This window comes from Serratia sp. SA088 (assembly GCF_049065515.1).
Classification (GTDB): domain Bacteria; phylum Pseudomonadota; class Gammaproteobacteria; order Enterobacterales; family Enterobacteriaceae; genus Serratia; species Serratia nematodiphila.
Genome location: NZ_JBAKGW010000002.1, coordinates 279323 through 499811, shown reverse-complemented (window position 1 = coordinate 499811; position 220489 = coordinate 279323). Strand labels below are relative to the sequence as shown.

Here is a 220489-nt window from a genome sequence, read left to right as displayed (position 1 = left end):
AACAGGTTTCTATGAAATGGACGCAGATCCACTAACATTCAGCACACTGATATTCACTGTGGCTCTCTATGCCTTGGTTATATTCGGTTTGGTAAAGATGGCATTAAGACAATTCAGATAAATACAGAATGTCCGATGTGTTAATAAAAGGGCATCTTACCACTAATAAGTTAGTATTACCGGAAAAGTCGTCTTTTCCTCCATTAGATTTTATTTATTGGAAGCCCCATTGAATAATGGTTCATCCATCGCAATCGTCTCCGATGCTGCCGGAGTGAGGAAGATTTTTCCGCTCACGCCGGGTTGTGCGGCATGCTGCAGCGCCGCTGCGTACTGATGCAAAGGATAAATCGCGGCGGGTGGGCGCAGCGCCAGCTGGCCGCGCCGCAGCAGCTGGAACAACTGATAAAACGCCGTCTGCCATTGCGCCGGCGCCGCCTGTGCGTTCCATTTGCGCAGGTGGAACAGCGAAGCGCGCAGCTTTAACTCGTCCACCACGCGCCGCCAGTCTACCTGGCGGCCGCTCAGCAGGCCCAGCGCCACAAAATCGCCGCCGGAGCGCACCGCCCGCGCCAATTGCAATCCGTCTTCTCCACCGATGCAGTCGATGGCCGCACGGGCGCCAAAATTCGTCATTTCCACCAGCTGCGGCGCTTCGATAACGCGCCAGGCGCCGGCGGCCAGTAAAGCCTGGCGATGAGCGGCGTTGCGCACCACGACCGCCAGACGAATGCCGCGCAGCGCCGTCAGCTGCGCCAGCAGCAGGCTGACAGCGGAGCCGCCGCCGTTGAGCAGCAGTACGTCGCCGGCGTTGAGCGGCAGCCATTGCGTCAACAGCACCCAGCAGGTGAGCGGATTGATATAGATTTGCGCTGCGCAGGCGTCGTCGATGTCGTCCGGCACCCAGACCACCCGATCCTCAGGCAGCGTGACGAAGGTTTGCCAACTGCCGTTACCCGCTACCGCCAGCGCGCGTCGGCCCGTTGAATGCCCATTCTGCGAATTGACGATGATGCCTACGCCTTCATATCCCGGCACCTGCGGCAGGGCGGTGCGGTGCGCGTATTGGCCGTGGATCGGGATCAGATCGGAAGGGTTGATCGGGGCATAGCGCATCTGCAATAACCGCTGCCCGGGGCGCAGCAGCGGTCTGCTCATCTGCTGCAATTCCAGCACCTGGGTGGGATCGCCGAAGCGGCTGAAGCTCAATCGGGGAAATAACGGCGGCATGGCTTACATGACGAAGAAGAAATAGACATCCAACGCCAGCAGCACCAGCCACAGACAAAGGTAAAGCACCAGGTGCTCACGCACATTGTTGACGATAGCCGCCAGTATTCGGTTTAACATTTCAGCCGCCTGAAGAGAAGGACCCTTGATTATAGTCCTTTTCTCGGCGTCTTTTACAGCGCGCCGCGCGTGAGTGCTGGAAGAGCGGCGATAAAAAAGCCTGCGTTATCGCAGGCTTGATGTTATACCGCCAGCAGCGCCAGCGGCGTCGAATTGGTTGGCGTGCTCGGTGGGTAGAAATAGCGCAGCACGTTATACAGCGAGTAGAACTCCAGCCGGTTGCGCGCGTTGATCTTCTCCGTGATGTGACGCTTGTGCACGTACACCGTATGCGAGCTGATCTGCAGCTTTTTCGCGATACGGTAGTTGGGCATTTCCGCCATCCAATATTTCATTACCGTCAGTTCCTGTGGGCTGAACAGGGAACGCTCTTCGCCGTCATCGGCCAGCGCCAGCGGATTTTCGCGCAGCGTGCGTAAGGTGAGCGGCAGAATGCTTTTATTGAACAGAAAGGCATTATCGGCAATGCGCATTGGCGCTTCGCTGTAAGGATAAGGTGTATCGAGATAGATAAACAGCAAGGCGGACTGGCTGGCTTCCATAAATGCCTGCAGCTGTACGTCCGCTTCGTTATAGCGGCATTGGTTGCTGAGGTTCACCAGAATGTGGCTCGGCTGAAAGCTGGCCAACAGCGGCGTAGCGTATTCAATGCTGTGGCAGCACTTGATCGTCGTAATCCCACTATCAGCAAAGTAGCTGGCTATACCGACCCGGGTGAAGCAGCATTCGTCCACGACAAGTAGTTTCATGGTGACGTCCCTGTTGAAAGCCGATGGAGCATATCTTCTGTAAAATAGGACTTACACTGCAAGTGTTCAATTCGGAAATTCAAATGCTGAATGCAAGAAATTTCCGTTATCAGAATTTTTACTTGGTATTTAAAAGAGTTAGCAGGTTAATAAATTGTAACCGGCAGATTTCGCTGTCCAGGGCGCGACGGGAACGTGGACAGCGAAATCCTTCGCTTAGCTGAATCGCTTCAGACCAAAGCTGGAGAGGTCAACCGGCGGCGCTTTGTCCTGCGCGAACAGCGCGGCGATCTCGCCCAGTGCGCTGGCGAACTTGAAGCCGTGGCCGCTCAATCCGCTGATGACCATCAGGCGATCGCAATCCGGCAGGGTATCGATAATAAAATCTTCGTCGGGGCTCATATCATAACTGCAGGCTTCGCCGTGTAAACATACGCCTACACCCGGCAAAAATTGCCGCAGGAAGGAGAAAACTTCCGTGCCGTCGCTGGCGTAGCTGCCGAAGGGTTTGCGCTGTTCGGGGGTATCCATCGGCTGGCCGCCGTCGTGTTTGCCCACTTTCAGGCCATCGTTATCCGCCGGGAAGCCGTAATAGTGCGTGCCGTCCTGCGCTTCGACGGTAAAGGCCGGAAAGCGATTGTTCACGCTGTAGCGGCCGTCCGCCTGATGCCAGGAGAATACCTTGCGCAATGGCGCGATAGGCAGCTGCGGCAACAGCGCTTTCACCCAGGTGCCTGCGGTGACCACCGCTTTTCGCGCCGTGAAACGCCCTTCGCCGGTGACGATCTCAACGCCGCCATCAATCGGGTTCACCGCGCTGACCGGGCAGTTGAACAGCTGGCTGCAGCCGGCCTCTTTCGCCAGTTTGATCAGGCTGGCAACCGCCAGTTCGGAGCGCAGGAAGCCGGCGTCTGGCTCGAAGACGCCGACGTAACCTTCCGGCGCGCGGAATTCCGGCCAGCGTTGAGCGATCTGTTCGGCGCTGAGGGTTTGCGCATTCAGGCGAAACTTTTGCGCGCTCTGCTGAGCATTGCGAATGAATTCGGAGTGCTGCGGCCCCAGGTTGAGTACGCCGCACGACTGGAACAGTTCTTCACCGGATTGCTGAATCAGCGCATTCCACAGCGCCTGCGCACGCAGCACCAGCGGCACGTACTTTTCACCTTCGCCGTAAGCGTGACGAATGATGCGGGTATCGCCGTGATGGCTGCCGTTGCGGTGTGGAGGAATGGCGCTGTCGATCATCAGCGCTTTCAAGCCGGCCCGGCTAGCGTAATACCCTGCCGCCGCGCCGACTGAACCGCTGCCCACCACGATCAAATCATATTCCACGTGCCCACCCTCTCTGATAGCAATTGCTTATCGCCCCATGATAAAAGGTTGGCGAGCGCAATGCACTGATTGAACGGTGAAAGGCAAAGAAAAAGGCGCCGGGAACGGTCACGGCGCCTTAGGGTTAGGGGACGATGAATCAATGTTTTCTGCGATCAAGATCCTGGTAATCCGTAGCTTCAATCTTGGCGATGCCGGCCTCTAAAATATTGATTAATTGACGGGCGACATCTGTAGTCAGCCAAAGCGTTCGGTCTACTTGGGCTTCTTCGGGCGTTTGGTCTAGTGAAGACAGGTAATGAAGGCGTATCATCATGGCGTCGTAAACGTCGACAGTACTGATATCCCAACCGACAAGCGGGTGCGTCTGAATTACTTCATCATTTCTGTCCATAAAGACCCCTTATTGAGTAGTAACTACCGTGAGTGACTAACGAGGATCAATGCGGCTCATCATCATGAGAGCAATTACAGTATACGCATCCGCTTTCAACGGTGGAGAGGGTTGTCACCGAAATTTGCAAAATAAATATTTATTTGAACAATTATTCTACAAATTTGTATGTGCAGTAGTGGATGAGCAGAGCGCAGCGCGTTATTCCGCGTCGGCAGGCGGCGATGCGCCATGCAGACATTTTTCCAGCTCTTCGGCCAAATGGGCGAAATGCTTTTGCGTTTCGGCATCGCGATTCTGGCTGTGCGATTCCAGTTTCAGGCTGTGGATCAGCCGTTGGTTGGCTTTGTCATCCAGGCTGAAGGCCAGATAAGAAAAAGCCACTTCCAGTACGTTCAAGCGCCTTTTCTGATCGGCTATCAGCGCCAGCAGTTCGCCAAACGTCATTGCGTCTTCGGATTTCACCTTGTCCGGGGCCATGCTAACTCCTTTGCGTTAAATACAGCGCTGAGGCGGATTTTGTTCCAGAGTAAGGGTAAGCGATGAATGGGCAGGGCGCCAGAAACAAAAAAGCCGGAGAGCGACCCCCGGCAAAAACAGCATTGCAGTGTTATTCTGCGCTAAACCATTCGTCTGCGCTTTCCCAGGTTTCCTGAAGGATTTCCTCGATCAGATCCCGGTCGGTTTTGGCGCCCCCCAGCACGGAGAGCCCGTTGGCGCCGGCATAACGTACATGCACGACGGCGTCTGGAAACTGGCGGTTGACCCGCTTGCCCAGTTCTCCGGTCAGCGCCTCAATGGCGCCCGCCGGCAGCGGCCGGGTTTTATCTATAGTGACTTCAACACGCATAATTGCCCCCGAAGCGATTTACTGTTTATTTATACAGTTAACCGAGTGCGGGGGCAAGAGGGCGAAGCAAAAATATCAGTCTTTCAGCGACCAGTTCAGGGTTTCACCCGCCAGGAAGGGGATCACGGATTCATTGCCGAGGGCGATCTCTTCCGGCTGGGTGGTTGGCACGCGCTGCAGTTCGATGAAGTCTTCGTTGAGCGGCAGGCCATAGAAGCGCGGGCCGTTGAGCGAACAGAAGGCTTCAAAGTGTTCCAACGCGCCGAGTTGTTCGAACACGGCGGCGTAAGCCGGGATGGCATTCGGCGCGTTGAAGCAACCGGCGCAGCCACAGCTGGACTCTTTACGGTGCTTGAGGTGCGGCGCGGAGTCGGTGCCAAGGAAGAAGCGGTCCGAGCCGCTGGCCACCGCCTGACGCAGCGCCTCCTGGTGGACATTGCGCTTGAGGATCGGCAAGCAGAACAGGTGAGGGCGAATGCCACCGACCAGCATGTGGTTGCGGTTGAACATCAGGTGCTGCGGCGTGATGGTGGCGCCAAGGAAACGATTGCCTGCCTGCACATATTGCGCCGCTTCCTTGGTGGTGATGTGCTCGAAGACGATCTTCAGCTCAGGGAAATGCTGGCGAATCGGTTCCATCACCTGTTCGATAAAGCGCGCCTCGCGGTCGAAGATATCGACGGCGGGATCGGTCACTTCGCCGTGGATCAGCAAAGGCATGCCGATTTTTTGCATCTGTTCGAACAGCGGGTAAATACCGGTCACGTCGCTGACGCCGTGGCTGGAGTTGGTGGTGGCGTTAGCCGGATACAGCTTGGCGGCAGTAAACACCCCTTGCTCGAAGCCGTTGACCAGTTCACTGGCCGCCAGGGAGTTGGTCAGGTAGCAGGTCATCAGCGGAGTGAAGTTGTGCCCCTGCGGGACCGCCGCCAGAATGCGATCGCGGTAGGCGCGCGCGGCGGCCACGGTCGTTACGGGCGGAACCAGGTTCGGCATCACGATCGCCCGGCCAAATACCTGACTGGTATAGGGCACCACCGTTTTCAGCATTTCATCGTCACGCAGGTGGATATGCCAGTCGTCTGGGCGGCGGATTTTCAGAACTTGAGGTTGTGCGGTCATCTAGCTAGGCTCCGGCGGTCAAATACGTCTAATGAAAAGCGAATAATGGGTTTATTCACGCCGGGGTGTAAGGATAAGCGGAAAGTGCCGCAGATGCATCTGTTTGTTGCCGACAAGTTGAAATCAATAGCGCGGCGGGCGCATAGTAACCGGGATTTCAACGATGCCGACGCCAATACCGTCGACCTTCATCAAGTGGAAAGGGAGAAAGCAATGGAAGTACGCGTTATCGCCATCCTGCAAGCGAAAGCGGGATTTGAAGCCGCCGTCAGCGAAGCGGTGCACGACATTATCGAGCCGAGCCGCCAGGAGTTGGGCAACCTGCAATATGACTTGCATCGCGATCTGGAAAAGCCGGGTGTTTTCGTGTTCTTTGAGCGTTGGGCCAGCAGCGAAGCGCTGGATAAGCATAATGAGACGGCGCATTTTCAGCAGTTCGTCAGCCGGCTTGACGGCAAGCTGGATGTTCTGGACATCAAAAAACTGAAGAAGATCGCCTGAGTATTTTACAGGCAAGAAAAAACCCGCCGATGGCGGGTTTTTTTAGGGTTGCAGATTAACTTATTCGTTAACCGGCTGCGGTTTGGTGGCCGGCGCGGTTGCCTGGCTCACCGCCGAATGGCCGCCTGCGGAGCCTTTGCCTTCGAAGTTGAAGGAAGGGCGCTGCCAGTCGCTGTGCTTGCGTTCTTCCGGCACATAGGCTGGTGCCGGCGCTTTGGTCATCGGCGCAGTGGCGATGTGTTTGTACAGCACGTTCTGCACGGCTTTCACCGGCGCCGGCTGCTGAGCAACCACTGGCGCAGGGGCTGTTTCCACCGGAGCGGCTTCCACGGCCGCCGCCGTAGGTGCAGCTTCTACCACTGGCGTTTCTTTCGCTGGCGTGGCTTCTACCGGCGCAGTTTCGACCACAGGCTCGTCCTCGACCGACTTAGCTTCAACCACAGGCTCTGCAGCAACGGTTTCAACTACCGGCTCGGCTTCCACTGCCGGGGCAGTCTCTTCCACTTTCGGCTCTTCAACCGCGGCTTCCGCCGGCGCCGGGGTTTCCTCGGCCGGGATAGCAACGGCAGGCGCTACGGCTGCAGCTTCTTCCGTGACGGTGACGGCGGCAGTTTCAACGGCGGCTTCTGGTGCCGGTTCGTTGACGCTGGCCGCGGCCTGGGTTTCTTCCACGGCAACGTTGTGTTGTTCAACCGCTGCGGCGACAACCGGTGCCTGCTCTACGGCTTCGGTCTGCACTTCGGCTTCTTCAACCTGAGCGACCGGGTAGCTTACCCAGACTTTGCCCGATGCCATTTCCGGCGAAGCGAACGCGCCCGCCAGCGGCATTGGAGATTGCAGCGGGTAACGCTCATCGCGGTAACGACGGCGGCGCTGGCCGCTGACGCGCAGGTGGCGCGGTGAACGGCGGGAACGGCGCGGCATGCCTTCGCCGCGGCTTTCGCCCTGGGCATCGTCTTCCGGCTGTGCGGCAACGGTTTCCGGCAGCAGCTTGACACTGTTGTCGGCGGTCGGCTGCGCGTCTTCGGCTTTCGATACCGGCGCTTTCGGCGCCAACAGCTCTTCCGCTGCGCGCTGCAGCTCTTCTTCGGCAGACAGGATACGCACTTTCTGCGTCAGCGTGCGGCGCTGACGGCGCTGCATGTTCTGCTGCTGACGTTCTTCCTGCTCTTCGTCGGTGCTCTCGACCGCTTCAACGCTTTCCAGCGCTTTCACTTCCTGCTGAGCCTGACGTTTCTCTTCCTGACGGCGACGCTGGCGTTCAGCGCGCTGCTCACGGCGTTGCTGCTGATCTTCGCGCGGCGCTTTAGCGTTTTCTTCCGAAGCGGTTTCCTCCGCTACCGGCGCGTTCTGCTGCTGGTTGCGGCGGTTACGACGCTGCTCATCGCGGGACTCACGCGATTCACGGCCTTCACGGTTCTCACGTGGTTCACGGTTGTCGCGCTCGCGATTGTCACGGCCTTCACCGCGCTCTTTACGCTCGCCGCGTTCCGGACGATCGCCACGGTCGCTACGCTCACCGCGCTCTTTACGGCCGGTGCCTTGACGGCGCTGACCGCGACGATCCTGACGACGGTTTTCACCGTTGCCTTCCGCTTTCGGCGTTTCGGCCGGTTTGGCTTCTTCGACGGCAGGTTGTTCTTCACCGGCGAACAGGCTCTTCAGACCACCGAACAGGCGACCCAGGAAGCCCGGCTTGGCGGCGGCCGGCGCTGCGGCTTTCGCCTTGGCGGCGGCAGCGACAGGTTTGGCCACGGCGACGGGCTCTTCAGCCGGCGGCGGCGCATCGGCGGACAGCGAGAAGGAAGCCAGGGCCGGTTGCTCCGGACGCTTGCGTTCCATCGGCGCATCTTCCAGCGGGCGCTCCATGTCTTCTTCGTGCAGCTTCGGCAGCAGGTAGCTGAGGGTAGAGGTTTCCTCGCCCTTGCGCACGCGCAGCACCGAGTAGTGCGGGGTTTGCATCTGATCGTTCGGCACGATGACGGCTTTCACGCCGCCCTGGCGTTTTTCGATCGCGCTGACGGATTCGCGCTTTTCGTTCAGCAGGTACGAAGCGACCTGAACCGGCACGATAGCGTGAACTTCTTTGGTGTTTTCCTTCAGCGCTTCTTCTTCGATCAGGCGCAGAATGGACAGCGCCAGCGATTCGTTGTCGCGAATGGTGCCGGTGCCGTTACAGCGTGGGCACACGTGGTGGCTGGACTCGCCCAGCGACGGGCTGAGGCGCTGACGCGACATTTCCAGCAGGCCGAAGCGGGAGATGCGGCCGATTTGGATGCGCGCGCGGTCTTGGCGCACGGCGTCACGCAGGCGGTTTTCCACTTCGCGCTGGTGGCGTACCGGCGTCATGTCGATGAAGTCGATGACGATCAGGCCGCCGAGGTCGCGCAGGCGCAGCTGGCGAGCGATCTCGTCCGCCGCTTCCAGGTTGGTGTTGAACGCCGTCTCTTCGATGTCGCCGCCGCGGGTTGCGCGTGCGGAGTTGATGTCGATGGCGGTCAGCGCTTCGGTGCTGTCGATGACGATCGAGCCGCCGGACGGCAGGCGCACTTCGCGCTGGAAGGCGGATTCGATCTGCGATTCGATCTGATAGTGGCTGAACAGAGGAATTTCACCGCTGTACAGTTTGATTTTGCTGCTGAAATCCGGGCGACCCAGCGCAGCGATGTGCTCTTTGGCCAGATCGAGAATTTTCGGGTTGTCGATCAGGATTTCGCCGATGTCCGGGCGCAGGTAGTCGCGGAAGGCGCGCACGATAACGTTGCTTTCCTGGTGGATCAGGAATGGCGCAGGGCGGCCTTCGGCGGCTTTTTTAATCGCTTCCCAGTGCTTCAGACGGAAGGAAAGATCCCACTGCAGCGCGTCGGCAGATTTGCCTACGCCCGCGGTGCGAACGATCAGGCCCATGCCGTCCGGCAGCTGCAGCGAGGAGAGCGCTTCTTTCAACTCGGTGCGATCGTCACCCTCGATGCGGCGAGAAATACCGCCGGCGCGCGGGTTGTTCGGCATCAACACCAGATAGCTGCCCGCCAGGCTGATGAAGGTGGTCAAGGCGGCGCCTTTGTTGCCACGTTCTTCTTTGTCTACCTGAACAATGACTTCCTGGCCTTCGCGCAGCACATCTTTGATGTTCGGGCGACCATGGGAAGAGTAATTGCTAGGGAAGTATTCGCGGGCGATTTCTTTAAGGGGGAGGAAACCATGTCGTTCTGCGCCGTAATCCACGAACGCTGCTTCAAGACTTGGTTCAATGCGGGTGATTTTGCCTTTGTAAATATTCGCTTTTTTCTGCTCATGACCCGGACTTTCGATATCCAAATCATACAGCCGCTGTCCATCTACGAGGGCAACACGCAACTCTTCCTGCTGAGTTGCGTTAATCAACATTCTTTTCATCTTAACTTACTCGTTATTTTTACATTATCGACAAAGCTGCGGGCAAAATAACCTCATGGCCGGAGTTAAACCGAAAGCCCCGTGTCTTCTCGCAAAGTCGTCAACCTCACGGTTGTCGCCTGCATAGGGGCGCATTATCTCGGTAAGCCTGCTTTTCTTTGTGAAAGACAGCACTTTTACTAGGGGAATAGCCTCTGATTTACGTCGACAGATCTGATTCCATTTGCCGGCCAAGCTGCAACCCGCAGCCCGCTAATTGTTTGATTTCGCATTACGTCTTACGCCATTGCTGCGTTTTTGCGCGATCAGACAAATTTTATAATTCCACCGTTTTCCCTGTTTAACGAGAATCAACGCGGAAAGTGACTGCATTATTCCACTGCTGATGCCGTTATAGCAAGGTGACTTTTCCTTAACTGCGGAAGAAATCGCAAACGTTCAAATCGGCTTGCTGCCTTATTGTCCGCTGGGGTTTCGCCCGCCGTCAGAGAGACAGTTAAGCACAGAAAAAGATGTGGCGCTATTCACGCGCTCTATTTAGAATCCCGCACCATGAAAACGAACAATCCAGCAGTACAATTCATCACGATTTCCGACGACGAAGCCGGTCAGAGAATCGACAACTTTCTGCTCGCTCGCCTGAAAGGCGTACCGAAGAGCATGATTTATCGCATCGTGCGCAAAGGCGAGGTGCGGGTCAATAAAGGGCGCATCAAGGTTGAATACAAATTGGCGGCCGGCGACGTGGTGCGCGTGCCGCCGGTGCGGGTGGCCGAGCGCGAAGAGACGCCGGTGTCGGCCAAGCTGGATAAGGTGGCGGCGCTGGCCGACTGTATTCTGTATGAAGACGACCACCTGTTGATCCTCAACAAGCCTTCCGGCACCGCGGTGCACGGCGGCAGCGGCCTGAGCTTCGGCGTGATCGAAGGGCTGCGCGCGCTGCGCCCGGAAGCCCGCTTCCTCGAGCTGGTGCACCGTTTGGATCGCGATACCTCCGGCGTGCTGTTGGTGGCCAAGAAGCGTTCCGCGCTGCGTTCGCTGCATGAGCAACTGCGGCTGAAGGGCATGCAGAAGGATTATCTGGCGCTGGTGCGCGGCCAGTGGCAATCGCACTGCAAGGCCGTACAGGCGCCGCTGCTGAAAAATATTCTGCAAAGCGGCGAACGTATCGTACGTGTCAATAGCGAAGGCAAGCCTTCGGAAACCCGCTTCAAGGTAGAAGAGCGTTACGAATTCGCCACCCTGGTGAAGGCCAGCCCGATCACCGGGCGTACTCACCAGATCCGCGTGCACACTCTGCATGCCGGGCACCCGATCGCCTTTGACGATCGCTACGGCGATCGCGAGTTCGATCGTCAACTGGCGGGCACCGGCCTGAAGCGGTTGTTCCTGCACGCTGCGGCGCTGCGCTTTGAGCATCCGGCCACCGGCGAAACGATGCGCATCGAAGCGCCGATGGACGAAGAACTGCGCCACTGCCTGCAGGTGCTGCGCCGGCAGGCGGCCAAGTAATCTGCGTCACACCAGCGGGTTGATGCCTTCAGCCCGCAACATGTCCAACAGCGCGATCAACGGCAGGCCGATCAGGGCGTTCGGATCCCGGCCTTCCAGCCTGTCGAACAGCGCGATCCCCAATCCCTCGCTCTTGAAACTGCCTGCGCAGTTCAGCGGTTGCTCCAGACGCACATAGGCGGCTATCTCCGCTTCGCTTAGCGCGCGAAAATGCACGTGAAACGGCTCGCACAAGGCTTGCAGCTGCTTGCTGCGGCCGTTGTACAGCGCCAGGCCGGTATAGAAAGTCACGGCCTGGCCGCTGGCCTGCCGCAGCTGCGCGCGGGCGTTTTCCTCGGTATGGGGCTTGCCGGTGATGTTGCCATCGATCACGCAGACCTGATCGGAGCCGATGATCAGATGCTCGGGATAGGCGAGGGCCAACGCCTGAGCCTTCGCCGCCGCCAGGCGCAGCACCAGCGCTTCGGCGCTTTCGCCGGGCAAGGGGGTTTCATCCACCTCCGGTGCGGCGCAGTCGAACGGCAGCTGCAGCTTCTCCAGCAGCATTTTTCGATAGGGGGAGGTGGAGGCTAAAAGCAATCTCTGCATAATTTTTTTCGCAAACCGTAGCGTAAATGGGTACGGCATTTTAAACTGTCGGCCGCTGTGGAAGCGAATATTGGTGAAAGGAGCCGTTTTACGGCCTTTTTCTTTGACTCTATGTCGTTACAAAGTTAATATGCGCGCCCTATGCAAAAGGTAAAATTACCCTTGACCATTGATGCGGTACGTACCGCTCAGAAACGCCTGGACTATGCTGGTGTCTATGCGCCTGAGCAGGTTACTCGTGTTGCCGACTCCGTGGTCAGTGTGGACAGTGATGTCGAGGTGTCGTTGTCGTTCAATATCGACAATCAACGCCTCGCGGTGATAACAGGGCATGCGGACGTCACGGTAACGTTGATGTGCCAACGCTGTGGAGTCCCGTTCGAACATCAGGTTCACACAACATATTGTTTTAGCCCGGTCGTCAATGATGAGCAGGCTGAGGCATTACCGGAAGCGTACGAACCGATCGAAGTTGACGAGTTTGGCGAAGTCGATCTGTTGGCAATGATTGAAGACGAAATTATTCTTTCACTGCCTGTCGTTCCGGTACATGAATCTGAACACTGTGAAGTGTCCGAAGCGGACATGGTATTTGGCCAACTGCCTCCCGAGGCGGAGAAACCGAATCCGTTTGCCGTATTAGCCAGTTTAAAGCGTAAGTAATTGAGGAGTAAGGTCCATGGCCGTACAACAGAATAAACCAACCCGTTCCAAGCGTGGCATGCGTCGTTCTCACGATGCTCTGACCACGACTACTCTGTCTGTAGACAAAGTATCCGGTGAAACTCACCGTCGTCACCACATCACTGCCGACGGTTTCTACCGCGGTCGCAAGGTTATCGGCTAAGTAGCGATACCTTGACTCGTCTAACCCTGGCGTTAGATGCAATGGGCGGGGACTTCGGTCCCTGCGTCACAGTGCCTGCTTCGTTGCAGGCACTGGCCTCTAATTTACAGCTTCATCTCCTGCTGGTCGGCAATCCCGACGTCATCTCTCCCTTGCTTGCCCACGCCGATCCGGTTCTTCTGGAGCGTCTGCAAGTCGTGCCCGCCGAGTCCGTGATCGCCGGCGACGCCAAACCTTCACAAGCGATACGCGCCAGTCGCGGCACGTCGATGCGCATTGCGCTCGAGCAACTCAGCAGCGGAAACGCGCAGGGGTGCGTCAGCGCCGGCAATACCGGGGCGCTGATGGGATTGGCGAAGCTGTTGGTCAAGCCGCTGGAAGGCATCGAGCGCCCGGCGCTGATGACGGCGATCCCGAACCAGCAACGCAGCAAAACCGTGGTGCTGGATCTGGGCGCCAACGTTGAGTGCGACAGCACCATGCTGGTGCAGTTTGCCGTGATGGGCGCGGTGATGGCGGAAGAGGTGATCGGCATTGCGCAACCGCGGGTGGCGCTGCTGAATATTGGCGAAGAAGAGACCAAAGGCCTGGATAATATCCGCGAAGCGGCCGCTGTGCTAAAAAATACTCCGGCAATCAACTATATTGGTTACCTGGAAGGAAACGAACTGCTCACCGGCAAGACTGACGTGTTGGTTTGTGATGGCTTCGTGGGCAACGTCACCCTGAAAACCATGGAAGGGGTGGTCAGGGTGTTCTTATCGCTGCTGAAATCGTCCGGCGACGGAAACAAGCGAGCGTGGTGGCTGAAATTGTTGGGCCGTTGGTTGCAAAAACGGGTGGTTAAGCGGTTCGGCCACCTGAACCCCGACCAGTATAATGGCGCATGTCTGTTAGGATTGCGCAGCACCGTAGTCAAGAGCCACGGCGCTGCGAACCCTCACGCGTTTGCAGTCGCAATCGAACAGGCTGTGCAGGCGGTGCAGCGGCAAGTCCCGGAAAGGATTGCTGCGCGCCTTGAGGCTGTATTACCTAAGAGTGACTGATCGTACATGTATACAAAGATTCTCGGTACGGGGAGTTATTTGCCCGTACAAGTGCGCACCAATGCTGATTTGGAAAAAATGGTGGATACCTCTGACGAGTGGATCGTCACGCGTACCGGTATCCGCGAACGTCGCATCGCCGCCGCGGATGAAACCGTTGCGACGATGAGCTTCCAGGCCGCTGAAAAAGCGCTGGAAATGGCAGGTGTGGCTAAAGAAGACATCGGGCTGATCGTGGTGGCGACCACCACGAATACGCACGCGTTCCCGAGCGCGGCGTGCCTGGTGCAAGACATGCTGGGTATCAAAGACTGCGCGGCGTTCGATCTGGCTGCGGCCTGCGCCGGCTTTACTTACGCGCTCAGCGTGGCCGATCAGTACGTGAAAAACGGCGCGGTCAAACATGCGTTGGTGATCGGCGCAGATCTGTTGTCACGCACGCTGGATCCTGAAGATCGCGGCACCATCATCCTGTTTGGTGATGGCGCAGGGGCGGTGGTGCTGGGGGCGTCTGAAGAGCCGGGCATTCTGTCTACCCATCTGCATGCCGACGGCAGCTACGGCAACCTGCTGACGCTGCCATATAAGGATCGCCAGAATCAAGACAAGCCGGCCTATGTCACCATGGCGGGCAACGAAGTCTTCAAGGTTGCGGTCACCGAGCTGGCGCGCATCGTCGACGAGACGCTGCAGGCCAACAACATGGACCGCAGCGAGCTGGATTGGCTGGTGCCGCACCAGGCCAACCTGCGCATCATCAGCGCAACGGCGAAAAAACTGGGCATGGGGATGGACAAAGTGGTGGTGACGCTCGATCGTCACGGCAACACCTCTGCCGCCTCGGTGCCTTCCGCACTGGACGAAGCCGTGCGCGACGGGCGAATTCAGCGTGGTCAACTGGTGCTGTTGGAAGCCTTCGGCGGCGGCTTTACCTGGGGCTCGGCGCTGGTTCGTTTCTGATTTGGACAGGAAGAAAAAATGACGCAATTTGCTTTTGTTTTCCCGGGTCAGGGGTCGCAGACCGTTGGCATGCTGGCCGAGTTGGCCGCACAGTTCCCGATCGTCGAAGAAACCTTCGGCGAGGCTTCTTCCTCCCTGGGTTACGACCTGTGGCAGCTGGTGCAGCAAGGTCCGGCGGAAGAACTGAACAAAACCTGGCAGACCCAACCGGCTCTGTTGGCCGCTTCGGTGGCGATTTTCCGCGTGTGGCAGCAGCAGGGCGGTAAAGCGCCTGCGCTGATGGCGGGCCACAGCCTGGGCGAGTACTCGGCGCTGGTCTGCGCCGGCGTGCTGGACTTCAAGGCGGCGATCCGTCTGGTCGAGCTGCGCGGCAAGCTGATGCAGGAAGCGGTGCCGGAAGGCACCGGCGCGATGTACGCCATCATCGGTCTGGACAACGACGCGATCGCCAAGGCGTGTGAAGAGTCCGCGCAGGGGCAGGTGGTTTCTCCGGTCAACTTCAACTCGCCGGGCCAGGTGGTCATCGCCGGCAACAAAGAAGCGGTTGAACGTGCGGGCGCCGCCTGTAAAGCCGCGGGCGCCAAACGTGCGCTGCCGCTGCCGGTGAGCGTGCCTTCGCACTGCGCGCTGATGAAACCGGCCGCCGACAAGCTGGCCGTGGCGCTGCAGGACATCACCTTCAACGCGCCTCAGGTGCCGGTGGTGAACAACGTCGACGTACGCACCGAAAACGATCCTGAAGCGATCCGCAGCGCGCTGGTGCGTCAGCTTTACAGCCCGGTGCGTTGGACCGAGAGCGTAGAATTTATCGCAGCACAGGGAGTGACGTCGCTGCTGGAAGTGGGGCCGGGCAAAGTGCTGACCGGTCTGACTAAACGTATTGTTGACACCCTGACGGCTGCGGCGGTGAACGACACCGCCAGCCTGTCGGCGGCGCTTGAACAATAAAGAGGAAAATGATGAGCTTCGAAGGTAAAATCGTTCTGGTCACCGGCGCGAGCCGCGGTATTGGCCGAGCCATTGCAGAAACGTTTGTAGCACGCGGCGCCAAAGTGATCGGCACCGCGACCAGCGAGAGCGGCGCTGAGGCGATCAGCGGCTACCTGGGCGCAAACGGCAAAGGGTTTATGTTGAACGTTGTTGATGCGCAATCTATCGACAGCGTGTTGGCATCGATTCGCGCCGAATTTGGCGAAATCGACATTTTAGTGAATAATGCCGGCATCACGCGTGATAACCTGCTGATGCGTATGAAGGATGATGAGTGGGAGGATATCCTCGACACCAACCTGACTTCCGTATTCCGCCTGTCAAAAGCGGTAATGCGCGCTATGATGAAAAAGCGGTTTGGCCGTATCATCACCATCGGTTCCGTTGTCGGCACCATGGGGAACGCAGGGCAGGCGAACTACGCGGCGGCTAAAGCCGGTCTGATTGGTTTTAGCAAATCTTTGGCACGTGAAGTTGCTTCGCGTGGCATTACGGTCAACGTCGTGGCACCTGGCTTTATTGAGACGGACATGACACGGGCGTTGACAGATGATCAACGCGCAGGCATTTTGTCATCAGTTCCAGCCAACCGGCTGGGCGATGCTAAAGAAATCGCCAGCGCTGTTGCATTTTTGGCCTCTGATGAGGCCGGCTATATCACCGGTGAAACGTTACATGTCAATGGCGGCATGTACATGATTTAAAAAATGTGAAAACCATTTGCGTTATTTGAGGCAAAAACCGCAAAATAGCGTAAAATCGTGGTTTGACCAGCCGGGATTTAGTTGCATCTTTTTCAGCATTTTATACACTACGAAAACCATCGCGAAAGCGAGTTTTGATAGGAAATTTAAGAGTATGAGCACTATCGAAGAACGCGTTAAGAAAATCATTGTTGAGCAACTGGGTGTTAAACAGGAAGAAGTTTTGAACAACGCTTCTTTCGTTGAAGATCTGGGCGCTGATTCTCTTGACACCGTTGAGCTGGTAATGGCACTGGAAGAAGAATTCGACACCGAGATTCCAGACGAAGAAGCTGAGAAGATCACTACTGTTCAGGCAGCTATTGATTTCATCAACGCTAGCCAGCAGTAAGAGAACATATCTAGGCGGTCGTTCGACCGCCTAAGTTTTTTCTATCCCTAGTGTCATATTTTTCCCTCCCTGGAGGACAAACGTGTCTAAGCGTCGAGTAGTTGTGACCGGACTGGGCATGTTGTCTCCTGTCGGCAATACGGTAGAGTCCACGTGGAACGCTCTTCTTGCCGGTCAGAGTGGCATCAGCCTGATCGACCATTTCGATACCACTGCCTATGCGACCAAGTTTGCTGGCCTGGTAAAGAATTTTAATTCTGAGGATTTCATCTCTCGCAAAGATGCGCGCAAGATGGACGCCTTTATCCAGTACGGTATCGCTGCCGGCATGCAAGCCATGCAGGATGCAGGTCTGGACATCACCGAGGCTAACGCCACCCGCATTGGAGCCGCGATCGGTTCCGGCATCGGCGGCCTGGGTTTGATTGAAGAAAACCACAGTTCACTGGTTAACGGTGGCCCACGGAAAATCAGTCCGTTCTTCGTGCCATCCACCATCGTGAATATGATTGCAGGCCACCTGACAATCATGTACGGCATGCGTGGCCCAAGCATTTCCATCGCCACCGCCTGTACTTCAGGTGTGCACAACATCGGCCATGCGGCGCGTATCATTGCTTACAATGATGCTGACGTGATGCTGGCCGGTGGGGCAGAGAAAGCCAGCACCCCATTGGGCGTCGGCGGCTTTGGCGCAGCGCGCGCCCTGTCCACCCGTAATGACAACCCGCAGGCGGCGAGCCGTCCGTGGGATAAAGACCGCGACGGCTTCGTGCTGGGCGACGGCGCCGGCATGATGGTGCTGGAAGAGTACGAACACGCGAAAAAACGCGGCGCGAAAATCTACGCCGAAGTGGTGGGCTTTGGGATGAGCAGCGATGCTTATCACATGACGTCACCGCCGGAAAACGGCGCGGGCGCTGCGCTGGCGATGGAAAATGCCCTGCTTGACGCCGGTGTGACCCCGTCACAAATCGGCTACATCAATGCGCACGGCACCTCTACGCCGGCGGGTGACCAGGCGGAAGCGCAGGCGGTGAAATCCGTCTTCGGTGCCGACGCCCACCGCGTGCTGGTGAGCTCGACCAAATCGATGACTGGCCACCTGTTGGGTGCGGCAGGCGCGATCGAGTCCATCTTCACCGTGCTGGCGCTGCGCGATCAGGCGGTACCGCCAACCATCAACCTGGATAACCCGGATGAAGGTTGCGATCTGGACTTCGTGCCTCACGAAGCGCGCCAGGTCAGCGATATGGAGTACACCTTGTGTAACTCCTTCGGCTTCGGCGGCACCAACGGCTCGCTGATCTTCCGCCGAGTATAACTCGCGCTGTGGATAGCTGACGAAAAGCCCGGTTTTTTAACCGGGCTTTTTTACGCCTGCCGTTTGGCCGCCGGCGGGGCTGCGTATCGTCTCGCCGCCTGCTATTCTGCGAGCGTAATGAAATCACCCGGCAACAGGAGGAAGCATGTACTGGATTAACGGACAACGCCACGATGCGCTGGCGCCGAGCGATCGCGGCCTGCAGTTCGGCGATGGCTGCTTTACTACCGCCCGGGTTATCGACGGTAAAATCGAGCTGCTGCCCTGGCATCTGGAGCGGTTGCAGCAAGCGGCGCAGCGGTTGATGCTGCCTGCCACAGATTGGCTGGCTTTCGAGCGGGAGATGGCGCTGGCGGCCGAATCAATTCCGCTCGGCGTGGTCAAAGCGATACTGACGCGCGGCAGCGGCGGGCGGGGTTACAGCCCGACGGGGTGCGAAAACCCGACGCGCATTGTTGCCCGCAGCAGCTACCCTGCGCACTATTTGCAGTGGCGCGAGCAGGGCATTACGCTTGCGCTCAGCCCGGTGGCGCTGGCGCGCAATCCGCTGCTGGCGGGGTTGAAGCATTTGAACCGCCTGGAGCAGGTGCTGATCCGCGCGCATCTTGACCAGACGGCCGCCGACGAGGCGCTGGTACTTGACACTGCCGGTATGCTGGTGGAATGCTGTGCGGCTAATTTGTTCTGGCGTAAGGGAAAAGCGGTATTTACCCCGGATCTGAGCCAGGCCGGCGTTGCGGGCCTGATGCGGCGGCGGGTGATCGCGCTGCTGGCGGGCTCGGAATACCGTTTACAGTGCGTCAGTGAACCGCTGGAGACGCTGGCCGATGCCGACGAAGTGCTGGTGAGCAATGCGCTGATGCCGCTGCTGCCGGTAAACGCTGCGCAATCATGGCGTTATGCTTCGCGCCAGCTGTATGATTTTTTGCGTCCACACTGTTAACCATGGCTGATTGATGAAGAAAAGAAAGCTGAAGGTCCTGTCTGTTATTGTTGTTCTGGTATTAGCGCTGCTGTTTTGGGGCTACCAGAAGATCGAACGCTTTGCCGATACGCCGCTGGCTATCCAGCAAGAAACCATCTTCAAACTGCCGGCCGGCACCGGCCGGGTAGCGCTGGAAGGGCTACTGGTACGCGATAAACTGGTGCACAACGGGCGCTGGTTCCAGTGGCTGCTGAAGCTGGAGCCGGAGCTGGCGGAGTTTAAAGCCGGTACCTACCGGTTCACGCCGGGCATGACGGTGCGCCAGATGCTGAAACTGTTGGCCAGCGGCAAAGAGGCGCAGTTCACCGCACGCTTTATCGAAGGCTCACGCCTGCGTGACTGGCAGCAGGTGTTGCAGCAGTCCAAATACCTGAAACACACCCTGGCGGGCAAGAGCGAAGCGGAGATCGCCGCTGCGCTCGGCATTCCTGCGGGAGAAACCCCGGAAGGGCATTTGTACCCGGATACCTATCAGTATACCGCCGGCATGAGCGACATCGCGTTGCTCAAACGCGCGCACGTGCGCATGAACAAAGCGCTGCAGGCCGCCTGGGCCGGCCGCGACACCAGCCTGCCGTACAAAACGCCGGAGGACCTGCTGACCATGGCTTCGATCGTCGAGAAAGAGACCGCGGTCCCGGAAGAGCGCAGCAAGGTGGCGTCGGTGTTCGTCAACCGCTTGCGTATCGGCATGCGTCTGCAGACCGATCCGACGGTGATCTACGGCATGGGCGAAAGCTATAATGGCAACATCACGCGCAAGGATCTGGAGACGCCGACGCCTTATAACACCTATGTGATCGCCGGCCTGCCGCCAACGCCGATCGCCATGCCGGGTGAGGCCTCGCTGCAGGCGGCCGCCAATCCGGCCAAAACGCCTTATCTCTATTTTGTCGCCGACGGCAAGGGTGGGCATACCTTCACCACCAATCTGGCGAGCCATAACCAGGCGGTGCGCGTGTACCGTCAGGCGTTAAAGGAAAAGAATGAAAAGTAAATTCGTTGTTATCGAAGGGCTGGAAGGCGCGGGTAAAACCACCGCGCGCGATACGGTGGTCAATGTACTGCGTGAACACGGCGTCAGCGATATCGTCTTCACCCGTGAACCCGGCGGCACGCCGCTGGCGGAGAAACTGCGCGATCTGTTCAAGCGCGGCATCGACGGCGAATTGCCGACCATCAAGGCCGAAGTATTGATGCTGTACGCCGCGCGCGTGCAGCTGGTGGAAACCGTGATTAAACCGGCTCTGGCGCGCGGCGCCTGGGTGGTGGGCGATCGCCACGATCTCTCTTCACAGGCTTACCAGGGCGGCGGCCGTGGCGTAGATCCGCAACTGATGGCCTCGCTGCGCGACACCGTGCTGGGGGATTTCCGCCCGGATCTGACGGTTTATCTCGATCTGCCGCCTCTGGTCGGCCTGCAACGCGCACAGGCGCGCGGCCAGCTGGATCGCATTGAACAGGAGGCGCTGCCGTTCTTCGAACGCACCCGCGCGCGCTATCTCGAGCTGGCGGCGCAGGATGAAACCATCGTCACCGTTGACGCTGCCCAGCCGTTGGAGCAGGTGACGGCGGCGATCCGCGACTGCGTCGGCCACTGGCTGCGGCAGCAGGAAGGCGCATAATGAACTGGTATCCGTGGCTGAATGGCCCTTATCGCCAGCTGATTGGGCAGTACGCCGAGGGCCGCGGCCATCATGCGCTGCTGCTGCACGCGGCGGCGGGCAACGGTGACGACGCGCTGGCCTACGGCCTGAGCCGTTGGTTGATCTGTCAGCAGCGCAACGGCGAAAAAAGCTGCGGCGAGTGTCACAGCTGTCGGCTGATGCTGGCGGGCAACCACCCGGATTATCACGTGCTGGCGCCGGAAAAGGGCAAGAGCAGCCTGGGCATCGAACCGATCCGCCAGGTGATTGAAACGCTGTATGCCCACGCGCAGCAGGGCGGCGCCAAGGTGATTTGGCTGCCGCAGGCGGAACAGCTGACCGAGGCGGCGGCCAACGCGCTGCTTAAAACGCTGGAAGAGCCGCCGGAGAAAACCTATTTCCTGCTGGGTTGCCGTGAGCCGTCGCGGCTGATGGCGACGCTGCGCAGCCGCTGCCTGTACTGGCATTTGGCCAGCCCGGATGAACAACTCGGCCTGCAGTGGCTGAGCCGGCAGGCGGCCGGCTCTCAGACGGACCGCCTCACGGCGCTGCGCCTGCACGACGGCGCGCCGCTGGCCGCCGAACAGCTGTTGCAGCCGCAGCAGTGGCAGCAGCGCAGCGCGCTGTGCGCCGCGTTGAGCGCCGCGCTGCCGCAGCGCGATATGCTGTCGATGTTGCCGGTGCTGAACCATGAAGACGTCGCTGAGCGCCTGCACTGGCTGTGCGCGCTGCTGGTGGACGCCATGAAGTGGCAGCAAGGCGCGCATCACTATGTATTGAATCAGGATCAGCAACCGCTGGTGCATCAGCTGGCCAGCCTGTTGAGCAGCGCCTCGCTGCAACAGATCGTGCAACAGTGGCTGAGCTGCCGCCATCAGTTGCTCAGCGTGGTGGGCGTCAACCGCGAGCTGCTGCTGACCGAACAGTTACTTCGCTGGGAACAGATGCTTGGCGCCGCCGGCTATTCCCACCCTCACTCGCTGTAAAGTTAAAGAGTTAAAAATTATGTTGTTAGTCGATTCTCATTGCCACCTTGACGGCCTGGATTATCAAACGCTGCACCAGAATGTGGACGACGCGCTGGCCAAGGCCAAAGCGCGCGACGTCGGCTATGTGCTGGCGGTCGCCACCACGCTGCCGGGCTACCGTTCCATGACCGAACTGATCGGCCAGCGCGACGATGTGGCCTTCTCCTGCGGGGTGCATCCGCTCAACCTGGAAGAAGGCTATGATTATGCCGAGCTGCGTCGCCTGGCGGCGGCGGAGCAGGTGGTGGCGCTGGGGGAGACCGGGCTCGATTACTTCTACCAGAAGGATAACCTTGAGCTGCAGCAGGACTCTTTCCGCGAGCATATCCGCATCGGCCGGGATCTGAACAAGCCGGTGATCGTCCACACCCGCGACGCGCGCGCGGACACGCTGGCGATCCTGCGTGAAGAGAATGCACAGGACTGCGGCGGCGTGCTGCACTGCTTCACCGAAGATCTGGCCACGGCCGAAACCTTGCTGGATCTGGGCTTCTACATCTCTTTCTCGGGCATCGTGACCTTCCGCAATGCCGAACAGCTGCGCGAAGTGGCACGTTACGTGCCGCTGGATCGCATTCTGGTGGAAACCGACTCGCCTTACCTGGCACCGGTGCCGCATCGCGGCAAAGAAAACCAACCCGCCTATGTGCGCGATGTGGCTGAATACATGGCGGTATTGAAGGGCGTTAGCCTGGAACAGCTGGCCGAAGCCACCACCGCCAACTTTTCACGCTTATTTCACCTCGATCTGTGATCTTTGACCTAGGCTATAGCTGTAGGTCATTGTCTGCGTAATTTTTTTTAAGCTCGTAATTAATCACTGAAACGGGTAAGGTTCCCTCCCGTTTCAAGGTGGTTGGTGCGCGTTTTTTGCTCTCTTTTGCCAAAAAAACGCCGGTTTATGCAAAGTTGCCGCGGCTCGATCATCGAAACGTGATTGTCATCAAACATTGCGCAGGCTATTTATTTTACTCTGCGTAATAAATTCAAGGGGTGCTCAGACACCCTGAATTGCAGGGGTTTTTCTCCCCCCCTTGCAGCGCGACGTATCGCGACAAGAAGTAGCAAAGCATTATTACTCAGGAGCACACTCAACTATGTTCAAGAACGCATTTGCAAACCTGCAAAAAGTAGGTAAATCGCTCATGCTGCCGGTGTCCGTGTTGCCTATCGCAGGTATCCTGCTGGGCGTCGGTTCCGCCAACTTTAGCTGGCTACCTGCGGTAGTCTCCCACGTGATGGCGGAAGCGGGCGGTTCGGTCTTCGCCAACATGCCGCTGATTTTCGCCATCGGCGTCGCCTTGGGCTTCACCAACAACGACGGCGTTTCCGCGCTGGCGGCGGTGGTGGCTTACGGCATCATGGTGAAAACCATGGCGGTGGTTGCGCCGCTGGTGCTGCACCTGCCGGCTGAAGAGATTGCGGCCAAACACCTGGCGGATACCGGCGTGCTCGGGGGGATTATCTCCGGCGCCATCGCGGCCTATATGTTCAACCGCTTCTTCCGCATTCAACTGCCGGAATACCTGGGCTTCTTTGCCGGTAAGCGTTTCGTGCCGATCATTTCCGGTCTGGCGGCGATCGTTCTGGGCGTAGTGCTGTCCTTCATCTGGCCACCGATCGGTACGGCTATCCAGACCTTCTCGCAGTGGGCGGCTTACCAGAACCCAGTTGTAGCCTTCGGCATTTACGGCGTGGTTGAGCGTGCTCTGGTGCCGTTCGGTCTGCACCACATCTGGAACGTACCGTTCCAAATGCAGATTGGTGAATTCACCAACGCGGCGGGTCAGGTGTTCCACGGCGACATCCCTCGTTACATGGCGGGTGACCCAACCGCGGGCAAACTGTCCGGCGGCTTCCTGTTCAAAATGTACGGTCTGCCTGCTGCGGCCATCGCCATTTGGCACTCGGCCAAGCCGGAAAACCGCGCGAAAGTCGGCGGCATCATGATCTCCGCCGCGCTGACCTCGTTCCTGACCGGTATCACCGAGCCGATCGAGTTCTCCTTCATGTTCGTCGCGCCGATCCTGTACGTGATCCACGCTATCCTGGCCGGTCTGGCGTTCCCAATCTGCATTCTGTTGGGCATGCGTGACGGCACCAGCTTCTCGCACGGCCTGATCGACTTTATCGTACTGAGCGGCAACAGCAGCAAAATCTGGCTGTTCCCAATCGTCGGTATCGTCTACGGTCTGGTGTACTACACCATCTTCCGTGTGCTGATCGCCAAGCTGGATCTGAAAACGCCGGGCCGTGAAGACACCGCTGCCGAGCAGTCTGCGCAGGGCGGTTCCGAAATGTCCGCGGCGCTGGTTCAGGCCTTCGGCGGCAAAGAAAACATCACTAACCTGGATGCTTGCATCACCCGTCTGCGCGTCAGCGTGGCCGACGTGTCCAAAGTTGACCAGGCGGGCCTGAAGAAACTGGGCGCAGCCGGCGTAGTCGTCGCTGGCTCCGGCGTGCAGGCCATCTTCGGCACCAAGTCCGACAACCTGAAAACCGATATGGACGAATACATCCGTAATCACTGATTCAGGCAGGGGAGTTACCAAGGGAGGCGAAAGCCTCCCTTTTTTATTGCCTGCCGTCAGGCGCCAAGGCGCTGTTCGAGCTCGGCGAGAGAAGGGAGGAACCAGACCTGTTCGCCGCGATTGGCTTCGCGCACGAAATCTTGCAGCGCGTTGCTTTGCGCCAGCCAGGGAGTGATATCGCCCAGCAGCGCCACGCGCAGGCGGTAGTTGATGAATTTCTGCAATACGGCGCCGGCCACGCCGCTCCTCAGCTGGAAAAAGGCGGCGTCCAGGCGGCTGACGGGGAGGACGATCACCCCGGCCTCGTGTTCAAAGGCGGGCGCGATAAACAGGCTGACGTCATTTTCATCTTTCAGCATCGGCCCGGCCTCGGCGAAAACCACCAGGCGCAGATCATGAATTTGCTGCACGGCGTAGCTCATCGGCGCTCCGGGGCTCAGGGTTTGGCGTGCTGCTGCAGGTAATGCTCGAACACCGCCAGCGTTTCGTCCGAGATATGGTGTTCAATCCCTTCGCTGTCCAGCTCGGCGGTTTCGCTCGGCACCCCGAGGCACATCAGCAGATCGACCACGATGCGGTGACGGCGGCGCACCTTCTGCGCCAGCTGTTCGCCTTCCTCGGTTAAAAACACCCCGCGATAAGGGCGCGACTCCACCAGCCCGGCGCTTTTGAGCCGCGCGATATTTTTGATCGCCGTCGGGTGAGACACGCCAAAGCGGCGCGCGATATCGGTGGTTCTGGCTTCGCGGGTGCTTTGCAGCAAATCGGCGATCAGCTCAACGTAATCTTCGATCAGCGCATTGGACTGCGCTTCGCGGGCGCGGCTAAAACGCAGGGCGTGCTCGGCCTCGTCCGGCATGTCGGTCAGGGCGGAGCGGTCGGCGTTATCTGGCGCGCGGGTAACCATAGCGTGGGGCGTCCTGTAAGCATAAAAATGGCGTCTCCCGGCAATGCGGGGAGGGTTGCCCTAAGTTAGTCCAAATAGCACACATTATCAATTCGATGCCACGCATTGTGGTAGTTAGAAATATCTCTACACAAAGCCAATGAATTTCGCCTGTTGCATAAAGTGTAGCCGATGCTACATTGTCAGCATGACCGGTGGAAAAATAACCAGTAAAAGATTAAGGGTAATTCATGCGTGACGCGGCAACCACCCCATCGTTAACCGAACGGACCAACATCGCGATTGGCGCCGCCCTTGCCGGACGCAAGCGCGGCGCCTTCACGCCGTTGCTGTTCGCCGGCCCGGCGGTGATTGCCTCGATCGCCTATATGGATCCCGGTAATTTCGCCACCAACATTCAGGCCGGGGCGAAATACGGCTACAGCCTGCTGTGGGTGGTGGTGATGGCCAACCTGATCGCCATGCTGTTCCAGGCGCTGTCGGCCAAACTGGGCATCGTCACCAACCGCAATCTGGCGGAAATGTGCCGCGACCAGTTTTCACGGCCGGTGGTGATCGGCATGTGGCTGCTCAGCGAAGTGGCGGCGATGGCCACCGATCTGGCGGAGTTTCTCGGCGGGGCGATCGCGCTGGCGCTGCTGTTCCACATGCCGCTGCTGGCGGGGATGGGGGTGACGGCGGTGATCACTTATGCGCTGTTGATGGTGGAAAAGAAAGGTTTCCGCCCGGTCGAGCTGATGATTGGTGGCCTGGTGGGCATCATCGCGCTGTGCTACCTGGTGGAGATGTTCATCGTGCCGGTGGACTGGCAGGCGGCCGGCCTCGGCATGGTGACGCCGCAGTTGCCGGATGCCCAGGCGCTGACCATCGCCGTCGGCATTATCGGCGCCACCGTGATGCCGCACGCCATTTTCCTGCACTCGGGATTGACTCAGCACCGCAGCCCGGCCAGCGACAACGGCGAGCGGCGCAAGCTGCTGCGTTTTTCCAATATTGAAGTAGTGATCGCGCTGGCGCTTGCCGGGCTGGTGAATATTGCGATGGTGATCATGGCCTCGAGCGCCTTCCACGCCGGTAACAGCGACGTGGCCGAAATCGGCACCGCCTACCATACGCTGACGCCACTGTTCGGCGCGGCGGCGGCCGGCATCTTCCTGGCTTCGCTGATCGCCTCCGGCATTTCCAGTTCGGTGGTGGGTACCATGGCCGGGCAAATGATCATGCAGGGCTTCGTCGGCTTCCGCATTCCGGTGTGGGTGCGCCGCCTGGTGACCATGGTGCCGGCGTTTATCGTGGTGGCGATGGGCGTCAACGCCACCGACGCGCTGGTCTACAGCCAGGTGGTGCTGAGCCTGGCGCTGCCGGCGCCGATGATCGCGCTGGTGATGTTCACCCGCCGCCGCGACATCATGGGCGAGTTCGCCAACGGCCGCTGGACCAGTCTGGCGGCGGTGGTCGGCACGGTGGTGATCGTGCTGCTCAACGTGGTGTTGCTGCTGCAGACCTTTGGCGTCGACATCCCTGGATTGGGGTGATCTTGCGGGCCGCGCGGGGCGCGGCCGCGTCGCTAAATTATAAATTCCCCACGCCGCCGTCCATTTGCAGCTCCGCGCCGACCATAAATGCCGACTCGTCCGCCGCCAGAAACACCGCCGCTTTGGCCAGCTCCAGCGCGCTGCCCATGCGGCCGATCGGCACCAGCGCGCGGATATCGTCGCGTAAGGCCCGCTCGTCCGCTTCCGCCAACCCCAGTTTACCCAATGCCGGGGTTTCGGTCGGGCCGGGGCTGAGGCCATTAACGCGAATGCCGCGCGCGTGCAGCTCGCCGGAGAGCGTTCTGGCCAGCGATAACAAACCGGCTTTGCTGGCGGCGTAGGCGCTGCTCTGCGGCAGGCCGATATGGGCGCTGACCGAACCGCACAGGATCACCGAAGAAGGGTTGGCCAGCAGCGGCAGCAGCGCCTGGATCAGAAAGAACGGCCCCTTCAGGTTGATGTCCATCAGCCGCTGATAGCTTTGCTCATCCCACTCCTGCAGCGGGCGATGCGTGACGTCGCCGGCGTTGATGTACAGCACGTCCAGCCGCGGCCACCGCTGCTCCAACTGCTGCGCCAGCGCGCGCTGCTGTGGGATGTCGCCGGCGTCGCTCAGCAGCAACAGCGCCTTGTCCGCCAATGCCTGGCCCGCCGCGTCCAGGGCGCGTTGGCTGCGGCCGGTGATCGCAACCAAAGCGCCCTCGGCGATGAACTGGCGGGCGGTTTCCAGCCCGATGCCGCTGGTGCCGCCGGTAATCAATGCGTATTTGCCTTGCAGTCGTGACATAACCGATTCCTCTTTAGCGTCTGTTACGGCATTATTTGCGCTATAGTTCCTTTTGCATAGTAGGCACCTTTTGGATACTAAAGGACGAGGAGGGATGAAATGACGACGCAAGCGCCCTTAGCGGCGGAAAATAATTTGGCGGCGTTGCCGACGGCGGGCGAACCCTGCCCGATGGTGGACTTCGTCAATCTGGTGTCGGGTAAATGGGCGATACCGATCTTGTACCGGCTGATCATGATCGACGGCCCGGTGCGATTCAGCGAGCTGCAGCGGGCGGTGGCGCCCATTGCGCAGAAGGAGCTGACGCGCCAGCTGCGGCTGTTCGAACAGCGCGGCCTGGTGACGCGGCAGGTGTTTCCCGAAGTGCCGCCGCGGGTGGAGTATCAGGTCACCGCGCTGGGCAAATCGCTGCGGCCAACGCTGGACTCGCTGGCCGAGTGGATGCGTCGGCATGCGCCGCAGCTGATCGGCGGCTAGTCGCCGATGCCCGGCGGGTTGATGGTGGAACGCTCGACCTTTTCGTCGCCTTCGCCCCAGCGTTCCAGCACCTGCGCGTATTCGCCGCTGACGATCGCGCCATTGATCGCGGCGTTGACGGCGTTCACCAGCCCGTTGCCTTTTTTGGTGGTGACCGCGACATAGGCCACGCTGGGGCCGATGCCGACCATTTTGGTTTTGCCGGTCAGCGCCGCCTTGTAGGCGCCGGTGGAGTGGGGGCCGAAGAACGCATCGGCGCGCCCGGACTGAATGCTGAGGTTGGTGGCGGCGTCGTCGGTCACGTAGATCGGCTGTACCGGCGGCAGCCCGGCGGCGCGATTTTGTTTATCCCATCCCAGCAGAATGTTTTCCTGATTGGTGCCGGATCCGACGATGATCCGCAGACCGGCGACGTCCTGCGGCTGGTTGATCGCGGTGATGTGGCTGGTGGATTTGACGTAAAAGCCCAGCGTGTCCACTCGGTAAGTGGCGAAGTCGAATTTGGTTTTACGCTGTTTGGTGACGGCGATGTTGAAGATTGCCGCATCGTATTTGCCCGTGCTGATGCCCAGCGGCCAATCTTCCCAGGAGGTGGGCACCAGATTCAGCTCCAGTCCGAGGCTATCGGCCAGCAGGCGGGCGATGTCCGGATCGCTGCCGATCAGCGTTTTATTGTCTTCGGCGAACAGCGCCAGCGGCGGGGAGTTCTCGAATGCCACCGCCACCGTCAGCTTGCCTGGCACCGCGAAGTGAAAGTTCGCCGGGATCAGCGCGATAGCGGCGGGGTTCTTCTCTGCGTGTATCGGCTGTCGGTTAGCCTGCAGGTCGATACCGCCCGACGGGGCCGCCTGCACGGCGGCGCTCAGCAACAGCGCGCACAGCGCCGAAATTCTCGGTAACATAACGCCCTCTATCCTTTGTTAATCATGGAGTTACTATTGGCGGCGGCGCGGGGCAAGTAAAGCAACAATAGTGAATAACCAAAGTGAAAAGATGCACAAGCGGGGGGACGGGCTGCGCGAATCTGCAGCACTCGACGTGGAAAGTGCGCAATCAGGTTGAAAGCAGTAGAATTTGTCACTCATACTGCGTACAGCTAATTGTGTAAAACAAGGAACGCCAGATGGCCGAAGAAACGATTTTCAGTAAAATTATCCGCCGCGAAATCCCTGCTGATGTGGTTTACCAGGATGAACTGGTGACCGCTTTCCGTGACATCTCCCCCCAGGCGCCCACCCATGTGCTGATCGTTCCCAACGTGCTGATCCCAACCGTCAACGACGTGACCGTGGAGCACGAAGCCGCGCTGGGCCGCATGATCACCGCTGCGGCGAAAATCGCCGAACAGGAAGGCATCGCCGAGGACGGCTACCGCCTGATCGTCAACTGCAACCGCCACGCCGGTCAGGAGGTCTATCATATTCATATGCACCTGGTCGGTGGCCGCTCGCTGGGGCCGCTGCTGTCACGTTAAGCGAGGAAATCATGCGCGGTAAAAAAACTCTGCGTGGTCTGATGGCGTTGGCGCTGCCCGCCGCGTTGTTGATGGGATGCAGCTCACCGCCCGGCATCGCTGTCAACCAAGGGCAGACGGTGGTGATGGATCCCTCGGTGCTGACCGCCGGTATTCTGGCCGATACGCCCTCGATTTCGAACGCTTCCGGGCGGGTGATGGCAACCTCGGTGCTCAATAACAGTCAGCCGACGCCGGTCACCGTACATTACCGTTTCTATTGGTACGACGCGCAGGGGCTGGATATTCGCCCCTTCGAGAAACCGCGTGAGATCGTGGTGGCACCCGACTCGGACGCCAAAATCTACTCGATTAACGGCAATCTGGACGCTAAAAGCGCGCGTCTGTTTCTGTACCTGTAAGCGCTTGCCAGGTTTGGAGAAAAAGCATGAAAAAGTACGTCTTAGTGGCGCTGGCCGCATTAACCTTGAGCGGCTGTCTGTCGCGCCCGCCTGAGCCGGAACAACCGTTGCCGCCGGTCACCGTCGAGCCGGATCAGCCGACGCCGCCGGTGGAGCAGCCGCAGCCGCCAACTACCGAGCCGGTGCCGCAGCCGCCGAAAATCCAGCAGCTCGACTGGCTGGGCAGCGTGCAGCCGCTGGTGGGGCAGATGTTGAAGGCCGATGGCGTCACGGCCGGCAGCGTGCTGCTGCTGGACAGCGTCAAGAACAACACCAACGGCTCGCTGCAGATGGGCAAAGCCACCGCGGCACTGTATAAGGCGTTGGCGTCGAACTCCACTTTCAGCGTGGTGCCGGAAGCGAAGCTGACCAGCGCCAGACAAACGCTGGGCCTGTCGGCGGATGACAGCTTCGGCTCGCGCAGTAAGGCGATTGGCCTGGCGCGCATCGTCGGCGCGCAGTACGTGCTGTACAGCGATGTCAGCGGCGACGTGAAGTCACCGGCGCTGGATATGCAGCTGATGCTGGTGCAAACCGGCGAGATCGTCTGGTCGGGCAATGGCGCCGTTAAACGCTGAGGCCGCGCTGCGACGATTGATGGAAACCAGACTGCCGGCGGTGAATACCGCCGGTTGTCATTTCAGCCCGGTGCAGGGGCTGACCGGCGAGAGCTGGCGCATCGACGGCTCGGGCGTCACGCTGCTGGCGCGGCAACATAGCGCGGAGAAACGCGCGCTGGGCGTGAGCAGGCGGCGGGAGGCGCAGGTCCTGCGTCGCTGTGCGCCGGGGCTGGGGCCACGGGTTTTCGCACAGAATAATCAGTGGCTTATCCTCGAATGGCTTGAAGGTGACGTCGTCACAAATGCCGAATTTGACGCGCTGAATCAGCGCGGCGAGCTGGCGGCGATGGTGGCGACGCTGCATCGGCGGCCGCTCAGCGGTTACCGGCTGGATCTGCGGCGGCAATTCCTCCGCTACTGGCAGCAGCTGGATACGCGGCGTTTAACCCCCGCCTGGCTGCGCCTGCAGCGTCATTTTTTACGCAGCGCCTTGCCACGGCCGCTGCGCCTGGCGCCGCTGCACATGGATATCCATCCGGGCAATCTTCTCGCCACCGGCGAAGAGCTGCGGCTGATCGACTGGGAGTATGCCGCCGACGGCGACATAGCGCTGGATATCGCTGTGCTGTTTCGCAGCAACGGCTGGTCGGCCGAACAGCAGCAGCGCTTTTTGCAGCACTACGCGCATCAGGGCTATCGCGACGTCGCCCGGTTGCAGGCGCAGGTGCGCCGTTGGCTGCCGTGGGTGGATTATCTGATGCTGCTGTGGTTTGAAGTGCGCTGGCAGCAGAGCGGCGACGTTGAATTTTTGCGCTGGGGCGCTGCGGTGCGCCGGCGATTCTGTTTATCATCATCTGAATTCTGAACGAACAAAATGAAGTGAGGTGCCCGTGGGCCCAGTAATGCTAGATGTCGCCGGCTACGAGCTGGATGCAGAAGAACGCGAGATTTTGAAACACCCGCTGGTTGGCGGATTGATCCTGTTTACCCGTAACTTCCACGATGCGGAGCAACTGCGTGAGCTGGTGCGCCAGATCCGCGCCGCCTCGCACGATCGGCTGGTGGTGGCGGTAGACCAAGAGGGCGGGCGCGTGCAGCGTTTCCGCGAGGGTTTCACCCGTTTGCCGGCGGCGCAGTCGTTCGCCGCGTTGCACGATGCGCAGGAAGGCGGCCGTCTGGCGCAGGAGGCCGGCTGGCTGATGGCGGCGGAGATGATCGCGCAGGATATCGACATCAGCTTCGCGCCGGTGCTGGACATCGGCCACGGCAGCGCGGCGATCGGCGAGCGTTCGTTCCACAGCGATCCGCCGCAGGCGCTGGCGATGGCGGAGCGCTTCATCCTCGGCATGCACAGCGCCGGCATGAAAACCACCGGCAAACACTTCCCGGGGCACGGCGCCGTCAGCGCCGATTCGCATAAGGAAACCCCGCGCGATCCGCGGCCGCTGGCGCAGATCCGCGAGCACGACATGGCGATCTTCCGCGAGCTGATCAACCGCCAGCTGCTGGACGCCGTCATGCCGGCCCACGTCATCTATACTGAAGCGGACCCGCGTCCGGCCAGCGGCTCGCCTTACTGGCTGCAGCAGATCCTGCGTCAGGAGCTGGGCTTCGACGGCGTGATCTTCTCCGACGATCTGTCGATGGAAGGCGCCGCCATCATGGGGAGCTACGCCGAGCGCGGCCAGGCGGCGCTGGATGCCGGATGCGACATGATTCTGGTGTGCAACAACCGCGCCGGTGCGGTCAGCGTGTTGGATAACCTGTCCCCGGTCAAAGCAGAGAAGGTGAAGTGGTTATATCATCGCGGTCAGTTCACCCGTCAGGAACTGCGTGACTCCGAGCGCTGGCAGCAGGCGCACAAGGCGCTCAGCGCGTTGAGCGAGCGTTGGGAGGAGCACAAGCAGCGTTCGCAAGGGTGAATCCAGGTGCCGCATCGCGGCGCAGAGCGGAAATGATGAGGGCCGCGCCCGCGGCCCTTGGCTTGTTGCGAGGATCCACATGATTATCTATTTGCACGGCTTCGATTCCACCAGTCCCGGCAATCATGAAAAGGTATTACAGCTGCAGTTTATCGATCCGGACGTGCGCTTTATCAGCTACAGCACGCTGCATCCGCGTCACGACATGCAGCATCTGTTGAAAGAGGTGGACAAGGCGGTGCAGCAGGGCGGCGATGCGCACCCGTTGATCTGCGGGGTTGGCCTCGGCGGCTTCTGGGCGGAGCGCATCGGCTTCCTGTGCGGCATTCGCCAGGCGATGTTCAATCCCAACCTGTACCCGGAAGAGCACATGCACGGCAAGATAGACCGGCCGGAAGAGTATCGCGATATCGCCACCAAGTGCGTGGAGGATTTCCGCGAGAAAAACCGCGATCGCTGTCTGGTGGTGCTGTCGCGCCACGACGAGGTGCTGGATAACCGGCGCAGCGCCGAATTGCTGCATCACTACTACGAGATCGTGTGGGATGAACAGCAGACGCACAAGTTTAAAAACATCTCTCCGCATCTGCAGCGGCTCAAGGCGTTCAAGGCGCTGGGTTAACAGTTTCATAACGCTGCCGCGAGCCGCGCGCCCCGTTTTTCACCGGCGGAAAGTGCGGCTTTTTTGTACGTCAAAGCAAGATTCTGTGTGGCAATCGGCAAAATTTAAAACTGTGACTCAGCGCTAACTATTTGAATCACAATCCCCAAAAAAAAACCGCGTCCAGCCTTTAACCAAAAAAATTTGATGTACGTCAATTTTGGTATGACCAAATAACCTCACATGCTATTCTGGCTGCAGAGAGCCGATTTATTTTAAGCGAACCCTATGTATTCTAAGGATATTATTTATTTACCCTGGGATAACAAATGGTTCACATTTAGGGGGTTATTTTGACAACGCCAAAGAAGAAAATCGTTATTGTTGGCGGCGGCGCCGGTGGTTTGGAGCTGGCGACCAGCCTGGGCCATAAACTTGGCCGCAAGAACAAAGCCGAGATCACGTTGGTGGATCGCAACCACAGCCATTTGTGGAAACCGCTGTTGCACGAAGTGGCGACCGGTTCCCTCGATGACGGCGTAGATGCGCTCAGCTACCTGGCGCACGCGCGCAATCACCATTTCAGCTTCCAGCTGGGGTCGTTGACCAACATCAACCGTGAGACGCAAACGCTGCAGCTGGCGCAGATCTGCGACGAGCAGGGCGGCGAGCTGGTGCCGGCGCGCGAATTGCCGTACGACATTCTGGTGATGGCGTTGGGCAGCACCTCGAACGATTTCGGTACGCCAGGCGTGAAAGAGCACTGCATCTTCCTGGATAACCCCCATCAGGCACGTCGTTTCCACAACGAAATGCTCAACCTGTTCCTGAAGTTCTCGGCGCAGCCGGGGCAAAAAGAGCGGGTCAACATCGCTATCGTCGGCGGCGGCGCCACCGGCGTTGAACTGTCCGCCGAACTGCACAACGCGGTGAAGCAGTTGCACAGCTACGGCTTTGAAGGCCTGGACAACAGCGCGCTCAACGTGACGCTGGTGGAAGCCGGCGAGCGCATCCTGCCGGCGCTGCCGCCGCGCATTTCCGCCGCCGCGCACCAGGAGCTGATCAAACTGGGCGTGCGCGTGCTGACCAACACCATGGTGACCAGCGCGGACGCCAAGGGGCTGAATACCAAGGGCGGCGAATTCATCGACGCCGATCTGATGGTGTGGGCGGCCGGCATCAAGGCGCCGGACTTTATGAAGGACATCGGCGGCCTGGAAACCAACCGCATCAACCAGCTGGTGGTGGAGCCGACGCTGCAGACCACGCGCGATCCGAACATCTTCGCCATCGGCGACTGCGCTTCCTGTCCGAAAGAGGGCGGCGGTTTCGTGCCGCCGCGCGCGCAGTCGGCGCACCAGATGGCTTCGCGTTGCGCCACCAATATTCTGGCGCTGATGAACGGCCAGACGCTGAAGCCTTACGTGTATAAAGATCACGGCTCGCTGGTGTCGCTGTCGCGCTTCAGCACCGTCGGCAGCCTGATGGGCAACCTGATGCGCGGTTCGATGATGGTGGAAGGGCGCATCGCGCGCTTCGTCTACATCTCGCTGTACCGCATGCATCAGGTAGCGTTGCATGGCTACATCAAAACCGGCCTGATGATGCTGGTGGGCGGCATTAACCGGGTGATCCGTCCGCGCCTGAAGATGCACTGATCCCGCCTTTGTCGACCAACCCGCGCCGGTTCGCCCGCGCGGGTTTTTTTTATGGCGGCGCGAGGCTAACGGCGGCGGTTGCTTGATTCTTCTGCATAAGCCGTCGTTGGCATGGGTAAAATTCTTAAGATTCCTCCTAAACAACGGGAAAACGGTCGTTTTCCCGCATTTTTGGTCCCCTTGTCTTATTGCGGGCCTTCAGATCATTGTGCAGACTTTACCTCGTTTACAGACGGCGCGTCGCGCACGCCGTAAACCGGGATACCGCCAGCCGCCCATGCGCAAAATAATAAGCGCGGTGCCAGCCGGTAACAGACCCCGGAAAAAATGCGTGGTAACACTTTCAGGAGGTTTCCTGTGAACAAGTCAATGTTAGCCGGTGTTGGAATTGGTATCGCTGCCGCTCTGGGGATTGCTGCGGTAGCCAGCCTGGACGTCTTTTCTGCCGGTCCGCAATATGCGCAGGTGCTCGCCGCCACACCGATTAAAGAAACCATCAAAACGCCGCGTCAGGAATGCCGCAACGTCACCGTGACGCACCGCGCACCGGTGCAGGATGAAAACCGCATCGCCGGCTCTGTGCTGGGCGCAGTGGCGGGCGGCGTGATTGGCCACCAGTTCGGCGGCGGTCGCGGGCGCGACGTGGCGACCGTGGTCGGCGCGCTGGGCGGTGGCTACGCCGGCAACCAGGTGCAAGGGGCGATGCAGAACAACGACGTCACCACCAGCGTTCAGCAGCGTTGCAAAACGGTCTACGACAAGTCTCAGAAAATGCTGGGCTATGACGTGACCTACAAGATCGGCAATCAGCAGGGCAAGATCCGCATGGATCACGATCCGGGCACGCAAATCCCGTTGGATAAAAACGGCCAGCTGGTGTTGAACAGAGCCTGATCGCCACATTCGAATTAAACCCGCGGGCAGTGTTAGTTCTGATCGTTTAACCCGGTTAAGCGAGCGGCGTTAACATTGACGCGGGTTTCTGTTTTCTGCCTGCCCAAAAGTTTGCGATCGTTCTAATGTCTGCGTGCGATATCGCTGGGCGAAACTTCAAAAAAGCCCCTGCGTTTGTTATATTATTGTGCAATTAAGCGGTGTTATCGGCGCCAATCGCCACACCGGCCAAACCCGAGTATTTCGTCTCGCAGAGATAACGACATGTTAGATTTTCGCTTTCCGACAGCGTTGCAAATGGTCCTTAGCGTCGCCGTAGCTGAGAAGCAGGGCATGCGTTCGACGAGCGCCACCCTCGCCGCCGCTCTGGAAGCCAACCCCAGCTTTATCCGCAAACTGATGGTGCCGCTGACCAAAGACGGCATCATCGTTTCCACCTTGGGCCGAAACGGCTCTATCCACCTCGGCCGTCCGGCGGAAGAGATCACCCTGCGGGACATCTATCTGGCGGTAATCGACGACAAGCGCATCTGGGCTTCCCGCCCTGAAGTGCCGGCTCGTTGCCTGGTGAGCGCCAACGCCTGCTGGTATTTCAAATCGGTGGTGAACGAGGCCGAACAGGCTTCGCTCGCGGTGCTGGCGCGCCACACCGTGGCCGACTCGCTGGCCGAGCTGGAGCGGGGCGACAAGCGCGCCTGCGCGGAATACGCCGCCGAGCAAGAGGCTGAAGCCGCCGGTAAATAATGCCGGATGGAGCGCATAAAAAAGGTCGGGCATTGCCCGACCTTTTTGCATTTCAGGATGATGATTACGCCGTCTGCGGCTGCGCTTTGCGCGCCACCAGGCGCCGCAAGGTGACGTAGAACACCGGCGTCAGGAACAGCCCGAACAGGGTGACCCCCAGCATGCCGGAGAACACCGTGATGCCGGTGACGCCGCGCACTTCGGCGCCGGCGCCATGGCCAAGGATTAGCGGGATGGTGCCGGCGATGAAGGCGATGGAGGTCATCACGATCGGCCGCAGCCGCAGGCGGCAGGCCTCCAGCGCCGCTTCGACGATGCCTTTGCCCTGCATTTCCAGTTCGCGGGCGAACTCGACGATCAGAATGGCGTTCTTGCAGGCCAGCCCCATCAGAACGACCAGCCCGACCTGAACGAACACGTTGTTGTCGCCGCCGGTCAGCCACACGCCGAACAGCGCCGACAGCATGGTCATCGGCACGATCAGGATCACCGCCAGCGGCAGCGTCCAGCTTTCGTACAGCGCCGCCAGCGCGAGGAACGCCAGCAGCACCGCCACCGGGAACACCACCAGCGCGGCGTTACCCTGGGTCGATTGCTGGTAACTCAGATCGGTCCACTGGATGTTCATGCCGTTCGGCAACAGCTTGCCGGCCATCTGCGTCAGCGCGCCCATCGCCTGGGTAGAGGAGAGCACGCGCGGATCGGCGTCGCCGATCAGATCCGCTGCCGGAAAACCGTTGTAACGGATCACCGGATCCGGGCCGTAGGTGGTGCCGATGCTGACCATACTGCCGATCGGCACCATTTCGCCCTTATCGTTGCGGGTGCGCAGGTTGGCGATGTCTTCCACGCTGTCGCGGAATTGGCCGTCGGCCTGCGCCATCACCTTCCAGGTGCGGCCGTAACGGTTGAAGTCGTTAATGTAAGACGAACCGAGGTAGGTCTGCAGCGTGCTGAACAGCGCGTTGAGCGGCACCCCCTGCGCCTTGGCCTTGTCGCGATCGATTTTGGCGTCCAGCTGCGGCACGTTGGCCTGATAGGAGGAGATCGGGAACCCCATTCCCGGCGTTTGCATAATGGCGCCGGACAGGGTGTTGATCGCCGTCTGCAGCGCGCCGTAACCCAGCCCGCCGCGATCCTGCACGTACAGCGAATAGCCGGAGCCCTGGCCGATGCCGAGGATCGGCGGCGGCATGATCGAGAAGGCGAAACCTTCCTGGATCTGCGAAATGCGCGCGTTGATCTCGGCGTTGATCTGCGCTGCGGTGCGGGTACGGGTGTTCAACGACTCCAGTGCGAAGAACACCGTGCCGGTATTCGGCGTATTGGTGAACTGCAGCGCGTTCAGGCCGGGGAAGGCCACCGCATCGGTGACGCCGTCCACGCTCAGGCCGATGGCGCTCATTTTGCGGATCACCGCATCGGTGCGCTCCAGCGAGGCGCCTTCCGGCATCTTCACGCCGCCGATCAGATACAGCTTGTCCTGCGTCGGGATAAAGCCGCCGGGCACGGTCTTGAACATCACGCCGGCGGCGGCCAGCAGCAGCAGGTAGACGACGAACACCGCGCCGCGTCGGCCAAGCACGCGGGATACCCCGTGCTGATAACGCTGCGAGCCGCTGGCGAAGAAGCGGTTGAACGGCCGGAACAGCCAGCCGAACAGCCGGTCGATCAGGCGCGACGGCAGGTCTTTCGGCGCGCCGTGCGGTTTCAGCAAGCGCGCCGCCAGCGCCGGCGACAGGGTCAGCGAGTTGATGGCGGAGATCACCGTCGAGATGGCGATGGTGACGGCGAACTGCTTGTAGAACTGGCCGGTGACGCCGGAAAGGAACGCCATCGGCACGAACACCGCACACAGCACAACGGCGATGGCGATGATCGGGCCGGAGACCTCGCGCATTGCCTGGTGCGCCGCCGCCAGCGGCGACAGCCCCTCTTCGATGTTGCGCTCGACGTTCTCCACCACCACGATGGCGTCATCCACCACGATGCCGATCGCCAGCACCAGCCCGAACAGGCTGAGGGTGTTGAGCGAGAAGCCCAGCAGATACAGCGCGGCGAAGGTGCCGACCACGGAGATCGGTACCGCCAGCAGCGGAATGATCGAGGCGCGCCAGGTCTGCAGGAACAGAATGACCACCAGCACCACCAGGATCACCGCTTCCAGCAGGGTATCTACCACCGCGCGGATCGAGTCGCGCACGAATACCGTCGGGTCGTATGGCGACTTCCAGCTCATGCCGTCCGGGAAGCGGGTCGCCAGCTCGGCCATCTTGCCGCGCACCGCGTCCGACAGCTCGATGGCGTTGGCGCCCGGTGACTGGAAGATGCCGATGCCGACCGCATCCTTGTTATTAAGCTGGGCGCGCAGCGCGTAGCTGCCGGAGCCCATTTCGATGCGCGCCACGTCGCGCAGCCGCACGATCTCGCCGTTATCGCCGCTCTTGAGAATGATGTTGCCGAACTCTTCTTCGGTTTGCAGGCGGCCCTGGGCGTTGATCGACAGCAGATAGTCGCTGCGCGTCGGCATCGGTTCCGCGCCAAGCTGGCCGGCGGAAACCTGCACGTTCTGCTCCTGCATGGCGCTCACCACGTCGGAGGCGGTCAGCCCGCGCGTGGCGACCTTGTTCGGATCGAGCCAGATGCGCATTGCGTATTCGCCGGCGCCGAAGATCTGCACCTGGCCGACGCCCGGCAGGCGGGCCAGTTCATCCTTGACCTTCAGGGTGGCGTAGTTGCGCAGGTACAGCGAGTCGTACTTGCCGGAAGGCGATACCAGATGCACCACCAGCGTCAGCGCCGGAGACTGTTTCTGGGTGGTGATCCCCTGGCGGCGCACGTCTTCCGGCAGGCGCGCTTCGGCCTGCGCCACGCGGTTTTGCACCTGCACCTGCGCCTGATCGGGATCGGTGCCCGGGCGGAAGGTGACGGTGGTCACCAGCACGCCGTCGGAACCGGCGACCGATTTCATGTACATCATGTTTTCGACGCCGTTGATCGCTTCCTCCAGCGGCGTGGCCACCGTTTCAGCGATCTCTTTCGGGTTGGCGCCCGGGTATTCTGCACGCACCTGCACGCTGGGCGGCACCACGTCCGGGTACTCGCTGATCGGCAGCAGCGGGATGGCTATCACCCCGGCGACAAAAATCAGTATCGACAGCACCGCGGCGAAGATCGGTCGGTCGATGAAAAAGCGGGAAAAGTCCATGGGTCAGAAGTCTCTGCTGGGAGCTTAGTTAAGCGTGGAGGCGATAGGGTTCATGGCGACGGCTTTCGCGTCGACCGGCATGCCCGGCATAAACACTTTCTGCATGCCGTCGACGATCACCCGATCGCCGTTTGCCAACCCTTTCTGCACGATGCGCAATCCTTCGGCCATGCGGCCCACGTCAATGTCGCGGCGCTGCGCCTTGCCGTCTTTATCGACGATGTAAACGAACTTGCGGTTCTGGTCGGTCATCACCGCTTTGTCGTCGATCAGCATGGCGTTGAACTCGGCGCTGCCGGGCATCTGTACCCGGGCGAACAGCCCCGGCGTGAAGCGGCGATCGCGGTTGTCGAGCAGGGCGCGCATGCGGATGGTGCCGGTCCCGGCGTTCAGTTGGTTATCGGTGAAGTCCACCAGCCCCTGATGCGGAGTGCCGTCTTCGCCTACTAGGCCGACTTTCACCGGCAGGCGGGCATCGTGCCGGCCTTGCTGCTGATAGCGCAGGAAGGTGGCTTCATCCACGTCGAAATAGACGTAGACCTTGTCGAGCGACACCAGCGTCGTCAGCACGCTGGCGCTGTCGCCGGCGGTGACCAGGTTGCCGGCGGTGATCATCGCGCGGCTGGCGCGCCCGTCAATCGGCGCGGTAACGCGGGTAAAGTCGAGATTCAGCTGCGCCATATCGAGCTGGGCCTGCGCCGCCAGCACGTTGCTTTGCGCCTGCGCGGCGGATGACCGGCGCTGCTCCCATACTTCCTGAGAGATGGCCTGAGTGCCGATCAGTTTCTCGGTGCGCGAGGATTCGCTGCGCGCCAGGGCGGCCTGGTTGCGCGCCCGCACCAGCTCTGCCTGCGCCTGTTCGCGCGCGGCGCGGTAGGTGCGATCGTCGATGGTGAACAGCACCTGGCCTTTTTTCACCTCGTCGCCTTCGGTGTAGTTGACCCGCTCGATGTAACCGGAGACCCGTGGGCGCAGTTGCACGCTCTGCACCGCCTCGACCCGGCCGTTGAAGGCATCCCACTGGCTGATCGGCTTGACCACTACGCTGGCGGCGCTGACCACCGGCGGCGGCGGTGGGGCATTGTGCGCGACGCTGTTGTCGCATCCGGCGAGCAGGGCGGCCAACAGCGCCACCCCGGAGAGCCGCTGACCCAGAGCGACGGCGCGCGTGCGGCCGCCGGCGTTGAACGATGAGTTTGGTTGATTTGCCATTATTTTTATTCCGATAAGTAAGCGCGGTCAGGCCCCACACCCGGCCCTGTTCTCCGGGATTCGCCCCCGCACCGGCGAGCGGTGAGGGGGCGGCTGCGCCGTGCAGCGGCGCAACGTTAGGTTTTGAAACACATTGGTGTCACATTAATGTATCAATATCGGTTACATTAATTGGGGGGAGTATAGTGGCGGCTTTCCGGTAAATGCAATAATAAAAATTGCATTTAAAGCGAAACTGTTGCAACGTATGTGCATCGGGCAGAGGGTGACCCTGCCGAATGATGGGAGCATCAGCATGAACACTACGGGCTTTATTACCGATTTGAAGGCGTGGATCGACAACAATCTGGAAGAGAAACTGGATATCAACACCGTGGCGGACCGCGCGGGCTATTCCAAATGGCATCTGCAGCGCATGTTCAAACGCCAGACCGGCTACGCGCTGGGGGAGTATATCCGCATGCAAAAACTGAAAGTGTCGGCGGAGCGCCTGGCCAACAGCGGCGAGCCTATCGTCAGCGTGGCGATCTCGCTCGGCTTCGACTCACAGCAGTCGTTCAACCGCAGCTTCAAACGCCAATTCGGCCAAACGCCGGGCGATTGGCGCCGCGCGCTGGCGCAGCCGGCGTCAATGGGGCGCACGCACCACTGAGCGGTTGGGGTATGGGGATAAAAAAGCCTGAATTTGCGTTCGGGCTTTTTTGTATGGCGGTGAGGGAGGGATAGATTCGCTGCGCTCACCCTGCGGGCCGCCGTTGGCGGTCCAAAACGCAAGCGTTTTGTCGAACCCTGTCGAGGGTTCTCACCCTCCCGATCGGTGCGCTATGCATACAAAAAAGCCTGAACGTGAGCTCAGGCTTCTTCGTAGAATATGGCGGTGAGGGAGGGATAGATTCGCTGCGCTCACCCTGCGGGCCGCCGTTGGCGGTCCAAAACGCAGGCGTTTTGTCGAACCCTGTCGAGGGCTCTCACCCTCCCGCTCGGTGCGCTATGCATACAAAAAAGCCTGAACGTGAGCTCAGGCTTCTTCGTAGAATATGGCGGTGAGGGAGGGATTCGAACCCTCGATACACTTTCGCGTATACACACTTTCCAGGCGTGCTCCTTCAGCCACTCGGACACCTCACCATATTTTTTTGTTGCGAAATCATCGCTGCAACGGGGCGCTACTATAGGGAGTGGGGCCGATCCGGTCAAGAATAATTTCTGTGTTTTTGTTCGTCCGCTCAAGCCGTGTTCACTTTGCTGAAAACTGCGGCGAACGGCAGGGCGGAAGCCATGAAAGAGCGAGAACATCAGGGGTAAGGTTCGTGGATAACCGGCGGAAATGGGAATCACGGTCACAGAGGGAGGGAGATGCGCTGCGCACGCCCCTCTCGGCTGTGCGCCATGCAAAAAAAAAAGCCTGGACGCGAATCCAGGCTTTCTCTTTGAATTTGGCGGTGAGAGAGGGCTTGATTCGCTGCGCTCACCCTGCGGGCCGCCGTTGGCGGTCCAAAACGCAGGCGTTTTGTCGAACCCTGTCGAGGCTTCTCGCCTCTCTCGGCGGTGCGCCATGCAAAAAAAAAAGCCTGGACGCGAATCCAGGCTTTCTCTTCGAATTTGGCGGTGAGAGAGGGGTTCGAACCCTCGATACACTTTCGCGTATACACACTTTCCAGGCGTGCTCCTTCAGCCACTCAGACACCTCACCGTTTTGTCATCGATAACGCCTTGCGCTGTCGACGGGCGCTAATGTAGGAGAATCTGATCTCAGCGTCAACCCTCTTATTTCATTCTCATGACTGTTTAGCCAAACTTGCAGCAATTTGCTGATTTACCGAACGATATTCCCACTCTTGGCCGCCGGCGGGCAGGGTGGACTACGTTCAAAACGCGTGAAAGATGATTGTTTGACCTTTTTCTATACGGGTAGCTCAATATATCGCCAATGAGATCGGTCTATTTGCTGTTATATGCATTAATACTGGATTATTAGTCAAATGTGTCGCTAAATGGAATTATGTCGGCGCGGCGTTTTTGGCAAGGAACATCACGGCGCCGCGCAGATTGCCGGGAGACAGGCCGGCGATATCGCAGACAGGGACAGACTCATTACATAATAATGCAGTAGAGGTTCGTTTTGACTCCTTCAGATGCCATGCCGGCGCCGCAAGCGCGCCATGCCATTCCCCCCGGTGCGGGGGCGCTGTTCTTCATCCAGATCTTCGCCACACTGGGCTTCGCCGTGCTTTACTCCACGCTGGTGCTGTACGCCACCAAGCGATTGGGCTTCAACGAAAGCAGCGCCAACGCCATGATGGGCGTGTTCGGCGCCTTCAACTATGGTCTGCACATGTTCGGCGGCTACCTCGGCGGCCGTTTCCTCAGTAACCGCAATCTGTTCGTGCTGGGCATGGTGTTGCAGGTGATCGGCTGCGCGCTGATTGCCGTCGCGGGCGTGTGGGGGCTGTACTGGGGGCTGGCGATGTTCCTGACCGGCAGCGGCCTTAACGTGACCTGCATTAATATGATGCTCACCCAGCGTTTCAAACCGGATGATGACCGGCGCGAATCGGCATTCCTGTGGAACTACGCTGGCATGAACCTCGGGTTCTTCGTTGGCTTTACCGTCGCCGGGTATTTCCAACTGACGGAAAACTATCGCGCGCTGTTCCTGTTCGCCACGCTGGGCAATGCGGCGGCGATCATCGTCGCCGTCTGCCGCTGGCGGATTCTGGCGGATCTCAATACGCCGCTGCACGATGCCAGCCGCAGTCAATACCGTTGGCGCATGCTGGTCGGGCTGGCGGTGCTGGTGGCGCTGGTGCCGATTATCCGCGTGATGCTGACCCACGCCGAGTTCAGCGGCCATTTCGTGATCGTGCTCGGCGCGCTGATCTTCCTGATGCTGTGCGTGGTGACGCTGCGCCACCATCCGCGCGATGAGCGCCGCAGAATGGCGGCCTATCTGATCCTGGCGCTGGGGTCGCTGGTGTTCTGGGCGCTGTATCAGCTGGCGCCGATGGGGCTGATGCTGTTCTCCGAGCACAACATCAACCTGAACGTTTACGGCATTCAGGTGGCGCCGCAGTGGATCCAGAATATCAACACGCTGGTGATCGTGGTGGGCGGCCCGCTGCTGGCCTGGTGGTTCAACCGCCTGCGCGCTCGCGGCTGCAACATCGACATTCCGCTGCAGTTCTCCGGATCGCTGTTCTGCATCGGGCTTGGCATGCTGGTGCTGCCGCTGGGCATCAGCATGGCCGGCGGCGACGGGCTGGTGGCGTTTAAATGGATCGTCATCAGCTATGTGCTGCAAAGCGTCGGTGAATTGATGATCTCGCCGATCGGTTACGCGATGATCGGCAAGCTGGCGCCGCCGCGCTATCAGGGCGTGATGATGGGCTGCTGGATGATGGTGACCGGCGTCGCCTCGGTGCTGGCGGGCTACGTCTCCGGCCTGATGCCGGAAAACAGCGGCAGCACGCCGCTGCAAACCAATCCCGGCTACAGCGAAATCTTCAGCGCGCTGGGCTGGGGGGCGACGGGCGTCGGCGTGGCGATGCTGATCCTCATTCCGCTGTTGCGGCGCCTTATCCGGCGCGACGGTCCGTCTGCCGCCTGATTTGGCGAGAATACACAGCAGCCCCACTGGTCGGGGCTGTTTTTATTTTGGGCTTTAACGCTTGCATCCGGCGGCGAATCGCGGAAGGCTGAAGGAAAACCAATAAAAACAAACCGGAGCCCGCAGTATGAACATCATCTATTACCACCCCTTGTTTAACGCCCAGGAATGGCTGACCGGCATCAAGCAACGCCTGCCGCAGGCCGAGATCCGCGAATGGCAGCGCGGCGACGAGCGGCCGGCGGATTACGCGCTGGTATGGCGCCCGCCGCACGAGATGTTAGCCAACCGCCGCGATCTGAAAGCGGTGTTCGCCCTCGGCGCCGGCGTCGACGCCATTCTCGATCAGGAGCGCAAACACCCCGGCACACTGCCCGCCGGCGTGCCGCTGCTGCGGCTGGAGGATACCGGCATGGCGCAGCAGATGCAGGAATATGCGCTGAGCTATGTGCTGCGCTATTTCCGCCGTTTCGACGAGTATCAGGCGTTGCAGCAGCGGCAGGAATGGCAACCGCTCGATCCGCACTCGCTGGATGATTTCACTATCGGCATCCTCGGCGCCGGCGTGCTGGGGCAGAGCGTGGCGCGCAAGCTGACCGAGTTTGGCTTTAGCGTACGCTGCTGGAGCCGCAGCGCCAAACAGATCGACGGCGTGCAAAGCTTCGCCGGAGAGGCGCAGCGCGGCGCCTTTCTCGACGGCGTAAAACTGTTGATCAACCTGCTGCCCAATACGCCGGAGACCGTCGGCATCCTCAACCGCGAGCTGTTCGCGCAGCTGAGCACGGGCGCCTATCTCATCAACATCGCGCGCGGCGCGCATCTGGTGGAGGCCGATCTGCTGGCAGCGCTGGAGCAGGGGCAACTGGCCGCCGCCACGCTGGACGTGTTCGCCCGCGAGCCGCTGCCGCAGGATCACCCGTTCTGGCGTCATCCGCGTGTCACCATTACCCCGCATATTGCTGCCATCACGTTGCCGCAGCAGGCGATGGATCAGATCGCCGCCAATATTCGCGCGCTGGAGGCGGGGCATGCCCCGGCCGGCGTGGTCGACAGGCAACGGGGTTACTGAGCCTTCAGCCGCCGTTCGGTAACTGATAAGCTGTTATCGTCATCGCGCCTGTCCGTACCTTTGCGGGCGGGCCCTCTGGAAGGAGAAACAATGTACCCCGTTGATTTGCATATGCACACCGTCGCCAGCACCCACGCTTACAGCACGCTGCACGATTACATCGCCGAAGCCCAGCAGAAGGGCATCAAGCTGTTCGCCATCACCGATCACGGCCCGGACATGGCCGATGCGCCGCACTACTGGCACTTCATGAACATGCACGTGTGGCCGCGCCGGGTGAACGGCGTGGGCATTTTGCGCGGTATCGAAGCCAACATCAAAAACCTGCAGGGCGATATCGACTGCACCGGCCCGATGCTGACGGCCACCGACGTGATCATCGCCGGTTTCCATGAGCCGGTGTTTGCGCCGCAGGATAAAGCGTCCAATACTGAAGCGATGATCGCCGCGATGGCGCAGGGAGACGTGCATATCATCAGCCACCCCGGCAACCCGCGTTACCCGATCGATATTCCCGCCGTCGCGGCGGCGGCGGCCAAATACGAGGTGGCGCTGGAGCTGAATAACTCGTCGTTCACCCACTCCCGCAAGGGCAGCGAGGCCAACTGCCGGGCGATCGCCGCCGCGGTGCGCGACGCCGGCGGCTGGCTGGCGCTGGGTTCGGATTCGCACGTCGCTTTTTCACTGGGTAATTTCGAGCACTGCGAGCGCATCATCGAAGAGGTGGGCTTCCCGCAGGAGCGCATTCTCAACGTCAGCCCGCGCCGGTTGCTGGATTTTCTCGAGCGGCGCGGCAAGCCGGCGATTGCGGAATTGGCCGATTTGTGACATCGTCCCGGCAAAATTTTCCGTATTGTATAAGGCATTATCATGAATGAGTTTTCCATTGTCTGCCGCGTGCTGGGTACGCTGTTCTACCGCCAGCCGCAGGATCCGCTGCTGGTGCCGCTGTTCGCGCTGATCAAAGAGGGCAAGCTGCAGCAGCACTGGCCGCTGGAGCAGGATGACCTGCTGAAGCGCCTGCAGCAGGGCTGCGACGTCAACCAGCTGGCGACCGACTTTAACGCGATGTTCGTCGGCAGCGAATGCAGCGTGTCGCCGTTCCGCTCCGACTACGTCGAAGGCGCCAGCGAAGCGGAAGTGCGCACCTTCCTGCAGCAGCGCGGCATGCCGCTGGCGGAGGCGCCGGCCGACCATTTCGGCCAGCTGCTGCTGGCCGCTTCCTGGCTGGAGGATCAGTCGCAGGAAGATGAAGCGCAGGCGCAGATCGCGCTGTTCGACGAGTTTCTGCTGCCGTGGTGCGGCCGCTTCCTCGGCAAAGTGGAAGCGCACGCCACCACCGGTTTCTACCGCACGCTGGCGCTGATGACCCGCGACGCCATCCAGGCGATGCGCGACGAGCTGGCGGAGTACGAGCAGGACGACGAAGACGCGTAACGCCGCAGCCATCCAGGCGGGCCGCCCGGCCCGCCGATCCGCTAAACACAGGTTTGCATCCCCCAGACGTAAATTGACAAAAGATCCCCTAATCTGGCGGTTTACCGTCGGTTCGGCCGCGCCTGCGCGCCGCGCTTTTTCACGCAAGGGGTAGATGATGAAAAGTAACTGGATGCAGCAGATTCAAACGTTGATCGGGCAGAAGGCCGGCGCGATGGGCGGGGCGGAAGGCATCGGCAAGCTGCTGGCGCCCACGGCGCTGGGCGGTTTGGTCGGCGTGCTGTTGGCCAACAAATCCTCGCGCAAGCTGGTGGGCAAGTTCGGCAAGAATGCGCTGATTATCGGCGGCAGCGCGGCGGTGGGCGCGGTGCTGTGGAACAAGTATAAGCAGCGGGTGAAAGAGACCCATCAGGACGAACCGCAGTTCGGTTTGCAAACCACGCCGGTGGATCTGCGCGCCAAGCGTTTGGTGCAGGCGTTGGTGTTCGCCGCCAAGAGCGACGGCCATATCGATGCCGACGAGCAGCGCGCCATCGATCACAGCCTGTCGCAGCTGCAGGTGGGGGAAGAGGCGCAGGGCTGGGTGCAGGAAGCGCTCGATCAGCCGCTCAACCCGGAATTGATCGCCCGCAGCGTGCAAAACGAAGACGAGGCGCTGGAGGTTTACTACCTGAGCTGTCTGGTGATCGACGTCGATCACTTTATGGAGCGCGGCTACCTCGATGCGCTGGCGCAGGCGCTGAAGATCCCGGCGGACGTCAAGCAGGGCATCGAGAGCGACGTCAACGAGAAAAAGCGCGAGCTGGCATAGCGCCGCTTGGCAAGCCGGGGGGAATCGTGTCACTCTTGCCGCAATCTATGTAAGCGGATGATTTAGCAATGATGACCCCACCGAAAGCGGAAAAACGTCCTTATCCCATCACCATCCACGGCGACACGCGCGTGGATGACTACTACTGGCTGCGCGACGACGAGCGCGCAGACCGCCAGGTGCTGGACTACCTGCAGGCGGAGAACGCCTACACCGATGCGATGCTGAAACCGCAGCAGGCGCTGCGCGAAACCCTGTACGAAGAGATGGTGGCGCGCATTCCGCAGCAGGAACATTCGGTGCCTTACGTGCGCCACGGCTATCGCTATCAGACGCGCTACGAGCCGGGCAACGAATACGCGATTTATGTGCGCCAGCCGCAGGCCGAGAGCGAGCACTGGGAAGTGCTTATCGACGGCAACCAGCGCGCCGAGAACCACGAGTTTTACACCCTGGGCGGGCTGGACGTCAGCCCAGACAATCAGCGGCTGGGGGTGGCGGAGGATTTCCTGTCGCGCCGTCAGTATGACATTCGCTTCAAGAACCTGGCCGACGGCAGTTGGGCGGAGGAAGTGTTGGAAAACACCTCCGGCAGCTTCGAGTGGGCCAACGACTCCTCGACGGTGTACTACGTGCGCAAGCACGCCAAGACGCTGTTGCCGTATCAGGTCTATCGCCACGTGGTGGGCAGCGATCCGCAGCAGGATGAGCTGATTTACGAAGAGCTGGACGATACCTTTTACGTCGGGCTGGAGAAGACCACCTCCGAGCGTTTTATCCTGATCCACCTGAGCAGCACCACCACCTCGGAGATCCTGCTGCTGGACGCCGATCGTGCGGACGCCAAGCCGCAGCTGTTCGTGCCGCGCCGCAAGGATCACGAGTACGCCATCGATCACTATCACCAGCATTTCTACATCCGCTCCAACAAGGACGGCAAGAACTTCGGCCTGTACCAAAGCGAGCAGGCGGACGAAGCGCGGTGGCAGACGCTGATCGCCCCGCGTGCCGACGTGATGCTGGAGGGCTTCAGCCTGTTCCGCGATTGGTTGGTGGTGGAAGAGCGCAATGCCGGCCTGACGCTGCTGCGCCAGATCCACTGGCAGACGGGCGAAGAGAAGCGCATCGCCTTCGACGATCCGACCTACACCACCTGGCTGGCGTATAACCCGGATCCGGAAACCGCGCTGCTGCGCTACGGCTATTCGTCGATGACCACCCCGACCACGCTGTACGAGCTGAACATGGACAGCGGTGAGCGGACGATGCTCAAACAGCAGGAGGTGAAGAACTTCACGCCGGAAAACTACCGCAGCGAGCGGGTGTGGGTGAAGGCGCGCGACGGCGTCGAGGTGCCGGTCTCGCTGGTGTATCGCCAGGACAGCTTCCAGCGCGGCGCCAACCCGCTGATGGTGTACGGCTACGGCTCTTACGGCAGCAGCATGGATCCGGCGTTCAGCGCCAGCCGCCTGAGCCTGCTGGATCGCGGTGTCGTGTTCGCGCTGGCGCACATTCGCGGCGGCGGTGAGCTGGGGCAGCTGTGGTATGAAGACGGCAAACTGTTCAACAAGCAGAACACCTTCAACGATTTTATCGACGTGACCGAAACGCTGATCGCCCAGGGGTACGGCGACGGCAAGCGGGTGTTCGCCATGGGCGGCAGCGCCGGCGGCCTGCTGATGGGCGCGGTGATCAACCAGGCGCCGCAGCTGTTCCACGGCGTGGTGGCGCAGGTGCCGTTCGTCGACGTGGTGACCACCATGCTGGACGAGTCGATCCCGCTGACCACCGGCGAATACGACGAGTGGGGCAACCCGAACGAGCAGGCCTATTACGACTACATCAAGCAGTACAGCCCGTACGATCAGGTGAAGGCGCAGGCATACCCGCATCTGCTGGTGACCACCGGCCTGCACGATTCGCAGGTGCAGTATTGGGAGCCGGCCAAGTGGGTGGCCAAGCTGCGCGAGCTGAAAACCGACGATCGGCAGCTGCTGCTGTATACCGACATGGATGCCGGCCACGGCGGAAAATCCGGCCGCTTCAAGGCCTATGAGGATATTGCGCTGGAGTACGCCTTCATTCTGGCGCTGGCGGAGTAACGGCGAACAGCGGGCGGCCTGCGCCGCCCGCTGTGCTAGCCAATCAGATAGTATTTCAGCGTGTGTTTCATGTCCGGGCTCAGTTCGTCGATGGATTTCAGCATCCAGCGCAGATAGCCGGGATCTTCCTGGGCGATGCGATCGATTTCCTGCCCGCGATACTTGCCGAATTTGAACTTCTTCAGCAGCACCGGCTGTTCGGTGATCTGCACCATTTGCTCCGGCGTCCAGCCCGAATCCTTGATGATGCGTTGCAGCAGCGCGGCGGTGACGTAGCAGTCGTACAGCGCGCGGTGCGGGTACAGCGTGGCGTCTGCCGGCAGCTGCACGTCCAGGTTCAGCGCGTAGCGCAGATACTGGTTGCCGTACTTGATGTCCGGATACAGCGTGCGCGCCAGCTTGAGGGTGCAGATCCAGGCGCCGTTCATCTCCGGCAACACCCCGCGATCAAAGGCGGCGTTGTGCGCCACATAGTAGGGGCTGCCCTGATAGCGGCCGATCGCCACCGCAATGCGCGGTTTGCCTTCCACCATCTGTTCGGTGATGTGGTGAATAGCCATCGCGTCGAGGCTGATGGGGCGGTCCGGGCTGACCAGGTCGCTCATCGGATTGGTTAACTGGCCGTCGAGCAGATCGAGGGAGGCCACTTCCACCACGCCGCCGTCCAGCCCACAGGTCTCGGTATCTATTACGCGTAACGTCATGCTTTCCTCCGCGTTGCCGTCAGGCTTCAGCTTAACCGGCACAGGCGACCGTGCCAACCGTCGGAAGTCTTGCCGGCGATGATAAGACCAGGAGCGTCATCCGGCGCGGCAACCAAAAGCGCTCCCGTTTCATCCCAGATGGCGCTGCGGCCCGCCGGGATCCAGCCGCCGGTCGGCGCCGCATGGTTGGCCATCAGCGTGACCATGCCGTAACGCCGGGCATAGCCTGCCAGCGCGGCGCTGTCTTTCGCGTAACCGGCTTCAGATACCAGCACGCCGGCAGCATAAATCTGCGCGCCCGCCTGTGCGGCGGCGCTTGCGTGGCCGGGCTCCGAAGTATCGGCGCAGATGGCCAGCGCGATGCGTTGCCGATGTATTTCCAGCAGCGTGCCGCCATCGCCGGGCAAGAACCGTTGCCGTTCCTCGCCGTGCAGATGCTGCTTGGTATAGGGCGTCAATGCGCCATTGGGATGAAAGATCAAGGCAGCGATATGCAGTGACTGACCGCTGCATAAGGGCGCGCCGACGATGATCGTCATCTGATGCGATTGCGCCGCCGCAGCGAGCGGTTGCAGACGCGGATCGCCCAGCGTCAGCGCCAGTTCGGCAGCATCAGCCAGTTCATAGCCGCTTAGCGACAGTTCGGGAAACACCAGCAGCTGCACCTGCTGTTGGGCTGCCTGCGCGACAAATTCAAGGTGACGTTCAAGGTTGCAGGCGATATCGGCCGCAGCGGCGGGGTATTGGGCGGCGGCGAGGGTGAAACAGGACATCGGCCATCTCTCCTGTGAGGCAATAAAAAACCCGCCTTGGCGGGTTTAATGACGGATGGAAGGACGCTTACTCACCAGACGGATGCGCTTTTTTGGCGCGTTTCTCCGCACGTTTCTCAGCTGGGGTTTTCAACGGCTTCTTCTTCGCATTTTTTTTGCTATCCATTCCCTTACTCATGATGGCCTCTCGTTACCTATGATTGGGTGGCTTGCTCAGCCATTAACCGCCTAAAGCCGGCAGGATGCAAGCGACAAAGTGCGAATTGCATTTAACTTTCTGTTTACACATGAGATTTTGTTTTAGGATGACCGGGTGATAAAAATAATTATTATGTTATAATATTACACTTTCAATATTCGGAGAACGCAATGACTGTGATGGCATTACCGGATGCGCAGCAACTGCTGGCCATGCCGGATTCTGATTATATGAACTCGGTTCAACGGGCGTTTTTCCGTCAGCTGCTGCAGGATGAGCGGCAAAAGCTGCTGCTGCACATCGATGAGCTGAAAAAAGAGATCGATGGCGGCGAAGCGACGGGCGATGAGGCCGATAAGGCGGCGCGCGAAGAGGATTTGCGCCTGTTGTTCCGCCAGCTGGATCGCGAAAGCCGCCTGTTGCCGAAAATCGATGCGGCGCTGGCGCGCTTGCAGAACGGCGAATACGGCTACTGCCGGGAAACCGGCGAACCCATCGGGCTGGCGCGTCTGCTGCTGCGCCCGACGGCGGAGCTGAGCATCGAGGCGAAAACCGCGCAGGAGATGCGTGAGCCGCATATGCGTAAAGGCGGGTAAGGTCTCAGCCGCCGAGCGTATCCACCAACAGATCGAGAAAGCGCCTGACGCGAGGTTCCAGCAGGCGCTTATTCGGATAGAGCGCCACAATCCTGACTTCTTCACCCGCCACGGCGCGCAACACCTGCCGCAGACGGCCGGCGGCCAGGTCCTCCGCAATCATAAACTCCGGCAGATACGCGATGCCCAACCCGGACAGAGCGGCGTCGCGTAACGCTTCCCCACTGTCCAGCCGCAGGCGGCCGCGCACCGGGGCCTTGACCCATTCGCCGCGCTCGTCGCGCAGCCGCCAGGGCTGTTTTTGGTTGCGGCTGCTGAACAGCAGAGCCTCATGCCCGGCGAGCGACTCGACGGTTTGCGGTTCGCCACGGGCGGCGAGGTAGGCGGGGGAGGCGCACAGCAGGGCGCGATACCTGGCGAGGGTTCTGGACACCAGCCGGGTATCCGGCGCCGTGACGCCGATCCGCACCGCTAAATCAAATCCTTCTTCCACGATATCCGCCAGGCGATCGGAAAAACTGATCTCCACCTGCACCTCAGGCCAGGCGACGAGAAATTTCGGCACCAGCGGCAACAGGATCCGTCTGCCGAAGGCGGCGGGAGCGGTCAACCGCAGCACCCCGCGTGCGGTGCCTTTGTCGCCGGCCACGCTGGCCTCGGCGTCGTCGACCGAAGCGAGGATCTGCAGACCGCGCCGATAAAACTCCCGCCCCTCGTCGGTCAGGCCAAGTGAACGCGTGGTGCGATGCAACAGCCGCACGCTCAGCCGCTGCTCCAGACGCGCGATGGCTTTGCCCGCCGCCGAGCGCGACAGCCCCATCGTCTGTCCGCCGGCGACAAAACTGCCGGCGTCGACGACGGCCATGAAAACCTGAATGTCATTGAGATTCGCCCGCAACATGCCGCCCCCCCGAGAGCCGGTGATAAGAGAATTAATTTAACATATTCAATGAATTAACTGCATATCCAATGTCGTTTCAGTGACGACGTCCATTCGCCAATCAAACGATTATAGTCGCCATGGAAACGATAAACGGTTGGAGAAGCAGCATGAAAAACGGCATCACGCACTACCATCATGGGGTCATTTGGGAAGAGGAGAATGGCGTGTCCCAAGGCGTTCGCGTCAAAGACACCCTCTACATTTCGGGGCAGTTTTCCCATGATATGCAGGGTGAGTTTATCGGCGCGGGCGATATCGAACGGCAAACCCAACAGACGTTGGACAACCTGGATCGGGTATTGGCGGGATTCGGCGCCGAACGTTCGAACCTGGCGTATGTGGAGATCTATCTGACTGACGTACAGGCGCATTTTGAACCCTGCGTTGCGTTGTTCAAACGCTATGTCGGCGCTCACCGGCCCGCCGGTTCGCTGATCGGCGTCACCGGGCTGGCTTCGCCCGAGCAGTTGGTGGAGATCAGCGCGATTGCGCACCTGAACTGATCGGGCCTGTGGGCGTTTTGCAAGCAGGTCGTTGTGATTTTGAGCAAACGCGCGCCGAGTTCCCGGCGCGCGTTCGAGTTTTCGGGTTTTATCGTTGACCTGCCGGGCGGCTTCCGCTTTGATGAAAGCATGACTCACAGAGAGACGGAAAGCGCCATGGAACAATTACGAGGTTTGTACCCGCCGTTAGCGGCATACGACAGCGGTTGGCTGGACACTGGGGATGGCCACCGGATCTACTGGGAGCTGAGCGGTAACCCGAACGGTAAGCCGGCGGTTTTCATTCACGGCGGGCCGGGCGGCGGCATCTCCCCGCATCATCGTCAGCTGTTTGATCCCGAACGCTACAAGGTGCTGCTGTTCGATCAGCGCGGCTGTGGCCGCTCCCGTCCGCATGCCAGCCTGGACAACAACACCACCTGGCATTTGGTGGCCGATATCGAACGGCTGCGGGAAATGGCCGGCGTCGAACAATGGTTGGTGTTCGGCGGTTCCTGGGGCTCCACGCTGGCGCTTGCCTATGCGCAGACTCACCCGGAGCGCGTCAGTGAAATGGTGCTGCGCGGCATCTTCACCCTGCGCAAGCAGGAGCTGCATTGGTATTATCAGGACGGCGCTTCGCGCTTCTTCCCGGAAAAATGGGAGCGCGTGCTGTCCATCCTCTCGGATGACGAGCGTAAAGACGTGATCGCCGCCTACCGGCAGCGGCTGACCTCGGCCGATCCGCAGGTGCAGCTTGAAGCGGCCAAACTTTGGAGCGTGTGGGAAGGGGAGACGGTCACGCTGCTGCCGAGCCGCGAATCCGCTTCGTTCGGCGAGGATGATTTTGCGCTGGCGTTCGCCCGCATTGAAAACCACTACTTCACCCATCTGGGCTTCCTGGAGAGCGACGACCAACTGCTGCGCAACGTGCCGCTGATCCGCCATATTCCGGCGGTGATCGTCCACGGCCGCTATGACATGGCCTGCCAGGTGCAGAATGCCTGGGACCTGGCCAAGGCCTGGCCGGAGGCGGAGCTGCATATCGTGGAAGGGGCGGGGCATTCGTATGATGAGCCGGGCATTTTGCACCAGCTGATGATCGCCACCGACCGGTTTGCCGGCAAGTGACGCAAAAAACCCGCCGTAACGGCGGGTTTTTCTATTTAGCCTTCGGCTCGTACGGCAGGCGCGAAAACTTGTGGGATTCCGCGCGGTAGTGCGCCACGCGCTCGCGAAAATAGTCGCGCAGCGCTTCCGGTTGCTCGCGCTCCACCACTTCCGGGATCACCGGCATGTTGTAGCGCTCTTTGTACGCCACGCCTGAGGCGGCGAGATCCACATTCACCCTGTCCATTTCCTCTTTGGACAGCTCGGCCAGATTGTAACCCACGCTATGCTCCTTACTTACTTTGCCGCATTGAATCTGCGCAGAAGGTAATCCACCCGGCGGCGCTTGGCAAGCCCATTACGCCGTTGCCGGGAGCGATATTTATCCGAGAGTAATGCAATCTATTTATTCTTTTAAATAAGAATGATTCGCTTTTTGATTAAAATAAAAGATGAAAATAATTATCATGTGAATTCTCAATGTGGGTTTGATATTTTAATTTATTGATATTTATGGTTTTTATAATTAATGTCTGCTTGGTGTGAATAATGTGTTTTTATTTTTACGGCAGCAGGGCATAATGCGCGGAAATTAAATTCATGACCTGCAAAATAAAAGGAATCATTATGCTGACGCAAGAAATGACTCAAAAGCTGAATGAGCAACTGAATCTGGAGTTCTACTCCGCCAACCTGTATCTGCAGATGAGCGCATGGTGCAGCGATAAAGGCTTTGAAGGCGCCGCCGCATTTCTTAAAGAGCATTCTCAGGAAGAGATGCAGCATATGCAACGTTTGTTCGACTATCTGAGCGACACCGGCTCTCTGCCGCTGCTGGGCACCATCGCCGCGCCGCCGGTGGCGTTTGAGTCGCTGGCGGACGTGTTCCAGCAGACCTACGAACACGAACAGCTGATCACTCGTCAGATCAACGAACTGGCGCACGCCGCCATGACCGCACACGATTACTCCACCTTCAACTTCCTGCAGTGGTACGTGGCGGAGCAGCATGAAGAAGAGAAACTGTTCAAATCCGTGCTGGACAAGCTGGCGCTGGTGGGCACCAGCGGCAAGGGCCTGTTCTTCATCGACAAAGATCTGAAGAAAATGGGCGCGATGGGCCAGGGCGGCAACGACCAGGCCTGATCTGCACCAGAGCATCGAAAAACCGCGCGCGGGCGAGCCTGATGCGCGGTTTTTTTTACCCTGCGTTTATCGCGGTTATGCGGCGATACGTGCTGCCGGATCGCAAAATGCCAGTGATGCGCTCGACTTGCCGCGGCGTGGTCGTTATGATTTACCGCGATACGCTACAGGGATGGTAGAGTCAAAACAGCGGGTTAGCCGATACAACCCGTTTTTCTGTTTACCCGTGGCGCAATCATTGCGGTGGGTTGGGGCCGCTGATACATCGCCTTGGCTGTGGCCTTAACCCTTATGACCCTCTTTATATTGTTAAGGGATACCACTGTGATCGGTAAAATTCGTTCCTCCTGTCGCCTGCTTTCCACCGTTTTCGTCCTGTTCGTTGGCCTGTCTTCGCAGCAAGCGCTGGCGCACGCCCACCTGAAAGTGGAAACGCCGAAGGCCGACGCCAGCGTCAGCCCGGCGCCGAAGGCGCTGACCCTCAGCTTCTCCGAAGGCATCGAACCAAACTTCAGCGGCGTGAAAATCACCGGCCCGGACAACGCCGTGGTGAAAACCGGCAAGCTGCAGCTCGATCCGAACAACAACACCCAGGTCAACGTACCGATTGAAGGCGAGCTGAGCGCGGGCAAATACAACGTCAGCTGGCATGTGGTGTCGGTCGACGGGCATAAAACCAAAGGCCAGTACAGCTTCACCGTAAACTGATCGTGACTCTGGCGACCCTGTTCGTTCTGTGTCGCTTGGTGCACTTTGCGGCGGTGATGCTGATGTTCGGCATCAGTCTGTTCACCGCCTTATTGTCACCGCAGCGCCTCTCCCCGATCCTCTCCCGCGATGTGCGTCCGCTACTGCTTGCCGGCACCTGGATTGCCGGGCTTTCCGCCGTGGCGCTGCTGGCCATTCAGGCCGGGCAGATGGGCGACGGTTGGGAAGACGCCTGGCGGCTGGAGGTCTGGCGGGCGGTGCTCGGCACCACCTTCGGCGAAGTGTGGCGCTGGCATCTGGGCCTGTCGCTGCTGGCGATCCTGGGCCTGCTGCTGCCGGAACGGCCGCGCGCGCAGGCGTTGGCGCTGTGCTCAGCGCTGCTGCTGATGAGTCTGGCGTTTATCGGCCATGCGGCGATGCATGAAGGCGCGTTGGGCGCGCTGCACCGCGCCAACCATGCGGCGCACCTGCTGGCCGCCGGCTACTGGTTCGGCAGCCTGGCGCCGTTGCTGGTTTGCCTGCGTTACCTGCAGCCGCCGCAGTGGCGCAGCGATGCCATCACCACGCTGATCCGTTTCTCGCGCTGGGGGCACCTGGCGGTGGCGGCGGTGATCGTCACCGGCATCGTCAACAGCCTGATCATACTCGGCGGTTGGCCGCTCAACCTCGGCTCGCCTTATCAGCGCCTGTTGCTGATCAAAACCGCGCTGGTGGCGCTGATGGTGATGGTGGCGCTGGCCAATCGCTACGCCATCGTGCCGGCGATGAGCCGCGTACCGGCGCTGGCGCAGCGCGGCGTGGTGCTGGCCTGCTGGCTCGAAGTCGGGTTGGGGATGGCGGTGCTGCTGCTGGTCAGTTTATTTGCAACCTATGCGCCGGTATGACATTTCAGCTTGCCGCAGGCCGGCAAGCTGCGGGAAAATCGACGCGAATAGCAACCTTAAGGCCATCACATGAAATCGGTATTACTTGGCATTACGCTGCTGGCAACCGCGACCGGCGCGCTGGCGGCAGACAAACTGGTTAACATCACCAAACTGGAGTACGGCAAACAGTGGGCGTTCACCAAGGAGGAAGTGACGCTGCAGTGCCGCAGCGGCGGCGCGCTGTTTGTGCTGAATAACAGCACTCTGATGCAATATCCGCTCAACGACGCGGCGGAGCAGCAGGTGAAGAAGGGCCATCAGCGCGCGCAACCGCTGGAGGTGATCCTGCTGGACGACCCTGCCGAACCGGGGAAAAAAATGAGCATGGCGCCGTTTATCGAGCGCGCCGAGAAGCTGTGCGCTGACTAACCGCTTGTTTGCCAACGCCTTGCCCAGCGTGCGCAGATTGATGCGCATTTGCCGCATAGTTATTTCGTCACGAAACTATCACGCGGCCGCCGGGCGGCTGGCAAAACTGGCGCGGTAGGCTACTCTTAAAGTGCACGGCTGAACAAGCCCTGCATTAAATGCCAACTTTTAGCGCACGGCTCTCTCCCAAGAGCCATTTCCCTAGACCGAATATAGGAATCGTATTCGGTCTTTTTTTGAGTTGTTGATTTTAAAGGATTTATTTTAGTTTGTCCGAAAATGTCCGAAATATGTCCGAATTTTGATATTCGGTCTTTTACAGCATCACGTACTCTTTCCCCCTCGTTTTAAGATATTTCAGCGTCATCATTTCCGTTGTATGCCCCAGCAGCTTTTGAGCAAATGCCTTGTCGTTCTGCTTTTCGTACAGGCGCCCGGACAGGCTTCGGATCTCGTGGAACGTCGGCGGGCTTTCCTGAAATTCCAAACCTGATGCTTTCCGCGCGGCGACAAATTTTTTCGTTAGCCCGTCGGGATGGATCGAACCATCTGGGCTATTTTTCCTGATGCCGGCGCTGATCATGAAGTCTGTCGTACTGACCAATCGGCATCGGTCGATAACGGTGCCAAGCCGCAGGCCCATGCATTTCAGTTCAAGATCAAGTGGGAGGGAGAGTAAAGCCCCCGTCTTGCCTTGTTCAACCTGCAGGCGCCCGTCAACGATATGGCTAAAGCGCATTTGTGTCAGATCCTCGCGGCGTTGGCCGGAGACCAGTGCGAGATCCATCGCCAGGCAGAACCACGGCGGCATTGTCTCCGCTGCATCTCGAATCGGCCCGTATTGCTTCAGCTCCAGACGTTCGCGCATCACGACAGCTTTCGCCGCACGGGTAGGGGTCACAGGGTTGTTTTCGATGTGACCTTCCACGATCGCCTCGCGGAAAATATCAGACAGCACCGATCGCATGGTTGCGGCCATTGTCTTTTTGTTCTGGGCGATCCAAAACTCGAGAAATTCGGCGATGTGGCGTGTCGTGATTTTTGTCAGCACCATGTCGCCCAGGCGTTCCCGGATAATGGCAATTTGGCCGGTGCGCACTTTGTATGTGTTCTCGGCCAGTTCTCGGCGCTTGAATAGGACATCGTACCGATCGAGCCAGGCGTTTAGCGTGTATTCGTGGCTGCCCTTAATTTTCTCCAGGAGCAGAACGGGAGAGTAATTTTGTTCGATATAGTGGTTGGCTTCAATCGCCTGGGCGATGGCCTCGCGTCGCGAAATCTGGCCGAGAGAGATCTCCTTTTTGGTGACTGGATTGCGCCAGTAGAATGCGTTCCGGTTTCGGCGGAATGTCAGGTTTTTCGGTAAGCGCATGTCATAACCCTCCCTTCGCCGTGCCATTGATCACTTTCTCCATGAACGCGAGCCTCGCGGGATTAGGGCTCTGCGCTTCCTTTATTTTTCTCCCCAGGTTGAAGTCCTTGGGGTTGATGTAAATAGTCCCTGGTGTCAGCCGGTACTGCTTGCCGTGCTTCTCCGCCGGCGGGTAAAAGTTTCCGTTGCGCGCCCAGCGCCAGAGCGTCTGGATGCTTGGTTTTTTATCGGTGTAGTTATCATCTCGCCATTCTTCGAGAGTCATCCATTTAGCCATTGGTCATGCCTCACTACTCAGCACAACCGGCCACAATATTAGTCGTGGCCGGCGTTGTGCGTTGATTTTCCAAAATCAGCCCTGAAACTCTGGGCGCATATCGTCAAGCGCTAGCTGGAAACGCTCCATGTCATCAGCGCTTAGATCTCGCTCTGACCGTCGCACCAGCGCCTCTACCGCGGCGAACTCATCGACACTCCGGCAGTCTTTCAGCTGGCTGCTGATGCTGCCGCATGCGGTGATCTGCCGGTGGCGCTTAATCACTTTGTTTTTCAGCTCGGTGTAAGCGGCGATCCCCAGCTTTTGACGTAACTCTTCAACCTGTGCGCGGATATTTGAGGCTTGGTCTGTTGTTTCTGCCTGATCGATAGCTGTCCGAATGCCGCCGGCAATATCATCCGTATCGACAGGCGGGGCGCTCTGCTGTACAGGTGCGGCGACAGGTCCGTCCGCAAGCTGGCTCACACTGACGCGCGAGGCGCCGCGCTGCGGGTTAATTTCGCGTTCTTCCGTCTTTTCCAACTCGTCGATCGTGTAGACACCGAGAATCACTTCCGGGCAGTACAGGCGCGCCCAGCGCTTCACTGCCAGATAGGCCAGTTGTTGGCGCGGATCATCAGCCCAAAGCGTAGAGTTGCGGGTGCGGGCCTGCGCCAGCATGAGCACTAACTCCCGTGGTTTATCCTCCCCCCTCAGCGTTGCCCAGACGCGGATCCCGATCCCTTCTTCATCAGCCAGGCGCCAGCCAGGAATGCGATACTCCCCTTTATCCCCTTTGCGAATATCAAATTTGCCGATCACCTTTTCCCACGGACCGAACCAGTCATAGTTGATGCGGTCGACCAGCGGCCCGCGGGTGGAAATCACCGCATTAACCAGTTGCGCCTCGTACCCGAGAACGCCGCTCACGATGAAAGTTTTCTGAGCCACCGCGAAGGGGTTCATTTGCCACTGGGCGGCCTGCATGGCGATCGCCATGCAGTCGGCCGGGTTCCCTCGCAGATGGGCGGGGATCGTCGCTGTACCGCTCGCCATGACCTGCGCAAATTGGTTGATAGCGGTCAGGTATTGCGGGTTGAACAGCGCGATGTTTGAGTCAGTGACCGACGCCGTTTTTTCTTCAGGAATGCTGATATTGCTCATAATGTTTTTGCCCCTTACGCAACGCGCAGCGCTTCCATGCGGCGCTGGTCATAGTCGTTTAAGTCGTCGACGATCTCTTCGGTGATCGGTGCCGGCCAGGTGTCGGTGTCGAATGCGTTTTTGATGTCTCGCAGCGCCTTTTTGTACTCAAGCCGGCCAAGCTCAAGCAGGTCAGGAGAAGCCTCGACGATAGCTACCCAGTGATAGCCCTCGTCTTTGTTGACGAAAATCCAGAAGAACTGGTCAAAGGCGGCGATGTCGCTATACATGGCGGCGCTGAGGTGGTAGTCCCGATCGATAATTTCCCGGTGCAGCTTGGCGCGCAGCGCGTCTTGCTTTACGCGGCCCATGCTGACTGATTTCAAATCCACACCTACGCGCACGCTGTTAAGATCGATCTCAAGGTCAGGGCGGACGCGGACCTCTAGGCCGGTTTCCTCATCAAAGCCGAAATAACTTGCTTCAACCGCACGCTGCTCATGCTGCAGTAGCGGACCCGCTGAAGGATGGGTAAACAGCGCACGCTGAATGGCTTTGGCGTGTTGCATTTGCTGCTGGGTTACCTGCTGACGGCCGTCATCAGAGTTTTTCCAGGCATCGAGCAGTTCGTCGGCAAAGATGGCTGTTGGCAGAATCGTTTTGATGCGCGCCGCCATGTCTTCTTTGTTCCCGCTGACCGACAGCGGAGCCGGGATCGCAACTTCACGAGCCGCAAACTCAGGATCGATGATTGCCAACTGCTCGAGTAGCGCTTCGCGGCCACCGCTGACCTTAAGCGGTTCAGGCAGCGTGCTGTTGTACTCTTTGATGCAGGCTTTCATGGCTGTAGCGGTGAATTTCTGGCCGTCAGGAATGGTCTGGAATTCCGGCGGCAGCAGGGAGTAAATTCGGCCTATTTCGTCCGCATTACCGCCCAGCGCGTAAGGTGTTGGCAGCTTCGCGTTGTGTTCATCAATGACGGTGCGCAGAGTGTCCGTATCCGCCATTTTCGGCAGCGTATCGTTGTGCTGTTCAATAAATGCGCGCATTGAAGCGGTATTCGTGAAGGCGCCGTCCGGGATAATCGGCTCTACGTTGAAATCTCGCTCCAGATTCTCTGGCTCAAGCGCCAGCGTGTGCACCAGCGAGCCGAACGTCAGCGCGTCGCTGCGTTCCCGGCCGATCGTTTTGATGACGTGGCGCCCGTGGTAATACATCAGGCTGATTCGCGCGTCCTTCACCTGTGTGCTGCTGATGCCGTTCGCAGCGTGATAGGCTGTGTTTGAAATATCAGCGTAACGGCCTGGCTCGAAATACGCCTGCGCGCAATCTGCTGCAGGCTCACTTTCTTGCGGCTGCGCTACTTTCGCTTTTTCACCGTCGTTTGAGGCGTCATTGTATGTCTGCTCTGGTAGCTGCTCGGCATCTTTGCTCGGCTCGCTATCAACCTGCACTGTAGCCAGCGGGGAGGCTTCGAAAAGACTGGAGACATCGAAGCGGCCACCGCCTAAACTGACAAGCTCTGGCTCTGGCTCTGGCTCTGGCTCTGGCTCTGGCTCTGGCTCTGGCTCTGGCTCTGGCTCTGGCTCTGGCTCTGCAGCCAACTGCACGGCATCCGGCGCCGCACCAAATTCATAGACGCCATGCTCAGACAAATATTTCTCAATCCAGCCGCGGAGTGTGGCAGGGAAGTGGTACATATCAGACGATGGAACATTGCGGATCACGCCGAAAATTGTCTCACGGCTGTATTTTAGGATGTTCGGGGCAGCGCGCAGCGCCATTGACCAACGCTTAAAGTCTTCGTCATCGTTTTTTATTTTTTTCTGCGCCCAGCGATCGATCTCACCGGCGATATTTTGGCAGTCGACATCACCGACCCACAGCGCGCAGGCGATCTCACGGTCAAGGGCGTCATGCGTTTGGGTATAGCCGCGCTTATGTACGGTTTTCGTCGTTTCTGCTTCCGGCTCCGGGGCCGGTTTCAGCAACTGCTCAACGTACTTGCGAATGTTGATGAAAGTCGATTCAGGATCGGTTTCTTCATAGCGACGCGCGACCCCGGCAACGAAAGCCGCGAAACGCTCAGGATCCATGCAGGAAACGGCAGGCAGGCGAAGAGCCTGCAGCATATCGGCAATATAAGCGGATTCGCCGCTCAATGCGGTGTTGATTACATTGGTCATCTGGGGTTTTGTCAGCACAGTGTCGATCACCTCGAAGCCGTGCAGGATGACGGCGACAGCCCGTGTGTCAGCGCTCATTTTTGCGAAGTAAGCGCGCGGCTCTTGGCCGTGGGCTAGCTCCCCGCCGTCATTGGTCGTCTGGTCTACCTGTGGCTTTTGGCTGCTGCTGGTTTCTGCCGCACCAGCATCACTTGCAGGTTTGTGCTGCTCCTGCACTTGTTCGCGCTCAGTCGCAGGGATGACCTGCCACGACAGGTTATCGTCCAGCTTGTAGCGCAGGCACCAGGTATCACAGAACGCCGCTTCTGGCGGCAGATCGTCAACAACGGGGTAATTGGTGCGCACCGGCTTGAAGTAAGCGGATTGATCCAGCTCGGCGTCCTCGATGTGGTTTTCGAGGTCACGTTTTGCCCGCGCATCGTTCTTTGCTTCAAACCAGATGAAAAGCGAGGGTTTCCCTGACTTTTGCTTTGCCTTTAAGTGATAGGCGTAGACGTTTTGCATTGTGCAATTCTCCTGAGTTTTAGGTAGAATGCAGGCCGATCGGTGCTGCATCCTCGATGTGGTCATTGGTCATGCCTCGGCTGTTAGGGTTGGTCCCCTGGCAGCCCGTCACCGGGACGTTAAGCCGGTAGACTGGCCCGCCTTGTGCGGGCCTTTTTACTTTTAATCGCAATAACTCATTCGGCAGTGCGGACAATCAATAATGTGGGTGCTCGCTGCCTTTTCTACGGAAATTCCTGAAACAAAGTCGCCGTGTTTATTCTCAACAGGAACATAAACATCTTTGTTGCAACGGTAACAAATCCCATCAATTGGCGAGAAATTCGGAAGGCGGTTGTCATTGCAATATTTGCTCTGAGCCTCAATTGCTAATTCAGTGTTGAAAGTTTGCATTATATAAACCCTCTCTTTGGTGATATTGAAATACGCCCTGCGAGTTGACGCCCGCCACCCGGTGGAGGAAACGCCGGGCGCATTTCAATACGGCCGGTTTCCCGGCCTGATTTAATTACCTGTTTTCTTCTGGGAGATAATCGGCCAAATCAAGACGACAATGCCGATTACTAAAACACCGTCAGCCAACATCGACATAATTCGACTGGTAAAATCGACGGCAACAACCAAAAATAACAGGACGATAACTGCAAGCCACCGCAGCTTGTCCATCAGACATATTGATCCAGTGGCAACTGCAGGGCTTGAGCGATCTTTTTCAGCGCCGCTTCTTCTTCTTCACCGATCCCGTCTTGATCAGCAATATCCAGGCACAAGCACAGCACATCAACGGCATCCGCCGTGCCGGCAACATCGGCCAGTTCACGCATAGCTTGCGCGTTAGCGCTGCGTGGCGAGGCCTCATAGCGTGCGCGAATGTTGCTGCTCATCTGGGCAATCTCACCGGCAAACGGCGCAAAGGCCGGGAGTGCACTGATGGTTTTTTCCAGTACGGCGATCTCTTTAGCGTCGCAGGTGCCGTCGGCATATGCGATGGAATACGCTCCCCAGACAGTGGCCTCGACTGCGTCGCGGTTTTCCATTTTTTTTACTTCAACAACTGCTTTGCGGGCTTTCTTTTTGAACATTCCAAACATGTTATTTCTCCAGTTGATTGGCTTTGTGAAATGCATTTGTTAATACACTTCAAAAAGCCCCGCCAGCGATGGCGGGGAAGACTACACACAGCAATTAATGTCTGGTTGCGTTACTAAAAATTGAAGCAAGGAATAATTTTGCTAACATCCCCATTGGATTATCGTTATCGATCATGATGCAATTATCACCGAGATTTAAATGAGACTTTAACGCAGCATTAGTAGCGTGCTCTTGACAGCAAAACTCACCAAGAGTTTCGCCATTAGGCTTAACTACAGAAACTGGTGTGTCTTCATTTTTCTCATTGATAACCAAATACCCCATATTTTCCCCGCCAGTCGTCATGGAAAAAATATCATCATGAATTCTTTTTACATGGATGCTTACTGAATATGATTTCATGGTCATGCCTCATAAGGTTAATTAAATGGGTTGCCGGTTACGTTTCCGGCGCCAGAATATGGCCGTTCCCTGGTGTGGCTGATTAATTCACAACGCGGTCGTGCAGTTCTTCGACGCGCTTGCTCATTGTGCCCAACTGCTCCTTGGTGCCGTTCAATGCATGAGACAGGGCATGACCCATCACCTCATTGAAGGTTGGCTCTTTGGCCTTCGGTTTGGATTGCTCCGCCAGCAGCTTAATCTGGCTCTGCATGGTTTCGGCTGCACGCAGAACGGCAGTACCGGACACGTTCTCGACTTTGGTTCCCGGCTGCTGCAGCTGGAGCTGCACCAGCTTCGCGCGCTTCACTACTTCGGCGATCACTGCAGGGATGGTGCCGGCCAGCAGGTCGGCAGCAGGGCGGAGATCTGCATCGGCCGAAATGGTGTCTTTGCCATACAGGCGGATCAGGCGCTCAACGGCCTCGGCGTCCGGCGGTGTCACGTTAATGATGGCGTCCAGTCGGCCCGGGCGGAGCATCGCAGGGTTGATGTTCTCCAGGTGGTTCGTGGTCAACACGGTTATGATGTTGTTGGCCTTTGTGTCGATGCCGTCGAGGATGTTCAAAATGTCATCCATAGCGACGGAACGCTCGCCGCTGACAGCACGGTCAATGTCTTCGCAGAAAATCACACAGGCCGTTTCCTGATACTGCTTGGCGAACTCAATCGCGTCAGCCAGCTCATCAGAGCGCGGCACGTACAGATAGGTGACGCCGTTGTCGGTTGCCAAACGCGAAGCTACGGTCGCAGCCATCGTTTTACCGGTGCCGTATGGCCCACCCAGCAGCACGCCGCGTTTTACCGGAATGTCGTTCGCGATGCAGTCGGTAATGCGCTCGATCGGCGTGAAGAGGTTGGTTTCGATCGCTTCGGTCACTTCACGGGAATAAACCAGCATGTCGCGGCTAATGGACGACGTGTCCAAGAACTTCGGTTCTGGCATTTCGATCAGGTCGCCGTCGTCATCGCGGAAGCGAATTTTGATGGCTTTACCGGCATAGATGGAGCCACGTTTCAGGATGTTGGCGATATCGTCAAACAGCTCTTTGATGACGCTTTCGTCCTTACGCTGAATTTTTGCAGCTGTCACAAAGCAGATGCGGCCGTCTTTGCGATCGGAATCAGTCTGAACGAAACCATCGATGCCAGGCAGGCTGAAACGTCCCCACGGAATTTCTTTGGTTTGGTTCGGCCCGACTTCAATGTTGATCATCGCTGGCGGTTGGCTACCAAAAAAGCCCGGAGTTGACTCGGCCGCTGCCCAGCCGAAACGGTTGGTTAATGCCTGTGCCAATGCGTTTGCGCCGTCCCACGGGAACACGTTAAATTCGCGGCGGATGATCACTTTCTCGCTCAGGTAATCACGGCGGCGCTCCAGCAAATCGATCGCATCCTGAACGCCCATACCGACAGGAATAGTCAGTTTTTCGCCGTGGTGAACAACTTCGGCAACGTGAACCTGCTTTTCTACTTCATTCAGTGACTTAGACATCATTTGTTCCTCTGTGGTTATGTCAGAACACCCCGTTCTGACTTTGGTCATGCCGTGTTTGGTCCTGCCCATTAATTCGGGCATTTTTTACTGCTGTTTCAGGTGGTGCTTTAGTGCGTGCCGGCTGGCTCGAATTCCGGCGGGATCCGCAGGGATTCAAAAGGGCGCTTGATGGCCCGTAGATTGCCGACCGGTTCGAACCGGTAGCGGCCGCGGATGTAATCGAACGATGCTACCCACGGCGCGCCGGTGCGCGAGTTGCGGAGGCTGACGGCCTTACCGCTGTTTGGGACGATCTTGGTCATGGTCACGCCTCCCTAAATCAGTGCTGCGGTAGTGATGACGCTGGCCCAAAAAACGAGGCAGGCGCCGACAACAATCAAAAACCAGAAACCTCTGTTGCTCATGATTGCCTCGGTGCGCCCCTTAGGGCGCAACAGGTTTACTTTCCAATCAGAAGAAGCATGTCTTCTGCAGTAATTGCCGTCAGTGCCTCTTCATACCGATCTTGTGCATCATCAAGGGTTTCGATGCACTCAGCGTGATGTTTTGCATGAACCAAGTTTTTGGCCGCTTCTTCAAGTCTTTTACGAACATCCTGTAAACGTGTTGTTTCGCCCATCGTATTGCCCTCTGCTGTGTGGTCTGTTGGTCATGCCTCGGTGCTGTCTTTCCAGCTGTCAGAACGTTTTTCACCTGCTGCGTTAGCGAATCATCCCGGTCTTCGTGCGCCCCGGGCGGCTACTTCGTGGGCTTCCTGCCTGTTCGCTGCTGCTTGATGGAATAGAGATTACAAATTAAATCGTAATTGGTCAATCAAAATTACAATAAAAATTTAAACCCATGAGGCAATGTGAGGATCGATAGGCGTAAAAAAACCGGCTTATAGCCGGTTTGGAAGGGGGGGAGAGGTTAGAAAATCAGTTTGGCAACAGCCATTGAGATACCGGCGATACCGATCATCGTTGCGGCAAGCCATTTGGTCTGGGTCGAAATGGATTGGTGAACTTCGATGCGAACGGAAGCAATATCTTCTTTGGTCGCATAATTGGACTTCATAACCGCAATGTCTGTTTTGATTTCAGCAAGAGAAATCTCAAGTTGCTTTACCCTTTGTTCAAGCATATCCCCGCCTCCACCTGTGCCGTCTGACTTTGGCAGTCTAGCAAACTGAACAACATTTTCATCATTAGTTTTCATCGTTGCTCTCCGCAGGGTAATTCTCTCTGAACCAGTTCAACAGTTTCCAGGCGTTAAAGAATGATGTATGCCCACAGTTTCCACACACAACAGCAAAGCTGGAAATGCCCGGCATTCTTTTGTCAACTAGGCTAGGGGATTGATAAATAGCGACATAATCATGGGCCTTGGACGTTAAAATCGTTGAGCCTCGATATTCAACATGCATCAATGGTGTTGTTCTGTCAGTACTTCCGCAGGCCGGGCAAACGTCAGAAACTCTCTTTTCTTTTAAATAGTTAGCGAGAATTTGCGGGGTGATCTTTTTAAACATTACCTCAGTAGTATCTGAAGACATAGCTGGCTTCTCTTTGCTGATATTTGAACATCGATTTACTCAGAGTGCAGGTTTTTTCTCCGCTGCAGATATTGTTGAACAAATGAATCAAGTTCTTTCAGGCGTGCAGAAAAAGCCGCGATCATATTGTCCTGCTCTTGAGTTGGAAGTTGGTCAAATAAATCTATCAATTCTTTCTGTTTATCAGACAGTTGCTTTTCCTTTGCCGGACTTCCAAGGCCTTCTTCATCTTCTGGGGAGAGGAAAAACCAGTAAACCGGACGTCCAGTTATCTCAGACAGTGCTTCGAGCTTATCCATGCGTGGCATTACGCCTTTTAGCCAGCCCTGTACTGACTGAGGCTTTACACCCAATCTGCGGCCTAGCTCAGACTGATTTAACCCAAGTTCATCAAGAACCTGTTGAAGACGCATAACAAAAATCATGGGGCACCTCAATAACTGTAGACAATGATTCTACAGAAATTTTCTGTAACCCTCATTGCAAATATACCTTGTAATTTAAGTTTTAATCTGTAATTCTTTTCGTGTTTATTAACTGAGGAAACGTTATGGAAAAGCAGTTACAGCTGAAGTTGCTGGAGATCATGAACCAATCAGAGCTAGGCCGGCGGCTTGGCAAAAAGCCACAAACTATTAGTGGCTGGTTTAAGCATCGAGTTCCGGCAGAGGAGGTTATCCCAGCGTGTGTTGCTCTTGAGTGGCGAGTTACGCCGCACGAATTGCGACCAGATAAATATCCCAACCCAACGGACGGTTTACCGCCAGAACAGCAGGATACCAAGCCTGCAGCCTAAGGACATGATTTATGGAAATCAAACACGAGCAGATCCGCGACGCTCTGCGCGGATGGGCCACGGAGGCCACTCAGCGCACGGTCGCGGCGGAAATCACCCGCGCTTACTTCAAGTTGGAAATGCAGGCGCCGCAGCTGGCGCAGATCGAACGCGCCGACGGCAGCGTTGATGATGCTGCATGGCACAACAACAAACAGCAGATCTTTCGCTGGCTCGACAGCGATAGTGCTGGCGCCCGCCAGAAAATCCAGGAGCTGCAGCCGGCGATCCTTGCTGCGCTGCCGGCAGTGCTGCGCGCCCGGTTGGTGGCGGGGAACAGCATCGAATACCTGGCAATCCGCGCGCTGAAGGAACACCAGGAGGCGATCGCCGCCGCGCTGCTGCACGCATCACCGGCAGATTTTGAAAGAGAGTGCGACGAGGCAGAGCGCAGCTTCTACGAGCTGCGGCGAGCTTACAGCGCACTGCATTAACCGAGGCATGACCAATGACCATTAATCACGACGATTTCCTGCAGAAGCAGATCACCGCGCAGCTGCGTGAGGCACGGTTCGACGAGGCGGTCGCCACGACGTCGGCGGCGGCTGCCGTACAGCACCAGCGCCACAATCCGAACATGAAACTGCCCGACCTGTTGGTCTGGGCGCGAAGTTTTGCAAAGCACTGCCAGCGTTTGAAAGGGAAGCCAGCGCCGCAGGGAACACGCGCGACGGCGCGAAACTGACCTTTTAGAAACGCAAACCGTAACGCTGTCGGCGTTACAGATTACAGAAAGTTGAGGCACATATGGCGGCAAGTTGGATCAAGGTTGAAGTGATAACCCCGGATAAACCGGAGGTGTTCCAGCTGTCGGAAATCCTGAATCTGGACCCGGACGCCGTGTTAGGCAAGTTGGTCAGATTATGGGCGTGGGCCGATCAACAGACCATTGACGGTAACGCAAAGTGTAACGCTGCGAGCGTTACAAAAAATGCAGTTGATCGGATCACTTTCGTTTCCGGTTTTGCAGATGCGCTGATCAGCGTTGGCTGGCTGGCGCTCGATGGGGAGACGTTGGTTTTTCCGAACTTTGAAAGGCATAACGGGAATTCATCGAAAAAACGAGCACTTACAAACAATCGCGTTGCAAATTCCAGGAAAGTGAAACGCGGGAGTAACGCAAAAGGTAACGCAATTAGTAACGCTGCGAGCGTTACAGATGCGTATCAAAAAGCGTTACCAGAAGTAGAGGAAGAAGAAGATCTAAAAGATAAACCCCTCTCTCTATCGGGAGCGGGCGAAATTTCACCAGATGGACAGGGAACAGGGCCGACACCCTGGGAAGACCAAGACGACGAGAACCCATGCGGAAAATTTCCGATGAGCACCAGCTGGGCTCCGACGGTTGATTTCCAGCGACTGGCGGCGTTGTGGGGCCGAATTATCGACGGCCCGGCGCCGGGATATACCCCGCAGGAGCTGGCGAGCTTCCAGGCGTACTGGAAAGCCGAGGGCAGGGTATTTAACCAGACGCAGTGGGAGCAGAAATTCGCCGATAGTGTGCTCTACGAGCGCCAGGCGGCGGCCAAACGAAAGCAGCATGCAGGAGGTTCAAATGCGACCAGATACACCGCAGCAGCCGCAACCGCTCAGCAGCAGGTCAGGGCCGCACGAAACGCAGAACGGGAGCGACAGGGCTTGGCTCCTCTGGGAGACGATGGCGGGGATCTACGCCAACCGCTGGGTGACCAAGAACGGGGTGGCACCATCCACGATCTGGGGCCAGACGATTTCGAAATTCTCAGATGACCAATTGGCCTACGCCGCGCGCCGGTGCATGGAGCGCTGCAGCGCCGGTAACCATTGGCCGCCTGACCTTGCGGAATTTACTGCGATCGTCGGCGAGTGCACGGCCAACCCGTTCGGCCTGTCGGCGGACGACGTCATGACTGAATACCGCCGCTGGCGCAACGAATCTTGGCGTTTCGACGGCGCAGATAGTTTCGACTGGCGCCACCCGGTGCTGTTCCAGATTTGCCCGGAGCTCCGCCGCGCCGGCGTAGAGCGCAAACTGGGACACAACGAACTCGCTGCACTGGCCGGCCGGCTGCTGGTGAAGTGGGCAAAGCAGGTGGAAATGGGCTTCTCCATCCCACCAGTGAGAAAAACGAAAGCGCTGGAGAACCGGCCGCCGGGCGATGCACAAGTCGCTGACACGGACGGTCGCTATCAGCGAAAGGGCATGGAAATGCTGGCACGGATCCGCGCCAGCATGGGTAACAACAACGTGAAATAACCGAGGCATGACCAATGACCAGAATTACAACACGGCAGTTTGTCGAACTTATCCAGGGCAAAAATCTCTCCACTGCAGAGATCAGCGCCCTAACGCATGAAAAACACCCAGGGAATAGCATGACACGATCGCAGATCTGCATTCGGCTGAAATCGATGCTCCGGTCGCCAAACGTGAACATGATCCGAACCGGGCAGGGAAACAAGGCGCGCTATCACCTGATAGGCGTGAATGAGCGTTTCTACGAACTGGGTGAAGTTAATTTCCGGCCAGCAGGGAAGAAAACCAGACCGGACAAAACGCTGTGGCACTTCAACCCAGTAGAGCTGAGGTTTTGCCACATGCACAAAATGTTTGATCAGGCGCTGGCTGGCGTACGTGGGAGGGCTTGCTGATGTTCGGTTTATTCCTGCTCGTTTGCTACACCTACCAGCCGTGCGATTACGTTCCGCAGGGGTGGGTATATCCCGATCGTTCCAACTGCCTCGAAGATATTCGGGAGCAGTCCCTGCCCGGGCAGTATGAGTGTTTGCCAGTTGATGGGATAATTTCCGCTGCTCGTCTGCGTGACAACGATAGGGGGGCGGAGCGGTGATCTGGTGGCTATTCTTTGCGTTTCTGTTCGCCATTGGCGCCGGCGTAGTTGGCTTGTGCTTCTGGGCCATTGTCGGTGTTTGCTTCGCTGACGATGATGGCGATCACCCGGATCGCCGCAATTACGACTAATTCTCAAACCCGCTCCGGCGGGTTTTTGTTTTGCTGCATACTGCACAAATTACTGTTTATATATACAGTATTTTGGTGTAATAATTAAAAAACGAAGTGAATCCGAGAATGTCGGAGAAAAATATAATGGATGTAAAACAAGATGTTGCTCATATTTTGCCCGAGAATGGTCGGGCGCTGGTTTACATGACCCACGGGGCGATAACTGCGGTTTTACCGCTGAAGGAGAGCCAGATCGTCGCCGATACTGAGCTCATGATTGTGCTGCTCCGACGTATGGGCTACGACGTCCGGAGAAAGTGATATAATCCTATCATCAGCCTGAACAGCTGATCACCTGCTGCGCCACCACGGAGACGAAAATGGCGCAGTATTCGTTTTACAAATCCCAAGGCGGGATCCTCGTGCCGGCAACGCCCGACACGGTCGATTTCGTCACGAACAAACTCAAGCTGGGGGCGGTTGTCACTGGCGAGTTTAAGCGCGCCCGAAATCCCGGACTGCACCGCAAATTTTTCTCACTCCTAAATCTCGGTTTTGAATACTGGACCCCGACTGGCGGCGCAGTATCAACGTTTGAGCGCCAATTTCTCCGCGGGTATATCAATCGCCTGGCGCGCCATGTTGACGATGCTGGCGTGTTCTATGCGCTGGCGGACGAATACCTGCAGCTGGTGGCCGAGAAGCGCGCCGAACGGCTGACGATTGCAAAATCCTTCCACGCTTTCCGCCGATGGGTAACCGTCGAAGCGGGGCATTATGATCTTTTTGAACTCCCCGACGGTTCGACTCTGCGCGAGCCGCGATCGATCTCATTCGCAAAAATGGACGACCTCGAATTTAACGACCTGTACCAGGCAGCGCTTAACGTGTTGTGGACCTTCATCTTAAACAAATCCTTCCCAACCATCGCCGAGGCAGAGAACGCCGCGGCTCAGCTTATGGATTATGCAGCATGAGCAAACTGACAGACGAGGCCCGCGGCCGTGATTGCCAAATCAGGATCCCCGGCATCTGTAACCGAAACCCAGAAACAACCGTCGCCGCACATTACCGGCTGGCCGGCACCTGCGGCACGGCAATAAAGCCAGATGACACGCAGGCCGCGTGGGCGTGCAGTGCATGCCACGACGAAATAGACCGGCGCACGCGAATTGTCGATGCGAACGACGCCCGACTGATGCACGCCGAAGGTGTTCTTCGTACGCAGGAAGTTTTGAGAAAGGAAGGAAAACTATGAAATTGGATATGTACGAAATTCTTTCTCGTTGGGGAGTGTGGGCGCGAGAAAGTAGTGGCATTGACTATTCGCCAATCGCCGCAGGCTTCAAGGGGCTATTACCTCATCCGTCCAATGGTAAGCTGTCCTGCTGCGATGATGATGGGTTGGTAATCGATGGATGTGTGGCTAGGCTGAAGAGGTATAAGCCTGAAGAGCACGACGTGGTGATTGCGCACCATGTTTATGGAATATCTTTACGCAAGATTGCCAGGAAGCGTAAGTGCTCAGATGGAACTATCAGGAAGGAAATGCAGACAGCTGAAGGGTTTATCGGAGGGTGCCTAGCTATGTTGGAGTGGGACATATTGTATTGATTAGCTGAATTAATCAACCCTTACCAAGCCGCATGGAATGGTAAGGGTTATCGCAATCCGATAAGTATTACTGAAAAACGTCGCCCGGCCTCTATCAAGTACAGAAAACTCAAACATGTGAAAAACAATGCACTTGAGAAGAAGCAAAATACCAACTTCCCATGAGATAGTAAGGTTACGATACTTATAACAATTACAATTATTAAAAACAAACAGGTTAACACAGTGTCGGATATTAATCTGCCATAATGGCCTGTTTTAATCATATTGGCGATTAGCTTTTTATCTATAAGTGCAGTCAAAAGTGAAATAGAGGTAATCAGGAAACCTAGAAGTGTGCCAGCCAACCCCACAATTACTCCTGATGCACTTATCGCAGTTTCTGGTTTTATTTGAGCATCAAATCTCCAAAAAAAGTACACAGCAATGGCACTTACAATTGACCTAATCGAGAGCGCGCCCCATCTCACCAAAGTAGTCATCTATTCCCTCCTGGCATTCAGCCTTCGCCGTATCGAGCAGATTATACATGGTTATGGCCGGCGGGAAATGAGCATTAGTTTCAATTTGTTGTATGGAGAATACGCGATCAGCTATAAGATCTATAGGATGTTCAATACCTTCATCAAAAACATAAGCCCTTGCAGTTGTCGCTCCAGACTGAACCAAGGCTCGAAGTGTATCTTTTAAGCGATTGCTCATTTTCCCTTCGGTATCAGCGCGACGCAGGTCTACACCCATTGTTACCTTTAAACTGTCAGCATCAACCCCATTCATAAGGTCGATCATGCCGCGACCGTAGTTATCTGCAGGGTATAAGTCTGGATTGGTTGGCCTAGGGAGTGTGAACTCAATTTTTTTCAATGTCACATCCCCACTCATCAACCGCCCGATTGCATCAGCTTGTAATATTGGGTCGGCCGATATTTTGCAGTCGGCAATAGCGCTAAGAAATCCTGCGAACTGATTAATACTACTAGAGTGGCTGTTTTTGTGCCAAGCAACGATATCATTTTCGACATAGTAGGCAAAAAAGTTTCTTTCTATCAATCCTTCGTTATCATCTAACTCTATCTCTTGAGATTGCCCACCAACTTTCCCTATCTCTGGTATGTCTGTAGTTCTGAACTTCCTGAATTGACCATAAATTGCACGAGGATTTCTTTTATTTCTTAATCCCCAGATCTCCCTCGTATATCCACCTTGATTCAAGGCGGTTTGAGTATCATCATCATTTTCTAAGAGGTCAAAGAGTGTTTCGAAACTATCGATTTCTCTATTTGGTGTTAACGATAACTGGAAAAACTCAACCTTATAATTCTTTTCGGCCATAATAATTAACCTGATAATTATTCTTTTAGTGTGCTCAAATGGATAGACAAGAGCATACAAAAAAAGTAACGCGTACGCAAAAACTGTTGTAATGTGTTAAGTGTGGTTACGTAGTCACGTAGCTTACCCAATCAAAAACCTCGCCTCGGCGGGATTTTTTGCAATTCGGCAGTAGCGCCGGAATTGGCAATGTTGTTCCAAGGCTGTCACAACCCCAATGATTACCCAGAGTTAGAGCCTCCATGTAAAGTCTAGATATCGCCAAATTGATGGCGATTTCAACTACTTTTCAAGGAGATATACTAATACAAGCTGCTGAAACTCACTATTTGGACAACGGTTACACCTTCCATATTCCAGCTGTCTCATATCGTCGCCATGTCTGCGTGCCGCTTCTGATGGCTATCGCGCCAGGCGGTAAATCGAAAGCGAAGCATATGTTGGTATTTAATGGTTCTTGGGTAACCGAAGCGAAAGCGGAAGGCGCGCTTCCCATCAACGGTGGCTCAATGCCAGCAACAGCTTGTAACTCGTGGAACACATACATCGAACCTAATCAGTCCGTCTCAATTCAGACGGTTAGTGAAGGTTCTAATGGTGGCTATGCATTGCCAAGCATTACGGTTTTAATCGGACAATATTAACCAAGCTTTTTAAAAACTAGTTATTTACATAAGCCCCTTAAATATGGGCTTTTTGCATTCCAGCCCCAGCCAACGGACGACACACGGCACCTCCTCTTACCGGCAGCGTTTACGGCTGGTGGCTGATTCCTATGGATATGCGAAACAAAAAGACCCCGCCCGGAGCCTCATCTATGGCATCAACGAAAGCATGACCGACGGTGAACCAACCAGTAAGGCGAACAAGATGACGCTGCCAATGGCGACTGCTGCTGCTAAGTCTTTTTTCATATCATTATCCCCGATTAATGTATTGGTATTACTGCGAACTCTGTCGGTTCGGTGTTTCTTCTAATCGCAGGGCTAATCTGGTTAAGATGCCCGCGTGTGCGGGCTAGAGAAGCCATTTGGTGTTTCAAGTGTTACAAGGTCGATATAGCGATTGCTAACTCTATATGACAATTTCAACTTAGGACTATTCCGAAGTGGGGGCAAGTTTTACGTGGAAGTAATGCGTCCTTTTAGGACAAACCTCAGAAAAAAACCCGCACAGCGGCGGGTTGAAAGGATGATTGCTACATGATTTTTGTGTAGACGATGAGGTGCTGTGTGTGTCGTCTTTTGGCGACACTACAACAATGCTTTTAAGCGGGCAAGCCGATTTCCCAAAAAGTAAGAAAATTCTGTAATTCGGCGTTATACCGAGTAGATAACGTAATTCCAGTATGTTTTTAGTCAATCTTACGGGTGTTCATAAGCACAAGTATGTGATTGAATAGAATGATAATGTTGTCATGTTTCTGATGAATGCTACTCATCAGACGGAGGTACTCACTTGATAGTCGTTATCTAATCCCCCCCGGATTATGTGAGTACCTCCCTCGATGGGATGCTGCACTAATCGGAGCGCAACGGAAAGAGTGCTTGAGTCCTTTAACGGGCGATTGGCATAACAATAGTACTCTTTTCGTTGTGGTGAATTGCAGTCCTCCGAGACAAGCCGAAGATAAGCACCGGCCGCCACGACACCCTACCAAGCATCAGCCTAATTGCTGGGGCTTTTCGTTTTAGCCTCCTTGCTAAATCAGTCAACCACACCGCAAACATATCCTGACCTTGAGTGACTTCGGCGGGAGGCTAAACCATTCCTATCACCCGGTACCGGGACAGATCCCCGGAAGGGGGAGGTATGAAGATGGACAAATACAGCTCCCAGCTCTCGTACTGGGTTGCTTCACTGTTGGCCGCAGCTGGCGCTATGACATTGCAAGATTGGGCTGTATTAGTGGGGATCCTCGTTGCCGTTTTTACGGCGGGGGTGAACTGGTATTACAAACGCAAATTGGTCAACAAACTCACAGCCGTCGGTTATGACAAAGAGCGTGCAAAAGCAGCCTATAAAGCGATGAGCGAGTGAAGCCATGAACTCACATTTGAGAAATAAAATCGTCGCTGCCATAACCGGCGGCGGGGCGATTGCGATCGCCACTGCAATGCTCGGCGGCCACGATGGGTTAGAGGGGCGGCGGTATGTGGCCTATCGCGACGTTGTCGGCGTTCTGACGGTCTGCGATGGACATACCGGCGCCGATATTATCCTCGGCAAGCGATACAGCGACGCAGAATGCGATGCGCTGTTGAAATCTGACCTGCAGAAAGTCGCACGGATTGTCGATCCTGCGATCAAGGTGAAAACCACAGAAACCCAGCGCGCCGCTATTTACTCGTTCTCGTACAACGTTGGCCCGTATGCGTTTATCGGCTCCACGATGCTGAAAAAATTGAATGCCGGCGACCCGGCCGGCGCGTGCGGCGAACTGAAGCGCTGGAGGTATGCAGGCGGCAAAGAGTGGAAAGGGCTGATCACCCGGCGTGAAGTCGAAAACACCGTCTGCACCTGGGGCCAATCATGAACGGCTGGATGAGCAAGATCGCCGGCGGGAGTCTGGTGCTTCTGTTGCTGGTGGCTATCTGCCTTGGCGGTTACAGCTCGCTGTTGTCGCACCGGTTGCAGTTGGCACGCCAACAGGCTGCAGAACAGCAGAAGACGCTGGCACAACAGGCCGGGCTGATAGCCACGCTGCAGACGCAAGATGCGCAAAATCGCGCGCTGATGGCGGTGCAGCAACAACGTGAGCAGCAGCTGCGCCAGCAGCACGACGCCGCCCAAAGGAAATACCGTGAAGCGATTAAAAACGATCCCTGCGCTGGTCGGCCTTTGCCTGCCGCTGTGCTTGAGCTCTTGCGCCCGGCCAACGGCACAACCCCCGGCTCCGTTAATCCTCTTTCCCCCTGAATCGGCATTCACTCTATGTGAGCAGCCAGAAATGGCCGGCGACACATGGGGCGACGCCGTCAGCTATGCGCTGGCACTACAAACCTCACTGAAAATTTGTGCCGGCAGAATTGCCACGCTGAATGCCTGGCGGGCCGGCTTACTGGAGAAGACGAGTGAAAAAAAATGATACTGACGTGCTGGCTGTCCTGCTGGTGGGCGGCGGCGCCATTGCCATTGTGATCGGCCTGGGCCTGTTGTTCTCCTGGGGCATGCTGGCCGCGTGGAATCTGTTGGCATCGTCCGCCGGCTGGGTGTCCATCGTGCCGATTAACTGGGGAACGGTATTCGGCCTGATGCTGGTGATCATCTTCGTGCGCCAGCTGCTGCGCCGCAAAAAAGAGTAATGCACCCAAAGCGCCGAACCGTCGCCGTTCTCCTACCTTAGCCACGACCCGGGCTCCTCACGGCGAGCGGGCGGGAGAAATCAAAAACGGTTAATACCCCGCGAGCTAGGGGACGGTCATAGCGGAAACATCAGCCGTGGTAGAAGAAACGGTGTGACAGCCGGAGAGACGGTATTAAGCGATGCCTTGTTATTTTCATAGTGATCCCCATTTACATATTGTTACTTGCCGCCGTGGTAGGTATTCCAAAAGGAGATTGCTATGTTAGAAGGTTACACAATCAAGACAGCTGAAGATCGTGAACGGGTATTAGCGGTTCAAGCTGCATTAGAGATCGCAAAAGCCTCTGTGGGTTCAGTCGGAGCCGGAACTCAATCAAAAGTGGCAGCTGATTTGAAGGCTGTCGCTAGTGAAATCAGTGACCTTGCAGATGCAATTCAAAGCGCGATAGAAAAGAAATAAATAAACCGCCTCCGGGCGGTTTTTTATTGCCCATCACAGAGCATCTATCCAGGTGCTGCGTAATGCGCAAGCAAAGCCACAGGCGACACCCACCGATCACTCAGATCATGGTTGCCCGTGGCTTTTTTTATTCACGGAGAACGTTATGGCAAAACAGGATTGGGGAGCCATTCAAAAGCTGTTCCTCGCCGAATACGCCAAAACCAAAATCTCCCCGAAAGAATGGTGTGAGGCTAACGGCTACAACTACGCCACCGCACGCCGGCATATAAAAATACCTGCGCAAGGGAAAGAGAAAAAAGCGCAGAAAAAAATGCGCAGTGCGCAAGATGCGCAAATTCCAGAAAATCCCGCGCCCGTTACGCCCGGCGTTTCAGCTGCTGGCGGTGATGAGGAGGGGAAGGGCAAAGAAAGCCCAAGCCTTTTAAAACCACAGCATGAACAATTTGCGCAGAACATTGCGCAAGGCATGCCGCAGAAAGAGGCCGCGATTTGCGCAGGCTACGCGCCGACAAATGCTGAATCGCAGGCCTCAATCCTGATGAGCAGGCCGGACGTAAAAGCCCGCGTGCAGGAACTGCGCAATAACGCTGCGCTGTTGGTTTCCTTCAACGCCGGCCACCTGGCGGAGCTGTCGTATAAATCTGCGCAACTGGCGCTGCAGAATAAAAAATTTGGTCAGGTTGCGCCGAACGTGAAGAACGCCGCGCAGCTGACCGGCATCGACATGAGCACGAATAAAACTGAGGTGAATGTCGATCTGGCTGGCCTGAGCTACGGCAAAGTTTGCATCGTGACCCCGGCGAACTGTCCGGCGGACGTGTGGGCTGCTCACATGGAAAAGCTGCGCGAGGGAAAGCCGACGGCCCAGTCATAATTGACGGCGTTCTGTACGCATTCAGCAGTGACTGGGCGACAGATGTCCTGTACGACGCCCCGATCGGCTCCGTGCGCTGGCGCTGGACCTACGGCGGCCGCGGTGGTGGTAAATCGGTAGAGATTGCGCGCGCGCTGGTTATCCTCGGTGCTATCGATCCGATGATCATTCTCTGCGCCCGCGAATTCCAGAACTCAATCAGTGATTCCGTGCTGGCGCTGCTGGAGGCCGAAATTTATGCCCTGGGCCTCAACCATTTCTACACCGTAAAAAATAACGAGATCACCGGGCGCAACGGCACCCGCTTCACGTTCAAAGGGTTGCGCACCAACCTGCAATCCATAAAATCGATGTTTGGCATCAAAATTTGTTGGGTGGAGGAAGCGCAGACCGTTTCGCAGGATAGCTGGGACGTTCTCGGCCCGACGGTGCGTGCCAATAATTCCGAGGTCTGGGTTTCGTACAACCCGCAGGAAGCCACCGACCCGACCTACACCTTGATGAAGCGCCACGAGGTCGATCCACCGGACGGCGGCGTCATCATTCGCCAGGTCAATTATCCCGATAACGCGTTTTTCCCGGACGTGCTCCGGCAGGAAATGGAGTATTGCAAACGCGTTGACTATGAAGCTTACGAGCATATCTGGTTAGGGCTGCCGAAGGCGCTCAGCGAGGCGGTTATTTTCTCCGGGAAATATCGCGTCGAGGCATTTCCTGACGATCTCTATCTGCAGGCCGACCGGCTTTTCTATGGCGCCGACTTCGGCTTCTCGCAGGACCCTTCCACGCTGATCCGCTGCTTCATCATTGGGCGAAAACTCTACATCGAATACGAGGCCTACGGCGTCGGCGTTGAGCTGGACGAAATGCCGCAGTTTTACGATTCGATCCCCGAGGCTCGCAAGTGGCCGATACATGGCGACTGCAGCCGCCCCGAAACGATCAGCTACATGGCGCGGCAAGGCTTCAACATCGACGGCGCCACGAAATGGGCCGGCAGCGTTGAGGACGGGATCACCTACCTCCGCGGCTTCGAAGAAATCGTCATCCATGAGCGCTGCAAGCACATGATCGACGAGGCCCGGCTTTATTCCTACAAAACAGACCGCCTCACGGGTGAGGTGTTACCGATCGTCCTCGACAAACACAACCACTGCTGGGATGCGGTGCGCTACTCGCTGGACGGTTATATCACCAGCTCCGACGGCCTCGGCACCTGGGCGCAATTGGGTAGACAAGACGCATGAGCCAAAAAAAAGACGGGGTGCGCGCGTGGTTCCGGGACAGTTACCAGAACTTCACGGCGCGCCTGGGGCTTCGCACGCCCAATATGAGCAGCGACGGCACATATCAGCCGAACTGGACCAGCCGCAACCGCCTGCAGATCGAGAACGCCTATCGCAGCTCCTGGCTGGTGGGCGTGGCCGTGGATGCCGTCGCTGATGACATGACCCGCAAGGGCATCACGATCACCGGCGGTTTGAAGCCTGAAGATAAATCCAAGCTGGATAACGCCTGGGAGGAATTGGCGCTCTGGGATCGCCTGAACGACACGATTAAGTGGGGCCGACTCTATGGCGGCGCGATCGGCGTCATCATGATCGACGGGCAGGACATGAGCTCGCCGTTGCGTGTGGAAACTGTCGGCCCGGGTGCGTTCCGCGGCGTGATGGTTCTCGATCGTTGGATGGTTACCCCGACCACGCAAGAGCGCGTCACCGACATGGGGCCTGATTTCGGGACGCCAAAATTTTATCAGGTGGTGACGACGGCAACCGGGATCCCCCCGTGGAAAATCCACTACAGCCGCATCATTCGTTTCGATGGCGTCACGTTGCCTTACCAGCAGATGCTGACCGAGAACGATTGGGGGCAATCGGTGGTTGAGAGAATCTTCGATCGTCTGATGGCATTCGATAGCGCCACCACAGGCGCCGCGCAGCTGGTCTACAAGGCGCACCTGCGAACCTATTCGATAAAAGGTCTGCGCTCAGTGCTTGGCATGGGGCAGAACACCGCGGCCTACAAAGGGTTAATGGCCCACATGGACATGATCCGTCAGTACCAAAGCATCGAAGGGATGACGGTCATGGATGCGGAGGACGAATTCGCGACCCACAGCTACACGTTCGCCGGCCTGTCCGACGTTCTGGCGCAGTTCGGCCAGCAGGTCGCCGGCGCGGTAGGAATTCCACTGGTGCGCCTGTTCGGCCAGTCACCGGCCGGATTCTCGACCGGTGAAACCGACCTCTCCAACTACTACGACAACGTCAGCACACAGCAGGAGCGCCGGCTGCGCCGCCCGCTGCATAAAGTCATGCAGGTGCTGCACATGTCGCTGTTCAGCCGGCCACTGCCCGACGATTTCGCTTTCGAATTTAATCCGCTGTGGCAGATGAGTGAACCCGATCGCGCAAGCGTGGCCGTGAACACGGTTGAAGCGGTGACGAAAGCCGTCGACTCCGGGCTGATGACGCTAAAAGCCGGCGCGCAGCAGTTGAAGGAATCGTCACGGATCACGGGCGTGGGTTCAACCATCACCGACGAGGACATCGAAAATGCGCAGGACATCGACCCGCCGGCGTTCGAGGGCAACGATCTCGACCCAGACGCCGAAGGGGCTACAGCGCCAGTACGCAACGCAGCTACGAAAGATAGCGCAGGTGGTCGGGGACATCGTCTCGACTTCTTACGATGGTTCAGATAATTCCGTCATCCTCATCAACACCCGCCTGACCCGTTACTCCGAACTGATCGCCCCCTGGGCGGAATCCGTTGCCCTGAAAATGTTTGATGCCGTCGCGCGCCGAGAGGCGACACAGTGGCGCCAGATCTCGCAGGAAATTTCTGCCGGGCTGCGTTTTCAGATGGAGAGCACCTCAGTTGGCCAGGTGGCGCGCAATATCGTTGAGGAAAACATCAAGCTGATGAAATCGCTGCCGCTGCATGCTGCTGACCGGGTGAGCGGGATCCACGCCCGAGCCATTGAGGCGATGATCAGTGGCGAGCGCAGCAAAGATTTTGCCGCTGAAATTTTCCGAAGCGGCGATGTTGCCTGGTCACGCGCGAAGCTGATCGCCAGGACGGAAATAGGCCGCGCTACGCAGGCGCTGACGCAAGCCCGGGCGACCGCTATTGGCTCCGAGGGTTACATCTGGCGAACGGCACACGACGGCGACGTCAGGCACTCTCACGCCAAAATGGAAGGCAAATTCGTCCGCTGGGGTGACCCGCCGACGCTTGACGGCATGACCGGCCACGCCGGTGCACTGCCTAACTGCCGCTGTTACTGCGAAGTTGTCATCCCGGAAAAATAACCCATGAAATATTTCTTTAATACCCGGCTCGGTAACACCCGTTACGAGTTAGCCGACTGCTCCCTATTGTGCGAAGCCGTACCGATCGCGCGGGTTGGCTGGCAGGTCTACAACGCCTCAGAGCTCGACGAGATCGAACCTGACAGCGATGGCGAAATTTCCGTTTATCGCTCACCCGAAGAAGTTTTCCGCCCGGAGACGATCGCCTCATTCGAGGGGATGACGTTCACCGTTTTACACCCTGAGCAAATGGTCAACCCGTCGAACTGGCGGGAGAACGCCCACGGCCACGCGACCAATATCCGCCGCGGCACCGGCGAACAGTCGGATTTATTGCTGGCGGATCTCGTTGTGAAAAGCAGCGAGGCCATCCAGGCGATTTATCAGGGCGTGGATCAAATCTCCTGCGGGTATGACGCCGAATATCGGCAGACGGCCCCGGGAAAAGCCGAGCAATACGACATTGTCGGCAATCATGTCGCGCTGGTTCCTGCCGGCCGCGCGGGAATCCGCTGTTCAATTGGAGATAGCAGAACAATGGCAACTAAAAAAACGTGGTTTGATTCGCTGCGCCGCGCGCTGAAAACCAAAGACAACGCGGCGATCGAAGAGGCCATGAGTAATGCGCCGGCCGAACTCACCACCGATGATGGCGAGGGTGGGGGCGATTTGCCGAAGGCCATCAACATCAACATCAGCCCGCAATACCCACTCCCGGATAAGGATCCGGAGATGGGCGGCGGCCCGGGTATCACTAAAGATGGTGAGGAGGACGTGCCAGCCTGGGCGCAAGCCATTCTCGCGCGCCTGGATAAATTGGAAGGCGGCGGCACGAACGACGGCGAACCCGGCGACGACGACGAAGAGGAAAAGAAAAAGGCGACCACCGACGCCGGCTATCAGCAGGCGGTGATCGCCAGGGGTGAATTGCTGGTTCCGGGGATCAAACTGCCTGAGGGTGGAAAGCTGGCGACCTTTAAACGCGAAGTGCTTGATGCTGCATTCCGCACGCAAAAAGGCGCACAGATCCTTGTCCCGTTGGTCGGCGACAAGCCAGATTTTAAATCCATGCCGAAAGCGTCGCTGGATGCCGCATTTACTGCGGCCAGTGAAATCGCCAAACGCGCCAACCAGCCCGCAGCCCAACTGCGCACCTTCGACCATCAAAACCGCAACTCACCGGCAGCGCTGAATAAAGCCTTCGCCGAATACTGGAAAAAATAAGGTAAAAGCCGATGACTGCTTACACGTACCGGATGCCTGCGGGCATCGCCGGGGCTGTTTCACGCCCTCATCACCTCACTGCAGAGCCTGTCGCGCTGAATAACGCCAAAGCGTTCGGCGCTTACGGCCTGGCGGGTAAAGACGTAGGCGGCTATTTCGTGCCGCTGGAAGCCGGCGACGCCGTCGGCGTGATCCTAGGCTTCTACATTCGCCCGTACCCAACCACCTCGACGCCTGATCTGGTCCGCCAAGTGGGCACCGATAAAAACCTCACCGGCGACCGCCTGCGCCGCGGCTACATGACCGTGAATGTCGGCGTTGACGCGTCCGGCATCGCACCGCGCGCGCCGGTGAATATCCGCATCGCCAACCCGAGCGCGACGAGCCCGCTTGGCGCGCCAGTGGCCGCAGCCGTGGCTGATGAAACCGTCGTTCTGCCGACCGCATTTTTCACCGGCCCCGGTGATGCCGCTGGCAACGTCGAAATCGAATACAACATTTAAGGAAATCGCTGATTATGTCACTTCATACCTATGACCAGGCGACCGTAGACAGCACCGGCGCATTTCTGATCGGCGAGCTGGAACGGCTCGACCAAGAACTGAATATGCCGCTGGTGGGCTATACGTGGAGCCGTGATATTGAGCTGCGCGAGGACGTGTCGATCGCTGACGACATTTCCAGCTTTACCAACACCGAGCTTGCGGCCTCCGGCACGCCAAACCCGAACGGCAAAAACTGGATCGGCAAGAACTCTACCGAGATCGCGACCGTTAACCTCGACATCAACAAAACCGGTTTCCCGCTGACCCTGTGGGGGATGGAACTTGGCTGGACTGTTGTTGAGCTGGCTGCCGCGCAGCAGGTCGGCCGCCCGGTTGATGCCCAGAAATTCGAAGGCATGCAGTTGAAGTGGAACATGGACACCGACGAACAGGTTTACCGCGGCGATTCGCTGATCGGCGTAAAAGGCCTGGTGAACTACAACGGCGTATTGACTACCAATGCCCCGAAAGTCTGGACGGTCTCAACCGCTGACGAAATTCGTCAATCGATCAACTCCGTACTGTCGGCCGCCTGGGCCAACTCTGGCTATACGATCGTTCCGCGTGATCTGTTGCTACCGCCTGAGCAATTCGCGCTGCTGTCGAGCATCATCGTTTCGTCCGCCGGCAACCAGTCGCTGCTGACCTACCTGCAGAACAACACCATCGCCTACCACCAGAACGGCGTTCCGCTGAACATTCGCGCGGTGAAATGGCTGAAAGGCGCCGGTGCGGGCGGCAAGGATCGCATGGTGGCCTACACCAACAGCAAAAAGTTCGTGCGTTTCCCAATGGTTCCGCTGCAGAACGTCCCGATCCAGTATCGCGGGCTGTACCAGCTCACCACCTACTACGGCCGTCTGGGCGCGGTGGAGTCTCCATATCGCGAAACCCTGGCATACGTCGACGGTATCTAAATACAGCCCCGCAAGGGGCTTATAGGAAAAGCACATGAAGCAATCACTGGTAAAAATCCGCGTTCATACTCCGTTCACTTTCACGCACCCGAATTATGAGGTGGAAAAATTCTCCGCTGGCCTGCACTCGGTGGCGCCAGAGGTAGCCGAGAACTGGTTCACCCTGGAGCATGCGGAAGTTATCGACGGCGGCAAAAGTGACAGTGCCGGCGCGCCGGCGGAGGTACTGGCGGAGATCGCCGACCTGCAGAAGCAACTGGCGGAAGAAAAAAGCAAAGTAGCCGACCTGACGACGGAACGTGACGAACGCGATCAGCTCATCGCCGAGCACGTCGCCACTATCGGCAAATGCGATGACACGATCGCCGACCTGCAGAAGCAGCTGGCGGCGGCGCTGACTGAGGGCGCGAAAGGTGGCAAAAAATAACCATCTGCCGACCGTCGATAAATTCCGCGAAGATTTCCCGCAGTTCGGCAACGCCGTCACCTTTCCCAACGCTCAAATTCAATTCCGCTTAAATCTGGCTGATCAACTGCTCGATGAAAACAATTTCGGCGAGGTATTCCCGTACCTGGCCGAGCTTTTTGTCGCGCATTACATGGCGCTCCAGGCGGCGGATAACCGGGCGGCGGCGATCGGTGGTGGTGGCGGGGCGAATAGCGGCGTTGTGTCGTCGAAATCGGTCGACAAAGTCAGCGTGAGCTATGACAGCAGCGCCACGATGAACCCGGATGCGGGCTTCTGGAACAACACCCGCTATGGCGCCGAATTCTGGCAGTTGATCCAGATGTTTGGGATGGGAGGGCGGCAGCTATGAAAAGCGGGTTGAAGGTACGGGCCGATCGGTCGCAGGCCGTTTTTTCTGCGTTGAATGAAATCGCGCGCCGCGACGTCTTGGTCGGGATCCCTGAATCGGCATCAGAACGACAGCCGGAGGATGGCGAAAAGCCCGGGATAGGCAACGCACAGATCGGCTACATCAACGAATACGGATCGCCGGCGCAGAACATCCCGGCGCGCCCGCATCTTCAGCCCGGAGTGAAATCGGTGCATGCCGAAACCACCGCGAAAATGAAGGCCGCGGCGCAAGCGGTGTTTGATGGTCGCGCCGGCGCTGCTACTGCGGCGCTGGAGTCGGCCGGCACGATCGCGAGCCAGGCGGTTAAAAGCTACATGACCAGCGCCGATTTTACGCCGCTGTCGCCAGCAACGCTAAAAGCCCGGGCGCGCCGCGGGCGCAAAGGTGCGGCTAAAGAATTGCAGAGCCGGGCTGCCGGCAACGCGCCGGACAATGCCAACGCTCGCCCCCTGATCGATGAAGGGCAATACCGGCGCGCGATGACCTACATCGTGAGGGATAAAAATGCCAACTCTTGACGTTACAGACGTGCTTTTCGATCCCGATTTTTGCGACACCTCCCTGATTGTCACCCGCAACCAGCAGACCGTCGACGATGACGGCTTCGCCATCAACGCCCCGGTAAAAATGCCGTTTGCCGGAGTGGTTACCGTCGATCGGTCGCTCGAAGCGCGGCGCATGATCGCGGGGCAGGTGGTCACCGGTGCAATCCTGATTGTGACCACTGAGCGGCTCACCGCCGGGCAGACGGCGCGTGATGCGGACATCGTGACCTATCAGAACCGTGATTACCGTGTGACCTTTGTCGACCATTACACAGCCTACGGCGCGGGATTCGTTCAGGCGCATTGTGAGCTGTTGCCGTTCGATGGAGGGATCCCCGTTGAGCAATAACACCAGCACGCAGGCAGGTTACCTGACGCCAATTTCACCCGGTCCTGATTACGATGAGGCGCTCGAGCGTGCGCTAAATCGTTGGGTGCTCGGTATAACCGGGCTGCCGCCGGGCAACGTGCGACCACGCTGGACATCGACACAGCCACCATTGATGCCGCCTGATGTGGACTGGTGCGCCGTGGGGATCTCCGGCTTTATCGGTGATGATAATCCAGCGTTTACGCGGCAGAACGACGACAGCGCGGAGTTATGGCGCCACGAGGTGACCGAGTGCCTGGCGTCGTTCTATGGCCCGCATAGCCAGCACATAGCGTCAATTTTTCGTGATGGTCTGACCCTGTCACAAAACAACGATCAACTGATCGCCGTCGGACTGTCGCTCGGCAGCATTGGCGACATCATCCCTTTCCCTGAACTCATCAACAACCAGTGGGTGCGCCGGTATGACATTACCGTCCGCCTGCGCCGCAAGGTTGTCCGCGAGTACGGCATCAAGCCGATCGCAGAGGCAACGGTAAAATTCTTCGGAGAATAATTTATGGCACAGCAGGGGTTACCTGTTCGAAACGTCGTCGGCGTCTCGATTAATATGGCCTTGCGCGCGGCGCAGGCTCGAAACTTTGGTTCGTTGCTGATTATCGGCGCTTCACCGGTGATCGATGCCAGTGAACGGATGCGCGCTTATTCCGGCATTGCTGGCGTGCAGTCTGATTTCGGCACCCAGGCACGGGAGGCGCTGGCCGCTCAGGTGTATTACTGGCAGCGTCCGCAGCCGATTGATCTGTACGTTGGCCGCTGGGTGAAAGAAGACACCGCCGCCGCGCTGCGCGGGGCAATCCTGACCACTGCGCAGCAGGCGATGACCAATTTCACAACCGTGACCGATGGCGCGATGAAAATCAGCGTCGACGGCACGGTTAAAACGGTTTCCGGCGTGGACCTGTCGGCAGAAACCAATCTGAACGGCGTCGCCGCTCGTGTGGCGGAAAAGTTGACCACGGCGACTGTCGTCTGGGATGCGAACAACGCGCGCTTTGTGGTGACGTCGAAAACCACCGGTGAGACGTCCGCCGTTGGCTATGCGACACCAAACGCCACGGGCACTGACATCTCCATCCTGATGGGCATTCTTGAGGGCACTGGCGCAAAAACTATCGCCCGGCAGCCGGCGGAAACCATCACTGAATGCGTCGCGAAATTTATCGATCTGTCGTCGAAATGGTATGGCCTGTATATCGCCGAAACGATTTCTGATGATGATGTGCTCGCAGTTGCCGGCCTGATCCAATCCGATGATGTTTCCCGCATTTACGCCCACACCACGCAAAATACCGCCGTGCTCGGTGCGGACAACAACACCGACATTGCCAGCCGGCTGAAAGCCGCGGCGTTCGGTACAACCTGCGTGCAGTATTCCAGCCAGAGCCCTTACGCCGCGGTGTCGATTCTGGGCCGTGCCTTTACGGTCAATTTCGCCGGCTGGCGCACCACGATCACCATCAAATTTAAGCAAGAGCCGGGGATCGTCGCGGAAACGCTGACGCAAACCCAGGCGCTGACCCTGCAGGCGAAAAACTGCAACGTGTTCGTCAACTACGACAACGACACGGCAATCCTGCAAGAGGGGGTGATGTGTAACGCTGATTTCTTCGACGAGCGCCACGGCCTGGACTGGCTACAGAACTACGTTCAGACCAACTACTACAACCGCCTCTATACCAGCTCGACAAAGGTTCCTCAGACCGATGAGGGTATTACCGATCTGCTGACCAACGTCGAAGCTTCGCTGGCACAGGGCGCTGAAAACGGTCTGATTGCGCCTGGCGTGTGGGGGGGCGACGGTTTCGGCGCGCTGAATACCGGCGACACGCTGACAAAGGGGTATTACGTCTACTCCCCGCCGATTGCACAGCAGGCACAAGCGGAACGTGAAGCCCGCAAAGCCCCGGTGATGCAGGTGGCGATCAAACTGGCCGGCGCCGTGCACTTCGGCGACGTCATCATCAACGTTAACCGCTAAGGAGCCGGGGAATGCCTACTTATAGCTTTTTGGATGTGTCAGCCAATATCACCGGCGTGAGCGGTTCGATTGACCTCGGTAACGGTGCTGCGACTTCCGACGAGGGGATCGTCGTTGCAATGGGCGGCGACAAAAACACGATGGTGACCGGCGCCGATGGCGAGGGGATGCACAGCCTGCACGCCGATAAATCGGGCACGATCACCGTCAACCTACTCAAAACCAGCCCGACGAACGCCAAGTTGTCGGTGATGTATAACGCGCAGTCGCTGTCATCTGCGACCTGGGGCAACAACGTCATCGTGATCCGCAACAAATCCAGCAACGACGTGACCACGGCGCGCGGCGTCGCGTTCAAGAAATTGCCGGATTGGCAGAACGCCAAAGACGGTAACACCGTCGCCTGGGTGTTCGACTGCATCAAGATCGACCAGCTGCTCGGCACGTTTTAAGGGGTAATGCATGGAATTTGAAATTAAGGGCCAAAAATACCGCGCGGCCAAACTGAATGTTTTCGAGCAGTTGAAAGTTTCCCGGAAGCTGCTGCCGCTGCTGTCCGGCCTGCTGGGGGAAATTAAGGTGTTGCGCCAGCTGAAAACCGGACAGGTGTCGATTGAGGATGCGCTCAAAGTGGCGCTACCGGTGATCGCCCAAACGCTGGCAGACATCAGCGACGATGACAGCAACGCGATTATTCATCCCTGCCTAGCTGTGGTGTCACGCCAGAATGGCACCGTCTACACGTCGATCTTTACCAGCGGTCAACTGATGTTCGATGACATCGACATGATGGACATGCTGCAGATCGTTGCGCGCGTGGTCGGGGACTCGTTGGGAAATTTTTTGCCCGCACTCCCCGACAGCGAGACGAAAGACCAGCCGCCGGCCTGACGCTGGACGTCCTGCCGGGCGGCGAGGATTACCTGTTACGCCCGGTGGATGCCGGCATGTGCAGCTTTGAGGCGCTCAAGGATGGGCGCCTCGATTTGTTCGACGTCGCGCTGATGAATGATTACCTGGACATGAAAGCGGATAACGAAGCCCGGATCGCCAGGTGGAGAGAGGATCAATGAACGCTGAAACCATCAAGGATTTTTTGATTTCTCTGGGCTTCGAAATCGACTCCACCGGCGAGCGAAAATTCTCTGCTGTTGTCGCCGGCGTCACGGCGAACGTGCTCAAAATGGGGGCGGCAGTAGAAGGGGCTGCGCTGACAATCGTCGGTTTTACCACGCAGATCGCCAATGGCCTGGATAAAGTCTATTTTGCATCGCAGCGCACCGGCGCCTCAGTGGCGGGCATTCGCGCGTTGGGATATGCCGCCTCGCAGATGGGCGCAGACGCGGCCGCTGCACAGGGCTCGCTGGAGAGTCTCGCGAGATTCATCCGTAACAACCCGGGCGCCGAAGGTTTCCTGAACCGCCTGGGCGTGCAGACGCGCGGTGCGAACGGTCAGATGCGCGATGCCGCCGCCATTTTTACCGGTGTCGGCGATAAGCTGCGCAGCATGCCGTATTACCGAGCGAATCAGTATGCGCAGATGCTGGGGATCGACGAAAACACGCTCCTCGCCATGCGCCGCGGCATTAACGGTTTTACTGCTGATTACCAGAGCATGCTGAAAGCCACCGGCCTGAACGCCGACCGCGCGGCGCAGCAGTCCAATAAATTCATGACCTCCATGCGCAGCCTGACCGCGTTGCTTGGCATGGCAAAAGACAAAATCGGCTCAGATTTGGCCGGCGGCCTGAGTGGCTCACTGGATACGCTGCGCCGGCGCATCATGGACAATTTCCCGAAGATAGAGGGATTCATCACCAAAACCGTTCGAGGCGTTCTCTGGTTAGCCGAGGTTTTCGGGCGGATGCTTTACCGTGGCTATCAGGCTATTGATCAGGTGATCACCTGGTGGAAAAGCCTCGATACCGAATCGCGCAAACTGATCGGGATTTTCGGCGCGCTGCTGGTTGCCTGGCGGCTGTTGAATAGCGCTTTCCTGATGTCGCCGATTGGGATGATCACTGCGCTTATCGTAGGTATCGGCCTGCTGTGGGACGATTACCGCACCTGGAAAGAGGGCGGCAAAAGCCTCATCGATTGGGCGAAGTGGGAGCCGGCTATCACCCAGGCCAAGAACGCGATGATCTGGCTGCGCGACAAGCTGCTCGAACTGAAAGACGCCGTCGGCGGCTGGAAAACTGCGCTGGAGATTCTGGCCGGTTTCGTGGCTGTTACCTGGGCTGCGAAAATGGTCAGCGCGATCGGCTCCGTGACTAAAAGCGTCGGTGGCCTGTCAAAAGCGATGGGCGGCCTGGGCAAAGTCGGCGTGATCGGCGGCTTGCTTGCGGTCGAAGAGGCTGTCGTTAAACCGCTCGAGGGGAAATATTCCTGGCTGACCGACAACCCCGTCGCCAATTTCCTGAACCAGCTCCCGGGCAGTGACACGGTCGACGAATGGGGACGAAAACTGCTTCCGTGGCGCCGCGGTGAATCTACGCAATATGGCCAGTCGGTGCGCCGGCCGCAGGCGACAAAAGCAGGGGCGGCGCTGTTGGGCTGGCTGCAGCCCAAACTGACGCAGCTCGAGGCAATGTACAACCTGCCGGCGGGCCTGCTGCGCAGCGTTGCGCTAACCGAATCTGGCGGCAATCAGTTTGCTGTTTCCGGTGCCGGCGCGAAAGGCTTGTTCCAGTTCATGCCTGGCACCGCCCGGGACATGGGGCTACGTGGCGATGACGTTTTCGACCCGTCCAAATCAGCGGCGGCCGCTGCTCGCTATCTGGGTATGCTGCTGCGCATGAATGGCGGCGATCTGGAAAAAACGCTGGCGTCCTATAACTGGGGGATCGGCAACGTTCAGAAGCACGGCATGGGGCTGATGCCGGCGGAGACGCGCAACTACATACCGAGAGTGCTCAGCAACATGCCAGGCGCCGGCGGGAATAGCCTGAATCAGCAGACGGTGATCAATATCCACGGCGTTAACGATCCCACGCGCGCAGGGATGGAAGTCGCCGATCGTCAAACTGGCGTGAACTCCCGCCTGACCCAGCAACTCTATGCGAGGCCGCAATAATGGATATTCTCTCCGTCCTGTTTTCGCAGCAGACCCGGAAGATCGGCGGCATCATCCCGAGCGTGGCAATCTCGGAAAAACACAGCGACACGCTGGAGATCACCGAGCATCCGATCGAAGACGGCGCACCGGTCAGCGACCACGCCTACAAGCGGCCGCCGGAGGTGGCGATGGAGCTGGGTTTCGCCGGCGGCGGCTCGCTGCTGGATGGCGTCGACACAACCCAGTTTATCGACATCAACAGCGGCCGGACGCTCAGCAGCGGCCCGCGGGAAGTTTATAAGCAGTTGCTCGCGCTGCAGGAAAGCCGCTTGCCGTTCGACGTCACCACCGGCAAGCGGCAGTACCAGAACATGCTGATCCGCTCACTGGATGTCACGACCGATCGCACCAGCGAAAACGTGCTGATGTGTGTCCTGACGCTGCGCAACGTCATCATTTCCCGCACGCAGAGCGTTTCGGTTGCGGACAAAGCCAACATGGCCGACGGCGTCAGCACGTCGGCGGTGCAGAACTCTGGCACTAAATCGGCCAAGCCGGTCAACGAAAGTTTGCTCTCCCAGGCGCAGCGCGGCGCGCTGGGAGTGCTGGGAGGTTTCGGGTGAACATTCAGGAAATTCCGCTGACGCCGGACAATCAGCAATTCGGGATCGCTCTGGGCGGCCAGCAGATGACTATGCGGCTGACCTGGCGCGATGAGGCTGGCTGGTTGCTCGACCTCATGGACAGCGCCGGCGGCGCGCTGGTGAATAGTGTGCCGCTGGTGCCTGGCGCCAACCTGCTGGCGCAGCATGCGCACCTGGGGTTTACCGGTGCGCTGATCGTCATGGTCGACAACAACGAACCAGAGCTACCGACGAAAACCAACCTCGGGATCGGCAGCCATCTTTATTTTGTGCAGGAGTAGGGCATGAGTCAGAACTGGATGCGGCATTTTGAGCTGCAGCTGCTGGACCAGCAGGGCAGCGGCATCAGCCTGTCAGATTTTAAAGTCACTTTCCGCATTGAGTGGGCCGATACGCGGTGGCCGCGCGTCGCCAACATCAAAATTTACAACCTTTCGCCGGATACCCAAAACCGGATTCTGGGCAGCGAGTTTTCTAAAATCCGCATGATTGCCGGCTATGATGGGATAGCCCCAGACGCAGACGCCAGTCAGGTCGGCGTAGCGCGGCCGGTAGACCCGGCGAAATCCGGCCAGCGGGACGGCCAGAACTTTGGCCTGATTTTTGAGGGAGATCTGCGCTTCACGATCACCGGCAAAGACAACCCGACCGATTCCTGGGTGCTGATTCAGGCCGTGGGCGATCATGAGGCGTTTCTCTATGCGACGGTGAACACCACTCTGGCCGCCGGTTATACCGTGTCTGACGTGTACAATGCCGCCCTGAAAAGCTTCAACGCCTACGGTATCACCCAGGGGATCACTGGAACTTTTCCCGATACGGTTTTTCCTCGCGGGCTGGCGCTGTTCCAATCCGCGCGCGATGTCATGGACTCAGTTGCCGGCATGTGTAAGGCCACCTGGCAGCTGATCGACGGCAAGCTGCAGATGGTCAACGAGAACAAATACATTCACGAGGCTATCGTGCTGAACAGCGAAACAGGGCTGATCGGCATGCCTCAGCAGACGATGGGCGCCGGCGTTAATGTGCGCTGCCTCATCAACCCGAATATTCGCATTAATGGCCTGATCCAACTCGACCAGGCATCAGTTTATCGAACAGCACTATCCGACAGTGAGATCGCCCAATCCGGTGGCCGCATCAGCGAAACCGACCAGAACGGAAATCGAGTTGTCGCCGGTTCCCTGCAGCAGCCCGCCAGCATTGCGACGGACGGCGTGTATATCGTGAAAGCGATCGACTATACTGGCGACACACGGGGCCAGGCGTGGTACATGGATCTGATGTGCTTCGCGCGCGGCTCGGCAGATTTGATAAGTCAATCAACCCTATCTCGCTCTGGAGGGAGTTAAGTGAGAAAAAATAAATGGTGCTCCCGAGCCATTGTTTCACTGTCATGTTACGTTGTTCTCTCTGGCTGTACCTCCCTTGGCGCCAGTTCCGACACAGATGCCATGTATAAAAAACGCCCAGGATGGGCTCAGCTAAAAATTTTAGCCTCTGATGATTGCAACACATGGAAGAATGGAGGCAACTCATTGATAAATTGGAGTGGAGAGGAATGCTCTCCAAATGGGTTGATAAAATCCATCAATAAAAACCCGGGAATCATTCCGGTATTTTATGCGGCCTATCACGAATATGGACATGATGGCGTCAGAGCAATAGATGTGAGGGATACTTCAAAACTGAATTATTTAAATTTTGCTCATGACCTTTCAAAGCAAGTTTCATCGTCATCTGTTGTTTCCAGGATTTATGGCGATTACGTTATAGATAGAAAGGCGATGGGGTTGAGTGAAGTTTCTCAAGCACATTTTGTTGAAAAACTAAACGAATTTTCTTTGCAGAAAGATGCCATATACCAAGAGATGAACAGGGTAGCCAAAGTTGATTTTGACAGGGGCAATGCATCCACCCGCGCAGAAAAACTCGGTGTAGACTATAAAACCGTTTGCGGTCCGTTCACGATTGATCTCTCTCCGGATGATGGCTGGTCTCGCATCAATGGCGCGAAACCAGAGTCGCAAAAAATTAGGCGAATAGGCCCAGGTAAAGGTGTCGAAAATGTTAAAATGGAGTGGCGAGTGGCTACCAACCAGCCTGGAAAATGGCTTGGGCTGGAGTTCATCAAGCGTGATGGTAAAGCCTTTTTAAATGCCCAATTGCTTCAGGCCAGCATGGACGCGCCGCGCCAGTATGCTACCTATGATTGCGAGAAAGTTAAGTGATGGATGCATAGGGAATGGGATGTTACTATCTTTGGCATGTGAGTATGTGTATTGAAATTTACTATGCAACCCAAAACGCAAAGATCAAAAGACATTCAGACCGTCAATCGTGTTGTTAAGACCCTCAGGCCTTATCTATGCTTTGAGGATGAGATCACTGTATTTGTTAAAGAGAGAATAAAAAAGCAAATCAGTGAAGTTAAAGATAAAGGGTTATGGTTGACAGCTAACTCTCTTTATCATTTTACATTGGGTGACGTCGAGAAAGGAATTGAGAATGCTGAGAAGTCACTTAGCTTTATGCCAAGTGATATAGTTACATGGCGACATTATACTCTTGGTATGTTTTGGCGTTGTGGCGCAGTCGGCGCTTTAAAGGTTGCTAAGCGAGCAGTTGAAGCAACTCATAGTCCGTTAATAGCACATGATGCATATTTTTATGCATCTGCAGTGGCTGACTATCAGTATTTTCTTGATATGCATAAATTTCTCATTAAGACGAAAACTTACGATGATTTAATTGAAGAAGAGCAGAAGGTGAGTATGCAAAGAAGTTTTGAGTTTGCATCAATTTCTGATCAATATAAGAAGAACGAGATTATAAAAAACATCTCTGTTCTTATGTATGAAAAATTATCATTGGAGCAGAAACTAGAAACAACCAATAGGCTCGTGGATTTAACCGATGATGATGGTGAGCCTGAGCTTCTTTTTGAATTGTATGTTAATAACGCGAGTGCCGAGTCATGTGCAGCTATGAATGTTGAGCTGGTGACGGAAAGAGCCAATAACGGTTTAAATGACTGGAGTGTCGGAGCTGTTTTTTTAGGCTATATTAGAAAGGATGGCGAATAATGTCAGTGACACCGAACGACTTCCTTCTTTTCGCCGCCGAGCCTAAATCTGCAACAGAAGAAATGGCAATAAGAAACTCGGTAAGCCGTGCTTACTACTCTGGTTATCTTCATGCCAATCAGAAGGCTGAGAGTGCAAAAATATCTCTTCCTGCGGTTAGTGGTGGAGTGCATGCTCGTTTGATTAGTGCCTTCGAGAAAGGTCTTTGCGACACATTGTGTGGTGGATTGAGTAAAGAAAACCAATCCGAAATAGCGGGCCTGCTGAGTTTGACCAAAAAATTGAGAACAAAGGCAGATTACAGGCTTCACCTCACGGTTAATGAATCAGAAAAAGCCACTGCAATCGCTAGCGCTAAAGCTATACAAAAGCTTCTCGCGTAATAAACCATCTTAAAACAACCCGCTTCGGCGGGTTTTTTTATGGGAAAAATTCATGCCCGTATCCCTCACATCTCAAATCGGCGATAAGCAGCAGGCCGACCAGGCGCTGATCGACGCCATCAACGCGGGAATGCGCGTATCGATCCCCGGCATCATTCAATCCTTCGATGCGGATACGGTTACCTGCGTTGTCCTGCCGGCCATGAAAGGTTACGAGCCAGAAAGCGCCGGCGGCGGAAATTCTGCCAGCCTGCCGCTGCTGGTAGATGTGCCGGTTATGTTCCCGCGTGGCGGGGGCGTTACGCTCACGTTTCCGGTCAAGGCGGGTGATGAGTGCCTTCTTGTGTTTGCCGACCGTAGCATCGATTTCTGGTGGCAAAACGGCGGCGTGCAGGAGTCGGCCGCCGAACGAATGCACCATCTGTCTGATGCTTTCGCTATTGTCGGTCCGCAGTCTCAGGCCCAGAAAATCAGCGGTATCAGCACCAGCGCCGCGCAGCTGCGCACCGACGATGGCACCGCATTTATCGAACTCGACCCAGGCAGCCATGCCGTTAACGTCACCACGCCAGGCAAGCTGACCGCCAGCGCGCAGGGCGGCACGGAGATCAACTCCCCCGAGATCGTACTCAACGGCAACGTGACGATTAACGGCAACCTGTCGCAGGGCATGGGTGACGGTGGCGGCACGGCGACAATGCTGGGGCCGGTCAACGTGACGAACGACGTCAACGCCGGGGGCATCAGCCTGCAGACGCACAAGCACGGTGGTGTAGAAACTGGCGGCGGCCAGACGGGAGGCCCGCAGTGAGATACCGGAAAGAAGACAAGAACGGCGATTACAGTTTCGGGCGCGGCGAGGGTGATTTCTTCATTAACACGCCCGAGGCTGTGGGCATGGCGGTGATCAGCCGCCTGCAGCTGCGAAAGGGCGAGTGGTTCCTCGATACCACCGCCGGCACCGACTGGACGCAGATACTCGGCAAATACACGTCGGGCCTCTATGACATCGTGATCCGCGAGCGCATCCTCGGCACGCCGAACGTGACCGAGATCGTCGAGTACCAGAGTCAGCGCGATGTCGATACGCGCGACCTCCTGATCACCGCCACGTTAAACACCGCCTTCGGCCAAACCTCGGTAACAACCTATGTATGAAGACATTATCGATTCGATGCTGCCAAAAATAACGGCGGCAGGGATGAGCGCGCCTGAATTCCAGACCATCCTCACCGGCTGGCAGACGATTTTTCGCGGCATCTATGGCGATGACATCTACATCGAGCCGGACAGCAAAGACGGCGTGCTATTGTCGCTGATCGCCTACGCGATGCACGGCGGAAACAATGCGGCGATCGCCACCTGGAATGCGTTTAGCCCGGCGACCGGCACCGGCGCGGGGTTGGCGAGTAACGTCAAAATCAACGGCATCAGCCGCAAAGCTCCGTCAAATTCCACGGTGGACGTGCGTCTGGTCGGTCAGGTCGGGACGGTTATCCGTAATGCATCGGTGCGCGACAGCGCCGGGAACTTGTGGGATTTACCGGCAGAGGTGGAGCTCGATATTCACGGCCAGGCGGTGGTAACCGCGACGGCACAGAAGGCGGGCGCCATCACCGCGCTGCCCGGCGATGTTTCGCAAATCGCTACACCGACGCGCGGCTGGCAATCCGTCACGAACCCTGAAGCGGCCACCGCCGGCAAACCGGTGGAAAATGACGCCGAACTGCGCCAGCGGCAGGCGCTCAGCGTCGCGCTACCGTCCCGAACTGTCATGGAGGGGCTGATAGGCGCCATTGCCAATATCACCGGCGTGACGCGCTATAAGGGCTACGACAACGACACTTCGGAAACCGACATCAACGGCGTGCCGGCGCATGCGGTTTCGATGGTTGTTGATGGCGGCGACGCTGAAGAAATCGCCCGGATTATCGCGATAAAAAAATCGCCAGGCGCCCCGACGTTCGGCACGACGACGGTGATCGTCAAGGACGCCTACGGCGTTGACAAACCCATCCATTTTTTCCGGCCAACCAAAGTCCCGATTTACGCCGCCATCAAGATAAAAGTGCTCCCAGGTTACACCAGCGACATTGGCGAGGATATTAAAGCGGCGGTGGCCGACTACATAAACACGCTGTACATCGGCGACACAGTCTATTTCTCGCGGCTCTATGTGCCGGCCAACCTCGGCAACACCGCCAGCGGGAAAACCTACGACCTGATGACGGTGAGCATCGGCAAAGATGCGGTCGTGATGAGTGAGGTCAATATTCCGATCCTGTTTAACGAGTCTGCGACCTGTTCGCCGGAGAATATCGCAATTATCACGGTGGCATGATGACCAACAAATACACCGCATTAATACCCGCGTATCACTGCCAATTCCCCAAATACTTCGCCACCGCCAATGCAGTTACCGAGGCGTTCTCGCGCCAACAGGACAGCACTCGCGGCATCGTGCCGGCCTTTGACCTCGACAATGCCATTGGCGCTCAGCTCGATGTTATCGGCCTGTGGGTGGGGCGCGGGCGGCGCATACGCGCGCCGGCAGTGAACCATTATTTTTCGTTCGATGATCCGGAGCTGGGGTTTGACCTGGGCTCATGGAGGGGGCGCTACGACTCCGGCGACGCCTACATCGACCTGGACGACGACACCTACCGCACTGTGCTGCGCGCAAAAATTGGCGCCAACAACTGGGACGGGACGGTAGAAACGTTGCCGGCGGTGCTGGCGGCAATTTACCCGGACGGCGGGATCGCAATCTCGTTTACCGACAACCTCGATATGAGCATGACGATCACCGCCCGCGGTGAGGCCATACCGGCAATTACCAAAGAAATTATTAGGCAAGGTTATCTCTCGATAAAACCGATGGGGATCACCGTCAATTACGAAGTAGTGGAGGGATAAATGGCGAAGAATGATTTTAAGCCGTTTGCAATCGGCGAATTTTCAAACGTGATTTCGCAAGCGGATTATGAGGCACTGCCCGCTGTTGGCGCTGGGTTTAATACCGGCATTGCGAGAAGCGAACAGCTTAATAAAGTGTGGCGCCAGTCTTCTGTGATGGCTGCTGTGCTCGGCAATTTTATTGGAGAGCAATCAGGTGACGACGTTCTTGATGATGGTGACCTGAATAAATTAAAGCTCTCACTGGAAAAAGCGATTTTTCAATATCTGACAAACTCAGAGGCTGACGATCGGTATGTTTTAAAAACGACCAAAGTAAACGAAAAGGAGCTTAGCGGCGATATCACTCTCGGCCCCGATGATATAAAGGCATACCCTAAAACCGGTGGGGAACTGAATGGATTTCTGACGTCTAACGGGAACATTACGGTAAAGAATGGCAATTTTATAGCGTCAAATGCGAGCTATTATTTCCATGATTCCGCCGGTAACATTCTCGGTTATTTGCAAATGAATAACCTCGGTGATTTCGTCTTTCGATCTGTTAAGTCTGGAAAGGGGTTTGTGCTCGGTGCCGATGGTAACGTCAATATTGATTTAGGTGGCGGTCATTTCTCAGAAGGCGGCGTTCGAGTCTATAGCCCCGATAATAAGCCCGATGAGCTTCATGTTGACGGTGCCAGCTGGTGGTCGCAAGATTCAAGCGGAAAGATAACTCAGGGCGGGGTTGTCAATCGCTCCGCTAATTCAAATCCGGTTTCATTCAGCAAACCATTCCCCAATGCAGTGCTATCAATTCAGTTGACGCTACGAGACGTGACCTCGTCGGGTGGCTCGACTGACAATATTATTGCGCAGAACGTAACAAATAGCGGATTCACCACCTGGATGAATACTAACGAGCTATCTGCATATTGGATGGCTGTAGGGTATTAACCTCATTTATTAGAGAATTAAATCATGTCAAATAATGGTTTGCCGGTCACTGACGTGGTAGGGGTTTCTGTGTCTCTTGGACAGCGCCGCACTGCCGGGGCTTCTTCTGGTGATGCCTATGCACAGGCTGCACAGAATAGCGCAGTAAATGCCGCTGGCTCCGCTGCCCATGCTGAGCAGTCGGAATTATCCTCTGCTGAAAATGCCGAAAATGCGAAGGCATCAGAAATTAGCGCGGCGGAATCAGCACAATCAGCAAAAGCAGATGCGGAGATCGCACAATCAGGATCTAATGCATATCCCAGTGCCGCCGCAGCTCAGGCAGCAATAGATGAAGGAACAGAAACCCGGCAATATTTCCCCGTCTGGGGACTTGTAGGTGGGGATATATGGACAGAGCGCTATGAGAACGTTAACGGATTGGCAACCCCTACAGGGGATATATTAGCCACTAGAATTAGTTTTCTAGAATTAATCAACTCAATTTACAATTTCCAAGAACAATCCGCAAAATCACTTGCGAATACCGCTATGTTTAAAGGGAGTGGGGTATATCCATTGCTTGCTGACAAAAATAATAATATTGCTCTTGGTTATGATGATAACAAAGGGGCGATTGTTGGTGTTGATGTTCAAAGCGAAGCGGTATTAAAGGCAAAACTATCCGGTGTTGGAATGTCTCTTTATCGTGGTGCGGGTGATATTGTTCCGATTATCGGAGGCAATAACAATGGCATTGCTTTAGGTTACGACACGAAAAAAAATGAACTGGTTGGCTTGTTCCCTGAAAGTGCCACATTAGATCAAAACAGACTTCCTTTTAAAACCGCAGACGCGAAAATTAACTTTTTGCTGGCATATGGTCAGTCGCTATCAACTGGCGTGTTTGCTCAATCTGTTTTATCACTAACTCAACCATACAATAATATAACGTTTTCAAGCGGTGTTCGTGGCAATGGTGGTGATTTTTCTGGGGTCAAACCGTTAGTAGAGGATTCAAAAACACCGACGCCAGATGAACAGGCGAGTGTTGGTGAAACTGTTTGCTCGGGTGCAGCTAATTACGCCAGCCTATCGATGTATAGGGAGAGCGGCGTTAATCCTGCTGATCATGTCATATTTTCGAGCACAGCAGGGCACGGAGGTTATACGATTTCCCAGCTAGCGAAAGGCTCCGCTTGGTATAACTCGCAATTCATGGCCCACCTGCGCGGGGCAGCGAATTTAAATAATGACATCGCGCTACATGCGATAGCGTGGCTACAAGGGGAGACTGATAGCATTAATTCCAGCTACACAAAAGCGGCGCATCTGGCCGCACTGGAGAAACTGCAAAAAGACGTTACCGAGGACGCTCAGGCAATAACTGGGCAGGGTAGTCCGGTAATGTTTCTGACGTATCAGCATAGTTCTCGTGTAAAACTAAACGATGCTGTTCCGCTAGCACTGTTGGAAGCATGCCAGACTAGCGATTTCTTTTATTTTGTTGCGCCAACCTATGCATTCCCGCATTACTCCGACGGACTTCATCTGATGGCCGCTGGTTATAAGTGGATTGGGGCTTATTACGGGCGAGCATATAAGCAAGCGGTAATTGACGGGAGGAAGCCGCTAACTATTATGCCGAAAGGAGCGACTTATTTAGGCAATAAAGTCACGGTTAGATTCTATGTCCCAGTGTCGCCGCTCGTTCTCGATACTGCAAATTTGGCTAGCACCAAAGATTTCGGTTTTGCTGTTTCAGGGAAAACAATAACCTCGGTTGAGGTTTCTGATGGGGACTCTGTAGTTATTACACTTGATTCTAATATAACAGGTGTTACCCAAGTGAGTTATGCGTTTGAAAATTTGGCTCCTTCTTTGAACATATCAAACGGAGCTAGCGGAAACTTGAGGGACTCATGTTCAGATACATGCATTATTGATGGGGTGGTCAAGCCAATGTTTTACCTTTGTCCGCATTTTAAATTAAACGCTATTAGCGAGGTAATATAATGAGCAACATGTTTATTAGGATTCAGGCAAATGTCCCGCCAACAGTCGGTAAGATAAACCCGAGCGACATTGATTTATTTCTACCTTACGACCCAGAGGCGCTGGCATTCTGGAACTTCACTAGCGGATCGCTCGTATCTGCCAACTCTCAATCGCAGGTGTTAACTGCACAAGGCGGTTACTCGCTTACTGATAATGCTTTGGTTGCGAAAACTGGCGGGAGTAATAACTTGCTTACTTCATATATAGAAAGTGGGGAGTTTTCATTTTCAGGTGTTATCGATATGAGTCAGGCCACGAGTGCTGCAATGGTAATTGCAGGTAATTTCATGTCCTCGCCAGAGTCAGGGGCGGCTATTTATTTGACTGGGGCTGGTAAATTAGCGACGCGTGCAGCGTCTAAAATCTCCATTCTGGATGACCTTCCTGACATGACGAAGCCACTGTTTTATGCTGTGTCCGTGAGCGCATCCACGCCATTGCTTTCTGTCGTAATTAAGCAACCTGGCAGGTTGGATTTCTCTGCTACGGGTGCATTTTTCCCATCACCGTATGTTAGCTCTACGTCACCATTGCTGATCGGAAGTCTTGCCGGCGGGCAAAGCTCGAACGTAAAAACGTATGAGTTTGCAATCTACAACGAAGCACTCTCTCTCGAGGGGTTGAACCGAAAATATCTTGAAGCACAGGTTAGAATGAAGGGGGTTGCCATCTCAATTTAACTTGATGTCGGGACGGGCCCCGGCGGCTATAGATGGTTGCTAAATTTAGCGTCCCAGCCAACGTATCTCCAAGATTTTAAGGTTGGGGTGCTGTGCTCTGGATCGCTAATGAGTGAGCCTTTATCAACTAATCTTGAGCATGCTGCTCTAATTTGTGAAGATGAGAATTCCCTATTTAGCAGCAAGCCAATTTGTCGGGTGTTGAGTCGAATTGGAAAACCTTTGCCAAATTTATCACGCATGGTTTCAGCGTGCTTTTCAAATGCCTTAAGGATTTCGTTTTCAATTATTTCATAATTTAATCTTGCCACTTGAAACCCCCGTTATTTGGTCCTATATAACGTTTGCTGCCCCGTCGCCGGCCTCGTAGTGTTCAGTTAGGTTGAGCATCGGCTGGGGCAGCACCTATCACTTGTAAAGCACATCAAAATTGAACTATGGCCGCAGCTCTGCGGCCTCTTACCAGACCTATCATCACTTCCCAGGCATTGCATATCCGCCGATGATGAACCAAGCTAGGAGCACTACAGCCGCCACGATGATGGCGACGGGGAACAGGTATCCGATCTTCATGATTTTCTCGTTATCTGGTGGCACATTCCGCCCAAAACATCATGCTAGCACCTATCAGCTTTGATGTCCGGTCATTGACACTGTGATCATGGCCGAAATTCTCCCGAACCGATCCGAGAACTTTGGTAAACGACTGAAATTAAAGAAAGGAAATGTAAGGTATAGCAGGGGTTGTGAAAAGTTTTTTCTTGTTAAGTGGTTGTTTTTAATCGTTATTGTTATTATTTGCGTATAAAGGAATCGTATTCGGTCTTTTTTTGTGTGATTGATTTATAAGAAAATTCCACTTAAGACGCCAATAAAATTCTGGTTTCTCTTTCCAGTCGTAACACCTCAGCCCGATCTCCGGCTCCACACACCACCCGCACCTATCGCTAATTTAGCCGCACCAAAAGTCATTACGTCATTTATGGCGTTGATAAGCTTCGGCCATTGCTTCAATCAACGGTTTAACGAGAGTGTCATTATGGGAAATATCCCGGCATCAGGCGCTATAAAAGGTAACCCGCAGTGAACGAGCAACTGAGTCAATTAAAGATGATGTTGCCCGGCTATCTCAATGCGTGGCGTGAGGGGGCCTTACCCTCTGACTGGGGGCTGGTGGCTAACCCTGAAGTGGTTGCCGCCCTGTTGGCGGAGTGGGAGGCGCTAAGCGAGTTGGCGTCTCGGTTCGAAACCGCCACTGAAGCCCCCTCCGAACCGGCCGCGTTTTGGCAGGCGCGCGCCGAGCTGATGGCGCAGCGCAATCGTGAGCTTATGGCCCAACTGGCGACGCCAATCCGTTTGCCCGGCGCACGGGTGGCCTTTTTTGGCTATGTGAAAACGGCCGTGATGGACGCCAGGCAGGTTAAGGCGGCGATTCGCGATGCCGGTTTTATCGTTGCGGGCGGCGCCCCCAACGAGAACACGGCTTAACGCGGTTTCTTCTCAAATTTCTCGGCAAAAAAGAACCGCAGCAATTTATGGGTCCACAGCAGGATGGCGCCAACCACCACCAGCGAGACGACGAAATGCGACAGATTTTTAGGCGCGGCGTAGCCGTGGGTAAAGGAGACCCCCGCGCCGCTGAGCAGCAGGGTGGCGATCCAGAAGCCGAGCAGCAGGCATAAGGTACGAAACAGTTTAAACATGGTTATCACCAAAAATACGGAAAGCACCGACCGAACGGAGAGGCTCTGTCGGAGCTTTGATTAATTAAAACCGCTTAGCGCGAACAGGTATTGCCGCCTTTACTGCTATTGTTATTGCAGCTGCTGCCGCTGTTTTTGTTGCCGCCTTTCCCCATGCCGACGTTGCCGGCGCCTTTGCTGCCTTCCTTGAAGCAGCCGCCGTTGAGCGCGCCCACCGCCAGGCCGCCAAGGCCGCCCAGAGAGCCGGTGATCACGCCGTTAACGCAATCCGGCGAGGTGTGCTTGCCGTAGAATCCCTGATTGGATGACCCGCCTCCGTTCTTGTTGCCGCCGTTGTTGTTGACGCGGCCATTGCTGCTGCGGTTGTCGCCAAAGTTACCGGCGCCGGCGATCAGGTGAAAGTGTTTGGCATCGATCTCTTGCATAAAATTCCCTCTTTATCGATTCAGTTAGATTCAGTAAAGCTTGCGCAAGCCAGCTGTTTTTAACAGAAAAAATAGCGGGGGTAATTACCGGTTCGGATAAGAACAGGGGGTTTATTTTGCGATATTTTCCAGACTGATAGAGCACAGAGGAATGATATTTAGGGCGTGTGGAACCGTAGCGCTATCTGTTCTCTTGGGTCGGTTAATTTGTTAGCATGGCGCCCCTGGATGACTATTGGTGCAGTACATTGAAAATTAAAGCGTTGTTATTTGTTGCGTTGGCCGCGCTGGCCGGCTGCAGCCAGGAGGGAACCTCGATGAATCAGCCCGCAAACGAGAAAGGCGGCCAAACGGAAGTGTTGCTGGTGAACAGCGCGCTGGTGGACTGCGTGGGCGTCGGCCCGATGAAGTGCATGCAGGTGCGCCGCTCCGCGCAGCAGCCGTGGGAGTTGTTCTATACCGGCATCGAGGGCTTCACCTTCGAACCGGGCTATCAGTATCGATTGAAAGTGCGCGTCACCCCGGTGGAGAACGTACCGGCCGACGCCTCATCGCTGCGTTACACGCTGATTGAGCAGCTGGAAAAGAACAAGGCGTGACTCTCGACGGGCCGGGTTATCTCAACCCGGCCTGCCATGATTATCCCTTTGCCATCATGACATGTCTCGGCGGTGGGCTTTCCGACTGGTCTGTTCACTGCGCTTGTTTTCGCACTTTCTTAAGTATATCGAGAAAATCAGGTATATTGTCCTTCGGTTTTTAGCTACCAAGAAAAAATTACTATGATTATCAAACCTAAAATTCGTGGTTTTATCTGCACCACCGCTCACCCGGCAGGCTGTGAAGCCAACGTCCGTGAGCAAATCGCCTACGTTAAGTCACGCGGCGAACTGAAAAACGGGCCTAAAAAGGTGCTGGTCATTGGTGCATCCACCGGTTACGGTCTGGCCTCGCGCATCAATGCCGCTTTCGGCAGCGGTGCGGCCACCATCGGCGTATTTTTCGAGAAGCCTGGCAGCGAAGGCAAAACCGGTTCCGCCGGTTGGTACAACTCCGCCGGTTTCGACAAGGCAGCTAAAGAAGAAGGCCTGTACGCGAAAAGCATCAACGGCGACGCATTCTCCAACGAGTGCCGTCAGACCGTGATCGATCTGATCAAAAAAGACCTGGGTCAGGTTGACCTGGTGGTTTACTCGCTGGCTTCGCCGGTGCGTAAGATGCCGGAAACCGGCGAAGTGGTGCGTTCCGCACTGAAGCCGATCGGCGAGCCATACAAATCCGTCGCGCTGGACACCAACAAAGACGTGCTGGTTGAAGCCGTGGTTGAGCCGGCCAACGAGCAAGAAATCGCCGACACCGTGAAGGTGATGGGCGGCCAGGACTGGCAGCTGTGGATGGACGCGCTGGACGAAGCGGGCGTGCTGGCGGATAACGCGCAGTCGGTCGCTTACTCCTACATCGGTACCGATCTGACCTGGCCAATTTACTGGCACGGTACGCTGGGCAAGGCGAAAGAAGATCTGGATCGCGCGGCGCACGCCATCAACCAGAAGCTGCAGGCCAAAGGCGGCGCGGCTTACGTTGCGGTGCTCAAGTCGGTAGTGACTCAGGCTTCCTCCGCCATTCCGGTGATGCCGCTGTATATCTCCATCGTGTTCAAAATCATGAAGGAGCAGGGCATTCACGAAGGCTGCATCGAGCAGATCCAGCGTCTGTTCGCCACCAAGCTGTACAGCGGCGTGGCGCCGGACACCGACGAGAAGCACCGTCTGCGTCTGGATGACTGGGAACTGCGCGACGAAGTGCAGGAAACCTGTCGTGAAATCTGGCAGCAGCTGAACGACAACAACATCAACGAACTGACCGATTACCAGGGCTACAAGGCGGAATTCCTGCGCCTGTTCGGCTTCGGTCTGCAGGGCGTTGACTACGACGCCGATCTGAGCGGCGAAGCCAATTTCGATGTGATCGAGCTGGTCTAAGCGCGTCGAGCGGTCAAACAAGGTCGGGTTAGCCCGGCCTTTTTTATTGCCTGCGAATTATCGGGTGGCTAAGCGAAAATGTTTATTTCGGGTTAACAGAGGAACCGGGTGGTTAACATCGGCAGTCGGATGGTGAAATAACGGCGGTTATTAAACTAAAGAAAGTCATTTTTTATTTACCCTTGCCGCCGGCTGCGGGTATTTTATTTCCTTTAAGGAGAAAGCTATGACATGGCGTTATTGTGCCACGGTATCGTTGTTTTTGTTGAGCGGCTGCAGCGCGATCCAGCCAACGTCGACGTCCCCGGACTGGTCTCAGCCTCAGCCGGCCACGCGGGAACAGCGGCAACGCATCATGGCGGGTGAGTCTGCCTCGTCGGTATTGCATGAAGGTAATATCGGTATTGGCGGCACGTTAGATGGGGCGAAAATATTCGATCGTTAAACCGCTAAATATATTCAGCCAAATTAATGCGCGCATTCTGCCGATATTGCCGGAGGGTTTACCTTTCCTGCGTTATTCTGCCGTGGCTTGACCATTCATTGCGTTAGCAGACAATTCGTTTTCCTTATAGGGAACCGCCGGTTTATTTCGGCGTAATCAAAGGAGTTGCCCATGACGAAGAACATGGCCGCGATCTTTCTCTTGCTGTTGCCGCCGCTAAGCCAAAGCGCCGGCGCAGCGCGCTACGACAGGCCGTGCGAAGGAGTGTCGCCGGTGCTGTTTCAAAAGCGCCTGAAAGCGCTGGCGCAGGATCTGCGTCAGGAAATGAGCGAGGAAGCGCCGCCGACAGAGCGCGATGCGGAAGAGCTGGCGCGGTTGGCGGAGTGCGCTATCGAGCCCGGCAAAGCGCCCGTTACCGGCGGGCAGCGCGTCTCCCGTTCAGAGGAAAAGCCGACGGCATCGCCGAACGGTTGCTGAGCCGGCGTGTACGCAGAGTCTAGCGATGTAATGTAAAAGGAGTCATTGATGAAAAGGATCGTGTTGGCCGGCGTGGCCTTGTGTTGTTCCAGCTTCGCGCAGGCGCGGGTGGATCTGGAATACCATGCGGCGGCGCCGAAGGACAGTAAGGTCACCGAGGAGTACCAGAAAAAGCGCGACGCATTGCGCCACAAGGTGTGGAATGTCGATAACCTGACGCTGGCCAACGAGCAGGCGATTGCACGCGAACAGCAGCGCGAAGCCGCAGAGACCGCCGAGCGGCAGCAGCGGAACCTGGAACAGCAGCAGAAAAAGCAGCGCTGCCTGCGCAGACACTCGAAAGATCCTCATCCCGAGGCTAAGTGTTACATGCACAACTTCTAACCTTTAACGTCCGGGCGCTTTCTGCGCCCGACGTCGTTTAGGCCGGGCGGCAATGCTCTTTCAGCATGGCGATCGCGTCCGGTTTCAGCTGATACAGATAGACCGGCCGGCCGGTGGCGCCGTACAGAATACGGGTGCCGAGGATGCCGCTCTCCGCCAGATAGATGAGGTACTTGCGGCAGGACACCCGCGAAATGCCAATGGCGTTGGCCAGATTGTCGGTAGAGAATTCGCTGTCGTGCTGCTGTTCGATCCACTCGCACACCGTGCTCAGGGTGATGCTGGTCAGGCCCTTCGGCAGCTTTTTGCTCTCCTGGCCGCCGGGCTGGCGGCGCAACAGGCTGTCGACGTCGGCCTGCGAAAACTCGCGTTGCGCCAAGAGCTGTGACTGCTGCCGGTAGTGGCTCAGCGCCTCCTTGAAGCGGCTGAACTGGAACGGCTTGATCAGATAATCCACCACGCCGTAGTGCAGCGCTTTTTGCACCGTGTTCACGTCGCTGGCGGAGGAGATGATGATCACATCGGTCTTTTCGCCGAGTTCGCGCAGGCCGGGCAGCAGATCCAGCCCATTCTCCTGCTGCATGTAGATATCCAGCAACACCAGATCGATGCTGACGCTGGCGTCGGCCAGCAGGGCGCGCGCCTGGCTCAGGGTCGCGACCGTCGCCTGGCAGTGAAAACCGCCGACCTGGCTCAGGTAGTATTTGTTCAGCTCCGCCACCATCGGGTCGTCGTCGACAATCAGTACGTTAATCATGGGCTCTGCTCTTGGCCTGATAGGGAAGGTGCACGAAAAATTGGGTCAGCTCGCCCGGTTCGGATTCGAAATCGATGCTGCCGCCCAGTTTCTCCAGATGGCTGCGGATCAGCGCCAGGCCGATGCCGCGTCCCGTTCCCTTGGTGGAAAATCCGTGTTCGAAGATGCGCGCGCCGATCGCCGGATCGATGCCGGGGCCGTCGTCGCTGACGATACAGTGTAATTGATCGTCGTGATGATGGAAGCTCAGGCCGATCTCGTGGCCCTCAACGCCGTCGATGGCGTCGATGGCGTTTTCGATCAGGTTGCCGAGCACGCTGATCAGCACGTGGGTGGTTTCCGCATCGTCGGTTTCCGGCAGCAGGCTGGTTTCCTCGATGGTCAGTTCGATGCCGGCCTCGTGGGCGCGGCTGATCTTGCCGATGAAGAAGCCCGCTACCTCCGGCGAATGGATCTTGCGCAGCAGCGCGCCGATCTCTTCCTGGTAGTTGCTGGCGGTGTTGATGATGTAGTTTTCCAACTGCTGATAGGCCTTCATATGCAGCATGCCGAGTATCACATGCAGCTTGTTCATAAATTCGTGCGACTGCACCCGCAGGGCGTCGGCGTAGTGCGCCATGCCGCTCAGCCGCTGCAGCAGGCGGCTGATCTCGGTCTTGTCGCGGAAGGTGGCGATGGCGCCGGTCACCTGGCCGTTGACGATCACCGGCACGGTATTGGTCAGCAGTTCGCTGCCGTTGAAGCTGATCTGCCGATCGCGCAGCGGTTCGCCGCTGGCCAGCACCTCCGCCAGATGCAGCTGCGCCGGCCAATGTTTGCTGGCGGCTTCCAGCAGCAGGTTTTCCACCGGCCCGCTCTGGCGCAGCAGGCGCTTGGCTTCGTCATTGACGATGGTGATGCGGGATTCATTATCGACCGCGATCACGCCTTCTTTAATCGATTGCAGCATGGCATTGCGCTGTTCGAACAGGTTGGAGATTTCGTGAGGCTCAAAACCCAGCATGATGCGTTTGAGCGCAGAGACCAGGAAAAAGGTGCCCAGGCTGCCGACCAGGGCGGCGAAGGCGATGGTCCAATAGATGATCCATCGGCTTTCCGCCACCACCCGCTGCACGGTGTCCAGCGCGATGCCGAGCGCCACCACGCCGATTTGTTTTTTCTGATCGTCATACACCGGCACGAACACCCGCAGCGCCGGAGCCAGCGTGCCGCGGTTGATGGCGCTGTTGACGTTGCCTTGCAGCGCGGGCGCCAGATCGTCGCCGATAAAATGCTTGCCGATCAGCCAGGGTTTAGGGTGCGAATAGCGGATGCCCTGCATATCCACCACCACCACGAACAGCAGCTCGTTTTGATGGCGCACCTGCTCGGCGAAGCGCTGAATGGCGCCGCTGTGATCGCGCCGCTGCAGGCCGTCGATCACGGTGTTGGAGAGCGCCAGCGTGTTGGCGACGGCGATGGCTTTTTGCTGCAGCTGATCTTGCCCCTCGCGGCTCATCTGCACGAAAAACAGCGCGAACACCACCAGCAGCACCGAAGCGATGATGGCGGACACCATCAGCGTGATGGAGGTGCTCAGCTTGAGCGGCACCCGTTGTTTTGGCATGGCGGTTCTCCGAATGGCGATATCACGGCGTATTCTAGCGAGGAATGCGGCAAGCTGCAGTTACCGGCAGCAGGTTATAGCACGCTGCCGGGGTGCGGAGGGGTTATTTTAGTTACAAAAGCGGGTTACTGCTGGTGGTAGATCTCCAGCGCCTGTTGGCCGCTGGCGCCCTGATGGATGATCGCCATCAGGGCGCGCACCACCTGCGACGGGTTGCTGTGTTGATAGACGTTGCGGCCATAGACCATGCCGGAGGCGCCCTGGGCCATCAGCGCGGCGGATTTCTCCAGCACCGGGCCCAGCTCTCCTTTGCCGCCGCCGCGCACCAGCGTCGGGCAGCGCGCCGCTTCCACCACGCGGTGGAAATCTTCCACCCGATCGGTCGGATCGGCCTTGATGATGTCGGCGCCCAGCTCGCGCGCCAGTCGCACCAGCGGCACGATCTTCTCCACGTCACCCAGCGATCCGTAGGCGGCGCCCTGGCCGGCCGGGGCCATCACCAGCGGTTCGATCATCAGCGGCATGGCGTAGCGATCGCAGGCGTGGCGCAGGCGGCCGATGTTTTCTACGCACTGGCGGAAAATGCCGGGTTCATCCGGGATCATATAGAGGTTGACCACCACCGCGGCGGCGTCCATTTGCAGCGCGGCCAGGATCGGCGCTTCCGGGTTGTGCAGCACCGCCCACATTTCGCGGTGGCGTGCGGCGTTATAGGCGTTGCCGACGTCGGTGCGCATCACCAGCGCCGGTTTTTCGCGCTGCGGCGCGCGCTGCAGCAGATCCGCCTGCCCGTAGTTGACCTGAATCGCGTCGGGGCGCGCGGCGATCAGGTTGCCCATCACCCGTTCGATATCTTCCAGCCCGATTAAAAAATCCGGTTCGTTGGCGATGCCGTGATCGATCGCCACATCCAGGCACTTGCCGTTGTTGAACAGGCGGTTCATCCGCACCTTACTGCTGAGCTGCATGTCAGGTCCTCCTGAGATAGGGATATGTCCATTATTGCCGAGTAAGGATGGTCGGGAAACGCGGAAACCGCAAACTGCGCGCCCGCTCGCAGTTTTTGCCGGCGCACGAAAGGGGAACGCTCGCGGGCGGCTTTCATTTCATTTGTTAGATCCATGTCATGTTTTTGTTAATAAGCCATTCCAAAACGCATGTTTCGCTTGTTTGGGTTAAAAAGTTTCAATAGTCTAAATTATGAAATAAACATTTAAAAAAGCAGCGAAGACGCGGCTTGCTCCACCAGGGGTTTATTTCAATTGATTGTTTTTAATCTATTTTGAGATATCGATCACCATTTTGTTCACGGCCTTAATACGGCAATAACGCGGTAATTTCGCCGTATCAAAGGGATAACACCGACCGTATTGTTGTTTGAATGTAAAAAATATTTTTCATTAGCTGTCAACCAACAGACCTCTTCATTCTAACGATTAAAGGGTAACGAACATGAAGCTGAAGAAATTGATCGCCGCCTCGGTACTGATGTGCATGCTGCCGGCCAGCGTGTTGGCGAAAGACATCAAGATCGGCGTTTCCATGGCTTACTTCGATGACAACTTCCTCACCATTCTGCGCCAGTCGATGCAAAGCAAAATGAAGGCCGACGGCAACGTCAGCGGCCAGTTCGAAGACGCCAAGGGCGACATCGCGCAGCAAATTCAACAAATCGAAAACTTCGTCAGCCAGGGCGTCGACGCCATCATCCTCAACCCGGTGGATACCCAGGGCGTCAAGCCGATGATCAAACTGGCCGAGAACGCCAAGATCCCGCTGGTGTTCGTCAACCGCAAGCCGGAAGTGACGCTCCCGGCCGGCATGGCCTACGTCGGCTCCGATTCCAAGCTGGCCGGCAAACTGCAGATGGAAGCGTTGGCCAAGCTGATGAACGGCAAGGGCAACGTGATGATCCTGATGGGGGAACTGTCGAATGAATCGACCCGTGACCGCACCCGCGGCGTGGAAGAGGTGGCGGCCAACTATCCCGGTATCAAGATTGTCGATAAGCAAACCGCCAAGTGGACGCGTAAAGATGCGGTGGATATCACCACTGACTGGGTGCTGACCGGCCAGCAGATCGACGCTATCGCTTCCAACAACGACGAAATGGCCATCGGCGCCATCCTGGCGCTCAAGCAGGCTAAAAAGTCCGGCGTGCGGGTGGCCGGCGTGGATGGCACGCCCGATGCGCTGGAATTCATCAGAAAAGGCGATCTGGCGCTGAGCGTGTTCCAGGACGCCAAAGGCCAGGGCGAGGGTGCGGTGCAGACCGCCGTTCAACTGGTGAAAGGCGAGAAAGTGGAGAGCAACGTGCTGATCCCTTACCAGCTGATCACCCAGGCCAATTACCAGCAATTCGCCGATAAAAACAAGAAATAAGCCTTGAAGCCCGCCGCGGGCGCCGGTGTGGGGCGAGCGCGGCGGAAAACGTGGGTCAGTGCGGAGGTAAGCGGTATGTACCCTTATGTTCTTGAGGCCGAAGGCATCAGCAAGCAGTTCCCCGGCGTCAAAGCGCTGGATAAGGTCTCGATTAAAATCAAACCCGGCAGCGTGCACGCGCTGATGGGGGAAAACGGCGCAGGCAAATCGACGCTGATGAAATGCCTGATCGGCATCTACCACCCGGATGAAGGCTCGATAAAAATCAAAGGCCGGCCGGTCACCTTCAGCGACACGCTGCAGGCGCTGCATTCGGGCATTTCCATGATCCACCAGGAGCTGAACCTGGTGCCTTATATGACGGTAGCGGAAAACATCTGGCTGGGGCGCGAGCCGGCGCGGTTGGGGTTCGTCAACCACGAGCAGTTGAACGAGAACACCCGCGAGCTGCTGGCGCGGCTGAACATCAAACTGCAGCCGGACACGCTGGTGGGCGAACTGAGCATCGCCAACCAGCAGATGGTGGAGATCGCCAAGGCGGTGTCCTACAACGCCGACGTATTGATCATGGACGAACCGACCTCGGCGCTGACCGAAGGTGAAGTGGTGCACCTGTTCGCCATCATCCGCGAACTGCGCGAGCAGGGCAAAGGCATCATCTATATCAGCCACAAGATGGACGAGATCTTCGCCATCACCGACGAAGTGAGCATTTTCCGCGACGGCACTTTCATCGCCTGCGACAAGACCGAAAATCTGACCAAACAGTCGCTGATCACCATGATGGTGGGGCGTGAACTGACGCAGATGTTCCCCAAATTCAACAACAATATCGGCGAGGAAGTGCTGCGGGTGGCGGGGCTGCGCCGCAGCGGCTGGTTCCACGACGTGTCGTTCAGCGTCAAACGCGGCGAGATCCTCGGCGTCGCCGGGCTGGTGGGCGCCGGGCGCAGCGAAGTGATGGAAAGCCTGTTCGGCATGCACCCGGCGGAAGGCGGCGAGATCTTTATCGAGGGCCAGGCGGTGAAGGTCGATTCCCCGGCGAAGGCGATCGAGAGCGGGTTGGCGTTCCTCACCGAAGACCGCAAAAAATCCGGCCTGTTTTTGGTGCTGTCGGTGGTCGAGAACATGAGCATCGTCAACCTGTCGGAATACATCGGCAAGAACGGTTTCGTCAGCCACGTGCAGATGGCCAAAGACTGCATGGATCAGATCAAAAAGCTCAACATCAAAACGCCGACCATGGATCAGATCATCAATAACCTCAGCGGCGGCAACCAACAGAAGGTGCTGATTGCGCGCTGGCTGCTGGCGCAGCCGAAAATCCTGATCCTCGACGAACCGACGCGCGGCATCGACGTGGGAGCCAAAGCGGAAATCTACCGCCTGATCAGCGAGCTGGCCAACCGCGGCGTCGCCATCATTCTGGTCTCCTCCGAGCTGCCGGAGATCCTCGGCATGAGCGACCGGGTGATGGTGATGCACGGCGGCCGCATCACCGGCATTTTGGACAAAGACGACGCGGATCAGGAAAAGATCCTGGCGCTGGCCTCAGAATAACGAAGGGTGAACATCATGAGTAACGTAAAGATTGAGAAGCCGCTCTCCGCCGATTCAACGAGCAAGGGAACGCTGTTCTCCGGGCTGAGCGGCAAAATGCCGAAGGATACCGGCATCTTCATCGTGATGCTCGGCATCGCGCTGGTCTTCGAAATCCTCGGCTGGTACATGCGCGATCAGTCGTTCCTGCTTAACCCGAACCGCCTGCTGCTGATCGTGCTGCAGGTGGCGATCATCGGCATCATCGCGGTGGGCGTCACCCAGGTGATCATCACCACCGGCATCGATCTCTCCTCCGGTTCGCTGATTGCGCTGACTGCGGTGGTGGCGGCCAGCCTGGCGCAGACCTCGGACAGCATTTCGCCGATGTACCCGGGGCTGCTCGATCTGCCGGCGGCGATCCCGATCGGCGCGGGGATTGGGGTGGGCATTGTCTGCGGCTTTATCAACGGCTTCCTGATCACCCGTACCGGCATTCCGCCGTTCATCGCCACGCTGGGGATGATGGTATCGGCGCGCGGTCTGGCGCAGTACTACACCAAGGGTAACCCGGTCAGCTTCCTGTCGGACGGCTTCACGTCAATCGGCCAGGGCGCGATGCCGGTGATCATCTTCCTGGTGATTGCGGTGATCTTCCATATCGCGCTCAAACACACCCGCTACGGCAAATACATCTACGCCATCGGCGGCAACATGACCTCGGCGCGGGTGTCCGGCATCAACGTCAACAAATATCTGGTGACGGTTTACACCATCGCCGGCGGGTTGGCGGGACTGGCGGGCGTGGTGCTGGCGGCGCGCGTCAGCAGCGGCCAGTCGAGCATGGGGATGTCGTACGAGCTGGACGCCATCGCTGCGGCGGTGATCGGCGGCAGCAGCCTGATGGGCGGCGTCGGGCGCATCACCGGCACGCTGATCGGCGCGGTGATCCTCGGCCTTATCAAAAGCGGCTTCACCTTTATCGGCGTCGATTCTTACATTCAGGACATCATCAAAGGCGTGATTATCGTCGCCGCCGTGTCGATCGACATGCGTCGCAACCGCAAGAAACACTGATTGCCGTGAATTGCCGCCGGCGCCAGGGTTGGCCGGCGGTGTTTTTTTACCGGGGGGCACATCATGAATTACCTGAAAGGGCTGTGGCTGGCGGTGGCGCTGTGTGCGTCCACCCCGGCATGGGCGCAAACCATCGGCGTATCGATGGCCTATTTCGACCAGAACTTCCTCACCATTATCCGCCAGGCGATCGACAAGGAGGCCAAGGCGCGCGGCATTACCGTGCAGTTCGAGGACGCGCGCGGCGACGTCGGCCGCCAGACCGACCAGGTGCAAAGCTTTATCAGCGCCGGGGTGGACGCGATTATCGTCGATCCGGTCAACTCGGCCAGCACGCCGGTAATGACCAAAATGGTGCAGGCCGCCGGCGTGCCGCTGGTGTACGTGAACCGCACGCCGGGCGACGCCAAACTGCCTCAGGGCGTGGTGTTCGTCGGCTCCGACGAGCGGGAGTCCGGCACGCTGCAAATGGAGGAATTGGCGCGGCTGGCCAACTATCAGGGCAACGTGGCGGTGATGATCGGCAACCTGACCGACGCCGGCACGCTGCAGCGCACCAAAGACGTGGAGCAGGTGGTGGCCAAATACCCGAACATGAAGGTGGTGCAGAAGCAGAGCGCCAACTATTCACGCAGTGAAGGCATGGATCTGATGATGAACTGGCTGACCAACGGCGAAGCGATCGACATCGTCGCCGCCAACAACGACGAGATGGCGATCGGCGCGATCATGGCGCTGCAGCAGGCGGGCAAGGCGGACAAGAAAGTGCTGATCGGCGGCATCGACGCCACGCCGGACGGCCTCAAGGCGCTGGCCTCCGGCAAGATGCAGGTCACGGTGTTCCAGGACGCGATCGGCCAGGGCAAGGCCTCGGTCGAGGTGGCGCAGCGCATGATCAACGGTGAAAAGCTTGAGCCGTATTACTGGATCCCGTTCGAGCTGGTGACGCCGGCCAATCAGGAGAAATACGCGGCCAAACCGTGAGTTCGCCGTCGGATCCGCGTTGCCGGGGCGCTGCTTGCAGCGCCTTTTTTATTGCGCCAATTGCATGTCCGCTTGCGGCCAGCGCGGCGTCGAACCTTGCCTCACACTGAGGATCTTTAAACAGCGTGAGGATGAGCGATGAACGCATTAAACGGCAAGGTGGCGGTGATCGGCGGCGCCAGTTCAGGGATCGGCAAAGCGGCGGCGCTGCTGTTCGCCCGGCAGGGGGCGGCGCTGGTGTTGGGCGCCCGGCGCGCGCCGCTGTTGGCCGAGCTGGTGGAGGACATTCGGCGCGAGGGCGGCCGGGCATTGGCGGTGGCGGGTGACGTGCGCGATGAAGCCTTCGCCGAACGGCTGACGGCGACGGCGGTCGACGAATTCGGCGGCCTGGATATCGCCTTCAACAACGCCGGCACGTTGGGGCCGCTGGGGCCGTCGCTGGCGCTCAGCGCGTCAGAATGGCGCGAGGTGCTGGAAACTAACCTGTCCAGCGCCTATTACGGCGCCAGGCATCAAATTCCCGCCATGCTGGCGCGCGGCGCGGGCTCGGTGATCTTCACCTCCACGTTCGTCGGCCACACCGCGGCGTTTCCCGGCACGGCGGCCTATGCGGCCGGCAAATCGGGGCTGATCGGCCTGACGCAGGCGCTGGCGGTGGAGTTTGGCGGGCGCGGCATTCGGGTGAACGCGCTGCTGCCGGGAGGCACCGATACGGCGATGGGGCGGCAGATGAGCAATACCCCGGAAGCCTTGGCGCAGGTGGCCGACCTGCACGCGCTGAAGCGGCTGGCGATGCCGGAGGAGATCGCGCAGGCGGCGCTGTATTTGGCGTCTGACGCTTCCTCATTTGTCACCGGCACCGCGATGCTGGTGGACGGCGGCGTGTCCATTCAGCGCGGCTGAGGTTGGCATGGCCCGTGGCCTGGCGCCACGGGCATACGGGAGAGAGTCACCAGCCTTTGACGGCGTCGCCCTTGTAGATTTCGGCGGCGCTGGCCGCCACTTCGTCGGTCTGATAGGCCTTGACCAGATCCTTCACTTTCTCGCTGTCTTTGTTGTCGATGCGGCTGGCGAAGATGTTGACGTACGGCGAGTTTTTGTCTTCGACAAACAGCCCGTCCTTGGCCGGCGACAGGCCAATCTGGCTGGAATAGTTGGTGTTGATGATCGCCAGCGTCACCTGTTGGTCGTCCAGCGCGCGCGGCAGCTGCGGTGCTTCAATCTCGACGATCTTCAGCTTTTTCGGGTTGCTGACGATGTCCAGCGCGGTCGGCAGCAGGCCGACGCCGTCTTTCAGGGTAATCAGCCCCTGTTTTTGCAACAGCAACAGCGAGCGGCCCAGGTTGGTCGGATCGTTCGGCACCGCCACCTGCGCGCCGTCCGGCAGCTGGCTGAGTGCGGTTATCTTCTTCGAATAGCCGGCGATTGGGTAGACGAAGGTGTTGCCCACCGCCGCCAGCTTGTAGCCGCGCTCCTGCATCTGCTTGTCCAGATACGGTTTGTGCTGGAAGGCGTTGACGTCCAGATCGCCGTTGTTCAGCGCTTCGTTCGGCAGCACGTAGTCGTTGAAGGTCACCACCTCCACGTCCAGATCATATTTCTGCTTGGCGACCTTTTGTACCACCGCCCACAGCGACTGATCGATGCCGGCGCTGATGCCGACCTTGATGTGGTGATCGTCCTGTGCGGTTGGGCCGCAGGCGGTCAGCAGCAGCGTGCCGGCGGCGGCCAGCGCCAGGGTGAGGTTTTTCAGCGTAAATGTCATTTTCCCAGGGTCCTTGTCAACATTGCCTGCTAATTTTGGCTGGCAGAATAGTGGCAGTGACTGTAGGTAATCGCTGGGCTAAAACAAAATACTGATTCACTATGACTCATAGCGATTAGCTATGAGCGGCCGCGGCCCGGTGCGGAGCGGATTGTTTTGACGGCGAATCGGCGGGCTTATTATGATAGCCGTTGGCCCGCGAGGGCAGACTGGGTACTGAAACGAAGGAAAAGACAATGCGATTGAACACTTGGAGCAAGGCGCTGCTGCCGCTGGTGGTGTTGGCCTGCGTCTCGGCGACTCAGGTTCGGGCGGCGGAAAGCGATACCGGGCCGATCCCCAAACAGCTGCTGGGCAACTGGCGCGTCAGCAAGATCGTGCCGACCCAGACCACCGGCTGCTGGGATCAACAGCAGGCACAGAGCCTGATCGGCGGCAAAATCAGCTACAAAGCGGATGCGTTCAGCTGGAACGGCACGGCGCTGAAAAGCGAAGGGGCCACCGTCAGCACCGTAGAAGCGCAGGAGTTTGTCGAGGACAATGCCGGCAGCAGCTCCTACATCGATTTCCCGATGCTGGGCATCAGCACGCCGTCGGTCGAGCGCGTGGCCATTCAGCACGCGGATACCGCCATCAAAGGCATCACCGATCAGGGCACCGATGGGGTGCCCGGCGATAACGTGCTGGTGAAAGATGCCAACACGCTGATCCTGTCGCTGTGCAACGTCTGGTTTGAGGCGCAGCGCGAGAAATAATTTTTTGCCTTCAGCCCCGGCGACGGGGCTTTCCCACTGCATCACCTCCCGCCACGAGCGCCATTTCTGAACTAAAATTAATCATAACGATATGACCCCAGCGTGATATCGGAGCCTCGGCTCAACCGAGTCCATGACAGGAGGCGCTATGTGTTACCACCATATTGTCATCGCCACCGATCTGAGCGATGACGGCAAACGGCTGGTCGAAAAAGGGGCGTTGCTGGCGGAGGCGCTGCAGGCCAAACTCTCGCTGATCTATGTGGACGTCCACTACGACACCTACCACGCGGCGATCGGCTTTTCGGAGCGCAGTTATGACGGCGTGCCGTTCGAAGAGAAGATCCGCAAAGAGCTGGAACCCACCACGCAAAACGTCAATTATCCGATCGCGGAAGTGATTATCGGGCGCGGCGGCTTCGTTGACGAACTGCGCACGGCGGTCGTGGACAAGAACATCGATCTTCTGGTGTTCGGCCATCACCACGATCTGTGGAGCAACCTGTTTTCTTCTACCCGCAACGCCATCAACCAGCTGAATATCGACGTGCTGGTGATCCCGATCCGATCATAAACGCGGGCCACCGCCGGGCAACGATGGCGGTGGCCGCCGCGGCTTATTGCGTGAAGAAGTCGTTATACAACATGTACAGATGCGCCGCGCTCCAGGAGAAGTTCGGCGCGCCTTGCTGTTTGCCGGTGAGCGGGTTGTAGTTCTCGCGGATCGGCCCGTCGGCGACCAGGCCGTCGGCGTGGCGGAAGAAGGCCTGCGCCATCGCTACCGCGTCGTCGCGATAGCCGTAGCGTTCCATGCCCTTGAGGCCGAAATACAACTGATCGACCCACACGCGGCCGCGCCAGTAGATGTCCGCGCCGAACGCCGGGTTGGTCAGCGCCGCGGTGCCGAGCGGCACGTAGGTATTGAACTCGCGCGGATCCTTCATCACCCTGACCACCGCATCGGCGTGCGGCTGGCTGGCGGCGCCGTTGAACAGCGGCGACCAGCCTTCCGGCCCTTTGCCGCGTTCGACGATCGGTTTGCCGGCGCAGCCGTTGGCCAACGGCCGGCTTTCGATGCGGATGTCGTAGAAGAAACCGCTCTGTTTATCGAACATGCAGGTGTTGATGTAGGCCGCCAGCCGGTCGGCTTTGGCGCGGAAGGCGGCGGCTTCCGCGCCGCGGCCCAGAATATCGGCCATCTCCGCCAGGTAGCGGTTGTCGCTGTACATATAGCTGGCCTGATCCACCGACTCCTGCAGCAGCGAGTAGCCGAGCAGCGTGCCGTCCGGCGCGCGGTTTTCGGCGAATTTCACCTGCCAGTCTTCGCGTTTGCCGCCCTGCGCCACGTAGCGCGCCAATTGATCCGGATCGATAAAGCCGAATACCGCCGCATCGTCACGGCCCGACTCCCAGGAGGCGGCGGTCTGCGCCGGGATCGCGATGCTGTCGTAATGCCCCTCGCGCACGATGCGATCGTAGTTGTCGAGGCCGGCCAGCGTTTGCTCGCGTTGCCCGCGTTTGACGGTAAACAGCATGCGCCCGTCGGGCGTATTGTGCGCTTTGTCGCGGGTGGCGCCGTACTCCGGCACGCCGTTGCCGTTGTGATCGCGGTTGCGCAGCCACCAGTCATGGTAAGCCACCAGCTTCGGGTACATCTCCGCCAGCCAGCCCTTATCGCCGGTGACGCGATAGACCTCCATCACCGCCCAGGCCGCCAGGCTCGGCTTGGTGTTGCGTTCGTTCCAGTTGCCGCCGTCGCCGCCGCGCTCCGGGCTGGGGTTGTAGGCGATAAGGTCGGGCAGGAAACCGGCGTCCCACGGCCGCAAAGCGTCGCCCGGCCGGATCTGGTAGGCGAACACCGCGCGAATGTTGTCCTTGGCCACGTCCGGGTTGAAGTGCGCCATGGCGTAGGCCTGTTTCCAGGTGTCCCACGGCCAGGTCTGGTTGCCGGAGAACCAGCGCCCGGTGACCGACGGGGTGACCGAGTCGAACTTCATCGCCCCGGCGGCGCCGCGCCAGTTGCCGTTCAGCGTTTCTATCGCTTTGACCGCCACACGCGTTTGTTCCGCCGTGGCGTGCGGGTTGCGGAGCCCGGCGGCGAGATAGCGTTCCCAACGCTGGGCCGATGCGGCCATATAGCGCTGCGGGTGAGCGAGGATGTCGGCGATAGCGCGCTGTTCGCGCTGCGCCTCGTCGGCGGTGAGCAGGTGCGAATAGGTGGTGTACAGCGTGGTGGTGCCGGCGATGCGCGCCGTGGCGCGGAAGCGGTGGCCGTCGACCGTGGTGCGCTGCGGCAGCGATTTATGGATCTGATACTCGGACTGGCCGGAGGTCATCAGCTGCGACGGCGCACGCACCTTGCCGAAGGTGACGCGCAGGCCGTCCGCCGTCGGCACAATGCGGCGCGTGTAGTCCGGAAACGCCTGTTCGAGGGTCGCCGGCGGCTGCGGTTTTTGCTCTTTGGCCGCGTAGCGCTCCAGCAATTCGCCATCCCACACCAGCTCCAGCGGCGCATCGGTGATAATTTGCGTCTCCAGCAGCGAGGTGCGCGCACTGGCGAAGCGCAGCGTCAGGTTGACGGTAACTCCCGGCGCGCTGAGCCGCTGCACCAGGGCGCCGGGCAGGCTGTAGGCCGTCATGGTGAAAGACACCGGCTTGCCGTTGCGATATACGCTGAGCCGATCGAAATTGTTGGCCATAAAGTTGATGTATTCTTCGGTCAGCAGCGCCGGGCCGGGGAAACCGCCCATGCCTTCCGGGCCGCTCGGCAACAGGTGGCCATGCCAGGCGCCGAGATCGAAGAACGGGTTGAAGCGTTGATGATCGTCGAAGTCGTAGTCGAGCATAAAATGCGGCGCGCCGTGGCGATCGATAACGTTTGGGTAGCGTTCGGCCTGTGGGGCGGTGGGCGTTTTCGGCGCGCAGCCCGCCAGCGTCAGCGCGAGGGTGAGGGCGGTGGCCAGCGGCGTCAGGGGAGTCATGTTCATCGTAGGGGCCTCAACGGTTACCAATAGAAATATTGCATCAGAAACACCGAGTTGCTGGCGCCGGTGCTGTCATTGCGCATAAAGAATTTGCTGTCCAGCGCGGTGGCCAGCTTACCGCCGGCATATTCGTACCAGACGCCGAACTGGGCGTAGGAGGTGGCGGTATCCGCCGCGTTATCAAACCGGTGGCGGGCGTAGCTGTAGGCGGTGGAGAGGTACAGCCCTTTGGCGGTTTCCGTCATCGCACTGAGCATCAGGCCCGATTCGCTGCCGGGATGGCCGCCGCTGTCGCCTTTGCCGGTGTGGTGCCAGACGCGGCCGGCCAGGTGTTTGCCGCGCAGCCCCAGCAGAAACAGCTGCCCCAGGCCGTCGGTCACCTCCAGGCCGTTCAGCAGCGTCAGACCGTCTTGCAGATCGTACTGGGTGTAGCCGTTGATCATCGCCCGGTAGGTGTATTTGTCGGAGTAGCGGTCGTATTTGCCGAAGTGCAGCAGCGCCTTGCTCTCGTTGATGCGGCTTTCCGGCGCCGCCGTCACGCTGTAGCGAAAGCGCCCGGTCAGGTTTTGCAGCTTGGCGGCGTAGCTGAGATCGCGGGTGTTGGGGATCACGTAGCCGTACTCCGGCGTGAAGTCGCCCCACCATTGCAGATCGTCGAGCGACGAGTCGTTGCGTACGCTGAGCATCATCTCGGTGCCGTCATCGGTACGGTAACCGCCGTAGAAACGGTTCAGGCCCCCCTCGAAGCCGCCCCAGCCGTGTCCGGGCGTCCAGGCGTGGCCCTGGCTGTCGGCCTGCACGGTCCAGCCCTCGCCGTAAATCAGGCCGAACCAATGGCCCTGTTTGATCTCGAGGCCGCCTTCGATGTAGGTGCCGTCGCTGTATTTATGTTGATGTTCGCCGTTCAAATAGACGCTGCCGCCGATGCCGAGCTCGCCGTAAAAGCGCAGGGCGGTCGCGGCGGTTTCGGGCAACGGCGGCGGCGGCAGCTGATTGCGCTCCGCCGGGGTAACGGGGTCCTGCGCCGCCCAGACCGGCGCGCTGAGTATCAGTAACAAGGGCAACAGGGCGTGATGATTTATTGATGTCATGGGGCATGTGCCTGGTGTTGGATGGATCGGCGCGTCAGTCGAACGGCGGCTCACGCAAGGTCGCTCCCGGCTCCTTGGGAGAAGAGATAAAGTCCGCCCGGTCGCGGGCGGTAAACGGCAGGTATATTAGTAAAATATTTAGTAAAAAATACGCTTTAATCAGTAAATCGTTAACTTGATCACAACGGGTGAAATGGGTATCTTTCGCTGCAGGCGCCCGGCAGCGGTTTGTATGAGCGAGCGCCGGCCCGGTCTGGGAAGAGAGGGGCGGGCGGCACTGTACGTTGCGCCGCTATCCGATTAAGCTACCGTTTTTCGTCTGTGCATTGGGACTCTATGGCCACACTGAAGGAAATTGCTGAAGCCGCTAATGTGTCCGTCGCCACCGTTTCGCGCGTGTTGAATGACGACCCCACCCTGAGCGTGAAGGCGCAAACCCGCCAGAAGATCCTGGAAGCGGCGGAGCGCCTCGAATACAAGATTGCGCCTTCCAAACGGCAAAGTGGGCAACGCCTGCAATTCGCCGCGCTGTTCACCTATACGCAGGGTGTGGAGATCAACGATCCCTATTACCTGGCGATGCGCTACGGCATCGAAACGCAGTGCGAAAAACTGGGCGTGATGCTGAGCGCCGGTTACGACTTTACCGGCGACAAGGCGCTGCCGGCGGCCGACGGCCTGCTGGTGATCGGCCGGCCACAGCCCGCGCTGTATGAGCAGCTCAGGCAGCAGGAAACGCCGGTGGTGTTTATCGACGGCGTGGTGGACGATGAGCGTTTCGACTGCGTCAATGTCGACCTGTACAAGATCAGCCGCAAGGTGATCGATTACTTCATCGGCCGTGGCTATCAGCGCATCGGCTTTATCGGCGGGCGCGACCATCCGGCCGGCATCGACCAGCGCGAGCAGGCGTTCGTCGAGTATGGCCGGCAGCAAAACGTGGTGCGGCCGCAGGATATTTACCACGGCGATTTCAGCAGCCAGTCGGGCTACCAGTGCGCCAAAGCGATGTTGCAGAGCAAGAATGGCTATCCGCCGGCGCTGCTGGTGGCGACCGATTCGATCGCCATCGGCGTGCTGCGCGCGCTGCATGAACACGGCATTCAGGTGCCGGGGCAGATCGCGTTAATCAGCGTCAACGACATTCCCACCGCCCGCTTTATTTTCCCCGCCTTGTCCACGGTGCGCATCCCTTCGGAAACCATGGGCGCACAGGCCGTCAACCTGCTGGCGGAGCGGCTGCGCGATGAGCGCGCCGTCCCGCTGTCGATCTTCGTTCCCAGCTCGCTGCAGCTGCGTGACACCACCGTCGCCTGACCGCCCCCCGCCTCGGCGGGGGGCGTTGGCGCTCAAAATTAACGTCATGATAAAAAAAGGCATTTGAGATTTATTGTGATCCTGTCGTCATTTGGTAAATATCGGCTGTAATTTTTACTAAATATTTACTATCGTTTCCGCATTGCACAGGTGTTGGGAGACGTGACGTGAATAATTGGGAAAACATTGAAAAACAGTCGGAGCACCGGTTGGCACCGCGCGCGAGCTTCTTCAGCTACGCGGACGCCGAGCAGGCGCTGAGCTTCGATCGCAACGCCAGCCGGCGTTTCCAGCTGCTGAGCGGCCGCTGGCGCTTTCGGTTCTTCGAGCACCCGGCGCAGGTGCCGGCGGCGTTTTACCGTGAGCCGATGAGCGACTGGGGCGATATGGCGGTGCCGGGCATGTGGCAGTTGGAAGGGCACGGCCACCTGCAGTATACCGACGAGGGCTTCCCGTTCCCGATCGACGTGCCTTACGTGCCGACCAACAACCCCACCGGCGCCTATCAGCGCCACTTTACGCTCGACGCCGGTTGGCGGGACCAGCAAGTGCTGATCAAATTCGACGGCGTGGAAACCTACTTCGAGGTGTACGTCAACGGCGGCTATGTCGGCTTCAGCAAGGGCAGCCGACTGTGCGCCGAGTTCGACATCAGCCCCTATGTGCGGCAGGGCGAGAACCTGCTGTCGGTGCGAGTGATGCAGTGGGCCGATTCCACCTACATCGAAGATCAGGACATGTGGTGGATGGCCGGCATCTTCCGCGACGTTTATCTGATCGGCCAGAGCGCCACTCACCTTCACGACCTGACGCTGGTCACCACCTTCGATGAGCGCTATTGCGACGCGCAGTTGGCGATCGACGCCGAGCTGCGCCATCTCGGATCGCCGGCCGCCGAAGGCTGCCGCCTGCAGGCGCAGCTGTTCGACGGCGATCGCTGCGTGGCGGAGCAGTGGCGCGACGATCTGCGCATCGAGCGGGCGCTGATCTGCCGTTTCGAGCTGCCGGTCAGCCGCCCGCAGCAGTGGAATGCGGAAAATCCCTATCTGTATCAGCTGTTGCTGAGCCTGTATGACGGCGCCGGCAACCTGCTGGGCGTGGTGCCGCAGCGGGTGGGCTTCCGCGAGATCGCGGTGCGCGACGGGCTGATGTACGTCAACGGGCGTTACCTCAAACTGCACGGCGTCAACCGCCACGATCACGATCACCGAAAAGGGCGCGCCGTCGATATGGCGCGGATGGAGCGCGACATCGTGCTGATGAAACAGCACAACATCAACTCGGTGCGCACCGCCCATTATCCCAACGATCCGCGTTTTTACGAGCTGTGCGATCTCTATGGCCTGTTTGTGATGGCGGAGACCGATCTGGAGAGCCACGGCTTTGCCAACGTTGGCGATCTGAGCCGCATTACCGACGATCCGCGCTGGGAGCAGGCTTACGTCGAGCGCATCGAGCGCCACGTGGCGGCGCAGAAAAACCACCCGTCGATCATCATCTGGTCGCTCGGCAACGAGTCCGGCTACGGGTGCAACATTCGCGCCATGGCCCGGCGCTGCAAGGCGCTCGATCCGACCCGCCTCATCCACTACGAAGAAGATCGCGACGCCGAAGTGACCGACGTGATCAGCACCATGTATTCCCGCGTGGCGATGATGAACGCCTTCGGTGAATACCCGCACCCCAAACCGCGCATTCTGTGTGAATACGCCCATGCCATGGGCAACGGCCCCGGCGGGCTGTTCGAATACCAGTCGGTGTTCAACCGTCACGCCAGTTTGCAGGGGCACTATATCTGGGAATGGTGCGATCACGGTCTGCTGAGCCACGACGAGCAGGGGCGCGAGCGCTACCAGTACGGCGGCGATTACGGCGACTACCCGAACAACTACAACTTCTGCATGGACGGCCTGATCTACCCGGACCAGCGCCCCGGCCCCGGCCTGCGTGAATATCAGCAGGTGCTGTGCCCGGTGGAAGTGACGGCGGAAGAAGGCGCAGGCGACGTGCTGCGGGTGAAAAACCGCTACTGGTTCAGCTCGCTGGCGGACATCACGCTGAAGGTCAGCGTCAAGACCGACGGCCGCCAGGTGGCGAGTTACGAATTCAAGCTGCCGCATCTGCAGCCGGGCGAGAGTGAAGACATGCACCTGCCGGTGCTGGCGCTGGGGCAGGGGGAAACGCTGATCGACGTGGCGGTGCATAAAGACAGCGCCACCCGCTACAGCGAGAGCGGCCAACTGCTGGGGCATTACCAGCATCTGCGCCAGGCGGCGACGCGGCTACCGGCTCCACCGTTGGCCGATGCGCCGGCGCTGCAATGCCGCGAGGAAAATCATCAGCTGATCGTCAGCGGCGGCCGGTTCCAGCTGGCGTTCTCGCTGCTGAGCGGCGAACTGCTGTCGTGGCGGGTAGACGATGAAGAAATTGTGGGGCGCGCGCCGCGCATCACCTTCTTCAAACCGGTGATCGATAACCATAAACAGGAATATGAGGGGATTTGGCTGCCGTATCACTTCCCCATCATGCAACAGCATTTCCGCCGCCTCAGCCGACACTGGCAGGGGGAGGGCCTGCTGATCGAGGTGCACAGCCTGATCGCGCCGCCGGTGTTCGACTTCGGCATGCGCTGCACCTATCGCTGGCGCATTTCTCCGCAGGGCTGTGTCAGCCTGGATCTGGCCGGCGAGCCTTACGGCGATTTCCGGCAGGTGATCCCGAAAATCGGTCTCGATTTCGGCATCAGCCGCCGCTTCGAACAGGTGGAGTACTACGGCCGCGGGCCGGGCGAGAACTACCGCGACAGCTGCCGGGCCAACCTCATCGGCCACTACCGGCAGCGAGCTGATGCGCTGTTCGAACACTATCCGTTCCCGCAGGACAACGGCAACCGGCAGGACGTGCGCTGGCTGAGCCTGCAGGACGCGGCGGGCAAGGGGATCTTCATCCAGCCGCGGCGGCCAATCAACTTCAGCCTGTGGCCGTACAGCGCCGAGATGCTGCATCAGGCCCAGCACATCAGCGAGCTGGAGCCTGACGATTGCCTGACGCTGAACCTGGACGATCAGGTGCTCGGTCTCGGCTCCAACTCCTGGGGCTCCGAGGTGCTGGATACCCACCGGGTCTATCTGGCGCCATTCAGTTACGGCTTCACGCTGGTGCCGTTCGACGGCCTGCAAACGGACGGCGCCACGCTCGCCGGTTATGACTTCGCGCCGGCCCCTCATCACCCGCAGTCTGCGGAGGAAAACGCATGATCATTCTCGAATCCCTGACGGAGTTTCAGCGCATTTATCACAGCGGCAAGAAATGGCTGCGCTGCATGGAGGCGATCGCCAATGTCGATCGCATCAGCCCGAACGTGTGCCATTCGATCGGCGACTCGCTGACCTATCGGCTGAGCGTCGGTGCCGGCCGGCAGCACGGCTGGCTGGAAGGCAACCGCCGCTACTTCGACGTGCACTACTACCTCGAGGGAGACGAGATCGTCGAAGTCGCCGACAAACGGGCGCTGACGACGGTGGCGCCCTATCAGGACGAAACCGACCGCGAGTTTTTCAGCGGCGAAGGCGAGAAGCGCCGGGTTGGCAAAGGCAACGTGGTGATCTTCGAAAACCACCAGGCTTACCGCTTCAAAGAAAGCGGCAAGGTAAAAAAAGTCATTTTAAAAGTGACGGTGGAAGACAGCTATTTCATCAACAAATAGCGCGACCGCCGATCGATAACAACAAACCGAAGTCCCCTACACCATTCGGAGAATCTCTATGGCTGCGTCGAACAGAAACACCATCGGCAAGTTTGGCCTGCTGTCGATGACGTTTGCGGCAGTGTTCAGTTTCAACAACGTGATCAACAACAATATTCAGCTCGGCATCGCCTCGTCGCCGGTATTCCTGGTGGCGACGATCATTTACTTCATTCCCTTTTGCCTGATCATCGCCGAGTTCGTCTCGCTCAACCGCAACTCCGAGGCCGGCGTCTATGCCTGGGTCAAAAGCGCGCTCGGCGGGCGCTGGGCGTTTATCACCGCCTACACCTACTGGTTCGTGAATCTGTTTTTCTTCACCGCGCTGCTGCCGCGCGTCATCGCCTACGCTTCTTACGCGTTCTTGGGCTATGACTATGTGTTTACGCCGCTGACCACGGCGATCATCAGCATCTTCCTGTTCGCCTTCTCGACCTACATCTCCAACAGCGGCGCGAAACTGCTGGGGCCGATGACCTCCGTCACTTCGTCGCTGATGCTGCTGCTGACGTTTTCCTACATCATCCTGGCGGGCGCGGCGGTGCTGGGCGGCATCGAGCCGGCCGATCCGATCAACGTGCAGGCGATGACGCCGAACTTCAACTGGGCGTTCCTCGGCATTACCGCCTGGATCTTCCAGGCGGCGGGCGGGGCGGAATCCGTGGCGGTGTACGTGAACGATGTGAAAGGCGGCAGCCGCGCCTTCGTGAAGGTGATCATCGTTTCCGGGCTGTTCATCGGCGTGCTGTATTCGGTGTCATCGCTGCTGATTAACGTATTCGTGCACCGCACCGACCTGCATTTTACCGGCGGTACGGTACAGGTGTTCGAAGGCTTGTCGGCGCACTTTGGCCTGCCGACGGTGCTGATGAACCGCTTTGTCGGCATCGTTTCCTTCACCGCCATGTTCGGTTCGCTGCTGATGTGGACGGCGGCGCCGGTGAAAATTTTCTTCACCGAGATCCCGAAGGGCATTTTCGGCGAGAAAACCATCCGCCTGAACCGGCACGGTGTGCCGACGCGCGCCGCCTGGATCCAGTTCTTCATCGTTATCCCGCTGATGCTGATCCCGACGCTGGGCTCCAGCAGCGTGCAGGATTTGATGAACACGCTGATCAACATGACCGCCGCCGCCTCGATGCTGCCGCCGCTGTTCATCATGCTGGCCTACCTGAATCTGCGTCTGAAGTACGATCGGGTGGCGCGCGATTTCAAAATGGGCTCGCGCCTGCAGGGCATCGCCATCGTCAGCGTGCTGATCGCCATCTTCACCGTCGGCTTCTTCGCCTCGACGTTCCCGACCGGCGCCAGCATCATGACCATCGTGTTCTATAACGTCGGCGGGCTGGTGGTGTTCCTCGGCTACGCCTGGTGGAAGTACAACCGCTACTCAAAGACTCTGAATGCCGAGGCGCGCTACCACGAAGACATGCCGCTGGCGCGTCTCGCGCTGGAAGCGCAGGAGGGGGCGCCTGCCGGTCAACCGGCGCTGACCACGCCCGCATGCAATAAACCGCTGTAATTGCTCACCTCTCGACTCCGCGCCCCGGCGCGGAGTCTCGCCTTGCGAAAAAAATCTGCCTCTGCGTTTGCATAATACATAAGTGAATACTAATGTGTTTGTATGAACGAAAATGACATCTTCAAGGCGTTGGCCGATCCGACCCGCCGCAGCATCTTCGACAAACTCGCTGTCGCCAGCATGAACGCCAGTGCGTTGCGCGAAGGGCTGCCCATCAGCCAGTCGGCGATGTCGCAACACCTGGCGGTGCTGCGTAACGCCGGACTGGTACGCGAGACGAGGCAGGGGCGCTGTGTCAATTACCAGGTCGACCCGGAAGGGCTGGCGCAGATCGCCCAGTGGCTGGCGAAGTACCGCGCCTACTGGCCGGCGCGCATCGACGCGCTGCAAACTTTGCTGAAGGACATGGATCAATGAACAAACAGGCTGAGCGGCCGCCGCGCGACCGGCTGGTGTTGGAATATTCGCTCGAGGCGCCGCCGGAAAAAGTGTGGCGGGCGCTCAGTGTTCCCGAATTGCGTGAGCAGTGGCTGCCGACGGGGGATCTGGCGCAGGCCGAGCCGCTGGCCGCCACGCCGGGCGAGGCGGTGAGCTATCGCTTGCGCGACGACCAACCGCCGTTTCTCGAAAGCGTCGTCACCCTGCAGATCGTGCCGGACGCCGGCGGCGGCAGCCTGCTGCGGATTATCCACCAGCTCGATGCCGCCAACGATGGCCCGCCGACGGTGATGCGCGCCGCCTGACGCGTTAAACACATTTCCCTTTGTTGCCAACCCAGGAGTTCACCGATGCGTGAGAAGATGATGCTCGTCCCGATGGTGGTGGAACAGACCAGCCGGGGAGAACGTTCCTTTGATATTTATTCGCGTCTGCTGCGCGATCGGATCGTGTTCCTTAACGGCGAAGTCAACGACGACGTGGCCGAAATGCTGTGCGCCCAGCTGCTGTTTCTGGAGGCGGAAAACCCGGAAAAACCCATCCATCTTTATATCAACTCGCCGGGCGGAGTGATCACCAGCGGGTTGGCGATTTACGACACCATGCAGTATATCCGCGCCCCGGTGCATACGCTGTGCATGGGCACCGCGCGCTCGATGGGCTCGTTCCTGCTGATGGCCGGCGAATCGGGGCACCGCATGGCGCTGCCTAATGCCAGCCTGCACGTGCACCAGCCGCTGGGCGGCTTTCAGGGGCAGGCCTCCGACATCTTGATCCACGCCGAAGAGATGAAGCGCACCAAAGACACGGTGATTCGGTTGTATGCCCAACATTGCGGCCTAAGTTATGAAGAGGTGGAGCGGGTGTTGGATCGCGATCGCTTTATGACCGCCGACGAAGCGGCGGCCTGGGGGCTGATCGATCGGGTGCTGCGGGCGCGCTAAAGGGCTCAGGAGTGCGTGGCGGATTGTAGCGTTTGCCAAACCCGTTCAAGTCCGAATTCGACCATCGCGAAATAGAGACTAAAATAGTGCTCCGCCATGATGAAGAACGAACTGTTGAGTTCGATCACCACATTATTGGTGGTGGTCAGCAGGCCGGATTTTTCCGCCGCCTGCAGAATGCGGTTCACGTGCGCGCGTGAGACGGAGCAGGACTTGGCGATTTTCGCCGAGGAGAGCAGCAGAAAGGGGGAGTCCTGTCGGATGCTTTCGATAAACAACATCAACAGCACCATGTGGCCGGCATCTTTGCTGATAAACAGCGCGGATTGCGGCACCAGGTCGATCAGGTAGACCTCCTTGAGCATCAGTTGCCCGTAGGCGGCGAAAAAGGTGGACAGAAAGTCGGGCGCCGCCAGCAGCGCCGCGATGGGCATCTGTGGCGCCAGCGCCTGGTAAGGGCGCGCCATTGAGGCGATCAGCGCCTGGGTTTCCGCCAGCGCGTGCGGCGTAGGCTTATAGCGTAACTGGCGTTTGTCATGTTCGCAGGGTTTGACCTCCAGCCGGCGCCCGACCCGTAAAAAGAACAGAAAGGAATCCAGGGAATTCTCGCTGATCATATTCTTCCCTTTGAAAAAGGCTTTGATGTCTTTCAGCGCGGCGGCGTGCTGGTGGTAATAAATGGACAGGATGGTGGAGCAGATGATGAACCGGCTGTTCCTGAAAATGATTTTGTAAAACAGCGGATGCTTCTTGTAGGTCTCCCTCAATAATTCCCCGTGTTTGACGATGGCGGCGTGGAACGCCGGTGACTGCCTGATGATGTTGGCCTGTTTCTCCAGGTGAAACTGTAGCTGGAATCTGCTTAGACTCATTTTCCCTATTTCCTGTACTTAAAAAATGTGCTGCTTTTTATCGTTATGGGTTTGCTGTGTATGGCTTGACGATCTGTTGGCCCTGGTCGTTGATGAGAGTGGCCTGAACGGTGACCTGAGAAGGGAGTGTCGGCGCTGCAACGCCGTCGAGGTGATAATCCCGTATGCTGAACGGCGCGGTCATCATGTCGCTTTCTTGCCGCACCGGGTAATCGCGCCTGTCGGCGTGCACGGCGATGCGCGCGAACGAGAGATAAAACGCCGATCGGTTTTGACAGCGCAGCAGATAACCGTCCGGCGATTTTTGCAGCGTGAACGAAACGGCCTCGGCCGCGTTCTCGGCTTTCCCCTGCAGCGCTCTGGGCCGGTAGAAGATCTTCATCTGGGTGTTCATCGCCAGCGTCACGCGCGACGCCAGCGGCGGCGTGGTCGGCGGGTTAGGCGGGATCTCATACAGGTTGAGCCAGAATACCGACTCCCGGTCGACGGGCAGGTTAGCGCCGGCAAACAGGATGCGCAGCCCTTTCAGCGCAGAAGGCGGCAGGGCGAAAACGCTGGGCAGGGTGACAAACGGTGCGCGGGACAGTTCGGGGGCGGCGTTGACGTCGCCGTTATCGACCCAGGTTTGCGCCACGATCGGGTAGCCGTTGGTGTTGAGCAGCATCAGGGTTTTTTCCGTCTCGCCCTCATGAAAGATCACCCGCGTGGCGGAGGCGATGATGCCTGCCTGCGCGCCGATGGAAGCCAGCACCAGCAGCAGGGCGCATCCCATCGTCAGATATTTCTTTCTCATCATTGAACCTTAACCCAAACGTAGGCCCTGGCGTCCACCTTGCCGGCGGTGACGGTTTGGCCAGGCAACCGGGCGAGCGTGGCGGTGAGCTGGGTGGTGTAGTGGGTAAACCCCGCTGCGGTGCTGCCGCCGCCGCTGGCGCCGTTGAGCACCGGGTACCAGCCGGCGTCGCTGCCCTGCGGGCATTGCCCGGCGCTGCAACGCGTCCAGCCGACAAAGTTCATCGGCGCGCCGTTGCCGGCGTTGGCGAGCGCGATACCCACGCCGGTGGCGACGCTGCTGTCGGTGCCGTAGCCGCTGGAGAGCAGGTAGCTCACGCCGCCGTTGGCGCTGACCAGCCCGAGCTGCTGCGCCGCGACATAGCTTTCATACGGTACCTGCAGGCCGAGGGCGGTATTGTTGCTGCTGACGCCGGATACGGCGGCGTTGTCGCATTCGATATTGATGGTGAACTGCGCCTGTGAGGTTTGCCCGGCGGTCAACTGGCTGACGGAAATGGTCGGCAGGATCACCAGCGGCGTGACGTTGCGCGCCACGCAGGTGGCGGTATAGGTCAATGAGGAGATCGGTGCGGTGCCCATGCCCATCGCGTTCCAGCGCCCGGTGCCCCAGGTGGCGTAGTTGGTGGCGGAATCGCTGCCGATAGGATCCGAAGCGATGCCGGGCCCCTGAAAGGTGACATAGCCGTTCGGCTGCGTGCAGGTATAGTTCGAATTGCCGGTGGTCGACGCCATGCCCACCAGCGGGTTGCCGGCGCTGTAGCCGCAGTAGTTGCTGGCGCCCGCGCCCGGCAGCGAGCTGATGCGGATCAGATCGGCGCGGATGGCGCTGAAGTCTTTCACCCGGATCTGGATTTTGTTGCCGACGGTGGCGTAGCGGGTAATCGGCGCCGACTGCCAGTAACGGGTAAAAACCTTGCCGGAATCCAGGTGGGTCAAACGGATGCCGACGTAGGGGAAGTAGGTGGCGTAATAGTTGGGGTTGCCGTCCCTGGCGCCCAGATCGAAATAGCCGCCGACGCGATCGTCGCCGTTGGTGGCGAAGACTTCATAAATTTGCCCGACATCGCCGGCATCGCATTCATACAGCACCTTGTTTGGGTCGGGATAGCGGGTGCCGGAGGTCAGATCGAACACGCTGGTGCCGAGCGGCGTGCCGACGGGCTGCAGATAGGTGCTGGTCAGGTTGACCCGGCCCAGCGCCGTGCCTACCCCGCAAGGATCGCAGCCGGAGTCGATCCAGGGGGCGACACGCGTGCATTGCGCCAGCGCCGCGGGCGCGCCGAACAGCGACAGGGCGAACAGCGCCGGGGCGGCGACCAGATAAGAAATGTGTTTCATCGTCTCTCCTGAGATCAGTTAAACGGGCTAGCGGCATGGGGAGCTGAGCCGCTGAATCGGGCTGTCTTCCGCGGCGGGCAGGCGATAATGCAGCGTGCACTGCTGGCCGGGCGCGTCGCCCCAGTTCAGCGTCAGTTCGCCGGCGCTCCGATCGCTGCGTAGGTACACCTGGTTGGCCTGGCCGACCATGCCCACGCTGTTGCCTGCCGCGTCAAGGACGTTGGCGCCCATCGGGATCGGTGCGTTATCGGGCCGCTGTGCGGTGATCAGCAGCGCCTGGCCGCGCACGGTGTTGAAGCGCAGGCGCACCGTGGCACCGGCATAAGGAGCCACGCGCCGCTGGCCGTCTTCCAGTTCCGCTTTGTCGTTCATGCCCTCGGGGTTCAGCGCGACGGTGTTGTAGTGATAGGGCACCAGCGACGGAGCCAGCGCATAGCCGAAGCGATCGACGCGCGCGCCCTGGCCGTCCATCACCCGTGCGCCGCTGGCGCCGGGCGCTTCGATCAGGGCGAAGGTGTCGCCGACATACGGCCCTAATGTCACGCCGCCGCGGTGCGCCACCACCGCGCCCTGCAGCGACAGGGAGCCTTGTCGGTACTGGCGCGCGGTGGAGAACGAGCCGGTGACGTTGGCGTAAGGCAGGCGGGTTTGCAGGTTGCCGCCCCAGACGCTTTGTTGGCGATCGTCGTCGGTGGTGAAGTTCAGGCCGTAACTGACCGGCTGTTCGTCGCCGACGCTGCCCGACAGCGCAGCCTGATAGTTGCCGCCCTGACCCTGGCTGTGGTTGGCCAGCAGCGAGACGCTGGGGGCGGATGATGAACGCCCGAGCGGGAAGCTCAGCGACAGGGCGGTGACGGTCTGCGCGTTCTGCGCCAGCGGCGCGCTGTAGACGTTATCCAGCGGCCCGTAGCCGCGGTAGTCGCCGTTGCTGTAGCCCAGGCTGCGGGTGCGGGTGACGGAAAGGTTAAGCGCCACACCGTTGCCGAAGGTTTTCCCCCAGCCCAGCTGGAGCTGATTGTCGCGGCCGCGCTGATCGCGGTAGTCCTGAGTCGAGCCGGACATCGTCAGGCTGCCGAACGCGCCCATGCCCTGATTGACGGCCACCTCGAAACGCGAACGCTGGCGGTAGGAGTCGGACTGCCAGTTTTGGCCGGTAACGGCGGCGCGCCGCACGCCGAGCACGTCGCTGAGATCGCGAAAGCCTTCGGTAGAGTAGCGGTAGCCGGCGATGGATAGCGTGGTGTCTGTCGGGCTGAAGGTTCGGCTGTAAGAGAGGTGCAGCATCCAGCCGGAGGCGCCGCCGTCCGGCAGGCTGGCGTGGGAATAGGTGGTATCCATGCCGAAGGCGCCCAGCCAGCTGCTGTACACGCCGCCCAACATCATCGCCTGGTAGCCGTCCGCCAGCTGATTGCCGAGGTTGAAGGTCAGGGCGTTGGTCAGGCCGTGCTGCCAGGTCACTTCGCTGAACAGATCGTTGTCGCCGACGTAGCGGGAACGGCCGACGATGGCGGAGTAGCGCGACTGGCCGGGGCGAATGGATTCCGGCACCGCGGCGAACGGCACGGTGAAGGTGCTGACGCTGCCGTCGGCTTCGGTCACCACCACGGTCAGATCGCCGGCGTAGTTGGTGGCGTACAGATCGTTGATGGCGAACGGCCCCGGCGCCACGGTGGTTTCGTACAGCGTGCTTTTACCCTGCAGCACCGTCACGCGCGCGTTGCTTTTCGCCACGCCGTGCACCACCGGCGCATAGCCGCGCTGTGAATCCGGCAGCATGCGATCGTCCGAGCTGAGCTGAATGCCGCGAAAGCCCAGGCCGGAGAAGAAGTGCCCGTCGGTAAAGCCTTCGCCCAACAGCATTTCGCTGCGCCAGGGCAGGATTGCGCGCTGCACGTAGCGGCGGCTGGTGTCCAGGTGACCGCCGAACTCCCGATCGTAGCGGTAGCTGGACTGCTGGCGGTAGCGCCAGAGCCCGAGGTTGAATCCGCCGTTCAGGTTGGCGTAGGTCGAATCGAGATCGCGGGTTTGCCCCTGCCGGTAGCTGACGTGGTACTGGTTGAGGTTGTAATTGACGAAGGCCATTGATTCGCCGCTGTCCAGGCTGGCGGGATTGACGCTGCCGCGCGGCCGGCCGTTCAACAGCGCCTGCGGAATGCTGAGATCCAGCCGCAGCCGCGAGATATCGGCGTTCACCATGATGTCCTTCAGATCCCGGCCGGGCAGCAGGCATTCCGCCTCGGCCGCCGGCGGATTCTTCAGCCCGAAGCGCGTCAGCTGCGGCCGATCGAAACAGGGCAGCACCTGCTGGCCTGCGCGCACGAAGCGAATTTGATCGCGCTCGAGAAACTGGCCGTTGAGGTACAGATCGATCTGATAGCTGCCGGGGGCGACGGCGTCCTGCTGGTTGAACTGGCTCAGGGCGCTGTTGCTCAGCACGCTGCCGCGCAGCAGCGCGGGATCGAAGGTGTAGCCGTCGGCGGCGGCGCAGCCCAACGGCAACGCCAGCAGCGCGCAGCACCAGCGTGCGGGCAACGGCGTCGCCTTGCGGACATCGAACATGAAAACCTCCCTGTCTGGTTTCAGCGCGCGACGTTCAGGGTGCGTGTGGTTTCCACCCCGTAGTCATTGATGACGCGCAGCGCGACCTGCCGCACTTCCCCGTTCACCGGCCAATTGGCCTGTGAAAACGGCGGGATCAGATCCGCCTGCGGAATGGCGCTGCGCTTCGCACCGCTCAGAATTACCGCCTGGCTGACGTTGGCGTAGTAGCCGGTCGGGTTGTCGACGCGCAGCGCGTTGCCGACCTGACGCAGGCTAAGGCGATCGATGACGTGGTTGGCGTCGCCGGCCAGCCCGGCCGGGCGATAGAACACTTTCAGCCGGTTGGTGACCACCAGCAGCAGTTTGTTCTTGTCGCTGTCCGTCTGACGCACGGCGGGGACCTGCAGGAAGTTGAGGTAGAACAGCGATTCGCGATCGCGCGCCAGCGGCTGGCCGACGAACGACAGCCGCACCATTTGCCCGCTGTGCGGATCCATGCGGAAGATTTGCGGTGAGGCGACAAAGGGCGCATCGGCATTTTCCGGCGTGGACTGCGGGTTGTTGATGTCGAGCCAGATCTGCATCAGCGCCGGGGCGCCGTCATCGTTGGTGAACTGCAGCGTTTTCTCCCGCGCCTCGGCGGGGTAGATCACGCGGTTGCCGAGCAGCGTTACGCTGGCCAAGGCGTGGGTGGCGGCAAAACTCATCAGGCAAAGCGACAGGGCGGCCCATCGGCGGGCGGAACGGGATATCTGCGGCATAAACGTGAACCGATAAAGAAGCGAGTCATTCAGCGCCGTCCGCTAAGGAACGGCGCTGGCATCAACAGGTATGGCGCCTGACGCCGGCTTATTTGTAGCTAATGGCGAACTGGGCGGTGGCGATCACCGAACCGGCCGCCACGCCGGTGTCTTCCGCGTAGTAGCGGGCCACCAGGTTCTGCGAGGTGGAGGTGGCGTCTTTCGCCAGCGTCATCGCCGACGTGGTGACGGTCGAACCGCTGGCGAACGACAGCGGCGTGGTGGCGTCGCTGTCCAGCAGTTGAATGGACACTTTGGCCGCATCGCCCGCGTTGCCCAGATTGCCGTTGGTGGTCGGGTTGTTGCCCGCCAACACGGTTTTGATCGCCGTATCGCTGGTCGCCGCCGCACAACCCGTGACGTTAACGGTAAAGGTGGTGTCGCCGGCGGTGGCGCCTTTGGTGGCGAGTTTGCTGGCGGCGACGGTCGGCAGCAACACGACCGGGTTGGATTGGTTGCCGTTAATATTCACCGAACAGGTTTGCGTGCTGACTTCGCCTTTGAATTGCACGGTATTGGACGAGGCGGCCGCACAGGCGCCGGAGAGAGCCAGCATGGATAATGCGACTAATTTAACATTCATGTGAAATACCCTTTAATTAACTTTAGAGAAAAGCTTTCCTGACAGTAATAAATTACTGACGTGCGTTTGTTGATTAATCATGTTGCGCAATTGTTTTTTAAACGCGTCGGCAAACATGGATTTTCATCCTAACAAACTAAGAATTTTCCCTATAGGTGTTTTCCGCATGGTAATAAGTTGGTGGTGCGGGTTGTTACATTTATTTTCATTTTTTCTTATATCATACAAAATGGAAAATAGATCTATATCATTGTGTTGCGTTTTTATTGGATCGTCGGTTTTTGTTTATGAAATAATTTGAAACATTCATGCCTTTTTTGCGTGTTAATCAAAGTTCTGGCTGTTGCGTGATTATTTGAAAAACATGTTATCAAGTTGTTTTATATCGGTGTGCTTTGCAGGCGAATTACCCCAAAAAAGAGCAGCGACAAGCCGCCTGAGGTGTGGAAGCATACTTTCACGCTGATAAGGAGAATTAAAGTGAGAGTGATTTATATCGACGGTTCGCCGCTATGCCGTTTGGGGATGAAAACATTATTGGGAGAAGGAGTGATAACCTTATCCTCGCCCAATATTAATATTATTAAAAATATAAGCCCTGCGCCTGATTTAATTATCATGGATTTTCCCCATGAAATTTACCGGTTCGAAGCGTATTTGCGATTTATTCACGCCTCACGTGCTGAATATGAAGGCGTCCGGATACTGTTCTTCGTCGATAAGACTTCGCCGCTGATCCTGGCATTTATCGCGGCGGCGCAGCCGGATGCGATTTTGCACAAACGGGAAGCGCTGCGGGTGGTGCGGGAAACCTGCGCGGCGCTAGTCCGCCGTGAAGAGACGGGCGAACGGCGCGTGGTGAGCCGGCGGGCGGCGGCGATCACGCCTGGCGAGGCGGCGGTGTTGTGTGAAACCGCCCGTACGGAAGATATCCGCCAGACTGCGCGGCGGCTGAATTTGCACCCGAAAACTGTTTATTCGCACCTCAACAATGCCGGCAAGAAGTTCGGCATCCGCAATCGGGTGGAACTGCTGAAGATGATTGCGCTGCTGTAGCGCGCCGTTAACGGGCCTGGCCTACGGCCAGCCGCCATCGCGTGATCTCATCGGCGCCGGGCCCGGCGGCCAGCGCCAGGCTTTGCGGCGGCAGAGATTCGCCGGTCACGGCATCTACCACGCGCAGGGTGGCGGGGTGGCCGGTCACGCGGTCAACTACGCGCAGCGGCGGCCCGGCCAGCTCGGACAGATTCCATTTGTCGCCAATCTGAATCATCGCCATCACCAGCAGCCCGAGATCTTTTCCCTTCTCCGTCGGCAGATACTCGTAGCGATCGGGACGCGTCTGGTATTGCCGCTTTTCGATAAGGCCGTGGCTTTCCAGGGCCTTGAGGCGATCGGTCAGCGTATTGTTGGTGATGCCGGTCGATTGGCGCAAATCGTCATAGCGCGAGAGCCCCAGCAATAGATCGCGCATGAGAATCGCGCCCCAGCGATCGCCCAGTGCCGACAGCACGTGCGCCACCGAGCACGTCATGCCTTCAAACCCTTTTGCTTTCACGTTGCCTTACCTCCGCTTGCCACCTGATTGCCGAGAATGTTATCGCCTCGGCTTGATAACTTCAATAATTGGAGTTATTACTCTTATTATTGGAGTTTTCGTTTAACAACGGCTGATGGCCTGAACGCCGGCCGGAAAACCTAGGAGACAACGCGATGCCACTGTGGCAGATCTACCACCCCGAACCGGCCTTCAGCGCCGCCGATAAACGCGCGATCGCGCAGAAAGTCACCGCCCTGTATCAGGACTTTTTGCCGCGTTTCTACGTCAACGTCTTTTTCCACGCGCTGCCGCCAGGATCGGCGTATCTCGGCGGCGAACCGGCCGATGACTTCGTGCGCGTGACCATCGACCATATCGCGCGCGCCATGGACAACGACGCGGAGCAGCAGCAATTTCTGGCGGCCTGCACCCGCATCCTGCAACCCTACATCGCCGCACGCGGGCTGCGCTGGGAGCTGCACGTGGACGAAACGCCGTTCCCGCTGTGGACGATAGACGGATTGAAACCGCCGGCGCCGGGAACGGCGGCCGGGGAGAGGTGGCGCAAGGAGAACCGGCCTTCGGCGTGGGAGGGGTAGCGGCGTCTTCGGAATGCCTAATGCTTAAAGGCAGCTATGAGTGTCGGTTTTGATCTTCGCGTTCAAAGAGGGGCGAGATTAAGCGTGGGGGGAGGAGAAATCGACGAAAGTCATAGACTACTTTTTACATCTGATATGAAGGCATTAACGATGGCGGATTTTTCATTCTCACGATAGATGAAAAAAAACTCAGTCACGTTATCGACACCGGGGATCGCTCTGTAGGTAATGTTAGGCAGCTTGATTGAGGATAGTGTAGAAGGAACGATAGCGATGCCCAGGCCAGAAGCCACCATGGCGAGCACGCTTAGTGTGCTGTCCAGCCGATAGGAAACCTGGACGTCTTCTTCAAGAATGGCTTTCAGGATACGAAGCTGGCCATCGTCTCCGCTGTTTTCCGAGTAGATGATAAAGTCTCGTCCCGAGAGGTCTTCTTTTTTCAAGGTCTCTTTTTTCGCCAGATCGGAGTCTTCCTGAATCACGACGACCCAGTCAAACTTTTTAATGGGTATAAGGCCGAGCCCCGGTGGGATTTTGAGATCCAGATTGGGGCAGTAGCTGACGTCGATATTTCCGTTGACGATCTCATCGATTTGTTTCCAGTAAGACATCTCTTTGGCGCGGAAGTTAACGCCGGGATGCTCTGCTTTAAATCGATGAATATCGGCGGTGACTAATCCCGCCGCGACGGCATTGCCGACAAATCCGATGCGCACATTGCCATTCTCACCTTTCGCTGCTGCTTTGGTTTCGTCAAGCGCGCTTTTTATTTTTTCATAAATATCCGGTGCATTTTTTAAAAATATCTCTCCTACTTCGGTAAGTTCGACATTGCGGTTGGTGCGAATAAAAAGTGGTGCACCAATTTCTTCTTCCAGCGCTTTTATCTGCATGCTGAAAGCCGACTGTGTAACATGAATTCGCTTAGCCGCCTTGCCGAAATGTTTTTCTTCAACGAGAGCCAAGAATGCCTGGATATGGCGAAAATTCATGGATTAGATTCCTGCATCAGTTGTTCAAAAAAATGAATTGGATATATAGCGACCATGAAAATACCCTCTAATAGAACTCACGTTAAAGTGTAGATTATTTCTGGAATGCGGGTTAGTCAACAACACTCAGCATGTTGCTATCTATTTCAAAGACCGAATATATGCATAGTGGAGGCGTTAAATGAATTCATTAGCCAGAATCGATGTTCATACTCACCTGGTCCCACCTTTTTGGGGCAGCGCGCTGCCCAGCCACGGCGGCGATCCATCCGGTTGGTCTCTGCCCAAATGGACGGCGGACGACCATCTGGGCTATATGGACAAACAGCAAATAGCGACCAGCGTCCTGTCGTTAACCGCGCCGAGCGTGGTTGGCTGGGAAGGCCAGGCGCGCCGCGATATGGCCAGAAAAGTCAATGAGTATACGGCGGATCTGGTGGCGAAATACCCTACGCGGTTTGGTAACTTCGCGACAGTGCCGTTGCCGGACGTTGAGGGGGCGGTGCTGGAAGTGGAGTATGCGCTGGATGTGCTGAAAGCCGATGGCGTGGTGTTATTAACCAACTATGAAGGGGTTTATTTAGGGGATAAAAAGTGGGCTCCGCTTTGGGCTGCACTAAATCAACGCTCTGCCGTTGTTTTCATTCACCCTGGTCATCCCATCATGGATTTGCTGGATGGCGTTCCGGGTCCCTTGGTTGATTATCCGTTTGATACTGCCCGCAATGCCGTCCATATGGTGTTGAACGGCATTATGGACAATTATCCTAACGTGAAAATTATTCTTTCGCATGCTGGCGGATTCCTGCCTTATGCCGTTCTGCGCTTTACATTGCTGGCGGAATCGCTTAATCCAAATGGGCCGTCAGCTCAGGAATTGAACGATAAATTTAAGCGTTTTTATTTTGATACCGCATTGTCTTCCGGCCCGAATGCATTTTCCAGCCTACTGACGTTTGCGAATCATAACAATATTCTGTTCGGCAGCGATTATCCTTATGCACCGGAGTCCGTCGCCGCTAAGTTTAATCATATTCTCGACGCCGAAACAAACCTGACGGATGCGCAGAAAGTAAGTTTCAACCGGAATAATGCTCTTGCACTTTTCCCGCGGTTAAATAAATAAGGGTTTCTGCTGGGGCGATGCCGCACTGCTTCAAGCGCTGGCGGGTTCCTTCCCGAGAATAAAAAATCCACGCCGAAGCGTGGATTTTTCCGTTTCCGGCCGCGGAGAGAAACGCTGCGGGGAAGGGGTTAGACGTTGAACAAGAAGTTCATCACGTCGCCGTCTTTGACGATGTAGTCTTTACCTTCGGAACGCATTTTGCCGGCTTCTTTGGCGCCTTGCTCACCCTTGTAGGTGATGAAGTCGTCATAGGAGATGGTTTGGGCGCGGATAAAGCCTTTCTCGAAGTCGGTGTGGATCTTGCCGGCCGCCTGCGGGGCAGTGGCGCCTACCGGGATGGTCCAGGCACGCACTTCTTTCACGCCGGCGGTGAAGTAGGTTTGCAGGTTCAGCAGTTCATAACCTGCGCGGATCACGCGGTTCAGACCCGGCTCTTCCAGGCCCAGCTCGGCCATGAACTCGTCGCGCTCTTCGTCTTCCAGCTCGGCGATGTCGGATTCCACGGCGGCGCACACGGCGACCACTACGGAGCCTTCGGCGTCGGCGATTTTACGCACGGTGTCCAGGTACGGGTTGTTCTCGAAGCCGTCTTCGTTGACGTTGGCGATGTACATGGTCGGCTTCAGCGTCAGGAAGCTCAGGTATTTGATCGCCGCCTTGTCTTCCGCGGTCAGATCCAGCGCGCGCAGCATGCCGGCGTTTTCCAGGTGCGGCAGGCATTTCTCCAGCGCTGCGAGCTCGGCTTTAGCGTCTTTGTCGCCGCCTTTGGCTTTCTTCTGCACACGGTGGATGGCGCGCTCGCAGGTGTCCAGGTCAGACAGCGCCAGCTCGGTGTTGATCACGTCGATGTCTTCGGCAGGATCGACCTTGTTGTTGACGTGGATGATGTTGTCGTTCTCGAAGCAGCGCACTACGTGGCCGATGGCTTCGGTTTCGCGGATGTTGGTCAGGAACTGGTTGCCCAGGCCTTCACCTTTGGACGCGCCTTTCACCAGGCCGGCGATGTCGACGAATTCCATGGTGGTCGGCAGAATGCGCTGCGGCTTGACGATCTCGGCCAGCTTATCCAGACGCGGATCGGGCATCGGCACCACACCGGTGTTCGGTTCAATGGTGCAGAACGGGAAGTTGGCTGCTTCAATGCCCGCTTTGGTCAACGCGTTGAACAGGGTGGATTTGCCTACGTTAGGCAGGCCGACGATACCGCATTTGAATCCCATGTTGTAATCACCTTAAATATCTTAACTATCAGCCGGTTAGGTTTAATCGACTGCATAAAGGGCAAAATAATGCCGCCATTATACACGTAATGGGCGTTTATCTCGATCAGACTTGCTTGGCCGGGGCGAACGCAGCGCGGACGGCCGGTTTTTATTTGAGATTTGCATCACATTTACCCATACTGGCCATTCCGATTAACCGACAGGAAACGCGCCGGATGTATTTCTTGCCTACGCCACCCTGAGCTGTGCCCGCCTGCACTCTGCCGCCCCTTGCGGCTCCCCATACCCGCTACGCGGGGAGATGATGTCATCTGTCATAAGTGAATAATGCATGTTTAACCTGAGTAACGTCAGGATCGCGGACGTTAAAAATGAAGTCCTGGCGGGCTTTGTGGTGGCGGTTTCGATGATCCCCGAGGCGGTCGGCTTTTCGCTGGTCGCCGGTCTTTCGCCGATTGTCGGCTTGCATACCGCGTTTATTATCGGCCTGGTCACGGCGCTGTTCGGCGGCAAACCGGGCATGGTTTCCGGCGCCGCCGGCTCCATTGTGGTGGTGCTGATGAGCCTGGCGGCGCAGTACGGCATGGGTTACGTGCTGTGGGCCACGCTGTTTGCTGGGGCGATTCAAATCCTGATCGGCGCCTTCCGGCTGGGCAAGTTCATTCGTCTGGTGCCGCTGCCGGCGATCCACGGCTTCGTCAACGGCCTGGCGATCGTCATCATGCTGGCGCAGCTGAAGATGATCGCCGGGCAGGGGCCGCTGATGTACGGCCTGGTGGCGCTGGCGATTGCGGTGGTGGTGCTGTTCCCGCGCCTGACCAAGGCCATTCCGTCTTCGCTGGCGGCGCTGCTGGTGGTCTCGGCGTTGGCCATCGGCCTCAACCTGCACACGCTGCGGGTGGGCGATCTGGCGGACATTTCCGGCGCGCTGCCGCACTTTAGTCTGCCGACGGCGCCGTTTACCCTGGAGATGGTGCGGGTGGTGCTGCCCTATGCGGTGGTGATCGCCCTGGTCGGTTTGATTGAATCGCTGCTGACCATGACGGTGCTGGATGAAATGGGCGGCAAGAAGGGCAACGGCAATCGCGAGAGTATCGCGCAGGGCGCCGGTAACGCGGTATGCGGCCTGTTCGGCTGCTTCGCCGGCTGCGCGATGATCGGCCAGTCGATCATCAACTTCACCTCGGGCGGGCGCGGGCGCATCTCCGGCACGGTGGGCGCCATCCTGCTGATTCTGTTCGTGGTCAGCCTGTCGCGCTATATCGGCCTGCTGCCGGTGGCGGCGCTGGCCGGGGTGATGCTGGTGGTGTGTTACAACACCTTCGAGTGGAGCTCGCTGCGCCGCTTGCGCCGCATGCCGAAAGCCGACGCGCTGGTAATGATCGTCGTCACGCTGATCACCATCTTTACCGATCTGGCGGTGGCGGTGATCAGCGGGGTGATTATCTCGGCGCTGGTGTTCGCCTGGCAGCAGGCGCGCATCCGCGTGCGCCAGCGGCAGGTGACGGGCGACGTGGCGGTGTATCAACTGGATGGCCCGCTGTTCTTCGGCTCCGCCGCGGCTTTCGCCGAGCTGTTCGATCCGCAGAGCGATGCGCAGAATGTGGTGCTGGATTTTGCCGGCACCCGGGTGATGGATTCCAGCGGCGTGGAGGCGATCGATAAGCTGACGGCGCGTTATCTGGCGGCGGGGAAAAGCATTCGTCTGCGCCACCTGAGCGCTGACTGCGTGCGCTTGCTCAAACGCGCCGGGCCGTTCTGCAGCCATGAGCTGGACGATCCGCAGTATTACGTGGCGGAAGAGGGGTTCACCGCCGATGAGCGCCGCGTGGGCGAGGAAACCTTCAACCCGCGCGGCTAAAAGCAGGCAGCGGGCCGGGCGCCCGCTGCGGCAAGGTTCAGGCCTGCGCCTTGAAGCTGTGCAGGCGCTGAACGGTTTTTTCCAGCCCGTCCTTCATCAGCATTTCGGTGCAGCGCAGCGACTCGTCGATCGCTTCGTCAATCATCTTCTGTTCGCTGGCCGGCGGCTTGCCGAGCACGAAGCCCACCACCTTGTTCTTGTCGCCCGGATGGCCGATACCGATGCGCAGGCGATAGAAGTTCGGGTTGTTGCCGAACTTGTTTTGGATGTCTTTCAGGCCGTTGTGGCCACCGTTGCCACCGCCGAGCTTGATTTTGGCCACGCCGGGCGGCAGATCCAGCTCGTCGTGCGCCACCAGGATCTCGCTGGGTTCGATGCGGTAGAAATTGGCCATCGCCAGCACTGCTTTGCCACTCAGGTTCATAAAGGTGGTCGGCACCAGCAGGCGCACGTCGTTGCCCGCCAGGTTCAAACGGGCGGTGTAGCCGAAGAACTTGCTCTCTTCTTTTAACTGCTGATTGTGGCGCTGGGCCAGCAGATCGACGTACCAGGCGCCGGCGTTGTGGCGTGTCTGGGCGTATTCCGCGCCCGGGTTGGCCAGGCCGACTATCAATTTAATACTGCTCACTGGGAGATTCGCTATGATCAGGGTAATGGAAAGGGCCTTAGTCTACCTGTCGGGGCGATGAATGACAAAACCCGATCTCTGCCGTCGCCCTGGGTAAGAAAGACGAATGATTCATTAGCTGAATAATTCAATTTGTCCGCTAATTTTCAGCGCCGTGTTAAGAAGTGTCAATAATTCTTTACCATTTGTGATCGCCTCCGCAATCCCCTTGCCGCAACAGGGACTATACTTAACTTATCAAAGTGGGTTAACAAGTTGCAGCGTTATCCCGGTTGGCACATGGCAATCATGGAGGTGGCATATGAAACGTAGAAGCGCGGACAGAGTGGGCAACTTTTTTATGGGGCTGGGGCTGGTCGTGATGATCGGCGGCGTCGGATACTCAATTATTGCTGAAGTATCCCAGTTCAATCTGCCGCAATTTTTCGCCCACGGCGCCATCATGAGCATCTTCGTCGGCGCGCTGTTGTGGCTGGTGGGCGCGCGTATCGGCGGCCGCGAACAGGTGGCGGATCGTTACTGGTGGGTAAAACACTTTGATAAACGGTGCCGCAACGATCAACATCGTTCGTCGCATTGATTAAAAAAGCAGAAGGGAAGCAAGAGCGGGGCAAGGGAACATCTGCCGTGCATTAAGGTTTGAGGTCATGTCGGACTACAAGTAGAAAACCCGTTGTTGCTCGCGCACCAACGGGTTTTTCTTTTTCTGCTGTCGGGCGCGCTATCTTTCCGGCGCAGTGGGCGCCGCACCGGAAAGACGACGAATTAATGCTCGAACATCGCAGAGATCGACTCTTCGTTGCTGATGCGGCGGATGGCTTCAGCCAGCATGCCGGACAGGGTCAGAGTGCGAACGTTTTTCAGTGCCTTGATTTCCGGCGACAGCGGAATGGTGTCGCAGACGATCACTTCATCAATCACCGAGTTCTTGATGTTGTCCACGGCGTTGCCGGAGAAGATCGGGTGCGTCGCGTAGGCGAATACGCGCTTGGCACCGCGTTCTTTCAACGCTTCAGCCGCTTTACACAAGGTGCCGCCGGTGTCGATCATGTCGTCGACCAGCACGCAGTCGCGGCCTGCCACGTCACCGATGATGTGCATCACCTGAGAAACGTTCGCGCGCGGGCGGCGTTTGTCGATGATGGCCATGTCGGTGTCGTTCAGCAGTTTGGCGATGGCGCGGGCGCGCACGACGCCGCCGATGTCCGGGGAAACCACGATCGGGTTTTCCAGGTTCTGCTGCAGCATGTCTTCCAGCAGGATCGGGCTGCCGAACACGTTGTCTACCGGTACGTCGAAGAAGCCTTGAATCTGCTCAGCATGCAGATCCACCGTCAGAACGCGGTCAACCCCTACGCTGGAGAGGAAATCGGCAACCACCTTGGCGGTGATTGGCACACGCGCGGAACGCACGCGGCGATCCTGGCGGGCATAGCCGAAGTAAGGGATAACGGCGGTAATACGACCTGCGGAGGCGCGACGCAGGGCGTCGACCATCACAACCAGTTCCATCAGGTTGTCGTTGGTCGGGGCACAGGTGGACTGGATGATGAAAATATCACCGCCGCGTACATTTTCGTTGATTTGCACGCTCACTTCGCCGTCGCTAAAACGACCTACAGCGGCGTCACCAAGGCTGGTGTACAAACGGTTGGCAATACGTTGTGCTAGTTCCGGGGTGGCGTTACCAGCAAAAAGCTTCATATCAGGCACGAGAAGAACCTCAGGCTTGCGTCCAGAGAAGATATTGTCATACGACATCGCCAAGGGGCAGTCGGCGACGCCGGCGCAATATACATACGGGTATGTAAAACTAAAATTGAGACCGCAGGCAGCGCAGGGATAACAGGGCCAGGTGTGCATGACCCTGCGCAGCGAAACGTTGAGCTACGACTCAAACCGCCCGGAACGAATGCGATGTAGTGGGGAGACGTTAACGCCGCGCGCTACAAAACCACACAACCACTCCGGGGCTTGATTTAACACCTGACGGGCGGCGATTTCTGTGTCGAATTCAGCAAACACACAAGCACCTGTGCCAGTCAGGCGTGACGGGGCGTATTCTAACAGCCATGAAAGAAGCTGTTCAACCTCGCGAAAACGTTTTCTTGCGATCGGTTCGCAATCATTTGCGTACGGCGCCTGCAACAGCTCACTTAAGGAGCGAACCGGGGTGTCTCTTTGCAATTCGGGGTCGCCGAAGATAAGCGGTGTCGGGATACCGACGCCAGGATGCGCCACCAGATACCATTTTTCCTGCGGCTCGGCCGGCTGCAGGCGCTCGCCGATGCCTTCGGCGAAGGCGGCGTGGCCGCGCACGAACACCGGCACGTCGGCGCCAAGGCTGAGTCCCAGCTCTGCCAGTTGGTCGTCGTCAAGGCCGCAGCGCCACAGTTCGTTCAGCGCCACCAGCACGGTGGCGGCGTTGGAGGAGCCGCCGCCCAAACCTCCGCCCATCGGCAGGCGCTTGTCGATGCTGATGTCGGCGCCGCGCGGTGCGGTCTGCAGACCCTGTTCATCACAATAGCGCTGCAGCAGGCGGGCGGCGCGCACGATCAGGTTCTGCTCGTCCGGCACGCCGTCGACCGGCGTCAGCAGGTTAATGCGATCGTCCTGGCGCGGGTCAATGGTCAGGGTGTCGCCGTAGTCCAAAAACTGGAACAGCGTCTGCAGCAGGTGATAGCCGTCTTCACGACGGCCGGTGATGTACAGAAACAGGTTGAGCTTCGCGGGGGAGGGCCACTGGCGGATCATTTGAGCGTCCAGTTATCCATTTTCAGTTTGATGCGTTGGTCGCCCTGCTGCAGCTCCAGACGGTTCGGCAGCGTCGGCTGCACCTCGGTGCTGTAGCTCTGGTAATCCACCTTCCAGGTTTGACCGCCTTGTTGGTAGGTCAGTTTGCTCAGGCGATATTGGTCATCCAGCGCAAAATCGCTGGCTTCGCCCGGCAGGCCGACCATCCACTGGCGCAGGTTGTTCAGCGGGATCGCCATCCCGGTCAGCTTGCGGATCATCTCTTCCGGGTTGTCGCTGACGTAGCGTTTGCCCTGGTTGTCGGTCAGCTGCACCACGTTTTTCTGTACGTTGAGATCCATTTCCGTGCTGCCCAGCGGGTTAGTCAGCAGCAGGCGGTAGCGCTCCGGCGAAAACTGCTGCCAGAAGAAGCGGGCATAGACTTTTTTCTGATCAGACAAGTAGGCGAAGGAGCCGCGGGTCTGATAGGTGCTAAGCTGCTGCACCGCCTGCTCATGGGCGCGCCACTGCGGTGAGGTCGGGCTGGTGGCCGGGCCGGTTGGCTTGGTGGTGGTACAGGCGGCCAGCACCAGGCTGGCCAGCGGGATCAGACGGAGCAAACTAACTTTGCGTATTGGCATAACTTTTTCTTGTCCTTTTGTCCTTGCGGGCATGCGCGACGAAACCCGGATTCAGCGCTCACGCTAACGGGGTGGCGGCGGCGCGTCAATTTTTTGCTGCATCGCGTTGAATCTTGCCGCGTTTATCGGCGTAGTGCCAACGCGGCGCGCGCGTCGGGGTTGCCATTAAGCGTAACACAATCGCCTGAAGGCGGGGGAGGCGCTCCCGATAAGCGGTGCAGAGTTGCGCAAACGCCGCCGTTATGTGCGCCGAATAGCGTGCGCGTCTTCGCAAACTGCGCTAAAATTTAAACCATCTGCCTACCCTTTGACTATTTATCCCGCTGTATTTATTACTTATTCATTAATTGATGTCGTCTATGACAGCGATTGAACGGAAGATGCGGTTGTTACTTTTATTGATCCCGCGCATCAAGTAGAATGCCGTTCAACGAGAACCCGTACCAACAGAAGTATTACTCGAAGCAATGACCCTGCTGGCGTTAGGTATAAATCACAAAACCGCTCCGGTTTCTCTGCGTGAAAGGGTGACCTTCTCGCCAGAGTCCATCGATGAGGCGCTGACCAGCTTGCTCCAACAACCGTTGGTGCAGGGCGGCGTCGTGTTGTCCACCTGCAACCGCACCGAGCTGTACCTCAGCGTGGAGCAGCAGGAGCACATGCACGAACAGCTGGTCGCCTGGCTGTGCGCCTACCACAATCTGCGTCCGGAAGAGGTGAAGAAAAGCCTCTACTGGCATCAAGGCAATGACGCGGTCAGCCATCTGATGCGGGTGGCCAGCGGGTTGGATTCGCTGGTGCTGGGCGAACCGCAAATCCTCGGCCAGGTGAAAAAGGCCTTCGCAGAATCCCAACGCGGCCAGTCGCTGTCCGGCGAGCTGGAGCGCCTGTTCCAGAAATCCTTCTCCGTCGCCAAGCGCGTGCGCACCGAAACCGAAATCGGCGCCAGCGCGGTCTCCGTGGCTTTCGCCGCCTGTACGCTGGCGCGGCAGATCTTCGAATCGCTGGCCGATCTCAACGTCTTGCTGGTGGGCGCCGGTGAAACCATCGAGCTGGTGGCGCGCCACCTGCGCGAACACAAAGTGCGGCATATGATCATCGCTAACCGCACCCGCGAGCGCGCGCAATTGCTGGCGGAGGAAGTCGGCGCGGAAGTGATCACTCTGCCGGAGATCGACGAACGCCTGGCGGACGCCGACATCATTATCAGTTCCACCGCCAGCCCGCTGCCGATCATCGGCAAGGGGATGGTGGAGCGGGCGCTGAAAGCGCGCCGCAACCAGCCGATGCTGCTGGTGGATATCGCCGTACCGCGCGATATTGAGCCGGAGGTCGGCAAACTGGCCAACGCCTATCTGTACAGCGTGGACGATCTGCACGCCATCATTCAAAGCAACCTGGCGCAGCGCAAAGCGGCGGCGGTGCAGGCGGAGTCGATCGTACAGCAGGAAAGCACCAACTTCATGGCCTGGCTGCGTTCGCAGGGCGCGGTGGAAACCATCCGCGACTACCGCTCGCAGGCCGACCAGATCCGCGCAGAAATGGAGGCCAAAGCGCTGGCCGCCATCGCGCAGGGCGCCAACGTGGAGCAGGTTATTCACGAGCTGGCCCATAAACTGACCAACCGTCTTATTCATGCCCCCACCAAATCCCTCCAGCAGGCCGCCGGCGACGGCGACGTGGAGCGGTTGCAGTTATTACGCGACAGCCTCGGGCTGGATCAGCATTAGTTTTCTCTATTAACAGGGTTTATTACCACGCATGAAGCCTTCTATTGTTGCCAAACTGGAAGCGTTACAAGAGCGCCATGAAGAAGTGCAGGCGCTGCTCGGCGATGCCGGCGTCATCGCCGATCAAGACCGGTTCCGCGCGCTGTCGCGAGAATACGCGCAGCTGACCGACGTCAGCCGCTGCTTCCTGGAATGGCGTCAGGTGCAGGAGGATCTGGAAACGGCGGAAATGATGCTGGACGATCCGGAGATGCGCGAGATGGCGCAGGAAGAGCTGAAACAGGCGCGGGCGAGCAGCGAAGAGCTGGAACAGCAGCTGCAGGTGTTGCTGCTGCCGAAAGATCCGGATGATGAGCGCAGCTGCTTCCTTGAAGTGCGCGCCGGCACCGGCGGCGATGAGGCGGCGATCTTCGCCGGCGATCTGTTCCGCATGTACAGCCGTTACGCCGAAGGCCGCCGCTGGCGCGTCGAGGTGATGAGCGCCAACGAAGGCGAACACGGCGGCTTCAAAGAAGTGATCGCCAAAGTTTCCGGCGACGGCGTGTACGGCCAACTGAAGTTTGAATCCGGCGGCCACCGCGTGCAGCGCGTGCCGGAAACCGAATCCCAGGGGCGCATCCACACCTCCGCCTGCACCGTGGCGGTGATGCCGGAAGTGCCGGAAGCCGAGCTGCCGGACATCAACCCGGGCGATCTGAAAATCGACACCTTCCGTTCCTCCGGCGCCGGCGGTCAGCACGTTAACACCACCGATTCGGCGATCCGCATTACCCACCTGCCGACCGGCATCGTGGTGGAGTGCCAGGACGAACGTTCACAGCACAAAAACAAAGCCAAGGCGATGTCGGTGCTGGGCGCGCGCATTCGCGCCGCCGAGATGGCCAAGCGCCAGCAAGCCGAGGCGTCCACTCGCCGCAACCTGCTGGGCAGCGGCGATCGTTCCGATCGCAACCGCACCTACAACTTCCCGCAGGGGCGGGTGACCGACCACCGCATCAACCTGACGCTCTACCGTCTGGATGAAGTGATGGAAGGCAAACTGGACATGCTGATCCAGCCGATCGTGCAGGAGTATCAGGCCGATCAGCTGGCTGCGCTGTCCGCCGAGCAAGAGTGATGGATTATCAACACTGGCTGAAAGCCGCCGCCGCGCGTTTGACCCACAGCGACAGCGCCCGGCGTGACGCGGAAATCCTGTTGGGTTTCGTGACCGGCAAGGCCAGAACCTTCCTGATGGCGTTCGGGGAAACCCTGCTGACGCCGCCGCAGCAACAGCAGCTGGAGACGCTGCTGGCGCGCCGCGAACGCGGTGAGCCGGTGGCCTATCTGGTGGGCGAGCGCGAGTTTTGGTCGCTGCCGCTGTCGGTCTCGCCCGCGACGCTGATCCCGCGCCCGGATACCGAATGCCTGGTGGAACTGGCGCTGGCGCGCCTGCCGCCGCAACCCTGCCACTTCCTCGATCTCGGCACCGGCACCGGCGCCATCGCGCTGGCGCTGGCCAGCGAGCGCCCGGATTGTTCGGCTATCGGCGTCGATGTGCAGCCGGAGGCGGTTGCGCTGGCGCAGCACAATGCGCACAAGCTGAAGATCGACAACGTCCGATTTTTACAGGGCAGCTGGTTTGCGCCCGTCGCGGGGCAACGTTTCGCGCTGATCGCCAGCAATCCGCCCTATATCGATGCCGCCGATCCGCATTTGTCGCAGGGCGACGTGCGCTTCGAGCCGGGCAGTGCGCTGGTCGCCGCCGAGCACGGGTTGGCGGATCTGGCCGCCATCGTGCGCCAGGCGCCGCACTATCTGCAGCCGCAGGGCTGGCTGCTGTTGGAACATGGCTGGCAGCAGGGTGAGAGCGTGCGCGCGCTGCTGCAGGCCGCCGGATTTTCCGCTGTCGCCACCCACCGTGATTACGGCGACAACGACCGCGTGACGCTCGGCCAATGGCCGGGATAAGCGCCCTCATAATAACGACGCCCGGGCCATTTAAGGGAGCATCATGACTGCATACACCGCGTTGAAACATTTCCATTTGCTGACGGTCGCCATCAGTATTACCTTGTTTGTGCTGCGTTTCTTTTGGCAGTGGCGCCGTTCGCCGATCATGGGGCGCCGCTGGGTCAAGATAGCGCCGCACCTGAATGACACGCTGCTGTTCGTCAGCGGCATCGCGCTGGTGGCGACGTTCGGGTTTTATCCGCTGCTGGGTATGGACTCATGGCTGACCGAGAAGCTGTTTGGCGTTATTATCTATATCCTGCTTGGCTACGTCGCATTGGGCAAGAAGACCAAAAGTCAGCGGCTGCGAACCGTGGCGTTCGTGCTGGCGTTGGGCTGCCTGTACCTGATAATTAAACTTGCCACGACGAAAATACCGTTTCTGATGGGATACCTATGAGTAGCATTGCTGATTTTGAATTTAACACCTCGCCGCTGAGCGAAGGGGTGATCCTGGTGTCGCAGTCGGTGCGGCGCGATTTCCCGGCTGCCGACGTGGAGCGCAAGCTGCAACAGCTGGTGGACGAAGCGCGCGCGGTGGTGCCGGCCGATATCACTCAGGAGCAGCAACTGGATGCGCTCATTGAACTGTTCTACAAGACCTGGGGATTCGGCGGCGCCAGCGGCGTGTACCGCCTGTCGGACGCCATCTGGCTGGACAAGGTGCTGGAGGGGCGGCAGGGCACGCCGGTTTCGCTCGGCACCATCTTCCTGCACATCGCCAACGCGCTGGATCTGCCGCTGCTGCCGGTGATTTTCCCCACTCAGCTGATCCTGCGCGCCGATTGGCTGGATGAAGAGCTGTGGCTGATCAACCCGCTGAACGGCGAAACCCTGAGCGAACACCAGCTGGAAGTGTGGATTAAGGGCAACCTGGGCTTGGGTGCCGAGCTGGAAGACGACGATCTCGACGAATCCGAGAACATCATGGTGGTGCGCAAGATGCTGGATACGCTGAAGGCCGCTCTGATGGAAGAAAAGCAGCTGGAAATGGCGCTGCGCACCAGTGAAACGGTGTTGTGCTTCGATCCGGAAGATCCGTACGAGATCCGCGACCGCGGGCTGATTTACGCCCAGCTGGAGTGCAACCATATCGCGATTTCCGATCTCAACTATTTTGTCGAGCAGTGCCCTGAAGACCCGGTCAGCGAAGTGATCAAAGTGCAGATCCATTCGATTGAGCCGAAACAGGTGACGCTGCATTAATTTAATGACTCCGTGCAGTTTGCAAGGCGACGGTTACAACCTTAACAAAGGCGAAAGCATGAAACAGAAAGTGGTTAGCATTGGCGACATCGACGTAGCAAACGACCTGCCGTTTGTGCTGTTTGGCGGTATGAACGTGCTGGAATCGCGCGATCTGGCGATGAGCATCTGCGAGCACTACGTCACCGTGACGCAAAAACTGGGCATTCCTTACGTATTCAAAGCCTCTTTCGACAAGGCCAACCGTTCTTCCATTCACTCGTACCGCGGTCCGGGCCTGGAAGAAGGGATGAAGATCTTCGAAGAGCTGAAAAAAACCTTCGGCGTGAAAATCATCACCGACGTGCACGAAGCGGCACAGGCGCAGCCGGTTTCTGAAGTGGTTGACGTGATCCAGCTGCCGGCCTTCCTGGCGCGTCAGACCGATCTGGTGGAAGCGATGGCGAAAACCGGCGCGGTGATCAACGTCAAGAAGCCGCAGTTCGTCAGCCCGGGGCAGATGGGCAACATCGTCGACAAGTTCAAAGAGGGCGGCAACGACCAGGTGATCCTGTGCGATCGCGGCAGCAACTTTGGCTATGACAACCTGGTGGTCGACATGCTGGGCATCAACGTGATGAAGAACGTGACCGGCGGCCATCCGGTGATCTTCGACGTGACCCACGCGCTGCAGACCCGCGATCCGTTCGGCGCCGCGTCCGGCGGCCGTCGCGCTCAGGTGGCCGAGCTGGCGCGTGCCGGCATGGCGGTTGGCCTGGCAGGGCTGTTCCTCGAGGCGCACCCGGATCCGAACAACGCCAAGTGCGACGGACCGTCCGCGCTGCCGTTGGACAAGCTGGAACCGTTCCTGGCGCAGATGAAAGCCATCGACGACCTGGTGAAGAGCTTCCCGGAGCTGGATACCAGCAACTAAGCGCTCATCGCCAAAAAAAAGCCCGACGCGTCGGGCTTTTTTACGTTTAGGCGCCGGTGGCCGCCAGCGCTTCCGGCAGCGTCGGGTAGAACTGCAAGCGGCCCTCGATCGGCTGCACCCGCGCGCGCGCCAGGGTTTTCAGCGGCTGGAACGGCACGTCGGTGATCACCAGCTTTTTATCCGCCGGCAGCACGTCGATAAAGCGCCGCAGGGCGCTCAGGCCGCCGGCGTCGAGCACCGGCACCGCATCCCACTGCAGCACGATCGTCCGGTAATCCTCGCTGCGCGCCAGCAGTTCGCTAAAGATACGCTCGGCGGCGGCGAAGAACAGCGGGCCATTCACTCGCAGCACCAGGCGGCCATCGTCGGCGCTCAGCTCGCTCAGCCGCGTCATGCGGGCGATGCGGCGCATAAACAGCAGCGACGCCAACACGATGCCCACGGTAATGGCGATCACCATGTCGAACAGCACCGTCAGCGACATGCACAGCAGCAGCACCAGAATGTCGTCCTTCGGCGCTCGGCGCAGCAGGTAAATCACTTTGTGCGCCTCGCTCATGTTCCAGGCGACCATCAACAGCAGCGCCGCCATCGCCGCCAGCGGCAGATAAGAGAGCCACGGCGCCAGAACCAGCAGCGCCAACAGCACCAGCAGTGCGTGGATGATGGCGGACACCGGCGAGGTGGCGCCGGCGCGCACGTTGGCGGCCGATCGGGCAATCGCAGCGGTCGCGGTGATGCCGCCGAAGAACGGCGCGATGATGTTGCCCGCACCCTGGCCGATTAATTCGCTGTTCGAGTTATGCTTCTTGCCGGTCATGCCGTCGAGCACCACTGCGCACAGCAGCGACTCAATCGCGCCGAGCATCGCCATCGAAAACGCCGCCGGTAGCAGCGCGGAAACGGTTTGCCAACTCAGGGTGAACGGCTGCCCGCCGCCGCCCGGCAGATCCCAAGGCAGCAGCAGCTGTGGCAGGATCGGCGGAATGCCCTGGCCGCTGCTGCCATCGGCCAGCAGGTAGCTGAAGCGGGAGCCGATGGTTGCCACCGGGTGGTCAAACAGCGTCAGCAGCCCCATCAGCGCAGTGCCCGCCAGCAGCGCCGGCAGGTGGCCGGGCACCCGCAGGCCGAGCTTGGGCCAGAAGATCAAAATCAGCAGCGTCACGGCACCGATCAGGGTATCGCCGAGATCCAGCGTCGGCAGCGCCTGCAGCAGGGCGTACAGCTTGCCGACGTAATTTTCCGGCGTGTGCGTCAGCTGCAGGCCGAAGAAGTCCTTGATCTGCATGGTGGCGATGGTGATGGCGATGCCGGAGGTAAAGCCGAGCGTGACCGGCAGCGGAATGTACTCGATCAGCCTGCCAAAGCGTGCGAGCCCCATCAGCAGCAGAAATACCCCGGAGATCAGCGTGGCGACCAGCAGACCGGCCAGGCCGAACTGCTGCGAGACCGGATAGAGGATCACCACGAAGGCGGCGGTGGGGCCGGAGACGCTGTAGCGCGAACCGCCGCTGAGGGCGATGACGATGCCGGCGATGGCGGCGGTATACAGACCATACTGCGGCGGCACGCCGCTGGCGATCGCCAACGCCATCGCCAGCGGAATGGCGATAATACCGACCGTCACCCCGGCGATAGCGTCTTTCAGCAACCGCGCCAGGTTATAAGGTTCCCGCCAGCAGGCGTCTATCAGCGCGCTGAAGGGGCGAATTTTGTTTATTTCATGCGTTTTCATCTACGGTGCGTACCAAATCTTCAAAAGTGAAAGGAATGGCGGGCCCGATGAGGTCCGTCTTGTCACGTGACAGATACCATACGCCTTTTGTTCAGCGGATTACCAGACCTGTATCAATTTGGCGCAGGAAATCAGAGAGTCGCCCTTTTGTTCGGCGCTAAATTTCGATAATAGAGAATTCAGCCGCAGATTCTGCGGCTGACAAGAAAAGTGATAGTCAAGGTTTTAACGGTTATTACAGAGTGGGCAGGGATAAGCCGAGAAAGTGGGCTAAAGTGCTCACCAGCAGCTGGTGATCTTCCTTCTGCGGCGCGCCGGAAATGCTGATGCTGCCGACGCAGCCGAGGCCGGTCAGGGTGAGCGGGAAGGCGCCGCCGTGCACCGAATAGTCACGCACGCTCAGCCCGTAACGCTCCTCCAGCGACGTTTGCCGTTGCTGCAGGCGCAGGCCGATGGCGTAAGAGCTTTTGTGAAAATGGTTCACCAGATTGCGCTTGCGCCGCACCCAGTCGGCAATGTCCGGCGTTGCCCCCGGCATGGCGTAATAAAACAGCGTCTGCCCGGCAAGTTGGATCTCGATGGCGATGCTCAGGCCGCGCCGCTCGGCGGCGGTTTTCAGCGCCGCGCCCAGTTCCCAGGCGGTGGCGGCGTCAAAATGGGTAAAGGCCAGCGTCGCTTCCTGTTCGCTGAGCGCTTGCAGTTCATCGTCGATATTCATGCGGTTCTCCCCCGATAACACAACGCACAGAGTAGCCTGAAGCGGGCGTCGTGAGATAGACGGCTTGGCGATAAGATAGAACTGCTACTCTATTAATAGACTGTGTATACCCTATGGATTGCAAATTGCAGCCAGGCGCCCAGCGATCGCATCCCCTGGAGCTTACTCAGGTAAGTGACTGGGGTAAGAACGTGCAGGTAACAACGCTGCGGTTTGAAAGACGCCGGGTATAAATGGCCGCCCCCGACGTAGCGACGGGGGCGTTGCCTCAGGCCGCCAGCGTGTGTTCGCGGAAGGCGTTCAGCAACTCTTCGGTGAACGTCAGGCGCTTCTGACGATCGGCCAGATCGAGCGTGAACTTCAGCTTGCTCGGGCCGTCCAGGCGGTAAACCTGCGGATTGCCCTGCAGCAGACCGATCAGATAGCCGGGATCGACGCGGTTATTGTCGCCGAACTCGATAAAGCCGCCGCGCTCGTTGCTCTCGATGCGTTTGATCCCCAGCTTCTGCGCATGCAGGCGCAGCGCCGCGCACTGCAACAGGTTGCGCGCCGCATCCGGCAACTGGCCGAAGCGATCGATCAGCTCGACCTTCAGCTCGTCAAGCTCACCGTCGTTCTTCGCGCTGGCGATGCGCTTATACAGCGACAGGCGGGTATTGACGTCGGGAATGAAATCTTCCGGCAGCAGCGCCGGCATGCGCAACTCTACCTCGGTCTGGCTGCTGGTGAGATCTTCCAGCGACGGTTCGCGGCCGTTTTTCAACGCATCGACGGCGCTTTCCAGCAATTCCATATAGAGCGAGAAGCCGACGGTGGTCATCTGGCCGCTCTGGTCTTCGCCCAGCAGCTCGCCGGCGCCGCGGATCTCCAGATCGTGGGTCGCCAGCGCGAAACCGGCGCCGAGATCTTCCAGCGACGCGATGGCCTCTAGCCGTTTATGGGCGTCGGTGCCCATGGCTTTCGGGTTTGGCGTCAACAGATAGGCGTAAGCCTGATGGTGCGAACGCCCGACGCGGCCGCGCAGTTGGTGCAGCTGCGCCAGGCCGAAGCGATCGGCCCGCTCGATGATGATGGTGTTGGCGCTGGGGATATCGATGCCGGTTTCGATGATGGTCGTGCACACCAGCACGTTGAAGCGCTGGTGGTGGAAATCGTTCATCACCCGTTCCAGATCGCGTTCGCGCATCTGACCGTGACCGATGGCGATGCGCGCCTCCGGCACTAGCTCAGCCAGGCGTTGCGCCGCTTTCTCGATGTTTTCCACGTCGTTGTAGAGGTAGTAAACCTGGCCGCCGCGCAGCACTTCGCGCAGGATCGCCTCGCGCACCACCAGACTGTCGTATTCGCGCACGAAGGTCTTCACCGCCAAGCGGCGCGCCGGCGGAGTGGCGATGATCGACAGATCGCGCATGCCGCTCATCGCCATGTTCAGCGTACGCGGGATCGGCGTGGCGGTCAGCGTCAGGATATCGACGTCGGCGCGCATCGCTTTGATGCGCTCCTTGTGGCGCACGCCAAAGCGGTGCTCTTCATCGACGATTAGCAGCCCCAAATCCTTCCAGCGCAGATCGCTCTGCAGCAGTTTGTGCGTGCCGATGATGATGTCCACTTTGCCTTCGGCCGCGTCGTCCAGCACCTGCTGCTGCTCTTTGGCGCTGCGGAAGCGCGACATCATCTCGATGCGGATCGGCCAGGTGGCGAAGCGATCGCGGAAGTTGTCGAAGTGCTGCTGCGCCAGCAGGGTGGTCGGCACCAGCACCGCCACCTGCTTGCCGTTTTCCACCGCCAGGAAGGCGGCGCGCATCGCCACTTCGGTTTTGCCGAAGCCGACGTCGCCGCACACCAGGCGGTCCATCGCCAGCGGCTGGCACATGTCGCTCAGCACCGCATTGATCGCCTGTTCCTGGTCCGGCGTGGTTTCGAATGGGAAGGTCTGGCAGAACAGTTGGTATTGTTCGCGGTTATGCTTGAAGGCGAAACCGGCCTTGGCGGCGCGCTGGGCGTAAATATCCAGCAGCTCCGCCGCCACGTCGCGCACCCGTTCGGCCGCTTTTTGCCGCGCGCGTGTCCAGGCGTCGCCGCCCAGCTTGTGCAGCGGGGCGTTTTCATCCGCGCCGCCGGCGTAACGGCTGATCAGGTGCAGCGATGAGACCGGCACGTACAGCTTGTCCTCACCGGCGTAGGAGAGGATCAGGTATTCAGCCTTGATGCCGCCGGCTTCCAGCGTGGTCAGGCCGACATAGCGGCCAACGCCGTGCTCCAGATGCACCACCGGCTGGCCGGGATGCAGCTCCGCCAGGTTGCGGATCAGGGTATCGGTGTTGATGGTGCGCCGGTTGTCCTGCCGGCGGCGGCTGACGCGCTCGCCGAGCAGATTGCTTTCGCAGATCAGTGCACGCTGGCGCAGGCCGTCGAGGAAACCGTGTTCGGCGGCGCCGACCATCATGTAACGGCCCGCGGTTTCCGCCTGATCGAGACGCTGGATCAGCGCCGGCGCCAGCTTGATGCGGCCGAGCAGATCCTGCAGCGTTTCACGCCGCCCCTCGCTCTCGACGGAGAAAATCACGCTGCCGTCGAAGCCTTCGATAAAGCGCCGCAGATTATCCAGCGGGGATTTATGCTGCGCCTGCACCGCCAGATCGGGCAGGGCATGGTAATCCAGATTGGTATTGCCGGCCTTGGCCGGCAGCTCATCGGTTTTCAGCGCGATGCGCGGCCAGGCTTTCAGCTCGCCGAACAGCGCGTCAACGCGCAGCCACAGCGTATCCGGCGCCAGCAGCGGGCGCATCGGATCGACGCGGCGGCTTTCGTAACGCTGGTTGACGTCCTGCCAGAAGCGCTCGGCGGCACCCTCCAGATCGCCGGTATTGACGATCAGCGTATTGGCCGGCAGGTAGCTGAACAGCGACGGCAGCGGCTGGCTGAAGAACAGCGGCTGCCAGTATTCGATACCGGCGGGCCAGGCGCTTTTGCTGACCTGCTGATAGATGTGCTCGGCGTCGCGACGCACCTCAAACTGCTCGCGCCACTGGCTGCGGAACAGCTCGATGGCGTTCTTGTCGGTGGGGAACTCGTGGGCCGGCAACAGATTGATGGCCTCGACTTCGCTCAGCGTGCGCTGGGTATCGACGTCGAAGATGCGCAGGCTGTCGATTTCGTCATCGAAGAAGTCGATGCGGTAAGGCTCATCGCTGCCCATCGGGTAAAGATCGAGCAATGCGCCGCGGGTGGCGAATTCGCCGTGCTCCATCACCTGATCGACGCTGCGGTAACCGGCCTGTTCCAGCTGCGCGCGCAGCTTATCGCGCGACAGGCGCTGGCCTTTTTTCATCACCAGCGCGTGGCCGTGCAGGAATTCGTGCGGGCAGACGCGCTGCATCAGGGTGTTGACCGGCAGAATGATCACGCCGCGCGCCATGGTCGGCAGGTGATACAGGCTCGACAAACGATCCGAGATGATTTCCTGATGCGGCGAGAAGCTGTCGTACGGCAGGGTTTCCCAGTCGGACAGCGTGGTCACCATCTGATCGGTGAACTGCTGGATCTCGTCGCGCAGCCGCAGGGCGTTTTGCATATCCGGCGCGATCAGCATCACCGGGCCAGGGTGGCGCTCGACGATCTCGGCGCACTCCACGGCGCAGGCCGCGCCGGTCAGTTGCCCCAGCTGGCGCAGATCGCCCGCGCGATCGGGCAGAGAATAACGAGGGGATGAAGAACGGTTACGGCTATCGGAAGTGCTCATTCAGGTATCTTTAATCAATGTGTTAGAGGGCGTCCCGGCACGGATAACCCAGCGCTTTTATGCTGTTTATAGTAGCCCAGCGGCCGGCAAACTGACACAGCAAAAAGCGCTGTCCATCGCTTTTTTGCCGGTTATTTAACCGGTTAACGCCGTCGATTTTTTGCAGCGACGGGTAAATCTTGCGCTAATCTGCCGCCACCGCTCTCGTCTGCGCCACGCAATAAAAGGCCGTCGGGTGTTCCCTAAACGAGGGAGAGCCTTTATTATCCATGATCACTTTGCTTAAGCCACGGCTATCAAACGGATTTCATGTATCAACCTGTCGCGTTATTCATTGGCCTGCGCTACATGCGCGGGCGAGCCTCAGACCGCTTCGGGCGGTTTGTTTCCTGGCTTTCCACCATCGGCATTACGCTGGGGGTGATGGCGTTGGTCACCGTGCTGTCGGTGATGAACGGATTCGAAAAGGATCTGGAAAACAACATTCTCGGCCTGATGCCGCAGGCGTTGGTCACCAGTCCGCAAGGATCGGTCAACCCGCAGCAGCTGCCGGCCTCCGAGGTGCAGAAGCTGCAGGGCGTCACGCGCGTCGCGCCGCTGACCACCGGTGACGTGGTGCTGCAAAGCGCCCGCAGCGTGGCGGTCGGGGTGATGCTCGGCGTCAATCCCGACGAGGCCGATCCGCTGACCCCATATCTGGTCAACGTCAAGCAACAGCAGCTGCAGCCGGGCCAATACAACATCATCATCGGCGAACAGCTGGCGGGGCAACTTGGCGTCAAGCGCGGCGATTCGCTGCGCGTGATGGTGCCGAGCGCCAGCCAGTTCACGCCAATGGGCCGCATTCCCAGCCAGCGTTTGTTCACCCTCATCGGCACCTTCCACGCCAACAGCGAGGTGGACGGCTATCAGCTGCTGGTCAACCAACAGGACGCTTCGCGCCTGATGCGTTACCCGGCCGGCAACATCACCGGCTGGCGCCTGTTCCTGCAACAGCCGCTGACGGTCGATACCCTCAGCCAACAGGCGCTGCCGGCGGGCACCGTCTGGAAAGACTGGCGCGATCGCAAGGGCGAGCTGTTCCAGGCGGTGCGCATGGAGAAGAACATGATGGGGCTGCTGCTCAGCCTGATCGTGGCGGTGGCGGCGTTTAACATCATCACCTCGCTCGGCCTGCTGGTGATGGAGAAGCAGGGCGAAGTCGCCATTCTGCAGACTCAGGGGCTGACCCGCCGCCAGATCATGTCGGTATTTATGGTGCAGGGCGCCAGCGCCGGCATCATCGGTTCGCTGCTCGGCACGCTGCTCGGCGTGCTGCTGGCTACCAATCTGAACAATCTGATGCCGATCCTCGGCGCCTTGATCGACGGCGCTTCGCTGCCGGTGGCGGTCGATCCGCTGCAGGTGACGATCATCGCCGTGGTGGCGATGGCGGTTTCTCTGTTGTCCACGCTTTATCCTTCATGGCGCGCTGCCGCCGTACAACCCGCTGAGGCTTTACGTTATGAGTAACCATCTTTTGCTGCAGTGTGACAACCTGTGCAAGACCTATCAGGAAGGCAATCTGCACACCGACGTGCTGCGCAATGTCAGCTTTGCCATGCAGCAGGGCGAGATGATGGCGATCGTCGGCAGCTCGGGTTCCGGCAAGAGCACCCTGTTGCACTTGCTGGGCGGACTGGACTCGCCGACCTCCGGCGAGGTGATCTTCAAGGGCGAATCGCTGAACGCCATGTCTTCGGCGGCCAAGGCCGAGCTGCGCAACCGCCAGCTGGGCTTCATCTACCAGTTCCACCATCTGTTGCCGGACTTCACCGCGCTGGAAAACGCCGCCATGCCGCTCTTGATCGGCGGCGCCAAGCCGGCGCAGGCGCAGGAGAAGGCGCGGGAGATGCTGGCGGCGGTCGGGCTGGAAAAACGCAGCAAGCACCGCCCGTCCGAGCTCTCCGGCGGCGAACGTCAGCGCGTGGCGATCGCGCGCGCGTTGGTCAACAACCCGGCGTTGGTGCTGGCGGACGAACCGACCGGTAACCTGGATAAACGCACCGCGGACAGCATCTTCGATCTGCTGGGCGAGCTGAACGTGCGCCAGGGCACCGCTTTCCTGGTGGTGACGCACGATCTGCAGCTGGCCAAGCGCCTGAGCCGCCAGCTGGAAATGGCCGACGGCCACCTGCAGGCGCAGCTGACCCTGATGGGGGCCGAGTAATGGCGGGAGCCTCACTGTCCTTCCTGACGGCCCTGCGTTTCAGCCGCGGCCGTAAACGCGGCGGCATGGTGTCGCTGATCTCGGTCATCTCCACCATCGGCATTGCGCTGGGGGTGGCGGTGCTGATCGTCGGGCTGAGCGCGATGAACGGCTTTGAGCGCGAGCTGAAGAACCGCATTCTGGCGGTGGTGCCGCACGGCGAGCTTGAGCCGGTCAATCAGCCGTTCAGCGGCTGGCCGTCGATTCTGCAGCGGGTGGAAAAGGTGCCGGGTATCTTGGCCGCCGCGCCGTACATTAACTTTACCGGCCTGATGGAAAACGGCGCGCAGCTGCGCGCGGTGGAAGTCAAAGGCGTGGATCCGCAGCAGGAGAGCCGGCTGAGCGCGCTGCCGCAGTATGTGCAGGGCGACGCCTGGGCCAACTTCAAGCCCGGCGAGCAGCAGGTGATCCTCGGCAAGGGCGTGGCCGACGCGCTGGGCGTCAAGCAGGGCGCCTATGTGACGGTGATGATCCCCAACAGCGACCCGGAGATGAAGCTGCTGCAGCCGAAGCGCATTCGCCTGCACGTGACCGGCATTTTGCAGCTCAGCGGCCAGCTCGATCACAGCCTGGCGTTGGTGCCGCTGGCCGACGCGCAGCAGTATCTCGACATGGGTGACAGCGTCACGGGTATCGCCATCAAGGTGAACGACGTATTCGCCGCCAACAAACTGGTGCGCGACGCCGGCGAAGTGACCAATTCTTATATCTACATCAAAAGCTGGATCGGCAAGTACGGCTACATGTACCGCGACATCCAGATGATCCGCGCCATCATGTATCTGGCGATGGTGCTGGTGATCGGCGTGGCCTGCTTCAACATCGTCTCCACGCTGGTGATGGCGGTGAAAGACAAAAGCGCCGACATCGCGGTGCTGCGCACCCTGGGCGCCAAAGACGGCTTTATCCGCGCCATCTTCATCTGGTACGGACTCTTGGCCGGGCTGCTGGGCAGCCTGAGCGGCGTGGTGATCGGGGTGATCGCTTCGCTGCAGCTGACCAACATTATCCGCGGCATCGAGAAGCTGGTCGGCCATTCCTTCCTGTCGGGCGATATCTACTTCATTGACTTCCTGCCTTCCGAGCTGCACTGGCTGGACGTGCTGATCGTACTGGCTACCGCCATCGTGCTGAGCCTGTTGGCCAGTTGGTATCCGGCGAGGCGCGCCAGCCGCATCGATCCGGCGCGGGTGCTGAGCGGACAATAACACCAACGGGGAGGCAGCGATGCCGCCCCGTTTTTTTAGCCTGGGGATGGGTTATGTACTACGGTTTCGATATGGGCGGCACCAAGATTGAGCTGGGGGTGTTCGACGGCAACCTGCAGCGCATTTGGCAAAAACGGGTGCCGACGCCGCGTGAAGATTACCGGCAGCTGCTGGCCACGCTGTGCGATCTGACCCTTGAGGCGGATGCGTTTTGCGGCCGGCGCGGCAGCGTCGGCATCGGCATACCGGGCCTGCCCAACGATGATGATGGCACGCTGTTTACCGCCAACGTGCCGGCGGCGATGGGGCGGCCGCTGCCGCGCGATCTGGCGGCGCTGATCGGGCGCGAGGTGCGCGTCGACAACGACGCCAACTGTTTTGCGCTGTCGGAAGCCTGGGACGACGAGTTCCGCCGCTACCCGACGGTGCTGGGCATCATCCTCGGCACCGGCGTGGGCGGCGGCCTGATCGTCGATGGCAAGACGGTGCCTGGGCGCAACTATATCGCCGGCGAGTTCGGCCATTTGCGCCTGCCGGTGGACGCGCTCGAGGTGCTGGGGCGTGATGTGCCTCGCGTTGCCTGCGGGTGCGGCCATCACGGTTGCATTGAAAATTACATATCGGGCCGCGGTTTCGAATGGATGTACGCCCATTTCTATGGCCGGCGCTTGCCTGCCACCGAGATCATTGCGCATTATCAGGCGTGCGAGCCGCAGGCGGTGGCTCACGTCGATCGCTTTATGGACGTGCTGGCGATCTGCCTGGGTAACCTGCTGACGGTGCTGGATCCGCACCTGGTGGTGATCGGCGGCGGGCTGTCGAATTTCGACGCCATTTACCAGGCGTTGCCGCAGCGGCTGCCGGCGCACCTGTTGCGGGTGGCCCGGCTGCCGCGCATCGAGAGGGCGCGCTATGGCGACGCCGGCGGCGTGCGCGGCGCGGCGTTCCTCAATTTGGCGCGCCCAACGTAATGGGCGTTGAGGCCGGGCGTGAATGTATGCAGCCCACCACACCTCAACGTCCAGTAAGAAGGGTAAACAGGGAAAAGTAAGGAGAGAGTTAATGCACACTCGCCATCGGCTGTGTCAGTTTCGCAAGAGTAAGCATGTGCTGCATCAGCGCTTTCGTTCACGCATTTTTCACCGTGACACCATGGCGGCGGCCGAGCTGAAAAAGCCGTTTGTGGTGGTGTTGACCGGGGCCGGCATTTCGGCCGAGTCGGGTATTCGCACCTTCCGCGCCGCGGATGGGCTGTGGGAAGAGCACCGGGTGGAGGACGTCGCCACGCCGGAAGGTTTTCAGCGCGATCCGGCGCTGGTGCAGGCGTTTTACAACGAACGCCGCCGCCAGCTGCAGACGGAGGACATTGCCCCGAACGCCGCGCACCGCGCGCTGGCGGATCTGGAAGAGTGGCTGGGGGACAACTTCCTGTTGGTCACGCAAAACATCGATAACCTGCATGAGCGCGCCGGCAGCAAGCGGGTGCTGCACATGCACGGCGAGTTGCTGAAGGTGCGCTGCACCCAGTCGGGGCAGGTGTTCGAATGGCCCGGCGATCTCAGCGTTGACGATCGTTGCCATTGCTGCCAGTTCCCGGCGCCGCTGCGGCCGCACGTGGTGTGGTTCGGCGAGATGCCGCTGGGCATGGACGACATCTACCAGGCGCTGAGCAAGGCCGATTTCTTCGTCGCCATCGGCACCTCCGGCCATGTCTATCCGGCGGCCGGCTTCGTGCATGAGGCGCGGCTGGGCGGCGCTTACGCGATGGAGCTGAACCTGGAACCGAGCCAGGTAGAGAGCCAGTTCGACGAGAAACACTACGGTCTGGCCAGCGAAGTGGTGCCGCGTTTTGTGCACAAGTTCCTGGTGGGCAAGGTGGCGCGAGCCGACAGGCCATAACGGTGTTTGGGAATGAAAAAAGCAGATGCGAGTTGTTCGGATCTGCTTTTTTCGTCGACATTAACGCATTCGGCGTTTGATGCGATAATAATAATAATAAAAAGAAATTTCCTATTTACTTTTGTAGATAGCGTCGATCAACTTGAAATAAGCGTCGGGAGCATGCGCGCTTTTTATTCTCTCGATTGATGCTTGCGCTTTGACGATAATTTCTGCTTTATCGGCAACGGCGCTGGATATATTTTTCTTCAGCCCGGCCACAATGGCACTGCGAACTTTCTCTTTGTCATTGAAACTACTGATGACAATCTCTTTGAATTTATTGCATGGCACGTCGATCATCCAGCCTGATTCCGCGGGGTTTATTTCTGTCAGCGCACGAACGCTGGTTGTCATCACCGGGCATCCGCAGGCCTGCATTTCCAATACAGAATAACCATAAGTGTCACCCCATGTTGGCAACAACCCAATCTGGCTGGTAATGAATTTTTGCATCACTTGCTCATTAGGAACTGATGCAAAATGGGAAATGCAGGATAAATCTTTTACGAGTGACTCAATGCGCTCATAGAATGGCAGGTCATCCTTGAATTCTCCATGAACATAATTGTCTCTTTTGCTCAGATCGCCGATCAAGGTCACATCAATGTCGTCAGCCAAAATATCTCCGCTCTCAATCAGCTCGCTGACGGCAAGGACGATTTCAGCGCCGCCTTTACGGTAGAAGTCCCGGCCGACAAAGATGAGCTTGACCTTGTCTGAGCCGGCCGGCTTGTCGGCTATCGATGATACCAGCAGTTGCTGAGGCGGATGAACGATGCGCATCTTGCTTTTAACTGAATCGGCAAGGGCGGGGTATGCTTCAAGCACAGCCATTTGAATATTATAAGCGGATTGCGATAATGCTAAAATACCGAGGCAATTATTGTCAGCGATGGCTGACAGCAACGTTGCGATCTTTTTGTTCTGAACATAGCCATTTTCCCCATCCGGTTTTCTATGGGTGTCCATGATTCCCGGAACTCTTGGGATAGCCGTTTCAAAGGTTGCAACCCACTTTTTATTTATTAGCCCGACATGATTGAAAAAGTGAAATACATCAACATTATCAGAGGACTTTTCTGCAAGCGGTTTAAAAAGGAATGACGGCGCTTTTTTTAACAGTTTACCGTTCAGAAAATTAATGTATTTGAATAGATTCTTTTTATCGAAGTTGAGGAAGTCGTTGCTTTTATTCCCAGTAATGCACCGCTTTTCAGGGTATCCATTGCTCGCAATTCCGATACGCATCCACCACCTCATAATAAATAAAAAAAATGTAATGATCTAGTCAATATACCGCTATCCATGCATAATTACAAGATTTATCCAATGCATTAACATTGCCGTATTATTACAGGGTCGTGCCTTATTGAATAATGTAATAGATCCAGGCAACTTCGCTATCCACCTTATGGTGGATAGCGAAGTTAATCACGTTGCTTTGACGATCAGCGCCCGGCTTTCAACTTTTGGAAGTAGCTTTCGTACAGCGTGCTGGCGTCGCCGACGTCGTTTTGCCACTCGCCGTGCTCAATCACCGCCTTATCCGGGTAGAGAGACTTGTCGTTGGCAATCTCCGGCGACAGCAGCTTCTTCGCCGCCAGGTTCGGCGTCGGGTAACCGATGGTCTCCGCCACCTGCACCGCGATTTCCGGCCGCAGCAGGAAGTCGATCAGTTTCAGCGCCCCTTCGACGTTGCGCGCGTTGGCCGGAATGGCCAGGCTGTCCATCCAGAAGATCCCGCCTTCCTTCGGCCAGACGATCTCCAGCGGCGTGCCGGCCTGGCGCGCCACAAAGGCCGAACCGTTCCACACCATGCCGACGTTGACTTCCCCTTCCATAAACGGGTTGCCCGGGTTGTCGGAGTTGAAGGCCAGCACGTTCGGCATCAATTTCTGCAGTTCGTGGTAGGCGGCTTCGATCTCTTTCGGGTCAGTGGTGTTGCCGGAATAGCCCAGCTTGAGTAGCGCCATCTGGAACACTTCACGCGCGTCGTCGGTCAGCAGCAGGCGGCCTTTGTACTGCGGTTGCCACAGATCGGCCCAGGAGGTGACGGTGGACGGATCCTGCGCGTCGCTGTTGACGCCGATGGCGGTGGCACCCCAGATGTAAGGAATGGAGTAGTCGTTGTTGGGATCGAACGGCTTGTTCAGCAGGGTGGGATCGAGATCCTTGAAGTGGCTGAGCTTGCTCTTGTCGATTTTTTGCAGCATGCCTTCCTTGCTCATCTTGGCGATGAAGTAGGTGGAAGGCACCACCAGATCGTACGCGCCGTCTTTGTAGGTCTTCAGCTTGGCGTACATGCTTTCGTTGGATTCATAGGTGGAATAGATCACCTTGATGCCGGTTTCTTTGGTGAACTGCTCCAGCAGCCCCGGCGGGACGTATTCAGTCCAGTTATAGAAATACAGCGTTTTGCCGTCAGAGGCGTTTGCAGAGCAGAAACTCAGCGCCATCATCCCGGCTGCGAGCAGATGTGACCACTTTTTCATGCAGCGTATCCTTCAGCAGTAGTGAGCCGAACCCGTATGGGCTGCCGTTTTCGGCCGCGCCATACCCCAGAAAGGGGCCATTATAGGGGCCGGGGCGGGGTGGGTAAAGGCGGTTATCCCACTGGCAAATCAAGGGGTTCAGCGCCTTAAAGCGCATCACAATTTGTGTGTCTCGCGCTGGACAGGCGGTGAAGCGCGTGCGAAACAATAATTTTGGCGAATAAACGAGGGCAGCGATGAATTTCAAACAGGTCTTCAGCCAGACTGAGCTCAGCAAGACGGATCTGACGATTTTGCACTGCATTCTCGACAACCCAGACGCCTGCATCGACGACGGCATCCGTGCGGTGTCCGCGCGCTGCTACAGTTCCCCCTCGACGCTGGTGCGGCTGGCTAAAAAGCTGGGCTTTCGCGGCTATCTCGAACTGGTCTATTTCATCAAGTTCAACCTGACGATGGCGCCGGCCTACCAGGCGGAACGCGCTACGTCGGCGGCACCGCCGGCCCAGCAGGCGCAGTTTCTCGATCTGCTCGACAACGGCAAGATCCTGATCCACGGTAGCGGTTTTTCGCAGCTGGTGGCTCAATATATGTACAACAAGTTTATGACGCTGGGTGTAGACAGTTATCTGTCGCTGTGGCCGGATTTCGACATTCTTGACCGTGAGACGCGCTTTCGCTTCGACATGGTGATCGTGATTTCAAAGTCGGGCAACAGCGGCTCGGCGCTGAGCTGGGGCGAAGCGGTGAAACGTAACCGCATTCTGCTGGCGGCCTTCTGCGGCGACGGCGACAGCCCGCTGGCGCAGCAGGCCGACATGACCTTTCTGTTTGAGGACCGGCAAAAATACGATCACGATATCTACTATCCCAACCCGTTTTTCGGCCACTGTCTGTTGGGATTCGAGAATGTGATCACCGCCTGGTTTGAACGACGCGGCCGCTGACGGCCGCGTCGTTTAGCGCCAGTGCCCGGCATACGCGCGGTGGGCCTGCAGGTACTCCTCCACCAGCGTTTTCGCCAGCGAGTAGGAGTTGACCAGCGGGTGCACCATCAGCGCTTTGATGGCCAGTTGGCGGTTGCCGGTCAGGATCGCCGCCACCGCCAGCCGTTCGTACTCTTTCACCTGCGAAATCAGGTTTTTCTGGGTGTCGGGAATATCGCGCATTTTGACCGGCTGAATGCCGGCGCTGCTCAATTCGCAGCTGATTTCGATCACGTCATCCGGGTGCAGAAAATCGAGCGTGTCGCGGTTTTGCATCGACACCACCACGCGTTTTTGCCGGCCGCTGTTGACCGCCTCCAGAATGTCGATCGCCACCCCGGCATAGCCGCCGCTGTCCGGCTGCTCGATAAACTGTTGCAGCGTCAGCATCTCGCGCGTTTTCACCTTGCCCTGGTTGGACTCGCGCTGCATGTAGGAGTTTTCGCGCTGCAGATAATGGCTGAAATAGACAGAGAAGGCGTGTTCCAACTGGTGGGGGATGTCCAGCTCGCCTAACTCTGACAGCATTTGGCGGTTGATCGCCGCGATTTGTTCGCCGCGGGTCTCGCCGCCCGCGACGATGGCGGCGATCGCCTGCTCACGATAGTAGTAATAATAGAGATACTCGTTGAGCATCAAATTGTCCGACAGCGCCACCAACTCTGGCGAGAAGTATTTCATGCAGGTATCACGATACAGGCGCGGATCCGCCAGCAACCGTTCCGTGACCGGTTCGCCGTTGACGCGCGCATTGCGGAACCAGGAAAGATGGTTGAGGCCGAAGCAGTCGACGCTCAGTTGGTCTTCGCGGCAGCCCAGCAGCTCGGCCAGTTCGCGGATAAACTCGCTGGGGGCGTCGCAGATGCCATAGACCCGGCGCTGGAAGCCGGATTTGATGATCGCCTCGGTCACCATGCCGGAAGGATTGGTGAAGTTGAACAGGACCGCGTCCGGTGAGGAAACCTGTTCGATCAGGCGGCAATAGTCGAGGATCGCCGGAATCGAACGCATCGCCATGGCGAAGCCGCCGGCGCCGGTGGTTTCTTGCCCGAGCAACTGGTGATTGAGTGCGATGCGCTCGTCATGGATGCGGCCTTCCTCGCCGCCGATGCGCAGGGTGGTGATGATGTAGTCGGCGCCTTGCAGCGCCTGGCGCGGATCGCTGCTGAGGCTGAAAGCAATGTCGCCGCGAATGCGCTGGAATACGCCCTGCGCGAGGGCGCCGTAGATCGCCAGATGGCGCTCATCGGTATCCATAAACACCACTTCGGTAATGCCGATGCGATGGGCGTTATAGGCGATGGATTTGGCGAGGAACGGGGAACGCACGCCGCCGCCGCCGAGAACGGTTAATTTCATTCGATATCTCCCATTAATAAAGCGTTAGAGTGTCGCTAAATATTTTTCTACCTGATTTTTGACCTTGCCGACCGTGACGCCGTAAATTACCTGCACTTCACGGCGATTCTTCACTACGCCTTTGGCGCCGGTGCTTTTTAACGCGGCTTCATCCACCCGCGTCATATCCTTTAATTCCACCCGCAGTCGGGTAAAACAGTTATCGACGGAAATAATGTTTTCCTTGCCTCCCAGCGCGCGAATAATGATGCCGCTCGGCTCGCCCGGGGTATTTTTGCGGTTCCGGTAATCCTGTTTGGAATAGAGTCTGACGTCCTGATCATCTTCACGACCCGGCGTCTTCAGATTGAGCTTCAGCACCAGCGTTTTGAACACCAGGTAATACACCGCAAACTGCACCAGGCCGATGACCACGTACAGCGGCCAGCGGGTGAGGGAAACCGGCAGCGGCAGGTTATAGGCCAGGAACTCGACCAGCCCGCTGGCGCCCCAGGGGCGCACCTGGAACAGGTTGCAGACCACCTGCGACAGCGCGGTCAACACGGCGTGGATCACCCACAGCAGCGGAGAGATAAACAGGAAGGTGAACTCTATCGGCTCGGTGATGCCGACCAGGATCGAGGTGGTGATGGCCGGGATTAGAATCGCCTTGGCCAGCATTTTCTTTTCCGGCTTGGCGGTGTGATAGAAAGCCAATGCCGCGCCCGACAGGCCGAAGATGGTCACCATCCCTTGCTGCGAGAAGCGCAGCGCTTCGTTCATCAGCGGCGAGATGCTCGGGTCGCGCATATAGGCCAGGAAAATCGCCTGCGAGCCGGAGACGGTCTGGCCGTCCTGCACGATCGAACCGCCGATGCTGGTAAGCTGGAACGGCGACCAGATAAAGTGGTGCAGCCCGGTGGGGATCAGGAATTTCTCAAAGAAGCCGTAGACGAATACCCCGAGCGAGCCGGCGCTTTTCATAAAGCCGGTCAGCGCGATCAGGCCCTGTGAGATCGCCGGCCACAGGTAGCTGAAGGCGACGGCGTACAGCATGATGATCGGCGTCATGGCAATCAGCACCAGCTTGGCGCCGCCGTAGACCGAGAACACGCCGTTGAGTTCGACGTTGCACAGGCGGTTATGCACCCAGGCGATGGTGACGCCGAGGATAAGACCAAGGAAAATGCCCATATCCACCACGGTAAAACCCAGCAACTCCGTCTGCCCGGTGCCGTAATATTCGCCGTTGATCTTGGCCGCGACGTGGCCGCTGAATTGCAGATAAGAAGAATTGGCGCCGAGGAACATGATAAAGCACATCACGGCGACCAGCGCCGCTTCGCTTTTCTTGTCTTTGGCCAGGCCGTAGGTAATGCCGATGCAGAAAATCAGCCCGAGGTTGCCGAATAATGGCCAGAAGGTATCGCCGATCATTTTACCGATAGAAAAGACGGCGGAATGTTCATTGATTAATGTGGCATTGGTGAGAATAGAACTGAGCGCCAGGATCAGACCGATTACCGGCAGGAAAAATATCGGCCCCATCATGGCTTTGGAGAAAAGCTGCAGCTTGCTTAAGATATTATCGATAATACCTTTCATGGCAGTTCCTTTTTATATTTTAATGGATGACGACGTTGCTGAATAAACTCCCTGGAAGCGAGAAAAAATAAGGCACCTTGCCTGAGTTCAGTTATAGGGGGAAGTTTTCGCCGCTGCAATCGGCGGGGCGGAAATAGGCACCGATGGTCAGGGAGTGACAACCGGTGCCGGTTGTGAAGGGGATCACAACCGGGCGCCGCAGCGCCCGGCGGGAAGGGTTACTCGGCCTTGGGCGAGCGATCGCGCATCACCCACTGGCTGGCGATCACCAGCACCAGCGACAGCAGCAGCAAAATGGTGGCCAGCGCGTTGACCTCCGGCGAGACGCCGACTTTCACCATCGAGTAGATCTTCAGCGGCAAAATCTCGTAGCTCGGCCCGGTGACGAAGGAGGAGACCACCACGTCGTCCATCGACAGGGTGAAGCTCAGCAGCCAACCGGCCGCCACCGCCGGCATCGCCAGCGGCAGGATGACTTTGCGCAGGATGGTGAACTCGCTTGCGCCGAGATCGCGCGCGGCTTCCAGCATCTTCACGTCGAAGCCTTTCAGGCGCGCGTAGACGGTCACCACCACGAACGGCAGGCAGAAGGTGATGTGCGAGAACAGCAACGACCAGAAGCCGAGCGAAATGCCCAGCAGCATGAACAGCACCAGCAGCGAGATGGCCATCACGATGTCCGGCGACATCATCACCACGAACAGCATGCCGCCGACAAACGGTTTGCCGCGGAAGCGGTAGCGGTACAGCGCCACCGCGGTCAGCGAGCCGATCAGCGTGGCGAAGGTGGCGGAGAGCACCGCCATGGTCAGCGAGTGGCCCGCGGCCTGCAGCAGGCTGTCGTTATTCAGCAGGGTGCTGTACCACTTGGTGGTAAACCCTTGCCAATTGATGCCGAAGCGCGAGGCGTTGAAGGAGTTGACGATCAGGATGACGATCGGGATATACAGATAGGCGTATACCAGCGTCATAAAGCCGCCGCGCAGCAGACGTCCGATCATGCCAGATCCTCCTTCTTGTTCAGCAGGCGTGCGGCCCGGTAATAAACCAGCAGCAACAGCCCCATCACCAGCGTCAGGCAGATGCTGGTGGCCGCGCCGAACGGCCAGTCGCGGATATTGAGGAACTGGCTTTTAATCACGTTGCCGATCAGCAGGTTTTTGGCGCCGCCCATCAGATCGGCGACGAAAAACAGCCCCATCGCCGGCAGCACCACCAGCAGGCAGCCGGCGATAATGCCCGGCATGGTCAGCGGCACGATGATGCGGATAAAGGTTTGCAGCTTGCTGGCGCCGAGGTCGCGCGCCGCCTCCAGGCAGGACTTATCGAGCTTTTCGATGCTGGAGTAGAGCGGCATCACCATAAACGGCAACAGGATATACACCAGGCCGAGGACGACCGCTTCCGAGGTGTACATGATGCGCAGCGGCTTGTCGATGACGCCGATCCACAGCAGCGCGTCGTTGAGATAGCCGCGGGTGCTGAGAAACAGCTTCAGGCCGTAGATGCGGATCAGCGAGTTGGTCCAGAAGGGCACGATCAGCAGAAACAGCAGCAGCGGCCGCACCTTCTGCGGCAACCGCGCCAGGATAAAGGCGAACGGATAGCCGATCGCCAGGCAGCACAGGGTGGCGATCAGCGCCATGTTCAGCGAGTGCAGCAGCACCTGGGCGTACAACGGATCGAACAAGCGCCGGTAGTTGTCCAGCGTGAACACCATCTGCACCAGGTTGGCGTCGTCGCGGGTCAGGAAGCTGGCGCCGATGATCATCAGGTTCGGCATGAACACGAACAGCAACAGCCAGGCGACGACGCCGACGATCACCACATTCTGGAAGACTTTACGCGATTTCTTCATCGGCCAGCACCACCTCCCAGCTTTCAACCCAGGTTACCGCCATCTTCTGATTGAGCGAGTGATCGACGTCCGGATCGTCTTCGTTGAAGAACTCGCTGACCATCACCGTTTTGCCGCTCTCCAGCTCGACCACCGATTCCAGCGTCATGCCTTTGTAGTTGCGCTCGCGCACGTAGCCGATCAGCCCGTCGTGCTGCGCGCTGTCGTTCACTTCTTCCACCCGCAGATCCTCCGGACGCAGCAGCACCTTCAGCTTTTGGCCCGGCTCTACCGGCAGATCGGCGTAGATGTCGCACTCGCGGCCTTCCACGTTGGCGCGCACCCGCTGCGGATCGAGGCGTTGCAGGACCACCGCGTCGAAGATGTTGATCTCGCCGATGAAGCTGGCGACGAACAGGTTCTTCGGCTCTTCGTAGATCTCACGCGGCGTGCCGTCCTGCTCAATGCGGCCTTCGCGCATCACCACGATGCGATCCGACATGGTCAGCGCCTCTTCCTGATCGTGGGTGACGAACACGAAGGTGATGCCCAGTTTGCGCTGCAGCGCTTTCAGTTCGTTCTGCATCTGCTTGCGCAGCTTGTAGTCCAGCGCCGACAGCGATTCGTCCAGCAGCAGCACCTTCGGCTTGTTGACCACCGCGCGGGCGATGGCCACGCGCTGCTGTTGGCCGCCGGAGAGCTGGCCCGGCCGCCGCTTGGCAAAGTCGTCCAGCTGCACCATGCGCAGCGCCTCTTCGACGCGCGGCGTCAGTTCCGCCGCCGGCACCTTTTGCATGCGCAGGCCGAAGGCGACGTTGTCGAACACCGACATGTGCGGAAACAGAGCGTAGCTTTGAAACACGGTGTTGACGTGGCGATGTTCGGCCGGAATGGCGGTGATGTCCTGGCCGTCGAGCACGATGCGGCCCACATCGGCGTCTTCCAGACCGGCGATCAGGCGCAGCACCGTGGTTTTGCCACAGCCGGAGGGGCCGAGAATGGTGAGGAATTCGCCGTGGTTAATCGTCAGATCCAGATCGGCAATGATGGTTTTGCCATCGAACGCTTTGCTCAGGGCATGCAGTTCAACAAGGGGAGTCGGAGAGGATGTCTCAGTCATTTATCGTATTACTCTATCCCGTGGGCTAATGCAGATAGAACCGTAACTGGAAAAGACTGCCGGAGCTTGCGGGAATGCCCGCTGATCAAATGAAGCTCAAACCAGTTACGCCAATGGAAATTTTTCGAGCGCGCATGATAGACGCTGAATGCCGGAATTGAAAGCCGATCCGGCCCAGATGCCGCGTTTTTCATTATGATAGCGACAAATGACCCTGTGATGACAGCATTATTCCCCTCAGAAATCATCACAAAGATTAATGATATTGGCGAATTCTGGTTAAAAATGACCTGACGCAATATTTGATCCTGATCGGTTCCGCATAATGAAACGCGATATTCTGAGGGGCCGCTACCATGGACAAATTACTTGACCGCTTTTTCAACTACGTCTCTTTCGACACCCAGTCCAAAGCGAACGTAAAGCATGTGCCGAGCACCGACGGGCAGTTGAAGCTGGCGCGTGCATTGCAGCAGGAAATGATCGCGCTCGGCTTCGAGCGGGTGTCGCTCAGCGAACACGGCTGCGTGATGGGCACCTGGCCGGGTAACGTCGCCTGGCCGGTGCCGGCGGTCGGTTTCATCGCCCATCTGGATACTTCGCCGGATTTCAGCGGTAAACACGTCAATCCGCAGATCGTCGAGAACTATCGCGGCGGCGACATTGCGCTCGGCATCGGTGATGAAGTGCTGTCGCCGGTGATGTTCCCGATCCTGCACCAAATGCTGGGGCAGACGCTGATCACCACCGACGGCAAAACGCTGCTGGGCGCCGACGACAAGGCGGGCATCGCCGAGATCCTCACCGCCATGGTGCGCCTGCGCGCGCGCAAGATCCCGCACGGCGACATCCGCGTGGCCTTCACTCCGGACGAGGAGGTGGGCAAGGGGGCGCAGCTGTTCGACGTGGCGGCCTTCAATGCGGAATGGGCCTACACGGTGGACGGCGGCGGCGTCGGCGAGCTGGAGTGCGAAAACTTCAACGCCGCCTCGGTGACGATCAAAATCCTCGGCAACAGCGTACACCCCGGCAGCGCCAAGGGAGTGATGGTCAACGCGCTGTCGCTGGCGACCCGCATTCATCAGGCGCTGCCGGCGGACGAAGCGCCGGAGACCACCGAAGGCTACCAGGGCTTTTATCATCTCAGCAGCATCAAGGGCAGCGTGGAGCGCGCCGAAATGCACTACATTCTGCGCGACTTCGAGCGCGAAGGGTTCGAGGCGCGCAAGCGCAAGATGGTGGACATCGCTCGCGAGGTCGGCAAAGGTCTGCCGCGCGATTGCTATATCGAAGTGAGCATCGAAGACAGCTATTACAACATGCGCGAACAGGTGGCGGAGCACCCGCACGTGATCGCGCTGGCGCAGCAGGCGATGCGCGATTGCGACATCGAACCGGTGATGAAGCCGATCCGCGGCGGCACCGACGGCGCGCAGCTGTCGTTCCGCGGCCTGCCGTGCCCGAACCTGTTCACCGGCGGCTACAACTACCACGGCAAGCACGAGTTCGTGACGCTGGAAGGCATGGAGCAAGCGGTGGCGGTGATCATGCGCATCGCGGCGCTGGCCGCCGAGCGGGCGCGGTAAACACCTTCGTTCCCCGGCCGGCTTGGCCGGCCCGCATTCCCTTTTCTGATCCGCCCGGCGGGGCTCAGCGCGCCCGCCGTTATCTTCTTCTGTTCTCTTTACGGTTCCCAGTCTCATGGTTGTTTCGTTCACCACACAACCCGCGGTGAGGGAATCCTATTATCCTTCGAGATAAAGTGCTGGTTATACGTACAGCGTTGCTGTGTGCTTAACCGGTTTTACAGCTTCGGTGTGGTGAGCCCAGTCGCCAGGGGATGCTGGGGGAATGAGCGCTGTTAACCGCCATCAAACAGGACGTAAGAGGGTAACAATCATGGCAGAAGAAAAGAAAAATGCTCAGGTGATTAACGGCGTTAACGACGATATTACCGAACTGAAATCGCTGTCTACGCTGCGCCAGCGCGTGGTCAGCGACGGTGAAATCGTCTCCAAATCGGCCAATGGTTTTCGGCTGGCAAATGGCAATACCGGCGTGATGCTGCGTAACGACGGCCAAAACTTTTATATGCTGGCCACGCTTGAAGGACAGGCTCAGAGCGGGCAGTGGAGCACATTACGTCCTTTCGGATTTAACCTCTCTTCCGGCAGGGTTGCGTTGCTTAATGGTGTTGATATCTCAGGCGGAGCAACGGTTTCACACAATGCCGGTATTTCCGCGGTGACCACCGGCCCGGCCTCCCTCATCAATGGGCAAGTCTATAACTCTGCGTCTGTCAAAAGTGATTTCACCGGTGGCGGAGTCACCTCATCCATTGTAATGGGGACTCGTGTTATTCCTGGCAAGGATAATTTGGGTGTGATCTCTTATCGTGACTGGCAGGGAAACTGGAATGAACTCCAGGTCAGAGCTAACGCTGAGCTTTCGGTGGGGCAACTGATCAAACGCAATCCCGATGGATGGATTTCAGCACAGGGAAACAAAAGCGTTGATAACAACACTGGGCGTGTCACTAATGGGTTGCACCTGCAAGGCCACCAGGACAGATATGTTAGCGTATACCACCATGAAATCCTTGGTTCCCACCATAAGCTTGTATTCCGCGTTGCTAACACCGGGGCAGATGGCTGGTTTGCTTTCCATAACGACGGTAACGCTTTTGCCAACGGCGCCTGGCACAGCAGCTCCGACGCCCGCATGAAAACGGACATCACCCAGATTGCCGGCGCATTGGACAAGCTGGCCAATATCGGCGGCTACACCTACCTCAAACAGGGCGTACCGGAGGCCGGGGTGATCGCTCAGGAAGTGGAGAGCGTATTGCCGCAGTCGGTCACCCAAACCGAATTAAAACTTAATGACGGCAGCGTGCTGAAGGATGCGCGGGGCATCAATATCAACGGCGTGGTAGCGCTGTTGGTTGAGGCGCTTAAGGAAGAACGAGCGGCCCGAGAAACGCTGGAATCGCGGTTGGCGGCGTTGGAAGGCAAAATTCTCGACCAATAACAATAATGAAACGGCGATTTATTCAATCTCTGTGAGCCGGAAATAAAATTGAGAGTCCAGCGACGCAGAAATATTTCTGTGTGTTGATGCTTTTCCGAAAGGGAATAAATCGCCTTCAGTGCATCTGATGGAATAGTAATATCCAGGAGAAAATAATATGCCACAGGAACTGAATGGCCATGGTCCTACCGCTGGAGATTATATGGGCGGCAGCGGCGATAATCTCAATGCTCGACCTGATGGTTCGACGCCAGGCGGCTCGAACGGTAATGGCGGCAGAGACAGTAGCAGCAGTGGGAACACCCAGGCGGCAGCCATGCAGCGACAGATGAACGCCATTTTAAGTGACGTCAACTTTAATAATGTGCTGAAAGAGTTACAAAAAAAAGTGCGTGCGGTGGCGCCTTACGCAAAGGTTTACCTTAGTGGTGTTGATTATACCGGCAGAGTACAAGTGAGTGTTGATGGAATTAGAAGCTCGGAGGAAGCTGCCGTTAGCAACGCTATCGCATCCGTTTCACAGGTTAAAAACGTACTAGGCATGGGGTTCCCTAATCAAGGTGGAGTCGGGTTCTCAGGGAATATAGATACCGGACATGGAATCGGAAATTATCAAGGTGTTCCTAATGGAAACCATAATGGCAGTAATTCTGCCGCAGAGGATAAGGCGTCATTAGCCACCTATTCCGAGGTGCTTAATGGAACAATCCCACCGGGTTTCTGGCTTGATAATAATAGGGTGATGACAGAAATTACGGAGCAGTATGAGATCAGCGGCGGCGGCAAAGGGAGCGATCGCACAGGGTATCGACAACGTAATGTCGAAGTGCCTTCTTTAACCTCAGCCTATCAACAATTTAAGCAGGTAGAACGAGAAGTGGCCGAAGAGGCCCGTAAAGCTGAGGAGGCCCGAAAGGCGGAAGAGGCTCGCAGAGCCGAAGAAGCTCGTAAAGCTGAGGAGGCTCGCAAAGCCGAGGAAGCCCGAAAGGCGGAAGATGCACGCAAGGTAGAAGCAGCCAGAAAAGCGTTGTTCGCCAAAGCGGGTATTATGGACGCTCCGGCGTATACGCCGGAAAAGCTAAAAGCGGCCAATGCGGCGTTGGCGGCAGCAGGTGCCATGGTGCTCAACCGTGCGCCCGCGATGCTGCAGACGTCGGTAATCGGGCAAGGCGTGATGACGACCACGAGCGAACTGGCCGGCTGGGCAGCGAGCGCGTCGTGGCGGGCAGCCTACGAAATTGGCAGTATACGCGCCGGCACTGTGGTCGCCGCCGGATCGGTGCTGGGGACTTTTGCCCTTGGTTTCTACCCGTCGGAGGTCGGTGCAGGGAGCGACCGGGTACCCGGGCGGGATGTCAATTTGTTTGCCCTCCAGGCGAGCCTGGCGGCAGCGGGCCGGGCGACCATCCAGCCCGGCATGACCTCGGTCGATTTGCCGGTGCGCGGGTTTATCACCACCGACGACGACGGGAGACAGAGCGTCAACTTTGTCAGGACGGGGGGTGGCGGCGTATCGCCGAGTGTGCCGGTATTCAGACCCGTTCGCGATGAGCTGACGGGGCTGGACAAAATCACGCTGCCGGCGGTGGCAGGCGCACCGGCCAGAACGATACTGATCAACCCGGTGCCGACCGGGCCAGCCGCGCCGGCGCATACCGGCAACGGCTCACCGGGGCCTAAATCGCCAGTGCATACCGGCACCGGCATCAGGCAGGCGGACAGCATCGTGGTCACCACCTTCCCGGCGGATGTGGTGCAGGATCTGCAAGACTTTATCCTGTGGCAGCCGGATGCGACGGAGATTGGTGTAGAGGCCATCTATGTGATGGTGAACAAGCCCTATGGTGAAACCAACGCCAGGGGCAAATACAGCGGTCGTGAATACAACACCAATAAAGCTGGGGGCCCCATCCAGAATCTGGATTGGAAAGGGGCCAGCATCGACCGTGCCGGCGTGGATAAGGTGAAGCTGCATACTGGGCGTTTTACAGAGTCAGACGCTAACAAAGTGATGATCGGCCGCCTGGAAAAAATCTTGAAGGGAGAACTGCCTCCCACCGATACTGACAGGCGATTTTATACACATGAGATCAGGGAATTGGAGCGTTATCGCAATTTGGGTATTAGAGATGGATCGGTGCCAGATAATCAAGGGGAAGTGTGGAATAATACGCATACTGCGACGTTGGAAGATTATCAATTAGGCAACAGCGAGACTTTGCTCTATACGCAGGAGGCTTTAGACGCTGCTGAACAACAAGAGTTGAGGATGCTAAAATGATTGATTTAGAACGCTTGGCAAAAGAAGAAAAAATTTCTGACGTCATTGCCTTTTTGGTGAGAAATGAGGATGGGTTTGGTTATCCCCAAATGGATCGATTCTTTAGTCGCCATAATTTTACAGTAATTGGGAATGGTGAATTCAGACGGGTGTTCGAACAGTTACGTCAGAATGGCGTTATTGAATGGGGTGACAAAATGCTTGTTAAAAAAGGCCCCAACTGGAAAGAGCCGAAATTTGTAACCGAGAAAAAATACGGTATCGAATAGCCATAGTTATGGTCTGATTAGTGCATCTTTAACCCCCAGCAAACGAAATTTTGTTGGGGGTTTTCTTTTTTGGCTGGTGGGGGCGCCATAACCTGAGCCTTGTGCCGGGTGGCTAAAGTAGCGGCGCCCGCTCTTTTCGTCGCCTGGGCTAACGTGCGGATACCATAGTTAAAACGGGACGCTTGCGATTATCATAATCGCTTGCCGCAACAAGGCGTTGCTCATAGTGTTGAAGCCTATTCCCCACGCATAAGGACCGCATGATGAGCACCGAATATCGCATCGCCAGCCCGCATTTGGCGCAGTTCGTTCAGGCGATTTGGCGCCAGGCCGGCAGCACGGCGCGTGAAGCCGAGCTGGTGGCCGAGCATCTGGTGCAGGCCAATCTGGCCGGGCACGACTCGCACGGCGTCGGCATGATCCCCAGCTACATGGCGTCGTTGGCGCAGGGGCAATTGCAGCTCAATCAGCATGCCGAGGTGGTGCGCGACGCCGGCGCGGTGCTGACGCTCGACGGCGCGCGCGGCTTCGGCCAGGTGGTGGCCAGCGAAGCGATGGCGCTGGGCATTGAACGCGCCGGCAAGCTGGGCCTGGCGGCGGTGGCGCTGCACAACGCGCACCATATCGGCCGCATCGGCCATTGGGCTGAACAGTGCGCCCGCGCCGGTTTTATCTCGATTCACTTCGTCAACGTGGTAGGCGATCCGATGGTGGCGCCGTTCGGCGGCAGCGATCGCCGCTTCGGCACCAACCCGTTCTGCGCCATTTTCCCGCGGCCGGGCCGCACGCCGCTGCTGTTGGATTTCGCCACCAGCGGCATCGCCTTCGGCAAGACCCGGGTGGCTTATAACAAAGGCTTGTCGGTGGCGCCGGGCTATCTGATCGACGAACACGGGCAGCCAACTGCCGAACCGAAGGTGATGCATGAAGCGCCGTTCGGTTCGCTGCTGCCGTTCGGCTTGCACAAAGGCTATGCGCTGGCGGCGATGTGCGAGATCCTCGGCGGCGCGCTCTCCGGCGGCCGCACCACCCACGACGCCACGCTGAAAGCCGAGAGCGACGCCATCTTCAACTGCATGACGACCCTGATCCTCGATCCTCAGGCCTTCGACGCCCCGCAAATGCAGGCCGAGGCCGAAGCGTTTATCGGCTGGGTGAAGGCGTCGCCGCCGAGCGGCGAACAGCCGATCGCGGTGCCGGGAGAATGGGAAGAGGCCAACCGCGCGGCGCGGCTGGAGCAGGGCATACCGATAGACGTCAATACCTGGCGGCAGATTTGCGCGGCGGCGGAGCAGGCGGGCATGGCGAATGAAGCGCTGGCCGGTTTTCGCGCGCAGGCGCGGCAAGCATAAAAAAAAGCCACCCGATAGGGTGGCTTGTTCGCGTACTCGCAATCAGTCGTTAAAATACCAATAGCCGCTGTTGACCAGCGCGGTCAGCAGCGCCAGGAACGACGGATCGTCCACCGCGTCGCCGAGCAAAGTGGCATCGACGCTGAAGTGCTGGCACAGGGCGTCTGCGGCCTGCAGCTGGTCGGTGTCGATCAGTTCACCGTTGACGAAGCAGCGATCGCCGATGCGCAGCACGCGCAATCCGCCCAGGCGCTGCAGCGCTTCACCCTGTTGCAGCAGTTCGTAGATTTCCCCGGCCTGATACGGCGGCTCCGGCGGCGCCAGATCCAGCTCGTGGCGCGACTGGGAGATAAACTCGCCGAACCAGTGCTGGAAGTGTTCCGGCTGTTGCACCAGATCCAGCATCATCTGCCGTAAGGCGTCCACTTCCTGCGGCAGGATCTCCGCCGGGTGTTCGCGCAGTTTAACGTCCGGATCGCCGTAGCGTTTGCTGCCGAGCTCGCGCGCCAGCACGTAATCGGCGAAGCCGCTCACCAGCTCGCGGCCGTTCGGCGCGCGGAAGCCCACCGAGTAGTTGAGCGCGTTTTCCAGCGCGTAGCCTTCATGCGGGAAGCCCGGCGGAATGTAGAGAATGTCGCCCGGCTCCATCTCTTCGTCGATGATGGCGTCGAACGGTTCGACCTGCAGCAGATCCGGGTGCGGGCAGTGCTGTTTCAGCGGCGTTTTTTCCCCGACGCGCCAGCGGCGGCGGCCAGTGCCCTGAATGATGAACACGTCGTACTGATCGAGGTGCGGGCCGACGCCGCCGCCCGGCACCGAGAAGGAGATCATCAGGTCATCCATCCGCCAGTCCGGCAGTTGGCGGAACGGGCGCATCAGCGCGGCGGAAGGCTCATGCCAGTGGTCCACTGCCTGCACCAGCAGCGACCAGTTGTTTTCGCTCAGGTGGTCGAAGCTCTCGAAGGGGCCGTGCGCAACCTGCCAACGGCCGTCCTGGTGGCTGACCAGACGGCTGTCCACTTCGTTTTCCATCGCCAGCCCGGCCAGCTCATCCGGGGAGATCGGATCGATAAAGTTTTTGAAGCCGCGCTTCAGAATCACCGGACGCTTTTGCCAATAACGTTGCAAAAAATCGTTCCAGTCCAGATCTAATTGATAATCCATGTTCTATTCCAGGATAGGGGAGTGAGCCTGAGTGCGATTATAACGGAAGTTTGGCCCCGTGGATCGGGGCCGCAGCTGCATAATTTACTCGTTGTGGTGGGTGTCGTGCTGGCGGGCGAAGGTGACCTGCATGCGCGCGCCGCCGAGCGGGCTGTCGCTGATGACGATTTCGCCGTCGTATTGCTCGATGATCTCCGCCGCCACCGACAGGCCAAGGCCCTGGCCGGGGCGCAGGGTATCCACCCGCTGGCCGCGCTGGAAAATCAGCTGGCGCTTGCTTTCCGGGATGCCCGGGCCGTCGTCGTCGATAACGATGGTGAGGTTTTTCTCGGAGTGCAGCGAGGTGATCTCCACGAACTCCAGGCAGTATTTGCAGGCGTTTTCCAACACGTTGCCCATCACTTCCATAAAATCGTTCTTCTCGCCCATAAAGGTCACTTCCGGCGAGATGTCCAGCGTGATCGCCACCCCTTTGCGCTGGTAAACCTTGTTCAGCGCCACCACCAGGCTGTCGAGCAGCGCCGGCACCGAGTGGATCTCGCGCGTCAACACCGTCTGGCCGGAGTTGATGCTGGCCCGGTGCAGGTAGTAACCGATCTGCTGCGAGATGCGCCCGATCTGATCCAGCATGATCGGCTCGGCTTCTTCGATGGTGGTTTGCTTGCCGCTGCGCAGCGAGCGCAGGGTGCTTTGCAGCACCGCCAGCGGCGTTTTCAGGCTGTGGGTCAGATCCGACAGGGTGGTGCGATATTTGGTGTAGCGCTGGCGCTCGTTGCGCACCAGAATGTTCAGATTGCGCACCAGCCCGCGCAGCTCGCTGGGTGGATTTTCGTCGAGCTGATCGCGCTCGCCGTTCTCCAGCTCGCCCACCTGATTGACCAGCGCCTTGATCGGCCGCAGGCTCCAGTAGGCCGCCAGCCACAGCAGCGGCACCACCAGCAGCAGGTTGGCCAACAGCACGTAGCTGAACCACTCCCACACCACGTCGGAGCGCTGCAGCTCCTGCGGAATGCTGTCGACCACCACGATGGTCAGCGCCGGCAGGCGAGGCGTGGCGGCATAGGTGTTGACCGCCACCGAGTGGGTCAGCGCGTTCTGATCGGTATCGTCGTAATTCTTCAGCTGATCCTGCGCTTTGGGGTTGTCCCCCAGCACTTCGCTACTGACGCGGGTGTCGGTGTCGATTTCGTAGAAGCCGGACTCCTCCAGCCATTCCTTGTTGATCAGCTTCTCGAGCTCCGGCACCTTGCGCTGGCTCCACAGCAGGTTGCCTTTATCGTCGTAGATAAATACCAGCGTCGGGAAGTTGAGATCGAGATCGGGGGGAATGGCGATGGTGAGCTTGTTGTCTTTCCACTGCGCCAGGCTGAAGAACAGGTTGCTCTCGCCGCGCAGCAAACGGAAGGCGGTTTTGTCGAAGCTGACGATATAGCCGACGACCGCCACCAAACCGTAAGAGAGCGACAGCGCCAGGATCACCCCGGCGGTCGCCATCAGGAAGCGGGCACGCAGCGAAAACGGTTTTTTATTCTTGTTGAACATCATGTTCACTTCGCGTCAAAACGATAGCCCTGGCCACGTACCGTGGTGATCACTTCATGCGGGTATTCCGCCTGCACTTTCTTGCGCAAGCGGCCCATCAGCACGTCGATGGTGTGGCTTTCACGCAGTTCGGCGTCCGGGTAGAGCTGCAGCATCAACGAATCCTTGCTCACCACCTTGCCGGCGTTGCGGATCAGGGTCTCGATGATGGTGTATTCAAAGGCGGTCAGCTTGATCTGTTGATCGTTGACGCTCAGTTCGCGGCGCGACAGATCGATCTGGAACGGCGGCAGCACGATCACTTGCGAAGCCAGGCCGCTGTTGCGGCGCATCAGCGCCTGCATGCGGGCGATCACTTCTTCCAGGTGGAACGGCTTGGTGACATAGTCGTCGGCGCCGGCTTCCAGCACCGCCACTTTGTCCTGCCAGCTTTCGCGGGCGGTCAGCACCAGGATCGGCAGCTTGGTCTGATGGGCGCGCCAGCGGCGGATCAGGCTCAGGCCGTCTTCACCCGGCAGGCCGAGATCGACGATGGCGATATCCGGCGCGTGTTCCTGCAGGAAATAATCGGCTTCCTTGGCGTCTTCGGCCGCGTCGACCTGATGGCCCATCTCGCGCATCTGAACGGAAAGGTGGTGACGCAGCAAACCATTATCTTCAACAACCAGTACTCGCATGGCGAACTCCTGTGACTATGCGGGTGAACGTCCTGTCACCCACGCGATAAAAGGGAACACGCTCTGCGGCGTGTCAGGGAATAACGCGGCCACCTGAACCATTTTGACAAAAAGTGCTGAGGCTATGGTAGGTATAACCCGCCCGGCTAGCAAGAGAGCCGAAGCAATGTATTAAAATAAGCGTTATCAATTTGTTCGCCGACATTATCGACAAGCTCTGATAAACGTCGGATAAACAGCGGCGGGGCAACATTAAACGCAACTTAAACGCCCCAGGCATTGCCCGCGAAAGGGAAGTGTGAGCCGGGGCGCTTGATAAGCTTTAAAGGTACTAATAAGGTATTATTGAGGCAACGGTACATTTTCTCAGGAGCGACGGATGAAGCAATTAACCCAGGCAGAACGCATAGCGGGCGCACTTTACGGACAGATGCTGGGCGACGCGCTCGGCATGCCTTCCGAGCTGTGGCCGCGCGAGCGGGTTAAGCGCCATTTCGGCTGGATAGACGGCTTTCTCGATGGGCCGGCAGAGAACACCGCCGCCTGTTACTTCAAGGCCGGGCAATATACCGACGATACCGCGATGGCGTTAGCGCTGGCCGATGCGTTGCGGGAAGCGGAAGGCGAGGTGGTGCCGGAACTGATCGCCCGCAACGTGATCCGCTGGGTGGACAGTTTTGACGCCTTCAACAAGAATATTCTCGGCCCCAGTTCCAAACTGGCGTTGAGCGAGCAGAAGGCGGGCACGCCGATCGCCGAGTTGGAAAACAACGGCATCACCAATGGCGCGGCGATGCGCATTTCGCCTTTGGGCTGCGTGCTGCCGTCCGCGCCGCTGGAGGATTTCTGCCAGCAGGTGTGGCTGGCCTCCAGCCCGACGCACAAATCCGACATCGCCGTCGCCGGTGCGGTGGCGATCGCCTGGGCCGTCGCGCGAGCGGTGGAGGGCGCGGACTGGGCCTCGATTCGCCAGGCGCTGCCGGGCGTGGCGGAGTATGCCCAGCGCCGGCAGGAGACGACGTTCAGCCCCTCGCTGGCGGCGCGCATCGAGTTGGCGTTTCAGGTGGTGGATGAGGCCGCCGATCCCGAGCAGACCTCTGAGCGGATATATCAACTGATCGGCGCCGGGGTGAGCACCATCGAGTCGGTGCCGGCGGCGCTGGCGATGGTGCAGCTGGCGCAAACCGATCCTACCCGTTGCGCGGTGCTGTGCGCCAACCTGGGCGGCGATACTGACACCATCGGCGCGATGGCCACCGCTGTCTGCGGTGCGCTGCACGGTGCAGAAGCGATCGAACCCGGATTGCTGGCGGAGTTAAAACGGGTGAATCCGCTGGACGTTGAGGCGTATGCCCAGGCGTTCGTGCGTTTTCGCCGCCGCCGGCAGGGCGAGGCGTGAGCCGCCGCAAGGTGCAACGGGTCAGCTTTCGCTGGTAAATTCGTACATGTCGCTGCGGCAGAAGCTTTCGCTGTATTCGACAGGCTTCTTGCGGTGGTCGAACAACGTCTGGCGCACGATCAGCAGCGGCATCGGTTCTGATAGCTGCAGCGCCTGGCGGATATCGTCGTCGGCCATCGCCGCGCTGACCTGGCTGCGCAGCGAGCCCATCTCCACGCTATTGCGCCGGAAGTAGTCGTAGAGCGAGATGCCAATCTCGTCGATGTTGGCAATCGCCGCCGCCACCACGTAGGACACCGCCACCGACATCGGCCGCCGATCGATAAAGTGAATGCGTTTGAGTTGGTAGATCGGCGCTCCAACCGCCAGCTGGAGCCTTTCCGCCAGTTCGGCGCTGGCCGGCACCCGCTCGCGGCTGATCCATTGCGTGTCCGGCTGACGCCCCTGTTGCGCCGCCTCGCGCGAGAACCCTTTGATGTCCGCTAAGGAATAGCGCAGCTTCGGCGCGGGCCGTTGCGGCTGGATGAAGGTGCCGTAGCCGCGTGAACGGCCAATGATGCCGTCTTGCTCAAGGCAGGCCAGTGCTTTGCGCACCGTGATGCGCGAGATGCCGAGCCGTTCGGTGAACAGGCGCTCGCTGGGCAGGAAATCCCCCGCGCTCAGCAATCCTTGCTCGATAGCCTGGCGCACCGAGGCGTTAAAGCGCAGATACAACGGCATCGCGCCCGCGCTGGCCAGATCCTGCAGCAGTTTTTCCAGCAGACGCTGGTTGATCTCCTTGCTCATAGCTGACGGAAGTCCTGTAGCCGCAATGCGATGGCTTATTTAAGGGGATTTCGCCGGGCAGCGCAACTGCCGCCGCCGCTGGGAGAAAATGAGGTAGAGTAGTGTGCAATCGCCCCAGGCTCGGAGAAACAGACTGCCCATGAGTGACACCCCACGACACGCGGACGACGCGGCAATCCTGGCAGCCTTCACCCAGCAGCGTCAGCAGGGGCTGACCCGACGTTCGGCGCTGCACCAGGCCCTGTTGCGGCTCATCACCGCCGGGGAACTGCCGTGGCGGGCGAAGCTGCCGCCGAGCCGCGTGTTGGCGGCCCGGCTGGCGGTGGCGCGTGACACGGTGGAACAGACCTACGCGCGGCTGGAGGCGGAGGGGTTCATCAGCCGAACGGTGGGGCGCGGCAGCTTTGTGCGTTATCGCTGCGATACGCTGCTCGGCCGTGAACTGCTGGCGACGCAGGCAGGCCAGGAGGCGCGGCTGGCGGAACGCGAGTTAAGCGATCGCGGCCGGGCGTTGCTGGCGGTCAGCCATACGCCGCACACCAGCCGCCAGGCCTCGTTGACGCCCTCGCTGGCGGATCTGCGGGCGTTTCCCATCGATTCATGGCTGCAGTGGGAAAAGCTGGCGCTGCGGCGGCACGGCGAGCGGCTGTTGGGGTATGCCGATCCGCAGGGCTTGCCGGAGCTGCGTGCGGAGATCGCGCACTATTTGCAGCGGGAGCGGGGCGTCAAGGCGACGGCGGAGCAGGTGATCGTGGTCACCAGCTCTCAGCAGGCGCTGGCGCTGTGCACGCAGGTGCTGTTCGATCCCGGCGATGCGGTATTCGTCGAAGAGCCGGGTTACCAGGGGGCGAAAAAGCTGGTGCAGTCGGCGGGGCTGCAGGCGCGGCCGATCGGCATTGATGAGCAGGGGCTGGACGTCGGGCAACTGATGCAGGCTTCGGGCGGCGGGCGGGGCGTTTACATCACGCCGTCCCATCACTACCCGCTGGGGTACTCGCTGAGCCTCGAGCGGCGTCTGGCGCTGTTGCAGTGGGCCCAGCGTCGGCGGGCCTGGATCATCGAAGACGATTATGACGCCGAGTTCAACTACGATCGACAAACCAAGGCGGCGCTGCAGGGGCTGGACAGCGGCGGGCGCACGCTGTACATCGGCACCTTCAGCAAGACGCTGTTTCCGGGGCTGCGCATCGGCTTCATGATTGCGCCGCCGCAGCTGGTGCGGCCATTGGTCGCCGCCAGGCAGTTTCAGGACGGCTACACCTCGGCGCTGGCGCAGATGACGCTGTTCCACTGCCTGCACGAGGGCGGCTACGCCGAGCATCTGCGCAATATGCGCACGCTGTACAAGGCAAGGTTGGATGCGCTGTACGGCGCGGTACACCGGTATCTCGCGGCCTGGACGCGCCCGCCGCTGCCGCAGGGCGGCCTGCAGCTGGTTTGCCCGTTGGCGGATGCGGCGACGGAGCGACGGCTGGTGGCGGCCGCTGCCGAACGGGGAATGCGGCTGTACGGCCTGGCGGACTTTTACACCGGTGCGCCGCAGCGCGGGGCGCTGGTGCTCGGTTTCTCGGCCTACACGCCGGACGAGATCGTGCGTTTTATCGCCACGCTGGCACAGGTGTTCAACGCGCTGCCGCGGGAAAACGGCGGTTAAAATTGGTCTGCCCGGCGTTTTGAATTGGTCCGTATTACGCCGTCGCTGCGCGGTGTATTCTGCCGCTATTCGGTTATTTCCCTAATGGAAATAATATCTTAACCCCGTGAGGCGCTATGAACCCATCAAATCGTGAAGTGACCATCCGCAGAATCAATGGCGACGACAGAGCGCAATGGCTGGCGTTGTGGCAGGGCTATCTCGACTTTTACCGCGCCGAGGTGGCGCCGCAGGTGACCGATCGCACCTTCGAACGTTTGGGGCAGGATGAACAGGTGTACGGGCTGGTGGCGGAGGATGCCGACGGCCGGCTGCTGGGGCTGATGAACCTGGTATTCCATCCGTCCACCTGGAGCGCGGTGGGCTATTGTTATATCGAAGATCTTTATGTGTCGCCGCAGGCGCGCGGCCATAAAGTGTCGGAAAAACTGTTCGAACAGGCGTATCGGCTGGCGGAGGCGCGCGGCAGCGATCGGGTCTATTGGATGACCCAGGAGTACAACGCGCCGGCGCGTTCGCTGTACGACAAAATCGGCAGAAGAAGCTCGTTTATCGTGTATACCCGTTAACCGCAGGAGGCGCGTATGGCAATGAATCGTTATGGTCAGCCGATTGGCGAACCGATGCCGGATTGGCAGCCGGCTCGCCGCCCGGGCGGCGCAACGCTCGGCGGGCGTTTCTGTTCACTGGCGCCGCTCGATCCGCAGCGGGATTACGCCGCGCTGTATGACGCTTTCCAGCTGGCGCCGGACGGCCGCGACTGGACCTATCTGTCTATCGAACGGCCCGACACGCCGGCGGCGATGTTGCAGCACCTGGAGACGCTGCAGGCCAACCCGACGCTGGTCAATCTGACGGTGTTCGACGCCGCCAGCGACGCGCCGGTGGGGACGGTGGCGCTGATGCGCATCGACGAGGCCAACGGCGTGCTGGAGATCGGCCACGTCAGCTGGTCACCGTTGATGAAACAGCGCTCCAGCGCCACCGAAGCCATCGCGCTGCTGCTGCGTTATGCCTTCGACACGCTGGGCTATCGCCGCTGTGAATGGAAGTGCGACAGCCATAACGCTCCATCGCGCCAGGCCGCGCTGCGCTTCGGCTTCCGTTACGAGGGCAACTTCCGCTTTGCGGTGATCGTCAAGGGGCGCAGCCGGGATACCGACTGGTTCGCCATCACCATTGACCGTTGGCCGGCGGTGCGGCAGGCGTTGGCGCGTTGGCTGAGTGCGGACAACTTCGATGCGCAGGGGCGGCAGATAGCCCGGCTGCAGGTGTTGCGCGGCGAATAATAAGCAAAAAGGCGGCCCGTGGGCCGCCTTGTCGTTGTGGGTCTAACGCGCTTACTTCAGCTCGTCGACCATGGTGGTGGCGCGGCCGATATAGTTGGCCGGGGTCATCGCCTTCAGACGGGTTTTCTCTTCTTCCGGCAGCGCCAGGCCATCGATGAACGCCTGCATGCCGGCGGCGTCCACGCGCTTGCCGCGGGTCAGCTCTTTCAGCTTCTCGTAAGGCTTTTCGATGCCGTAGCGGCGCATCACGGTCTGGATCGGCTCGGCCAGCACTTCCCAGTTGTGATCCAGTTCGTCCAGCAGGTGCGCCTGGTTGACTTCCAGCTTGCTGATGCCCTTCAGGGTGGCCTGATAGGCGATCAGCGCGTAACCCAGGCCCACGCCCAGGTTACGCAGCACGGTGGAGTCGGTCAGGTCGCGCTGCCAGCGGGACACCGGCAGTTTGCCCGCCAGGTGGCCCAGCACGGCGTTGGCCAGCCCCAGGTTGCCTTCGGAGTTTTCGAAGTCGATCGGGTTGACCTTGTGCGGCATGGTGGAAGAACCGATTTCGCCGGCGATGGTCTTCTGCTTGAAGTGGTTCAGGGCGATGTAGCCCCAGATGTCGCGGTCGAAGTCGATCAGAATGGTGTTGAAACGCGCTACGCAGTCGAACAGTTCGGCGATGTAGTCATGCGGTTCGATCTGGGTGGTGTACGGGTTCCAGGTGATGCCGAGCGAGGTGACGAACGCTTCGCTGAACTGATGCCAGTCCACTTCCGGGTAGGCGACGATGTGGGCGTTGTAGTTGCCGACCGCACCGTTGATTTTACCCATGATCTCCACGCGCTCCAGTTGGCGGTACTGGCGCTCCATGCGGTAAGCCACGTTGGCGAACTCTTTACCGACGGTTGACGGGGTCGCCGGCTGGCCGTGGGTGCGCGACAGCAGCGGGATATCGCGGTATTCCTGCGCCAGCCCTTTCAGCGCGTCGATGATCTTGCGCCAGTAAGGCAGCACCACGTCCTGACGGGCGCTTTGCAGCATCAGCGCGTGCGACAGGTTGTTGATGTCTTCGGAGGTGCAGGCGAAGTGGATGAACTCGGACACCGCGTGCAGCGCAGGCACCGCCGCCACTTTTTCCTTCAGGAAATACTCGACCGCTTTCACGTCGTGGTTGGTGGTGCGCTCGATGGTTTTGATGCGCTGTGCGTCTTCTTCATTGAATTCCGCGACGATTTTGTCGAGGAAAGCGTTTGCGTCGGCGTCAAAAGCGGGAACTTCCTTGATTTCTGCGCAGGCGGCCAGTTTTTGCAGCCAACGTACTTCAACCTGTACGCGGAATTTCAGCAGACCGTATTCGCTGAAAATGGGGCGCAGTGCGCTGACTTTATCACCGTAGCGTCCATCAACGGGGGAAACGGCGGTCAGTGAGGATAATTCCATCGGTAGCAACTCCTGGGATCGATTAACAATGAGCAACGATATTTTGCGCCTGCTTGAACAGACGATTACGGGAAAACATTAACTGCAGGCGGCTGCCGCCGACCTGTTGCCACAGCACGGCGGCGCGAATGCCGGCCAGCAGCGTGGCGCGAACCTTGGCCTGCACCTGCGGGTTCTGCAGGATGGCCGGCGAGCCGGTCACCTGGATGCGCGGCCCGAGCGGGCTGACCACGTCGACGTAAATGCCGGCCAGCGCGCTGATGATGGTGTCCGACTCAAGATCGAAGTGCGCCAGCTGGCGCTCGAGCTGGCCGAGGCGTTCGCCGAGCGTGTTCATCGCCTGTTTGTTGGCGTTGAGCTTGCGCTCCAGCACCATCAGGCTGATGGTGTAGCGGGTCAGTTCCGCGCCCGGCCCTTTGTTGTTGGCATTCAGCACGCCCATCAGGGTTTCGAGGCCGACCATCAAATTGCGTTCTTCGCCGCCGAACACCGCCAGCGTGGAGGGCGGATCCATTTGCAGCAGGCTTTTCAGCGAGGTCTGAAACGCTTCGCGGTTGCATTGCCCTTCATGGGCCAACTGCTGAACCAAACGCGCCGACTGGCTGATGCCCGCCATGGCCAGCGTGATGTCATAATAATTCTTCGCCACGATGACTCCTGTAAACGCGGTGAACGGTACATGGCTTACTGCATAAGGTTGTGTGTATCGCAGGGGTAACGGCGGCGGCCGCGAACGGTAACGATCGGGCGTGGCTGTAACAACGATGACAACGAATGCCGCGGATCATGCCACAAAATCGAGGGTAAACCCAGCGTCTAATACGTCTGCGGTGAGGCGGAGGCGCCGTGCGGCGCAGAACTGCGCAAATAGGCGACGAAAATCGCCGGCGCGGCGGCGCGAACTTATTGTTGCTGCGGCAAATAAAGTGCGGCGGCTGCATCTATACTGCCAACGTGAACCCTCAAATAAAGACCTTTATATGCACGTAAAAAACAAGCAGCCACTGCCGGCGGTGACGCTGGCGGCCATCGGCGTGGTGTACGGCGATATCGGCACCAGCCCGCTGTATACCCTGCGCGAATGCCTGACGGCGGAGGAGGGCATCACTCTGACGCCGGCCTCGATTTACGGCTTTTTATCGCTGATTTTCTGGCTGCTGACGCTGGTGGTGTCCATTAAATACATTTGTTTCGTGATGCGCGCCGACAACGACGGCGAGGGAGGCATTCTGACGCTGATGTCGCTGGCGATCCGCAAGCTGGATGCGCGCTGGGTGCCGGCGGCGGTGCTGATCGGGCTGGTGGGCGGCAGCTTCTTTTACGGCGATGGGGTGATCACCCCGGCCATTTCGGTGCTCTCGGCCATCGAGGGGCTGCAGATTATCGCCCCCGAGCTGGACAGCTTTATCGTACCGCTGTCGCTGCTGGTGCTGACCGCATTGTTCGCGATCCAAAAACGCGGCACCGGCAGCGTCGGCAAACTGTTCGCCCCGGCGATGGTTATCTGGTTCCTGACGCTGGCGCTGCTGGGCCTCGGCGGCATTTTGCATCACCCCGGCGTGCTGCGGGCGCTGAACCCTTACTGGGCGGTGAATTTCTTCCTCGAATACAAGGCCGTGTCGTTCTTTGCGCTGGGCATGGTGGTGCTGTCGGTCACCGGCGCTGAAGCGCTGTACGCCGATATGGGCCACTTCGGTAAAAAACCGATCCGTCTGGCGTGGTTTACGCTGGTGGCGCCGGCGCTGGTGTTGAACTACTTCGGCCAGGGGGCGCTGCTGCTGGCCAACCCGGCGGCGATCAATAACCCGTTCTTCCTGCTGGCGCCGACCTGGGCGCTGATCCCGCTGCTGGTGATCGCTACGCTGGCGACGGTGATCGCCTCGCAGGCGGTTATCTCCGGCGTGTTCTCGCTGACGCGGCAGGCGGTGCGGCTGGGTTACCTGCCGCCGATGCGCATCATCTATACCTCCGATCAGGAGTCCGGGCAGATCTACATTCCGGTGGTGAACTGGCTGCTGTTCGCGGCGGTGCTGATCGTGATCGTCAGCTTCAAACACTCCAGCAACCTGGCCTCGGCCTACGGCATCGTGGTAACCGGCACCATGCTGCTGTCGTCGATTCTGCTGAGCATCGTGGCGGTGAAAAACTGGGGCTGGCCGCGCTATCTGGGCGGGCTGATGCTGCTGGTCATGCTGTGCATCGACGTGCCGCTGTTCGGCGCCAACCTGATCAAGCTGGCGACCGGCGGCTGGCTGCCGGTGGCGCTCGGGCTAATCATTCTGCTGATCATGCTGACCTGGAAGACCGAGCGTTCGCGCCTGATCCGCCGATTGCGCGACAATCAGGAAGGGCTGAGCGCGCTGATCGAGTCGCTGGAGAAGGCGCCGCCGAAGCGGGTGCCGGGCACCGCGGTGTTTATGGAGCGCACGCCGCATGCGGTGCCGCTGGTGCTGTTGCATAACCTGAAGCATAACAAGGTGCTGCACGAGCGCGTGGTATTGCTGACCATCGTCACCACCGACATGCCGTACGTGCACAACGTGCAGCGGGTGGCGATCGAACAGCTGTCGGCGAGTTTCTGGCGGGTGGTGGCGAGCTACGGCTGGCGCGAGACGCCCAACGTGACGGACATTCTTTACCGCTGCGGGCTGGAGGGGATGAGCTTCACCATGAACGAGACCTCGTTCTTCATGTCGCGCGATACGCTGGTGCTGGGCAAACGGCCCTGGTATCTGCGCGTGCGCGGCAAGGTGTTCCAGCTGTTGCAGCGCAACGCGCTGCGGGCGCCGGACCTGTTCGAAATCCCGCCGAACCGGGTGATCGAGCTGGGGGCGCAGGTGGAATTCTGAATAAAAAAACGCTGCGGTAACCGCAGCGTTTTTCTTTTGCCTGGCAGTTACGCCAGACGCTGTTCGATGATGCCGCCGCCGAGGCAGATTTCGCCCTGGTAGAATACCGCCGACTGACCGGGGGTGACGGCGGAGACCGGCTCGTCGAAACGCACTTCGATGCGTTCGTCGTCGAGCGGGGTCACGGTGCAAGGGATATCCTGCTGGCGATAGCGGGTCTTCACCGTGCAGCGGAACGGGCCGCTCAGCGGCAGACGATCCACCCAGTGCAGCTGCTGCGCGATAAGGCCTACGGACATCAGGCGCGGATGATCGTGACCCTGCGCGACCACCAGCACGTTGTTGGCCACGTCTTTATCCACCACGTACCACGGATCTTCGCTGCTGTCTTTCAGGCCGCCGATACCCAGCCCTTTGCGCTGGCCCAGGGTGTGATACATCAGGCCCTGGTGTTCGCCGACGGTCTGGCCGTCAACGCTGACGATCGGGCCCGGCTGCGCCGGCAGGTAGCGGCCGAGGAAGTCGCGGAACTTGCGCTCGCCGATAAAGCAGATGCCGGTAGAGTCTTTCTTCTTGGCGGTGACCAGCTCCAGTTGCTCGGCGATGCGGCGCACCTCCGGCTTCTCCAGCTCGCCGACCGGGAACAGGCTCTGCGCCACCTGCTCGTGGCTCAGGGTGTAGAGGAAGTAGCTCTGATCTTTGTTGCCGTCGACGCCGCGCAGCAGGCGGCTCTTGCCGTCCACATCCTGGCGGCGCACGTAGTGGCCGGTGGCGATAAAATCGGCCCCCAGATCTTCGGCGGCGAACTCCAGGAAGGCTTTGAATTTGATCTCTTTATTGCACAGGATGTCCGGGTTCGGCGTGCGGCCGGCCTTGTACTCTTCCAGGAACAGCTCAAACACGTTGTCCCAGTATTCCGCCGCAAAGTTAACCGTGTGCAGTTCGATGCCCAGCTTGTCGCAGACCGCTTGCGCATCGGCCAGATCGGTCGCGGCGGAGCAGTACTCTTCGTCGTCGTCTTCTTCCCAGTTCTTCATGAACAGCCCAGCGACCTGGTAGCCCTGTTGCTGTAACAGATAGGCGGTAACGGAAGAGTCGACGCCGCCGGACATACCGACGATTACTTTTTTCTGGCTGTTGTCTGACATGGGGATCTCACGAACTTGAACACGAACCGTGCTGATAAAAACAAGCGCAGGATTTTACCACGTTGGCCGCGCCGGCGCACTGTTCATCTTGTGCTGCCCGGCGCGCTTAATGCGGCCAGGCGAAGCTGCCGACCAGCGACAGCGGGTAGCGCTCCGGCTGCTGATAGCTGCGAATGCTCTCCGCCACCAGCGCGGAGCGCAGGTTGGGCGCCTGCAAAATCTCTTCGGCGCTCAGCCACAGGCAGCGATCGATGTCGCTGTCGTGCGGCTCGGTCGGCAGCGGCTGTTCCAGCTCGATGACGAAGCAGAAGCGCAGGAACGGCGTGCGATCCGGCGCGATCCACTGGTGCAGGCGCAGGAACGCCTGCGGCGCGGCGCGGATGCCGGTCTCCTCCCACAGCTCGCGCTCGGCGGCCTGCACCAGCGTCTCGTCGGCCTCCAGGTGGCCGGCCGGCTGATTCCACAGCGCTTTGCCGTTGATGGTTTCTTCGACAATTAAAAATTTGCCGGCGGCGTGCACCACGCAGGCGACGGTGACGTGCGGTTTGAACATGCGGTCTCCTTACAGCGGTTTGTCGATGCGCCGGTAGATGTCGTCCAGCTCGGCGATGCGGGTGCGGTAACTTTGCAGCAGGCAGGCGGTGTCACCGCCGCACCGCTGGCGCTTGGTCAGCCAGGCTTGCTGGCTGTCCTGCATCGCGCCGCGCGCGCCCATGGCGAACAGGCCGCGCAGGAATTGATATTTGGTGGCCATTTGCACGTCCAGATCGTTCAGCGTGCGGTCGGCGCAGATGGCGCGCTCATCGCCGCCTGCCGCCTTGGCGCAGTCGAAGCTGGCGGCAGGGGCGGCGAACGGGGCCGCCAGGGCGGTAAACAGCAGTGCGATCGGAACGTGTTTCATGGCGCCTCCTTCAATTGCCGGTCTACAGGGAATCGATGGTTTTCCATTCACCAGGCTGCAGCGAACCCAACGAAAGATTACCCATACTGTAGCGAATCAGGCGCAGGGTAGGGAACCCGATATGCGCCGTCATGCGACGCACCTGGCGGTTTCGCCCTTCGAACAGGGTGATTTTCAGCCAACTGGTGGGGATGGATTTACGCTCGCGGATCGGCGGGTTGCGCGGCCATAGCCACTGCGGCTCGGCCACCAACTCCACCCCGGCGGGCAGCGTCGGGCCGTCTTTCAGCGTGACGCCGCTGCGCAGCGGCGCCAAATCGCTCTCCTGCGGCGCGCCCTCGACCTGCACATAGTAGATTTTGCCGGTGCGTTTGCCCGGTTGGGTGAGCTGCGCCTGCAGCTGGCCGTCGTTGGTCAGCACCAGCAGCCCCTCGCTGTCGCGATCCAGGCGCCCGGCGGCGTAAACGTCGGGGAAGGGGATGTACTCTTTCAGCGTGGCGCGGCCGGCTTCATCGGTGAACTGCGGCAGCACGTCGAAGGGCTTGTTGAATAACACAATGCGGCGCGGCCCCTTCTGCGCGGCGGGTTTGGCGGCATTCGGCTTGCTGAATCGTTTAACGTTGTGATTTCTAACAGAGAATTTTTTCATAACGGTTGAGATTACGGATGATAAGCGCATTATAACCGAATCCGTTTCGGATTGGCGCGGACCGAATATTCAAGTAGTATCTACACGCATCTTACAAAGCATTAACAAAATTGCGCTTGAAGGAGAGGTTGATGGAAAGCAAAGTAGTTGTTCCGGCAGAAGGTAAAAAAATCACGGTTGACGCCCAGGGTAAACTGGTTGTTCCTCATAACCCGATCATTCCGTTCATCGAAGGCGACGGCATCGGCGTTGACGTGACTCCTGCCATGATCCACGTGGTTGATGCGGCCGTTAAAAAGGCTTACCACGGCGAACGTAAAATCTCCTGGATGGAAATCTACACCGGCGAAAAATCTACCCACGTTTACGGTAAAGACGTGTGGCTGCCGGACGAAACTCTGGACCTGATCCGCGACTACCGCGTCGCCATCAAAGGCCCTCTGACCACCCCGGTCGGCGGCGGCATCCGTTCTCTGAACGTGGCCCTGCGCCAGCAGCTGGACCTGTACGTGTGCCTGCGCCCGGTGCGTTACTACCAGGGCACCCCAAGCCCGGTGAAACAGCCTGAGCTGACCGACATGGTGATCTTCCGCGAAAACGCCGAAGACATCTACGCCGGCATCGAGTGGAAAGCCGGTTCCGCCGAAGCGGACAAAGTGATCAAATTCCTGCGCGACGAAATGGGCGTGAAGAAAATCCGCTTCCCGGAGCAGTGCGGTATCGGCGTGAAGCCATGCTCCGAAGAAGGGACCAAGCGTCTGGTGCGTGCGGCGATCGAATACGCCATCACCAACGACCGTGACTCCGTGACCCTGGTTCACAAAGGCAACATCATGAAGTTCACCGAAGGTGCCTTCAAGGATTGGGGCTATGAGCTGGCGCGCGAAGAGTTCGGCGGCGAGCTGATCGACGGCGGCCCATGGCTGAAGATCAAGAACCCGAACACCGGCAAAGAGATCGTGGTTAAAGACGTGATCGCCGACGCCTTCCTGCAGCAGATCCTGCTGCGCCCGGCGGAATACGACGTGATCGCCTGTATGAACCTGAACGGCGACTACATCTCCGACGCCCTGGCGGCCCAGGTCGGCGGCATCGGCATCGCGCCGGGCGCCAACATCGGCTCCGACTGCGCCCTGTTCGAAGCGACTCACGGCACCGCGCCGAAGTACGCCGGCCAGGACAAAGTGAACCCAGGCTCCATCATCCTGTCTGCAGAGATGATGTTGCGCCACATGGGCTGGTTCGAAGCGGCTGACCTGATCGTTAAAGGCATGGAAGGCGCCATCGCCGCCAAGACCGTGACCTATGACTTCGAACGCCTGATGGAAGGTGCTAAACTGCTGAAATGTTCAGAGTTTGGCGACGCTATCGTAAAACACATGTAATGGTGTTGAAGCGTTAAATGAGAACGGGAGCCTTAGGGCTCCCGTTTTTTTACGGTTCAAATATGTGTGAGGTGTCGGACAGGTTCACTGAGTGGCGTTAGCCGATTCACGCACCACCAGCACCGGGCAATTGGCGTGGCGGACGACGGCGGTGGCATTGGAGCCGAGGAGATAAGTGATCGCAGAAGGGCGGTTGGAACCCATCACGATAATCTCCGCGTTGAGCGCATCGGCGAGCTCCAGGATCTGATCTTTGGGATCGCCGACGGCAACGTGCGTGGTCACTCTATCTTCAGGCACGCTGAATTCTTTGGCCGCTTTTGCCAGCCCCTCGGTTGCTACCGCAATGATTTCGTCTTTGGTTTCTATCGCCGCCGTGGCGGCAAAGCCGAAAGCGGCATAGGTGGCGCGCGACGGGATCACCGCCAGGAAATGGACGTGGGAGTCTTCGAGCCTGGCGAGCGCGTTGACATGCGGGATGACCTGCTGTGTTAATTCCGGCTCGGTAATATCGACTGGAACCAGGATAGTTTTATACATACTCCCTCCTTATCGTTTTCAAAAAACTCCACTTTTTGGATTATAGCTGCCCGAGGCAGGGAAAACGGCGATCGGTATGGCAGAACCAAAGAAATTGGTCGCCAAAAGGTAAGGTATGCGGAAATCGCAGGCGTGGCTAGGGGGAGAAGCAGTTACAGTCAGTATATTTGGTGGCGGAGTGAGAACGGGTCTTGGGATCCTCGTTTTTAACCTTTCTTATGCCTGCGATGTAGTGTCAGACATGCTACAACCCCTATCGTTTTCTCGATTTTCAACTCTGCTGTAGAGTTTATGTGTCGCTGAGATGAATGCGATAACATCAAAAATTACAAGGGGTTAAATATGTACGCTACAGAAACGCACTTCTTGGACAATGGCTATGTTTTCAACATTCCGCCGGTTCCCTACCGCCGTCGCATTGCGGTTCCATTGCTTTTAGCCGTAGCTAAAGGTGGGAAGTCACGTGCTAAACACAAGGTGATTTTTAATGGCGTAAATGTGGCGGAAGCCGCTGCTGCCGGCATTGTTATTCCCGGTGCCCCATCAATGGGAGATACAGGAACTAATAGCTGGAATGGATACATTCAGGCTAATGAATCTGTTTCTATTCAAGGGGTCGGTGAAACAAATGATGGTGGCCAAACGCCAAAATGCATCACTGTTTTGATCGGCGCTGAGTAATGCTAACGAAATAGTCAAACTGGCCGGCTGAATGATAGCGGTCAGTAGTGAATTGTTATCGGCAAGTATTGAGTCGTTGCCCGATGACCAAATGGATATTTGAAAGGGGTAATACCATGAGCGAGCAAGTGATTGAGTTTAGCTTTGACACCATTGCGATGCAGGACAACGCGGGGGCCTCTTTAGCGGAACAGCAATGTCATTATAAAGTCGACGGCGTTGAAGTCTGGAAGAACTACGTGGAGCTTTACAAGTTCAATGACGACGAGATGTTTGGCAACTATAGCGCAAGCATGTTGGCAATCCCCATTGACGCCAATGGAAAGCCGCTTCCGACGGACGTCTATCTACAAGTCCATGGCGTTAATGAGCGTCAGCTTCTGAGCGCCGCTGTTTGCGTCCATGGCGAGTGCGTTGGGTTCCAGGATATTGTGGGGGGTGAAGTCCGGCAGCGTGACGGTGTTTGGGGGCCGACAGTGCAGGCAAACTATACCCGACTCACCAAACAGGCCTGATGGCTAACCAGGTGATGGGCATAAATTGACTGAACCTATTCACCCTGCAGCCACTCTTGAGGAGTGGCTTTTGCGTTGGGGTACTTCACCTCGATGTATCGTCTCGGTCTGGTTTCTAATACTGTCGCCGTGTCATTGCTGTCTGTCTGAGGTCTCACGTATTCCAATTTGTGCCGGGACTCTTCGTTTTCAGCACGCCCTGCTGCTGTAGGCCGGTACTCTTACCGATACATCATCGCGCTCACTTCGGTCTTTAAAACCGTTGCTGCGCATCGTGACCACATAGTAGCGATAGTGATGTTTCTGTGCGTATTCGCGCACCAGATCTTCGGCGAACAGGCCGCTGAAGGTGACGGTGGTGACAAACGTCAGCCCTTTCACTTCGTAGGTGCTGATCTCTTGCGGGGTGCCGATATACGGCGGCGGGAACACGGTTTTGTGGAACTGGCAGCCCGCCAGCAGCAGGGTAAACAGCAGGGCGGCGGGTATTTGCGGTATGCTCATCGGGAAAAGCTTTCCTTCCTTGGCGTGTGTTTTAGTAACTCTATAATAGGATTACAAAATTCGGCGGGGATGTAAAAATTATCCCGCTTCGGTTGCCGTTTCGTTGAAGCGGTGTCGCCGCCCCCCATCAGAATGAAGGGATAAACATGTTTGTTCGTCTTGCCACTGAAACCGATGTCGCAGCCCTGATCGCCCTCGACAGCGTCGCCGAACACGAACCGCAGCGCGCGGCGCAGATCCGGGCCTGGTGCGGGCAGGGGGATTGCTATCTTGCCGAGGAACAGGACGTGGTGATGGGCTATGGCGTACTGCACTATCACTTCTTCGGCTGCGGTTTTATCGAGATGCTGATGGTCGGCGAGCGCTATCGCCGCCGGGGCGTCGGGCAGGCGTTGATTACGGCATTGAAGTCCCATTGCCGACACCCGAAGCTGTTCACTTCCACCAATCGTTCCAACCTGCCGATGCAGCGGCTGCTGCTGAACGCCGGATTTGTCGCCAGCGGCCAGATTGACAATCTCGATGACGGCGATCCGGAGCAGGTCTTTTTTATCCCGCTGCGCTAATACAGTCGGACATCGACCGCCTGCTGTTGCAGCCAGGTGCTGACGTAGCCATAAGCGGCATAGAAGGCCAGCAGCGCGAAGATCAGCACCGAAAGCGAGGCCAAAAATTTGACGTCGCCGTGCTTCGAAAGCTGGTAAGCACAAAAGATAAAGGCCAGCAGGCACAGCAGGGTGAAGGCGATGGCCAGCGTGGCGTAGAAAATAAGCATAACGAAACCCGTTCTTCCTTGTGAGCCTGGCAAGGATACCACAGACAAAAAAAGGGGCCCAAACGGGCCCCTGCGTGATTCGCTGCGGGAGGTTTACTCCACCGCGTCGGGATGGTTTTTGCCTTCCTCGATAAATTCTTCGTCGATCTCTTCGATGTTCTCCTCGCTGTCGCGGCCGGACAGGATGTTCCAGCAGGCGATGAACAGCGCGGCGATCAAGGGGCCGATGACGAAGCCGTTGATGCCGTAGATCTCCATGCCGCCCAGGGTGGAGATCAGGATCAGGTAGTCCGGCATTTTGGTGTCTTTGCCCACCAGAAGCGGGCGCAGGATGTTGTCCACCAGGCCGATCACCACCACGAAGAACACTACCAGGAAAATGGCTTTCCACAGCATGCCGGTGGCGAAGAAGTAGATCACCGCCGGCACCCAGATGATGGCGGAGCCCACGGCCGGGATGATCGACAGGAATGCCATCAGCGCGCCCCACAGCAGGCTGCCGTCGATGCCGGTAAAGTAAAACGCCAGCCCGCCGAGCGCGCCTTGCACCACGGCGACCACCACCGTGCCCTTGACGGTGGCGCGGGAGACGGCGGCGAACTTGACGAACAGGTGGTGTTTCACGTGCTGGGAGAGCGGCAGCGCTTCGAGCGCCAGGTTCACCAGATAGGGGCCGTCTTTCAGCAGGAAGAACAGCAGATAGAGCATCACGCCGAAGCCGACGACGAAGTTGAAGGTGCCCTTGCCGATCAGGAACACGCTGCCCGCCAGATATTGCCCGCCCTTGAGCGCCACCTCGGAAAGCTGCTTTTGGATCTCGGCGGCGCTGTTGAGGTTATGCTCCGCCAGGAAGCGCTGCGCCCAGCCGGGCAGGTGGCGCATAAAGTCCGCCAGCATGGTCGGCAATTGGCTGTTGTTGGTCTGCAGCTTGGTGTAGATCACGTTGAATTCCATCGCCAGCGACGAGGCGATGATCGCCAACGGCGTGAACACGATCAGGCAAATCAGCGCCACCGTCAGCAGCGACACCACGCCGTTGCGTTCGCCGACGTACTGCTTCAACTTCTTTTTCACCGGATGGAAAATCACCGCCAGAATAACCGCCCACAGCACCGAGGAGTAATAAGGCCCCAGCACGTCGAGAAAGGCGGCGGTAACGATGAACAGGATCAGAATAAAGAATCCCTTGGAAATGCCTTTAGACATCATAGTCGTCCCTCAAAAGATGAATTTTCAGCATAGATGAACTGAATGAAAACAACACTATCATCACCTTTGCTTAACCGGTAGGGGATTTTTAGTGGCGTATTCCATAGGGTTATTAAGGGCAAGGCGGGCGCCGCACGGTGAACAGGCGGCGGCGTGAGAAAATAAAGAGGGCTAAATAATTAACAAAATTTATCGATTGTGTTTCATTTTGTGAGCCGCGCTTGCCGCCTGCGCCAGGCTTTCCTAGTTTTTAGGAGGGCGGCCGTTCGCCCGATACCGCGAAGGAGTATGCAAATGACTGAACACAAACGACTTGCCGTTATCGAAAAGGTGCTGCTGATCGCTTTCGCCGGCGTGCTGGTTTATCTTGCCGCGACCGGCGCCTTGTCATTATCGGGTCTGGACCATCACTGGCCTTATCCTTCACGCTGAGCGTGATTGATCTCACCACGCAGACCCGATAACGATAACTAGCGGCTGTACCCTACGACACTGGATCCCCAGAATAAATCACCCGTCATTCGCCTCGTTCTTTGGCGCGCAGGGCGGTGACGCTCTCTCCGCCGACGCCCCAGTTGTCGGTGGCTACCTCGTCAATCACCACGAAAGTGGTGTGGCGTGGCTTATTCAGCACCCGTTCCAGCAGCATAGTGGCTCCCTCGATCAGCATGCGCTTTTGCGCGGCGCTGACCCCTTCGTCGGTCACTTTAATGTTGACGTATGGCATGGCGTTTCTCCCCGGTTTCACCAGACGCCGGCGGTGGCGCCGCCGTCAACCGCGAGCGCCGCGCCGGTAACGAAATTGGCGTCGGTCAGATACAGCACCGCATCGACGATGTCCTGCGGCTGGCCGACGCGGCCGGTTGGCGCCAGTTGCCGCATCTGCGCCAGGCTCTGTTCATCATTTTGATGCATCGGCGTGGCGATGATGCCGGGCGCCACGGCGTTGACCATCACGTTGTGCGGCGCTAACTCCAATGCCAGCTCGCGCACGGCGTGGTTAAGGCCGCCTTTAATCAGCACCGGCAGCAAGGCGGGCACTTTGCTGTTGGGCTGCATGGCGATCGACGCGGTGATGGCGACGATGTGGCCGGCGCCGCGTTGCTGCATATGCCGGGCGGCGGCCTGCGCCGGGTAGAAGAAGCCTTTCAGATTGGTTGCCACCATCGCGTCGACCTCCTCCGGCGTATAGTCGGCGATCGGCTTGGCGATAAATATGCCGGCGTTATTGATGAGAATATCTACCTGACCAAAAGCCTGTATCGCCAGGCTGAACAACCGCTCGGCGGTTTCCGGCAGCGCAATGTCTCCCGGCGCCAGCAGCAGATTGGCCGGGCGGCCGAGTTTGTCCGCCGCCGCCTGCAGCCGTTCAAGCGAACGGGCGTTTGCGACAACCTGATAGCCGCGCGCCAGGTAGGCTTGCGCGATGGCGAAGCCCAAGCCGCTCGATGCGCCCGTGACGATGACCGTTTTTACTTTGCTCATTTTCTCTCCTCGACAGGATAGGGATTGATCGTACGTGAACGGTAATCCATACCTGATGATTGAAAAATGAGGAGGAAAGAACTTTAATTTATACCTTATGTAATGAATTGGCAGGGAGAGACATGCAACGCCATTTTGACGACGTTCAGGTGGGCAGCATCGAGCTGTTTTGCCTGACGGTAGAAACCGGCAGCTTCACCGCAGCGGCCAATGCCGCCGGGATAACCCCTGCGGCGGTCAGCCGCTCGGTCGCGCGTCTGGAGACGCGATTGCAGGCGAAGCTGTTTATCCGCACCACACGCCAGATGCGCGTCACGGATGCCGGCCAGCGTTATTACCTGGAATGTCGCCGGGCGCTGAGCCAGCTGATGGAGGCCGAGGCGAGCATTTCCGGCGAACGGGACAAACCGGTGGGCACGCTCAGCATCAGCGCGCCGACGCTGTACGCGCATTTTAGGCTGTTGCCGCGTTTGCCCGAGTTTGCGCAACGCTATCCCGATCTCAAGCTGAATCTGCACGTCAGCAATCAGAATATCGATTTCTCCGAAGATAAATTCGACGTCGCCATTCGCGGCAGCGAGCTGAACGACTCCGGCCTGGCGGCGCGGCGTCTGGAGGAGGCTGAACTGATCGTGGTGGCGACGCCGGGCTATTTGCAACGCCACCCTGCGCCGCTCACGCCGGCGGATCTGGCCCGGCACGATTGCATTCAGTATGCGTTGCCCAGCACCGGCAGAAAAACCGCCTGGACGTTTAAGGTTCAGGGCGAAAACAGCAAAGTGGAAACTGCCGGGCGCTGGCTTTGCCAGGAAGATTACCTCGCCACGCTGACGCTGGTGAAAAGCGGCGCCGGACTGATGCAGGTGTATCGCTTTACCGTCGAACAAGAGTTGAGCAGCGGGGCGCTGGTCGAGGTATTGAAAGATTACGCCGGCGCCTCGCGTCCCTTCATCCTGCTTTACCCCTATGCGCGCTTTGTCCCGCTGAAGGTGCGGAAATTCATCGATTTCCTGACGCAAGCGTAGCCGCCAGCGCCAATACCGCTCCAGACACTGCCGCCGCCAGCACCAGCCACGCCGGGGCCGCCCAGCCGGCTGCGGCCACGATGGCGCTCAGCGCGACCGGGCCGATCACCTGGCCGAGGTAGTTTCCCTGCATCACCAGCCCGAGGCTCAGCGGCAGCAGCGTCGGTTCCGGCGTCGCCGCCGGCGTGGCGGCCAGAATGGTGGCGGGCAGTATGCCGGCGATGGCGCAGAACAGGAAACACAGCGGGATCAGCAGGCCGTTGGGCGTCATCGGCAGGAAAATGCCGACGCCGAAGACCCCGATCAACAGGCTGGTGGCGGCGAGCAGCGTTCTGGCGGGCAGCCCGCGCGACAGCAGCACGCCGGCGGAGAGGTTGCCGATGATGTTGGCCGCCACCGCCGCCGCGCTGATGCCGCCGGCGGCCGCCAGCGACAGGCCGATGCGCTGCATCAGAAAGATCGGCAAAAAGGTCATTACCGAGAAAAACTGCAGGTTGTAAGCGGTGAACATCAGCGCCAGCAACAGCGGCTGGCGCGCCCGCAGCATCGCGCCCAGCGCTTGTCGCAGCGGCAACGGCGGAACGTGCGCCTTGGCGACGCGGCGGGACGTGGTCAGCGGCAGCAGCAGGGCGGCCAGCAGCGTCAACGCCGCACCGGCCTGCCAGCTCTGCTGCCAGTCGGCCAGATGCGGGCCGAAAAACAGTGAAATGGCGATGCCCGCCGGCATGAAGGTGCTCCAGATGCCGAACACCAGGTTGCGCTGCGCCGGGGCGACGATGCGGTTCAGCACCGCCGGCGAGGCAACCACCACGATCACGAAGCCGAGGCCTTCGACAAAGCGGCTGACGATCAGCCCGCTGAAGTCGTGCAGCGTGGCGCCGGCGAAGCTGGCGGCGCTGATGATCAGCAGCCCGAGCGCCAGCAGGCGCCGGTCGCCCCAGCGGCGCACCAGCAGCCCGGCGGCGATGCCGCCGAACACTCCGACGAAGGGAAAGGCCGAAATGACCCAGCTGAGCGCCTCCAGCGAGCGGCCGAACTCGGCCTGCAGCGCCGGCAGCGCGATGGTGGCCTTGCCCACGTGCAGCGCCGCGGCGATGCCGGCGAACAGCACGTTGATGACGGCCAGCCAGGGCGTGGCGGCGGGGGAAATGCGGTCGATGGCGTCCGGTTTAATCGCAGTCATAACACTCTCCAGTGGCGGTAACGCCCTCACTATGCGTCTGCGCTACGACAGAAGTCGTTCAAATGCTGCGCTGTCACGTGGGGAAATTATTCATTTCGAGCTTTAATTTGCGCGCCTCGTTGTTTGGTGTGCCAGCGTGCCGCCCGGCGTGGACGCTCGCCCCCCTGCAGCGGTTTACTGTTCCGGCACGCAGCAGGCGTGTTGAATTCACTTTATAAGGAGCAGTGTATGTCAGAGATGATGAACGAGAGTCGGGCGCCGGCCATTGAATGGAGCTATGGCGGCCGGGGCGATGATATCAGCAGCAGCCTGAGCCTCGACACGGTTGAGGAGCAGCCGCAGGGTTTCTTGATGACGGTCGATCGGCCGGTGCAGATCTTTACAGAGGCGCTGTCGCCGATGATGGCCTTTGTCACGCTGCTGCGCCCGCTGTATGCCAAGACCAGCGCAGGCTTCCAGTATGTGCCGGTTTCTAACCCCTGGACCGACGTGCAGCGCCTGCCGGCCAGCGCGGGCTATCTGGGCGTGCAGGTCAACGCCGGGCTGTTCTTCCACGGCGCCAAGCCGACGCACTATAAAGATCGCGACGGCCAGATGAAACCGATCGACGGCGGCACTATTTTGCAGAACATCACCGTGCTGCATCAGGTGGCCCAGCCGCTGGGGCCTGGCGAAGGCGCGGTCTGAGCCGGCAGTGCTATCACGGGGCCGGACGCGGCCCCTTATCGCGCCTTGAAACCGTGCGCCGGTTGGGTAAAACTGGCTGTCTATTCAAGGAGAAGAGTATGTACAGCGACAACGAGAAAAAGTTTTATATCATCCTCAACCGCAATCACGAACCGGCCACGCTGTTTAACGCCTCCTGCCATCTGACGGCGGGCATCACCGATCTGATCGAGCAGCGCGAGTTTCACCACTATCCGAGCAGCCTCGACGGCGTCAGCGCCAATATGAGCCACTACCCGATCGTGATCCTGCAGGCTAAAAACAGCAGCCAGCTCAGCAACCTGATCCTCAAATGCAAGGAGGAGGGCGTGCTGTCCAACTTCTTCACCACCACCATGCTGTCGCACTCCGCCGAGCAGCAGATCGCCGACACCGCCAATACCCCTTACGAGCAGCTGGATTTCGTGGCGGTGGCGCTCTACGGTGACACCGAGCAGCTTAAGCCGCTGACCAAGAAGTTCTCCGTCTACCGTTAATCGCGAACGGCATCACATCAGGGGCGGCAACGGCTATGATATTTTCCCATCAAATCGTTGATGGAGATGAACATGAGCGGCAAGAAAACCACCATGGCGGCCATCGCCAGAGAGGCGCGGGTCGGCATCGCCACCGTCGATCGGGTGATCAACCAACGCGCATCGGTGCGGCCCGTCACCCAGCGCCGGGTGATTGAGGCGGCGAAAAAGTTGGGGTTCGCGTTGGAGAAGTCCCACTGCCTGTCGGCGGTGCTGGGCAGGCCGGAACGCCGCCTGAGAATGGGGTTCATCCTGCTGCGGCGCGAACACTCTTTCTATGCGCAACTGGCTGATGAACTGATGGCGCAAGCGGCGCCGTATCATGAGCCGGGTCAGCCGCCGCAGTTTATCTTTCACTCTCTCAATGCCATCGGCGACACCGCCGCCGCCATTAGCCAATTGAGCCGCCAGGTGGAAGCGATCGGCGTGCTGGCGCTGGATCACCCCCTGATCCACTATGCCGTAGAAGAAGCCGCCCAGGCGGGCATCAACGTCTTCGCGCTGCTGTCGGATTTATCGGTGCCCAGCCGCGCCGGCTACATCGGTCTGGATAATCAAAAAGCGGGCCGCACCGCCGGTTGGGCGGTGGACCGTCTGTGCCGGCGGCAGGGCGACGTCGGCGTGATCATCGGCGACAACCGTTTTACGTGTCAGGAGGCCTGCGAGATCGGTTTCCGCTCTTATCTGCGTGAGCAGATGAGCGGCCAGCGCGTGCTGGAACCGGTGCGCAGCCATGAGGACGCGGAAACGGCGCGCCGGGTCACGCGTGAACTGCTGGCGAGCCACCCGGAGCTGGCGGCGCTGTACGCGCCGAGCGGCGGTGTGGAGGGCATTATTCAGGCGTTGCGAGAGAGCGGCCGGCAGCATGACATCACGCTGGTGTGCCACGGCCCGGTGCAGGGCGGTGAAATGGCGCTGCTCGACGGCACGGTGGATCTGCTGCTGTGCCACCGCATTCCCGAATTGGCCGCCACGATCGTCGAGACGTTACTAGCCGCCGGTGAACAACCGGGATTACGGCACATCATTAATCGCTTCGATGTGATCACCAAAGAAAACCTCTGACGGCCGATGAGTGGTGGTTGCCGAGAGCAGCGCGCAACCAGGTGCTGCCTTAATTTGATAAAAAACTATCAAATAATTTATCAAAAATAGCGCGATCTCTATCAAAAAATAAAATTTTCATTATTGATAGTTTTGGAATTTTTGTTTGATACTGCCGGCATTCCCTGCAAAAAAGGAGCCGTCGCCATGACTTTGCCTATCGCCAATGCGCCCTGCAGTTGGGGCGTAGATGATCCGAACAACCCCCATTTGCCGCCCTACGCCACGGTTCTGCAAGAAGCGTCGGCGGCCGGCTACCGCAGCATCGAGCTGGGGCCGTGGGGCTATCTGCCGACGCAGAGCGAGGCGCTGTGCGCCGCGCTGGAGCAGCATCGCCTGTCGCTGGTGGCCGGCACGATTTTTGACGATCTGGTCAGCGAGGCGAACATTGAGCGCCTGCTGGATCTGACGCATCGGATTTGCCGCAACCTCTCGCGGGCGCCCAGGGCGGAGCCGAGCGAGGGCGATCGCGCCGCGCCGCCGTTCCTGGTGATTATCGATTTCGGCAATCCGCAACGCGCCAGATTCGCCGGGCGTTCAGATTTAGCACCGCGTTTGTCGCAGGCGGAGTGGCAGAGGATGATCGGGCACATTACGCGCATCAGCGAACTGGCCTGGCGGGAATACGGCGTGCGGCCGGTGGTGCATCCGCACGCCGGCGGCTGTATCGAGTTCGCCGACGAAATCGACCGGTTGGCGGCGGACATTCCGCATCACACCGCCGGATTGTGCCTGGATACCGGCCATCTGTATTACGCCGGGCTGGCCCCGGCTGCCTGGCTGAGCAAGCACTTTGATCGCCTCGATTATCTGCACTTCAAAGACGTCGATCCGCAGGTGTTCCGCGAGGTGCTGGCGCGCGGCGTCGATTTTTTCACCGCCTGCGCCGAGGGCGTCATGTGCCCGTTGGGCAGCGGGGCGATCGATTATCCGCAACTGCGTACGCTGTTGGCCGAGCGCGGATACCGGGGCTGGATCACTATCGAGCAGGAGCGCGATCCGCGCAATGTGCAGGGTAGCCTGCAGGACGTCACCGCCAGCTTGCGCTACTTGCGCGGCCTCGGCTTTTAATCAGGAGAAACACGATGATCAACGGCAGCAAACCTTTGGCGAGATCGTTGCGCTGGGGCATGGTCGGCGGCGGCGGCACCAGCCAGATTGGTTACATCCACCGTTCGGCGGCCTTGCGCGACGGCGCGTTTACTCTGTTGGCCGGCGCGTTCGACATTGACGCCGAACGCGGGCGTGATTTTGGCCGGAGTCTGGGCGTGGCGGCGGAGCGCTGTTATGCGGATTATGCCGAGATGTTCCGCGCCGAAGCCGCGCGGGCGGACGGCATCGAAGCGGTCTCGATCGCCACGCCGAACAACACCCATTACGCCATTTGCCGGGCGGCGCTGGAGGCGGGATTGCACGTGGTGTGCGAGAAGCCGCTGTGTTTCAGCGACGAAGAGGCACAGGCGCTGGCGGCGCTGTGCGAGCGGCAGCGCAAAGTCATCGGCGTGACCTACGGCTATGCCGGGCACCAGATGATTTTGCAGGCGCGGCAGATGATTGCCGATGGCCGGCTGGGGGAAATTCGGCTGGTGAATATGCAGTTCGCTCACGGCTTCCACGCCGCGCCGGTGGAGCAGGATAATCCCAGCACTCGCTGGCGGGTCGATCCGCGCTTTGTCGGCCCCAGCTATGTGCTGGGCGATCTGGCGACCCACACGCTGTTCCTGGCGGAAACCATGGCGCCGCAGCTGAAGATCCGGCGGCTGCTCTGCAGCCGACAAAGCTTTGTGCCGTCGCGCGCGCCGTTGGAGGACAACGCCTATGTGCTGATGGAGTATCACAACGGCGCCATCGGCTCCGTGTGGGCTTCGGCGGTCAACTGCGGTTCGATGCACGGCCAAAAGGTGCGCATTGTCGGTGAAAAGGCCAGCCTGGAGTGGTGGGATGAACAACCCAATCAGCTGCGCTTCGAAGTGCAGGGCGAGCCGGTGCGGATCCTGGAGCGCGGCATGCCGTATCTCGCCGCGTCGGCGCTGGCGGACGATCGCATCGGCGGCGGCCATGCGGAGGGGCTGTTTGAAGCCTGGTCGAATCTCTACCGCCGCTTCGCGCTGGCGATGGACGCCACCGATCGGCGCGACGCGGCCTTCCTGGCCGACTTCTGGTACCCGGACGTGCAGGCCGGCGCGCTGGGCGTGAAGTGGGTGGCGCGCTGCGTGCAATCCGCCGAAACCGACGCCGGCTGGGTCGCCTTCGACTGAGCGCGCGATTCGCTCAGACGCTGGCCCCGTCGTAGCTGTGGATCTGTAACGCATCGAGCGCGACGTCAGGCACGCAGCGCAGATTGACGGCACACATCGCGGCGCCGTCCGGCGCGGTGCCGTAGGCAAAGGGCTGGGCTCCGCAGACTCGGCAGAACTGATGGCGGATCTTGTGCTGATTGAAGGTGTAGGTGCTGAGCCGGTCTTGGCCGCTGCTGAGCGTGAACGCGCTGATGGGAAAGAACGACAGCAACAGCCCCTTGCGGCGGCAGATCGAGCAGTTGCAGCTGAGGGCTTCGGTCGGCAGTTCGGCGTCGACGGTGAAGGTGACGGCGCCGCAGTGGCAGCTTCCCTGGAATGACATGGCGGTGATCCTGTGGCAGGAGGGCGGGTTTGCCCAGTATAGTGCAATTTATCGCCATTCGGCCGCACCGGGCGGGGTTTCCTTAATAAATGCGCGGTTTTCTGGTAGGTTAAGGTTTAACGTCATCAAAAGGAGATCGCGATGTTAGAACATTACTATCCGGCCAATATGGGCGCCGAACCGGTCACGGACGAACAGCACAAACGGCTGGTGGCAGTGCAGGCGGCGCTGGAACTGATCAAGGCCACGCTGTCGGATACCAACGACGGCAACGGCGTGGACTTCCAGCTGAAGGCGGCGGAGAAGCACATCGGTCCGATGGCCGACGCCATTCAGGAAGCCCTGAAGTAACGGTTCGCCGTCACGTCAACCGCCCGTATCGGGCGGTTTTTTTTTTGCGCCGATTACTGCGATTTTTTTAGTGGCGCATTGCCTTTTTCCCGGCTGGTGCCATGAGCGGCGCGATCCTACTCTAGCGATCCGAGTCCTCATCAGGGTCATGCTCATGTTCCGCTTCAGCTTCTTTTCTTTCTTATTGCCGTGCCGCCGACGCGTCACCCAGTTGGCCGGCGCTGCGCTGTTGCTCTGCGGCGTTATGCAGGCGCAGGCCACGCAACGCATCGAGTTTTCACCGGACCCCGCCGGCGCCTACCCTGAGGGCATTGCCTGGAATGCACGCGCCGGTGCGTTCCTTATCTCCTCCCTGCGCGGCGGGCAGCTTGGCCTGGTCTACCCGGATGGCCGCTATCGGCGGTTTTCCACCGGCACGGGGCTTATCACCACCTCCGGCATGCTGGTGGACGCCGAGCGCAACCGGGTGCTGGTGTGCAACGAAGACGTGGGCGTGTCCCGCAACTCTGCCGCCGGCACGCGCAATCGCGTGGCGCAGGTGCTGGAGTTCAATCTCGATACCGGCGTGCTGCAGCAGACGTACGACCTTTCATCGCTAAGCCATGGGCCGACGCTGGCCAACGATCTGACGCTCGACGCACAGGGCAATATCTACGTCACCGACAGCTTCCAGCCGCAGATTTACAAGATCGATCGGGCAACGCGCCAGGTGTCGATTTTGGTGCGCTCAGCGCGCTTGATGCCGGCCGACGCACCCGCCGCTGCGCAGGGCACGCGGCCCTATCTCAATGGCGTCGTGTATCACCCGGACGGCTTCCTGATTGCGGCGGACTACACCCGCGGGCTGCTGTGGAAGGTGACGCTGGATACCACGCTTGCGATAAGTGAAATCAGGCTGCCGCAGCGGCTGAAAGGGCCGGACGGGCTGCGGCTCAAAAACGCCCATGAATTGGTGATCGTACAGTCTTTTCCGGGTGAAAAGGGGAGCATGTCCGGTGACGTGACGCTGCTCTCCTCGACCGACGGCTGGGCCAGTGCGCGTATCGCTGCGGTCGCCGCGCCGCCGGGATTGGATGGGCCGACCGGCGCCGCGCTGCGCGATGGCGAGGTGTGGGTCGTCAACTCCCGTTACCCCCGGCTGTTTGCTGACGTCGCTCAGGCGGAAAGTACCAAGACGTTCAGTATCGTCAAGGTGGCGTTCGAACCGGTCGCAGCGGATGGCCGCCGATCGGCGACGGTTGCCAACCCGGCCGGAATAGGATTAAATGCGCACTGACTGTATAAATAAACAGGTGCGCTGCGATGAGTCTGATGTTGAAGGGTGAAAAGATTGACCGTAACCGCTTTACCGGCGAAAAAATTGAAAACGGCAGTTTTATGCTGTGCGATTTTTCGGGCGCCGATCTGACCGGTACCGAGTTTATCGGCTGCCAGTTTTACGATCGCGACAGCCGACAGGGCGGCAATTTCAGCCGCGCGATCCTGAAAGACGCCAGCTTCAGAAGCTGCGATTTGTCGATGGCCGACTTCCGCCATGCCAGCGCGCTGGGGGTGGAGATCCGCGAATGCCGCGCGCAGGGCGCCGATTTTCGCGGCGCCAGCTTTATGAACATGATCACCAGCCGCACCTGGTTTTGCAGCGCCTATATCACCAAAAGCAACCTGAGCTATGCCAACTTCGCCAAGGTGGTGCTGGAGAAATGCGAGCTGTGGGAAAACCGCTGGCACGGGGCGCAGGTGCTCGGCGCCAGTTTCAGCGGTTCCGATCTGTCCGGCGGCGAATTCTCCGGTTTCGACTGGCGCGCCGCCGATGTCACCCAGTGCGATCTGAGCAACGCGGAACTGGGTGAGTTGGATTTACGCACCACCGATCTGCAGGGCGTTAAAATGGACAGTCACCAGGCCGCTCAACTGCTGGAGCGGCTGGGGATCGCGATCATCGGCTGAGTAACTGCCGCAGTCCCAGTGCGATGATCAAGGTGCCGCAGGCGCGATCGATCCAAGCCTTGCTGCGGCGGTAGGCGCCGGCGACAGGCGCGTGCGACAATACCAGCGCCACCAGCCCGTACCACAAGCTGGCTATCACCGCGACTTCCAGCAGCATGGCGAGAAAAGTCGGTGTAGAAACATGGGCGGGCGCCGCTGATGAGAAGACGGCGGCGTAAAACGCAATGGATTTGGGGTTGGCGATGTTGGTGGCGATACCCTGTAGAAAGGCGGCGCGAAAACCGCTTTTTCCGGTGGCCGCTGGGGTGCCGGAAGAGGGCGCCGCCTGGGCGATAAGCCGATAGCCGAACCACATTAAATAGCCAGCGCCGGCGACTTTAATCGCCATAGCCAACCAGGGGAACAGGGCGAAAACCACGCCGATGCCAAGAAGGGCGCTGCTCGCCCAGAACAGATTGACCAGCACGATGCCGGCCACCAAGGCAAACGCCTCTGTCCGGCGTGCTGAAACGGCTTTGTGAGCGACAGCGACGAAATTGGGGCCGGGGATCACCACGCCGACAATATACACGGTGAAAACGGCGAGTACGGCGGACATATCGATCATGGAAGATTGCCTGTTACAACAAGAGTACCGTTAGTTTTATAACGAATCCCGCACAGAATCCACCCGACCGATCGCGCCGCCGCTCCGATGACGGCCGGGAAGAGTTACGCATGCGGCACATTCCGGTGAATGCCTGGGGCACCGAGGCGATGGCGCTCGTCGACCGTTTGCCGAGGGGGCAGGCGAGCGGCCCGGCGCTGGGCTAAACTTAAGATGCATAAGAAACATGCGGCAAGGAGCGCCATCCTGTTTACGGATCTGACGAGGAGGGCCGCCATCATGGCTTACCGGCATATCGTTGTCGCCACGGATCTCAGCGAAGACGCCGAGTTCCTGCTGGGCAAGGGCGCCAGACTGGCCGCCGCGCTCAATGCCAAACTTTCCCTGATCTATATCGACATCCACCGCGCCGGCTATTATGTTGATCTGGGCGTGGGCGATTACAACTACACCGATCGCACCTTTTCGGAGCGGGTGAAGAATATGCTCAATGCGATCAAAGGGCAGTCTTCCTATCCGGTGGAAGAGGTGATCGTCAGCCGTGGCGCGTTGACGGAGGAGCTGAATCGGGTGGCGAAGGAAAAAGGGTTCGATCTGGTGATCTTCGGCCATCACCACGATGTCTGGAGCCGGCTGGTTTCTTCGGCGCGTCAGGCGATCAATGAGTTGAACGTCGATCTGCTGGTTGTTCCCATCGAGAAAAAATAGTCGCGGCCGCCGACGGGCGGCTGCTTTTTTCATTCGCATCGCTTATCTCTGAGCGGCCATAACCGTCTATCCGCAATAATCCCGCTTGCTGATAATCTGCCAGGAAAATAGTGACTGCCTGGAATTTTATTTTCTCCATCAATATGTTGGCCAAAATCCGATAAAGATTAACTCAGCGCATTGAAATGATTCGTATACCTCCTTTTGGTTAATAAACCGCACGTTTTGACTGGCTCTCAGGGAGCCTGAGTCTTATCCTCGGAGCAATGAGATTTGTATGACTTATATAAATGCGTTTACATGGAGGAGGTCTCATGCGTTTTGACAATAAAGTCGTGGTTATCACCGGTGCGGGCAATGGCATGGGGGAAGCGGCGGCGCGGCGTTTCTCCGCCGAGGGCGCGATCGTGGTGCTGGCCGACTGGGCCAAGGATGCGGTGGACAAGGTCGCCGCTTCGCTGCCGAAGGGCCGAGCGATGGCGGTGCATATCGACGTTTCCGATCACGTCGCGGTTGAAAAAATGATGAACGAGGTGGTGGAAAAACTGGGCCGCATCGACGTCCTGCTGAACAATGCCGGCGTGCACGTGGCGGGCAGCGTGCTGGAAACCAGCGTCGACGACTGGCGTCGCATCGCCGGGGTCGATATCGACGGCGTGGTGTTCTGCTCCAAATTCGCCTTGCCGCACCTGCTGAAGACCAAGGGCTGCATCGTCAATACCGCGTCGGTGTCCGGCCTGGGCGGTGACTGGGGCGCGGCTTATTACTGCGCGGCGAAAGGCGCGGTGGTCAACCTGACGCGCGCCATGGCGCTCGATCACGGCGGTGACGGCGTGCGCATCAACTCGGTCTGCCCGAGCCTGGTCAAAACCAACATGACCAACGGCTGGCCGCAGGAGATCCGCGATAAGTTCAATGAGCGCATCGCGCTGGGGCGCGCGGCGGAGCCGGAAGAAGTGGCGGCGGTGATGGCGTTTCTGGCCAGCGACGACGCCAGCTTTATCAATGGCGCCAATATTCCGGTCGATGGCGGGGCGACCGCCTCAGACGGCCAACCGAAGATCGTCTAAGCGTTAACGCACAGGCCCGGCCATGATGACCGGGCCTGCTGTTTTAGACGCCGATGCGGTCGCGCAGCGTGTAGTAGGCCGCGCCGATGGCGGTGAACGGGATCTGCAGGTTGCGTCCGCCGAAGAACGGCAGGTGCGGCAGTTTGGCGAAGGCGTCGAAGCGTTCGGCGTCGCCGCGCATCAGCTCGGCGATCAGCTTGCCCGCCAGATGGGTGCAGGTCACGCCGTGGCCGCTGTAGCCCTGCATGTAGTACACGTTATTCTCCAGCCGACCGAACTGCGGCATGCGCGACAGCGTCAGCAGGAAGTTGCCGGTCCAACGATAGTCGATACGCACCCCTTTCAGCTGCGGGAAGGTCTTCAGCAGCTTTGGCCGGATCAGGTTGTCGATGTCGTCCGGATCGCGCGCACCGTACACCACGCCGCCGCCGTACAGCAGGCGATGATCGGCGGTGATGCGGTAGTAATCCAGCAGGTAGTTACAGTCTTCCACGCAGTAATTCTGCGGGATCAGCGCCTGCGCGATCTCCGGCGCCAACGGTTCGGTGGTCACCACCTGAGTGCCGCACGGCATGCTGCGTTTGGCCAGCCGCGGCTCCAGCTTGTCGCCCAGGTAGGCGTTGCCGGCGACGATGACGAAGCGCGCCTTCACCTGGCCGTTGGCGGTGCTGATGAGCGCCGGTTCGCCGTGGCGGATGTTCGTCACCGCCGATTGCTCGAAGATGCGCCCGCCCTGCAGGCGAATCGCCTCGGCCTCGCCCAGCGCCAGATTGAGCGGATGGATGTGGCCGCCGCTGTGATCGAGCAGCGCGCCGACATAGCGATCGCTGGCGACCTCCTGGCGCACCCGGTCCGCATCGAGCAGCTCGAGCTGGGTATTGCCGTAGCGCTCCCAGTTGCGCTTTTGCTCGATCAGCGCATGGAACTGCTTGTTGTTCAGGGCGGCGAAGATGCCGCCGGGGCGGTAGTCGCAGTCGATGGCGTAGCGGCTGATGCGGCTGCGAATGATCTCCGCGCCTTCAAACATCATGCTGCCGAGCAGGCGGGCGCTTTCCGCGCCGTAGCGCTCCTCGATCACATCAATGTCGCGGCTGTAAGAGTTGACCAACTGGCCGCCGTTGCGGCCGCTGGCGCCGAAACCGATGCGCGCCGCTTCCAACACCACCACGTCGTAACCGGCTTCCACCAGGAACAGCGCGGAGGAGAGGCCGGTATAGCCGCCGCCGATCACGCAGACGTCGCACTCGAGAGATTCATTCAATTGCGGATAGGGCTGATGAGCGTTGGCCGTGGCCGCATAGTAGCTTTTTACGTGTTCAGTCATGAGAGAAGCCCTTATTCCAGCGAGATCCAGGTGGTTTTCAATTCGGTGAATTTGTCCAGCGCGTGCAGCGATTTGTCGCGGCCGTTGCCGCTCTGCTTATAGCCGCCGAACGGCACGGTCATGTCACCGTCATTGTAGTTGTTGACGAACACCGTGCCGGCTTTCAGCTGGCGCGCCATGCGGTGCGCCCGCGCCAGATCGCGGGTCCAGACCGCGGCGCCGAGGCCGTAGTCGCTGTCGTTGGCCAGCTGCAGCGCCTGTTGCTCGTCGTCGAAGGCGGTCACCGCCAACACCGGGCCGAAGATTTCATCGCGCGCCACGTTCATGGCATTGTCCACCTGGGTGAGGATGGTCGGCCCCAGATAGCCGGCGTGGTCGCCCTGTGGATGGTCGCGCCCGTCGAGGAACAGTGCGGCGCCCTGGCTCAGCCCCCGCTCGATATAGCCGGCCACTTTCTCGCAGTGGCCGCTGTCGATCAGCGTGCCCATCACCGTAGCGGGATCGAGCGGGTCGCCGGGGATGAAGGCCGCCGCATGTTTGCGCAGCGCCTGCAGGAACGCTTGCTCAATGCTCGCTTCGACCAGCAGGCGAGTGCCGGCGATGCACACCTGCCCCTGATTATAGAAGATGCCGGCGGCGGCGCTGCGGGCGGCCTGATCCAGATCCGGGCAGTCGGCAAAGACGATGTTGGCGCTCTTGCCGCCGGCCTCCAGCCAGACGCGCTTCATGTTCGATTCGCCGGCGTAAATCATCAGCTGTTTCGCCACCAGGGTGGAGCCGGTAAAGGTGAGGGCATCGACGTCGCGGTGCAGCGCCAGCGCCTTGCCGGCGTCGTGGCCATAGCCGGGCACCACGTTCAGCACGCCGTCCGGCAACCCGGCCTGTTGCGCCAGTTTGCCGAGCAGGATGGCGCTCAGCGGCGATTTTTCGGAGGGTTTGAGCACCACGCTGTTGCCGGCGGCCAGCGCCGGGCCGAGTTTCCAGCAGGCCAGCAGCAGCGGGAAGTTCCAGGGCACGATGGCGCCGACCACGCCGATCGGTTCGCGCTCGATCAGCGCCAGCGCATCGCGGCCGGTGGGGGCGATTTCGCCGTACACCTTATCGATCGCTTCGGCGTACCAGCGGATGCAGCGGATAGCGCCCGGCACGTCGTCGCGCAGGCTGTGGCGAATCGGTTTGCCGGTGTCCAGCGTTTCCAGCAGCGCCAGCTCTTCGTGATGCTGCTCCATCAGATCGGCGAAGCGCAGCAGCGTGGCTTTGCGTTGCGCCGGCGCGGCCTGCGCCCAGTCGCCGCGTTCAAAGGCGGCGCGCGCCGCGCTGACCGCCCGATCGATGTCGGCGGCTTCACCGCGCGCGACCTGCGCCAGCTCACGGCGGCCGGCGGGATCTTCCACGGCGAAACGCTTCCCCGCGGCGGCCGGCTGGTAGCGGCCGTCGATAAACAGCTGGTGCTCAATCTTCAGGGCCTGCGCCCGTTGTTGCCAATACTGCAAATGGTGAAAGTTCATGCCTGGCTCCGTTGATCAGAATGTCGTCGGCGTATGGGCGCTGATAATCCGGCAAATGCGCGCCGACGTGTTGCTGAAGCTGTGGGGAATGCCGGTATTGATGGCGTAGCTCTGCCCGGCCAGCAGGTGATAGCTCTGGCCGTTGACCTGCAGCACCACTTCGCCCTCCAGCAGCGTGCCGATCTCTTCCCCTTGGTGTTTGATGCGCTCGCCGGTGGTGGTGCCCGGTTCGTAGGTCTCGATCATCATTGCCAGCGTGCGGTTCGGATCGCCGTTGTGGATCAGCTTCATCGAAACGCCCTGGCTGCCGATTTCGATCAGATCGT

General features: G+C 58.8%; 245 protein-coding genes, 2 tRNA genes and 2 other RNA genes (1 of these 249 only partly in view). 152 read left to right on the top strand and 97 right to left on the bottom strand.

The annotated features are described in order from the left end of the window. Positions 1–210 precede the first annotated feature (210 nt). From ACOWVD_RS07475 to pyrC, 8 genes are all read right to left on the bottom strand, one after another. Positions 211–1230 carry a zinc-dependent alcohol dehydrogenase family protein gene (locus ACOWVD_RS07475; RefSeq protein WP_421105563.1) on the bottom strand — a complete coding sequence of 340 codons (1020 nt, stop codon included), beginning with the start codon at positions 1228–1230 and terminating at the stop codon, positions 211–213. Positions 1231–1233: 3 nt separating this feature from the next. Then, entirely contained in the window at positions 1234–1350 is a 117-nt protein-coding gene (locus ACOWVD_RS07470; RefSeq protein ID WP_004927822.1) for a DUF2770 family protein, read from the bottom strand. A 122-nt stretch (positions 1351–1472) separates the two neighbouring features. Continuing rightward, positions 1473–2099: a LuxR C-terminal-related transcriptional regulator gene (locus ACOWVD_RS07465; RefSeq protein WP_421105562.1), complete on the bottom strand. Its 627-nt coding sequence runs from the start codon at positions 2097–2099 to the stop codon at positions 1473–1475. A 216-nt stretch (positions 2100–2315) separates the two neighbouring features. Then, the gene (gene solA, locus ACOWVD_RS07460) at positions 2316–3431 is read right to left on the bottom strand and encodes an N-methyl-L-tryptophan oxidase (protein ID WP_306377382.1); all 1116 of its coding nucleotides are present in this window, start codon (positions 3429–3431) and stop codon (positions 2316–2318) included. A gap of 139 nt (positions 3432–3570) precedes the next feature. Next, the gene (bssS, locus tag ACOWVD_RS07455; RefSeq protein WP_004927812.1) at positions 3571–3825 is read right to left on the bottom strand and encodes a biofilm formation regulator BssS; all 255 of its coding nucleotides are present in this window, start codon (positions 3823–3825) and stop codon (positions 3571–3573) included. Between the two features lie 201 nt (positions 3826–4026). After that, complete coding sequence (locus ACOWVD_RS07450) at positions 4027–4305, bottom strand: hypothetical protein (protein WP_004927809.1); 279 nt, start codon at positions 4303–4305, stop codon at positions 4027–4029. Between the two features lie 130 nt (positions 4306–4435). Then, positions 4436–4675, bottom strand: a complete 240-nt coding sequence (gene dinI, locus ACOWVD_RS07445) for a DNA damage-inducible protein I (protein WP_015377444.1) — start codon at positions 4673–4675, stop codon at positions 4436–4438. Positions 4676–4750: 75 nt separating this feature from the next. Then, complete coding sequence (pyrC, locus tag ACOWVD_RS07440; protein WP_004927803.1) at positions 4751–5797, bottom strand: dihydroorotase; 1047 nt, start codon at positions 5795–5797, stop codon at positions 4751–4753. A 213-nt stretch (positions 5798–6010) separates the two neighbouring features. Here pyrC and ACOWVD_RS07435 point away from each other — a divergent pair, with 213 nt between their 5' ends. After that, complete coding sequence (locus ACOWVD_RS07435) at positions 6011–6298, top strand: putative quinol monooxygenase (RefSeq protein WP_049241748.1); 288 nt, start codon at positions 6011–6013, stop codon at positions 6296–6298. A 60-nt stretch (positions 6299–6358) separates the two neighbouring features. Here the strand turns inward: ACOWVD_RS07435 and rne are convergent, their stop codons facing one another. Then, the gene (gene rne / locus ACOWVD_RS07430) at positions 6359–9694 is read right to left on the bottom strand and encodes a ribonuclease E (RefSeq protein WP_306377384.1); all 3336 of its coding nucleotides are present in this window, start codon (positions 9692–9694) and stop codon (positions 6359–6361) included. 552 nt (positions 9695–10246) lie between these two features. Here rne and rluC point away from each other — a divergent pair. Beyond that, the gene (gene rluC / locus ACOWVD_RS07425; protein WP_015377448.1) at positions 10247–11206 is read left to right on the top strand and encodes a 23S rRNA pseudouridine(955/2504/2580) synthase RluC; all 960 of its coding nucleotides are present in this window, start codon (positions 10247–10249) and stop codon (positions 11204–11206) included. Positions 11207–11212: 6 nt separating this feature from the next. Here the strand turns inward: rluC and ACOWVD_RS07420 are convergent, their stop codons facing one another. Further along, positions 11213–11794 (bottom strand): Maf family protein, encoded by a 582-nt coding sequence (locus ACOWVD_RS07420; protein ID WP_004927784.1) that lies wholly within the window; start codon positions 11792–11794, stop codon positions 11213–11215. Positions 11795–11935: 141 nt separating this feature from the next. Here ACOWVD_RS07420 and yceD point away from each other — a divergent pair, with 141 nt between their 5' ends. The 14 genes from yceD (at position 11936) to ptsG (ending at position 24246) form a co-directional block, all read left to right on the top strand. Beyond that, complete coding sequence (gene yceD / locus ACOWVD_RS07415) at positions 11936–12457, top strand: 23S rRNA accumulation protein YceD (RefSeq protein WP_004927780.1); 522 nt, start codon at positions 11936–11938, stop codon at positions 12455–12457. A gap of 16 nt (positions 12458–12473) precedes the next feature. Beyond that, a complete protein-coding gene (gene rpmF / locus ACOWVD_RS07410) occupies positions 12474–12641 on the top strand; it encodes a 50S ribosomal protein L32 (RefSeq protein WP_004927778.1) in 168 nt (55 codons plus the stop codon). An 11-nt stretch (positions 12642–12652) separates the two neighbouring features. Beyond that, positions 12653–13687, top strand: a complete 1035-nt coding sequence (gene plsX, locus ACOWVD_RS07405; RefSeq protein WP_004928717.1) for a phosphate acyltransferase PlsX — start codon at positions 12653–12655, stop codon at positions 13685–13687. Between the two features lie 6 nt (positions 13688–13693). Then, positions 13694–14647 carry a beta-ketoacyl-ACP synthase III gene (locus ACOWVD_RS07400; RefSeq protein WP_004928723.1) on the top strand — a complete coding sequence of 318 codons (954 nt, stop codon included), beginning with the start codon at positions 13694–13696 and terminating at the stop codon, positions 14645–14647. A gap of 18 nt (positions 14648–14665) precedes the next feature. After that, positions 14666–15595 (top strand): ACP S-malonyltransferase, encoded by a 930-nt coding sequence (fabD, locus tag ACOWVD_RS07395; RefSeq protein ID WP_060424707.1) that lies wholly within the window; start codon positions 14666–14668, stop codon positions 15593–15595. An 11-nt stretch (positions 15596–15606) separates the two neighbouring features. Then, positions 15607–16341 carry a 3-oxoacyl-ACP reductase FabG gene (gene fabG / locus ACOWVD_RS07390; RefSeq protein ID WP_004928729.1) on the top strand — a complete coding sequence of 245 codons (735 nt, stop codon included), beginning with the start codon at positions 15607–15609 and terminating at the stop codon, positions 16339–16341. 154 nt (positions 16342–16495) lie between these two features. After that, positions 16496–16732 carry an acyl carrier protein gene (acpP, locus tag ACOWVD_RS07385; protein ID WP_004719003.1) on the top strand — a complete coding sequence of 79 codons (237 nt, stop codon included), beginning with the start codon at positions 16496–16498 and terminating at the stop codon, positions 16730–16732. An 82-nt stretch (positions 16733–16814) separates the two neighbouring features. Beyond that, entirely contained in the window at positions 16815–18056 is a 1242-nt protein-coding gene (gene fabF / locus ACOWVD_RS07380; RefSeq protein WP_015377452.1) for a beta-ketoacyl-ACP synthase II, read from the top strand. Positions 18057–18201: 145 nt separating this feature from the next. Continuing rightward, positions 18202–18999: an aminodeoxychorismate lyase gene (gene pabC / locus ACOWVD_RS07375; RefSeq protein ID WP_049197997.1), complete on the top strand. Its 798-nt coding sequence runs from the start codon at positions 18202–18204 to the stop codon at positions 18997–18999. 13 nt (positions 19000–19012) lie between these two features. After that, positions 19013–20038 carry an endolytic transglycosylase MltG gene (gene mltG, locus ACOWVD_RS07370; protein WP_049197996.1) on the top strand — a complete coding sequence of 342 codons (1026 nt, stop codon included), beginning with the start codon at positions 19013–19015 and terminating at the stop codon, positions 20036–20038. Next, positions 20028–20666: a dTMP kinase gene (tmk, locus tag ACOWVD_RS07365; protein WP_004928744.1), complete on the top strand. Its 639-nt coding sequence runs from the start codon at positions 20028–20030 to the stop codon at positions 20664–20666. The genes mltG and tmk overlap by 11 nt, the downstream gene beginning before the upstream one ends. Continuing rightward, complete coding sequence (holB, locus tag ACOWVD_RS07360; protein WP_421105561.1) at positions 20666–21673, top strand: DNA polymerase III subunit delta'; 1008 nt, start codon at positions 20666–20668, stop codon at positions 21671–21673. The genes tmk and holB overlap by 1 nt, the downstream gene beginning before the upstream one ends. 19 nt (positions 21674–21692) lie before the next feature. Beyond that, the gene (locus ACOWVD_RS07355; RefSeq protein ID WP_049189142.1) at positions 21693–22469 is read left to right on the top strand and encodes a metal-dependent hydrolase; all 777 of its coding nucleotides are present in this window, start codon (positions 21693–21695) and stop codon (positions 22467–22469) included. A 343-nt stretch (positions 22470–22812) separates the two neighbouring features. Beyond that, positions 22813–24246: a PTS glucose transporter subunit IIBC gene (ptsG, locus tag ACOWVD_RS07350; protein WP_015377458.1), complete on the top strand. Its 1434-nt coding sequence runs from the start codon at positions 22813–22815 to the stop codon at positions 24244–24246. Between the two features lie 56 nt (positions 24247–24302). Here ptsG and ACOWVD_RS07345 read toward each other — a convergent pair whose 3' ends face one another. Both ACOWVD_RS07345 and mntR read right to left on the bottom strand, forming a co-directional pair. Continuing rightward, positions 24303–24668: a DUF4180 domain-containing protein gene (locus ACOWVD_RS07345; RefSeq protein WP_197763596.1), complete on the bottom strand. Its 366-nt coding sequence runs from the start codon at positions 24666–24668 to the stop codon at positions 24303–24305. Positions 24669–24682: 14 nt separating this feature from the next. Beyond that, positions 24683–25153, bottom strand: coding sequence for a manganese-binding transcriptional regulator MntR (gene mntR, locus ACOWVD_RS07340; RefSeq protein WP_015377460.1), 471 nt, complete (start codon positions 25151–25153; stop codon positions 24683–24685). Positions 25154–25383: 230 nt separating this feature from the next. On the opposite strand from mntR, the gene ACOWVD_RS07335 reads away from it, so the two are divergent. Then, on the top strand, positions 25384–26688 hold the full coding sequence (locus tag ACOWVD_RS07335) for an Nramp family divalent metal transporter (protein ID WP_004928764.1): 1305 nt from the start codon (positions 25384–25386) through the stop codon (positions 26686–26688). Between the two features lie 37 nt (positions 26689–26725). On the opposite strand, the gene ACOWVD_RS07330 is transcribed toward ACOWVD_RS07335, so the two are convergent. Continuing rightward, positions 26726–27475, bottom strand: coding sequence for an SDR family oxidoreductase (locus ACOWVD_RS07330; RefSeq protein WP_015377462.1), 750 nt, complete (start codon positions 27473–27475; stop codon positions 26726–26728). Between the two features lie 99 nt (positions 27476–27574). Here ACOWVD_RS07330 and ACOWVD_RS07325 point away from each other — a divergent pair, with 99 nt between their 5' ends. Next, the gene (locus ACOWVD_RS07325) at positions 27575–27952 is read left to right on the top strand and encodes a winged helix-turn-helix transcriptional regulator (protein ID WP_072270887.1); all 378 of its coding nucleotides are present in this window, start codon (positions 27575–27577) and stop codon (positions 27950–27952) included. Here the strand turns inward: ACOWVD_RS07325 and ACOWVD_RS07320 are convergent. After that, the gene (locus tag ACOWVD_RS07320; RefSeq protein WP_421105560.1) at positions 27949–28854 is read right to left on the bottom strand and encodes a transporter substrate-binding domain-containing protein; all 906 of its coding nucleotides are present in this window, start codon (positions 28852–28854) and stop codon (positions 27949–27951) included. The two genes, ACOWVD_RS07325 and ACOWVD_RS07320, sit on opposite strands and share 4 nt — an antisense overlap. 221 nt (positions 28855–29075) lie before the next feature. Between ACOWVD_RS07320 and hinT the strand changes: the two genes are divergently transcribed. The 9 genes from hinT to ACOWVD_RS07275 all read left to right on the top strand — a co-directional run bounded on the left by hinT (position 29076) and on the right by ACOWVD_RS07275 (position 36245). Continuing rightward, positions 29076–29426 carry a purine nucleoside phosphoramidase gene (gene hinT, locus ACOWVD_RS07315; RefSeq protein WP_004928776.1) on the top strand — a complete coding sequence of 117 codons (351 nt, stop codon included), beginning with the start codon at positions 29076–29078 and terminating at the stop codon, positions 29424–29426. Positions 29427–29437: 11 nt separating this feature from the next. Next, the gene (locus tag ACOWVD_RS07310; protein ID WP_049241725.1) at positions 29438–29827 is read left to right on the top strand and encodes a YcfL family protein; all 390 of its coding nucleotides are present in this window, start codon (positions 29438–29440) and stop codon (positions 29825–29827) included. A gap of 26 nt (positions 29828–29853) precedes the next feature. Further along, positions 29854–30444, top strand: a complete 591-nt coding sequence (gene lpoB, locus ACOWVD_RS07305) for a penicillin-binding protein activator LpoB (RefSeq protein WP_021504924.1) — start codon at positions 29854–29856, stop codon at positions 30442–30444. Further along, complete coding sequence (thiK, locus tag ACOWVD_RS07300) at positions 30425–31291, top strand: thiamine kinase (protein ID WP_338910075.1); 867 nt, start codon at positions 30425–30427, stop codon at positions 31289–31291. The genes lpoB and thiK overlap by 20 nt, the downstream gene beginning before the upstream one ends. Before the next feature lie 37 nt (positions 31292–31328). Next, positions 31329–32348 (top strand): beta-N-acetylhexosaminidase, encoded by a 1020-nt coding sequence (gene nagZ / locus ACOWVD_RS07295; RefSeq protein ID WP_421105559.1) that lies wholly within the window; start codon positions 31329–31331, stop codon positions 32346–32348. Between the two features lie 79 nt (positions 32349–32427). Next, positions 32428–32970 (top strand): alpha/beta hydrolase YcfP, encoded by a 543-nt coding sequence (gene ycfP, locus ACOWVD_RS07290; RefSeq protein WP_015377468.1) that lies wholly within the window; start codon positions 32428–32430, stop codon positions 32968–32970. Between the two features lie 332 nt (positions 32971–33302). Continuing rightward, positions 33303–34607, top strand: a complete 1305-nt coding sequence (locus tag ACOWVD_RS07285; protein ID WP_004928794.1) for an NAD(P)/FAD-dependent oxidoreductase — start codon at positions 33303–33305, stop codon at positions 34605–34607. 357 nt (positions 34608–34964) lie between these two features. Beyond that, the gene (locus tag ACOWVD_RS07280; protein ID WP_004928798.1) at positions 34965–35501 is read left to right on the top strand and encodes a glycine zipper 2TM domain-containing protein; all 537 of its coding nucleotides are present in this window, start codon (positions 34965–34967) and stop codon (positions 35499–35501) included. A gap of 264 nt (positions 35502–35765) precedes the next feature. After that, on the top strand, positions 35766–36245 hold the full coding sequence (locus ACOWVD_RS07275; RefSeq protein WP_015377469.1) for an RrF2 family transcriptional regulator: 480 nt from the start codon (positions 35766–35768) through the stop codon (positions 36243–36245). A gap of 64 nt (positions 36246–36309) precedes the next feature. Here ACOWVD_RS07275 and sdeB read toward each other — a convergent pair whose 3' ends face one another. Both sdeB and sdeA read right to left on the bottom strand, forming a co-directional pair. Next, on the bottom strand, positions 36310–39453 hold the full coding sequence (gene sdeB, locus ACOWVD_RS07270; RefSeq protein ID WP_421105558.1) for a multidrug efflux RND transporter permease subunit SdeB: 3144 nt from the start codon (positions 39451–39453) through the stop codon (positions 36310–36312). A 24-nt stretch (positions 39454–39477) separates the two neighbouring features. Beyond that, positions 39478–40665, bottom strand: coding sequence for a multidrug efflux RND transporter periplasmic adaptor subunit SdeA (gene sdeA, locus ACOWVD_RS07265; RefSeq protein ID WP_044031464.1), 1188 nt, complete (start codon positions 40663–40665; stop codon positions 39478–39480). A 295-nt stretch (positions 40666–40960) separates the two neighbouring features. On the opposite strand from sdeA, the gene ACOWVD_RS07260 reads away from it, so the two are divergent. Beyond that, positions 40961–41317: a helix-turn-helix domain-containing protein gene (locus ACOWVD_RS07260; protein ID WP_004928813.1), complete on the top strand. Its 357-nt coding sequence runs from the start codon at positions 40961–40963 to the stop codon at positions 41315–41317. 54 nt (positions 41318–41371) lie between these two features. Here the strand turns inward: ACOWVD_RS07260 and ACOWVD_RS07255 are convergent. The 4 genes from ACOWVD_RS07255 to ACOWVD_RS07240 all read right to left on the bottom strand — a co-directional run bounded on the left by ACOWVD_RS07255 (position 41372) and on the right by ACOWVD_RS07240 (position 42358). Then, a non-coding RNA gene (locus ACOWVD_RS07255) (RtT sRNA) lies at positions 41372–41491 on the bottom strand. 46 nt (positions 41492–41537) lie between these two features. Further along, positions 41538–41657: non-coding RNA, RtT sRNA (locus ACOWVD_RS07250), on the bottom strand. Positions 41658–41703: 46 nt separating this feature from the next. Further along, positions 41704–41793, bottom strand: a tRNA-Ser gene (locus ACOWVD_RS07245). A 475-nt stretch (positions 41794–42268) separates the two neighbouring features. Next, positions 42269–42358, bottom strand: a tRNA-Ser gene (locus ACOWVD_RS07240). A 447-nt stretch (positions 42359–42805) separates the two neighbouring features. Here ACOWVD_RS07240 and ACOWVD_RS07235 point away from each other — a divergent pair. The 6 genes from ACOWVD_RS07235 to ACOWVD_RS07210 all read left to right on the top strand — a co-directional run bounded on the left by ACOWVD_RS07235 (position 42806) and on the right by ACOWVD_RS07210 (position 49691). Beyond that, the gene (locus tag ACOWVD_RS07235) at positions 42806–44272 is read left to right on the top strand and encodes a peptide MFS transporter (protein WP_049202801.1); all 1467 of its coding nucleotides are present in this window, start codon (positions 42806–42808) and stop codon (positions 44270–44272) included. A 127-nt stretch (positions 44273–44399) separates the two neighbouring features. Further along, positions 44400–45341: a glyoxylate/hydroxypyruvate reductase GhrA gene (gene ghrA, locus ACOWVD_RS07230; RefSeq protein ID WP_421105557.1), complete on the top strand. Its 942-nt coding sequence runs from the start codon at positions 44400–44402 to the stop codon at positions 45339–45341. 90 nt (positions 45342–45431) lie between these two features. Next, a complete protein-coding gene (locus ACOWVD_RS07225; RefSeq protein ID WP_004928821.1) occupies positions 45432–46169 on the top strand; it encodes a phosphatase in 738 nt (245 codons plus the stop codon). 42 nt (positions 46170–46211) lie between these two features. Then, positions 46212–46778, top strand: coding sequence for a molecular chaperone TorD family protein (locus ACOWVD_RS07220; RefSeq protein ID WP_197842789.1), 567 nt, complete (start codon positions 46212–46214; stop codon positions 46776–46778). Positions 46779–46935: 157 nt separating this feature from the next. After that, positions 46936–47589 carry a tellurite resistance TerB family protein gene (locus ACOWVD_RS07215; protein ID WP_033645518.1) on the top strand — a complete coding sequence of 218 codons (654 nt, stop codon included), beginning with the start codon at positions 46936–46938 and terminating at the stop codon, positions 47587–47589. 68 nt (positions 47590–47657) lie between these two features. Further along, positions 47658–49691, top strand: coding sequence for a S9 family peptidase (locus ACOWVD_RS07210; RefSeq protein WP_197842788.1), 2034 nt, complete (start codon positions 47658–47660; stop codon positions 49689–49691). 35 nt (positions 49692–49726) lie between these two features. On the opposite strand, the gene exoX is transcribed toward ACOWVD_RS07210, so the two are convergent. Further along, the gene (exoX, locus tag ACOWVD_RS07205) at positions 49727–50395 is read right to left on the bottom strand and encodes an exodeoxyribonuclease X (RefSeq protein ID WP_421105556.1); all 669 of its coding nucleotides are present in this window, start codon (positions 50393–50395) and stop codon (positions 49727–49729) included. Positions 50396–50421: 26 nt separating this feature from the next. Continuing rightward, on the bottom strand, positions 50422–51168 hold the full coding sequence (locus tag ACOWVD_RS07200) for a carbon-nitrogen hydrolase family protein (RefSeq protein WP_164094998.1): 747 nt from the start codon (positions 51166–51168) through the stop codon (positions 50422–50424). Between the two features lie 369 nt (positions 51169–51537). On the opposite strand from ACOWVD_RS07200, the gene dksA reads away from it, so the two are divergent. Then, positions 51538–51963 carry an RNA polymerase-binding protein DksA gene (dksA, locus tag ACOWVD_RS07195; protein ID WP_004928840.1) on the top strand — a complete coding sequence of 142 codons (426 nt, stop codon included), beginning with the start codon at positions 51538–51540 and terminating at the stop codon, positions 51961–51963. A gap of 4 nt (positions 51964–51967) precedes the next feature. Here dksA and ACOWVD_RS07190 read toward each other — a convergent pair whose 3' ends face one another. Next, positions 51968–52864: a LysR family transcriptional regulator gene (locus ACOWVD_RS07190; protein ID WP_004928843.1), complete on the bottom strand. Its 897-nt coding sequence runs from the start codon at positions 52862–52864 to the stop codon at positions 51968–51970. 149 nt (positions 52865–53013) lie between these two features. Between ACOWVD_RS07190 and ACOWVD_RS07185 the strand changes: the two genes are divergently transcribed. Beyond that, the gene (locus ACOWVD_RS07185) at positions 53014–53409 is read left to right on the top strand and encodes a RidA family protein (protein ID WP_015377479.1); all 396 of its coding nucleotides are present in this window, start codon (positions 53014–53016) and stop codon (positions 53407–53409) included. Between the two features lie 156 nt (positions 53410–53565). Continuing rightward, positions 53566–54519 (top strand): prolyl aminopeptidase, encoded by a 954-nt coding sequence (gene pip, locus ACOWVD_RS07180; protein ID WP_004928848.1) that lies wholly within the window; start codon positions 53566–53568, stop codon positions 54517–54519. A gap of 31 nt (positions 54520–54550) precedes the next feature. Here the strand turns inward: pip and ACOWVD_RS07175 are convergent, their stop codons facing one another. After that, positions 54551–54781, bottom strand: a complete 231-nt coding sequence (locus tag ACOWVD_RS07175; protein WP_016928156.1) for a DNA polymerase III subunit theta — start codon at positions 54779–54781, stop codon at positions 54551–54553. 344 nt (positions 54782–55125) lie between these two features. Here ACOWVD_RS07175 and ftnA point away from each other — a divergent pair, with 344 nt between their 5' ends. The 4 genes from ftnA to ACOWVD_RS07155 all read left to right on the top strand — a co-directional run bounded on the left by ftnA (position 55126) and on the right by ACOWVD_RS07155 (position 57647). Continuing rightward, entirely contained in the window at positions 55126–55644 is a 519-nt protein-coding gene (ftnA, locus tag ACOWVD_RS07170) for a non-heme ferritin (RefSeq protein ID WP_015377481.1), read from the top strand. Positions 55645–55968: 324 nt separating this feature from the next. Next, positions 55969–56352: a CopC domain-containing protein YobA gene (gene yobA, locus ACOWVD_RS07165; RefSeq protein ID WP_004940886.1), complete on the top strand. Its 384-nt coding sequence runs from the start codon at positions 55969–55971 to the stop codon at positions 56350–56352. 2 nt (positions 56353–56354) lie between these two features. Continuing rightward, on the top strand, positions 56355–57236 hold the full coding sequence (gene copD / locus ACOWVD_RS07160) for a copper homeostasis membrane protein CopD (protein WP_044031456.1): 882 nt from the start codon (positions 56355–56357) through the stop codon (positions 57234–57236). A 69-nt stretch (positions 57237–57305) separates the two neighbouring features. Further along, positions 57306–57647, top strand: coding sequence for a YebY family protein (locus ACOWVD_RS07155; protein ID WP_004940890.1), 342 nt, complete (start codon positions 57306–57308; stop codon positions 57645–57647). A gap of 316 nt (positions 57648–57963) precedes the next feature. Here the strand turns inward: ACOWVD_RS07155 and ACOWVD_RS07150 are convergent, their stop codons facing one another. The 14 genes from ACOWVD_RS07150 to ACOWVD_RS07085 form a co-directional block, all read right to left on the bottom strand. Beyond that, a complete protein-coding gene (locus tag ACOWVD_RS07150; protein ID WP_060437652.1) occupies positions 57964–59046 on the bottom strand; it encodes a tyrosine-type recombinase/integrase in 1083 nt (360 codons plus the stop codon). Then, complete coding sequence (locus ACOWVD_RS07145; protein WP_015377485.1) at positions 59021–59296, bottom strand: excisionase; 276 nt, start codon at positions 59294–59296, stop codon at positions 59021–59023. Before ACOWVD_RS07145 ends, ACOWVD_RS07150 begins: the two co-directional genes overlap by 26 nt. Before the next feature lie 75 nt (positions 59297–59371). Then, complete coding sequence (locus ACOWVD_RS07140; protein WP_421105555.1) at positions 59372–60439, bottom strand: RecT family recombinase; 1068 nt, start codon at positions 60437–60439, stop codon at positions 59372–59374. A 14-nt stretch (positions 60440–60453) separates the two neighbouring features. Beyond that, positions 60454–63108, bottom strand: coding sequence for a RecE family exodeoxyribonuclease (locus tag ACOWVD_RS07135; RefSeq protein ID WP_421105554.1), 2655 nt, complete (start codon positions 63106–63108; stop codon positions 60454–60456). Positions 63109–63270: 162 nt separating this feature from the next. After that, a complete protein-coding gene (locus ACOWVD_RS07130; protein ID WP_421105553.1) occupies positions 63271–63501 on the bottom strand; it encodes a hypothetical protein in 231 nt (76 codons plus the stop codon). Positions 63502–63612: 111 nt separating this feature from the next. Further along, the gene (locus ACOWVD_RS07125) at positions 63613–63774 is read right to left on the bottom strand and encodes a DUF3927 family protein (protein WP_154626688.1); all 162 of its coding nucleotides are present in this window, start codon (positions 63772–63774) and stop codon (positions 63613–63615) included. Beyond that, positions 63774–64199 carry a tellurite resistance TerB family protein gene (locus ACOWVD_RS07120; protein WP_060443319.1) on the bottom strand — a complete coding sequence of 142 codons (426 nt, stop codon included), beginning with the start codon at positions 64197–64199 and terminating at the stop codon, positions 63774–63776. Before ACOWVD_RS07120 ends, ACOWVD_RS07125 begins: the two co-directional genes overlap by 1 nt. A gap of 94 nt (positions 64200–64293) precedes the next feature. Further along, on the bottom strand, positions 64294–64602 hold the full coding sequence (locus ACOWVD_RS07115) for a hypothetical protein (RefSeq protein ID WP_421105552.1): 309 nt from the start codon (positions 64600–64602) through the stop codon (positions 64294–64296). Between the two features lie 82 nt (positions 64603–64684). After that, positions 64685–66136, bottom strand: coding sequence for an AAA family ATPase (locus tag ACOWVD_RS07110; RefSeq protein WP_072271596.1), 1452 nt, complete (start codon positions 66134–66136; stop codon positions 64685–64687). A 110-nt stretch (positions 66137–66246) separates the two neighbouring features. Further along, entirely contained in the window at positions 66247–66441 is a 195-nt protein-coding gene (locus ACOWVD_RS07105) for a hypothetical protein (protein WP_015377490.1), read from the bottom strand. Positions 66442–66578: 137 nt separating this feature from the next. Then, positions 66579–66758 (bottom strand): hypothetical protein, encoded by a 180-nt coding sequence (locus ACOWVD_RS07100; protein WP_421105551.1) that lies wholly within the window; start codon positions 66756–66758, stop codon positions 66579–66581. Between the two features lie 290 nt (positions 66759–67048). Beyond that, positions 67049–67336, bottom strand: coding sequence for a hemolysin XhlA (locus ACOWVD_RS07095; RefSeq protein ID WP_421105550.1), 288 nt, complete (start codon positions 67334–67336; stop codon positions 67049–67051). Next, positions 67326–67673: a hypothetical protein gene (locus tag ACOWVD_RS07090; RefSeq protein WP_421105549.1), complete on the bottom strand. Its 348-nt coding sequence runs from the start codon at positions 67671–67673 to the stop codon at positions 67326–67328. Before ACOWVD_RS07090 ends, ACOWVD_RS07095 begins: the two co-directional genes overlap by 11 nt. A gap of 35 nt (positions 67674–67708) precedes the next feature. Continuing rightward, positions 67709–68086 (bottom strand): helix-turn-helix domain-containing protein, encoded by a 378-nt coding sequence (locus ACOWVD_RS07085; protein ID WP_421105548.1) that lies wholly within the window; start codon positions 68084–68086, stop codon positions 67709–67711. Between the two features lie 137 nt (positions 68087–68223). Here ACOWVD_RS07085 and ACOWVD_RS07080 point away from each other — a divergent pair, with 137 nt between their 5' ends. The 11 genes from ACOWVD_RS07080 to ACOWVD_RS07030 all read left to right on the top strand — a co-directional run bounded on the left by ACOWVD_RS07080 (position 68224) and on the right by ACOWVD_RS07030 (position 73066). Continuing rightward, on the top strand, positions 68224–68469 hold the full coding sequence (locus ACOWVD_RS07080) for a transcriptional regulator (RefSeq protein WP_084969844.1): 246 nt from the start codon (positions 68224–68226) through the stop codon (positions 68467–68469). A gap of 11 nt (positions 68470–68480) precedes the next feature. After that, a complete protein-coding gene (locus ACOWVD_RS07075) occupies positions 68481–68942 on the top strand; it encodes a toxin YdaT family protein (protein ID WP_060437645.1) in 462 nt (153 codons plus the stop codon). A 14-nt stretch (positions 68943–68956) separates the two neighbouring features. Next, positions 68957–69193, top strand: coding sequence for a hypothetical protein (locus tag ACOWVD_RS07070; RefSeq protein WP_060447357.1), 237 nt, complete (start codon positions 68957–68959; stop codon positions 69191–69193). Between the two features lie 62 nt (positions 69194–69255). Continuing rightward, positions 69256–70257 carry a DnaT-like ssDNA-binding domain-containing protein gene (locus ACOWVD_RS07065; protein ID WP_421105547.1) on the top strand — a complete coding sequence of 334 codons (1002 nt, stop codon included), beginning with the start codon at positions 69256–69258 and terminating at the stop codon, positions 70255–70257. Continuing rightward, positions 70208–70744, top strand: a complete 537-nt coding sequence (locus ACOWVD_RS07060; protein WP_421105546.1) for a replication protein P — start codon at positions 70208–70210, stop codon at positions 70742–70744. Before ACOWVD_RS07065 ends, ACOWVD_RS07060 begins: the two co-directional genes overlap by 50 nt. A gap of 14 nt (positions 70745–70758) precedes the next feature. Further along, positions 70759–71139 carry a hypothetical protein gene (locus ACOWVD_RS07055; RefSeq protein WP_103773916.1) on the top strand — a complete coding sequence of 127 codons (381 nt, stop codon included), beginning with the start codon at positions 70759–70761 and terminating at the stop codon, positions 71137–71139. Beyond that, positions 71139–71339: a DUF1482 family protein gene (locus ACOWVD_RS07050; protein ID WP_147095335.1), complete on the top strand. Its 201-nt coding sequence runs from the start codon at positions 71139–71141 to the stop codon at positions 71337–71339. The genes ACOWVD_RS07055 and ACOWVD_RS07050 overlap by 1 nt, the downstream gene beginning before the upstream one ends. Positions 71340–71596: 257 nt before the next feature. Next, positions 71597–71773 carry a hypothetical protein gene (locus tag ACOWVD_RS07045; RefSeq protein ID WP_015377497.1) on the top strand — a complete coding sequence of 59 codons (177 nt, stop codon included), beginning with the start codon at positions 71597–71599 and terminating at the stop codon, positions 71771–71773. 59 nt (positions 71774–71832) lie between these two features. Next, positions 71833–72429, top strand: a complete 597-nt coding sequence (locus ACOWVD_RS07040) for a DUF1367 family protein (protein ID WP_060443311.1) — start codon at positions 71833–71835, stop codon at positions 72427–72429. Then, entirely contained in the window at positions 72426–72710 is a 285-nt protein-coding gene (locus ACOWVD_RS07035; protein WP_421105545.1) for a DUF1364 domain-containing protein, read from the top strand. The genes ACOWVD_RS07040 and ACOWVD_RS07035 overlap by 4 nt, the downstream gene beginning before the upstream one ends. Then, complete coding sequence (locus ACOWVD_RS07030; RefSeq protein ID WP_421105544.1) at positions 72707–73066, top strand: antiterminator Q family protein; 360 nt, start codon at positions 72707–72709, stop codon at positions 73064–73066. Before ACOWVD_RS07035 ends, ACOWVD_RS07030 begins: the two co-directional genes overlap by 4 nt. 47 nt (positions 73067–73113) lie before the next feature. On the opposite strand, the gene ACOWVD_RS07025 is transcribed toward ACOWVD_RS07030, so the two are convergent. Together ACOWVD_RS07025 and ACOWVD_RS07020 are read right to left on the bottom strand one after the other, a co-directional pair. After that, positions 73114–73548 (bottom strand): hypothetical protein, encoded by a 435-nt coding sequence (locus ACOWVD_RS07025; RefSeq protein ID WP_421105543.1) that lies wholly within the window; start codon positions 73546–73548, stop codon positions 73114–73116. Further along, positions 73511–74398, bottom strand: coding sequence for a DUF6731 family protein (locus ACOWVD_RS07020; RefSeq protein WP_421105542.1), 888 nt, complete (start codon positions 74396–74398; stop codon positions 73511–73513). Before ACOWVD_RS07020 ends, ACOWVD_RS07025 begins: the two co-directional genes overlap by 38 nt. Before the next feature lie 269 nt (positions 74399–74667). On the opposite strand from ACOWVD_RS07020, the gene ACOWVD_RS07015 reads away from it, so the two are divergent. From ACOWVD_RS07015 to ACOWVD_RS06835, 37 genes are all read left to right on the top strand, one after another. Beyond that, complete coding sequence (locus ACOWVD_RS07015) at positions 74668–75042, top strand: hypothetical protein (protein ID WP_421105541.1); 375 nt, start codon at positions 74668–74670, stop codon at positions 75040–75042. A gap of 1168 nt (positions 75043–76210) precedes the next feature. Further along, positions 76211–76438, top strand: coding sequence for an HP1 family phage holin (locus ACOWVD_RS07010; RefSeq protein WP_060424656.1), 228 nt, complete (start codon positions 76211–76213; stop codon positions 76436–76438). A gap of 4 nt (positions 76439–76442) precedes the next feature. Further along, entirely contained in the window at positions 76443–76934 is a 492-nt protein-coding gene (locus tag ACOWVD_RS07005; protein WP_421105540.1) for a lysozyme, read from the top strand. Next, positions 76931–77317, top strand: coding sequence for a DUF2570 family protein (locus ACOWVD_RS07000; protein WP_421105539.1), 387 nt, complete (start codon positions 76931–76933; stop codon positions 77315–77317). Before ACOWVD_RS07005 ends, ACOWVD_RS07000 begins: the two co-directional genes overlap by 4 nt. After that, complete coding sequence (gene lysC, locus ACOWVD_RS06995; RefSeq protein ID WP_421105538.1) at positions 77202–77486, top strand: Rz1-like lysis system protein LysC; 285 nt, start codon at positions 77202–77204, stop codon at positions 77484–77486. Before ACOWVD_RS07000 ends, lysC begins: the two co-directional genes overlap by 116 nt. Beyond that, entirely contained in the window at positions 77473–77703 is a 231-nt protein-coding gene (locus ACOWVD_RS06990) for a hypothetical protein (RefSeq protein ID WP_351131681.1), read from the top strand. Before lysC ends, ACOWVD_RS06990 begins: the two co-directional genes overlap by 14 nt. Positions 77704–77964: 261 nt before the next feature. Beyond that, the gene (locus ACOWVD_RS06985; protein ID WP_060443303.1) at positions 77965–78165 is read left to right on the top strand and encodes a hypothetical protein; all 201 of its coding nucleotides are present in this window, start codon (positions 77965–77967) and stop codon (positions 78163–78165) included. 145 nt (positions 78166–78310) lie between these two features. Then, positions 78311–79042 (top strand): terminase small subunit, encoded by a 732-nt coding sequence (locus ACOWVD_RS06980; protein ID WP_060437631.1) that lies wholly within the window; start codon positions 78311–78313, stop codon positions 79040–79042. 71 nt (positions 79043–79113) lie between these two features. Next, positions 79114–80289 (top strand): PBSX family phage terminase large subunit, encoded by a 1176-nt coding sequence (locus ACOWVD_RS06975; RefSeq protein ID WP_421105583.1) that lies wholly within the window; start codon positions 79114–79116, stop codon positions 80287–80289. Continuing rightward, on the top strand, positions 80286–81749 hold the full coding sequence (locus ACOWVD_RS06970; protein ID WP_421105537.1) for a DUF1073 domain-containing protein: 1464 nt from the start codon (positions 80286–80288) through the stop codon (positions 81747–81749). Before ACOWVD_RS06975 ends, ACOWVD_RS06970 begins: the two co-directional genes overlap by 4 nt. Beyond that, positions 81706–82359 (top strand): phage minor head protein, encoded by a 654-nt coding sequence (locus ACOWVD_RS06965; protein ID WP_079007612.1) that lies wholly within the window; start codon positions 81706–81708, stop codon positions 82357–82359. The genes ACOWVD_RS06970 and ACOWVD_RS06965 overlap by 44 nt, the downstream gene beginning before the upstream one ends. Positions 82360–82362: 3 nt before the next feature. Next, positions 82363–83583, top strand: a complete 1221-nt coding sequence (locus ACOWVD_RS06960) for a DUF2213 domain-containing protein (RefSeq protein WP_421105536.1) — start codon at positions 82363–82365, stop codon at positions 83581–83583. An 11-nt stretch (positions 83584–83594) separates the two neighbouring features. Next, positions 83595–84086 (top strand): structural cement protein Gp24, encoded by a 492-nt coding sequence (locus ACOWVD_RS06955; RefSeq protein ID WP_060559259.1) that lies wholly within the window; start codon positions 83595–83597, stop codon positions 84084–84086. A 14-nt stretch (positions 84087–84100) separates the two neighbouring features. Further along, the gene (locus ACOWVD_RS06950) at positions 84101–85045 is read left to right on the top strand and encodes a DUF2184 domain-containing protein (protein WP_421105535.1); all 945 of its coding nucleotides are present in this window, start codon (positions 84101–84103) and stop codon (positions 85043–85045) included. A gap of 34 nt (positions 85046–85079) precedes the next feature. Next, the gene (locus ACOWVD_RS06945; RefSeq protein ID WP_421105534.1) at positions 85080–85472 is read left to right on the top strand and encodes an STY1053 family phage-associated protein; all 393 of its coding nucleotides are present in this window, start codon (positions 85080–85082) and stop codon (positions 85470–85472) included. Continuing rightward, positions 85459–85863: a DUF4054 domain-containing protein gene (locus ACOWVD_RS06940; RefSeq protein ID WP_060424636.1), complete on the top strand. Its 405-nt coding sequence runs from the start codon at positions 85459–85461 to the stop codon at positions 85861–85863. The genes ACOWVD_RS06945 and ACOWVD_RS06940 overlap by 14 nt, the downstream gene beginning before the upstream one ends. Then, positions 85860–86423, top strand: coding sequence for a hypothetical protein (locus ACOWVD_RS06935; protein WP_421105533.1), 564 nt, complete (start codon positions 85860–85862; stop codon positions 86421–86423). Before ACOWVD_RS06940 ends, ACOWVD_RS06935 begins: the two co-directional genes overlap by 4 nt. Continuing rightward, positions 86410–86799: a head-tail adaptor gene (locus ACOWVD_RS06930; RefSeq protein WP_421105532.1), complete on the top strand. Its 390-nt coding sequence runs from the start codon at positions 86410–86412 to the stop codon at positions 86797–86799. Before ACOWVD_RS06935 ends, ACOWVD_RS06930 begins: the two co-directional genes overlap by 14 nt. Then, positions 86789–87337 (top strand): phage neck terminator protein, encoded by a 549-nt coding sequence (locus tag ACOWVD_RS06925; RefSeq protein ID WP_421105531.1) that lies wholly within the window; start codon positions 86789–86791, stop codon positions 87335–87337. The genes ACOWVD_RS06930 and ACOWVD_RS06925 overlap by 11 nt, the downstream gene beginning before the upstream one ends. 3 nt (positions 87338–87340) lie before the next feature. Beyond that, entirely contained in the window at positions 87341–88822 is a 1482-nt protein-coding gene (locus ACOWVD_RS06920) for a DUF3383 domain-containing protein (protein ID WP_421105530.1), read from the top strand. 11 nt (positions 88823–88833) lie between these two features. Next, a complete protein-coding gene (locus ACOWVD_RS06915) occupies positions 88834–89274 on the top strand; it encodes a phage structural protein (protein WP_421105529.1) in 441 nt (146 codons plus the stop codon). Between the two features lie 10 nt (positions 89275–89284). Continuing rightward, positions 89285–89713, top strand: coding sequence for a phage tail assembly chaperone (locus ACOWVD_RS06910; RefSeq protein ID WP_015377521.1), 429 nt, complete (start codon positions 89285–89287; stop codon positions 89711–89713). Positions 89714–89769: 56 nt separating this feature from the next. Next, positions 89770–89895: a DUF6889 family protein gene (locus ACOWVD_RS06905; protein WP_015377522.1), complete on the top strand. Its 126-nt coding sequence runs from the start codon at positions 89770–89772 to the stop codon at positions 89893–89895. After that, positions 89892–91898 carry a transglycosylase SLT domain-containing protein gene (locus ACOWVD_RS06900; RefSeq protein WP_421105528.1) on the top strand — a complete coding sequence of 669 codons (2007 nt, stop codon included), beginning with the start codon at positions 89892–89894 and terminating at the stop codon, positions 91896–91898. Before ACOWVD_RS06905 ends, ACOWVD_RS06900 begins: the two co-directional genes overlap by 4 nt. Further along, positions 91898–92503 (top strand): phage baseplate protein, encoded by a 606-nt coding sequence (locus ACOWVD_RS06895; RefSeq protein WP_421105527.1) that lies wholly within the window; start codon positions 91898–91900, stop codon positions 92501–92503. The genes ACOWVD_RS06900 and ACOWVD_RS06895 overlap by 1 nt, the downstream gene beginning before the upstream one ends. Further along, positions 92500–92805 carry a phage baseplate plug family protein gene (locus tag ACOWVD_RS06890; RefSeq protein ID WP_060424617.1) on the top strand — a complete coding sequence of 102 codons (306 nt, stop codon included), beginning with the start codon at positions 92500–92502 and terminating at the stop codon, positions 92803–92805. Before ACOWVD_RS06895 ends, ACOWVD_RS06890 begins: the two co-directional genes overlap by 4 nt. 3 nt (positions 92806–92808) lie before the next feature. Continuing rightward, positions 92809–93876, top strand: a complete 1068-nt coding sequence (locus ACOWVD_RS06885; RefSeq protein WP_421105526.1) for a hypothetical protein — start codon at positions 92809–92811, stop codon at positions 93874–93876. Continuing rightward, the gene (locus tag ACOWVD_RS06880) at positions 93877–94755 is read left to right on the top strand and encodes a hypothetical protein (protein ID WP_421105525.1); all 879 of its coding nucleotides are present in this window, start codon (positions 93877–93879) and stop codon (positions 94753–94755) included. Between the two features lie 63 nt (positions 94756–94818). Next, positions 94819–95610 carry a hypothetical protein gene (locus tag ACOWVD_RS06875; RefSeq protein ID WP_421105524.1) on the top strand — a complete coding sequence of 264 codons (792 nt, stop codon included), beginning with the start codon at positions 94819–94821 and terminating at the stop codon, positions 95608–95610. Further along, positions 95610–95993, top strand: a complete 384-nt coding sequence (locus tag ACOWVD_RS06870) for a hypothetical protein (protein ID WP_060450619.1) — start codon at positions 95610–95612, stop codon at positions 95991–95993. The genes ACOWVD_RS06875 and ACOWVD_RS06870 overlap by 1 nt, the downstream gene beginning before the upstream one ends. Positions 95994–96045: 52 nt before the next feature. Beyond that, on the top strand, positions 96046–96804 hold the full coding sequence (locus tag ACOWVD_RS06865; protein ID WP_421105523.1) for a Gp138 family membrane-puncturing spike protein: 759 nt from the start codon (positions 96046–96048) through the stop codon (positions 96802–96804). Then, positions 96801–97151, top strand: coding sequence for a hypothetical protein (locus ACOWVD_RS06860; RefSeq protein ID WP_015377530.1), 351 nt, complete (start codon positions 96801–96803; stop codon positions 97149–97151). Before ACOWVD_RS06865 ends, ACOWVD_RS06860 begins: the two co-directional genes overlap by 4 nt. After that, entirely contained in the window at positions 97144–98334 is a 1191-nt protein-coding gene (locus ACOWVD_RS06855; protein ID WP_421105522.1) for a baseplate J/gp47 family protein, read from the top strand. The genes ACOWVD_RS06860 and ACOWVD_RS06855 overlap by 8 nt, the downstream gene beginning before the upstream one ends. After that, positions 98331–98909, top strand: a complete 579-nt coding sequence (locus ACOWVD_RS06850; RefSeq protein WP_421105521.1) for a DUF2612 domain-containing protein — start codon at positions 98331–98333, stop codon at positions 98907–98909. Before ACOWVD_RS06855 ends, ACOWVD_RS06850 begins: the two co-directional genes overlap by 4 nt. Then, on the top strand, positions 98910–99845 hold the full coding sequence (locus ACOWVD_RS06845; RefSeq protein WP_421105520.1) for an H-type lectin domain-containing protein: 936 nt from the start codon (positions 98910–98912) through the stop codon (positions 99843–99845). 24 nt (positions 99846–99869) lie between these two features. Continuing rightward, on the top strand, positions 99870–101840 hold the full coding sequence (locus ACOWVD_RS06840) for a sialate O-acetylesterase (protein ID WP_421105519.1): 1971 nt from the start codon (positions 99870–99872) through the stop codon (positions 101838–101840). Beyond that, positions 101840–102562, top strand: a complete 723-nt coding sequence (locus ACOWVD_RS06835) for a hypothetical protein (protein WP_273874697.1) — start codon at positions 101840–101842, stop codon at positions 102560–102562. Before ACOWVD_RS06840 ends, ACOWVD_RS06835 begins: the two co-directional genes overlap by 1 nt. Before the next feature lie 26 nt (positions 102563–102588). Here the strand turns inward: ACOWVD_RS06835 and ACOWVD_RS06830 are convergent, their stop codons facing one another. Continuing rightward, complete coding sequence (locus tag ACOWVD_RS06830; protein WP_273874698.1) at positions 102589–102873, bottom strand: hypothetical protein; 285 nt, start codon at positions 102871–102873, stop codon at positions 102589–102591. 163 nt (positions 102874–103036) lie between these two features. Beyond that, positions 103037–103135, bottom strand: a complete 99-nt coding sequence (locus ACOWVD_RS06825; RefSeq protein ID WP_031221779.1) for a YoaK family small membrane protein — start codon at positions 103133–103135, stop codon at positions 103037–103039. Between the two features lie 510 nt (positions 103136–103645). Between ACOWVD_RS06825 and ACOWVD_RS06820 the strand changes: the two genes are divergently transcribed. Beyond that, entirely contained in the window at positions 103646–104050 is a 405-nt protein-coding gene (locus tag ACOWVD_RS06820) for a hypothetical protein (RefSeq protein ID WP_049240251.1), read from the top strand. On the opposite strand, the gene ACOWVD_RS06815 is transcribed toward ACOWVD_RS06820, so the two are convergent. Then, positions 104047–104265 (bottom strand): hypothetical protein, encoded by a 219-nt coding sequence (locus tag ACOWVD_RS06815; protein ID WP_004940942.1) that lies wholly within the window; start codon positions 104263–104265, stop codon positions 104047–104049. The genes ACOWVD_RS06820 and ACOWVD_RS06815 overlap by 4 nt on opposite strands. A 74-nt stretch (positions 104266–104339) precedes the next feature. Then, positions 104340–104690 (bottom strand): hypothetical protein, encoded by a 351-nt coding sequence (locus ACOWVD_RS06810; RefSeq protein WP_421105518.1) that lies wholly within the window; start codon positions 104688–104690, stop codon positions 104340–104342. A 248-nt stretch (positions 104691–104938) separates the two neighbouring features. Here ACOWVD_RS06810 and ACOWVD_RS06805 point away from each other — a divergent pair, with 248 nt between their 5' ends. The 5 genes from ACOWVD_RS06805 (at position 104939) to ACOWVD_RS06785 (ending at position 107978) form a co-directional block, all read left to right on the top strand. Further along, positions 104939–105289, top strand: a complete 351-nt coding sequence (locus ACOWVD_RS06805; RefSeq protein ID WP_004940949.1) for a DUF4377 domain-containing protein — start codon at positions 104939–104941, stop codon at positions 105287–105289. 183 nt (positions 105290–105472) lie between these two features. Beyond that, a complete protein-coding gene (gene fabV, locus ACOWVD_RS06800) occupies positions 105473–106672 on the top strand; it encodes an enoyl-ACP reductase FabV (protein WP_049240250.1) in 1200 nt (399 codons plus the stop codon). Positions 106673–106898: 226 nt separating this feature from the next. Next, positions 106899–107117 (top strand): hypothetical protein, encoded by a 219-nt coding sequence (locus tag ACOWVD_RS06795; RefSeq protein WP_075685386.1) that lies wholly within the window; start codon positions 106899–106901, stop codon positions 107115–107117. A 171-nt stretch (positions 107118–107288) separates the two neighbouring features. Beyond that, complete coding sequence (locus ACOWVD_RS06790; protein WP_004940954.1) at positions 107289–107594, top strand: hypothetical protein; 306 nt, start codon at positions 107289–107291, stop codon at positions 107592–107594. Positions 107595–107642: 48 nt separating this feature from the next. Continuing rightward, positions 107643–107978 (top strand): hypothetical protein, encoded by a 336-nt coding sequence (locus ACOWVD_RS06785; protein ID WP_004940957.1) that lies wholly within the window; start codon positions 107643–107645, stop codon positions 107976–107978. A gap of 37 nt (positions 107979–108015) precedes the next feature. Here ACOWVD_RS06785 and dcuR read toward each other — a convergent pair whose 3' ends face one another. The 3 genes from dcuR to ACOWVD_RS06770 all read right to left on the bottom strand — a co-directional run bounded on the left by dcuR (position 108016) and on the right by ACOWVD_RS06770 (position 111309). Continuing rightward, entirely contained in the window at positions 108016–108735 is a 720-nt protein-coding gene (gene dcuR, locus ACOWVD_RS06780) for a two-component system response regulator DcuR (protein WP_004940959.1), read from the bottom strand. Next, entirely contained in the window at positions 108728–110341 is a 1614-nt protein-coding gene (locus ACOWVD_RS06775) for a sensor histidine kinase (protein WP_171403463.1), read from the bottom strand. Before ACOWVD_RS06775 ends, dcuR begins: the two co-directional genes overlap by 8 nt. Positions 110342–110466: 125 nt before the next feature. After that, positions 110467–111309 (bottom strand): class I fructose-bisphosphate aldolase, encoded by an 843-nt coding sequence (locus ACOWVD_RS06770; protein ID WP_015377543.1) that lies wholly within the window; start codon positions 111307–111309, stop codon positions 110467–110469. 484 nt (positions 111310–111793) lie between these two features. On the opposite strand from ACOWVD_RS06770, the gene ACOWVD_RS06765 reads away from it, so the two are divergent. The 5 genes from ACOWVD_RS06765 (at position 111794) to ACOWVD_RS06745 (ending at position 117226) form a co-directional block, all read left to right on the top strand. Further along, positions 111794–112723: a sugar ABC transporter substrate-binding protein gene (locus tag ACOWVD_RS06765; protein WP_015377544.1), complete on the top strand. Its 930-nt coding sequence runs from the start codon at positions 111794–111796 to the stop codon at positions 112721–112723. 75 nt (positions 112724–112798) lie between these two features. Next, positions 112799–114283, top strand: a complete 1485-nt coding sequence (locus tag ACOWVD_RS06760) for a sugar ABC transporter ATP-binding protein (RefSeq protein ID WP_015377545.1) — start codon at positions 112799–112801, stop codon at positions 114281–114283. Between the two features lie 15 nt (positions 114284–114298). Further along, a complete protein-coding gene (locus ACOWVD_RS06755) occupies positions 114299–115339 on the top strand; it encodes an ABC transporter permease (RefSeq protein ID WP_004940978.1) in 1041 nt (346 codons plus the stop codon). 63 nt (positions 115340–115402) lie between these two features. Next, on the top strand, positions 115403–116323 hold the full coding sequence (locus tag ACOWVD_RS06750) for a sugar ABC transporter substrate-binding protein (RefSeq protein ID WP_421105517.1): 921 nt from the start codon (positions 115403–115405) through the stop codon (positions 116321–116323). 138 nt (positions 116324–116461) lie between these two features. Then, positions 116462–117226: an SDR family oxidoreductase gene (locus ACOWVD_RS06745; protein WP_004940984.1), complete on the top strand. Its 765-nt coding sequence runs from the start codon at positions 116462–116464 to the stop codon at positions 117224–117226. Positions 117227–117272: 46 nt separating this feature from the next. Here ACOWVD_RS06745 and metQ read toward each other — a convergent pair whose 3' ends face one another. After that, positions 117273–118088: a methionine ABC transporter substrate-binding lipoprotein MetQ gene (gene metQ, locus ACOWVD_RS06740; RefSeq protein ID WP_015377546.1), complete on the bottom strand. Its 816-nt coding sequence runs from the start codon at positions 118086–118088 to the stop codon at positions 117273–117275. Between the two features lie 236 nt (positions 118089–118324). On the opposite strand from metQ, the gene ACOWVD_RS06735 reads away from it, so the two are divergent. Both ACOWVD_RS06735 and ACOWVD_RS06730 read left to right on the top strand, forming a co-directional pair. Beyond that, positions 118325–118843, top strand: a complete 519-nt coding sequence (locus ACOWVD_RS06735) for a hypothetical protein (RefSeq protein WP_015377547.1) — start codon at positions 118325–118327, stop codon at positions 118841–118843. Positions 118844–118991: 148 nt separating this feature from the next. Then, entirely contained in the window at positions 118992–119417 is a 426-nt protein-coding gene (locus ACOWVD_RS06730) for a universal stress protein (RefSeq protein ID WP_015377548.1), read from the top strand. 43 nt (positions 119418–119460) lie between these two features. On the opposite strand, the gene ygjK is transcribed toward ACOWVD_RS06730, so the two are convergent. Both ygjK and ygjJ read right to left on the bottom strand, forming a co-directional pair. Further along, positions 119461–121830, bottom strand: coding sequence for an alpha-glucosidase (gene ygjK, locus ACOWVD_RS06725; protein ID WP_421105516.1), 2370 nt, complete (start codon positions 121828–121830; stop codon positions 119461–119463). Positions 121831–121847: 17 nt separating this feature from the next. Then, positions 121848–122918 (bottom strand): protein YgjJ, encoded by a 1071-nt coding sequence (gene ygjJ, locus ACOWVD_RS06720; protein WP_053091194.1) that lies wholly within the window; start codon positions 122916–122918, stop codon positions 121848–121850. A 336-nt stretch (positions 122919–123254) separates the two neighbouring features. Between ygjJ and ebgR the strand changes: the two genes are divergently transcribed. The 7 genes from ebgR (at position 123255) to ACOWVD_RS06685 (ending at position 130884) form a co-directional block, all read left to right on the top strand. Further along, positions 123255–124235, top strand: a complete 981-nt coding sequence (ebgR, locus tag ACOWVD_RS06715; RefSeq protein ID WP_015377551.1) for a transcriptional regulator EbgR — start codon at positions 123255–123257, stop codon at positions 124233–124235. A 167-nt stretch (positions 124236–124402) separates the two neighbouring features. Further along, positions 124403–127492, top strand: a complete 3090-nt coding sequence (ebgA, locus tag ACOWVD_RS06710) for a beta-galactosidase subunit alpha (RefSeq protein ID WP_421105515.1) — start codon at positions 124403–124405, stop codon at positions 127490–127492. Continuing rightward, a complete protein-coding gene (locus ACOWVD_RS06705; RefSeq protein ID WP_319860788.1) occupies positions 127489–127941 on the top strand; it encodes a beta-galactosidase subunit beta in 453 nt (150 codons plus the stop codon). The genes ebgA and ACOWVD_RS06705 overlap by 4 nt, the downstream gene beginning before the upstream one ends. Before the next feature lie 58 nt (positions 127942–127999). Beyond that, positions 128000–129502, top strand: coding sequence for an amino acid permease (locus tag ACOWVD_RS06700; RefSeq protein ID WP_015377554.1), 1503 nt, complete (start codon positions 128000–128002; stop codon positions 129500–129502). 102 nt (positions 129503–129604) lie between these two features. Beyond that, a complete protein-coding gene (locus ACOWVD_RS06695; protein WP_004941008.1) occupies positions 129605–129919 on the top strand; it encodes an ArsR/SmtB family transcription factor in 315 nt (104 codons plus the stop codon). Next, positions 129916–130245 (top strand): SRPBCC family protein, encoded by a 330-nt coding sequence (locus ACOWVD_RS06690; protein ID WP_015377555.1) that lies wholly within the window; start codon positions 129916–129918, stop codon positions 130243–130245. The genes ACOWVD_RS06695 and ACOWVD_RS06690 overlap by 4 nt, the downstream gene beginning before the upstream one ends. 45 nt (positions 130246–130290) lie before the next feature. After that, complete coding sequence (locus ACOWVD_RS06685) at positions 130291–130884, top strand: ATP-dependent Clp protease proteolytic subunit (RefSeq protein WP_015377556.1); 594 nt, start codon at positions 130291–130293, stop codon at positions 130882–130884. Positions 130885–130889: 5 nt separating this feature from the next. Here ACOWVD_RS06685 and ACOWVD_RS06680 read toward each other — a convergent pair whose 3' ends face one another. The 6 genes from ACOWVD_RS06680 to ACOWVD_RS06655 all read right to left on the bottom strand — a co-directional run bounded on the left by ACOWVD_RS06680 (position 130890) and on the right by ACOWVD_RS06655 (position 137813). After that, complete coding sequence (locus ACOWVD_RS06680) at positions 130890–131756, bottom strand: hypothetical protein (protein WP_421105514.1); 867 nt, start codon at positions 131754–131756, stop codon at positions 130890–130892. Positions 131757–131799: 43 nt separating this feature from the next. Beyond that, positions 131800–132549: a molecular chaperone gene (locus ACOWVD_RS06675; RefSeq protein ID WP_421105513.1), complete on the bottom strand. Its 750-nt coding sequence runs from the start codon at positions 132547–132549 to the stop codon at positions 131800–131802. Then, positions 132549–133889 carry a fimbrial protein gene (locus ACOWVD_RS06670; RefSeq protein WP_049240244.1) on the bottom strand — a complete coding sequence of 447 codons (1341 nt, stop codon included), beginning with the start codon at positions 133887–133889 and terminating at the stop codon, positions 132549–132551. Before ACOWVD_RS06670 ends, ACOWVD_RS06675 begins: the two co-directional genes overlap by 1 nt. 27 nt (positions 133890–133916) lie before the next feature. Continuing rightward, positions 133917–136448 (bottom strand): fimbria/pilus outer membrane usher protein, encoded by a 2532-nt coding sequence (locus ACOWVD_RS06665; protein WP_420286717.1) that lies wholly within the window; start codon positions 136446–136448, stop codon positions 133917–133919. Between the two features lie 20 nt (positions 136449–136468). Then, on the bottom strand, positions 136469–137191 hold the full coding sequence (locus ACOWVD_RS06660) for a fimbrial biogenesis chaperone (protein WP_049240242.1): 723 nt from the start codon (positions 137189–137191) through the stop codon (positions 136469–136471). A gap of 88 nt (positions 137192–137279) precedes the next feature. Next, positions 137280–137813, bottom strand: coding sequence for a fimbrial protein (locus tag ACOWVD_RS06655; protein ID WP_015377562.1), 534 nt, complete (start codon positions 137811–137813; stop codon positions 137280–137282). 480 nt (positions 137814–138293) lie between these two features. On the opposite strand from ACOWVD_RS06655, the gene ACOWVD_RS06650 reads away from it, so the two are divergent. Beyond that, complete coding sequence (locus tag ACOWVD_RS06650) at positions 138294–138869, top strand: helix-turn-helix transcriptional regulator (RefSeq protein ID WP_420286716.1); 576 nt, start codon at positions 138294–138296, stop codon at positions 138867–138869. Between the two features lie 7 nt (positions 138870–138876). Here the strand turns inward: ACOWVD_RS06650 and ACOWVD_RS06645 are convergent, their stop codons facing one another. Then, positions 138877–139371 (bottom strand): winged helix-turn-helix transcriptional regulator, encoded by a 495-nt coding sequence (locus tag ACOWVD_RS06645; protein ID WP_015377565.1) that lies wholly within the window; start codon positions 139369–139371, stop codon positions 138877–138879. A gap of 155 nt (positions 139372–139526) precedes the next feature. Between ACOWVD_RS06645 and ACOWVD_RS06640 the strand changes: the two genes are divergently transcribed. Further along, entirely contained in the window at positions 139527–139952 is a 426-nt protein-coding gene (locus ACOWVD_RS06640; RefSeq protein WP_274864285.1) for a tautomerase family protein, read from the top strand. A gap of 110 nt (positions 139953–140062) precedes the next feature. Here the strand turns inward: ACOWVD_RS06640 and ACOWVD_RS06635 are convergent, their stop codons facing one another. Then, a complete protein-coding gene (locus ACOWVD_RS06635; protein WP_049240238.1) occupies positions 140063–140944 on the bottom strand; it encodes a LysR family transcriptional regulator in 882 nt (293 codons plus the stop codon). A gap of 181 nt (positions 140945–141125) precedes the next feature. On the opposite strand from ACOWVD_RS06635, the gene ACOWVD_RS06630 reads away from it, so the two are divergent. After that, positions 141126–142070: an amidohydrolase family protein gene (locus ACOWVD_RS06630; RefSeq protein ID WP_421105512.1), complete on the top strand. Its 945-nt coding sequence runs from the start codon at positions 141126–141128 to the stop codon at positions 142068–142070. 128 nt (positions 142071–142198) lie between these two features. Here ACOWVD_RS06630 and ychF read toward each other — a convergent pair whose 3' ends face one another. After that, positions 142199–143290: a redox-regulated ATPase YchF gene (gene ychF, locus ACOWVD_RS06625; protein ID WP_033633304.1), complete on the bottom strand. Its 1092-nt coding sequence runs from the start codon at positions 143288–143290 to the stop codon at positions 142199–142201. A gap of 334 nt (positions 143291–143624) precedes the next feature. On the opposite strand from ychF, the gene ACOWVD_RS06620 reads away from it, so the two are divergent. Then, complete coding sequence (locus ACOWVD_RS06620; RefSeq protein WP_033633303.1) at positions 143625–145154, top strand: SulP family inorganic anion transporter; 1530 nt, start codon at positions 143625–143627, stop codon at positions 145152–145154. Positions 145155–145191: 37 nt separating this feature from the next. On the opposite strand, the gene pth is transcribed toward ACOWVD_RS06620, so the two are convergent. Then, the gene (pth, locus tag ACOWVD_RS06615; protein ID WP_021504829.1) at positions 145192–145782 is read right to left on the bottom strand and encodes an aminoacyl-tRNA hydrolase; all 591 of its coding nucleotides are present in this window, start codon (positions 145780–145782) and stop codon (positions 145192–145194) included. A gap of 301 nt (positions 145783–146083) precedes the next feature. Here pth and ychH point away from each other — a divergent pair, with 301 nt between their 5' ends. After that, positions 146084–146362, top strand: a complete 279-nt coding sequence (gene ychH / locus ACOWVD_RS06610; RefSeq protein WP_004941056.1) for a stress-induced protein YchH — start codon at positions 146084–146086, stop codon at positions 146360–146362. 185 nt (positions 146363–146547) lie between these two features. Here ychH and prs read toward each other — a convergent pair whose 3' ends face one another. The 3 genes from prs to lolB all read right to left on the bottom strand — a co-directional run bounded on the left by prs (position 146548) and on the right by lolB (position 149156). Beyond that, positions 146548–147495 (bottom strand): ribose-phosphate diphosphokinase, encoded by a 948-nt coding sequence (gene prs, locus ACOWVD_RS06605; RefSeq protein ID WP_004941061.1) that lies wholly within the window; start codon positions 147493–147495, stop codon positions 146548–146550. 174 nt (positions 147496–147669) lie between these two features. After that, the gene (gene ispE / locus ACOWVD_RS06600) at positions 147670–148536 is read right to left on the bottom strand and encodes a 4-(cytidine 5'-diphospho)-2-C-methyl-D-erythritol kinase (protein ID WP_049240236.1); all 867 of its coding nucleotides are present in this window, start codon (positions 148534–148536) and stop codon (positions 147670–147672) included. Continuing rightward, entirely contained in the window at positions 148533–149156 is a 624-nt protein-coding gene (gene lolB / locus ACOWVD_RS06595) for a lipoprotein insertase outer membrane protein LolB (protein WP_004941069.1), read from the bottom strand. The genes ispE and lolB overlap by 4 nt, the downstream gene beginning before the upstream one ends. Before the next feature lie 467 nt (positions 149157–149623). Here lolB and hemA point away from each other — a divergent pair, with 467 nt between their 5' ends. The 6 genes from hemA to kdsA are packed head-to-tail and all read left to right on the top strand — an operon-like array spanning position 149624 to position 154997. Then, entirely contained in the window at positions 149624–150886 is a 1263-nt protein-coding gene (gene hemA / locus ACOWVD_RS06590) for a glutamyl-tRNA reductase (protein ID WP_004941072.1), read from the top strand. A gap of 31 nt (positions 150887–150917) precedes the next feature. After that, entirely contained in the window at positions 150918–152003 is a 1086-nt protein-coding gene (prfA, locus tag ACOWVD_RS06585; RefSeq protein WP_033652048.1) for a peptide chain release factor 1, read from the top strand. Continuing rightward, positions 152003–152836, top strand: coding sequence for a peptide chain release factor N(5)-glutamine methyltransferase (gene prmC, locus ACOWVD_RS06580; protein WP_049188211.1), 834 nt, complete (start codon positions 152003–152005; stop codon positions 152834–152836). The genes prfA and prmC overlap by 1 nt, the downstream gene beginning before the upstream one ends. A 40-nt stretch (positions 152837–152876) precedes the next feature. After that, positions 152877–153278: a SirB2 family protein gene (locus ACOWVD_RS06575; RefSeq protein ID WP_170310327.1), complete on the top strand. Its 402-nt coding sequence runs from the start codon at positions 152877–152879 to the stop codon at positions 153276–153278. Beyond that, positions 153275–154084, top strand: coding sequence for an invasion regulator SirB1 (gene sirB1 / locus ACOWVD_RS06570; RefSeq protein ID WP_015377575.1), 810 nt, complete (start codon positions 153275–153277; stop codon positions 154082–154084). The genes ACOWVD_RS06575 and sirB1 overlap by 4 nt, the downstream gene beginning before the upstream one ends. 58 nt (positions 154085–154142) lie before the next feature. After that, positions 154143–154997: a 3-deoxy-8-phosphooctulonate synthase gene (gene kdsA / locus ACOWVD_RS06565; protein WP_004941087.1), complete on the top strand. Its 855-nt coding sequence runs from the start codon at positions 154143–154145 to the stop codon at positions 154995–154997. A 46-nt stretch (positions 154998–155043) separates the two neighbouring features. Here the strand turns inward: kdsA and dauA are convergent, their stop codons facing one another. From dauA to mfd, 3 genes are all read right to left on the bottom strand, one after another. Continuing rightward, positions 155044–156732 (bottom strand): C4-dicarboxylic acid transporter DauA, encoded by a 1689-nt coding sequence (gene dauA, locus ACOWVD_RS06560; RefSeq protein WP_421105511.1) that lies wholly within the window; start codon positions 156730–156732, stop codon positions 155044–155046. Positions 156733–156967: 235 nt separating this feature from the next. Continuing rightward, a complete protein-coding gene (locus tag ACOWVD_RS06555) occupies positions 156968–157450 on the bottom strand; it encodes a heme-degrading domain-containing protein (RefSeq protein ID WP_048323000.1) in 483 nt (160 codons plus the stop codon). 268 nt (positions 157451–157718) lie between these two features. Then, positions 157719–161192 (bottom strand): transcription-repair coupling factor, encoded by a 3474-nt coding sequence (gene mfd, locus ACOWVD_RS06550; RefSeq protein WP_421105510.1) that lies wholly within the window; start codon positions 161190–161192, stop codon positions 157719–157721. A 309-nt stretch (positions 161193–161501) separates the two neighbouring features. Here mfd and lolC point away from each other — a divergent pair, with 309 nt between their 5' ends. From lolC to cobB, 5 genes are all read left to right on the top strand, one after another. Next, the gene (gene lolC / locus ACOWVD_RS06545) at positions 161502–162704 is read left to right on the top strand and encodes a lipoprotein-releasing ABC transporter permease subunit LolC (protein WP_004941116.1); all 1203 of its coding nucleotides are present in this window, start codon (positions 161502–161504) and stop codon (positions 162702–162704) included. Then, positions 162697–163401 carry a lipoprotein-releasing ABC transporter ATP-binding protein LolD gene (lolD, locus tag ACOWVD_RS06540; protein WP_004941120.1) on the top strand — a complete coding sequence of 235 codons (705 nt, stop codon included), beginning with the start codon at positions 162697–162699 and terminating at the stop codon, positions 163399–163401. The genes lolC and lolD overlap by 8 nt, the downstream gene beginning before the upstream one ends. Next, the gene (gene lolE, locus ACOWVD_RS06535) at positions 163401–164648 is read left to right on the top strand and encodes a lipoprotein-releasing ABC transporter permease subunit LolE (RefSeq protein ID WP_049240231.1); all 1248 of its coding nucleotides are present in this window, start codon (positions 163401–163403) and stop codon (positions 164646–164648) included. Before lolD ends, lolE begins: the two co-directional genes overlap by 1 nt. Before the next feature lie 53 nt (positions 164649–164701). Beyond that, positions 164702–165619, top strand: a complete 918-nt coding sequence (gene nagK, locus ACOWVD_RS06530; protein WP_197798801.1) for an N-acetylglucosamine kinase — start codon at positions 164702–164704, stop codon at positions 165617–165619. 91 nt (positions 165620–165710) lie between these two features. Beyond that, on the top strand, positions 165711–166547 hold the full coding sequence (cobB, locus tag ACOWVD_RS06525; protein WP_049240229.1) for a Sir2 family NAD+-dependent deacetylase: 837 nt from the start codon (positions 165711–165713) through the stop codon (positions 166545–166547). Positions 166548–166658: 111 nt separating this feature from the next. Here cobB and ACOWVD_RS06520 read toward each other — a convergent pair whose 3' ends face one another. From ACOWVD_RS06520 to ACOWVD_RS06510, 3 genes are all read right to left on the bottom strand, one after another. Continuing rightward, the gene (locus ACOWVD_RS06520; protein ID WP_049240228.1) at positions 166659–167837 is read right to left on the bottom strand and encodes a glycosyltransferase; all 1179 of its coding nucleotides are present in this window, start codon (positions 167835–167837) and stop codon (positions 166659–166661) included. 200 nt (positions 167838–168037) lie between these two features. Further along, complete coding sequence (potD, locus tag ACOWVD_RS06515; RefSeq protein WP_015377584.1) at positions 168038–169081, bottom strand: spermidine/putrescine ABC transporter substrate-binding protein PotD; 1044 nt, start codon at positions 169079–169081, stop codon at positions 168038–168040. Next, on the bottom strand, positions 169011–169328 hold the full coding sequence (locus tag ACOWVD_RS06510; RefSeq protein ID WP_152903402.1) for a hypothetical protein: 318 nt from the start codon (positions 169326–169328) through the stop codon (positions 169011–169013). Before ACOWVD_RS06510 ends, potD begins: the two co-directional genes overlap by 71 nt. On the opposite strand from ACOWVD_RS06510, the gene ACOWVD_RS06505 reads away from it, so the two are divergent. Continuing rightward, positions 169318–170028 (top strand): MurR/RpiR family transcriptional regulator, encoded by a 711-nt coding sequence (locus tag ACOWVD_RS06505; protein WP_015377585.1) that lies wholly within the window; start codon positions 169318–169320, stop codon positions 170026–170028. The two genes, ACOWVD_RS06510 and ACOWVD_RS06505, sit on opposite strands and share 11 nt — an antisense overlap. A gap of 12 nt (positions 170029–170040) precedes the next feature. On the opposite strand, the gene ACOWVD_RS06500 is transcribed toward ACOWVD_RS06505, so the two are convergent. The 6 genes from ACOWVD_RS06500 to ACOWVD_RS06475 all read right to left on the bottom strand — a co-directional run bounded on the left by ACOWVD_RS06500 (position 170041) and on the right by ACOWVD_RS06475 (position 176266). After that, positions 170041–171426 carry a glycoside hydrolase gene (locus tag ACOWVD_RS06500; protein ID WP_048323015.1) on the bottom strand — a complete coding sequence of 462 codons (1386 nt, stop codon included), beginning with the start codon at positions 171424–171426 and terminating at the stop codon, positions 170041–170043. 24 nt (positions 171427–171450) lie between these two features. Next, positions 171451–173010, bottom strand: coding sequence for a PTS transporter subunit EIIC (locus ACOWVD_RS06495; RefSeq protein WP_049240226.1), 1560 nt, complete (start codon positions 173008–173010; stop codon positions 171451–171453). A gap of 218 nt (positions 173011–173228) precedes the next feature. Then, the gene (potC, locus tag ACOWVD_RS06490) at positions 173229–174011 is read right to left on the bottom strand and encodes a spermidine/putrescine ABC transporter permease PotC (protein WP_421105509.1); all 783 of its coding nucleotides are present in this window, start codon (positions 174009–174011) and stop codon (positions 173229–173231) included. After that, positions 174008–174868, bottom strand: coding sequence for a spermidine/putrescine ABC transporter permease PotB (gene potB, locus ACOWVD_RS06485; RefSeq protein ID WP_004941149.1), 861 nt, complete (start codon positions 174866–174868; stop codon positions 174008–174010). The genes potC and potB overlap by 4 nt, the downstream gene beginning before the upstream one ends. Continuing rightward, entirely contained in the window at positions 174852–175967 is a 1116-nt protein-coding gene (potA, locus tag ACOWVD_RS06480) for a spermidine/putrescine ABC transporter ATP-binding protein PotA (RefSeq protein WP_004941151.1), read from the bottom strand. The genes potB and potA overlap by 17 nt, the downstream gene beginning before the upstream one ends. An 8-nt stretch (positions 175968–175975) precedes the next feature. Then, positions 175976–176266, bottom strand: a complete 291-nt coding sequence (locus ACOWVD_RS06475; RefSeq protein ID WP_421105508.1) for a hypothetical protein — start codon at positions 176264–176266, stop codon at positions 175976–175978. A gap of 57 nt (positions 176267–176323) precedes the next feature. Between ACOWVD_RS06475 and pepT the strand changes: the two genes are divergently transcribed. The 5 genes from pepT (at position 176324) to ACOWVD_RS06450 (ending at position 182899) form a co-directional block, all read left to right on the top strand. Next, complete coding sequence (gene pepT, locus ACOWVD_RS06470) at positions 176324–177553, top strand: peptidase T (RefSeq protein WP_004941154.1); 1230 nt, start codon at positions 176324–176326, stop codon at positions 177551–177553. A gap of 313 nt (positions 177554–177866) precedes the next feature. Then, complete coding sequence (locus tag ACOWVD_RS06465) at positions 177867–178997, top strand: tail fiber domain-containing protein (RefSeq protein ID WP_164095008.1); 1131 nt, start codon at positions 177867–177869, stop codon at positions 178995–178997. A gap of 157 nt (positions 178998–179154) precedes the next feature. Continuing rightward, on the top strand, positions 179155–181278 hold the full coding sequence (locus ACOWVD_RS06460) for an S-type pyocin domain-containing protein (RefSeq protein ID WP_421105507.1): 2124 nt from the start codon (positions 179155–179157) through the stop codon (positions 181276–181278). Continuing rightward, entirely contained in the window at positions 181275–181547 is a 273-nt protein-coding gene (locus tag ACOWVD_RS06455; protein WP_015377598.1) for a hypothetical protein, read from the top strand. Before ACOWVD_RS06460 ends, ACOWVD_RS06455 begins: the two co-directional genes overlap by 4 nt. Before the next feature lie 263 nt (positions 181548–181810). Continuing rightward, positions 181811–182899, top strand: a complete 1089-nt coding sequence (locus tag ACOWVD_RS06450; RefSeq protein WP_049240223.1) for a malate/lactate/ureidoglycolate dehydrogenase — start codon at positions 181811–181813, stop codon at positions 182897–182899. 42 nt (positions 182900–182941) lie between these two features. Here the strand turns inward: ACOWVD_RS06450 and ACOWVD_RS06445 are convergent, their stop codons facing one another. From ACOWVD_RS06445 to phoP, 3 genes are all read right to left on the bottom strand, one after another. Further along, positions 182942–184063: a cupin domain-containing protein gene (locus ACOWVD_RS06445; protein WP_044031419.1), complete on the bottom strand. Its 1122-nt coding sequence runs from the start codon at positions 184061–184063 to the stop codon at positions 182942–182944. An 84-nt stretch (positions 184064–184147) separates the two neighbouring features. After that, on the bottom strand, positions 184148–185605 hold the full coding sequence (gene phoQ, locus ACOWVD_RS06440; protein ID WP_049240262.1) for a two-component system sensor histidine kinase PhoQ: 1458 nt from the start codon (positions 185603–185605) through the stop codon (positions 184148–184150). 5 nt (positions 185606–185610) lie between these two features. Then, complete coding sequence (gene phoP, locus ACOWVD_RS06435; RefSeq protein WP_004941169.1) at positions 185611–186282, bottom strand: two-component system response regulator PhoP; 672 nt, start codon at positions 186280–186282, stop codon at positions 185611–185613. 379 nt (positions 186283–186661) lie between these two features. On the opposite strand from phoP, the gene ACOWVD_RS06430 reads away from it, so the two are divergent. Beyond that, positions 186662–187681, top strand: a complete 1020-nt coding sequence (locus ACOWVD_RS06430; protein ID WP_049240222.1) for an ADP-ribosylglycohydrolase family protein — start codon at positions 186662–186664, stop codon at positions 187679–187681. 21 nt (positions 187682–187702) lie between these two features. Here ACOWVD_RS06430 and ACOWVD_RS06425 read toward each other — a convergent pair whose 3' ends face one another. Further along, positions 187703–188467 carry a GntR family transcriptional regulator gene (locus tag ACOWVD_RS06425; RefSeq protein WP_049240221.1) on the bottom strand — a complete coding sequence of 255 codons (765 nt, stop codon included), beginning with the start codon at positions 188465–188467 and terminating at the stop codon, positions 187703–187705. 139 nt (positions 188468–188606) lie between these two features. Here ACOWVD_RS06425 and ACOWVD_RS06420 point away from each other — a divergent pair, with 139 nt between their 5' ends. The 3 genes from ACOWVD_RS06420 to ACOWVD_RS06410 all read left to right on the top strand — a co-directional run bounded on the left by ACOWVD_RS06420 (position 188607) and on the right by ACOWVD_RS06410 (position 191410). Beyond that, complete coding sequence (locus ACOWVD_RS06420) at positions 188607–190121, top strand: PLP-dependent aminotransferase family protein (RefSeq protein WP_049240220.1); 1515 nt, start codon at positions 188607–188609, stop codon at positions 190119–190121. 116 nt (positions 190122–190237) lie between these two features. Continuing rightward, positions 190238–190690 carry a GNAT family N-acetyltransferase gene (locus tag ACOWVD_RS06415; protein WP_015377605.1) on the top strand — a complete coding sequence of 151 codons (453 nt, stop codon included), beginning with the start codon at positions 190238–190240 and terminating at the stop codon, positions 190688–190690. A gap of 15 nt (positions 190691–190705) precedes the next feature. Next, positions 190706–191410 carry a GNAT family N-acetyltransferase gene (locus ACOWVD_RS06410; RefSeq protein ID WP_033633284.1) on the top strand — a complete coding sequence of 235 codons (705 nt, stop codon included), beginning with the start codon at positions 190706–190708 and terminating at the stop codon, positions 191408–191410. Between the two features lie 51 nt (positions 191411–191461). Here ACOWVD_RS06410 and purB read toward each other — a convergent pair whose 3' ends face one another. Both purB and hflD read right to left on the bottom strand, forming a co-directional pair. Continuing rightward, the gene (purB, locus tag ACOWVD_RS06405; RefSeq protein WP_004941193.1) at positions 191462–192832 is read right to left on the bottom strand and encodes an adenylosuccinate lyase; all 1371 of its coding nucleotides are present in this window, start codon (positions 192830–192832) and stop codon (positions 191462–191464) included. A 22-nt stretch (positions 192833–192854) separates the two neighbouring features. Next, positions 192855–193481: a high frequency lysogenization protein HflD gene (gene hflD / locus ACOWVD_RS06400; protein WP_004941196.1), complete on the bottom strand. Its 627-nt coding sequence runs from the start codon at positions 193479–193481 to the stop codon at positions 192855–192857. Positions 193482–193812: 331 nt separating this feature from the next. On the opposite strand from hflD, the gene kup reads away from it, so the two are divergent. Beyond that, the gene (gene kup, locus ACOWVD_RS06395) at positions 193813–195681 is read left to right on the top strand and encodes a low affinity potassium transporter Kup (protein ID WP_015377607.1); all 1869 of its coding nucleotides are present in this window, start codon (positions 193813–193815) and stop codon (positions 195679–195681) included. Between the two features lie 47 nt (positions 195682–195728). On the opposite strand, the gene mnmA is transcribed toward kup, so the two are convergent. The 4 genes from mnmA to rluE all read right to left on the bottom strand — a co-directional run bounded on the left by mnmA (position 195729) and on the right by rluE (position 198379). Beyond that, entirely contained in the window at positions 195729–196829 is a 1101-nt protein-coding gene (gene mnmA, locus ACOWVD_RS06390) for a tRNA 2-thiouridine(34) synthase MnmA (RefSeq protein ID WP_015377608.1), read from the bottom strand. A gap of 106 nt (positions 196830–196935) precedes the next feature. Further along, positions 196936–197382 (bottom strand): NUDIX hydrolase, encoded by a 447-nt coding sequence (locus ACOWVD_RS06385; RefSeq protein ID WP_049240219.1) that lies wholly within the window; start codon positions 197380–197382, stop codon positions 196936–196938. Between the two features lie 9 nt (positions 197383–197391). Then, the gene (locus ACOWVD_RS06380) at positions 197392–197730 is read right to left on the bottom strand and encodes a lysozyme inhibitor LprI family protein (RefSeq protein ID WP_049240218.1); all 339 of its coding nucleotides are present in this window, start codon (positions 197728–197730) and stop codon (positions 197392–197394) included. A 22-nt stretch (positions 197731–197752) separates the two neighbouring features. Continuing rightward, on the bottom strand, positions 197753–198379 hold the full coding sequence (gene rluE, locus ACOWVD_RS06375; RefSeq protein WP_049240217.1) for a 23S rRNA pseudouridine(2457) synthase RluE: 627 nt from the start codon (positions 198377–198379) through the stop codon (positions 197753–197755). A gap of 131 nt (positions 198380–198510) precedes the next feature. On the opposite strand from rluE, the gene icd reads away from it, so the two are divergent. Beyond that, a complete protein-coding gene (gene icd, locus ACOWVD_RS06370; RefSeq protein WP_015377612.1) occupies positions 198511–199764 on the top strand; it encodes an NADP-dependent isocitrate dehydrogenase in 1254 nt (417 codons plus the stop codon). A gap of 84 nt (positions 199765–199848) precedes the next feature. Here the strand turns inward: icd and uspF are convergent, their stop codons facing one another. Further along, positions 199849–200304 (bottom strand): universal stress protein UspF, encoded by a 456-nt coding sequence (gene uspF / locus ACOWVD_RS06365; RefSeq protein ID WP_004941216.1) that lies wholly within the window; start codon positions 200302–200304, stop codon positions 199849–199851. Positions 200305–200646: 342 nt separating this feature from the next. Here uspF and ACOWVD_RS06360 point away from each other — a divergent pair, with 342 nt between their 5' ends. Then, positions 200647–200985: a hypothetical protein gene (locus ACOWVD_RS06360; RefSeq protein ID WP_049208761.1), complete on the top strand. Its 339-nt coding sequence runs from the start codon at positions 200647–200649 to the stop codon at positions 200983–200985. Between the two features lie 116 nt (positions 200986–201101). Beyond that, the gene (locus ACOWVD_RS06355) at positions 201102–201500 is read left to right on the top strand and encodes a hypothetical protein (RefSeq protein ID WP_164095012.1); all 399 of its coding nucleotides are present in this window, start codon (positions 201102–201104) and stop codon (positions 201498–201500) included. 189 nt (positions 201501–201689) lie between these two features. Here the strand turns inward: ACOWVD_RS06355 and ACOWVD_RS06350 are convergent, their stop codons facing one another. Continuing rightward, positions 201690–202004, bottom strand: coding sequence for a hypothetical protein (locus tag ACOWVD_RS06350; protein ID WP_421105506.1), 315 nt, complete (start codon positions 202002–202004; stop codon positions 201690–201692). Between the two features lie 146 nt (positions 202005–202150). Between ACOWVD_RS06350 and ACOWVD_RS06345 the strand changes: the two genes are divergently transcribed. Next, the gene (locus ACOWVD_RS06345; protein ID WP_015377617.1) at positions 202151–202570 is read left to right on the top strand and encodes a GNAT family N-acetyltransferase; all 420 of its coding nucleotides are present in this window, start codon (positions 202151–202153) and stop codon (positions 202568–202570) included. Here the strand turns inward: ACOWVD_RS06345 and ACOWVD_RS06340 are convergent. Both ACOWVD_RS06340 and ACOWVD_RS06335 read right to left on the bottom strand, forming a co-directional pair. Continuing rightward, positions 202567–202779, bottom strand: a complete 213-nt coding sequence (locus ACOWVD_RS06340; RefSeq protein WP_015377618.1) for a hypothetical protein — start codon at positions 202777–202779, stop codon at positions 202567–202569. The two genes, ACOWVD_RS06345 and ACOWVD_RS06340, sit on opposite strands and share 4 nt — an antisense overlap. A 93-nt stretch (positions 202780–202872) precedes the next feature. Further along, a complete protein-coding gene (locus ACOWVD_RS06335) occupies positions 202873–203988 on the bottom strand; it encodes an AI-2E family transporter (protein WP_033640590.1) in 1116 nt (371 codons plus the stop codon). A 294-nt stretch (positions 203989–204282) separates the two neighbouring features. On the opposite strand from ACOWVD_RS06335, the gene ACOWVD_RS06330 reads away from it, so the two are divergent. Further along, positions 204283–204420 (top strand): hypothetical protein, encoded by a 138-nt coding sequence (locus ACOWVD_RS06330; protein WP_004941229.1) that lies wholly within the window; start codon positions 204283–204285, stop codon positions 204418–204420. 85 nt (positions 204421–204505) lie between these two features. Here the strand turns inward: ACOWVD_RS06330 and ACOWVD_RS06325 are convergent, their stop codons facing one another. Next, positions 204506–204715, bottom strand: coding sequence for a tautomerase family protein (locus ACOWVD_RS06325; RefSeq protein WP_197799847.1), 210 nt, complete (start codon positions 204713–204715; stop codon positions 204506–204508). A 17-nt stretch (positions 204716–204732) separates the two neighbouring features. Beyond that, entirely contained in the window at positions 204733–205473 is a 741-nt protein-coding gene (locus tag ACOWVD_RS06320) for an SDR family NAD(P)-dependent oxidoreductase (protein WP_015377621.1), read from the bottom strand. Between the two features lie 122 nt (positions 205474–205595). Here ACOWVD_RS06320 and ACOWVD_RS06315 point away from each other — a divergent pair, with 122 nt between their 5' ends. Beyond that, the gene (locus tag ACOWVD_RS06315) at positions 205596–206498 is read left to right on the top strand and encodes a LysR family transcriptional regulator (protein ID WP_049240214.1); all 903 of its coding nucleotides are present in this window, start codon (positions 205596–205598) and stop codon (positions 206496–206498) included. Here ACOWVD_RS06315 and ACOWVD_RS06310 read toward each other — a convergent pair. Beyond that, positions 206473–207681: a CynX/NimT family MFS transporter gene (locus tag ACOWVD_RS06310; protein WP_421105505.1), complete on the bottom strand. Its 1209-nt coding sequence runs from the start codon at positions 207679–207681 to the stop codon at positions 206473–206475. The genes ACOWVD_RS06315 and ACOWVD_RS06310 overlap by 26 nt on opposite strands. 228 nt (positions 207682–207909) lie before the next feature. Here ACOWVD_RS06310 and ACOWVD_RS06305 point away from each other — a divergent pair, with 228 nt between their 5' ends. From ACOWVD_RS06305 to ACOWVD_RS06285, 5 genes are all read left to right on the top strand, one after another. Beyond that, the gene (locus ACOWVD_RS06305; protein ID WP_015377624.1) at positions 207910–208368 is read left to right on the top strand and encodes a hypothetical protein; all 459 of its coding nucleotides are present in this window, start codon (positions 207910–207912) and stop codon (positions 208366–208368) included. A 98-nt stretch (positions 208369–208466) separates the two neighbouring features. Continuing rightward, complete coding sequence (locus tag ACOWVD_RS06300) at positions 208467–208883, top strand: DUF2000 domain-containing protein (protein ID WP_004941246.1); 417 nt, start codon at positions 208467–208469, stop codon at positions 208881–208883. Between the two features lie 72 nt (positions 208884–208955). Next, positions 208956–209987 (top strand): LacI family DNA-binding transcriptional regulator, encoded by a 1032-nt coding sequence (locus ACOWVD_RS06295; protein ID WP_421105504.1) that lies wholly within the window; start codon positions 208956–208958, stop codon positions 209985–209987. A gap of 186 nt (positions 209988–210173) precedes the next feature. After that, the gene (locus ACOWVD_RS06290; RefSeq protein ID WP_049240211.1) at positions 210174–211097 is read left to right on the top strand and encodes a TIM barrel protein; all 924 of its coding nucleotides are present in this window, start codon (positions 210174–210176) and stop codon (positions 211095–211097) included. A 14-nt stretch (positions 211098–211111) separates the two neighbouring features. Next, positions 211112–212284 (top strand): Gfo/Idh/MocA family protein, encoded by a 1173-nt coding sequence (locus ACOWVD_RS06285; protein ID WP_021505534.1) that lies wholly within the window; start codon positions 211112–211114, stop codon positions 212282–212284. Between the two features lie 13 nt (positions 212285–212297). Here the strand turns inward: ACOWVD_RS06285 and ACOWVD_RS06280 are convergent, their stop codons facing one another. Continuing rightward, on the bottom strand, positions 212298–212648 hold the full coding sequence (locus ACOWVD_RS06280) for a GFA family protein (RefSeq protein ID WP_004941257.1): 351 nt from the start codon (positions 212646–212648) through the stop codon (positions 212298–212300). A 141-nt stretch (positions 212649–212789) separates the two neighbouring features. Between ACOWVD_RS06280 and ACOWVD_RS06275 the strand changes: the two genes are divergently transcribed. The 3 genes from ACOWVD_RS06275 (at position 212790) to ACOWVD_RS06265 (ending at position 214946) form a co-directional block, all read left to right on the top strand. Next, positions 212790–212999 carry a hypothetical protein gene (locus ACOWVD_RS06275; RefSeq protein WP_004941260.1) on the top strand — a complete coding sequence of 70 codons (210 nt, stop codon included), beginning with the start codon at positions 212790–212792 and terminating at the stop codon, positions 212997–212999. Positions 213000–213153: 154 nt separating this feature from the next. Next, entirely contained in the window at positions 213154–214275 is a 1122-nt protein-coding gene (locus ACOWVD_RS06270) for an SMP-30/gluconolactonase/LRE family protein (protein WP_197763788.1), read from the top strand. Positions 214276–214301: 26 nt separating this feature from the next. Further along, the gene (locus ACOWVD_RS06265; RefSeq protein WP_015377630.1) at positions 214302–214946 is read left to right on the top strand and encodes a Qnr family pentapeptide repeat protein; all 645 of its coding nucleotides are present in this window, start codon (positions 214302–214304) and stop codon (positions 214944–214946) included. Here ACOWVD_RS06265 and ACOWVD_RS06260 read toward each other — a convergent pair. Then, a complete protein-coding gene (locus ACOWVD_RS06260; protein WP_021505532.1) occupies positions 214936–215553 on the bottom strand; it encodes a LysE family translocator in 618 nt (205 codons plus the stop codon). The two genes, ACOWVD_RS06265 and ACOWVD_RS06260, sit on opposite strands and share 11 nt — an antisense overlap. A gap of 279 nt (positions 215554–215832) precedes the next feature. On the opposite strand from ACOWVD_RS06260, the gene ACOWVD_RS06255 reads away from it, so the two are divergent. Continuing rightward, positions 215833–216261 (top strand): universal stress protein, encoded by a 429-nt coding sequence (locus ACOWVD_RS06255; protein WP_033633267.1) that lies wholly within the window; start codon positions 215833–215835, stop codon positions 216259–216261. Positions 216262–216575: 314 nt separating this feature from the next. After that, positions 216576–217331: an SDR family NAD(P)-dependent oxidoreductase gene (locus tag ACOWVD_RS06250; RefSeq protein ID WP_004941275.1), complete on the top strand. Its 756-nt coding sequence runs from the start codon at positions 216576–216578 to the stop codon at positions 217329–217331. A 43-nt stretch (positions 217332–217374) separates the two neighbouring features. Here the strand turns inward: ACOWVD_RS06250 and ACOWVD_RS06245 are convergent, their stop codons facing one another. The 3 genes in view from ACOWVD_RS06245 to puuR are tightly spaced (at most 15 nt apart) and all read right to left on the bottom strand, a layout consistent with a single transcriptional unit that may run on beyond the window. Next, a complete protein-coding gene (locus ACOWVD_RS06245; RefSeq protein ID WP_004941279.1) occupies positions 217375–218655 on the bottom strand; it encodes an NAD(P)/FAD-dependent oxidoreductase in 1281 nt (426 codons plus the stop codon). A gap of 11 nt (positions 218656–218666) precedes the next feature. Next, the gene (gene puuC / locus ACOWVD_RS06240) at positions 218667–220163 is read right to left on the bottom strand and encodes an aldehyde dehydrogenase PuuC (protein WP_164095016.1); all 1497 of its coding nucleotides are present in this window, start codon (positions 220161–220163) and stop codon (positions 218667–218669) included. 15 nt (positions 220164–220178) lie between these two features. After that, a protein-coding gene (gene puuR, locus ACOWVD_RS06235) for an HTH-type transcriptional regulator PuuR (RefSeq protein ID WP_033638246.1) crosses the window boundary here: on the bottom strand, positions 220179–220489 show its 3' portion. The gene runs 247 nt beyond the window's last position; the window shows 311 of its 558 coding nt (coding positions 248–558); its start codon lies beyond the right edge, outside the window; it ends in the stop codon at positions 220179–220181.

Coding starts and splice junctions, on each gene's coding strand:
- ACOWVD_RS07210 (WP_197842788.1), top strand. CDS start 47,658: ATGATGACCCCACCGAAAGCGGAAAAACGTCCTTATCCCATCACCATC.
- ychF (WP_033633304.1), bottom strand. CDS start 143,290: ATGGGATTCAAATGCGGTATCGTCGGCCTGCCTAACGTAGGCAAATCC.
- ACOWVD_RS07135 (WP_421105554.1), bottom strand. CDS start 63,108: ATGCAAAACGTCTACGCCTATCACTTAAAGGCAAAGCAAAAGTCAGGG.
- prfA (WP_033652048.1), top strand. CDS start 150,918: ATGAAGCCTTCTATTGTTGCCAAACTGGAAGCGTTACAAGAGCGCCAT.
- ACOWVD_RS06690 (WP_015377555.1), top strand. CDS start 129,916: ATGAACAAACAGGCTGAGCGGCCGCCGCGCGACCGGCTGGTGTTGGAA.
- ACOWVD_RS06865 (WP_421105523.1), top strand. CDS start 96,046: ATGCCCGTATCCCTCACATCTCAAATCGGCGATAAGCAGCAGGCCGAC.
- ACOWVD_RS07450 (WP_004927809.1), bottom strand. CDS start 4,305: ATGGCCCCGGACAAGGTGAAATCCGAAGACGCAATGACGTTTGGCGAA.
- fabD (WP_060424707.1), top strand. CDS start 14,666: ATGACGCAATTTGCTTTTGTTTTCCCGGGTCAGGGGTCGCAGACCGTT.
- ACOWVD_RS06330 (WP_004941229.1), top strand. CDS start 204,283: ATGACTGAACACAAACGACTTGCCGTTATCGAAAAGGTGCTGCTGATC.
- ACOWVD_RS06300 (WP_004941246.1), top strand. CDS start 208,467: ATGTACAGCGACAACGAGAAAAAGTTTTATATCATCCTCAACCGCAAT.
- ACOWVD_RS06355 (WP_164095012.1), top strand. CDS start 201,102: ATGAGCGAGCAAGTGATTGAGTTTAGCTTTGACACCATTGCGATGCAG.
- ACOWVD_RS06915 (WP_421105529.1), top strand. CDS start 88,834: ATGCCTACTTATAGCTTTTTGGATGTGTCAGCCAATATCACCGGCGTG.
- lpoB (WP_021504924.1), top strand. CDS start 29,854: ATGAAAAAGTACGTCTTAGTGGCGCTGGCCGCATTAACCTTGAGCGGC.
- lolC (WP_004941116.1), top strand. CDS start 161,502: ATGTATCAACCTGTCGCGTTATTCATTGGCCTGCGCTACATGCGCGGG.
- pabC (WP_049197997.1), top strand. CDS start 18,202: ATGTACTGGATTAACGGACAACGCCACGATGCGCTGGCGCCGAGCGAT.
- ACOWVD_RS06875 (WP_421105524.1), top strand. CDS start 94,819: ATGCAACCCAAAACGCAAAGATCAAAAGACATTCAGACCGTCAATCGT.
- ftnA (WP_015377481.1), top strand. CDS start 55,126: ATGCTGACGCAAGAAATGACTCAAAAGCTGAATGAGCAACTGAATCTG.
- ACOWVD_RS07075 (WP_060437645.1), top strand. CDS start 68,481: ATGGAAATCAAACACGAGCAGATCCGCGACGCTCTGCGCGGATGGGCC.
- ACOWVD_RS06460 (WP_421105507.1), top strand. CDS start 179,155: ATGCCACAGGAACTGAATGGCCATGGTCCTACCGCTGGAGATTATATG.
- ACOWVD_RS06920 (WP_421105530.1), top strand. CDS start 87,341: ATGGCACAGCAGGGGTTACCTGTTCGAAACGTCGTCGGCGTCTCGATT.
- fabV (WP_049240250.1), top strand. CDS start 105,473: ATGATTATCAAACCTAAAATTCGTGGTTTTATCTGCACCACCGCTCAC.
- ACOWVD_RS07150 (WP_060437652.1), bottom strand. CDS start 59,046: ATGGCACGGCGAAGGGAGGGTTATGACATGCGCTTACCGAAAAACCTG.
- sirB1 (WP_015377575.1), top strand. CDS start 153,275: ATGAGTAGCATTGCTGATTTTGAATTTAACACCTCGCCGCTGAGCGAA.
- ACOWVD_RS06775 (WP_171403463.1), bottom strand. CDS start 110,341: ATGCCAAAACAACGGGTGCCGCTCAAGCTGAGCACCTCCATCACGCTG.
- lolE (WP_049240231.1), top strand. CDS start 163,401: ATGGCGGGAGCCTCACTGTCCTTCCTGACGGCCCTGCGTTTCAGCCGC.
- ACOWVD_RS07475 (WP_421105563.1), bottom strand. CDS start 1,230: ATGCCGCCGTTATTTCCCCGATTGAGCTTCAGCCGCTTCGGCGATCCC.
- ACOWVD_RS06955 (WP_060559259.1), top strand. CDS start 83,595: ATGACTGCTTACACGTACCGGATGCCTGCGGGCATCGCCGGGGCTGTT.
- dcuR (WP_004940959.1), bottom strand. CDS start 108,735: ATGATTAACGTACTGATTGTCGACGACGACCCGATGGTGGCGGAGCTG.
- ACOWVD_RS07070 (WP_060447357.1), top strand. CDS start 68,957: ATGACCATTAATCACGACGATTTCCTGCAGAAGCAGATCACCGCGCAG.
- yceD (WP_004927780.1), top strand. CDS start 11,936: ATGCAAAAGGTAAAATTACCCTTGACCATTGATGCGGTACGTACCGCT.
- ACOWVD_RS06275 (WP_004941260.1), top strand. CDS start 212,790: ATGTTAGAACATTACTATCCGGCCAATATGGGCGCCGAACCGGTCACG.
- ACOWVD_RS06305 (WP_015377624.1), top strand. CDS start 207,910: ATGTCAGAGATGATGAACGAGAGTCGGGCGCCGGCCATTGAATGGAGC.
- ACOWVD_RS06770 (WP_015377543.1), bottom strand. CDS start 111,309: ATGCAGCTCAGCAGTAAGGTGCGGATGAACCGCCTGTTCAACAACGGC.
- ACOWVD_RS07065 (WP_421105547.1), top strand. CDS start 69,256: ATGGCGGCAAGTTGGATCAAGGTTGAAGTGATAACCCCGGATAAACCG.
- ACOWVD_RS06465 (WP_164095008.1), top strand. CDS start 177,867: ATGGCAGAAGAAAAGAAAAATGCTCAGGTGATTAACGGCGTTAACGAC.
- ACOWVD_RS07040 (WP_060443311.1), top strand. CDS start 71,833: ATGGCGCAGTATTCGTTTTACAAATCCCAAGGCGGGATCCTCGTGCCG.
- ACOWVD_RS07085 (WP_421105548.1), bottom strand. CDS start 68,086: ATGCGTCTTCAACAGGTTCTTGATGAACTTGGGTTAAATCAGTCTGAG.
- ACOWVD_RS06290 (WP_049240211.1), top strand. CDS start 210,174: ATGACTTTGCCTATCGCCAATGCGCCCTGCAGTTGGGGCGTAGATGAT.
- ACOWVD_RS06950 (WP_421105535.1), top strand. CDS start 84,101: ATGTCACTTCATACCTATGACCAGGCGACCGTAGACAGCACCGGCGCA.
- ACOWVD_RS06660 (WP_049240242.1), bottom strand. CDS start 137,191: ATGCCGCAGATATCCCGTTCCGCCCGCCGATGGGCCGCCCTGTCGCTT.
- ACOWVD_RS06790 (WP_004940954.1), top strand. CDS start 107,289: ATGACGAAGAACATGGCCGCGATCTTTCTCTTGCTGTTGCCGCCGCTA.
- ACOWVD_RS07140 (WP_421105555.1), bottom strand. CDS start 60,439: ATGAGCAATATCAGCATTCCTGAAGAAAAAACGGCGTCGGTCACTGAC.
- ptsG (WP_015377458.1), top strand. CDS start 22,813: ATGTTCAAGAACGCATTTGCAAACCTGCAAAAAGTAGGTAAATCGCTC.
- dauA (WP_421105511.1), bottom strand. CDS start 156,732: ATGAAAACGCATGAAATAAACAAAATTCGCCCCTTCAGCGCGCTGATA.
- ACOWVD_RS07190 (WP_004928843.1), bottom strand. CDS start 52,864: ATGTTGCGGGCGAATCTCAATGACATTCAGGTTTTCATGGCCGTCGTC.
- ACOWVD_RS07110 (WP_072271596.1), bottom strand. CDS start 66,136: ATGTCTAAGTCACTGAATGAAGTAGAAAAGCAGGTTCACGTTGCCGAA.
- mnmA (WP_015377608.1), bottom strand. CDS start 196,829: ATGTCAGACAACAGCCAGAAAAAAGTAATCGTCGGTATGTCCGGCGGC.
- ACOWVD_RS06885 (WP_421105526.1), top strand. CDS start 92,809: ATGAGTCAGAACTGGATGCGGCATTTTGAGCTGCAGCTGCTGGACCAG.
- ACOWVD_RS06655 (WP_015377562.1), bottom strand. CDS start 137,813: ATGAATGTTAAATTAGTCGCATTATCCATGCTGGCTCTCTCCGGCGCC.
- kdsA (WP_004941087.1), top strand. CDS start 154,143: ATGAAACAGAAAGTGGTTAGCATTGGCGACATCGACGTAGCAAACGAC.
- ACOWVD_RS06840 (WP_421105519.1), top strand. CDS start 99,870: ATGTCAAATAATGGTTTGCCGGTCACTGACGTGGTAGGGGTTTCTGTG.
- ACOWVD_RS06675 (WP_421105513.1), bottom strand. CDS start 132,549: ATGAGAAAGAAATATCTGACGATGGGATGCGCCCTGCTGCTGGTGCTG.
- ACOWVD_RS06795 (WP_075685386.1), top strand. CDS start 106,899: ATGACATGGCGTTATTGTGCCACGGTATCGTTGTTTTTGTTGAGCGGC.
- ACOWVD_RS06385 (WP_049240219.1), bottom strand. CDS start 197,382: ATGTTCAAACCGCACGTCACCGTCGCCTGCGTGGTGCACGCCGCCGGC.
- ACOWVD_RS06505 (WP_015377585.1), top strand. CDS start 169,318: ATGAATTTCAAACAGGTCTTCAGCCAGACTGAGCTCAGCAAGACGGAT.
- ACOWVD_RS06825 (WP_031221779.1), bottom strand. CDS start 103,135: ATGAAGATCGGATACCTGTTCCCCGTCGCCATCATCGTGGCGGCTGTA.
- potA (WP_004941151.1), bottom strand. CDS start 175,967: ATGACTGAGACATCCTCTCCGACTCCCCTTGTTGAACTGCATGCCCTG.
- ACOWVD_RS06410 (WP_033633284.1), top strand. CDS start 190,706: ATGGCAATGAATCGTTATGGTCAGCCGATTGGCGAACCGATGCCGGAT.
- ACOWVD_RS06380 (WP_049240218.1), bottom strand. CDS start 197,730: ATGAAACACGTTCCGATCGCACTGCTGTTTACCGCCCTGGCGGCCCCG.
- ACOWVD_RS06320 (WP_015377621.1), bottom strand. CDS start 205,473: ATGAGCAAAGTAAAAACGGTCATCGTCACGGGCGCATCGAGCGGCTTG.
- ACOWVD_RS07275 (WP_015377469.1), top strand. CDS start 35,766: ATGTTAGATTTTCGCTTTCCGACAGCGTTGCAAATGGTCCTTAGCGTC.
- ACOWVD_RS06360 (WP_049208761.1), top strand. CDS start 200,647: ATGTACGCTACAGAAACGCACTTCTTGGACAATGGCTATGTTTTCAAC.
- ACOWVD_RS06755 (WP_004940978.1), top strand. CDS start 114,299: ATGAGTAACGTAAAGATTGAGAAGCCGCTCTCCGCCGATTCAACGAGC.
- acpP (WP_004719003.1), top strand. CDS start 16,496: ATGAGCACTATCGAAGAACGCGTTAAGAAAATCATTGTTGAGCAACTG.
- ACOWVD_RS07330 (WP_015377462.1), bottom strand. CDS start 27,475: ATGTCACGACTGCAAGGCAAATACGCATTGATTACCGGCGGCACCAGC.
- ACOWVD_RS06970 (WP_421105537.1), top strand. CDS start 80,286: ATGAGCCAAAAAAAAGACGGGGTGCGCGCGTGGTTCCGGGACAGTTAC.
- ACOWVD_RS06245 (WP_004941279.1), bottom strand. CDS start 218,655: ATGACTGAACACGTAAAAAGCTACTATGCGGCCACGGCCAACGCTCAT.
- ACOWVD_RS06270 (WP_197763788.1), top strand. CDS start 213,154: ATGTTCCGCTTCAGCTTCTTTTCTTTCTTATTGCCGTGCCGCCGACGC.
- rluE (WP_049240217.1), bottom strand. CDS start 198,379: ATGAAAAAATTCTCTGTTAGAAATCACAACGTTAAACGATTCAGCAAG.
- ACOWVD_RS06745 (WP_004940984.1), top strand. CDS start 116,462: ATGAACGCATTAAACGGCAAGGTGGCGGTGATCGGCGGCGCCAGTTCA.
- ACOWVD_RS07015 (WP_421105541.1), top strand. CDS start 74,668: ATGGCGATTTCAACTACTTTTCAAGGAGATATACTAATACAAGCTGCT.
- ACOWVD_RS07325 (WP_072270887.1), top strand. CDS start 27,575: ATGACGACGCAAGCGCCCTTAGCGGCGGAAAATAATTTGGCGGCGTTG.
- mntR (WP_015377460.1), bottom strand. CDS start 25,153: ATGGTTACCCGCGCGCCAGATAACGCCGACCGCTCCGCCCTGACCGAC.
- kup (WP_015377607.1), top strand. CDS start 193,813: ATGCACGTAAAAAACAAGCAGCCACTGCCGGCGGTGACGCTGGCGGCC.
- ACOWVD_RS07260 (WP_004928813.1), top strand. CDS start 40,961: ATGAACACTACGGGCTTTATTACCGATTTGAAGGCGTGGATCGACAAC.
- ACOWVD_RS07100 (WP_421105551.1), bottom strand. CDS start 66,758: ATGGGCGAAACAACACGTTTACAGGATGTTCGTAAAAGACTTGAAGAA.
- ACOWVD_RS06555 (WP_048323000.1), bottom strand. CDS start 157,450: ATGAATATCGACGATGAACTGCAAGCGCTCAGCGAACAGGAAGCGACG.
- ACOWVD_RS06835 (WP_273874697.1), top strand. CDS start 101,840: ATGAGCAACATGTTTATTAGGATTCAGGCAAATGTCCCGCCAACAGTC.
- ACOWVD_RS06895 (WP_421105527.1), top strand. CDS start 91,898: ATGGATATTCTCTCCGTCCTGTTTTCGCAGCAGACCCGGAAGATCGGC.
- exoX (WP_421105556.1), bottom strand. CDS start 50,395: ATGACGTTACGCGTAATAGATACCGAGACCTGTGGGCTGGACGGCGGC.
- ACOWVD_RS06900 (WP_421105528.1), top strand. CDS start 89,892: ATGAACGCTGAAACCATCAAGGATTTTTTGATTTCTCTGGGCTTCGAA.
- ACOWVD_RS07420 (WP_004927784.1), bottom strand. CDS start 11,794: ATGCAGAGATTGCTTTTAGCCTCCACCTCCCCCTATCGAAAAATGCTG.
- ACOWVD_RS06905 (WP_015377522.1), top strand. CDS start 89,770: ATGTGCAGCTTTGAGGCGCTCAAGGATGGGCGCCTCGATTTGTTCGAC.
- ACOWVD_RS06985 (WP_060443303.1), top strand. CDS start 77,965: ATGTTAGAAGGTTACACAATCAAGACAGCTGAAGATCGTGAACGGGTA.
- dinI (WP_015377444.1), bottom strand. CDS start 4,675: ATGCGTGTTGAAGTCACTATAGATAAAACCCGGCCGCTGCCGGCGGGC.
- ACOWVD_RS07145 (WP_015377485.1), bottom strand. CDS start 59,296: ATGGCTAAATGGATGACTCTCGAAGAATGGCGAGATGATAACTACACC.
- ACOWVD_RS06315 (WP_049240214.1), top strand. CDS start 205,596: ATGCAACGCCATTTTGACGACGTTCAGGTGGGCAGCATCGAGCTGTTT.
- pepT (WP_004941154.1), top strand. CDS start 176,324: ATGGACAAATTACTTGACCGCTTTTTCAACTACGTCTCTTTCGACACC.
- ACOWVD_RS06520 (WP_049240228.1), bottom strand. CDS start 167,837: ATGCGTATCGGAATTGCGAGCAATGGATACCCTGAAAAGCGGTGCATT.
- ACOWVD_RS07155 (WP_004940890.1), top strand. CDS start 57,306: ATGAAATCGGTATTACTTGGCATTACGCTGCTGGCAACCGCGACCGGC.
- ACOWVD_RS06815 (WP_004940942.1), bottom strand. CDS start 104,265: ATGTTTAAACTGTTTCGTACCTTATGCCTGCTGCTCGGCTTCTGGATC.
- cobB (WP_049240229.1), top strand. CDS start 165,711: ATGCACACTCGCCATCGGCTGTGTCAGTTTCGCAAGAGTAAGCATGTG.
- ACOWVD_RS06670 (WP_049240244.1), bottom strand. CDS start 133,889: ATGAAACACATTTCTTATCTGGTCGCCGCCCCGGCGCTGTTCGCCCTG.
- ACOWVD_RS06735 (WP_015377547.1), top strand. CDS start 118,325: ATGCGATTGAACACTTGGAGCAAGGCGCTGCTGCCGCTGGTGGTGTTG.
- ACOWVD_RS07220 (WP_197842789.1), top strand. CDS start 46,212: ATGAATGAGTTTTCCATTGTCTGCCGCGTGCTGGGTACGCTGTTCTAC.
- ACOWVD_RS07020 (WP_421105542.1), bottom strand. CDS start 74,398: ATGGCCGAAAAGAATTATAAGGTTGAGTTTTTCCAGTTATCGTTAACA.
- ACOWVD_RS06765 (WP_015377544.1), top strand. CDS start 111,794: ATGAAGCTGAAGAAATTGATCGCCGCCTCGGTACTGATGTGCATGCTG.
- thiK (WP_338910075.1), top strand. CDS start 30,425: ATGGCGCCGTTAAACGCTGAGGCCGCGCTGCGACGATTGATGGAAACC.
- hinT (WP_004928776.1), top strand. CDS start 29,076: ATGGCCGAAGAAACGATTTTCAGTAAAATTATCCGCCGCGAAATCCCT.
- ACOWVD_RS06620 (WP_033633303.1), top strand. CDS start 143,625: ATGTTTAACCTGAGTAACGTCAGGATCGCGGACGTTAAAAATGAAGTC.
- ACOWVD_RS06760 (WP_015377545.1), top strand. CDS start 112,799: ATGTACCCTTATGTTCTTGAGGCCGAAGGCATCAGCAAGCAGTTCCCC.
- ACOWVD_RS07355 (WP_049189142.1), top strand. CDS start 21,693: ATGTTGTTAGTCGATTCTCATTGCCACCTTGACGGCCTGGATTATCAA.
- ACOWVD_RS07005 (WP_421105540.1), top strand. CDS start 76,443: ATGAACTCACATTTGAGAAATAAAATCGTCGCTGCCATAACCGGCGGC.
- tmk (WP_004928744.1), top strand. CDS start 20,028: ATGAAAAGTAAATTCGTTGTTATCGAAGGGCTGGAAGGCGCGGGTAAA.
- ACOWVD_RS07105 (WP_015377490.1), bottom strand. CDS start 66,441: ATGACCAAGATCGTCCCAAACAGCGGTAAGGCCGTCAGCCTCCGCAAC.
- ACOWVD_RS06640 (WP_274864285.1), top strand. CDS start 139,527: ATGCCACTGTGGCAGATCTACCACCCCGAACCGGCCTTCAGCGCCGCC.
- ACOWVD_RS07115 (WP_421105552.1), bottom strand. CDS start 64,602: ATGAAATCATATTCAGTAAGCATCCATGTAAAAAGAATTCATGATGAT.
- ACOWVD_RS06845 (WP_421105520.1), top strand. CDS start 98,910: ATGGCGAAGAATGATTTTAAGCCGTTTGCAATCGGCGAATTTTCAAAC.
- ACOWVD_RS06960 (WP_421105536.1), top strand. CDS start 82,363: ATGAAATATTTCTTTAATACCCGGCTCGGTAACACCCGTTACGAGTTA.
- ACOWVD_RS06340 (WP_015377618.1), bottom strand. CDS start 202,779: ATGCTTATTTTCTACGCCACGCTGGCCATCGCCTTCACCCTGCTGTGC.
- ACOWVD_RS07225 (WP_004928821.1), top strand. CDS start 45,432: ATGTACCCCGTTGATTTGCATATGCACACCGTCGCCAGCACCCACGCT.
- icd (WP_015377612.1), top strand. CDS start 198,511: ATGGAAAGCAAAGTAGTTGTTCCGGCAGAAGGTAAAAAAATCACGGTT.
- ACOWVD_RS06285 (WP_021505534.1), top strand. CDS start 211,112: ATGATCAACGGCAGCAAACCTTTGGCGAGATCGTTGCGCTGGGGCATG.
- ACOWVD_RS06250 (WP_004941275.1), top strand. CDS start 216,576: ATGCGTTTTGACAATAAAGTCGTGGTTATCACCGGTGCGGGCAATGGC.
- nagZ (WP_421105559.1), top strand. CDS start 31,329: ATGCTAGATGTCGCCGGCTACGAGCTGGATGCAGAAGAACGCGAGATT.
- bssS (WP_004927812.1), bottom strand. CDS start 3,825: ATGGACAGAAATGATGAAGTAATTCAGACGCACCCGCTTGTCGGTTGG.
- ACOWVD_RS06255 (WP_033633267.1), top strand. CDS start 215,833: ATGGCTTACCGGCATATCGTTGTCGCCACGGATCTCAGCGAAGACGCC.
- ACOWVD_RS06695 (WP_004941008.1), top strand. CDS start 129,605: ATGAACGAAAATGACATCTTCAAGGCGTTGGCCGATCCGACCCGCCGC.
- uspF (WP_004941216.1), bottom strand. CDS start 200,304: ATGTATAAAACTATCCTGGTTCCAGTCGATATTACCGAGCCGGAATTA.
- ACOWVD_RS07200 (WP_164094998.1), bottom strand. CDS start 51,168: ATGTCCTGTTTCACCCTCGCCGCCGCCCAATACCCCGCCGCTGCGGCC.
- ACOWVD_RS06630 (WP_421105512.1), top strand. CDS start 141,126: ATGAATTCATTAGCCAGAATCGATGTTCATACTCACCTGGTCCCACCT.
- ACOWVD_RS06310 (WP_421105505.1), bottom strand. CDS start 207,681: ATGACTGCGATTAAACCGGACGCCATCGACCGCATTTCCCCCGCCGCC.
- purB (WP_004941193.1), bottom strand. CDS start 192,832: ATGGAATTATCCTCACTGACCGCCGTTTCCCCCGTTGATGGACGCTAC.
- ACOWVD_RS06750 (WP_421105517.1), top strand. CDS start 115,403: ATGAATTACCTGAAAGGGCTGTGGCTGGCGGTGGCGCTGTGTGCGTCC.
- ACOWVD_RS06265 (WP_015377630.1), top strand. CDS start 214,302: ATGAGTCTGATGTTGAAGGGTGAAAAGATTGACCGTAACCGCTTTACC.
- ACOWVD_RS07035 (WP_421105545.1), top strand. CDS start 72,426: ATGAGCAAACTGACAGACGAGGCCCGCGGCCGTGATTGCCAAATCAGG.
- ebgR (WP_015377551.1), top strand. CDS start 123,255: ATGGCCACACTGAAGGAAATTGCTGAAGCCGCTAATGTGTCCGTCGCC.
- dksA (WP_004928840.1), top strand. CDS start 51,538: ATGACTGTGATGGCATTACCGGATGCGCAGCAACTGCTGGCCATGCCG.
- ACOWVD_RS06855 (WP_421105522.1), top strand. CDS start 97,144: ATGTATGAAGACATTATCGATTCGATGCTGCCAAAAATAACGGCGGCA.
- fabG (WP_004928729.1), top strand. CDS start 15,607: ATGAGCTTCGAAGGTAAAATCGTTCTGGTCACCGGCGCGAGCCGCGGT.
- rluC (WP_015377448.1), top strand. CDS start 10,247: ATGAAAACGAACAATCCAGCAGTACAATTCATCACGATTTCCGACGAC.
- ACOWVD_RS06685 (WP_015377556.1), top strand. CDS start 130,291: ATGCGTGAGAAGATGATGCTCGTCCCGATGGTGGTGGAACAGACCAGC.
- ACOWVD_RS07435 (WP_049241748.1), top strand. CDS start 6,011: ATGGAAGTACGCGTTATCGCCATCCTGCAAGCGAAAGCGGGATTTGAA.
- holB (WP_421105561.1), top strand. CDS start 20,666: ATGAACTGGTATCCGTGGCTGAATGGCCCTTATCGCCAGCTGATTGGG.
- ACOWVD_RS06730 (WP_015377548.1), top strand. CDS start 118,992: ATGTGTTACCACCATATTGTCATCGCCACCGATCTGAGCGATGACGGC.
- ACOWVD_RS07025 (WP_421105543.1), bottom strand. CDS start 73,548: ATGACTACTTTGGTGAGATGGGGCGCGCTCTCGATTAGGTCAATTGTA.
- ACOWVD_RS06425 (WP_049240221.1), bottom strand. CDS start 188,467: ATGAGCAAGGAGATCAACCAGCGTCTGCTGGAAAAACTGCTGCAGGAT.
- sdeA (WP_044031464.1), bottom strand. CDS start 40,665: ATGGCAAATCAACCAAACTCATCGTTCAACGCCGGCGGCCGCACGCGC.
- ACOWVD_RS06335 (WP_033640590.1), bottom strand. CDS start 203,988: ATGATGTCTAAAGGCATTTCCAAGGGATTCTTTATTCTGATCCTGTTC.
- ACOWVD_RS06910 (WP_015377521.1), top strand. CDS start 89,285: ATGGAATTTGAAATTAAGGGCCAAAAATACCGCGCGGCCAAACTGAAT.
- rne (WP_306377384.1), bottom strand. CDS start 9,694: ATGAAAAGAATGTTGATTAACGCAACTCAGCAGGAAGAGTTGCGTGTT.
- ACOWVD_RS06665 (WP_420286717.1), bottom strand. CDS start 136,448: ATGTTCGATGTCCGCAAGGCGACGCCGTTGCCCGCACGCTGGTGCTGC.
- ACOWVD_RS06450 (WP_049240223.1), top strand. CDS start 181,811: ATGAGCACCGAATATCGCATCGCCAGCCCGCATTTGGCGCAGTTCGTT.
- ACOWVD_RS07235 (WP_049202801.1), top strand. CDS start 42,806: ATGCCGGCGCCGCAAGCGCGCCATGCCATTCCCCCCGGTGCGGGGGCG.
- ACOWVD_RS07310 (WP_049241725.1), top strand. CDS start 29,438: ATGCGCGGTAAAAAAACTCTGCGTGGTCTGATGGCGTTGGCGCTGCCC.
- ACOWVD_RS06680 (WP_421105514.1), bottom strand. CDS start 131,756: ATGAGTCTAAGCAGATTCCAGCTACAGTTTCACCTGGAGAAACAGGCC.
- ghrA (WP_421105557.1), top strand. CDS start 44,400: ATGAACATCATCTATTACCACCCCTTGTTTAACGCCCAGGAATGGCTG.
- puuC (WP_164095016.1), bottom strand. CDS start 220,163: ATGAACTTTCACCATTTGCAGTATTGGCAACAACGGGCGCAGGCCCTG.
- ACOWVD_RS06785 (WP_004940957.1), top strand. CDS start 107,643: ATGAAAAGGATCGTGTTGGCCGGCGTGGCCTTGTGTTGTTCCAGCTTC.
- ACOWVD_RS07130 (WP_421105553.1), bottom strand. CDS start 63,501: ATGCAAACTTTCAACACTGAATTAGCAATTGAGGCTCAGAGCAAATAT.
- ACOWVD_RS06635 (WP_049240238.1), bottom strand. CDS start 140,944: ATGAATTTTCGCCATATCCAGGCATTCTTGGCTCTCGTTGAAGAAAAA.
- ispE (WP_049240236.1), bottom strand. CDS start 148,536: ATGATCCGCCAGTGGCCCTCCCCCGCGAAGCTCAACCTGTTTCTGTAC.
- ACOWVD_RS07095 (WP_421105550.1), bottom strand. CDS start 67,336: ATGAAAACTAATGATGAAAATGTTGTTCAGTTTGCTAGACTGCCAAAG.
- ACOWVD_RS07470 (WP_004927822.1), bottom strand. CDS start 1,350: ATGTTAAACCGAATACTGGCGGCTATCGTCAACAATGTGCGTGAGCAC.
- ACOWVD_RS06345 (WP_015377617.1), top strand. CDS start 202,151: ATGTTTGTTCGTCTTGCCACTGAAACCGATGTCGCAGCCCTGATCGCC.
- lolD (WP_004941120.1), top strand. CDS start 162,697: ATGAGTAACCATCTTTTGCTGCAGTGTGACAACCTGTGCAAGACCTAT.
- ACOWVD_RS07320 (WP_421105560.1), bottom strand. CDS start 28,854: ATGTTACCGAGAATTTCGGCGCTGTGCGCGCTGTTGCTGAGCGCCGCC.
- ACOWVD_RS06935 (WP_421105533.1), top strand. CDS start 85,860: ATGAAAAGCGGGTTGAAGGTACGGGCCGATCGGTCGCAGGCCGTTTTT.
- mltG (WP_049197996.1), top strand. CDS start 19,013: ATGAAGAAAAGAAAGCTGAAGGTCCTGTCTGTTATTGTTGTTCTGGTA.
- potB (WP_004941149.1), bottom strand. CDS start 174,868: ATGAAGAAATCGCGTAAAGTCTTCCAGAATGTGGTGATCGTCGGCGTC.
- ACOWVD_RS06420 (WP_049240220.1), top strand. CDS start 188,607: ATGAGTGACACCCCACGACACGCGGACGACGCGGCAATCCTGGCAGCC.
- rpmF (WP_004927778.1), top strand. CDS start 12,474: ATGGCCGTACAACAGAATAAACCAACCCGTTCCAAGCGTGGCATGCGT.
- ACOWVD_RS06870 (WP_060450619.1), top strand. CDS start 95,610: ATGTCAGTGACACCGAACGACTTCCTTCTTTTCGCCGCCGAGCCTAAA.
- potC (WP_421105509.1), bottom strand. CDS start 174,011: ATGATCGGACGTCTGCTGCGCGGCGGCTTTATGACGCTGGTATACGCC.
- phoP (WP_004941169.1), bottom strand. CDS start 186,282: ATGCGAGTACTGGTTGTTGAAGATAATGGTTTGCTGCGTCACCACCTT.
- ACOWVD_RS07335 (WP_004928764.1), top strand. CDS start 25,384: ATGCGTGACGCGGCAACCACCCCATCGTTAACCGAACGGACCAACATC.
- ACOWVD_RS07030 (WP_421105544.1), top strand. CDS start 72,707: ATGAAATTGGATATGTACGAAATTCTTTCTCGTTGGGGAGTGTGGGCG.
- ACOWVD_RS06980 (WP_060437631.1), top strand. CDS start 78,311: ATGGCAAAACAGGATTGGGGAGCCATTCAAAAGCTGTTCCTCGCCGAA.
- ychH (WP_004941056.1), top strand. CDS start 146,084: ATGAAACGTAGAAGCGCGGACAGAGTGGGCAACTTTTTTATGGGGCTG.
- hemA (WP_004941072.1), top strand. CDS start 149,624: ATGACCCTGCTGGCGTTAGGTATAAATCACAAAACCGCTCCGGTTTCT.
- ACOWVD_RS06430 (WP_049240222.1), top strand. CDS start 186,662: ATGAAGCAATTAACCCAGGCAGAACGCATAGCGGGCGCACTTTACGGA.
- ACOWVD_RS07090 (WP_421105549.1), bottom strand. CDS start 67,673: ATGTCTTCAGATACTACTGAGGTAATGTTTAAAAAGATCACCCCGCAA.
- ygjJ (WP_053091194.1), bottom strand. CDS start 122,918: ATGACATCAATAAATCATCACGCCCTGTTGCCCTTGTTACTGATACTC.
- ACOWVD_RS07045 (WP_015377497.1), top strand. CDS start 71,597: ATGGATGTAAAACAAGATGTTGCTCATATTTTGCCCGAGAATGGTCGG.
- sdeB (WP_421105558.1), bottom strand. CDS start 39,453: ATGGACTTTTCCCGCTTTTTCATCGACCGACCGATCTTCGCCGCGGTG.
- ACOWVD_RS07185 (WP_015377479.1), top strand. CDS start 53,014: ATGAAAAACGGCATCACGCACTACCATCATGGGGTCATTTGGGAAGAG.
- ACOWVD_RS06280 (WP_004941257.1), bottom strand. CDS start 212,648: ATGTCATTCCAGGGAAGCTGCCACTGCGGCGCCGTCACCTTCACCGTC.
- ACOWVD_RS07400 (WP_004928723.1), top strand. CDS start 13,694: ATGTATACAAAGATTCTCGGTACGGGGAGTTATTTGCCCGTACAAGTG.
- prmC (WP_049188211.1), top strand. CDS start 152,003: ATGGATTATCAACACTGGCTGAAAGCCGCCGCCGCGCGTTTGACCCAC.
- metQ (WP_015377546.1), bottom strand. CDS start 118,088: ATGACATTTACGCTGAAAAACCTCACCCTGGCGCTGGCCGCCGCCGGC.
- ACOWVD_RS06850 (WP_421105521.1), top strand. CDS start 98,331: ATGATGACCAACAAATACACCGCATTAATACCCGCGTATCACTGCCAA.
- ygjK (WP_421105516.1), bottom strand. CDS start 121,830: ATGAACATGACTCCCCTGACGCCGCTGGCCACCGCCCTCACCCTCGCG.
- nagK (WP_197798801.1), top strand. CDS start 164,702: ATGTACTACGGTTTCGATATGGGCGGCACCAAGATTGAGCTGGGGGTG.
- lolB (WP_004941069.1), bottom strand. CDS start 149,156: ATGCCAATACGCAAAGTTAGTTTGCTCCGTCTGATCCCGCTGGCCAGC.
- ycfP (WP_015377468.1), top strand. CDS start 32,428: ATGATTATCTATTTGCACGGCTTCGATTCCACCAGTCCCGGCAATCAT.
- ACOWVD_RS06500 (WP_048323015.1), bottom strand. CDS start 171,426: ATGAAATTAACCGTTCTCGGCGGCGGCGGCGTGCGTTCCCCGTTCCTC.
- ACOWVD_RS07465 (WP_421105562.1), bottom strand. CDS start 2,099: ATGAAACTACTTGTCGTGGACGAATGCTGCTTCACCCGGGTCGGTATA.
- potD (WP_015377584.1), bottom strand. CDS start 169,081: ATGAAAAAGTGGTCACATCTGCTCGCAGCCGGGATGATGGCGCTGAGT.
- ACOWVD_RS07120 (WP_060443319.1), bottom strand. CDS start 64,199: ATGTTTGGAATGTTCAAAAAGAAAGCCCGCAAAGCAGTTGTTGAAGTA.
- ACOWVD_RS06350 (WP_421105506.1), bottom strand. CDS start 202,004: ATGAGCATACCGCAAATACCCGCCGCCCTGCTGTTTACCCTGCTGCTG.
- ACOWVD_RS06455 (WP_015377598.1), top strand. CDS start 181,275: ATGATTGATTTAGAACGCTTGGCAAAAGAAGAAAAAATTTCTGACGTC.
- ACOWVD_RS07125 (WP_154626688.1), bottom strand. CDS start 63,774: ATGGACAAGCTGCGGTGGCTTGCAGTTATCGTCCTGTTATTTTTGGTT.
- ACOWVD_RS06700 (WP_015377554.1), top strand. CDS start 128,000: ATGGCTGCGTCGAACAGAAACACCATCGGCAAGTTTGGCCTGCTGTCG.
- phoQ (WP_049240262.1), bottom strand. CDS start 185,605: ATGTTCAACAAGAATAAAAAACCGTTTTCGCTGCGTGCCCGCTTCCTG.
- ACOWVD_RS06705 (WP_319860788.1), top strand. CDS start 127,489: ATGATCATTCTCGAATCCCTGACGGAGTTTCAGCGCATTTATCACAGC.
- ACOWVD_RS07000 (WP_421105539.1), top strand. CDS start 76,931: ATGAACGGCTGGATGAGCAAGATCGCCGGCGGGAGTCTGGTGCTTCTG.
- ACOWVD_RS07050 (WP_147095335.1), top strand. CDS start 71,139: ATGTTCGGTTTATTCCTGCTCGTTTGCTACACCTACCAGCCGTGCGAT.
- ACOWVD_RS06945 (WP_421105534.1), top strand. CDS start 85,080: ATGAAGCAATCACTGGTAAAAATCCGCGTTCATACTCCGTTCACTTTC.
- ACOWVD_RS06930 (WP_421105532.1), top strand. CDS start 86,410: ATGCCAACTCTTGACGTTACAGACGTGCTTTTCGATCCCGATTTTTGC.
- ACOWVD_RS07345 (WP_197763596.1), bottom strand. CDS start 24,668: ATGAGCTACGCCGTGCAGCAAATTCATGATCTGCGCCTGGTGGTTTTC.
- ACOWVD_RS06325 (WP_197799847.1), bottom strand. CDS start 204,715: ATGCCATACGTCAACATTAAAGTGACCGACGAAGGGGTCAGCGCCGCG.
- ACOWVD_RS07055 (WP_103773916.1), top strand. CDS start 70,759: ATGACCAGAATTACAACACGGCAGTTTGTCGAACTTATCCAGGGCAAA.
- pyrC (WP_004927803.1), bottom strand. CDS start 5,797: ATGACCGCACAACCTCAAGTTCTGAAAATCCGCCGCCCAGACGACTGG.
- ACOWVD_RS06810 (WP_421105518.1), bottom strand. CDS start 104,690: ATGCAAGAGATCGATGCCAAACACTTTCACCTGATCGCCGGCGCCGGT.
- ACOWVD_RS07215 (WP_033645518.1), top strand. CDS start 46,936: ATGAAAAGTAACTGGATGCAGCAGATTCAAACGTTGATCGGGCAGAAG.
- ACOWVD_RS06445 (WP_044031419.1), bottom strand. CDS start 184,063: ATGGATTATCAATTAGATCTGGACTGGAACGATTTTTTGCAACGTTAT.
- mfd (WP_421105510.1), bottom strand. CDS start 161,192: ATGAGCACTTCCGATAGCCGTAACCGTTCTTCATCCCCTCGTTATTCT.
- pip (WP_004928848.1), top strand. CDS start 53,566: ATGGAACAATTACGAGGTTTGTACCCGCCGTTAGCGGCATACGACAGC.
- ACOWVD_RS07080 (WP_084969844.1), top strand. CDS start 68,224: ATGGAAAAGCAGTTACAGCTGAAGTTGCTGGAGATCATGAACCAATCA.
- ACOWVD_RS06260 (WP_021505532.1), bottom strand. CDS start 215,553: ATGATCGATATGTCCGCCGTACTCGCCGTTTTCACCGTGTATATTGTC.
- ACOWVD_RS06495 (WP_049240226.1), bottom strand. CDS start 173,010: ATGAAAGGTATTATCGATAATATCTTAAGCAAGCTGCAGCTTTTCTCC.
- ACOWVD_RS07010 (WP_060424656.1), top strand. CDS start 76,211: ATGAAGATGGACAAATACAGCTCCCAGCTCTCGTACTGGGTTGCTTCA.
- ACOWVD_RS06295 (WP_421105504.1), top strand. CDS start 208,956: ATGAGCGGCAAGAAAACCACCATGGCGGCCATCGCCAGAGAGGCGCGG.
- ACOWVD_RS06415 (WP_015377605.1), top strand. CDS start 190,238: ATGAACCCATCAAATCGTGAAGTGACCATCCGCAGAATCAATGGCGAC.